Source organism: Streptomyces sp. NBC_01381, from assembly GCF_026340305.1.
GTDB lineage: Bacteria > Actinomycetota > Actinomycetes > Streptomycetales > Streptomycetaceae > Streptomyces.
In genome coordinates this window covers 3482131-3712816 of record NZ_JAPEPI010000002.1, presented here as the reverse complement: position 1 = coordinate 3712816, position 230686 = coordinate 3482131, and the positions used below count along the sequence as shown (strand labels likewise).

The 230686-nt window shown below is 70.1% G+C and carries 179 protein-coding genes and 15 pseudogenes (2 of these 194 running past the window's edge); 67 read left to right on the top strand and 127 right to left on the bottom strand.

Features of this window, described 5'->3' with window-relative positions; all coding sequences use genetic code 11:
* Positions 1-23: the 3' end of a DUF2272 domain-containing protein gene (locus OG453_RS37855; RefSeq protein ID WP_266873060.1), read on the top strand. 2251 nt of this gene lie to the left of the window's left edge; only the last 23 of its 2274 coding nucleotides appear in the window; its start codon lies beyond the left edge, outside the window; the stop codon is at positions 21-23.
* An 83-nt stretch (positions 24-106) separates the two neighbouring features.
* Positions 107-1109: pseudogene (locus OG453_RS37850) on the top strand (IS5 family transposase).
* 131 nt (positions 1110-1240) lie between these two features.
* On the opposite strand, the gene OG453_RS37845 reads toward OG453_RS37850, so the two are convergent.
* On the bottom strand, positions 1241-1378 hold the full coding sequence (locus tag OG453_RS37845) for a winged helix-turn-helix domain-containing protein (RefSeq protein ID WP_266873059.1): 138 nt from the start codon (positions 1376-1378) through the stop codon (positions 1241-1243).
* Positions 1379-1886: 508 nt separating this feature from the next.
* Between OG453_RS37845 and OG453_RS37840 the strand changes: the two genes are divergently transcribed.
* Positions 1887-2981: an integrase core domain-containing protein gene (locus OG453_RS37840; protein ID WP_266873058.1), complete on the top strand. Its 1095-nt coding sequence runs from the start codon at positions 1887-1889 to the stop codon at positions 2979-2981.
* Positions 2982-3048: 67 nt separating this feature from the next.
* On the opposite strand, the gene OG453_RS37835 is transcribed toward OG453_RS37840, so the two are convergent.
* The 6 genes from OG453_RS37835 to OG453_RS37810 form a co-directional block, all read right to left on the bottom strand.
* Positions 3049-6273, bottom strand: coding sequence for a hypothetical protein (locus tag OG453_RS37835; RefSeq protein ID WP_266873057.1), 3225 nt, complete (start codon positions 6271-6273; stop codon positions 3049-3051).
* Positions 6270-12851 carry a neuraminidase-like domain-containing protein gene (locus OG453_RS37830; RefSeq protein WP_266873056.1) on the bottom strand — a complete coding sequence of 2194 codons (6582 nt, stop codon included), beginning with the start codon at positions 12849-12851 and terminating at the stop codon, positions 6270-6272. Before OG453_RS37830 ends, OG453_RS37835 begins: the two co-directional genes overlap by 4 nt.
* Before the next feature lie 18 nt (positions 12852-12869).
* The gene (locus tag OG453_RS37825) at positions 12870-20207 is read right to left on the bottom strand and encodes a SpvB/TcaC N-terminal domain-containing protein (protein WP_266873055.1); all 7338 of its coding nucleotides are present in this window, start codon (positions 20205-20207) and stop codon (positions 12870-12872) included.
* On the bottom strand, positions 20204-20407 hold the full coding sequence (locus OG453_RS37820; protein WP_266873054.1) for a hypothetical protein: 204 nt from the start codon (positions 20405-20407) through the stop codon (positions 20204-20206). The genes OG453_RS37825 and OG453_RS37820 overlap by 4 nt, the downstream gene beginning before the upstream one ends.
* Before the next feature lie 84 nt (positions 20408-20491).
* Complete coding sequence (locus OG453_RS37815) at positions 20492-21037, bottom strand: hypothetical protein (protein WP_266873053.1); 546 nt, start codon at positions 21035-21037, stop codon at positions 20492-20494.
* Between the two features lie 161 nt (positions 21038-21198).
* A complete protein-coding gene (locus OG453_RS37810; RefSeq protein ID WP_266873052.1) occupies positions 21199-24024 on the bottom strand; it encodes an AAA family ATPase in 2826 nt (941 codons plus the stop codon).
* A gap of 233 nt (positions 24025-24257) precedes the next feature.
* Here OG453_RS37810 and OG453_RS37805 point away from each other — a divergent pair, with 233 nt between their 5' ends.
* Together OG453_RS37805 and OG453_RS37800 are read left to right on the top strand one after the other, a co-directional pair.
* Positions 24258-24740 carry a hypothetical protein gene (locus OG453_RS37805; protein ID WP_266873051.1) on the top strand — a complete coding sequence of 161 codons (483 nt, stop codon included), beginning with the start codon at positions 24258-24260 and terminating at the stop codon, positions 24738-24740.
* Positions 24741-24744: 4 nt separating this feature from the next.
* Positions 24745-26454 carry a M4 family metallopeptidase gene (locus tag OG453_RS37800; RefSeq protein WP_266873050.1) on the top strand — a complete coding sequence of 570 codons (1710 nt, stop codon included), beginning with the start codon at positions 24745-24747 and terminating at the stop codon, positions 26452-26454.
* A 165-nt stretch (positions 26455-26619) separates the two neighbouring features.
* On the opposite strand, the gene OG453_RS37795 is transcribed toward OG453_RS37800, so the two are convergent.
* The 3 genes and pseudogenes from OG453_RS37795 to OG453_RS37785 form a co-directional block, all read right to left on the bottom strand.
* The gene (locus tag OG453_RS37795; protein WP_266873049.1) at positions 26620-26910 is read right to left on the bottom strand and encodes a hypothetical protein; all 291 of its coding nucleotides are present in this window, start codon (positions 26908-26910) and stop codon (positions 26620-26622) included.
* A gap of 23 nt (positions 26911-26933) precedes the next feature.
* Positions 26934-28018: pseudogene (locus OG453_RS37790) on the bottom strand (integrase core domain-containing protein).
* A gap of 166 nt (positions 28019-28184) precedes the next feature.
* Positions 28185-28640 (bottom strand): hypothetical protein, encoded by a 456-nt coding sequence (locus OG453_RS37785; RefSeq protein WP_266873048.1) that lies wholly within the window; start codon positions 28638-28640, stop codon positions 28185-28187.
* 95 nt (positions 28641-28735) lie between these two features.
* Here OG453_RS37785 and OG453_RS37780 point away from each other — a divergent pair.
* The 6 genes and pseudogenes from OG453_RS37780 to OG453_RS37755 all read left to right on the top strand — a co-directional run.
* Positions 28736-28947, top strand: a pseudogene (locus OG453_RS37780) (hypothetical protein); the annotation flags it as partial.
* 147 nt (positions 28948-29094) lie between these two features.
* Positions 29095-29634 (top strand): winged helix-turn-helix domain-containing protein, encoded by a 540-nt coding sequence (locus OG453_RS37775; RefSeq protein WP_266873047.1) that lies wholly within the window; start codon positions 29095-29097, stop codon positions 29632-29634.
* The gene (locus tag OG453_RS37770; RefSeq protein WP_266873276.1) at positions 29631-30182 is read left to right on the top strand and encodes a transposase; all 552 of its coding nucleotides are present in this window, start codon (positions 29631-29633) and stop codon (positions 30180-30182) included. Before OG453_RS37775 ends, OG453_RS37770 begins: the two co-directional genes overlap by 4 nt.
* Positions 30183-30505: 323 nt before the next feature.
* The gene (locus OG453_RS37765; protein ID WP_266873046.1) at positions 30506-34651 is read left to right on the top strand and encodes a tetratricopeptide repeat protein; all 4146 of its coding nucleotides are present in this window, start codon (positions 30506-30508) and stop codon (positions 34649-34651) included.
* Complete coding sequence (locus tag OG453_RS37760) at positions 34648-36090, top strand: alpha/beta fold hydrolase (RefSeq protein ID WP_266873045.1); 1443 nt, start codon at positions 34648-34650, stop codon at positions 36088-36090. The genes OG453_RS37765 and OG453_RS37760 overlap by 4 nt, the downstream gene beginning before the upstream one ends.
* Before the next feature lie 515 nt (positions 36091-36605).
* Positions 36606-36974, top strand: a pseudogene (locus OG453_RS37755) (integrase); the annotation flags it as partial.
* Positions 36975-37075: 101 nt separating this feature from the next.
* On the opposite strand, the gene OG453_RS37750 reads toward OG453_RS37755, so the two are convergent.
* The 3 genes and pseudogenes from OG453_RS37750 to OG453_RS37745 form a co-directional block, all read right to left on the bottom strand.
* On the bottom strand, positions 37076-37732 hold the full coding sequence (locus OG453_RS37750; RefSeq protein WP_266873288.1) for a hypothetical protein: 657 nt from the start codon (positions 37730-37732) through the stop codon (positions 37076-37078).
* A 1575-nt stretch (positions 37733-39307) separates the two neighbouring features.
* Complete coding sequence (locus OG453_RS45245) at positions 39308-39703, bottom strand: transposase (RefSeq protein ID WP_323178727.1); 396 nt, start codon at positions 39701-39703, stop codon at positions 39308-39310.
* A pseudogene (locus OG453_RS37745) lies at positions 39683-39787 on the bottom strand (DUF3626 domain-containing protein); the annotation flags it as partial. The pseudogene OG453_RS37745 and the gene OG453_RS45245, both read right to left, overlap by 21 nt.
* 768 nt (positions 39788-40555) lie before the next feature.
* Here OG453_RS37745 and OG453_RS37740 point away from each other — a divergent pair.
* Positions 40556-43441, top strand: coding sequence for an alpha/beta fold hydrolase (locus tag OG453_RS37740; RefSeq protein ID WP_266873044.1), 2886 nt, complete (start codon positions 40556-40558; stop codon positions 43439-43441).
* Positions 43442-43450: 9 nt separating this feature from the next.
* On the opposite strand, the pseudogene OG453_RS37735 reads toward OG453_RS37740, so the two are convergent.
* A pseudogene (locus OG453_RS37735) lies at positions 43451-44267 on the bottom strand (IS5 family transposase).
* 516 nt (positions 44268-44783) lie between these two features.
* Here OG453_RS37735 and OG453_RS37730 point away from each other — a divergent pair.
* Both OG453_RS37730 and OG453_RS37725 read left to right on the top strand, forming a co-directional pair.
* Positions 44784-45455: a proline hydroxylase gene (locus tag OG453_RS37730; RefSeq protein ID WP_266873043.1), complete on the top strand. Its 672-nt coding sequence runs from the start codon at positions 44784-44786 to the stop codon at positions 45453-45455.
* 67 nt (positions 45456-45522) lie between these two features.
* On the top strand, positions 45523-46359 hold the full coding sequence (locus OG453_RS37725) for a PhzF family phenazine biosynthesis protein (RefSeq protein ID WP_266873042.1): 837 nt from the start codon (positions 45523-45525) through the stop codon (positions 46357-46359).
* An 11-nt stretch (positions 46360-46370) separates the two neighbouring features.
* Here the strand turns inward: OG453_RS37725 and OG453_RS37720 are convergent, their stop codons facing one another.
* From OG453_RS37720 to OG453_RS37710, 3 genes and pseudogenes are all read right to left on the bottom strand, one after another.
* The gene (locus tag OG453_RS37720) at positions 46371-46835 is read right to left on the bottom strand and encodes a RidA family protein (protein ID WP_266873041.1); all 465 of its coding nucleotides are present in this window, start codon (positions 46833-46835) and stop codon (positions 46371-46373) included.
* A gap of 204 nt (positions 46836-47039) precedes the next feature.
* A pseudogene (locus OG453_RS37715) lies at positions 47040-47123 on the bottom strand (IS5/IS1182 family transposase); the annotation flags it as partial.
* Positions 47124-47658: 535 nt separating this feature from the next.
* Entirely contained in the window at positions 47659-48156 is a 498-nt protein-coding gene (locus OG453_RS37710; RefSeq protein WP_266873040.1) for a hypothetical protein, read from the bottom strand.
* 129 nt (positions 48157-48285) lie between these two features.
* Between OG453_RS37710 and OG453_RS37705 the strand changes: the two genes are divergently transcribed.
* Together OG453_RS37705 and thpR are read left to right on the top strand one after the other, a co-directional pair.
* Positions 48286-48477 (top strand): hypothetical protein, encoded by a 192-nt coding sequence (locus OG453_RS37705; protein WP_266873039.1) that lies wholly within the window; start codon positions 48286-48288, stop codon positions 48475-48477.
* A gap of 127 nt (positions 48478-48604) precedes the next feature.
* On the top strand, positions 48605-49282 hold the full coding sequence (gene thpR, locus OG453_RS37700) for an RNA 2',3'-cyclic phosphodiesterase (protein WP_266873038.1): 678 nt from the start codon (positions 48605-48607) through the stop codon (positions 49280-49282).
* A gap of 605 nt (positions 49283-49887) precedes the next feature.
* Here the strand turns inward: thpR and OG453_RS37695 are convergent.
* From OG453_RS37695 to OG453_RS37680, 4 genes are read right to left on the bottom strand one after another with little or no spacing between them, the layout of a single operon-like run.
* Complete coding sequence (locus OG453_RS37695) at positions 49888-51372, bottom strand: amidase (RefSeq protein WP_266873037.1); 1485 nt, start codon at positions 51370-51372, stop codon at positions 49888-49890.
* Positions 51373-51409: 37 nt separating this feature from the next.
* Positions 51410-52366, bottom strand: coding sequence for an alpha/beta hydrolase (locus OG453_RS37690; protein WP_266873036.1), 957 nt, complete (start codon positions 52364-52366; stop codon positions 51410-51412).
* A gap of 1 nt (position 52367) precedes the next feature.
* A complete protein-coding gene (locus OG453_RS37685; RefSeq protein WP_266873035.1) occupies positions 52368-53675 on the bottom strand; it encodes an amidohydrolase in 1308 nt (435 codons plus the stop codon).
* Positions 53672-54922: an MFS transporter gene (locus OG453_RS37680; protein WP_266873034.1), complete on the bottom strand. Its 1251-nt coding sequence runs from the start codon at positions 54920-54922 to the stop codon at positions 53672-53674. The genes OG453_RS37685 and OG453_RS37680 overlap by 4 nt, the downstream gene beginning before the upstream one ends.
* Positions 54923-55017: 95 nt before the next feature.
* Here OG453_RS37680 and OG453_RS37675 point away from each other — a divergent pair, with 95 nt between their 5' ends.
* Positions 55018-56088 carry an Lrp/AsnC family transcriptional regulator gene (locus OG453_RS37675; RefSeq protein WP_266873033.1) on the top strand — a complete coding sequence of 357 codons (1071 nt, stop codon included), beginning with the start codon at positions 55018-55020 and terminating at the stop codon, positions 56086-56088.
* A gap of 243 nt (positions 56089-56331) precedes the next feature.
* A complete protein-coding gene (locus OG453_RS37670; RefSeq protein WP_323178709.1) occupies positions 56332-56736 on the top strand; it encodes an FKBP-type peptidyl-prolyl cis-trans isomerase in 405 nt (134 codons plus the stop codon).
* A 205-nt stretch (positions 56737-56941) separates the two neighbouring features.
* Here the strand turns inward: OG453_RS37670 and OG453_RS37665 are convergent, their stop codons facing one another.
* From OG453_RS37665 to OG453_RS37655, 3 genes are all read right to left on the bottom strand, one after another.
* On the bottom strand, positions 56942-57067 hold the full coding sequence (locus OG453_RS37665) for a hypothetical protein (protein WP_266873032.1): 126 nt from the start codon (positions 57065-57067) through the stop codon (positions 56942-56944).
* 456 nt (positions 57068-57523) lie between these two features.
* The gene (locus OG453_RS37660; protein ID WP_266873031.1) at positions 57524-58129 is read right to left on the bottom strand and encodes a LysE family translocator; all 606 of its coding nucleotides are present in this window, start codon (positions 58127-58129) and stop codon (positions 57524-57526) included.
* Between the two features lie 125 nt (positions 58130-58254).
* A complete protein-coding gene (locus OG453_RS37655; protein WP_266873030.1) occupies positions 58255-59826 on the bottom strand; it encodes a hypothetical protein in 1572 nt (523 codons plus the stop codon).
* A 189-nt stretch (positions 59827-60015) separates the two neighbouring features.
* Between OG453_RS37655 and OG453_RS37650 the strand changes: the two genes are divergently transcribed.
* The gene (locus tag OG453_RS37650) at positions 60016-60162 is read left to right on the top strand and encodes a hypothetical protein (protein WP_266873029.1); all 147 of its coding nucleotides are present in this window, start codon (positions 60016-60018) and stop codon (positions 60160-60162) included.
* Between the two features lie 21 nt (positions 60163-60183).
* On the top strand, positions 60184-60516 hold the full coding sequence (locus OG453_RS37645) for a hypothetical protein (protein ID WP_266873028.1): 333 nt from the start codon (positions 60184-60186) through the stop codon (positions 60514-60516).
* 156 nt (positions 60517-60672) lie between these two features.
* On the opposite strand, the gene OG453_RS37640 is transcribed toward OG453_RS37645, so the two are convergent.
* The 9 genes from OG453_RS37640 to OG453_RS37600 all read right to left on the bottom strand — a co-directional run bounded on the left by OG453_RS37640 (position 60673) and on the right by OG453_RS37600 (position 71471).
* On the bottom strand, positions 60673-62643 hold the full coding sequence (locus OG453_RS37640; protein WP_266873027.1) for a collagenase: 1971 nt from the start codon (positions 62641-62643) through the stop codon (positions 60673-60675).
* A gap of 264 nt (positions 62644-62907) precedes the next feature.
* Complete coding sequence (locus OG453_RS37635) at positions 62908-64173, bottom strand: alpha/beta fold hydrolase (RefSeq protein WP_266873026.1); 1266 nt, start codon at positions 64171-64173, stop codon at positions 62908-62910.
* Between the two features lie 161 nt (positions 64174-64334).
* Positions 64335-65057, bottom strand: coding sequence for a GntR family transcriptional regulator (locus OG453_RS37630; protein ID WP_266873025.1), 723 nt, complete (start codon positions 65055-65057; stop codon positions 64335-64337).
* Positions 65058-65103: 46 nt separating this feature from the next.
* On the bottom strand, positions 65104-66486 hold the full coding sequence (locus OG453_RS37625; protein ID WP_266873024.1) for an aldehyde dehydrogenase: 1383 nt from the start codon (positions 66484-66486) through the stop codon (positions 65104-65106).
* Complete coding sequence (locus OG453_RS37620; RefSeq protein WP_266873023.1) at positions 66483-67490, bottom strand: proline racemase family protein; 1008 nt, start codon at positions 67488-67490, stop codon at positions 66483-66485. The genes OG453_RS37625 and OG453_RS37620 overlap by 4 nt, the downstream gene beginning before the upstream one ends.
* 12 nt (positions 67491-67502) lie before the next feature.
* On the bottom strand, positions 67503-68411 hold the full coding sequence (locus OG453_RS37615) for a dihydrodipicolinate synthase family protein (protein WP_266873022.1): 909 nt from the start codon (positions 68409-68411) through the stop codon (positions 67503-67505).
* A gap of 88 nt (positions 68412-68499) precedes the next feature.
* Complete coding sequence (locus OG453_RS37610; protein ID WP_266873021.1) at positions 68500-69975, bottom strand: NAD(P)/FAD-dependent oxidoreductase; 1476 nt, start codon at positions 69973-69975, stop codon at positions 68500-68502.
* Positions 69956-70270 (bottom strand): (2Fe-2S)-binding protein, encoded by a 315-nt coding sequence (locus OG453_RS37605; protein ID WP_266873020.1) that lies wholly within the window; start codon positions 70268-70270, stop codon positions 69956-69958. Before OG453_RS37605 ends, OG453_RS37610 begins: the two co-directional genes overlap by 20 nt.
* Before the next feature lie 46 nt (positions 70271-70316).
* Positions 70317-71471, bottom strand: coding sequence for an FAD-binding oxidoreductase (locus OG453_RS37600; protein ID WP_266873019.1), 1155 nt, complete (start codon positions 71469-71471; stop codon positions 70317-70319).
* 219 nt (positions 71472-71690) lie between these two features.
* On the opposite strand from OG453_RS37600, the gene OG453_RS37595 reads away from it, so the two are divergent.
* Genes OG453_RS37595 through OG453_RS37575 form a run of 5 tightly spaced genes read left to right on the top strand, consistent with a single transcriptional unit; the run spans position 71691 to position 77404 of the window.
* Entirely contained in the window at positions 71691-73433 is a 1743-nt protein-coding gene (locus OG453_RS37595; RefSeq protein ID WP_266873018.1) for an ABC transporter substrate-binding protein, read from the top strand.
* A gap of 14 nt (positions 73434-73447) precedes the next feature.
* Positions 73448-74401: an ABC transporter permease gene (locus OG453_RS37590; protein WP_266873017.1), complete on the top strand. Its 954-nt coding sequence runs from the start codon at positions 73448-73450 to the stop codon at positions 74399-74401.
* Entirely contained in the window at positions 74398-75384 is a 987-nt protein-coding gene (locus OG453_RS37585; protein ID WP_266873016.1) for an ABC transporter permease, read from the top strand. The genes OG453_RS37590 and OG453_RS37585 overlap by 4 nt, the downstream gene beginning before the upstream one ends.
* Positions 75384-76424: an ABC transporter ATP-binding protein gene (locus OG453_RS37580; RefSeq protein WP_266873015.1), complete on the top strand. Its 1041-nt coding sequence runs from the start codon at positions 75384-75386 to the stop codon at positions 76422-76424. The genes OG453_RS37585 and OG453_RS37580 overlap by 1 nt, the downstream gene beginning before the upstream one ends.
* The gene (locus tag OG453_RS37575; protein WP_266873014.1) at positions 76421-77404 is read left to right on the top strand and encodes an ABC transporter ATP-binding protein; all 984 of its coding nucleotides are present in this window, start codon (positions 76421-76423) and stop codon (positions 77402-77404) included. Before OG453_RS37580 ends, OG453_RS37575 begins: the two co-directional genes overlap by 4 nt.
* Before the next feature lie 126 nt (positions 77405-77530).
* On the opposite strand, the gene OG453_RS37570 is transcribed toward OG453_RS37575, so the two are convergent.
* Positions 77531-78751, bottom strand: a complete 1221-nt coding sequence (locus OG453_RS37570; protein ID WP_266873013.1) for a M6 family metalloprotease domain-containing protein — start codon at positions 78749-78751, stop codon at positions 77531-77533.
* Positions 78752-78852: 101 nt separating this feature from the next.
* On the opposite strand from OG453_RS37570, the gene OG453_RS37565 reads away from it, so the two are divergent.
* Positions 78853-79815, top strand: a complete 963-nt coding sequence (locus OG453_RS37565) for a LysR family transcriptional regulator (RefSeq protein WP_266873012.1) — start codon at positions 78853-78855, stop codon at positions 79813-79815.
* Between the two features lie 6 nt (positions 79816-79821).
* Here the strand turns inward: OG453_RS37565 and OG453_RS37560 are convergent, their stop codons facing one another.
* From OG453_RS37560 to OG453_RS37545, 4 genes are all read right to left on the bottom strand, one after another.
* On the bottom strand, positions 79822-81135 hold the full coding sequence (locus tag OG453_RS37560) for a cytochrome P450 (protein WP_266873011.1): 1314 nt from the start codon (positions 81133-81135) through the stop codon (positions 79822-79824).
* A 183-nt stretch (positions 81136-81318) separates the two neighbouring features.
* Entirely contained in the window at positions 81319-82248 is a 930-nt protein-coding gene (locus OG453_RS37555) for an endo-beta-N-acetylglucosaminidase H (RefSeq protein WP_266873010.1), read from the bottom strand.
* A 234-nt stretch (positions 82249-82482) separates the two neighbouring features.
* Positions 82483-82818 carry a hypothetical protein gene (locus OG453_RS37550; RefSeq protein ID WP_266873009.1) on the bottom strand — a complete coding sequence of 112 codons (336 nt, stop codon included), beginning with the start codon at positions 82816-82818 and terminating at the stop codon, positions 82483-82485.
* Between the two features lie 152 nt (positions 82819-82970).
* Positions 82971-84056, bottom strand: coding sequence for a DUF2235 domain-containing protein (locus OG453_RS37545; protein ID WP_266873008.1), 1086 nt, complete (start codon positions 84054-84056; stop codon positions 82971-82973).
* An 88-nt stretch (positions 84057-84144) separates the two neighbouring features.
* On the opposite strand from OG453_RS37545, the gene OG453_RS37540 reads away from it, so the two are divergent.
* The 4 genes from OG453_RS37540 (at position 84145) to OG453_RS37525 (ending at position 88581) form a co-directional block, all read left to right on the top strand.
* Entirely contained in the window at positions 84145-85323 is a 1179-nt protein-coding gene (locus OG453_RS37540; protein WP_266873007.1) for a caspase family protein, read from the top strand.
* Complete coding sequence (locus OG453_RS37535; protein WP_266873006.1) at positions 85320-86615, top strand: hypothetical protein; 1296 nt, start codon at positions 85320-85322, stop codon at positions 86613-86615. The genes OG453_RS37540 and OG453_RS37535 overlap by 4 nt, the downstream gene beginning before the upstream one ends.
* Positions 86615-87655, top strand: a complete 1041-nt coding sequence (locus tag OG453_RS37530) for a ComEC/Rec2 family competence protein (RefSeq protein WP_266873005.1) — start codon at positions 86615-86617, stop codon at positions 87653-87655. Before OG453_RS37535 ends, OG453_RS37530 begins: the two co-directional genes overlap by 1 nt.
* A 287-nt stretch (positions 87656-87942) precedes the next feature.
* Positions 87943-88581: a phosphatase PAP2 family protein gene (locus tag OG453_RS37525; RefSeq protein ID WP_266873274.1), complete on the top strand. Its 639-nt coding sequence runs from the start codon at positions 87943-87945 to the stop codon at positions 88579-88581.
* A gap of 19 nt (positions 88582-88600) precedes the next feature.
* Here OG453_RS37525 and OG453_RS37520 read toward each other — a convergent pair whose 3' ends face one another.
* The 24 genes from OG453_RS37520 to OG453_RS37405 all read right to left on the bottom strand — a co-directional run bounded on the left by OG453_RS37520 (position 88601) and on the right by OG453_RS37405 (position 119743).
* Entirely contained in the window at positions 88601-89929 is a 1329-nt protein-coding gene (locus OG453_RS37520) for a glutamate-1-semialdehyde 2,1-aminomutase (RefSeq protein ID WP_266873004.1), read from the bottom strand.
* 7 nt (positions 89930-89936) lie between these two features.
* On the bottom strand, positions 89937-90500 hold the full coding sequence (gene rfbC / locus OG453_RS37515; protein ID WP_266873003.1) for a dTDP-4-dehydrorhamnose 3,5-epimerase: 564 nt from the start codon (positions 90498-90500) through the stop codon (positions 89937-89939).
* The gene (locus OG453_RS37510) at positions 90497-91720 is read right to left on the bottom strand and encodes a polysaccharide pyruvyl transferase family protein (protein ID WP_266873002.1); all 1224 of its coding nucleotides are present in this window, start codon (positions 91718-91720) and stop codon (positions 90497-90499) included. Before OG453_RS37510 ends, rfbC begins: the two co-directional genes overlap by 4 nt.
* Complete coding sequence (locus tag OG453_RS37505) at positions 91717-92664, bottom strand: glycosyltransferase family 2 protein (RefSeq protein ID WP_266873001.1); 948 nt, start codon at positions 92662-92664, stop codon at positions 91717-91719. Before OG453_RS37505 ends, OG453_RS37510 begins: the two co-directional genes overlap by 4 nt.
* Positions 92661-93953 (bottom strand): hypothetical protein, encoded by a 1293-nt coding sequence (locus tag OG453_RS37500; RefSeq protein ID WP_266873000.1) that lies wholly within the window; start codon positions 93951-93953, stop codon positions 92661-92663. The genes OG453_RS37505 and OG453_RS37500 overlap by 4 nt, the downstream gene beginning before the upstream one ends.
* A 5-nt stretch (positions 93954-93958) precedes the next feature.
* Positions 93959-95242 (bottom strand): DUF4910 domain-containing protein, encoded by a 1284-nt coding sequence (locus tag OG453_RS37495; RefSeq protein ID WP_266872999.1) that lies wholly within the window; start codon positions 95240-95242, stop codon positions 93959-93961.
* Positions 95230-96264 (bottom strand): NAD(P)-dependent oxidoreductase, encoded by a 1035-nt coding sequence (locus OG453_RS37490; protein ID WP_266872998.1) that lies wholly within the window; start codon positions 96262-96264, stop codon positions 95230-95232. The genes OG453_RS37495 and OG453_RS37490 overlap by 13 nt, the downstream gene beginning before the upstream one ends.
* 3 nt (positions 96265-96267) lie before the next feature.
* Positions 96268-96960, bottom strand: coding sequence for a PIG-L deacetylase family protein (locus tag OG453_RS37485; protein WP_266872997.1), 693 nt, complete (start codon positions 96958-96960; stop codon positions 96268-96270).
* Positions 96957-97751 (bottom strand): glucose-1-phosphate cytidylyltransferase, encoded by a 795-nt coding sequence (locus OG453_RS37480; protein WP_266872996.1) that lies wholly within the window; start codon positions 97749-97751, stop codon positions 96957-96959. The genes OG453_RS37485 and OG453_RS37480 overlap by 4 nt, the downstream gene beginning before the upstream one ends.
* Entirely contained in the window at positions 97748-98992 is a 1245-nt protein-coding gene (locus tag OG453_RS37475) for a class I SAM-dependent methyltransferase (RefSeq protein WP_266872995.1), read from the bottom strand. Before OG453_RS37475 ends, OG453_RS37480 begins: the two co-directional genes overlap by 4 nt.
* Positions 98993-100252, bottom strand: coding sequence for a glycosyltransferase (locus OG453_RS37470; protein ID WP_266873273.1), 1260 nt, complete (start codon positions 100250-100252; stop codon positions 98993-98995). It abuts the gene before it with no gap.
* Between the two features lie 8 nt (positions 100253-100260).
* Positions 100261-101571, bottom strand: coding sequence for an O-antigen ligase domain-containing protein (locus tag OG453_RS37465; protein WP_266872994.1), 1311 nt, complete (start codon positions 101569-101571; stop codon positions 100261-100263).
* A gap of 1 nt (position 101572) precedes the next feature.
* Positions 101573-103114: a right-handed parallel beta-helix repeat-containing protein gene (locus tag OG453_RS37460; protein WP_266872993.1), complete on the bottom strand. Its 1542-nt coding sequence runs from the start codon at positions 103112-103114 to the stop codon at positions 101573-101575.
* 9 nt (positions 103115-103123) lie between these two features.
* Positions 103124-105076 (bottom strand): alginate lyase family protein, encoded by a 1953-nt coding sequence (locus OG453_RS37455; protein WP_266872992.1) that lies wholly within the window; start codon positions 105074-105076, stop codon positions 103124-103126.
* Positions 105073-107244: a bi-domain-containing oxidoreductase gene (locus OG453_RS37450; RefSeq protein ID WP_266872991.1), complete on the bottom strand. Its 2172-nt coding sequence runs from the start codon at positions 107242-107244 to the stop codon at positions 105073-105075. Before OG453_RS37450 ends, OG453_RS37455 begins: the two co-directional genes overlap by 4 nt.
* An 18-nt stretch (positions 107245-107262) precedes the next feature.
* A complete protein-coding gene (asnB, locus tag OG453_RS37445) occupies positions 107263-109197 on the bottom strand; it encodes an asparagine synthase (glutamine-hydrolyzing) (protein ID WP_266872990.1) in 1935 nt (644 codons plus the stop codon).
* A gap of 3 nt (positions 109198-109200) precedes the next feature.
* Positions 109201-110730, bottom strand: coding sequence for a Wzz/FepE/Etk N-terminal domain-containing protein (locus OG453_RS37440; RefSeq protein WP_266872989.1), 1530 nt, complete (start codon positions 110728-110730; stop codon positions 109201-109203).
* Complete coding sequence (locus tag OG453_RS37435; RefSeq protein ID WP_266872988.1) at positions 110727-112130, bottom strand: Wzz/FepE/Etk N-terminal domain-containing protein; 1404 nt, start codon at positions 112128-112130, stop codon at positions 110727-110729. The genes OG453_RS37440 and OG453_RS37435 overlap by 4 nt, the downstream gene beginning before the upstream one ends.
* The gene (locus OG453_RS37430) at positions 112127-113407 is read right to left on the bottom strand and encodes a glycosyltransferase family 4 protein (protein ID WP_266872987.1); all 1281 of its coding nucleotides are present in this window, start codon (positions 113405-113407) and stop codon (positions 112127-112129) included. Before OG453_RS37430 ends, OG453_RS37435 begins: the two co-directional genes overlap by 4 nt.
* Entirely contained in the window at positions 113397-114722 is a 1326-nt protein-coding gene (locus tag OG453_RS37425; protein ID WP_266872986.1) for a nucleotide sugar dehydrogenase, read from the bottom strand. Before OG453_RS37425 ends, OG453_RS37430 begins: the two co-directional genes overlap by 11 nt.
* An 82-nt stretch (positions 114723-114804) precedes the next feature.
* Entirely contained in the window at positions 114805-116286 is a 1482-nt protein-coding gene (locus OG453_RS37420; protein ID WP_266872985.1) for a sugar transferase, read from the bottom strand.
* A gap of 588 nt (positions 116287-116874) precedes the next feature.
* Positions 116875-117909: an iron chelate uptake ABC transporter family permease subunit gene (locus tag OG453_RS37415; protein ID WP_266872984.1), complete on the bottom strand. Its 1035-nt coding sequence runs from the start codon at positions 117907-117909 to the stop codon at positions 116875-116877.
* Positions 117906-118964, bottom strand: a complete 1059-nt coding sequence (locus OG453_RS37410; RefSeq protein ID WP_266872983.1) for an iron ABC transporter permease — start codon at positions 118962-118964, stop codon at positions 117906-117908. Before OG453_RS37410 ends, OG453_RS37415 begins: the two co-directional genes overlap by 4 nt.
* A gap of 38 nt (positions 118965-119002) precedes the next feature.
* Positions 119003-119743, bottom strand: coding sequence for an AraC family transcriptional regulator (locus OG453_RS37405; RefSeq protein WP_266873272.1), 741 nt, complete (start codon positions 119741-119743; stop codon positions 119003-119005).
* Positions 119744-119887: 144 nt separating this feature from the next.
* On the opposite strand from OG453_RS37405, the gene OG453_RS37400 reads away from it, so the two are divergent.
* Together OG453_RS37400 and OG453_RS37395 are read left to right on the top strand one after the other, a co-directional pair.
* Positions 119888-120874, top strand: coding sequence for an ABC transporter substrate-binding protein (locus OG453_RS37400; protein WP_266872982.1), 987 nt, complete (start codon positions 119888-119890; stop codon positions 120872-120874).
* A complete protein-coding gene (locus OG453_RS37395; protein ID WP_266872981.1) occupies positions 120874-122640 on the top strand; it encodes a siderophore-interacting protein in 1767 nt (588 codons plus the stop codon). Before OG453_RS37400 ends, OG453_RS37395 begins: the two co-directional genes overlap by 1 nt.
* A gap of 64 nt (positions 122641-122704) precedes the next feature.
* Here the strand turns inward: OG453_RS37395 and OG453_RS37390 are convergent, their stop codons facing one another.
* Complete coding sequence (locus OG453_RS37390; protein WP_266873271.1) at positions 122705-124111, bottom strand: MFS transporter; 1407 nt, start codon at positions 124109-124111, stop codon at positions 122705-122707.
* Between the two features lie 192 nt (positions 124112-124303).
* On the opposite strand from OG453_RS37390, the gene OG453_RS37385 reads away from it, so the two are divergent.
* Both OG453_RS37385 and OG453_RS37380 read left to right on the top strand, forming a co-directional pair.
* Positions 124304-126043 carry a SulP family inorganic anion transporter gene (locus tag OG453_RS37385; RefSeq protein ID WP_266873270.1) on the top strand — a complete coding sequence of 580 codons (1740 nt, stop codon included), beginning with the start codon at positions 124304-124306 and terminating at the stop codon, positions 126041-126043.
* Between the two features lie 53 nt (positions 126044-126096).
* Positions 126097-126561, top strand: a complete 465-nt coding sequence (locus tag OG453_RS37380) for a hypothetical protein (protein ID WP_266872980.1) — start codon at positions 126097-126099, stop codon at positions 126559-126561.
* Here the strand turns inward: OG453_RS37380 and OG453_RS37375 are convergent.
* The 5 genes and pseudogenes from OG453_RS37375 to OG453_RS37355 form a co-directional block, all read right to left on the bottom strand.
* On the bottom strand, positions 126543-127880 hold the full coding sequence (locus OG453_RS37375) for a diacylglycerol kinase family protein (protein ID WP_266872979.1): 1338 nt from the start codon (positions 127878-127880) through the stop codon (positions 126543-126545). The two genes, OG453_RS37380 and OG453_RS37375, sit on opposite strands and share 19 nt — an antisense overlap.
* Complete coding sequence (locus tag OG453_RS37370) at positions 127873-129357, bottom strand: alpha-amylase family glycosyl hydrolase (protein WP_266872978.1); 1485 nt, start codon at positions 129355-129357, stop codon at positions 127873-127875. Before OG453_RS37370 ends, OG453_RS37375 begins: the two co-directional genes overlap by 8 nt.
* Positions 129354-132053 carry a glucosidase gene (locus OG453_RS37365; protein WP_266872977.1) on the bottom strand — a complete coding sequence of 900 codons (2700 nt, stop codon included), beginning with the start codon at positions 132051-132053 and terminating at the stop codon, positions 129354-129356. Before OG453_RS37365 ends, OG453_RS37370 begins: the two co-directional genes overlap by 4 nt.
* 121 nt (positions 132054-132174) lie before the next feature.
* Positions 132175-132678 (bottom strand): hypothetical protein, encoded by a 504-nt coding sequence (locus OG453_RS37360; RefSeq protein ID WP_266872976.1) that lies wholly within the window; start codon positions 132676-132678, stop codon positions 132175-132177.
* Positions 132678-134114: pseudogene (locus tag OG453_RS37355) on the bottom strand (hypothetical protein); the annotation flags it as partial. The gene OG453_RS37360 and the pseudogene OG453_RS37355, both read right to left, overlap by 1 nt.
* Positions 134115-134271: 157 nt before the next feature.
* Between OG453_RS37355 and OG453_RS37350 the strand changes: the two are divergent.
* From OG453_RS37350 to OG453_RS37340, 3 genes are all read left to right on the top strand, one after another.
* Positions 134272-134823: a DUF1269 domain-containing protein gene (locus OG453_RS37350; protein ID WP_266872975.1), complete on the top strand. Its 552-nt coding sequence runs from the start codon at positions 134272-134274 to the stop codon at positions 134821-134823.
* Positions 134823-135308: a DUF1269 domain-containing protein gene (locus tag OG453_RS37345; RefSeq protein WP_266872974.1), complete on the top strand. Its 486-nt coding sequence runs from the start codon at positions 134823-134825 to the stop codon at positions 135306-135308. Before OG453_RS37350 ends, OG453_RS37345 begins: the two co-directional genes overlap by 1 nt.
* A gap of 159 nt (positions 135309-135467) precedes the next feature.
* Positions 135468-137780 carry a LuxR C-terminal-related transcriptional regulator gene (locus OG453_RS37340; protein ID WP_266872973.1) on the top strand — a complete coding sequence of 771 codons (2313 nt, stop codon included), beginning with the start codon at positions 135468-135470 and terminating at the stop codon, positions 137778-137780.
* 43 nt (positions 137781-137823) lie between these two features.
* On the opposite strand, the gene OG453_RS37335 is transcribed toward OG453_RS37340, so the two are convergent.
* Together OG453_RS37335 and OG453_RS37330 are read right to left on the bottom strand one after the other, a co-directional pair.
* Positions 137824-138348, bottom strand: coding sequence for a LuxR C-terminal-related transcriptional regulator (locus tag OG453_RS37335; RefSeq protein WP_266872972.1), 525 nt, complete (start codon positions 138346-138348; stop codon positions 137824-137826).
* A gap of 73 nt (positions 138349-138421) precedes the next feature.
* Positions 138422-138673: a hypothetical protein gene (locus tag OG453_RS37330; protein ID WP_266872971.1), complete on the bottom strand. Its 252-nt coding sequence runs from the start codon at positions 138671-138673 to the stop codon at positions 138422-138424.
* Positions 138674-138812: 139 nt separating this feature from the next.
* On the opposite strand from OG453_RS37330, the gene OG453_RS37325 reads away from it, so the two are divergent.
* Positions 138813-139223 carry a hypothetical protein gene (locus OG453_RS37325; protein ID WP_266872970.1) on the top strand — a complete coding sequence of 137 codons (411 nt, stop codon included), beginning with the start codon at positions 138813-138815 and terminating at the stop codon, positions 139221-139223.
* A gap of 20 nt (positions 139224-139243) precedes the next feature.
* On the opposite strand, the gene OG453_RS37320 is transcribed toward OG453_RS37325, so the two are convergent.
* Complete coding sequence (locus OG453_RS37320; protein ID WP_266872969.1) at positions 139244-139636, bottom strand: SHOCT domain-containing protein; 393 nt, start codon at positions 139634-139636, stop codon at positions 139244-139246.
* A gap of 152 nt (positions 139637-139788) precedes the next feature.
* On the opposite strand from OG453_RS37320, the gene OG453_RS37315 reads away from it, so the two are divergent.
* Complete coding sequence (locus tag OG453_RS37315; protein ID WP_266872968.1) at positions 139789-141192, top strand: DUF2252 domain-containing protein; 1404 nt, start codon at positions 139789-139791, stop codon at positions 141190-141192.
* 44 nt (positions 141193-141236) lie between these two features.
* On the opposite strand, the pseudogene OG453_RS37310 reads toward OG453_RS37315, so the two are convergent.
* The 3 genes and pseudogenes from OG453_RS37310 to OG453_RS37300 form a co-directional block, all read right to left on the bottom strand.
* A pseudogene (locus OG453_RS37310) lies at positions 141237-141938 on the bottom strand (YhjD/YihY/BrkB family envelope integrity protein); the annotation flags it as partial.
* An 83-nt stretch (positions 141939-142021) separates the two neighbouring features.
* A complete protein-coding gene (locus OG453_RS37305) occupies positions 142022-142468 on the bottom strand; it encodes an RDD family protein (protein WP_266872967.1) in 447 nt (148 codons plus the stop codon).
* The gene (locus tag OG453_RS37300) at positions 142465-143277 is read right to left on the bottom strand and encodes a hypothetical protein (protein ID WP_266872966.1); all 813 of its coding nucleotides are present in this window, start codon (positions 143275-143277) and stop codon (positions 142465-142467) included. Before OG453_RS37300 ends, OG453_RS37305 begins: the two co-directional genes overlap by 4 nt.
* A gap of 163 nt (positions 143278-143440) precedes the next feature.
* On the opposite strand from OG453_RS37300, the gene OG453_RS37295 reads away from it, so the two are divergent.
* Positions 143441-143587, top strand: a complete 147-nt coding sequence (locus tag OG453_RS37295; RefSeq protein ID WP_266872965.1) for a hypothetical protein — start codon at positions 143441-143443, stop codon at positions 143585-143587.
* 160 nt (positions 143588-143747) lie between these two features.
* Here OG453_RS37295 and OG453_RS37290 read toward each other — a convergent pair whose 3' ends face one another.
* Together OG453_RS37290 and OG453_RS37285 are read right to left on the bottom strand one after the other, a co-directional pair.
* Positions 143748-144035: a hypothetical protein gene (locus OG453_RS37290; protein ID WP_266872964.1), complete on the bottom strand. Its 288-nt coding sequence runs from the start codon at positions 144033-144035 to the stop codon at positions 143748-143750.
* A gap of 185 nt (positions 144036-144220) precedes the next feature.
* Positions 144221-145624, bottom strand: coding sequence for a PLP-dependent aminotransferase family protein (locus tag OG453_RS37285; protein ID WP_266872963.1), 1404 nt, complete (start codon positions 145622-145624; stop codon positions 144221-144223).
* Positions 145625-145709: 85 nt separating this feature from the next.
* On the opposite strand from OG453_RS37285, the gene OG453_RS37280 reads away from it, so the two are divergent.
* Complete coding sequence (locus OG453_RS37280) at positions 145710-146465, top strand: metallophosphoesterase (protein WP_266872962.1); 756 nt, start codon at positions 145710-145712, stop codon at positions 146463-146465.
* Positions 146466-146524: 59 nt separating this feature from the next.
* On the opposite strand, the gene xdhC is transcribed toward OG453_RS37280, so the two are convergent.
* The 8 genes from xdhC to OG453_RS37240 form a co-directional block, all read right to left on the bottom strand.
* A complete protein-coding gene (gene xdhC, locus OG453_RS37275; RefSeq protein WP_266872961.1) occupies positions 146525-147334 on the bottom strand; it encodes a xanthine dehydrogenase accessory protein XdhC in 810 nt (269 codons plus the stop codon).
* Between the two features lies 1 nt (position 147335).
* Positions 147336-149777, bottom strand: a complete 2442-nt coding sequence (gene xdhB / locus OG453_RS37270) for a xanthine dehydrogenase molybdopterin binding subunit (RefSeq protein ID WP_266872960.1) — start codon at positions 149775-149777, stop codon at positions 147336-147338.
* Positions 149774-151243, bottom strand: a complete 1470-nt coding sequence (locus tag OG453_RS37265) for a xanthine dehydrogenase small subunit (protein WP_266872959.1) — start codon at positions 151241-151243, stop codon at positions 149774-149776. The genes xdhB and OG453_RS37265 overlap by 4 nt, the downstream gene beginning before the upstream one ends.
* Before the next feature lie 367 nt (positions 151244-151610).
* Positions 151611-152585 (bottom strand): helix-turn-helix transcriptional regulator, encoded by a 975-nt coding sequence (locus OG453_RS37260; RefSeq protein WP_266872958.1) that lies wholly within the window; start codon positions 152583-152585, stop codon positions 151611-151613.
* A gap of 22 nt (positions 152586-152607) precedes the next feature.
* On the bottom strand, positions 152608-153252 hold the full coding sequence (locus tag OG453_RS37255; RefSeq protein ID WP_266872957.1) for a M15 family metallopeptidase: 645 nt from the start codon (positions 153250-153252) through the stop codon (positions 152608-152610).
* Positions 153253-153406: 154 nt separating this feature from the next.
* The gene (locus OG453_RS37250; protein WP_266872956.1) at positions 153407-154147 is read right to left on the bottom strand and encodes a CHAP domain-containing protein; all 741 of its coding nucleotides are present in this window, start codon (positions 154145-154147) and stop codon (positions 153407-153409) included.
* 124 nt (positions 154148-154271) lie between these two features.
* A complete protein-coding gene (locus OG453_RS37245; protein ID WP_266872955.1) occupies positions 154272-157379 on the bottom strand; it encodes an AfsR/SARP family transcriptional regulator in 3108 nt (1035 codons plus the stop codon).
* A gap of 91 nt (positions 157380-157470) precedes the next feature.
* Positions 157471-157662, bottom strand: coding sequence for a hypothetical protein (locus OG453_RS37240; RefSeq protein WP_266872954.1), 192 nt, complete (start codon positions 157660-157662; stop codon positions 157471-157473).
* Between the two features lie 72 nt (positions 157663-157734).
* Between OG453_RS37240 and OG453_RS37235 the strand changes: the two genes are divergently transcribed.
* Positions 157735-157938, top strand: coding sequence for a hypothetical protein (locus OG453_RS37235; protein ID WP_266872953.1), 204 nt, complete (start codon positions 157735-157737; stop codon positions 157936-157938).
* Here OG453_RS37235 and OG453_RS37230 read toward each other — a convergent pair.
* Positions 157933-158460 (bottom strand): MarR family transcriptional regulator, encoded by a 528-nt coding sequence (locus tag OG453_RS37230; protein WP_323178708.1) that lies wholly within the window; start codon positions 158458-158460, stop codon positions 157933-157935. The two genes, OG453_RS37235 and OG453_RS37230, sit on opposite strands and share 6 nt — an antisense overlap.
* An 87-nt stretch (positions 158461-158547) precedes the next feature.
* On the opposite strand from OG453_RS37230, the gene OG453_RS37225 reads away from it, so the two are divergent.
* Positions 158548-159663: an amidohydrolase family protein gene (locus tag OG453_RS37225; protein ID WP_266872952.1), complete on the top strand. Its 1116-nt coding sequence runs from the start codon at positions 158548-158550 to the stop codon at positions 159661-159663.
* Between the two features lie 61 nt (positions 159664-159724).
* Here OG453_RS37225 and OG453_RS37220 read toward each other — a convergent pair whose 3' ends face one another.
* Positions 159725-160861 (bottom strand): sorbosone dehydrogenase family protein, encoded by a 1137-nt coding sequence (locus tag OG453_RS37220; RefSeq protein WP_266872951.1) that lies wholly within the window; start codon positions 160859-160861, stop codon positions 159725-159727.
* 349 nt (positions 160862-161210) lie between these two features.
* On the opposite strand from OG453_RS37220, the gene OG453_RS37215 reads away from it, so the two are divergent.
* Positions 161211-162266, top strand: a complete 1056-nt coding sequence (locus OG453_RS37215) for a glycoside hydrolase family 5 protein (RefSeq protein WP_266872950.1) — start codon at positions 161211-161213, stop codon at positions 162264-162266.
* Here the strand turns inward: OG453_RS37215 and glgB are convergent.
* The 5 genes and pseudogenes from glgB to OG453_RS45420 form a co-directional block, all read right to left on the bottom strand.
* Positions 162256-164499: a 1,4-alpha-glucan branching enzyme gene (gene glgB / locus OG453_RS37210; protein WP_266872949.1), complete on the bottom strand. Its 2244-nt coding sequence runs from the start codon at positions 164497-164499 to the stop codon at positions 162256-162258. The genes OG453_RS37215 and glgB overlap by 11 nt on opposite strands.
* Before the next feature lie 4 nt (positions 164500-164503).
* Entirely contained in the window at positions 164504-165844 is a 1341-nt protein-coding gene (locus OG453_RS37205; protein ID WP_266872948.1) for a maltokinase, read from the bottom strand.
* A 15-nt stretch (positions 165845-165859) separates the two neighbouring features.
* Positions 165860-167587, bottom strand: a complete 1728-nt coding sequence (gene treS, locus OG453_RS37200; protein ID WP_266872947.1) for a maltose alpha-D-glucosyltransferase — start codon at positions 167585-167587, stop codon at positions 165860-165862.
* Positions 167584-169587 (bottom strand): alpha-1,4-glucan--maltose-1-phosphate maltosyltransferase, encoded by a 2004-nt coding sequence (locus OG453_RS37195; RefSeq protein WP_266873269.1) that lies wholly within the window; start codon positions 169585-169587, stop codon positions 167584-167586. The genes treS and OG453_RS37195 overlap by 4 nt, the downstream gene beginning before the upstream one ends.
* A gap of 384 nt (positions 169588-169971) precedes the next feature.
* Positions 169972-170151 (bottom strand): annotated as a pseudogene (locus OG453_RS45420) (DUF5133 domain-containing protein); the annotation flags it as partial.
* A 295-nt stretch (positions 170152-170446) separates the two neighbouring features.
* On the opposite strand from OG453_RS45420, the gene OG453_RS37190 reads away from it, so the two are divergent.
* From OG453_RS37190 to OG453_RS37180, 3 genes are all read left to right on the top strand, one after another.
* Positions 170447-170980 (top strand): pep a2, encoded by a 534-nt coding sequence (locus tag OG453_RS37190; RefSeq protein WP_266872946.1) that lies wholly within the window; start codon positions 170447-170449, stop codon positions 170978-170980.
* Positions 170981-171124: 144 nt separating this feature from the next.
* Positions 171125-173275 carry a glycogen debranching protein GlgX gene (gene glgX, locus OG453_RS37185; protein WP_266872945.1) on the top strand — a complete coding sequence of 717 codons (2151 nt, stop codon included), beginning with the start codon at positions 171125-171127 and terminating at the stop codon, positions 173273-173275.
* A 106-nt stretch (positions 173276-173381) separates the two neighbouring features.
* Positions 173382-175793, top strand: coding sequence for a SpoIIE family protein phosphatase (locus OG453_RS37180; protein WP_266872944.1), 2412 nt, complete (start codon positions 173382-173384; stop codon positions 175791-175793).
* Positions 175794-175826: 33 nt separating this feature from the next.
* Here the strand turns inward: OG453_RS37180 and OG453_RS37175 are convergent, their stop codons facing one another.
* On the bottom strand, positions 175827-176735 hold the full coding sequence (locus tag OG453_RS37175) for a MerR family transcriptional regulator (protein ID WP_266872943.1): 909 nt from the start codon (positions 176733-176735) through the stop codon (positions 175827-175829).
* Between the two features lie 147 nt (positions 176736-176882).
* On the opposite strand from OG453_RS37175, the gene OG453_RS37170 reads away from it, so the two are divergent.
* A complete protein-coding gene (locus OG453_RS37170) occupies positions 176883-177491 on the top strand; it encodes a DJ-1/PfpI family protein (protein ID WP_266872942.1) in 609 nt (202 codons plus the stop codon).
* Positions 177492-177590: 99 nt separating this feature from the next.
* Here OG453_RS37170 and OG453_RS37165 read toward each other — a convergent pair whose 3' ends face one another.
* Entirely contained in the window at positions 177591-178964 is a 1374-nt protein-coding gene (locus OG453_RS37165) for an NAD(P)/FAD-dependent oxidoreductase (protein WP_266872941.1), read from the bottom strand.
* 465 nt (positions 178965-179429) lie between these two features.
* Here OG453_RS37165 and OG453_RS37160 point away from each other — a divergent pair, with 465 nt between their 5' ends.
* The 3 genes from OG453_RS37160 to OG453_RS37150 are packed head-to-tail and all read left to right on the top strand — an operon-like array spanning position 179430 to position 183018.
* The gene (locus tag OG453_RS37160; protein ID WP_266872940.1) at positions 179430-180842 is read left to right on the top strand and encodes a family 2B encapsulin nanocompartment shell protein; all 1413 of its coding nucleotides are present in this window, start codon (positions 179430-179432) and stop codon (positions 180840-180842) included.
* Between the two features lie 44 nt (positions 180843-180886).
* The gene (locus OG453_RS37155) at positions 180887-182098 is read left to right on the top strand and encodes a family 2 encapsulin nanocompartment cargo protein terpene cyclase (protein WP_266872939.1); all 1212 of its coding nucleotides are present in this window, start codon (positions 180887-180889) and stop codon (positions 182096-182098) included.
* Positions 182099-182118: 20 nt separating this feature from the next.
* Positions 182119-183018, top strand: coding sequence for a geranyl diphosphate 2-C-methyltransferase (locus tag OG453_RS37150; protein WP_266872938.1), 900 nt, complete (start codon positions 182119-182121; stop codon positions 183016-183018).
* A gap of 77 nt (positions 183019-183095) precedes the next feature.
* On the opposite strand, the gene OG453_RS37145 is transcribed toward OG453_RS37150, so the two are convergent.
* From OG453_RS37145 to OG453_RS37110, 8 genes and pseudogenes are all read right to left on the bottom strand, one after another.
* On the bottom strand, positions 183096-184013 hold the full coding sequence (locus tag OG453_RS37145) for a glycoside hydrolase family 16 protein (protein WP_266872937.1): 918 nt from the start codon (positions 184011-184013) through the stop codon (positions 183096-183098).
* An 83-nt stretch (positions 184014-184096) separates the two neighbouring features.
* Positions 184097-185458, bottom strand: a complete 1362-nt coding sequence (locus OG453_RS37140) for a S28 family serine protease (RefSeq protein WP_266872936.1) — start codon at positions 185456-185458, stop codon at positions 184097-184099.
* A 161-nt stretch (positions 185459-185619) separates the two neighbouring features.
* Positions 185620-187065 carry an argininosuccinate synthase gene (argG, locus tag OG453_RS37135; protein WP_266872935.1) on the bottom strand — a complete coding sequence of 482 codons (1446 nt, stop codon included), beginning with the start codon at positions 187063-187065 and terminating at the stop codon, positions 185620-185622.
* 56 nt (positions 187066-187121) lie between these two features.
* Positions 187122-187538 carry a GNAT family N-acetyltransferase gene (locus OG453_RS37130; protein WP_266872934.1) on the bottom strand — a complete coding sequence of 139 codons (417 nt, stop codon included), beginning with the start codon at positions 187536-187538 and terminating at the stop codon, positions 187122-187124.
* 157 nt (positions 187539-187695) lie between these two features.
* A complete protein-coding gene (locus OG453_RS37125; protein WP_266872933.1) occupies positions 187696-188406 on the bottom strand; it encodes a C39 family peptidase in 711 nt (236 codons plus the stop codon).
* Between the two features lie 46 nt (positions 188407-188452).
* Positions 188453-189057 (bottom strand): annotated as a pseudogene (locus OG453_RS37120) (peptidoglycan-binding protein).
* A gap of 326 nt (positions 189058-189383) precedes the next feature.
* Positions 189384-190372 (bottom strand): annotated as a pseudogene (locus OG453_RS37115) (ArsR/SmtB family transcription factor).
* A gap of 41 nt (positions 190373-190413) precedes the next feature.
* Positions 190414-191346: a DUF5829 family protein gene (locus tag OG453_RS37110; protein ID WP_266873268.1), complete on the bottom strand. Its 933-nt coding sequence runs from the start codon at positions 191344-191346 to the stop codon at positions 190414-190416.
* A 240-nt stretch (positions 191347-191586) separates the two neighbouring features.
* Between OG453_RS37110 and OG453_RS37105 the strand changes: the two genes are divergently transcribed.
* Positions 191587-192780 carry an NAD(P)/FAD-dependent oxidoreductase gene (locus tag OG453_RS37105; RefSeq protein WP_266872932.1) on the top strand — a complete coding sequence of 398 codons (1194 nt, stop codon included), beginning with the start codon at positions 191587-191589 and terminating at the stop codon, positions 192778-192780.
* A 24-nt stretch (positions 192781-192804) separates the two neighbouring features.
* Here the strand turns inward: OG453_RS37105 and OG453_RS37100 are convergent, their stop codons facing one another.
* Positions 192805-194808, bottom strand: coding sequence for a BTAD domain-containing putative transcriptional regulator (locus OG453_RS37100; protein WP_266873267.1), 2004 nt, complete (start codon positions 194806-194808; stop codon positions 192805-192807).
* 15 nt (positions 194809-194823) lie between these two features.
* A pseudogene (locus OG453_RS37095) lies at positions 194824-195043 on the bottom strand (AAA family ATPase); the annotation flags it as partial.
* A 152-nt stretch (positions 195044-195195) separates the two neighbouring features.
* Here OG453_RS37095 and OG453_RS37090 point away from each other — a divergent pair.
* Complete coding sequence (locus OG453_RS37090) at positions 195196-196074, top strand: alpha/beta fold hydrolase (RefSeq protein ID WP_266872931.1); 879 nt, start codon at positions 195196-195198, stop codon at positions 196072-196074.
* Between the two features lie 26 nt (positions 196075-196100).
* Here OG453_RS37090 and OG453_RS37085 read toward each other — a convergent pair whose 3' ends face one another.
* A complete protein-coding gene (locus OG453_RS37085; protein ID WP_266872930.1) occupies positions 196101-196463 on the bottom strand; it encodes a DUF952 domain-containing protein in 363 nt (120 codons plus the stop codon).
* Positions 196464-196530: 67 nt separating this feature from the next.
* A complete protein-coding gene (locus tag OG453_RS37080) occupies positions 196531-197364 on the bottom strand; it encodes a LysR family transcriptional regulator (RefSeq protein WP_266872929.1) in 834 nt (277 codons plus the stop codon).
* Positions 197365-197536: 172 nt separating this feature from the next.
* Between OG453_RS37080 and OG453_RS37075 the strand changes: the two genes are divergently transcribed.
* Together OG453_RS37075 and OG453_RS37070 are read left to right on the top strand one after the other, a co-directional pair.
* Complete coding sequence (locus OG453_RS37075; protein ID WP_266872928.1) at positions 197537-198427, top strand: NAD(P)H-binding protein; 891 nt, start codon at positions 197537-197539, stop codon at positions 198425-198427.
* A gap of 32 nt (positions 198428-198459) precedes the next feature.
* Positions 198460-199242, top strand: a complete 783-nt coding sequence (locus OG453_RS37070; protein WP_266872927.1) for a phosphodiesterase — start codon at positions 198460-198462, stop codon at positions 199240-199242.
* A 94-nt stretch (positions 199243-199336) separates the two neighbouring features.
* On the opposite strand, the pseudogene OG453_RS37065 reads toward OG453_RS37070, so the two are convergent.
* The 4 genes and pseudogenes from OG453_RS37065 to OG453_RS37050 all read right to left on the bottom strand — a co-directional run.
* Positions 199337-199720 (bottom strand): annotated as a pseudogene (locus OG453_RS37065) (ABC transporter substrate-binding protein); the annotation flags it as partial.
* A 57-nt stretch (positions 199721-199777) separates the two neighbouring features.
* Complete coding sequence (locus OG453_RS37060) at positions 199778-200524, bottom strand: cupin (protein WP_266872926.1); 747 nt, start codon at positions 200522-200524, stop codon at positions 199778-199780.
* Positions 200518-201441: pseudogene (locus OG453_RS37055) on the bottom strand (PmoA family protein). Before OG453_RS37055 ends, OG453_RS37060 begins: the two are co-directional and overlap by 7 nt.
* Positions 201438-202556, bottom strand: coding sequence for a Gfo/Idh/MocA family protein (locus OG453_RS37050; protein WP_266872925.1), 1119 nt, complete (start codon positions 202554-202556; stop codon positions 201438-201440). Before OG453_RS37050 ends, OG453_RS37055 begins: the two are co-directional and overlap by 4 nt.
* 254 nt (positions 202557-202810) lie before the next feature.
* Here OG453_RS37050 and OG453_RS37045 point away from each other — a divergent pair, with 254 nt between their 5' ends.
* Positions 202811-204154, top strand: a complete 1344-nt coding sequence (locus tag OG453_RS37045; RefSeq protein ID WP_266872924.1) for a Gfo/Idh/MocA family protein — start codon at positions 202811-202813, stop codon at positions 204152-204154.
* Positions 204155-204227: 73 nt separating this feature from the next.
* Here the strand turns inward: OG453_RS37045 and OG453_RS37040 are convergent, their stop codons facing one another.
* Positions 204228-205673, bottom strand: coding sequence for a glyceraldehyde-3-phosphate dehydrogenase (locus tag OG453_RS37040; protein WP_266872923.1), 1446 nt, complete (start codon positions 205671-205673; stop codon positions 204228-204230).
* Positions 205674-205767: 94 nt separating this feature from the next.
* The gene (locus tag OG453_RS37035; RefSeq protein ID WP_266872922.1) at positions 205768-206310 is read right to left on the bottom strand and encodes an FABP family protein; all 543 of its coding nucleotides are present in this window, start codon (positions 206308-206310) and stop codon (positions 205768-205770) included.
* Positions 206311-206460: 150 nt separating this feature from the next.
* Between OG453_RS37035 and OG453_RS37030 the strand changes: the two genes are divergently transcribed.
* A complete protein-coding gene (locus OG453_RS37030; protein ID WP_266872921.1) occupies positions 206461-207942 on the top strand; it encodes an amidase in 1482 nt (493 codons plus the stop codon).
* Positions 207943-207983: 41 nt separating this feature from the next.
* Positions 207984-208379, top strand: a complete 396-nt coding sequence (locus tag OG453_RS37025) for a molybdopterin-binding protein (protein WP_266872920.1) — start codon at positions 207984-207986, stop codon at positions 208377-208379.
* On the opposite strand, the gene OG453_RS37020 is transcribed toward OG453_RS37025, so the two are convergent.
* Positions 208345-208869 carry a molybdopterin-dependent oxidoreductase gene (locus OG453_RS37020; RefSeq protein ID WP_266872919.1) on the bottom strand — a complete coding sequence of 175 codons (525 nt, stop codon included), beginning with the start codon at positions 208867-208869 and terminating at the stop codon, positions 208345-208347. The genes OG453_RS37025 and OG453_RS37020 overlap by 35 nt on opposite strands.
* Positions 208870-209168: 299 nt before the next feature.
* On the opposite strand from OG453_RS37020, the gene OG453_RS37015 reads away from it, so the two are divergent.
* Positions 209169-210473 carry a phytase gene (locus OG453_RS37015; RefSeq protein WP_266872918.1) on the top strand — a complete coding sequence of 435 codons (1305 nt, stop codon included), beginning with the start codon at positions 209169-209171 and terminating at the stop codon, positions 210471-210473.
* Positions 210474-210480: 7 nt separating this feature from the next.
* Here the strand turns inward: OG453_RS37015 and OG453_RS37010 are convergent, their stop codons facing one another.
* A complete protein-coding gene (locus OG453_RS37010) occupies positions 210481-212142 on the bottom strand; it encodes a penicillin-binding transpeptidase domain-containing protein (RefSeq protein ID WP_266872917.1) in 1662 nt (553 codons plus the stop codon).
* 86 nt (positions 212143-212228) lie between these two features.
* Here OG453_RS37010 and OG453_RS37005 point away from each other — a divergent pair, with 86 nt between their 5' ends.
* Both OG453_RS37005 and OG453_RS37000 read left to right on the top strand, forming a co-directional pair.
* Complete coding sequence (locus OG453_RS37005) at positions 212229-213191, top strand: LysR family transcriptional regulator (protein WP_266872916.1); 963 nt, start codon at positions 212229-212231, stop codon at positions 213189-213191.
* Entirely contained in the window at positions 213188-214078 is an 891-nt protein-coding gene (locus tag OG453_RS37000) for a serine hydrolase (protein ID WP_266872915.1), read from the top strand. The genes OG453_RS37005 and OG453_RS37000 overlap by 4 nt, the downstream gene beginning before the upstream one ends.
* On the opposite strand, the gene OG453_RS36995 is transcribed toward OG453_RS37000, so the two are convergent.
* The gene (locus tag OG453_RS36995) at positions 214062-215072 is read right to left on the bottom strand and encodes an aldo/keto reductase (protein ID WP_266872914.1); all 1011 of its coding nucleotides are present in this window, start codon (positions 215070-215072) and stop codon (positions 214062-214064) included. The genes OG453_RS37000 and OG453_RS36995 overlap by 17 nt on opposite strands.
* 116 nt (positions 215073-215188) lie before the next feature.
* Between OG453_RS36995 and OG453_RS36990 the strand changes: the two genes are divergently transcribed.
* A complete protein-coding gene (locus tag OG453_RS36990) occupies positions 215189-216055 on the top strand; it encodes an AraC family transcriptional regulator (protein ID WP_266872913.1) in 867 nt (288 codons plus the stop codon).
* A 13-nt stretch (positions 216056-216068) separates the two neighbouring features.
* Here the strand turns inward: OG453_RS36990 and OG453_RS36985 are convergent, their stop codons facing one another.
* The 8 genes from OG453_RS36985 to OG453_RS36950 form a co-directional block, all read right to left on the bottom strand.
* Entirely contained in the window at positions 216069-217169 is a 1101-nt protein-coding gene (locus OG453_RS36985; RefSeq protein ID WP_266872912.1) for a sulfite oxidase, read from the bottom strand.
* Positions 217170-217232: 63 nt separating this feature from the next.
* Entirely contained in the window at positions 217233-217511 is a 279-nt protein-coding gene (locus OG453_RS36980; protein WP_266872911.1) for a hypothetical protein, read from the bottom strand.
* A 164-nt stretch (positions 217512-217675) separates the two neighbouring features.
* Positions 217676-218491 (bottom strand): alpha/beta fold hydrolase, encoded by an 816-nt coding sequence (locus OG453_RS36975; protein ID WP_266872910.1) that lies wholly within the window; start codon positions 218489-218491, stop codon positions 217676-217678.
* A gap of 74 nt (positions 218492-218565) precedes the next feature.
* Positions 218566-219351, bottom strand: a complete 786-nt coding sequence (locus OG453_RS36970) for an SAM-dependent methyltransferase (RefSeq protein ID WP_266872909.1) — start codon at positions 219349-219351, stop codon at positions 218566-218568.
* A gap of 16 nt (positions 219352-219367) precedes the next feature.
* Positions 219368-220300, bottom strand: a complete 933-nt coding sequence (locus OG453_RS36965; protein WP_266872908.1) for a hypothetical protein — start codon at positions 220298-220300, stop codon at positions 219368-219370.
* Positions 220297-221028 carry a 2OG-Fe(II) oxygenase gene (locus OG453_RS36960; RefSeq protein WP_266872907.1) on the bottom strand — a complete coding sequence of 244 codons (732 nt, stop codon included), beginning with the start codon at positions 221026-221028 and terminating at the stop codon, positions 220297-220299. The genes OG453_RS36965 and OG453_RS36960 overlap by 4 nt, the downstream gene beginning before the upstream one ends.
* Positions 221029-221057: 29 nt before the next feature.
* The gene (locus tag OG453_RS36955; protein ID WP_266872906.1) at positions 221058-221561 is read right to left on the bottom strand and encodes a methylated-DNA--[protein]-cysteine S-methyltransferase; all 504 of its coding nucleotides are present in this window, start codon (positions 221559-221561) and stop codon (positions 221058-221060) included.
* 111 nt (positions 221562-221672) lie between these two features.
* Positions 221673-221924: a hypothetical protein gene (locus OG453_RS36950; RefSeq protein ID WP_266873287.1), complete on the bottom strand. Its 252-nt coding sequence runs from the start codon at positions 221922-221924 to the stop codon at positions 221673-221675.
* 476 nt (positions 221925-222400) lie between these two features.
* Between OG453_RS36950 and OG453_RS45240 the strand changes: the two genes are divergently transcribed.
* Entirely contained in the window at positions 222401-222709 is a 309-nt protein-coding gene (locus OG453_RS45240; RefSeq protein WP_323178706.1) for a hypothetical protein, read from the top strand.
* Positions 222710-222724: 15 nt separating this feature from the next.
* Here OG453_RS45240 and OG453_RS36940 read toward each other — a convergent pair whose 3' ends face one another.
* Genes OG453_RS36940 through OG453_RS36925 form a run of 4 tightly spaced genes read right to left on the bottom strand, consistent with a single transcriptional unit; the run spans position 222725 to position 226323 of the window.
* A complete protein-coding gene (locus OG453_RS36940) occupies positions 222725-223642 on the bottom strand; it encodes a PhzF family phenazine biosynthesis isomerase (protein ID WP_266872905.1) in 918 nt (305 codons plus the stop codon).
* Positions 223639-223914 (bottom strand): RidA family protein, encoded by a 276-nt coding sequence (locus tag OG453_RS36935; RefSeq protein WP_266872904.1) that lies wholly within the window; start codon positions 223912-223914, stop codon positions 223639-223641. The genes OG453_RS36940 and OG453_RS36935 overlap by 4 nt, the downstream gene beginning before the upstream one ends.
* The gene (locus OG453_RS36930) at positions 223901-225382 is read right to left on the bottom strand and encodes a leucyl aminopeptidase (protein ID WP_266872903.1); all 1482 of its coding nucleotides are present in this window, start codon (positions 225380-225382) and stop codon (positions 223901-223903) included. Before OG453_RS36930 ends, OG453_RS36935 begins: the two co-directional genes overlap by 14 nt.
* Positions 225379-226323 (bottom strand): DMT family transporter, encoded by a 945-nt coding sequence (locus OG453_RS36925; protein ID WP_266872902.1) that lies wholly within the window; start codon positions 226321-226323, stop codon positions 225379-225381. The genes OG453_RS36930 and OG453_RS36925 overlap by 4 nt, the downstream gene beginning before the upstream one ends.
* A 183-nt stretch (positions 226324-226506) precedes the next feature.
* Between OG453_RS36925 and OG453_RS36920 the strand changes: the two genes are divergently transcribed.
* The gene (locus OG453_RS36920; RefSeq protein WP_266872901.1) at positions 226507-227127 is read left to right on the top strand and encodes an L-threonylcarbamoyladenylate synthase; all 621 of its coding nucleotides are present in this window, start codon (positions 226507-226509) and stop codon (positions 227125-227127) included.
* A gap of 6 nt (positions 227128-227133) precedes the next feature.
* Here OG453_RS36920 and OG453_RS36915 read toward each other — a convergent pair whose 3' ends face one another.
* Complete coding sequence (locus OG453_RS36915; RefSeq protein ID WP_323178726.1) at positions 227134-228021, bottom strand: EamA family transporter; 888 nt, start codon at positions 228019-228021, stop codon at positions 227134-227136.
* A 150-nt stretch (positions 228022-228171) separates the two neighbouring features.
* On the opposite strand from OG453_RS36915, the gene OG453_RS36910 reads away from it, so the two are divergent.
* The 3 genes from OG453_RS36910 to OG453_RS36900 form a co-directional block, all read left to right on the top strand.
* Positions 228172-229047 carry a LysR family transcriptional regulator gene (locus tag OG453_RS36910; protein ID WP_266872899.1) on the top strand — a complete coding sequence of 292 codons (876 nt, stop codon included), beginning with the start codon at positions 228172-228174 and terminating at the stop codon, positions 229045-229047.
* Between the two features lie 149 nt (positions 229048-229196).
* Positions 229197-230270, top strand: coding sequence for a YncE family protein (locus OG453_RS36905; RefSeq protein ID WP_266872898.1), 1074 nt, complete (start codon positions 229197-229199; stop codon positions 230268-230270).
* Between the two features lie 168 nt (positions 230271-230438).
* Positions 230439-230686, top strand: the start of a protein-coding gene (locus OG453_RS36900; protein WP_266872897.1) for an SAM-dependent methyltransferase. 538 nt of this gene lie beyond the right edge of the window; only the first 248 of its 786 coding nucleotides appear in the window; its start codon is at positions 230439-230441; its stop codon lies beyond the right edge, outside the window.

The following is a 230686-nucleotide window of genomic DNA, read 5'->3' as shown; positions in this document are numbered from 1 at the left end:
CGCGGAAGGGGCTGCACGACTGACTGACTCCTAGGGCCTGTGTGACGTCGTGATCAATTTCGGGTTCTGGTCCCGTGCGGGGGTAGGACCTGGTAGGACGCTGGGTGTGACACGTAGGCAACTCACCGACGAGCAATGGGAGTTCATCGAGCCGTACCTGCCGATAGGCGAGTACGGTCCGTAGCCCGAGCGGCTGCGGGAGCAGTTCGAGGGGGTGATCTGGCGGTTCCGGTCCAGCGCCCAGTGGCGCGAGGTGCCCTCCGAGTTCGGACCGTGGCCGACGGTCTACGGGCGCTTTCGCGTCTGGCGGGACGCCGGGGTCTTCTCTGCTCTCCTGAAAGGCACGATCGCGGAGGCCGCCCGCCGCGGACAGACGGACTTATCCCTGGTCAGCGTGGACTCCACCACCGCCCGCGCCCACCACGACGCCGCCGGGATGTACATCGGCAAGGAGGTCATGGACGCCCTGGAGGAAGCCGCCGCCGACCAGGAACGGGCCCGGTAAAAGGGGGCGCCGCGCCGGAACAGAACGGACAGGACGGAAGCGACGCCCTCGACCGGGAAAAACGGCGGCACCTCAGACGACGGCACAAGCTCCGTCTGAAGGAAGCCCTGCTCGGGAGATCCCGTGGCGGGCTGACGAGCAAGGTTCATCTCGCCACGGACCGCAAGTGCCGTCCGTTGTCGTTCGTCCTGACCGCGGGACAGGCCGCCGACAGCCCGCAGTTCGTCCACGTGTTGCAGAAGTGCGGATCCGTCTGCCTGTCGGTTGTCCCCGGACCCGGCCTGGGGCTGTCGCCGCCGACAAGGCCTACTCATCCCGCGCCAACCGTTCTTACCTGCGCAAACGCAACATCAAGGCCGTCATCCCGGAGAAGAAGGACCAGGCAGCCAACCGGAAGAGGAAAGGCAGCCGGGGCGGCCGGCCCACAGGTCACGACGCCGGTCTCTACAAGGAGCGGAACACCGTCGAGCGTCTGATCAACAAGCTGAAGGCCTGGCGGGGCATCGCGACTCGATACGACAAGACGCCCCAGAGCTACCTCGTCGGCCTCCACCTCCGCGCCTCCATGATCTGGATCAACGACCTGCTGAAGGCAACTGATTGATCACGACGTCACACAGGCCCTAGCGGGGCCGCGGTCAAGATGGATACGGTAGATCAGCCGTGGCTTGCGGCCGGTCCTGGTGCAGATCAGCGCGGCCATCGAGACACGTCTGGCGCCTTGGGCCGTGACCTTCACGAGGGGTGTGTGACGATCTTCGATTCGTCCCGCTCGGTGGCTCTGCGGCTGGAGATCTGCGCGCTCCAGCCAATGCAGTGCAGCAGCAGGTCCAGCCCGGCCAGGGTGTACTCGGCGCCGAACCGGCGGCGCACGACCTCAGCGATCCGCGCCAGCGTCCAGCACTGGTCACTCCAGCCGCACAGGCCGGGCCGGATTCCAACGCCGCATCCAAGTACCGTAGTTGACCGGCATCGAGCTTGATGCAGGCACCACCGGCCCGCTTGGGGGCCAGGGCCTGCCGGCCGCCCCAGGCCAACGCCCGACGCCATCGGTTCGCCGACATCCGCGTAACCCTGAACTGCCGGTCCACCTCCACGTCACCGGCCCCTGCCTCAATCAAGTCGGCTGCTGCGAGCCGGACCTGCTCGCGTCGAGCCCGCGTCTCGGCCGTCAGCGCACCGCCATCGGGATACCTCATCCCTCCGGCATAGCGCGACCCACACCAACGGTCACGACCCGACGTAACCCGCACCGTTAAAGATCTCTAGACGCAACTGCCCCATGTCTCACTGCAACGCCCGCTCCGTAACACTGCGCCTGCCGAATATGCCATCCATGCAGCTCAGGAGCGTCTGCGACGGTGCGGCAGGATGAGCAATTGTGCTGCTGCGTCTTGTCTACTTGACCGTCACCAACCTGTTCGGCGCGCTGCGATTGCTGCCGGTGAGCGACCGCGACAAGGTCACGGAGATCCTCGCCCTGCGCCACCAGCTCACCGTCCTTGAGCGACAACTCGGCGCGGACCGGGTGAAGCTTGCTCCGGAAGACCGGGTGCTTCTTGCCGCTCTGCTGGTGCCATTGCCCCGCGAGGTCCTGCGCCGATTGCGCCTACTTATCCGGCCTGACACCGTGCTGCGCTGGCACCGCGACTTGATGAAGCGGCGCCACGCCCACACCTGCCGGCCGAAGAAGCCCGGACGACCGCCCACGGTCCACTCGATCCGCAGACTGGTCCTGCGCCTGGTCCGTGAGAATCCATCGTGGGGCTATCGCAGGGTGCACGGTGAACTCACCACGCTCGGCGTCAAGGTCGCCGCCTCCACCGTCTGGGAGATCCTCACCTCCGAGGGCATAGACCCCGCGCCCGACCGGGCCGCCACCACCTGGGCCGATTTCCTACGCTCGCAGGCCGACGCTCTCCTGGCCTGCGACTTCATCGAGACGGTGACTATGACAGGGCAGCGCCAGTACATCCTCGCGGTCATCGAGCACGTCACCCGCCGCATCCGGATCCTCGGCACCACAGCCCACCCCACCGCGGCCTGGGTCAGTCAAGCCGCCCGCAACCTGGCCATGGACCTGACGCACGCCAACGCCACCCACGCGTACTTGGTCCGGGACCGGGACGCGAAGTACCCCGCCCTCTTCGACGAAATCCTGAGCAACGCCGGCATCCAAGTCGTGCGCACCGGCGTCCGGATACCGCGCATGAACTCGATCATGGAACGCTGGGTCCAAACCTGCCGCCACGAACTCCTGGACCGCACCCTCATCTGGAACGAGCGCCACCTGCGCCACGCACTTCACCAGTTCGAACTGCACTACCACACCCACCGGCCCCACCAAGCGAAAGACCAGTCAGCACCCCTACGCGCCGTTTCCGCACCACTCCCCCACGCACAGATCACCCAGCTCGACGTACTCCGAAGAGACCGCCTCGGCGGAGTGCTGCACGAGTACCAACATGCCGCTTGAGCGGCGCGGATGGGGTTTTCGGCAGGCGCACTGTCCACGCCGGTGCCGACCGCGCCGCGTGAGCAGGTCACGCCTTTGCCCAAGTGAAGGCAAGCCATAGGTCCTTCATGGTGTTGCCGTCGAAGTAGAGGGTGAAGTCCCGGTCCTCGGGGGTGATCGGGGGCGGCAGCGGAACGTGGTTCAGTTCGCCGGTCCTGACTTCGGGGCCGAGGCGGACGGAGACCGGGTCTGGCTCGGCGCCGGCCGCCCTGCTCGCGAAGACCCGGAGAGGGCCGTCGGTGCGGGCCAGCAGGTGGACGCCCGTGATCCTGTCCAGGCGGCCCTTACTCCAGTACGGGTAGTGCTCGGCCCGCAACGGGAGCGCGAGGCGGGGGCGAGGGGCGTCGTCGTTGGTGAACCGGGCCCAGGCGCCGGGGAATTCTGCGGGGACTGAGAAAAGGCGGACCGACCCGGGGCCCGTTCCTTCGTTCAGGCGCTCTGCCAGGTGGTCGACCGCGCCCTGGCGCAGTGGGCGGCCACCCTCGCGCGCCGTGTACACCACGTGCAGCAGTACGTCGTCGAGGGTGAAGGGATCGAACTGCGGGATTTCGTGGGGCAGTTCCAGTTCCCAGTCGCCGATCACGCCGGAGCGCTCGAACTTCTTGAGGCGTTCGTCGTCCCGGGGGTCCTGCCCCGTGTCGCGTACGCCTTCGCACACGACGACGGCGTCCACCGCGCCGAAGTGCTCGGAGAAGCGTGTGTCGTCGTCGCGGCGGGCGTAGCCGCCGTCCAGGGAGGTGCTGGTGCGAATGGCGCTCCTGACCAGGGTCAGTTTGAGGTTGATGCCGGTGCCGTACGGCGTGGCTCCCGGGACGCTCACCGCGAAGGAGCTGGTGCGGCGGAAGAGCTGACCGGGCGCGTCCGCGTCGAAGTCCACCTCCCGCAGCGAAACGGAGCAACGGCCCGTCGCCCGCAGCCGCATCAGCGCCAGGGGATCGGTCTGGGCCAGGCTCAGGTGCTTGACCATCTGGTACTCGCGCTCGTTCAGGTCGTCGTAGGCCGTCTCCATGCGTTGGATGTCCAGGGCGAGACGGTCGGCGGCGAGCAGCTTCTCAGAGCCCGCAAGGTAGTCGGAGGTGAGGAACGAGACGGCCGGGTCGCCCAGTTCGTGCTGCAGCGCCCGCTCCGCCTTGCGTGCCACTTCGAGGGCGAGGTCGATGGCGCGCGTCAACAGGCCGCGGGTTTCGCGACGGTGGTAGGCGTGAACCGCCGTCGTGACCGCCTTGGCTCCGGTCTCCCCGGACAGGAACTGCTGGATCTCCCGGGCCTGGGACTTCTGCTTGATGTGGTGGGTCCACTCGCGGGCGGCAATGTACTCGCGCAGCTGCGCGGCCCGCAACTGCTTGAAGATCTGGGTGAGTTCACCGGCGGCGAGATTGCGGTTGAGGGCCCAGTCCTGCTGCCGCCTGTCGTAGCCGGCGAACTTCTCCTTGAGGCCCGCCCGGTACGAGAGGTGGGCGCCCTCCGCGCGGGACGCCGCCGCCGTGGTCGACAGCATGCGCGCGATGTACTCCCCGCCGAAGGCGAGGCCCGCGCCCACCCCGAAGGGTTTGACGTCGGTGGCGAACATGGGGATCAGGTTGATCAGCGAGGCGATGAGTTCCGCGTTCGCCGCCTCGGTCTGCTTCTCCTGGGCGGACTTCAGCACGGCCAGTTCGCCGTACTCGTACGTGGAGAGCTTGCGTTTGCCGGCGTCGGTGAACTCGGCCCCCTTCGCGATGTCGTAGGCGAGGTCGCCCTGTTCGACGTCCGGTTCGGTGGCGGAGAACTGCAGGGCGTCGAGGGAGTCGGTGACCAGCGCATCGGGGGTGGGCGGGAGCAGCTTATCGGGGGTGAGGCCCAGCAGGCTGCCGTAGTGGGCGAAGCGCTGAGCGACCAGTTCGAGGGATTTCTGCACGCTCTCGGTCGACTTCTTCGCCTCCTGGAGCTGTGCGTAGCGCACGCTCTCACCGAGTTCGAGCAAGGCGGTCTCGTGCTGTGCGTGCAGCGCCGCGAGCTTCTCGCCGTCGCCCTTCTCCATGGCCGCGAACAGCGCGCCGCTCAGCGCCCCGGCCTGCCGGCAGATTTCCGTGGCTTTCTGCGCGAGGAAGCGGAAGCGTACGAGGGGCAGCGGCTGGTCGGTTCCGGCGGCCACCGCGCCCACATCCACGCCGACCGCCGCCGCCCTCACCAGGACCGCGGGGTCGAGCGCCGGGGCGTTGGCGGGCAGCTGCCGGAAGGTGCCCTGTAGGTTCAGGCTGTTGCGGATGTTGAAGAGCCGGGCCGCCACGGTGTCCCAGTAGTCGAGCAGCTTCTCGTCGCGCGGTACCCCGAAGTAGAGGGCCGTGCCCAGGCTGGACAGCGCCCGGCTCTGGTCGGAGGCCGCCCCCGCGCCGGGTGGTGCGATCGCGGCGAACGGGATGTCGGTCTCCACCGAACGTAGTGCGTTCCCGAACTCGTCTAAACCGGAGCGGAGTTGGGCGTAGGTCTGCGGCTTCGCGGGGGCCTTGCGGGGCAGGGACTGCGGGCGGGGGCCGAGGAGGTTCGCGGCGAGGATGTAGTACTGGGTGGCTTCGTTGACCGACTCGCGGGTGTCCTGGCCGTAGAAGTAGTCGCCTGCCGCGATGTAGTTGTCGAGGACGGCGAAGACGGTGGCCATCATGTAGGCGGAGGGCCGCATGCGGGCGATGGCGTGCGGCTGGAGCGGGTTCTCCCGCCAGTTCGCGATCGCGCGCACGGTCTGCGCCCGCAGCTCCTTGTCCTCGCCGCTCGCCAGGTTGGTGAGGATCTTCTCGATGGACTGGACGTCGGTCTGCCTGAACTCGGCGTACTGCCAATAGCGTTGCGGCACCAGGGTGCCGTCGTCGCCGTCCGGGGCCGGGTCGAAAATGTACGAGAACCACTGCCGTGCCTCGTCGAACCGCTGGTTGCGGCTGAGGTGCAGGCCGAGGGCAAGCGGGAGGTGGAAGCCGAATTCCCTGTGGTAGCCGGCGTACGGTCCCGTGAAGTCCAGCTCGTGGACAGGATAGGGCTTGGTGACCACGGGCGTCGGCGCGTAGGCGGCGGCGAAGAACTCCTGGCGCAGGGGCGGTGTGGCGGTGTCCGCGGCCAGCGCGGCGTCCACACCGCCCTCGATGAGGCGGCGCAGCAGTTCACCCGCGTAGGGGTGGGTGTGCGAGGTGAACCGGTAGTGCAGGTCCGTGCGGTAGTGCACCTCTTCGTAGGCGAGGGCCTTGTTCCCGGTGACCTTCTTCCCGACGGGCTGCTCGCTCATGGCCGCCGGCCTCCTTCCGACTTGTTCAGGTGGGCGAGGGCCGGCGCGTTGAGGCCCGCGCCGCCGATGACCAGGAGGCCCCGGTCGGGGGCTGCGAACTGCTGGTCCGCGATGAGCCGCGGATCGCCGATCTCGATCGAGCTGCCGGGGGCGACCTGGCTGCCGACGCTGATCTCTATGCCGCTGCGTCCCGTGAGGGTGCCGGTCCGGCCGCTGAGAATCTTCAGGTCGAGGCCGCCGTCGTGCCCGACGAGGCGGTCGCCGAGCTGAAGGACCGTACCGGGGTTGATCAGCCAGTCGCGGCGGTCGGCGAGCTGGTGGCGGGCGTAGGGGCTGATCGGCGGGCGCGGGCCGATGTCCGGGAACTCCCTTGGGGCGGGGACGTACACCTTGACCGGCAGTTCGGTCAGGATTTTGGGCCACACCCGGTCCGGAAGCTGCACGGGTGGCAGCACCCACATCCGGTAGACGACGTACTCCGGTTCCGCCTCGACGAGGAAGGAGTGCGCGGCGTCGCTGTAGAAGAACGGGGCGACGGCGTGCCCCTGGAACAGGTCGTAGGGCTCGTACTGCGGCGGAATGTCGCTGTGTACGAGGCTGAACGCGCCGCCGGTGCCCAGGACTTGGGCGCTGAACGGTTCAGTGGCGTACTCCCGCTGTCCGCGGGTGAGGATGAGGTTGTTGGTCCTCGTCAGGGCTCCGCTGCCGGTCAGGGCGGTCGGTATGCCGTCCGGTGAGACGGTGTACACGGATGTCAGGGGCGCGTCCGCGTCCTCCCACAGACCCGGGGCGTACTTGTTGGTCAGCCGGAACGCCTTGCGGAGGGGAGCGCCGAGGTTGACCTTGATGGCATCGCGCCCTTCGGCCGTGTCGTGCGTGACGTATACCCGGACACGGGAGGTGGTCGCCGCGTCGAACGGGACCGTCACCTTCTCCGCTCCGCCGAATGCGCCGGTGCGGCGGGGCGCCCAGCGACCCTTGACCCTTTCGGTCCAGCTGAGTTGGGCCTGCACCCGGTTCTGCGCGACGCCGCCGGCCGTGTTCTTGGCGAGCGTCTCGAAGGAGTCGCCGCGTCCCTGAGCGGAGGGCTCCGCCGAGGGCAGGAAGGTGACCCAGAACAGGTGGAGCCGGCCCCGCCACATCGCCGCCACCACGTGGTCGCCGTCGATCTGGGTGTCGATCGGCCGCCAGGGTCCCCAGTCGCGGCTGGCCGGGCTGTACGTCCGGTGGAAGTACTCGTGCGGCGCGCTGGTGGTGCGGCCGACGATGTGCAGGACCTCGGCCGGCGGAACACCGGGCAGCACCTCGCGGCACAGGGACACGATGTCCAGCTTGGCGATCTTCTCGAGTCCCTGGAGATAGCCGGTGAAGACCTGCTCGACGAGGTCGTTGTCCACGTCGGCCTGCGTCAGCAGGCTCTCTGCCTGTTCGAAGAGGTGGGTCTTGTCGTCCCGCAGCTCGGGGGCGAGATAGCGCGGCGAGTGCAGGAAGATCTTCCGGGCGACCTCCCAGACCCGGTAGCGGCTCATCCACTTCCACCAGCGGCCGTTGACGGCCGTCGGCTCGACGGTGTCCTCCAGGTCCATGAGGCAGCGCTGGACGAAGAGTTGGACGGCCGCGGTGGCCGCGTGGATGCGGGAGCTGCGCACGACGGGCTGGACTCCGGGGTCCATCAGGAAGTGCTCGTAGATCTCCTCGTCGCTGGCGAACCCTTCGGTGTGCGTCAGATGCGCCACCAGGGCGTCCCGTTTGAGTGTGCGCAGCTCGTCGCTGATGGGCCGGGCCACGGCGCGCCAGCCTGCCGCGTTGAACCGGCCCCTGACGGTGTCGCGCAGGGCGCGTGCCGTCTCCTGGGCGCGTATCGGGTCGCCTTCGAGGACGCGCGCCCAGTCCGCGACGGCGGCGGGCGCGGCGCCGAGTTGTTCGGCCATCCGCAGCGAGGTCCACAGGCGTCGCAGGCCTTCGGGCCCGGCCAGTCCCGTGAGGGTGACCGCCGTCGCGTCCTGCGAGGTGTCGGTGAGGAGTCCGAGGTGGTCCGCTGCGGCGCGCGGTGCGTCGGGCGGGCGCCGCAGCAGTGCCCCGAGGCGTCCGCATACGTCATCCACGACCGATGCCCGGAACGCCGCGCGGTCGGCGCCCTGCGGCACCGAGCGCCGGGTCCGCTCCAGGGCAGTGACGAGGTCGTCGGGATCCGCTCCCCACTCCGTGCGCAGGGCTGCGTACCGGGTCAGGGCCAGGAAGGCGGGGAACAGGTCGCCGGGCGGGGCGGCGGCCGGGTCACCGAGCCGGGTGGGCAGCCGCCCGAGGTCGAGGCCCGCGAAGTCCTCGCGATGGGTCAGGGCGTGCCGCGTCTCGCGTACGGTGAGCGCGAGCCCGGTGGCGATCCGAACGGCCTTGGTGAGCAGGGTCCTGGCACGGTCCACCCGGTCGACACTGGCCGCCGGATACAGGCGCAGCCCGGTCAGCGGGCGGGCGGGCAGCCCGGCGCCCTCGATGAGCAGCCGGGTGTGCCCCGCCTCCAGATGATGTGCCTCGAAGGTAAAGGCGTATGGGACGCCCGCGCGCAGTTCGACGGTCCCCGCTCCGGGCAGCAGGTCGTCCGACAGCTGCGGCATGCGCAGGACGGCCGCCGCACCGGGACGCTGCGGGGAGACGCTGAAGACGTAGGCGCCGTCGGCCGGGACCTCGAGGCGGCCGGTGAACCGGGCGCTCTTGTAGGCCGCTTCGTCGATCCCGAAGGTGCCGGGCTCCGCAACGGTCCGCTCCCCCACAGCCGGACCCGTGGCGTCGGCGGACACGAAGGACACCTGGGTCACTCCCTGGTCGGCCGCCGCGGTGAAGGACTCGAGGAGCGGCTTGCCGTCGAGAGTGAGGAGCCGGGCGTCGCTCGCGAGGGCATCGGTGACGTCTCCGGGGAGGGCCGCGGCCAGTGAGTCCAGGACGAACCCCTCGACCAGCGCCCGCGTCTCGGCGGCGGGTGCCGGCGGGGCGGGGTGTTCGGACCGGATCCGGGCGATCCCCGTCGAGAGGGTCAGCAGGAGGGTGAGCAGCGCGCCGGGGTCGGGTCGGTACGGGCCCACCGGGTCGGCCCGGTGCCGGAGCAGATGGTCGAGTTCATCGGGGGTGAATCCGCTCGCGGCGGCTTCCCGTGCCCACCGTACGAACCGCAGCGTCGACGCCTCGATCGGGTCCACGGCGTCATCGGCGAGCGGGGCCGCCGACAGCCCGGCGAACGGCGAGAGCCCCGTCACCCGTCCCAGAGTGATCAGGTCCGGTACGGACAGGCCGAGGAGTTCGGCCAGCACCCGGTGGTGGTGCAGCTCCGTGACGACGGCCAGGGAGAGCGGCGCGGTGGCGGAGCTCCGGCCGCTCGCGGCGAGGATCTGCTCGATGTCCGAAGTGGACAGGCCGAGCGCCGCCCGCAGTCCGGGCAGATGCTCGCCGACGGTGGCACCCGGTGCCTGCAGCCAGCGGCCCGCAGGGTGATCGAACGTCACGTCCACCGCGCGGACACTGGAGTTGACGAACGCCTCCTCGTACGGAGACCGTTCCCCACCAGTGCCGAGGGGTGACCAGCAGGCGAGCAGGCGCACCCGGTCGCGCGGCCGGCCTCCGAGCAGTTCGTGGAGCTCGGTGAGGTGTCCGAGGCAGACCAGGGCGGTGCGCAGGCCCTGGGCGGTGTCCGCCGCACCTGACGGGGTGAAGTCACTGAGCACGAGGTCGAGGTCGCGCAGCGGGATGCCGAGCCGCCGGTGCAGCCGGAGCAGCAGGTTGAGCCGGTGCAGCTCGGCCGCGGCAGCCTGGGTGCGGTCCGCGTGCCTCACCTCGGTCCGCTCGAAGGAACAGCCGGGGTGGGGGTCAGCCAGGACGAGGACCCCGTGGAAGTCTCCTGCGGCCCACGCCGCCGCCAGCCAGGCGGCGGCGTCGAACGCCGGACGGGCCGCGGCGTGGCGGGCGGTCGCGTCGGCCAGCCGCTGCTCGAACTCCGCCTTCTCCCTCTGATCGAAGGCGACGTACCCGGCGTGACCGTGGTAGCGGAAGACATCGGTCAGCGAGATCCCTATGCGGTGCAGTGCCACCGCGATGCGGCCGCGCGCGCCGTCGGGGCCGTTCGCCCGGTACAGCGCCGGGTTGACGAACCGGGTGCGCAGCAGCTCGATCAACTCGCGGTAGGTGCAGCCGAGCCGGCGGGCGAGCGTCTTCGCCGAGACCAGCACGTCGGCGTCGGCCGCGCTCCCGTATCCGTACAGCGTGAACCAGTCGGCGTCCGGCGTGCGCAGCGCCGCATACGCGGCCGGTGAGAGACCGATCCGCTCGGCGAGCACGGCGGCCCTGCCATAGCTCTCTCCGGCGGCCGCGAACAGCGCCGGGTTGGTGCGCTGCGCGTCCGCCACATCGGCCAGGGACAGGTCGAAGTGGCCGAGGAAGCGGCGGACGGTCTCCGTCCACAGGTCGAAGGGGAGCGTGAGCGGGTACGTGGTGGCGGCGAGCTCGTCGTACACGGCGGGCATCACGTTCTGCGGCTCGGCCAGCAGATCCTCGGTGACGGCCTCCCCGCTGTCCGGGGGCGGCTCGTCCCTCCTCCTGCGGCTCTGCCGGGCGATGAAGGCCTCGGCGACCTCGTTGAACAGATCGGTCTGGGCATGGACCGTATTCGTGTTCTCACAGGTGAGCGGGGTGTGCTGGATGTCGGGGCGGCGGGCGGTGAGCGCGTCGAACGGTTTCGTGTAGGGATAGGCGCGGCCCTGGTGGGCTTGTGACCAGGCCGCGGTGTGACGCTGCCAGTCGGCGTCGCCGGGGTTGATCAGCTGGAGCAGGTCCACGAGGTAGGCGGCGGGGCCGAGCACGGACCGGCAGTGGTCGCACGCGCAGAAGTCGAAGGAGCCGAAGAGCTGCTCGAGCGCCGGATAGCGCCTGCTGATACGGGACTTGGCGGCTTCCTTGTCCTCGGCGGTGCCGGACAGCGCGGTCAGGGACGGCGCACTGTCCATGGTGCGCAATGCAGTCACCACTTCGGCGGTGACCGCGGTGATCTGCTCGGCCCGACGGTGCACCTGCTCGGCGACGACCGGGCCGCCGAGGCGCTCCGCGTGGCGGGTGACGAAGACGGCGCGGTCGGTCGCGGCCACGTCCTGGGCGGAGCCGTAGCCCGCCTCCGCGAGGGCGGGCAGGCCGTCGTGGGACACCTGGTCGAGCCGGTGCAGGGTCTTCACGCCCTCCAGCGCCGCGCTGGTGGGGCGGCCCAGATCCTGGCGGTGGTCGGCCACGAAGGTGTCGAACGGGGTCTCCCCGAAGCGGTAGCCGAGCGGCAGCGCCCGGTCGAGGAAGTCCAGGACGGGGAGCTTGAGTTCACCGTGCGGCCGCCCCAGCCGTATCTCGTCTGCGCGCACCATCGCCCGTACGACGTGGGAGGGAAACTCGGACCGGATCCGGGCCGCGAGGTCACCGGTGTACGCGGTGAGGCGGTCGACGAGGCTGTCCGCCGCGAAGGCGTCGGGAACGAGCGCGGCGAGCCGGTTCTTGTCACCGCCGGCCAGCTCGTTCAGCCGGTCGAACCACACACCTGGCTTGTAGTACCCGGCGTCGACGAGGCGCGGCATGTCGGCGGTCTGGTCGATCACACCCATCACCGACTCGACGAGCGGCGCGTTGTTCCGGGTCAGGTGCGCAAGCCGGCCCTGCAGCTGGAGCCGCTGCACACCGCGGTCGGTGACCCCCGCGCGCCGGGCCGCGTCCCACAGCTCGTCCGCGCCGCCGGTGTGCTGCGTCCACGCGCGGAAGAAGGCGTCCTGGTCGGCCTCTGACACTCCGGCCGTGCGCAGGAGTTCGCCGTACGTCGACGGGGTCCCCGGCGTCCTCAGGTCCCGGCGGGCCCGCTCGGCGAACTCCTGGAACGCGCCCACCGTCCGGGCTGTCTCCCGGGACACGACGCCCTCGGCGACGGCCTTCGCGACGGCGTCGCGCACGGTGCCGGGGCTCACGAGCGCGAGCTGCTCCCGGTCGCTCGGCAGACCAATGCGCAGCAGCGCGTAGAGGAGCTCGCGGGGCAGTGCGGTGCGTTCGTCGGCGTGCAGTTGCTCGGTGCGGGCGGCGAGGGCGAGCACACGGGCGTCCCACCCGGTGGCCCGGTGCAGATACCGCAGATCCTGCTGGTCCTCCTCCTCGCGAACCCCGGCGAGCCGTGCGGGGTCGCCGAGGTGTTCGGTGAGGTCGGTGAGGAGGCGGGTGTACTCGGGGGCGGTTGCCTGAAGGGCGGCGGGGGCGACGAGGTCGAGGACTTCTCGCTGGGCGGCGTCGAACTTGGTCTGGGACAGCGAGACTTCGCGGTCACGCGCGTCGTCGAGGGCACGCACCTCAATGTTGACGGCGGCGCCGACGGCGGCCTCGTACGTGAAGGTGTAGAACCCCTGGGAGTCGGTGCGGACTTCGGCGAGCAGCGTGGTGGCGTCGGCGAAGCCGTGGCTATAGAGCCGGAGGGCCAGACCGGCTGCGGGCGGGCCCGAGTCGACGCGGATGCGGCCTTCGACGGTGCGGGTCGCGGCGCGGGCCGTGGCGCGAGAGGAGTCACTGACAGTCATGGATGTTCACACCGCCGTTCACTTCCCTGAAGGATCTGAAGAAGAGTTGCGACCTGCCCAATTCTGGTAAACCTCGGGCCAGTTCACTCCATCGAACCGAGTGCCCCTGAAGTACTCGACCGGGTCACCTCCCATGTGCGGGGGCTTGTGTGCTCCCTTACCGATCCCTAGAAGGTGGAGCGCTGAACCAAGCGCGTATACAAGTTCAGCATCACCGGTGTCGTAGTAGCTCTCCCAGTGATGAGGGGTACTGGCGGTGGCACCCAGAACGAGTCCCCCGACACCGAGCCCAAATTTCCCCGCCGCCAACAAATCCCTGCCCAGACCGCGTACCACCGGGCCCACGCCCGGAGAGACACGACCACCCGTTGGGGCATTCTCAGCTGGAGGACCACCGCCGACCGGTGGTGCAACCTCGACGACAGGGGCCACCACAGGACCAGCGGGCGGTGTGCCAGCAGGGGCGGCCACCCCCTCAGCGACGGGAGTCGCCTTCAGCGGTCCCAGCGTCGTCTTCTTGCCATCCGGACCGACTCTGCGCACGGTGGGCGGCACCGCCTTCACCGGTGTGTCGAACTTTTCCGGGAATTTCTTACGTACGACATTCGCGAACTCGTCATTGACATTCGCGTGGGTCAGATCGAACAGGTCGTTCTGCACTACCGTGCCGGCTTTCACGCTGATTTCCGGCGCGCTTCTCGTGACCGTCTGCTCGCCGCCCAACCGAATGAGTGGATGGTTCACCTTTTGAGCTTCCGTGTAGGGCGATGAAGAATAGATCTTCGCCTCGATCTGAAGGGTCCCTCCCTTTCCGATCACCAGATCGTGACGTCCGGGCTTGCCGCCCTTCACTATGTAGTCAACCTCGCGGGCGTACGGAATGTTGTGTTTGTCCAGGAAGTCGGTGGCGAGGTTTACCACGTCAACTTCCGCGATCTTGGACGCGGATCCGTCCGGGTCGAAACGCGTGACGGGCGACTGACGGCAGAAGCCGTACAGCTGAGGACCATCCCCCGCGATCCCTGATGGGTCGGTGCTCGTCCACCGCGCCAGCCAGGGAGCGTAATAGCGCGCCCCGTACCAGCTGAGCCGACTCTCCTCGTCCCGCTCCTTACCCGTAAATCCGTACCGCTTCGGCGGATCCGTCCGGCTGCGGCTCGCCCGATGAGCCGTCGTCCCGTACGGGTGGTACTCCTCGTACGAGATCACCTGACCCGCCGCACCCAACTCCAGGGCCGCGGAGTCGAGATGGTCACCGAACTGGTACCGGACTAACAGCTCCGGCGACCCGTCGTCCCCCTCCGTCCGGCTGTCCACCAGCGCGATGCGCCGCGTGTCGTCCATGACGTGGAGGGTTTCGCGGCGCAGGTTCACGGTGGTGCCGTCGGTGTCGTACGCGCGATAGAGCTCGACCCCGCCCAAGTAGACCCGATCCCGCATCCGCTTGCCCGACGGCCCGTCCGTCACCTTGCGGACGCGCGCGCCAGCGCCGTCGTACACGTAGTACGTGACCGCCGCGGACTGCGCCGGTACCGTCGTCGCCATGGAGCGCAGTTGGTCGCGGTGGTCCCAGGTCATCAGGGACAGGTGCGGCATCGCCGTCATGTTGCCGTGGGCGTCGTGCGCGTACGGCTCCGTGGTGGGTGTGCCCGCGAAGCCCGTCCAGGAGAGGCGGTTGCTGTGCTGGGCGGCGTCCAGAGCGCTGCGTTCCTCGTAGCCGAAGCGGCGGGTCCAGCCGGGGTGGGCGGGGTCCGTGCCGGTGTGGGTCAGGAGGTCGAGGTTCCCCGCGAGGTCGTAGGCGTACGACTCGTGGTAGCGGCCCAGTGCGTCGCGGTCGCCGGGGTGGTCGACGACGGGTGCGTGGACCCCCGCGGCGAGCAGGCCGAGGTGTTCGCGGCCGGTGGCTTCGGTGAGGCGGTACAGCGCGTCGTAGGTGAAGTCCGCCGCGGGCTCGACGCGCACGTTGCGGAAGAACACCGTCTGCTGGGCGTCGTCCTGGATGGCGGTGATGTTGCCCGCCGGGTCGTAGGTGTAGCCGAGGTCCTGGTAGGCCGTACCTCCGCGCACCGTGTGCAGGCGGCGGAGGCGGAAGGTGCGGGGGTCGTAGGTGTAGTCCGTGGACGCCCCGTTGCCGTAGGCGATCAGTGTGCGCTGGCCCTTGGCGTTGTAGTCGATGTCCGAGATGAAAAGCGACGCCGGTGCGCCGCGGACCGACACGGACACGCTTTCCAGGAGACCCGCCTCGTTGTAGGCGGGGACGGTCGTGCTTCCGTCGGGCGTGGTGAGGGAGGCAGGGCGATTCAGGGCGTCGTACACCGTGGTGGCCGGCGCGAACTCCGGTTCCAGGGGCGGGCTCGCGGACCAGTCCACGGTGGCGCGATATTCGGCGGCGAGCGCGCGGCGGCTCTCCAGGAGGTTGCCCTTGAAGTCGTAGCGGGTGTGGGTGACGCGGCCTGCCTGGTCGTACGTCCGCCAGGGCTTGCCGCGCAGGTTCAGGGCCGCGCCCTGGCTCTCCCCGTACAGCGTGCGGTCGGTGAGTGTCTCCGGGGCGGACGCGTTCCGCAGCCAGGTCTCGGCGGGCCGCCGCGCCGCGTCGTGCACCGTGCGCACCTGGTGGCCCCGACTGTCCCAGCCGTACAGCGGTCCGCCCGCGGTGTCGGGCAACAGCCAACGGCCGCCCGCCTCCATACTCACCGTGCGAATGCAGCGGCCGAGGAGGTCGTAGGCGCCGACCATGACCAACCGGCCGCGGGCGTCCTGCACTTCGCGCACATTGCCCTCAATGTCGAGGCGGCGGCGTTCGATGTGCGCGGTGTTCTTCGCGGACCGGGTGACGGTGCGGAAGGCACGGCCCAGCGCGTCGAGGTCCACGCGCGTGGGAGTGCTGTCGTGGGCCGCCGCCTTCGTAGCGGCGGACTGTTCACGGGCGCCGAGGGCTCCGCCCGACCGCTGGACGTACCAGGTCGGCAGGATGTCCTCGCGCGGGATCCGGGCGATGAGTGCGCCCACGTCGGGGTCGAAGCGCGGGTCCACGCGCAGCACCGTGTCGTTGACGTCCCAGGTCGTCTGCTGCCAGGCGTCGAAGACGGCCTTTTCGTAGGTGTGGTCGGGGTGGACGGTCGCGGCGACCCGCTGGAGCGGGTCGTACAGGAGGGTCGTGGCGACGCCGACCCGCTGGTCGAACTCGAAGGCGGGCGTGGGGGTGAAGTCGGGTTCGTGGCGGCGGACGGTGCTGCCCTTGTTGTTGAACACGGCCCAGCCGGAGCGCACCCACCGCGGGGCGCCCGCCGCGTCCGATTCCGCCGTGGCCTTGGTCTGGATCTCGCGTCCGAAACCGTCGCTGTAGACGAGCCGGTGCTGGACCCGGGTGGTCTCACCGGGGCCCAGGTCGGCGGCGTGCGTCTCCCGGGTGAGGGTCGCCACCACGGGCGGGTCGGGGTGTGCCGCTTCGCGCGTGCGCGCGTAGGCGAACAGGTCGTAGACGAGGCGGGTGGTGGCGCGTCCGAGCAGGGTGTGCGGGGCGGTGAGCGGGTCGCTCAGGTAGTCGGCCGTCTGCTGCTCGCTCAGGTCGGCCGTGAGGCCGGACGTCGAGTCGCCGAGGGTCTCCGTCGCCTTGCCCATGACCGCGGTGGCGGTGACAAGGCCGAGGGTGTCGAACAGGACCTGGGTGCGGTTCCCGTTCGCGTCGGTCACCAGGCGCGGCTGCAGCACCCGGTGGTCGTGCTCGGCCGTGACGACGTTGCCCACCGGGTCCTGGGTGCGGCGCACGAGCAGGATGTCGTCGTCGTACGTGATGAGGCTGTCGTGGCCGAAGGGGTCGCGGTGGCGGACCGGGAGGAAGAAGTGCCGCTGCGCCGAGGCGAGTTCGGCGGCCGGGGCGTCCGCGGGGTCGTGGGAGTAGTGCATCCTCCCGGACGGCAGCCACCACTCGTCCGCGTCGTGTGTGTAGCCGCCCTCGGTGCCGAGCATCGTGGCCCGCGCGGCGGCCGGCAGCAGGTCCTCGCCGTCGCGCCGGTACTCCTGGGCGATCAGTCCCGGCGTGAGAGCCAGCTTCGCCGTTTCGTAGGGCAGCGCGCGCCTTCCCAACTGACCGAGGGGCAGCGACCCTTGGACATCGTCGAGATCCTCGCGCCTGAAGAGCGTGCGGACGTGCTCGATGCGGCGCCGCCTGGCCGCTCCGACGGGCACACCGGTGCCCCGCTCGTTCTCGTACGGGACGTCGGGTGCGGCGGCGGCTTCGGCCGCCCTGGCCTCGACCGTCTCGAAGCTCAGTAGTCCGCTGCCCTGCACCGCTCCGAGGAGTTCGAAGGTGTGGGCGTCGCACGGCAGCGGCGCGCGGTAGGCGTCCGGTTCCTCGACGGGGAGGGTGTGCCGGGTCTCCGTGTACGTGACGTGGCTGCGGCGCTGTCGGGCGCGATCCTCCTCGGGCAGCGAGACGTCGACGCCGCGGCGTCCGTAGGCGATGGCGGCCGCTGCCAGCACGTTGCCGTACGCGTCGGTCTCCAGGGTCAGCGAGTGGCTCACCCGTGGGTCGGGCCTGCGCTCGTAGTGGAAGTCGACTGTCTCGCGCGCGTGGACGGCCATGACCGCGTGGCGGTATCCGGCGGTGCGCGGCTGCAGGGGCTCGATGGTGTAGTTGCGTTCGGAGACGGTGTAGGGGACGTCCGGTGTGGCGTCCAGGCCGTAGACCTCCTGGCGCAGGATCGAGCCCTTGAGTGCGCGGCACGCCTCCCGCTCGTCCGCGGTCCCTCGCACCGATGCAGGCAGCACCGTGTCGGGCAGCAGCAAGTCGCCGGCCGTGGGTCCCGGTTCGCGGTAGTACTCGTCCTCGTACGCCCGCGAGATCCGGCCGCCCTCCGTGTAGGCGCCGGTGTGGTACCAGGTCCGGGTCAGGGCGGGCGGGACATGCGAAGCCTTGTCGACATTCGCGGGTGGTACGGGGCCGGTGCCGCGCAGCACCTCGTACTCCTCGGTGTCCAGCTGGTCCACGCGGCCGAACCCGCGGAACTCGCGGTCCTCGTAGTGGCCGTGGCGGTAGGAGTAGCGGGTCGTGAACAGGTTGCCGCTGATGCGGTCCCTGGTCCGCACGGCGGCGACGACGTGGACGGGGAACGGCAGCCGGGTGGCCCAAGGCTGCCCCTTCATCCGGTCGGCGAGGGCGTAGGCGGTCGACGGGGCGTAGGTGATGACGGTCTCCGCGCCGAGGTTGTTGCGGATCTCCGTCAGCAGGCGGGGCTTGATGCCGCCCATGAGGTCGACGTAGCGGACCGGGGTGCGGGCATCCCCGGGCAGGGGGGAGGTCAGCACCAGGCATGCGGTTCCGTTGCCGAGCAGATCGGTGACGGTGACGTCGGCGGCGCCGGTGCCGCGCGGCAGGGCATGCAACACCCGGGGCGGGTCCCAGCGGTTGCCCGACCGGTTGAGCCAGAGGCGGACGGTGTCGCGGCCGAGGTAGCACACGTCCGCACAGCCGTTGCCGTCGCTGTCCAGGAACCGGATCCGGCGGGGGTCGAACAGCTCCGCGCGGTCGAACCAGGGGGCGGCGTCCATCGTGACCTTCGCGCCGAAACGGCCGCCGACGTTCGGCCAGTAGCAGATCTCCCCGTTGCGGACGCGGACCAGCGCAGCCAGACCGTCCCCGCACATGTCGGCCGTGAAGACCGACTGGGTGCCGTCGTCGAACAGCAACCGCGGTCCGGTGTCCTCGTCCCGGGCCTGCGGCATCCGGCGCGCGGGCCCGAACCCCGCTGCACCGAGGGAGGGGTAGTACGTGAGCGCGTGTTCCGCCGTCAGCACGGCGTCCGCACGGCCGTCGCCCGTGACGTCGAGCAGCCGCAGTTGGGGGTCGTCCCAGTTGAGGTCCGGCAGGTTGGTGAAGGGGGTGAAGCGCGACCAGCCGTCCACGCGCGTACGCGCGTGGGAGCCGGCGACGGGGCGGGTGAAGTCGACGAGATGGAGGCGCCCTTCGCCCGTCAGATCGGCGAGCCGGCCGACCCGGCCGGTGGTGGGGCGAGTGGGTACGGGCACGGCGGGACCGAGGCGCGCGGTGCCGTCGCCGGTCAGCGGTCCGAGGTTCGGCTTGTACAGCCAGCCGTCCGGTACGTCGATCCAGGCACCGGCGAGGCCGTCGCCGTACAGGTCTGCCCACTGGGTGGCACCGATGGGCAGATGCGTGGCGCTGTCCGGGTCCAGGGTGCGTAGCTCCTCGCTCAACTCGGCTTCGCTGTACGCGAGTTCCAGCGGCGGCAGCGACTTCTTGCGGTAGCCGACGGCCTGCCGGGTATATCCGCTGACGACGACCGAGGAGAGCAGCGAGCCACGCGGCTCGCCCCGGGCCGGGTCGCCCCGGTAGCCGAAGTCGGTGGAGCGGACCAGGCAGTTCCGCCCGACGGCCGGGTCGTCGGGGAAGTGGTGGAACATCAGGACACGCCGGCACAGACGGTAGCTGCGGACCTCGAATCCCGCGCGGTACGTCGAGAAGGGGTCGTGGCGGCAGGTCCAGGTGCGGCCCGGCGCCGCGCTCGGCGCGGGGACATCGGCGTCGTGTTCGCCGTAGTCGAAGACGGCCTCGAACATCCAGTCCGTGCGGTCCCGCAGCCGCTCCCCCGCGGCGTAGGGGGTGCGATTGCCGTACAGGACCCGCTTGATGTGCCGCTGCGTGCCGCGCGCCCGGTGGCCGCGCTCATGGGTCTGGCCCAGGTCCACGTCCGCGTCGTCGTCCGCCACGTACCGGTACAGGACGGCGTTGCCCTTGTCGTCCCGGCTCTCGCAGACGAGCCAGGAGAAGATCCGGCGGGCGTCGGCGGGGTCGACGACGCGGCTCTCCGGGCTCGCGCCGTACAGGGTGGTGACGTTGTCGCGGTCCAGGGTGCGCCAGTGGGCGATGCCGCTCACGCGGTCCGTCCACCGTTCGATGCGGGTGTAGGCCGCCTCGATCCGCGGCCGGTAGCGTTCGACGCGCCACGCGCCGCGGTCCTGCGCCGGATGCGCCCATGCGTCGCCCGCCTGCCGGAGTTCGGGCACGAGTTCCTCGCCGAGGAAGAGGAAGTCGTCGGATTCTGGGTGGACATCCTGGTAGCGGGGCAGCCCGCGGTCGGTCCTGCGAGTGACGGCGGCGAGGGGCAGCGCCCACCCCTGACCCCAATCCCCTTGCCCAGAGCCGGAGTTGTAGGTGAGCGCGAGCCGGGGACTCGCCCCGGACCTGCCGGGGCTGAGGGCGAGGGGAACGGTCAGGGAGCCGGTGCCGGTGGCCGGTGCGGCGGTGAACTTCTCGTCGATGCCGCGGATCGCGCCGCCCCCGTGAGGGAGCGAGATCGCGGGCGGCGCGACGGATCCGGTGCGCTCGGCCGCGCTCATGGCAGCACCCGTAGCAGGGCCTGCACGTCGGAATACGAGAAGCCGGCCAGCGGGCCGATTGCCCCGGTTCCACTCACCGGATGGGCAGCGAACTTCTCGCCCGCCCCGCGCAATTCACCGCCGCCCCGGGGAAGGCTGATCGTCGGCGTGACGACGCCTCGACCGCCCTCCCGGCCGTCTGCCGTGCGGTCCTCGGCCATACGTCCCTCGCGTCTCGTGCCCGGTGCCGGTGGTGCCCTGGTCGTCGTCACAACGGTGCGGCGACGGCGGTCTCGACGGTCGGCTCAGGTGACTTCGAAGACGAAGAGGCTGCGATCGAGGTAGGTACCCGGATCGTGCCAGGTCGACTGGAACAGGAAGGAGTTCCCGAGGTAGTTCGACTTCTCCACAGTGGGGACCGGAATCGTGAATTCGACGTGCTCGAACGCCCCCGCCTTGACCACGAGACCCGCGAACCCTGGTTTGGTCAGGCGCGGGAAGCGGGGGTCGACCGCCGACACGGATTCGCTCACATCCGGGGCGATATTGGCCGGCCCGATGAAGAGATGGACGAACAGGGAGCCCCGGTCGACCGGGTCCGGGTTGCTGATGCCGACGGTGTAGCTGAGCGTTCCACCGACCGGCGCGGAGCCGCTCCACCCCTGGGAGACGATCATGGGGCTGTTGGTCCGCTCCAGTTTGTGCTGAAGCTGTTCGGGCGTGACCGAGGTGAACACCATGCCCTTGCGCTGGTGCTCCTGCCGACTCTGCTCAATGTGTTCCGCGACTCGCTTGACCAACTCCGCTCGCTGGTCTGCGTAGTCGGCGACCGAGTGCCGGTAGTCCGTCATGGTCAGCTCCCCCTGCGATCCGTCGTGGCGATGCCGAGGAACCAGCCTCCGCCGCCCCCGCCCCGAGGGCTGCCGGGAACTCCCTACGAGCGGGTACGCGGCCCTCGCCGCGGCTCGTGCCCGGCACCACGGAGGCCCGTCCGCCGCATCGGGGAACTCCCTCAAGCCACCAGGCCGATCCGGGCCAGCGTGCGGGCCAGATCCGAGCGGGAGCGGATACCGAGCTTGCGGTACACCCGCGTCAGATGGGCTTCCACCGTCTTGCGGGAAAGGAACAGCGCGGTGGACGCCTCGCTGTTGCTCATGCCCTCGGCGATGGCCCGCGCCACCTGCAGCTCCTGGGACGTGAGCAGGTCCACCACCGGTGTACTCAGGTCACGCGGCCTGGTCCGGACCCCGGCCGCGGCCAGCTCGGCCGTGGCACGGGATGCCCAGCTGACGGCGCCGAGACCGGCGAACGCCCGCTGCGCGGCGATGAGGGGTTCCCTGGCCGCCACCGGACGCCGGAAACGCCGCAGCAGCTCGCCGTGGACCAGCCGAGTACGGGCGCGCTCGTACGTCATCTCCCGGCGAGCATGGGCCTGTTCGGCCCTGCTCACCCATGTCTCGGCCTCCTCCGCCGAGTCCGCGAGCAGGGCCCGGCACCGGGCGTGCGCGGCTTCGGGCCAGGCAAGTCCGGTGGCACTGCTCCGTTCGCCGAGCCATGCGGTCAGCTCGCCTGCCCGGTCCCGGGCGCCGGCCCTGACCTGGGCCTCGATCAGGTCCGCGACGAAGAGCAGCAGGTTCGGATTGTTCAGGCCGAGTTCACCGGCGAGCTTGAAGGCCCACTCCAGGTGCGTACGGCAGGCGTCGAGGTCTCCGGTGGCCAGCGCCGCGGAACCCGAGGCAGCCTCGGCGAAGAGGGTGAGGCCCTGAATGCCGCGGCCGCCGTACTGGTCGAACGCCGCGAGACGTTCCTCGCACGCGGTCCGGTCTCCGCGCAGGCCGTCGAGCCGCGCCAGCAGCGTCAACGTGTACGACGTCATGGCGGCATGCCCGAATTCCCGCCCCCACCTCAGTGCCTCGGCGCCGTCCGCGCGGGCCGCGGCCCACCGGCTCCAGGACTCCACCTCGCACCGTCCGGCCAACGCGTACGGAAGCAGGGCCGGTGCTCCATCGCGACGTGCCTGGTCGACCACGACGCCCAGCAGTTCGCGCGCAGGGGTGTCCTCGTCCACCCAGGACAGCCCCTCGCCTATCTGGACGGCCATCTGCTGCTTCTCCACCGGCCAGTCCCCGTGCAGCGCGGCACGGCCCCGCAGGAGCAGTTCCCGGCCCTCGGTGACGCGGCCGTCCAGCGCTCGCGTGACCCCCAGGAGCACGGTCGCCAACTGGGCCTGGCCCGGGGCGTCGTGCGCGGCCAGCGCGGCGCATCGCTCAGCGGTGTCCACGGCCAGCGGGATACGGCCGTCCATCACGGCCGGCAGGGTTGCGCCGCCGTACAACAGGCAGGCCCTGGAGGGATCCACTGGTTCCACCGCGCGCGCCGCGGAGACCATCGACTCGTGGGCGCCGATCGGGTCACCGAGCCAGGTGCGCGCCTGGCCGTGCAGCAAGGCTATGTCCGCGGCCCTGCGCGGGTCGTCATTGCAGTCCTGCGCCTGCTTGCTCCATTTCAGCGCTTCGCGGGTGGCACCACTGCGGAAGGCATCCCAGGCCGCGTTGAGCAGTCGCGCCGTCGTGCCGGACGCCGAGGCCGACAACTCCGCAGCCCTGTGCCAGGTATGCGCGGCCGCGCCGAGCGCTCCCCGCTGGCGTGCCCGTAGGGCCTCGTTCGCCAGCGCCGTGGCCAACTCCTCGTCGGCGCCTGTCGCCGCAGCGGCCAGATACCAGGTGCGCAGCTCGTCCGATGACGCATCCGCCAGCACCCGATAGGTCTGCAGCCGCCGCGCCACCGTGCAACGCCCCAGGACCAGCGGACGCAGTACGGGATGGCGCAGCCCGTACCCGGCGTGTTCAGGTTGGATGAGTCCCGCCTGTTCGGCCGGCTCCAGGTCGGCCAGGCAGAGCCCCCCTGCCGTCAACGCCCGTTCCAGCACCGCAAGTTCGGGGGAACGGCAGGCCGCCACGTACACGAGGGCATCACGCGTGCGGGCCGGGAGCGGACGCATGCGGCTCCACCACGCACGCTGCACCAGCGGCCCCGGCGCCGCCCATCCCTCGCCCCACACGCCGCCCGGCTGCTCCGGGACCTGCTCCAAGGCGGCCGCGTACTCCACCAGAACCAGCGGGTTGCCCATGCTCATCCTGGCCAGCCGCTCGGCAGCCGGCTGGAACGGGTCCAGGCCCTGCCGCCGGAGCACGGTCCGGCGCTCGTCGGCGTCCAGCGGACGGAGGGTGATCTGCGGTATCCCGTCCCAGGATCCCTCGTCGTCCGGCTCGGGCCGCACGGCCATGATCAGCGCCACCCGCTCGGTTGCCAGGCGCCGGGCGGTGAACTGCAGCGCCATGCGAGAGGACGGGTCCACCCAGTGCAGGTCGTCGATGAGTACCACGACCGGGGCTTCCTCCCCGGCTGCCGCCAGCACGCCCAGGGTCGCCGCACAGACGGCGTACGGATGGGGCTCGGTCGCCTCGGAGAGGGCGAAGCATGCTTCCAGCGCGCGTCGCTGGGTGACCGGAAGGTCCACGAAATGCGCGCGCAGCGGGAGCAGCAGATCCGCCAGCGCGATATAGGGCAGGACCGCTTCCGATTCCCTCCCCCACGTTCGGATCAACCGCGTGCCGCAGCGCCGGGCCGCCCGGTCGAGCAGAAGGCTCTTGCCCATGCCGGGCTCCCCGCACAACAGCAGCGCCGATCCCCGTTCGGCCACCGCCGCCAACACGTCGTCCAGCAGCTCGCATTCGCGCTGTCGCCCGACGGGATCCTGCGGGCCGTCTCCCGTGCGGCACCCGGAAGCCCCCGCGTCGGTCGTCACCGTGTCCGCTCGTAGGTCGCCCTTGTCCATGGCGCTCCCACCCCCCGTGGCGTCGACACGGTCGATGTCGCCACCCCCCGATGCGGGAGACCGAGGGTTGACGGTGTGCTGGGAACTCACGATGCTACGCGGTAAAGAGCAGCAAAAGGTACAACAAGACCACTTGACCTGAATGAGGAGATTCTTCCGGATAGGGCGCGGTCCCGACCGTGTCTTGTCAGCGGATACACAAGCTTGAGGTGTGAGGGAAACGGGGGGGGCAGATGGCCAGGGACTTGGCGGTCTTCTTTGACATCGGCGACACGTTGGCGAGCGCGGTGATGGAGAACGGGCACCTCGCCCGTCTCGACGTGTATCGCTTCGTTCCCGGCGTCCTGGCCCGGCTGCGGGCAGGAGGTGAGGGTGTTTCGGTGTCACTGGGGCTGATGTCGAATACCGGTGACGAAAGCGCGGCAAGGATGAACCAGGTGCTTGCCGATGCCGGATTGTCGGGTCTGGTCGAACCCCGCCTCTGCCTGTTCAGTTCGGTCGAGAGGCTGGACAAATCCCAGCCTGCCTTCTTCAAGCTCGGACAGGAGCGCGCCGCTGTCCCCGCCGCCCGCTGCCTGTTCGTGGGTGAGAGCGCGGCGGAGCGGACGGTGGCGGCCTCAGCCGGCTTCCGGGTATCGCCCCACCCACTGCACGCGCTGCACCTTGTCGAAAGCGAGCTTTTCGCCAAACCCCACACCCTGCTCGAGAAGGAATAGCGTCATGCCCAACCAACAAGCCGCAGACAACGGCCTGAGCACCTTCTCGCTGCACACGTTCGACGAGTCGTCGTCCCGCACCATCGCGCAACTGCAGGAGGAGCACGCCGCATCTCCGGGCGTCAGGCCGGAGGGGCTCGAAAGTGAGCGCGACCTGGACCCCGAGATGGCGGCGCGCCGCTACCTGGGCCAGGCCCTGGCAAGCGACGTGGTGCCGTCGTTCAATGCTCCGGTGGCGAACGGAGTCACCAGCCGGTTCAAGACGATCGGAACGGAGACGATCCCGCTCACCGACACCTGCACGGTGAAGTTCCGTCAGACACTGAACGACATCCCGGTCTACGGGTCTCTGGTCACCGTCGAACTCGACAAGGCCAACGGTCTCGTCGGCATCGACTCCGCTCTTGGCGAGCCCCAGGGGGTTGACCCGGTCGCCACCGTCTCGCCGGGCGCCGCCCTGGCAGCGGCAGACGCCGCACCGGACGGTTATGCACTCGACCTGGCCGGTGTGGTGCCTCGCCTGAACCACTACTTCGACGCCGCCGCGTCCCACTGGCGGCTCGTGTACATCCTCCAAGACGTGCCGGTCACCCTGGACCGCACGGCTGAGCCTAGGTCGGACCAGCAAAGCGAGCTCGAGCCGCCCCGGTTCGTCGACTACGTGGTGGACGCCCACGACCGGCACGTCGTGGCCATCTTGCCGCGCACCCCCAGCATGACCGCTGGTGAAGAGCAGACGGCGACCGACAGCTTCGACGTCAAACGCACCTTCCTCACCTCGCGGCGTGGCGCAAACCTGGAGATGAACGACCCCCTCCACAACGTCCAAACCTTCGACTTCGACTTCGGCGATCCCTCCGTTGACCATGACCAGCTGCCGGGCCGCATCATCACCAACCCGCCGCCCTGGTCACCAGGCGCCGTCAGCGCCCACGCCAACGCGATCGCGGTGTCCGAGTTTCTGCGCACGGTGCTGCGACGGGACAACATCGACGGCCGAGGCGGTCCCATGCGGTCGACCATCAACTGCGTCGTCGCCGACAGCAGCCCCGGCCCCAACCAATGGATCAACGCCTTCTGGGACGGTCAGCAGATGGTCTACGGCCAGGTGCTGCGGCCCGGAGACGAACTACGCTCCCTGTCCGCCAACATCGACGTGGTGGCGCACGAGATGTTCCACGGCGTCACGGACCACACCTCGCGCCTGGAGTATGCATTCCAGTCGGGGGCCCTCAACGAGTCCTACTCCGACATCTTCGGAACGATCGTCGCCAACGCGGGCAACGAGGACTCCCGCACCTGGAACTGGCTGCTGGGCGAGAACCTCCTGCCCGGGGACAGGCCGTTCCGCGACCTGTCGGACCCGCCTCGCTTCGGGCAGTCGGCACACACGAATCAGTTCCGCGTGCTCCCCAACACCCGGGCCGGTGACTGGGGCGGGGTGCACGTCAACAGCGGGATCCACAACAAAGCGGCCTTCCACATGTTCACCGCGCAGGCCGACGACGGCACACTGAAACTGAGCCCTGCCGAGGTGGCGGCCATCTTCTATCTGGCCCTCACGCAGCGGCTGTCGCGGACCTCGCAGTTCACGGACAGCCGACGCGCGGTCGTGGCCAGCGCTCGGACACTGTTCCGCGCCCTGCCCGCGGAGCAGCGGGCAGACAAGGTCGCCGCGGTCGAAGCGGCCTTCGACGCGGTCGGGATCCTCTGAACCGCGAACCGCATTTCCCAAGGTTGCGAGTGCCGAATACCCCGTCCATGGCCCGTGATCTGCTGCTTCTGGTGAGTGCCCGACGGCTCCCGCGCCGGCGTGTCAGGTTCCTGGATCATGCTGCTGCGACTGCCCTACCTCGCCGTGCCCAGTGCGCGTTCACCTTCATGCGGCCGCCCCGACGAGCAAGGCTGACCAGGAGATCGGGGGACCATCCCCGCGGGCGCGGGAATGGTCCCCCGCACCTGGGGCGCGGTGCCCGCTTCGAGAGTCGGGATTCGGGATAAGGACGTCGCGGGTGGCGCCGGGGTGAGTCGTCGACTCCAGAACGACGGTCGCTCCCGGCTCCATGCGGGTCGCGAGCAGCTGGGCGGCATCCCGTACGCAGGTCAGGTCGGGGACCCGGTCGGTATGCGGGGTGGGCACGGTGATGACCGCGACCTCGAACCTGTGCACGTTCGAAAACCCATCGCCCCTGGTCAGGCTACATCTCTGTACTCGTTGATCACGCCGCCGAGTATTCGAGTGCGTAGAAACCGGTGCATGGACAGGCTGGGCGCTGGGTGCTCCTGGGCAAGGGAAGGGAGTTGTCGGCGAGCCTGGTGGGGGCGATGACCGTTGTCATGCCGGGGCGTACGCATCGAGGGTGTACCGAGCGTGGAACTCGTTCCAGAGCAAGAGGTGGTCGAGGACCTTGCGCCGCAGGGTGCCGATGATCCGTTGGCAGTGGGCGTTCATCCTGGGGGCCTGCGGCGCGCTCTGCAAAGCCTGGATGCCGTCCGCAGCGAAGACCGCATCGAAGCATTCGGTGTACTTCGCGTCCCGGTCTCGGAGCAGGAAACGTAGCGAGTGCGCCCGCATACCCAACTCGACGGCAGAATTTCTCGCCTGTTGCACCGTCCAAGATCCGGTGAGATGGGCAGTCACTCCCGCGATGTGCAGCCGGCGTGTGCCGTGCTCGAGGAACACGAGCGCGTACACCCGGCGCAGATCCACCAGATCGATGTGGACGAAGTCGCAGGAGATGATGGCCTCGGCTTGGGCCGTCAGGAACTCGCGCCACGTGGGACCGCTGCGACGAGGGGCTGGATCAAGGCCTGCCGCGGTGAGGATGGCCCAGATCGTCGTCGCGCCGACCGAGTGTCCGAGCCGGACGAGCTCGCCCTGTATCCGGCGACAGCCCCAGCGCGGATTCCCCTCGGCGGGCTGCAGCACCAGAGCCTTCGCCGCACGCACCGTCGACGGCCGGCCGGGCCTGCTCCGGCGCTCGCTGCAGTCCCACCTCCGGGCGATCAGCCGACGGTGCCACGCCCAGCAGAGTCGCGGGCGCCACCGGGAACACGTGCGCCCAACGGCGCCGGGGAATCAACGAGGACAGCCCTGCGAACCACAGACGATCCGCCCACTCGTAGCGAACGAACCGGCTTCGTGAGCTGCCTGCGCAGCACCGCGTTCTCGTGCCGCAGCACCAACGATTCCGCATCCTTGGCCGCGTCCCGGCGTAGCAACACCGCCCGAACCACGAGCAGCTTCCCGTCACCTGGTACACCAGCGAAACGATCACCCGGCCAGGGGCCCAGCAGACGATGATGCAGCGCCAGACCGCCTCCGAGCAGTAGCGATGAGTTTTAGAACGGCACACGATCTGCTCGTTCAGATAGCTCCAGCTGACGTCCAGTTTGCGGGGTGGATTGTTGATCCGTAACCGGCCCTGCGTGTGCACGGGCTCGTTAGCTGCCGAGTTCTTCGCGCATAACGGTGATGAGTGCACCTCTGGCTACGAGGTAGGCACTGCGGCTTGGTTCGGGGTCGGTGTCATCCCGTGTTGCTGCGACAATTGCGTCTCGGTAGTCGACGAGGCGTCTTCCAGCTTCGAGAGCGAGGTCGGCTGTGTGAGGGCTGGCGCAGAGGACCAGTTCGTTGAGCTTGGTGAAGACGTCGTGGTCTTGGAGGGCGTCGCGTGCCGTTCGGGCACGCTGGTTAGCGTCGTCGTCGCTGATACTGGCGGTCCAGATTTGGGTGCGGGCGTGCGACATGGCGGTGAGGAAGCCGATGAACAGGGCTCGGGTGGCGTCTTGTCCCCGCTCGGTGGTGTCTCGTTTCCAGTGTGCGCGGTCGGCGAGGAGTGTGGCGGAGACTCCGATGAGTGCTCCGAGCGCGGTACTGACGGCAGGTGCCCAGTCCATGGCCGGAGGGTAGAGCTAGGCGTTGAGGCTGGGGAGACCGTTCGCACGAGGCCTTTACCTGCAGGCAGATGGGCCGAATCGTCTACCTGTGCCAGCCCTCCCGCAGAGGAAACAAGCAGATCAAACGAGCCTTTTCCTCTCCGCGTTCGCCGCACTGGCCGACCCGGCCTCGCGGACCTACTACGACAAGAAGATCAACCAGGGCAAGCACCACACCCAAGCGCTCCTCTGCCTCGCCCGACGCCTCTACCGTCACCTCAACGCTGCCGCAGCGAAGTTGGGGGGACGAGACATAGAAGCTTCATAAGGGCCCCCAGAGCACACCCCGCCCCCGAGCGCCACGAGCGAGCGCATCACCGTGCCGCCCCATGACGGGTAGACGTATACCTACTGAGCCTGAACTCGTGGTGTCGTAGCTGCTGACTGGTCTTGATCCTGGCGGTATGCCGTTGTCATGAGGTACGCGCAGGGCGGCGGTCTGGCGGACGAGCGGCGTGAGTTCCGCGAGGGCATTCGGCAGGTGGCGGCCGAGCGGTTCGCCCTTGGTGAGCCGAGCTCGGTGATCGCGAAGGATCTGCGGGTCAGCGTCCGGTCGGTGCAACGGTGGCGGAAGTCGTGGACGAAGGGCGGCCCACGGGCCTTGCGCTCGTCTGGGTCGGCCTCGCCACCACGTCTGAGTGAGGCCCAATTTGCGCAGCTGGAAGCAGAGTTGGTCAAGGGCCCGGTCGCGCATGGCTGGCCGGATCAGCGGTGGACGCTGACCCGCGTGAAGACGGTCATCGGTCGTCGCTTCCACAAGAGCTACACCATCCAGGGCGTGCGCAAGCTGCTGATCCGCCACGGCTTCTCCTGTCAGATCCCGGCCAGGCGGGCCCTCGAGCGCGACGATGAGGCGATCACCGGCTGGGTGAAGGAGACTTGGCCGCTGGTGGAAGCACCGCGGCGGCGCTCGACGCCTGGATCGTCTTCGAGGACGAGTCCGGCTTCTCGATGACGCCGCCGATCGCCCGCACTTGGGCGAGGCGCGGGCAGACACCCGTCATCCGGGTCCGCGGCCGCTCCCGCCGACGGGTCTCGATCGCCGCCCTGACCTGCTACAAACAGGGCGAAAGCTCCCGGCTGATCTACCGGCCCCGCCGCGATGACGGCCGGCGCGACGGACGTAAGTCCTTCGCCGGGACCAATTACCGGGATCTGTTGCAGGTTGCCCACCAGCAACTCGGCGGCCCGATCGTGCTCATCTGGGACAACTTGAACGTGCATCTGGACTCCCGCATGCGCGCCTGGATCGCCGAGCGGGACTGGTTGACCGTCCACCAACTGCCCTCCTATGCACCAGATCTCAACCCGGTCGAGGGCATCTGGTCCCTGCTACGGCGCGGCTGGCTCAGCAACATCGCTTTCACCAGCCCCGACCACCTGGTCCAGACCGTCCGGCGCGGTCTGCGCACGATCCAGTACCGCAACGATCTGATCGACGGATGTCTCGCCGGAACCGGCCTATCCCTCAACCCGACGACACCACGAGTTCAGGCTCAGTAACTCCTGCGCCTACTGCGTAGGTTGACGGCCGACACTCGACCTCCCCACACCTTGCACGCTCGGCAGGGCGGTTGATGTCAACCGCGACAGGGGGTGGCCCGTCCAACCCACAAACAACGTAGGACCGCCTGATCGGCAGCGTTCCCTCAGCGCGAGCTAGACCCAATTCAATCTCGTGTTCGCCTCGACTGTTAGAGCCGGGTAGCCGCTCCGTGATCCTTCTCCGATAAATGCGGCAACTTGCCCCATCGGGGGCATACTTGACTCCACTCGGTGCGGGGGAATGACCTCACGGTGGTGAGGAGCACTGATGGGGGGATGACATGACCAAGGAAATCCGTCCTGCTGCCCTGAATGCCCTGGACGACGTTCTAGGCGCGGCGCAACAGCTCCACGGCCAGGGACCAGCGGTGATCGTGCTGCACGGCCCTCCAGGCATAGGCAAGTCCACGCTCGCCGAAGCGGCGGCCGACCGTCTGGTACAGCAGTATCCGGAGACCAAGCGACTCACCTTGCGACTCGGCAGCATGCTTCCAGGCGATCGCAGTCGCTTCCTCCAGCTCCGCAGGGAGCTGGAGAACTCCGTACAGGAACCTACGTGGGACCTCACCCAGGACGCGCTCGAGGACAGCTACCGAATGCGTACCAGGGGGCGTCGAACCGTCTTGGTGCTGCACGACATCGGCTACTGGGAGGAGGTCGAGGCCCTGCTGCCGAGCGGTGACGCGAGCCTGGTGATCGCTACGAGCCTCACGCCCTGCCCCGTCGACCTCGGGCACTCCATAACCCACAACCACGAGGTCGTCGAGCGCCCGGACCGGAAGGAGGGCTATGAAATCTTCCGCCGGGCGGCGGCACGCCCAGTGCCCGGCGGCGGGGACCTCGACGACGTCATCAGCGCATGCCTGCACCAGCCGCTGGCCATCGAACTCGCCGGTGCTGCCTACGGTGTGGGGATGGGTCTGCCGGAGCTGGCTGCCACACTGCGGAAGATGGGCGGCACAGCGGCTGACATCACGCGAGCCGCGTTCACCCTCGGGTATCGGGATCTGAGCCCGGAGCAGCAGCGCCTACTGCGGTTGTTGTCCGTGCCCACGGCGCCGACCGTCGACGTGCTGATCGCTGCCACCCTGCTCGATCAGAACGCTACGGTGCCCGACGAAATGCGGCGCCACCGGGTGCAGGGGCTTCTGGACGCCCTGGTGCGCCGACGGCTGCTGCGACAGGCATCCAAGGGGCGCTACCGTCTGGACCTCTCGGTCCGGTACTTCGCCGCGGAAGAACTCTCGCTGATGGCCCAGGGCAGCAGCGAGGCGGAGGACAGCCGGTTCGCCGCCGGCCAACGGCTGCTGGAAGGCTACGGAAGGCTAACCGCTCAGCTGCAACCGCTCATCGATGGAAGCCTGAAGACGTATGCGCCCTTCCCGTCGGCCGACAGGGCGCTGAACTGGTTCCGTGACGAGCTGGATGCCATCCTTTCCGCCCTCCAATACGCCGCAGCCACGGACCCGTTGCTCACCGGTGACCTGATCAGGCTGCTCTGCGACTACTTCACACTCCAAGGGGACCTGAACGCACTGGGAATCATCGAGTACATGCTCGGCGGACTCAAGAACGTCGACCATTCCGTGCGTCGGGAGGTCGATCTGGGCCTGGGGATCGCCGCGCGTCGAGCCGGTCGACTGAAGGACTCCGTCGAACGGCTGGAGCGCGTTCGGGAGAGCTTCATCGCCAGCCACGATCCGGAAGGTGAAGCCTGGGCGCTGCGGCAGATCGGCGTGACGCTGCACCATCAGGGCCGGCTCACGGAGGCGACCACCCGACTGGAGGAGGCCCGCAAGCTCCTGGGCCGGCACGACCTCAGGCATCGAAAGGCCTGGGTATTGCAGGTGCTGGGCGCCGTCTACTGCGACCGCGGTATGTTCAATGAGTCCGCCGAGCTGCTGCATAAGAGCATCGAGCTGCACGAACTGCACGGCAACCCGCGAGGGAAGGCCTGGGCACAGCTGCTGCTCGCATCCAGTTGGCTGCGGCAGGGAAACCTGCGCCACTCCAGGGACCTGTTGGAGGAGGCATGCAAGGGGTTCGAGGTCACGCAGGACGGGCCGGGGCAAGGCTGGTGCCTGATGCAGCAGGCCCGCTCGCAGCTGCTCGGCCATGACGCCCTTGAAGCACTCTCCCTGCTCGACCGGGCGCAGGACCGGCATCTGCGCTACGGCGACCGGCAGGGCGTGGCTTGGACTGCGTTCATCCGCGCACGCTGCCACCAGGCGCTCGGCGACGTGCCGGCCTGGCGCCGCGAGCTGATGGAGGCCGCCGATGTCTTCGAGGAGATCGGCAACGGGCTCGGCGAGGCGTGGGCTTGGCTCGTGTCGGCGTCGCTTCCGGACTGCGATACCAAGGCGCGTAGAGTCGGGGAGGCACGGGAGCTGTTCGCCCGATACGGCGACGAGGTCGGGGTGAAGCGCTCCGAGGCCGAACTGTCCCGGTCAGGCTCGGAATCGCAGCCCGGGCTACGGACACCAACCGCGGGCGGCTTGGCAGAGTCCAACCGCCGTCCCCCCGAGCCCGGTGACCATGCAGCTGACCCGCTCGTGCCCTCGCCCACCGAGTTGGATGACATCGACAGCAAGTCGATCAACTTCTGGATCGCGGAAGGCGACACCCCGCTGCGCGTCGGCTCCATGTACGCGGGGTGCTTCCAAGTAGGCCCTGTCATGCCGAGCAACCTGGCAGGCGGCTCACAACCCATCCCCGCCGGTGACATACCACCAGCAGGCCTCGTCACCCGCTGGATCGTCTGGTCCACGACCGTCCGCCTCTCGGCCGACGACACGGATCCAACGGATGCGCCTGTCACTGTCGATACCGTCGCCGCGGGTGACCACGAACAATGGACGTGCACTTTCGACCTCGCCATACCTGCGCACGGCGCCTCGGACACGGTCCGGATGCAACTCGTCCCGCTGACGGAAAACGGGCCGAAGCTGCAGGTCATGGTGTTCGCCGGCGACGACATATACCGCGAGGTCACCATCCATCTCAGCGTGGACGACGGGGGGCGAAATCGCGCGCCGGAGACCGACGACGCGGCGCTGCCCGTTCCCCCCGCCGCCGAGCCGGCTTCCCTGATTCACCGCGCGGAGGTAAACCAGGCGAGCGCGGCCCGGGCGCTCAACCCAGCGCCGGAGCAGACCTGGCAGGCCGCCGACACCACCCTCACCTTGAACATCCTCGGCAACACGGTCATGTACAACTGGACGACGACTGGCGAATGGAAGCCGGAGTTCTCCGACCACGACGGAGAGGCGTGGGAACCGGACCTGCCAAAGGTTCGCGGGCACATCAAGTATGTGCACAGCGCGCTCGAGCGCTTCCGGTCCAGGTATTCGGACGAATTGAACGCGGTGTCTGTGGACGACCTTCGAGAACGGCTCGTACGGTTCTCACCCGGACACTCCTGGCGGGAGCCCGTCAATTCGGCGCCGGAGCAGGTACTGGAGGCCTGGCGCGGCATCGAGACGAGCAGGGAGCTGGCCAGCCTCGCGTACCACGGGCGCCAGCTCTTCGGAGCACTGTTCCCCCGGGGCACGAAAGTGCGCGAGCAGATCGACCGCCTCGAACCGGGCGACGCGCTGCGCGTCTACTGGTACCGCAACGGTCAGGATCTGCCACACCTGCCCTGGGCCCTGCTCTACAAGGATCAAAGGGCTCCCTCGTCGCTCGAGAACGACCGCTGGACGGACCCACGCGGCTTCCTGGGCCTGCGACAGCGCATCGCCCACCTCGCCTACCGGACCAGCAGGAACCGTGTGCTCGGCGGCAGCACGGAGGGACGGGCCGGGACCCACGCCCACCTCTTGTACTGGGGCGGCCGCAGTGACGACGTGACCGCCGAGACCGCGCGAGAGCACCGGCAGGCGGTACGGCACTGGGGTCCGCGGGTGCTGCCGACCGGTGACCAGCGCCGCAAGGAGCAAGTGTGCGACTTCCTTGCAAATCCCGATCCGGACGTCACTCTGCTGTACCTCTACTGCAAGGCGAACCAGGTCTCGGGGCATCCACCGGGCCTCCGCTTCGGCAGCACGAACCCGGCTGAGGACGTCATCGACCTGGAGGAAATCGGCACCAGGGAGTTCACCGGCAATCCATTGGTATTCCTCAACGCTTGCGACACCTCGATCGCCGACCCCGTATACCGAAACGAGTTCGAGGACCTGTTCTTCGACCGCAAGTGCCAGGCGTACATCGGCACCGAGTGCAAGGTCCCGGTGCAGTTCGCCGCGCGCTTCGCGACCGCGTTCTTCCACTTCCTCTGCGCCATGGAGGGGAGCAACGCAATGACGGCGGGCGAAGCAGCCGCCCAGGCCCGGAAATTCTTCTGGGACGAGTACCGCAATCTAGGCGGCCTCTTCTACAGCTACCTCAACGACGACCGCATCAACCTGGCGACGCGGAGGCCGCAGTGACAGGCACTGAGTACGACAGAATCGCCGCGTTCCTGCGTACAGATGCATCGCAGCAGTGGCGGCAGGCGCTGGACCCGAGCCTTGAGCCGGAGCTGCGCGAATTCCTCGGTGCAGGCGCACTGGGCGAGCTGCAAGCACTCGCCCGAAGCGTCACGTCGCATTTGGCCGGCCCGGCAGCACCGAATCTGATCTTCGTGCCCGGTGTCATGGGCAGCGTGCTCGCAAGTCAGGGCCTTGGCGGCGTCTGGTGGTTGGACATCCGCAGCCGCGACCGTATCGATCGGTTGCAGCTGGCAGCCAACGGCCAGAACGACGCGGAGCCCGGCGCCAGGATCAGCCCTGTGGCAGTCGACCTGAGCTACAGCGGTTTCCTGGCCGCGGTGGAGCGGGCGGAAGGCTTCAGTCACCTGGCCTTCGCGTACGACTGGCGCAAGCCGCTGGCGGTCAGCGCGCGGCGGCTGCGGGAGACCGTGCTGGCTGCCCAAGCGCAGAACTCCGGCCGCCCCGTGCACCTCGTGGCGCACAGCATGGGCGGGTTGGTCGTCCAGACGGCCCTCATGCTCCATCCGGAACTGTGGCGGCACGTGGGCAAGATGGTGTTCATGGGCACGCCGCACTACGGCGCGCCGGCGGTCGCTGGATATCTGAAGAACCATCTCTGGGGCTTCCACCTGATGGCCCTGCTCGGCCGCTACCTCAGCCGGGAGACGTTCCGCTCGCTATGGGGCGTTCTTGAGCTGCTCCCCGCTCCCGAGGGGGTCTACCCGGGAACGAGCGACAGGGCGGGCACCGCCCACCCCTGCGCCAATTTCGATCTGTACGACGCCAGAAGCTGGCACCTGGGGCTCACGCCGGAGCAGGAGGGGCGGTTGCAGACCGTGCTGGACTACGCTGCTGCACAGCATCGCAGCCGATCCGAGTGGCACGAAAATCTCGACCAGAACCTGTGCGATCGGATGGCCGTGATCGCCGGCGTGGGCTTCAAGACACTCTTCAGGACTGCGTACAAGCGGCAGTTCGGATACCTCTGGACCCACATGGACCGGGTGACTTCACGGGTTCCCGGCGACGTCAACCGCGAGGGGGACGGTCGCGTCCCGCTGGCGTCCGCGATTCTCGAGCGGACCGGCGAGACCCGATACGCACCGGTGAAGCACGCCGACCTCCCCAATGTGAAGGAGGTCTACGAGGACGTGTTCCGCTTCCTGTCTGGCACCGCCATGCAGCTTCCACAAACGCCGCGGGACGAACATCTGGCCGGCGGATCGTGGTCGAACGAGACGCCCCTCCTGACGGGCAGCGGTCCCACCCCCGATGAGTGCTTGGACGACCCTGGCTATCTCGACCTCGCCGAGCTCCCCGACGACGTCGCCGAGGAGCTGGAGACGCGGCTGGCCGCGGGCGGCCTGCCCGAATTTAGCCGACTGCACATCCTGTGAGACCGCTCAACCGCCCTTGTACGGCACTGTGCGGACCGATTATTCATCTGCGCAGGTCAGCGTCCAGCTCACCGACCGCCGGCGCCCTCCGGCGTGACCCCTCTTCCCGCTCGTCCGCCCAAGTCATGCGGCATGTTCGTACTCAGTCGAAGCCCAGCGTCTCCAGGAGCTTCTCGAATGCCGTACGACCGCCCTGGACCTTGTCGCGGGCCAGCAGCCACGACAGGATTTTCTGGTCGACGGCCGTGATGGTCGGCTCGCCGGCGGCGGGAAGTTGGACGAGTCGATCGGATCACCGCCCAGGATCGGGAAGATCGGGCGGCCGTCACGCCGGAAACCGAGCGGCGTCTTCGGGTCAGACAGCGGGCGGGGCATTTCGGTGGTGTCCTCCAACACAGCACTGCAGGTGCCGGTAGTTCATCCGGCCAGGTCACGGCCTCATCACTGATCTCGGCCGTGCCCGTCGCTCCCCCACTGTCCCTTCACCTTGCCCGGTAACGGCATCATGACCTGCCGTGCTGCTGCGCCTGACTTACCTCGCCATGTCCAACGCCCTCGCCCTGCTACGCCTGTTGCCGATGAGCGACCGAGAGAAGGACGTGGAGATACTGACGCTGCGGCACCAGCTACTGGTCCTGCAACGCCAGGTCGGCAAGCCCACATTCACCGACATCGACCGCACCATCCTCGCCGGCCTTCTCCCCCACCTGCCCGTGGAGAAGCTGCGGCACCGCCTGTTATTGGTACAACCAGAGACGATCCTGCGCTGGCACCGTTCCCTGCTCAAGCAACGCCATGCCGCAACCTGCGCGCCGAAACGACGCGGCCGCCCGCCCACCGTCCGCTCGATCCGCGCCCTGATCCTGCGCCTGGCTCGGGAGAGCCAGCACCCGCTGCCCACCCGCGACGACGTCGACCGGATCGCGGCCGTACATGAGCTGGAAGCTTCCCAACAGGTTCAGCTGAGCGGAACCATCGGCGGTGCTCACGGTGCGGTCCCTGGCTCGGGACGGGCCACATGGCGCCGGGCAGCCTCTGCCTCGCGTTCCCTCGTGTCCCGCAGGTGCATACGCACACACAGCGAGGAGCCCGACACGAAGAGGCCGCCGAAGAGGCCGACCACGATGATGGCGGCCCCGCGTTCGCTCCAGTCGGCCAGCACCAGATACATCCAGCCGGCGAGGACCGCCGGGTACACGAGGGCAGCAGCGAACGGTTCGTTGACCAGACCGGCGAGAGCATGCGGGCGGCCGTCGAACTGCCCAACGCAATTCCAGTTCTGTTCGATCCGTCGGCCTGCGGCGATGAGGCCGCCGCACTTCTGAACGCCGTACAACTCATAGGCGAACAGCCCCAGCGTCACCACCGTGCCGAAGAGTCCGATCGGCAGCCAGAGCGGTTCTGGCTCGCCGGGATCCTTGCCGAGCAGGACGCCGACGCCCACTCCAGAGACCGCGGGAAGGAGACTCAGGAGCTTGGCGCGGAAGTCGTCGATCGCGCGATAACTCAAGCAGATCTCCTGGTACACGGCCTTCACTTGGTCAGGGGTGGGGTCGGCGCCCTGCGGCGCCTGCCCGTTCCCGACCGCGGCGGCGCATCGGCGGCGCGGAACAAGCCGGCCCAAGCCGGCGACGATCCTCATGTCCCGTGCCCTCGCCCGGACAGTGAAGCACTCATCAGTGATCCCCCTTCACGCGATGCCGCTTGCCGCTCCCAGCTCAGCACTCGGGCCCGGCGAGCGGCATCAGGGAACTCCCCACATCCCGCGACCGCCGCCGGGCCGAACGACGCAGCCGGGCTGCTCACTTGATCGGGGGACTCCGGCACCACACGACCGCCCAGCATGGTCTGCCGCACCGTTAGGCACGGGGTCGTTGAGCAGACCGGGAGTGTCGCGCCACTGCCGCACGATACGGAGCATGGCCTCCCCATCGCGGCTGCTTCCTGGCAGGGTGCGGGTAACTACGCCACTCGGCCGGCGCCCATTCCGTGTGCGCTCCTGGCCTCGACCCGGGTCCGCGGCGATGCGTCCTGGCTGCACGCCAAAACCTCCGTTGAACTGCTGGGCCGTCGGCAAGGACTTCGTCGGCGGCGTCCTGAACGGGCCCGCCATGCCTATTCGGCTCCTGCGTCACCGCGGAACGTTGGCCCGGTGTCCCGCTCCGGGCTGCGTCGCTACAGCCTCGCGCGCCTCGCAGTCCGGAACCGCCAACCGGAGCAGAATAAACCTCTCGACCACCGCTCAACCGGCCCCATCCCCGAACGCAGAGCCTCCCGCCGGAACGAGCCGGCAGGGGGCCAATTCAGTGACGGCGGTCACATGCGTGTCACCAGCAGTGTCGACGCGCCTGCACCATAAGGACCTGACCAAGCCAAACACTCCTGACCTGGACCACGTGGACACCAGAGACGGTTCCGACTATTTCTGCCACGTCGTACCGCAGGACTCGCACGCCTACACCATAGGCCACGTACCAAGATCCGGACCAGGCGCGGACCAACTCGGCTTCACAGCAGGCGATTCCACCCTTTATCGCAGGTCAGAAGCGAGGTCAGGCATGTACCACTAGCAGACGAAGAACGTTCTTTGTTCATACAGCCCTAAGAAGCTTGGGTTCTTCTAGAGCCTGAAGTCGGTCTGTCTGTAGGCTCTTTGCTCCCCAGACATCCGAACGGGCGCCTACCGTCTGTAGTCGCTTGAACTTTCCGTGCTACCGGCCGGCACCTCAGGGAGCGTCTCCCGGACCAGTCGCGGACCAAACGTCGTGCGAAGAGATCGGACTCCGCCTTTGCAGGTTAGGACGTCTTCGCAGTGAACGCCTGCGCCACATCACGCTCCGCACGACCCGAAGGGCTTGAGGTTTCCCCGCGATCTTGGACACGGGGAAACCTCACAGGCCGGGGTCGACAGTGACGAGACCGGCCTGGAGCCGGTCAATGGCTTGGGTGCGGGCTTGACAGCCGACGCCTGCGCGAGTTTGTACACCCGGCGATCTACACCAGGTCGTCGCCTGATGGAGGTTCACGATCGCTTGAGTCCCCCTGCAGTGGCGTCAGGGCGCCAGCACCCTGCAGAGCCGCGCACCCGCCGCGGTCCCGAGCAGGCTTCGGCCGTTGTCCGTGGATGAACTCAGCCTGAGAACCTGTCGGGTGGCCGTTTGACTACGCCACGATGAGGTCGTGGGTGGTCTTGGTTCGCGCGGTCGAGCGGGGGGATTCATAGCTCCACCACGATGACTGCTCGGCAAGCCGGACGAGCATCAGACGGATCATCGCGACCTTGATCATGACCTCGGAGGTCGCAGTCAGTCGTTCGTAGTCGCGGGGCCAGCTGACGGTTTCCGACCAGCCAGCCGAAACTTCGCTCCACCACCCAGCGACAGGACAGGACCTTGAAGCCCCCGACATCATCGGTCCGCTTCACGATCTCCACGACGATACCCAACGCGTCGCAGGCCCATGAAAGCAGCGTGAAATCAACGGAGTTGGCGTATACTCCATCGGCCCACACCCGGCTGCCCGTGCGGAAGGCAGACATAAGCCAGGCCAAGACGGTGCAGCCTCCCGCGCGGTCCTGCACGGACGCGGAAGTGACCGCGATCTGCGCACCCAAGTCGACGTACTCCTGGCCTCGGTAGCCAGGATGACGGCAGAGATCATCCGCTCCGAGACGGAAGCCGGGATGACACTCCACTGGCTTGTCCCCCGGCTTTTCCGGAGGCTTGCTTGGACGCGCCTCGGGCTGCTCCGGCCCCATAGCCAACAAGAGGATGGTCTTCGCAGGTATCTTCCCTATCAACATGTGCCTGAGGCGACTTTCAAGCGCCTCCGTCACTTTCCCAGGCTCGGCGCGCGCCACGATCCGGCGAGCCTCACACAGCAGGTTTCGCATGGCGGCCCGCCGGTTCGCGCCTCGACCGAACCGGATTTGCGCGAAGCCGACGCTGGAGAGACCCGACTCGACCTTGGGGGGGCGCGCTACCGAGGGTAGGGAACTCAGCCTCTCGGGGTCGAGAGACCACCTCGGGAGACTCAATGACGCGGGGCTTACACACGACCTCGCGCTGCTCGGGTTGCCCCTCTGGCTTGGCCGAGCACTCGCACATGCCCCGCATGGCGCCTCCCGCTCAGCCGGTGGGCCCTCCTTCCAGAGTGCCGGGTACGGGGAGACGGCGCCAGGGAACGCAGGCGCCATCTCGGTCTACGGCAATTGCCTCATCATTCACTACAACGCCCGCTCCACTTGCCCGCCCCTCGTGCACCCACCGCAGGCCGCCGTACGAGGGATGACGAAGCCGGGGTGCCTCTCTCCCAGATCAGGCAGCGCCAACCTCCTGGCTCCTTTGGTTGCCCCTCATGCATGATTGGTCTGACTGCTGCCTTGCCTTGCGACCGGTCCGTCGGGGATCAACTCGCAATCTGGCTGCGGAGGTTCGAGATGGTGGCATCGTTACACGTTCACCTGGTGTTGGTGCACGGCCTCTTCTCCTCGGCCGAGGTATGGACGTCCTTTCGGGAGCTCATCACCACCGATCCGGAACTGTCCGGCCGCGTCACCGTCCACTGCTTCCAGTACGACTCGCCTCTCGCGCGGCTGCGCCCGGATCGGCGAGTCGCCGAAACGGATGACATCGCCGACCAACTGGACACCTACCTGAAGACGGAGGTTGGTGACGCCGAGTCAATTGTCCTGGTCACCCACAGCCAGGGTGGTTTGGTCGTCCAGCGGTTCCTCGCCCGCAAGCTGTGGCACGGCGAGGGGGGCGATCTCACCCGCATCAAGCACTTCACGATGTTCGCCTGCCCCAACACCGGATCGGGGTTCTTCCTGACGGTGCGAAAGTTCCTCAGGGTCATCTGGAGGAACCCACAGGAACGCCAACTGCGGCCCTTCGACCGCTCAGTGACGGAGGCTCAGCGAACGGTGCTCAGCGGCGTGGCACACGCACGCCGCTGTAGCGGCAAGGAATGCCCCATCCCCATAGAGGCCTACGGCGGGTCCGCTGACAACATCGTGCCGCCCGTCGTCGCCCGGGGCGTCTTTCCATCCGGCGGTGTGGTCGCAGCAGATCACTTCTCCATCGTGCAGCCGACCGGTCGCAGCGCCGAGTCGTACCGTATTGTGCGGACCGCCTTGCTGTCTGCCGCTGCCCCGCGGACTCAACCTATCCCGCCTTCCCCGCCGGAACCTGCCCCCGAACAACAAGGAGGCCAATCCGTACTTCCGCCCTACAGCAAACTGCAGCAGGGCAAGCTGAAGGGTAAGGAACGGCTCAGCCTCGTCGCCTCGGTCATGTCATCGCCCCCACAGCAGAGGGTGCACATTTTGGCGGGCCTAGGAGGTTCGGGCAAGAGCCGGGTAGCTCTCGAGATCGCGGACCGTGCACGCTTAGCTCGGCGCCGGGTCTGGTGGGTTTCGGCGTCCGAACTCAGTGCTTGCATGCGGACAGTCGCCAACGAGTTGGGAGCGCCGGCAGCCCAGGTGGAGCAAGCCTGGCGGCGCATGAGCACCTCCACGGACCTTGTGTGGAGCCTGCTCGACGCCTCCCCTGAGCCCTGGCTGCTCGTCCTCGACAACGCTGACGATCCGCAACAGCTAGGCCCGCGCGACGGGCCGGTGTCGTACGGAACGGGATGGCTGCGGGAGCCAGCCACTGATGGCGGCATGGTCATCGTCACCAGCCGCGTCCGCAGCAAGGACACATGGGGGTCCTGGAGCCATGTACATCAGGTGCCCTTGCTCGACGAGGACGACGGCGCGTCAATGCTGTTGGAGCGCACGAACGGCGTCGGTGGCACGAATGAGCAGGCCCGACAGCTGTCAGTCGAGCTCGGTGGCCTGCCCCTGGCATTGCGTGCCGCAGCTGACTTCGTGAAGGTAGTCAGCGAGGGCACGGTATCTCTCGACGACGAGGGCATCAGGGACTTCGAGAGCTACAGGAAGGCCGTCAAGCGGCACTTCGAATCCGCGCCAGGCACCCGTGACCATGACCTCAGTGAGCTGCTCGGACGGGAGATCGTCGAGAAGACGTACGGCATCGCTCTGGATCTGCTGACCCGGCAGGGCGTGCCCCAGGCGGCGCCGATGCTCAAGGTGTTCGCATGTCTGAACATCGCACCCATCCCCTACCGTTGCCTGCTGAACGGCGAAGCACCGGCCGAGTCACCACTCTTCTCAGAGTTCTCGACCGCACAGCGCCGTTCTGTTCTACAGAAGCTCGAAGACTTCGGCCTGGTCGACGTAGACGAACGCGCAGACGTCAATGATCCAGAACTGCCCTATGTCCTGACCCTGCACCCAGTTGTCCACGGCGTACTGCGGGACGACGAGGACGTGCAGCGGCGCCGCACCGACTACTACGGTCTGGCGGCGCGAATGCTGCTGGACGCCATTAAAGGCAAGGACCCCGACAGCCCATCGAACTGGCCGCTGTGGGCAGCGATCGCGCCACACTCCGTCGACGTAACACAGAGCAGTCTGCTCGACATCTTGCGACTGGAGGATCGGAGCGTGCTCGTCGACGCCCTGGAGCTCATACGGCTGACCGCCCGCTACTGGATCGCAACCGGCCTGCTAGGACCAGCCCGAGAGGTGATGCAGCCAATCGTCGCCAACTGCACCTCCTTCGGCTTCCACAAGGACGACCGGGAGATCCTGGGCCTCCGGCACGAGAAGGGTCGCATCACCCTCGAAAGCGAGGAACACACCGCCGCGGAGAAGGAGCTCCAGCAGGTCGTCGCCGCCCGCACGCGCCTCCTGGGCGAAGACCACACCGACACTCTGGCCAGCCGTCACAAGCTGGCCCGCGCCATCCTTGAACAGAACCGGGTGGAAGAGGCAGAGCAGCTGCTGCGCTCAATCATCAAGGCGGAAAACAGGGTAAGCGGCCCAGAGCACCACCACACCTTGGTCGTAAGGCACAGCCTGGCCCGCGCGCTCCTGGGGCTGAACCGCCCAGCCGACGCAGAGGCCGAGGTGCGCGAGGTACTTGAGATCTGCCGGCGCAACAAGTGGCCGCCCTCGCATCCGGAAGTCCTGTGGGCGCGGCTCACTTTGGCGCGCTGCCTGCTTCACCAGAACCCGAGGGATGCCGAGATCGAGTTGCGCGGCGCCCTCAGTGACACCGCGCAACCCGCAGACTCGTACCGGATGATGCTTCTCCGACACACCCTCTGCCTCGCCCTACTGAGGTTGGGGCGTACCCGAGAGGCAGTCTGGGAGCTCAGGGACCTGGTGGTGGACCAGCACAGAGTGCTGCCCCCTGACAATCCCCTGAGGAGGCGGACCCAACAGCTCCTGGACAAGACCCTCAAGGAAATCCAAGGCTCTGACGGGGATGACGAACACTAAGACCGTGTCCTACATGGTCAGTTTGAGGAACCGTTTGTAGCAGCAGAGGGCGGATGCCAGGCCTAGAAAGGCCAGGTAGTTGCCGGGTTTCCGTTCGTAGCGGTGGTTGAGGCGGCGGTAGCCGGTCAGCCAGGACATGGTGCGCTCAATGATCCACCTACGGCGGCCGAGCCGCTCGCTGGAGTCGAGGCCCTTGCGGGCGATCCGGACGCCGATGCGCTTTCCCCATAACCATCGCCGCAGGTGAGGGACGTCGTACGCCTTGTCGGCGTGTAGGCGCTGGGGCTTGGAATCGGTCGCGTGGGATGCGTGTCCCATGTGGAAATGGGACAGCATCGGCTTCAGAGCGAGACTGTCGTGCGTGTTGGCCGCGGAGAGCCCGACCCGTAGGGGCAGTCCGTTCGCGTCGGACAGGACATGCATCTTGGAACCGGGCTTACCCCGGTCCACGGGGCTCGGACCTGCAAGTTCGCCCCCTTTTTAGCGCGGACGTGAGCTGAGTCGAGCACTGCACGGGACAGGTCGACCAGGTCCTGTTCGTCCAGGAGTTGGAGAACCTTCTGATGCAGCCGGCCCCAGACCCCGGCTCGAGACCAGATGGCGAAGCGCCGGTGCACGGTCGACTTCGACGCTCCGAAACACGGCGGCAACGCCCGCCATGCACAGCCGCTGACCAGCACGTAGACGATCGCGGCAAACAGCGTCTCATCAGGCGTATCCCGCGTCCCGCCGCCCTGCGGTCGCACTCTCGACGGCGGGGAGCAACGGCTTCGCGATATCCCTACAGCCCGTCCGGAACGATCCAACTCCACGTCCCCTGGCCCATGGTGAGGTACTACGCCGCCTCACCACATAAGACAACGTCTAAGCACCCTCCACCCAAGGCGAGTTGATGAGAATGAGTCATCCTGCCAGGGGCTTGCGCGTAGCCTAGGTAAACCGCCACCCTTGGTAACGCAACGTGTATTGAACAACACGGAGGGTTGCGTTGATGACTACGGTTCACACCGATTCGGAGAACGATCAGTTACCGCAGTGGGGCGCCCCTGGAAGCGCTCTTGAGGAGAAGCAATCGGAGATCGGGCGACGAATCGCACTGGAAGCGATGGAAACCGATCACCAAGCCCTAGAGCTTGCCGCCAAGACAGCGTTCCGGGCCATAAGTGGCCCAAGTCCCGCATAGCAACAGGCGGGGAAGCGGGGCAGACCAATGACCTCTAGCGACTTACATGATCCGTTCTTCCGTGCTGTCACTTCGCCCGCGTTCAAACACGAACAGATCACTGATCTCGCAGCCGGAAGGTGTGCCGCGATTCGCGTACCTGACTGCATGCCACAGCCCATGTGCGAGCAGACACTGCGGGCCCTGGAAAGCAGAGAGTTCGACTCGTACGGCAGCAAGCGCGTGGACCCACCCGTGCTGCGATACGGCATCGGCGTCAGTGACCACCGAAGAAACGGCAAGGTAGCCGGCAGCTACTGGGATGCACTGGAAGCTCATCGCCAAGCCTGGCCTGCACTCGGACTTCCGTTCGACCCGTACAAGGAGTGCCGCGACGCGCTGGGGACTGACTGGCCCAGGGGCGTGGTGGTGGGCCACCACGATGGCCGGGAGATGGGTCCCGGCGTGGCCCGCGAGCCCAACCAAGGATTCCAGGTCCATTTCGACGACGCACTGCGCGAGTTCTCCGGTGATCTTCTAGATGCGCCGCTAGTCGCCCAGTTTGCGTTCAACCTGTACCTCAGCGTTCCGAAATCCGGCGGCGAGATGGTCCTGTGGCGGCATCTATGGTGCCCCACCGACGAGGCGTTCCGTCTACCCCATTCATACGGCTACGACAAGGCAGTAGTCGGCGACGCCGAGTCGATCGAACTCAAGCCCGAAGTCGGCGAAGCGATATTGATCAATCCTCGCTATTACCATGCAGTCCGTCCCAGCCGGGGTTCCCGGCGTATCGCACTGGGTTTCGCCGTAGCTATGAGCGACATCGGCGAATTGTTGACTTGGGGCTGACAGAGCTTGGTATGGAGTTGCGACCAGGTACTTTGACGCGCCTGGGCCACACCGCTAGGTTCAGGCAATGGAGCTCTTGCGCTATGTAGCTTTCAGCACCGATCCGTCAGGCGGAAATCCGGCCGGGGTAGTGCTGGACGCCACCGACATCGACGAACCGACGATGGCAGCAACGGCGGCGAAGGTCGGTTTCTCGGAGACGGCGTTCGTGGTGCCGCTCAACGACGGCAGCCTCGCCGTCCGTTACTTCAGTCCGCTCACCGAGGTTCCGTTCTGCGGCCATGCCACTATCGCCACGGCCGTCGCGTACGCACAGCTCCACGGGGTGGGAGACCTGCGGCTCCGAACGAAAGCTGGACCAGTCTCCGTCTCTACGCGCAGCACGCAGGACGGCTCGGTTGTGGCCACGCTGGTGAGCGTGGAGACTCGGACGGCACCGATCAAGCCCCCTACCCTGGCCGAGCTGCTCACTGCACTGTGCTGGCCGGCCGCCGATCTTGACCCTGAACTGCCGCCACGCGCGGCCTATGCCGGCGCCTGGCATCCTGTGATCGCAGCAGCCAGCCGAGGACGGCTCTCGGATCTGGATTACAACATGCCTGCGCTCACCGATCTGATGCGCCGCAACGACTGGGCCACTGTTGACCTGGTGTGGCGAGAGTCGCCGACTGTCTTCCACGCGCGGAACCCATTCCCACCCGGCGGAGTCGTCGAAGACCCGGCCACCGGCGCAGCGGCCGCAGCCCTCGGCGGCTACCTCAGAGAGCTCCAGCTGGTCTCCCCTCCTGCAACCCTGACGGTCTACCAGGGGTACGACATGGGTCGCCCGAGCACCATCACGGTAGGTGTGCCGGCGCAGTCGTCCAGCGGCATCACGGTCACCGGAACCGCAGTGCCCCTGTAGCGACGTCCATGTCAACCCGTGACCTCCACCAGAACCTCAATCTCCACTGGCGCACCCAGCGGCAGCACGCCAACACCAACAGCGCTGCGTGCATGCCGCCCGGCGTCGCCAAACACCGCCACGAAGAGATCGCTCGCCCCGTCGACCACCCTTGACTGATCGGTGAAGCCCTCAGCGGATGACACATAGCCAACCACCTTCACCACCCTCACCACCGCGTCCAGCCCGATCACAGCATCCACGGCAGCCAGCGCGGCCAGGCCACACTGACCGCTAAGTTCCCGCGCCCTCTCGACCGACACTTCGGCACCGACTTTGCCGACAGCGGCCAACTCGCCATCCACCATGGGGACCTGCCCGGAGACATACACATACCGACCACTGCACACCGCCGGGGCATACACCCCCTTGGGCGGACTCACGCAAGGGAGCTGGAAACCGAGCTCAGCGAGTCTGCGGTGGACGTCAACGCTCATGGCACCCCCAGTGGCCTGGAACACAGCGCGATTCTCCCACCAGGGATGGAGCATGGAACACGGATTGCGGTGGTTGGGAACTCACCACCTGTGCTTGTGCGTACCGGCACAGTTCTTCTCTGGCACGAACTCCTGCCAGGTCGTTCGGACCATCCAGAACACACCGCGCCTTCGAGGGCCGGCCAAAAGCGGCGTGCCCGCGACTACGGCGGCCTTGGCGCCGGATTCCTCCCATGCCCGGTAGTCGTTGCGGTTACCCGTCAAGGGCCGGCCGACCACGACGGCCAAGGCGTTCGCAGATCCGGATGATCCGGTGGGTGCGGGCCGCGCCGGGGTCGACGCCGCGACGTGGTGCGGCAGTCGAGGTCCGCCGCTACATCGGGCTGCTTGGCCAACACGCCGCAGTGGACGAGGAACTGAGCGGACAACACAACGGCGAAGGACTCCGCGAGCCCACCCATTGCTGCATACACGTCATCCGGCATCTACGACGGGCATGGTCCGTCGGCACCCTCGGACAGCGAGACCGGCGCAGCTGAGCGGCTCACCATATCCCCATAGGCTGACTCCGCAGCCACAGGCCACAGGGCCCTCCCATGAGCTCCCGAGCACTGCCCTCAGTGACCGTTGTTGCTGCTGTGACTCCGACCACGCTGACGAGCTGTGTCGGGAGAAGCGGTCCAACAGGCCTGCACCAATGCGGCTTTTGGGGCGTGCGCACGTGTGCGCACGCCCCAAAAGCCGAGAAGGATCAAGGAGTGCTCAACCGGATTGAAATCAGCATCAATGCCCGATTCACCAGCAAAACCCCAGGTGAAATGGCTCACAGAATTGGGATCAGCTCCCAAATCCTTGCTACTTCTCTCGGATGATCTTGGATCTGACCTGAGATGCTGGCAACCGCACTCATCTGGAGCGCGTGGCCTCGTATCACTATCGCCAGGGTGGTGGCGGCGAGCTGCAAGTCGCGTGCTGCGGCGGAGACTTCCTCCGGACCCTCCAGTCGCACCACCCAGCCCTTGTGGGACATCTCTGCTTCCAGCGGCTTCAGCCCGGCCGTGCGCGACCGCAGCTCCTCGTCCTCGGTTGAGGGCTCCAAGTTGGAGGCGTAGTCGTGGTATCTGAGCACGGATTGCAAGAAGGCCGCGTAGGAGTCCCGTTGAATTCCGCGCCGCCACTTCACGTGTTCTATGTGGCCCTGTGCCCGCACCGCGTCAAGCGCCGCCCTGTAAATCGCATTGGCTTGAGCCAGGCCGGCAGCGGCCGTCTCTTCCGCCGCTCGCATGGCGGCCCGTAGCTGCCAACGGCCGACCACGAGCATCGCCGGTATTCCGACGAGGGTGGCGGCAGCTGCGGCCGTCGCCCCAATTCCCCTGGAGATCCATCCCCAGATGATCCCGTCCCGACGGCCCGAAGGCCGGAAGTTCTAACGCTCTTGGCATGCAGAGCTGTGGTCGCAGCACTTGCCCCAGCAACCCGAGCCGTCGTGGCGCGCGCCCTCGGCGAACTGCCCGCATCGCCCACTGCCACGCTCTCGCGGCTCGGCGACAACATCGCGCTCTACTACTACTGCGACGAGACCATCGCCGTGTGCGGCGTCGACCTACCCGATCTACCAGAGGCCGCCACGCACGTGGCGTGAACCGGCGGGCAACGACTTCAAGGAGATCTTTTCGCCTGGCAGAGGCGCGCGCTCCCTGCTCGGACATCCGCTACGGGCAGCACCATCAGGCTTCGGCCCCGCGGACGCATGAGGTATGAAGACGTCCGTGACCGAGCCACCCCAGACCGCCACCCAGCACGCGTTTATCGCTCTCGCGCCGCCCGACGATGCGAAGAACGAGCTGGCGCACGCGCTGAGCCCGGTCTACACCGCCCATCCCGACCTGCGTTGGAACCGCATCGAGGACTGGCACATCACCCTGGCCTTCCTGGGCGAACTGCCGGTACAGGCCGTCCAGCGGCTTCGTTCACCCCTCGCCGACCTGGCGGCTGTCCGCCCCTCTCTCGAGCTGGCGCTGCTGGGTGGCGGACACTTCGACGAGCGCGTGTTGTGGACCGGCATCGAGGGTGATCTCGACGGACTGCACGAGCTGGCCGAAGCAGTGCGGGCCCGGGTCAGGGACTGCGACGTCTCCTTCCCCGAACGTCCGCTGCAGCCCCACCTCACGCTGGCCCGCGCTCGCCGCTACGACAACGCGTCCGTAACAGCGGCGGCCGCCTGCCTCGACCGCTTCACCGGACGCCCTTGGCAAACCGAACACCTCCACCTGGTCGGCAGCACGGTAAGCGGCCACCCAGGCCCGCGGCGCTACCAGGACATCGACGCATGGGCCCTGGTCACTGGGCAAAGGCATCCCGATTCGAAAACGCCACAGGCTGCTGTGCCTGAGCACCAGGACGATTCGGGCCCCGCGATGATGCCGGCTCGGCCCCACGTGTCCTGAACCCGGACAGACGGTCACTGCGCCGCTCAAGGAGTCGGGTCACCGCATGCGCCTCTGGTTGAACCTCTGACCTCGCACGCCGACGCCACAGGCCACGGACCAAGATCCGGACCAGGCACGGACCAACTCAGCTCAGCCGCAGCCAATTCCCCACATAGCCACATGTCAGAGGCTATGGCGATCCGGTAGCACAAACAGACGAAGAACGTTCTTTGTTCCTACAGCCCTAAGAAACTTGGGTTCTTCTAGAACCTCAAGTTCGGTGACTGGAGGGGCCTTACTCTTCCAGGCACCCACAGGGCGCAGCCACTATCCGTAACCGCTCAGCAACCTTCCGGACCCGTTCACCATGAATCTGCGCCCATCCCGGACCAGCCACGGACCAGCTGGGGCGCTACGTCGCGTCGCCCTCGGCGGGACGAAGCATGCGAAGAAGTGCGGACGACGTCGGGTGACGGGCGCGGTCACACGGCAGTGGGCTCTCGGGTGGTCCCGAGGTTGTCGAGCGCCGCGCGAGGACTGGCTTCTCCACGTTGTCAGCCCAACGAGCAAGTTCGGAAGGCAGGTTGGAACAGGCTCAGTGCCTGGTGAGGACGGACCGACGATCAATCGGTGGCTGACTGTACGAGAGGCGTCGGCTGGACGGTCGGCCGGTGGTTCGCGGTGTAGGCCCAGGGGCGGAGCTGTTCCAGGGCCTTGCCGATACGGAAGACGGTCGGGTCGTCGTAGGTATGGCCGACGATCTGGACGCCTGTCGGGATGCCCCAACTGGAGTGACCGCTGGGCACGTTGAGGACAGGGCAGCGGTTGCTGATGTTGAAGGGCAGGGTCATCGCCGCCCACAGCGGCTCGCCGTGGTCCTCGCCGCTCACGACCAGGCGGCCCAGGAGATCGTCTCCGGCGGGCAGCCCCGGAACGGCTGTGGTCGGGCAGATGAGAGCGTTGAAGGGGGCCATCGCTTCGCCCAGTTCGCGCTGCAGCCGGGTCTCGACGCGCAGGCCGTCGAGGTAGGTGACCTGCTCCCGGGCGACGGCCATGGTGTCGGCGAAGGCTGCCGCGTACGGCGACATCCGGTCGCGGTGCTCGGCTTCGATCTCGCGGACGAGGGCGCCGAAGATGGTGGAGAAGTGTGCGGCGGCACTGATGAGGAGGTCGTCCTTGGTCCACGGGAGTTCGATCTCCTCGACGATCGCGCCCGCGTCGGTGAGGGCGCCGGCGACAGCGCGGGTGTTGGCCTCGATCTCCGGGTGGACGTCGTAGGCGCCCAGGCGCAGGCACAGGGCGATGCGCATCCCGGCGACCGCGTCGTACTCGGCCGGCAGGACGAGTCTCGGGCGCAGCGACACGTGGTCGCGCGGGTCGGGTCCTGACAGGACGTTGGCGAAGGTGACGCAGTCGTCGACGGTGCGCGCCATGGGGCCGTCGCCGCGGTAGTGGTCGGCTGACAGCGGTGCCACGCCGGGGATCCGGCCGTACGGGGCTTTGTAGCCGACGGTGCCGGTGAAGGCGGCGGGGATACGGGTCGAGCCGCCGATGTCGGACGCGGAGGCGAGCAGCGCCGTACCGGCGGCCAGGGAGGCGCCGGCGCCGCCGGACGAGCCGCCAGGGGTGAAGTCTGGGTTCCAGGGATTGCGGGTAACGCCCCACAGGCGGCTGTGGGTGAAGGTGGCGATGGAGAACTCAGGGGTGGCGGTGCGGGCGTGGATGATGCCGCCGGCGTCCAGGATCCGGTCGATGACCGGGGCGTTCTCGGTCGCGGTGTTGCCGACGTTGACGAGAGAGCCCTCGGTGAGGGAGCGCCCGGCGATGGCGTGCTTCTCCTTCGTGGCGACCGGGATGCCTTCGAGCGGGCGCGGCGTCAGGCCGCCCTTGCCGAGGAAGCGGTCCTCGGCGTGCCGGGCCTGTTGGAGTGCCTCGTCGTAGAGCTGTTCGGTGAAGGCGTTGACGACCGGTTCGGTCTGCTCCGCGCGGTCGATGACGACGCGCATCAGCTCCACCGGGGAGAGTTCGCGGGCGTCGAAGAGCCGTCGCGCCTCGGTGGCGCTGAGGTAGGCGAGATCGAGATCGGTGCCGGCGTCGTTCGGGTTCATGCGGACGTCCTTTGCAGGTGAGGGAGGTGAGGGGGTATCAGGCGAGCAGTCGTTTGAGCGCGGTGTTGATCCAGGCCGTCGCCGCCCCTGCGGCAGGGCTGATGTGGTCCATGCCGTAGAAGCCGTGGACGAGACCGTCGAACCGCCGGTGTTCGACGCGTACGCCGGCGCCCCGCAGCGCTTCGGCGTACGCGTCTCCCTCGTCACGCAGCGGGTCGTACTCCGCGGTGGCCACGACGGCCGGAGCGAGCCCGGACAGGTCCTTCGCCCGCAGGGGCGCGACCCGCGGGTCGGCGCCGAACGCGGCGGAGGCGTCGGAGGCGGGATCGGCGGGGCTGACGCCGAGGTACTGCTCGAAGAACCAGCGCAGTTCCGTGGTGGTGAGGAAGTAGCCTTCGCCGTTCTCGGCCCGCGACGGGTACGCGCCGGCCATGTCCGTGCTGGGGTAGACCAGCAGTTGGGCGGCCAGGGACAGGCCGTCGGCGTGGGCCTGTTGTGCGCACACGGCGGCCAGCGTCGCCCCCGCGCTGTCGCCGCCGACGGCCAGCCGGGCGGGGTCGCCGCCGAACGCTTCCACGTGCTGTGCGACCCAGGTGAGGGCGGTGTACGCGTCCTCGACCGCGGCGGGGAAGCGATGTTCGGGCGCGAGCCGGTAGTCGACGCTCACCACGACGGCGGCGAGGTCGTGGCACAGGGTCCGGGCGTGCACGTCGTGTGTGTCGAGGTCGCCGGCCACCCAGCCGCCACCGTGCAGGTACACCACCGTCGGCGCGGGCGTCGTGGCATGCGGCCGGTAGACGCGGGCGGGGACGGACCCGGCCAGCACAGTGGAGGCCGCCTCCGCGGCCTCGGGCTTTGTGGCCTGGTCGAGGTGGTCGTCGGTCAGCACCCGCAGCCGTGCTCTGGCTTGTGCCGCAGCGTTCCCTCCCGGTTCGGGGGCGTCGAGTTGCTCGAGGCTTCGCAGGAAGGTCTCGATGTCCGGGTCAAGGGGCACGTCACTTCTCCTGTCGGGCGCGGGCGCGCTCGTCCTCAGCACACAGCCAGTGCGCGGCTGCCGCGAGCAGCGCCGTCACACCGGTGTGGATCGTGGGTTCGGGTACGGGAGCGAAGTACGGGGAGTGGTTGGCCGGGACCGTGTCGGGCAGGCCGTCCGTCAGCAAGGTGTCGGGGTCGATGTGCTCGAAGAGGGCCGGGTCGCCGCCGCCGAAGTGCCAGAAGACCGAGGTGACACCGAGCGCCGTGCCGAAGGTGCCGAAGTCCTCGCTGCCGGTGAGGGGTTCGGGCAGGGTGAACACCCGCTCCCCGCCCAGGACTTCGGCGATCGCGGTCAGTACCGTGCCGGTGGCGTCGGGGTCGTTGACCGTGACGGGGAAGGCGTTGAGAGCGGTGATCTCGGGCTCCTTGGGCGCGCCGGACGCGGCGGCCTCGGCGCGGACGATCCGTTCGACGGCCGCCAGGACCTTCTCCCGTACGGCGGGAGTCGTGGAGCGGATGTTGATTCGCAGGTCGGCGGTGTCCGGGATGATGTTCTCCTTGGTGCCCGCGTGCAGCGAACCGACGGTCACCACGGCGGTCTGCGCCGCCCCCACCTCTCGGGAGACGACCGTCTGCAGCCGCATGACGACCGCGGCGGCCATGACGATCGGGTCGACGGTCGTCTCGGGCGTGGAACCGTGTCCGCCGCGGCCGTGAAGGCGGACCCGCAGGCTGTCGGAGGCGGCCATCACCGTGCCCGGGCGGGTGCCGACGAGACCGACGGGGGCCGGGGACACGTGCTGGCCGAGGCAGACGTCGGCGCGCGGAAAGCGCTCCAGGAAGCCGTCCTCGATCATGGCCGGTGCTCCGCCGACCTCCTCCGCCGGCTGGAACACGGCAACGACCGTGCCGCGCCATTCCCCACGGGCGGCGGCGAGTTGGGCGCTCGCGCCGAGCAGGCAGGTGACGTGCATGTCATGGCCGCAAGCGTGCATGACGGGAACCTTGTTGCCCTCACTGTCGACGCCCATCTCCTGGGAGGCGTACGGCAGTTGCGTCCGCTCCCGCACCGGGAGCCCGTCCATGTCGGCACGGAGAAGGACCACCGGGCCCTCGCCGTTGGCCAGGACTCCGACGACGCCGGGGCCGCCGACGCCCTCGGTGACCTCCCAGCCCTGCTTGCGCAGCCGTTCGGCGACGACGGCGGCCGTGCGGAACTCCTGGAAGGACAGCTCGGGGTGGGCGTGCAGGTCCTCGTACAGGGTGCGCAGGCCGGGCAGCCGGTCCGGGAAGCCGGACAGCAGGCGCGCGGCGGAGGCGGCGGTCATGAGTGCTCCTTTGCGGGCGTGGGGAGTTCGGACGCGCCGGTGGCGGCCCGGAAGGAGGCGGCGTCCTGCGGGGTGAGAAGCGCCATCACAAGAGCGATGGCCGCGCCGAGCACCAAGGACGCGAAGGCCACCTTGAACGAGAAGGCGTCGGCGAGCGCGCCGATGACGGGCGGGGCGACCATGCCCGCCACCTGGCCGCCGAAGACGATCGCCCCGCTGCCCACGCCGACGTCCTCGGCCGCGAGGCCGCCCAGCGGCACCGCGAGGATCGGCATGTAGCAGAGGGAGACGGCGGTCGTCGCGAGCGTGCCGAAGACGATGAAGCCGATGAGCGACGGCGAGAAGACCATGAACAGCAGCGTGACGGCGGCCACCGTCATGCTGGGCACGATCACCCTGCGGTGGTGGCCGCCCAGGCGGTCCGCGAGTCGCCCGCCGACGACGATCGCGCCGGTCGCGGCGAGGCCGGGAATCGCCACGAGGGCCCCGGCCGAGGCGAGCGAGACGCCGTACTCCTCGCTCACATAGGACGGGATCCACGTGCTGAGACCCCACACGATCAGGCTGTAGCCGAACATCATGGCGCTGAACCGCCAGATCACGCCCTTGCGCAGGACGCCCCCGGCGCGCCGCCGGTCGACGCGGGCCTCCGGGGCCACCACCGGCAGCGGCGCGGGGAGCCACACCCGTATCGCCACCACGACGAAGACGCCGAGCGCCGCCGCCGAGAAGAACGCCGAACGCCAGCCGAAAGCGGCGATCAGAGGTGCGACGAGGAGCGGGGTGAGGACCCCGGCGAGGGCGTTCGAGCTCATGATCACGCCATTGGCGCCCATCCGCTCGGCCGGTGTCGTCCGCTCCACGAGGACCTTCATCGAAGCGGGCGGAAAGACGCCTTCCGCGGCACCGAACGCGAACCGCATCAGCAGCAGGACGCCGAACGACCAGGCGAAGCCGGTCAGCGCGGTGAACACCGACCAGGACAGCAGGGCCCAGAGCATGACCCGCTGGGCGCCGTGCCGGTCGGCGAGCAGGCCACCGGGGATCTGACACAGCGCGTAGGCGAGGAAGAACGCCGAGACGATCAGGCCCTGTTCCCCGCGGCCCACGTCGAACTCGTCGCCGATGGAGGGCAGGGCCAGGTTGATGACGAGTCGGTCGGCGTAGTCGACCAGCCAGGCGGTGAACAGCAGCACGATCGTGATCCGGACGGTTCTGCGGACGGGCTGCGGGGGCGGAGCAGACACGCGGCACTCCTTCGACTCCGGGCGGCCGAAGCCGGGGCTGGGAATCGGCCGGAAGTGCCCCTACGATCCGATCCGTGACAGGAATCCCTAGAAGATTGCAGGAAAACATCTCGGGACGAGCTCCGCTCCCCGATTCCCGCACCGCGGACGAGAGTGCCCCCTTCTCCGAGTTGGACCTGGCCCTCGTCGACGCGCTCCAGGCCGCTCCCCGGGCACCGTGGTCCCGGATCGGCAGGGCCCTCGGCGTGGACGCGACCACAGCGGCCCGCCGCTGGGAACGTCTGCGGGCGGGCGGTCTGGCCTGGGTCAGCGCGTACGACTCCGCGAAGGCGACGACCGTCGCCTACGTCGAGGTCAGGTGCCGGCCCCGGGCCGTGGAATCCGCCGGCGCCACGCTGGCCGACATGCCCTGGGTCTTCAGCGTCGACGAGACGGCCGGCGACTTCGATCTCCTGGCGTCGGTCGTCGCTGCCGACCTGCCCTCCCTCGGCCGCTCGGTGCACGGCCTGATCGGCGGCCTGAAAGGCGTACGGTCCACCCGCACACGCCTCGGCATCACCCTGTACAGCGAAGGCGGCGACTGGCGCATGCGGGCCATGGAACCGTCCGGCGACGCGGAACTCTCCGCCCCGCGCACCTCACGCCCGACTCCGTACAGCGCCCACATGCACCACCGGCCGCCGCCCGCGGAGCAGGCCCTCCTGGAAGCCCTCGGCCGTGACGGACGCCTCGGCTACACCGAACTGGGCACCGCGACCGGCATGAGCGAACACACCGCACGGCGCCGGCTCCAGCGGATGATCCGGGACAGGGACATCACCTTCCGCTGCGACCTGGCCCATCCCCTCGCCGGGCTCTCGACCATCGTGCTGTACCGCACCGCTGTCCCCCACACCCACCTCGAGGCCACGGGCAACGCACTGGCTCGTAGGGAAGAGGTGCGCCTGGCCGTGTCCGTCAGCGGCTCCGACAACCTCCTGGTCATGGTCTGGCTGCGCGGCCTGCATGCCATCGACCCCTTCGAGGCGCACCTCGCGGAACGCTTCCCGCATCTGAAGGTCAGCGACCGCACTGTCTTCCTCCACTCCCGCAAGCGCATGGGCCGGCTCCTCGACACCACCGGCCGCGCCGTCGGGCACGTCCCCTTCGCTCTGCCGGAGGTCTGACCCCGGCACCTGCCACGCCTCGTGCTCTCCCCGGCCTGCCTGGCGAGAGCCGTTCGCGTCGACTACTGAACGGTCCGACACGCCTGTCCCTGACCGGGGGCACCGAGCGGCGTTGCCAGCAACACGGGAAGTGACCTCCAGGCGGATTCGGCACTCCCGGTAGCGTGTCCATCTGCCGCATTCAGTGTCATGTGTCCGGCCGGCCCGTGCGGAGGGTACTCGGCGGAGAGCGATGAGGGTGCAATGAGTGAACTGACGAAACCCGAGGTCGACGTTCCGGAGGGTGACGCTCCTACCGAGTTGACCATCCGGGACCTGGTCGTCGGGGACGGGGCCGAGGTGAAGCCGGGCATGGTGGTCAGGGTCCACTATGTCGGGGTGGCCTTCGAGTCCGGGAAGGAGTTCGATGCCTCCTGGGACCGGGGCGAGCCGTTCAAGTTTGCCCTGGGCGGTGGCAGGGTTATCAAGGGCTGGGACCGAGGGGTGAAAGGGATGAAGGTCGGCGGTCGACGCGAGATCATCATTCCCCCACGTCTCGGCTACGGCAATCAGTCGCCATCACCGTTGATCCCGGCGGGCTCGACCCTCCTCTTCGTGGTGGACCTGCTGGCCTCGTATTCCAGCACAGCCGGGTGGAGCAACGCCTAGCGCCCCTGCGCACGACTGTGGCATCGACGGCGTCTGGCACTTCGTGGACGGCTTCTTGTCTCTCCTCTCGGCAGTCCGTCTCGGCCTCACGAGCACGGAAGAGACGTCGGATCCTTCTCGGACGCTCCTCACAGAGCCCGCTGAGAGTGGCCGCGCCTGGCGGCACGATGCCGTCGATGTCCACCACACGGATTCCCTGCGGGTGTTACCGCATCAGGGGCAGGCCGACGCTGCGGGCGCAGAACTCCTCCAGGTTGGCGCAGACCAGCACCAACTTCGACGAGGACTTCCCTCGCTGGGGGAGGAGGATCAGCCGACGGTCACGTTTCACTCCGGTCTCGATGAGCAGCTTGGCCGACGGAATCAGGTCTCGCCCGGGCAGCAGTCCCCCACTCGGCGGACGCTCCGGGCCTGCCCGACCGGTCCCGCTCCCCCTCTGCACCCCAAACCTGCCCTCCCCAGCACCACGCGCGCCAAGATCCGGACCATCTCCGGACCAGCAACCTCCCGAGAGCCACAGCTACCGCCGTTTTCACCGGTCAGGCTGGGTGCAGCCGCTGTACCGCCAGCAGACGAAGAACATTCTTTGTAGCTACTCGCCCAAGAAACTTGGATTCTTCTAGGGCGCATGAAGTGGGCTTCTGGCTGGGAATTCCCCAGCCAGAAGCCCCGTCGCCCTCACCACCTCACGCGAGGCCGAACTGGCGCGTGGCGCAAGGGCGTTGCGGATCAGGTGAACCGCGCGGACTCTGCACAATGCTCCTTCCAGCAGGCTGGAACCGCATTCTCACGCCACCGCCAGCCGCGCGCTCAGGGCTACGAAGGAGGCGGCGAACACCCGGCGGATGCCGAGCATCACCCTCGGCCGGGCCAGCACTCGGTTGCGCATGGCAGCGGCACACATCCCGTAGGCGGCGAAGACACCGAAGGTCAGCGCCATGAAAACGGCGCTGAGCTGAAGCATGACGCCCAGGGAGCCGGACTCGTCGGCGGGGACGAACTGCGGGAGGAACGCGACGAAGAACATCGTGAGCTTCGGGTTGAGCAGGTTGGTCAGCACCGCCGAGGCGATCACGTGAGCCGCCGACCACGGCTCGGCCTCCTTCTCGACGGTCAGCGCCTCCTTGTCGCGCAGCGTCGCCCAGGCCATGTACAGCAGGTAACCGACACCGAGGTACTTCACCACCTCGTAGGCGACGGCGTTGGTGTGCAGCAGCGCGGCAAGGCCGGTGATCGTCGCCACCAGATGCGGAACGACGCCGAGAGTGCAGCCGAGCGCAGCGACGACGCTCGCCCGTCGGCCATGGGACAGTCCGACAGCGAGGGTGTACACCGCGCCGGTGCCGGGGGTGACCACCACAACCAGGGCGGTCAGCAGGAACGCAACACTCAAGGGGGACCTCCAGAAAGTTCAAGGTCCTCTCACTCTGTCGCGGCAACGGACCGGATTGCAGAGCCAAAGCATGCCGGTCTCACAGGTCCATAAAGGGTCGCCCCCTTGAGTGCGGGCAGAGCACCCTAGTCCGCCCGCGTCCTGATCAGCCGCCCCTCCACCGTGCCGATCACCAGGCCCCCGTCCGGACCGGTGCTCAGGCTGGTCGGGGTGTAGACGTGCCCGCCGAGGGTCAGCGTCCCCCGCCGCACCACCGTGCCTTCCGCCGCTCGCAGCGTGAGCAGCTCGCAGGACCCGGCTCCGGTCACGACGTGGACGAGACCGTCGTGGACGTCGACCCCGGTAACCGGCGCGTCGAAGCGGTGCGCCCAGGCCACAGCACCGCCCGGGTATGCGCGACGTACGAGGTGGGTGCCGTCGCGCGCCGTGCAGGTGTGGACGAGCCCTGGCCCAGCATCGTCGTCGACGTACACGGCGGGACCGCCCCGCAAGCGAGGGCCGAGGGAGTCGTCCCAGGCCAGCGGGAACAACCGCTCGATCCCGTTGGGGTCCGCCTGTACGACCCACTTCTCCAACACTTCCGTGCGTACGTCCCCGGAACCGACGCCGCAGAGGAAAAGCAGATGGGGCGAGCGTCGCACCGGGAAAACGTAGGAACTGTCGCTCTCCCCCAATGCCAGGGTGCCCAGCTGTCGCCCGGAAGGCGTGAGCACGACGCTCTCGTTCGGCGGCCAGCGCGGCCCGGGGAACAGCTCCCGGGAGTCCCTGGCCACCCAGGCGCCATCCGTGCGCGCAGCGATGGCAACCGGAAAGTCGAGGCGGAGTTCGGCGAGTTGGGCGCCGTCGGCGAGGGCGAACCGGCACAGCAGGGTGCGCCGGTCACTGCTGTCGCCCTCCAGGACGGTGATCCAGACGCTCTCCTCGTCCGGGGTGACATACAGCCGACAGCCGTTGCGTTGCCACGGCCCGTCAGGCGCCGGCACGCACCACTGCAGGGTGCCGTCGGGCGACCAGCACTCCAGCAGGACCCCGCTCCGCGCCGCAGCCAGCATCCGGCCGTCCCGCAATACCTCCACAACGGCCGTCCCGGGCCGCCGGGTCCAGGCGCGGCCTCTATCGGCGGCGACGCCCGCAAGGTACCGCTGAGGTTGGTCGATGTCCGGTCCTTTGACGCGGCTCCAGTCGACCTCCACCGGCACCTGCGGCCAGGAGACCAGCGCCGCGAGCACGTCAGCCGCAACGTCGAGCCAGTCGTCGCGCTCGGCGACGGATCGCGTGTACGTCACTCGCCCCGGGTCTTCGAAGTCGACGACCGGCCGAGCGAACGTCACCTCCAGGCGGCGCACGTCCCGCCAGCGCAAGGCGCTGACACCGGCCCCGGCGACGGCCACGTCGGTACGGCGCCGGGTCTCCGGCTCGTACAGGAGCAGCCCGCCCCGGAGTTCGAACTCGTCCCCCTCCTCCGTGCCCACGGCGAGCACGGGCAAGGCGGGATGGAAGGCGAGCCCCTCGATGCCCTGCTCCACCACGATCTGGTCCCACAGGGCGAGATCGCTCGTCCGGTAGACGACGATCCGACCATGTCCGTCGCGGCCGCTCGCGTGGCAACTGACGGCGATCCAGCGGCCGTCCGCACTCACGTCGGTCGTGAAGGGGTGGCCGATCTCGGGGAACGGGTCGTCGGGTATCAGACGCATCGCAGGAGCGTATCTTTCGATGATCCCTGGTGAACGATTCCGTCGCTGCACAACGCCGCCCCGTGCCGGCTCATCACGTCAGCCATCGGCAAGGACTCCCTCCTCGCGAAGGCGGCGCACCAGGCCGGCAGGAACCAGACGGTCCAGCGCGACCTGGACGGCCTTTTCGAGCAGCTGTCCCGTGGAAGCATGAACCCGGGACTCGGCAGCAAGGCGCCGGCGGGAACCGACATCACGTACGCCCGCGGCCGGAACGGCAGACGCCTCTTCTTCCGGAACGTGGACGGCGGCATCGAGATCGTCGGCAAGGCCGACAAGGCAACGAGCCCAAGGTGATTGCGAGGCTGAAGCAGCTCTATGGAAAGTGACCCGCAGTACGTCGTCGTGGACGACCGATTCTCGGCTCTCTTCATGCTGGGGACCGACGACCGCGCCGAGGACGTCGAGAACGTCGACGTCGAGCTCTGCCTGCCCGACGGAACGAGGTGGAGCGCCACCTTCATGACGCTCCGCGAGATCGCCGAGGTCATGGAGCGCTGGAAGCAAACGGGCGAATGCGCGGGCGGCGCCTTCTTCCAGTGCCCCGACCTCGTCATCGTCCCGACCGGCGGGGTCGACGCGATGATGGCGTCCCTTCGCGGAATCATGGATTCCGGCGGACCCGAGGGAATCCTGCCCGAACTGGACTGAGCGACAGAGCACCGCAGGCCCCGCCGGTGAGGCGACGGAGCCGTCAGCAGCTGTTTGATGAACCGGGCCAGTTGAGAAGCTGGTGTCACGCGCACGAGCGGGGCGCGTGACACCAGGCTCTCCTGACTCAGTTCCTGCCGGTGACCGAGGCCCCGGTCACCGGCCGCTACGGGCCGGCAGTTGGCCGCAGTCGCCGTCGGCGCACTTGCTCAGCCAGTCGGCGAAGTCGGCGTCGTACTTGGTGCCGATGGTGTCGCGGAGCAGGGTGTGGGCCGCGTCGTACTCGCCTGCTCGGTAGTGGCCGAGCAGGGTGGCAACGTCCTCGGGGTGCGACTGGAGCATGTAACGGACGCCCAGATAGCCCCACTGGTAGGTACGAGTGGTGTCGGTGTTGTCGTAGGTGGTCTCGAAGAGCTGGCTGAGCTTGTAGGTGTTCTTGCCCGCCTCCTCGATCGCCCTGTCGTAGGTGATACCGCGGTACGAGTAGGAGACGTACTCGGCGAAACCCTCGATCCACATCACCGTCGGGGTGGTCTGCCCGGCTGCGAAGTCGCCGTACATGTCGAAGCGGCCGTCGAGGTAGTGGGTGTACTCGTGGTTGAGGTTCCAGATCTGGAAGGCGCCGTCCTGGGCCGGCTGCTCGTAAGCGATGAAACGCGGCTGGTTGCCCTCGGCGGCCGGGTCGCCCTCCAGGTACATGCCGCCGTTGTTGGTGTCGATGCCGAAGACGACACCGGCGTAGGTCTTGTAGTCGGTGCTGGAGTTGAAGGCGACGATCTCGATGTTGGTGTTGTTGTCGTCCTTGACCGGGCCGTTGTCCTTGACGATGCCGTGGAACACCGGGTCCTGCTTGAGGATGCTGTCGCATGTGGCCGTGAGTTCGGCCGCGGTCAGCTCCTGCGCGAGGATCTTCGCACTCGGACCGCATTCGTGTTTGATCGTCAGCACTGCATCGCGTACGCGGTCCTGCAGGTCACAGGTGTCGTACTCGGCGCAGTTCTCCTTGTCGAACTCATCCGTCATCTCGGCGAGGCCGACCCAGAGCGGGGCGGTGCGTCCAGTGATCTCGCTGCGGCCGAGCAGCTCCTTCACCAACGGCTTGACGGTGTCCTTGAGGTCGGCTTGCTGCAGGAAGCGGCCGAGTTCGCGTCCGGCGTTGCTGGCCAGGTAGGACTTGTCGGTGCCGAGCAGGTCGTCGTGGGCGACGGCGAAGTCACGCAGTCCGGTGAGGACGCTCGGGTCGGCCTTCACGGCCTCCGCGAACTCCGGCAGCTGGTGGCCGCGGAAGAGCACGGTGTAGGTGTTGTTGACCGCCGCGAGCATCCCGTAGAACTCGTCGTACGACGCGTTGTAGTCCTTCTGCAGGCGCTTGACCACGTCGAGGTGGCGGGCGTTCTCTCCGGAGCTGTCGATCAGGATGACCGCCTCGGAGAGGGTCTCGCCGTTGGCCTCGGTGACGTCGAAGGCGTGGGACGAGCCGAAGAAGGCATCCAGGGCGCCCTGAATGGCGCTCTTCAGCGTCGGGCCGTATTCGCCGACGTTCTCCGGCTGGTTGTACTGGACGTAGTAGCCGGCACGCAGGTACAGCACCACTTGGGATGCGAAAGTGCTGTTGTTCCCCGGGTAGTTGGTCGCGACGTCCTCGAGTGCGTTCGCCACCGTGACCATCTGTTCCTCGCGGAAGAGGGCCTTGGAGTCCTCACCGGTCACGCTGAACAGTGTGTTGATGCAGGTGGTTTCCGACTGCTTGATCTGCTCGACCAGGGCAGGGCCGGTCTTCGAGGTGAAGTCGCTGACGTTGCAGTCCGCGGCGGCCTTCGCCGCAGAGCGGGCCTTCTTGCGTTCTGCGGCGTTCTGGGCCGCGGGGAGCGGAGGGCGTTGCGCGGAGTTCGAGGCCTTCGTGGCCGATCGCGCGGGGTCGGCCGCGTGCCCGGGTGCGAGGTCGGCGGCGAGCACGGTGGCGGAGGCGGGCTGTGGAGCGGGGGCCGACCTCGGTGCGGGCTTGGGTGCCCCGGCGTCGGCCGGGGCCGCCGCGCCGTTGGGGGCGAGCAGGGCGAGCCCCAGGCCGGCGACGGCCACTGTAGGTATCAGCAGTTGTGCGAGTTTTCTGGTGGGGGGTCTGCGCATAGCGATGGCCTCCAGGCCAGTCGGCAGCCGTGCGCGGGGCACGGCAGTGGGGGGTACGGACCTTGACGGCAACGGAAGTTGAGCACCGCCGGAGCTGTCAGGCCCACCGAAAATGTGCCCGTACAATTTCACAGTTCACATGGCAGTGAGAAGGGGTTGCAAGCAACGGAAGAAACCGATGGGTCGTCAGAGGGGGTTCCCGTAGGGGAACTTGAGATTCCGAGACGGAACTGAAGGAGCCGGCCGCACGGCAGAACGGTCGGCTTACGCGCGGCCCGCGGCCAGGTCCATCAGGCGCGCGAGGACGCGGCCGCCCGAGGCGGTGACGCCGTCGTGCTCCCACTCATTGGTGACCCAGACTCGAGTGGCGCCGACTTCGCGTGCCGTGCGCAGGGAGAGGCCGGCGTCGACGTACATGTCGTCGTGGTAGACCGCAGCGGCCAGGGGGACCTGGTTGGCGGCCAGGCGGTGCGGGTCGTAGAGCGAGGGCCAGTCGCCGCGGCGGGCCAGGAGGTCCGCCGCGTCCGCGAAGGGGCGCAGCCCCCTGATCTCCCGGAACATCCAGGGGTAGATCATTTCGCCGGTGAGGAGGAGCGGGTCCGCGTCCTCGGCGAACTCGGGGAAGCCGGCGAGCGCGCGGGACGCCGCCCAGTTGCCCGGGGCGGAACCTTGCCCGTACAGCGACTCCTGCATGACGGCGAACAGCGGGTTGTCGGTGAAGCCGGTCAGGGCCTCGACCTGGTGGAGGAAGGTGTCCGTCAACTCGCCGTCCGCGTCCAGGGATTCGTCGAGCAGCCAGTGGATCCGCTCGAACCCGTCGCCCATGCCGAGCGCGAGGCCGAGGGCGCGCAGACGGCCGATCGTCAGGCGGTCCCCGCCGGGCAGCCGGATGTCGTCGGCCGCGAGGCGATCGGCGATCTTGCGGAGGCGTGGGGCGTCGTGCGGGTAGCGGGCGTAGAAGTCGAGGACCCGCTCCCGCACCCGCGGGTAGGTACGGGCGTACACGTCGTCGGCGGTCGCGGCGAGACCGGGCAGGCCGCCGGTGACGTAGCAGGCCCGCAGGCCCTCCGGGGAGTGCGAGAGGTAGGTCAGCGTGATGAAGCCGCCATAGCTCTGGCCGAGCGTCTCCCAGGTTTCCCCGCCGCACAGTTGACGGCGTATCAGTTCCGCGTCGGCCACGATCGCGTCGGCGCGGAAGTGGGCCAGATGCGCGGCCAGTTGGGCGGCGGAGACGAACCGGGCGGCCGTGCGCGCGGTGACCGGCGTGGAGCGGCCGGTGCCGCGCTGGTCGAGGAGCAGCACCCGGTGTGTCTTGAGGGCCTGGGGCAGCCAGCCCGGTGAACCGGCCGAAGGGCGTGGGGCCTTGCCGCCGGGACCGCCCTGCAGATAGAGCAGCCAGGGCAGTTGTTCACCGCCGCGGGCCGGGTCGACGACCTCGCGCGCAAACACTTCGATGGTCGGGCCGTGCGGGGCCGAGTGGTCCAGTGGGACGGTGAAGCGGTGGTCGGTGGTGGCGTACGCCGGGTTCATCGGTCCCTTTCACAGCGGGGCAGGCACGTAATGGTGTGTGACATTGCATGCGCCAGCGTGGCTGAGCCACCCCCTTCCGGGGAGCCCCCACCTGGGCATAGCACCAAGTGATGGGCGGGCCGTCCCGCTTCAGGGCCTCAGGACGTCAGGGCCTCAGAGCCTCAGGCGGAACGCTTCCGGGTGCGCCCCGCCGCCGAGTTGGCCTCAGGCGAGGAGGAACTGCCGCTGCTGGCCCACAGGGAGCGGACATGGCCCAGGTGCTTGGACATGCACTTCTCCGCCGCCTTCGCCTGGCCCGCGAGCATCAGGTCGAGCAGCTCCAAGTGCTCCTCGGCCGAGGGGATCAGCTCGCCGCGCTCGTCCAGGGTGGAGAGCCCGTACAGGCGGGAGCGCTTGCGCAGGTCGCCGACCGTCTCGACCAGGCGGTCGTTGCCCGAGAGGGCGAGGAGCGAGAGGTGGAACTGCCGGTCGGCGTCCAGGTAACCGATGAGGTCGTGGTCCCGCGCCGCCCGGACGATTTCCTCGGCGACCGGGCGCAGCGCTTCCAGGTCCTCGCGCGCGGCACTGCGGGTGATCCGGCCGATCATGGGGACCTCGATCAAGGCGCGGATCTCCGTGTACTGGTCGAGGTCACGCTCATTGACCTCGGTGACCCGGAATCCCTTGTTGCGGACGGGCTCGACCAGGCCCTCGCGGGCCAGGTCGAGCATCGCCTCGCGTACGGGCGTCGCCGAGATGCCGAAGTCCTCGGCGAGCGTGGGCGCCGAGTACACCTGGCCCGGACGCAGCTCACCGGAGATCAGAGCGGCCCGCAGGGCGTGGGCCACCTGGTCGCGCAGCCGCTCCCGGGTGGCGTTGAGGTCGTGGTGCTTCAGGTGCCCCATGCGGTGGTGGTCCCTTCGATCTGGTACAGACCACTACCATACAATGTCACGTTGCCCCTGCTGGCGACAGGGTGTAGGTCCGGCTCGAGGTGTAGAACTCCAGCGCGGCCCGGCCCTGTTCGCGCGGCCCGTGGCTGGACGCCTTGGCTCCACCGAACGGCAAGTGGAAGTCGACGCCGGTGGATGGGGCGTTGACCCGGATCATTCCGGTGTCGAGCCGATCGAGGCCGCTCAGTGCCGTGTTCAGGTCGGCGGTGTGGACAGAGGTGACCAGGCCGTACGGCACGAAGTTGGTGATCCGCACCGCGTGGGCCAGGTCGTCGGCGGGCAGCAGGGCCGCGATGGGGCCGAAGACCTCTTCGCGCAGCAGCCGGTGGCCCGCCGGGACCTTCTCGACCAGGGTCGGGGCCGCGTACCAGCCGGGCTCGTCGGGCACGGTACCGCCGGCCAGCACGCACAGGCCGTGCCCGGCGTCGCCCACCTGGCCTCGGGCGTGCTCGTTGATGAGCGGCCCGCACACGGTCGCCACGTCGGTCGGGTCGCCCACCGGCACGGCCCGCAGCGCTTCGGCGAGTGCTTCGCGCAGGGGCTCAAGGGCCGCGCCGACCGCGATGACGCGGCTGGTGGCGGTGCACTTCTGGCCCGCGTACCCGGCGATGGAGGCGGCGATGTGGGCCGCGGCCTGCTCGATGTCGGCGTCCGCGAGGACGATCGCCGCGTTCAGGCCGCCCATCTCCGCCTGAACCGGCACGCCGCGGGCCGTTGCGGCGCGGGCGACGGCCTGGCCGACGGCGGTCGAGCCCGTGAAGGAGACCACGTCGGCGGCGGAGACGAGCGCGTTGCCCTCCGTCGCCCCGCCCGGCAGGACGGTGAACACCCCTGCGGGCATGGCCTGTTGGATGATCTCGGCCAGGCGCAGCGCACACCCCGTGGCCTCGGGTGCGGGCTTGAGGACGACCGTGTTGCCCGCCGCGAGCGCCGGGGCGGCCTTCCAGCTCGGAATGGCGAAGGGGAAGTTCCAGGGCGTGATCAGACCGGCCGCGCCGTGCGGGCGGCGGCGGGACAACAGCAGTCCGGGCCCAGCGGCCGTCTCGTGGACCGCACCGACGGGTTCGTACGGAGCCTGGGCGTAGTACCGCCAGATCGCGGCGGTGCGCGCGACTTCCGCGCGGGCTTCGGTGAGCGGCTTGCCCACCTCGCGGACGGCGAGTGCGGCCAGCTCGACGCGTGCCGCGTCGATGGCGTCGGCGACCGCGCCGAGGGCGGCCGAGCGGGCGGCCGCCCCGCCGAGCAGCCAGCCCGGCTGAGCGGCGCGGGCCCGCTCCACGGTGTCGACCGTCTCGAAGGCGCCGGGCGCCGGGATCCGCAGAAGTACGTCGGACGGATCGGCCGGGTTGTATGAGGTGATGACGGGTCCGACGGCGGTCACAGCAGAAATCCTCCGGGGAAGGGGTCGTCCGGGTCGAGGAAGTACTGGGCGGTGCCGGTGATCCAGGCCCGCCCGGTGACGGTCGGCACGACGGCGGGCACGCCGCAGTCCACGGTGGTCTCTTCGGTCAGACGGCCGATGAAGCGGGTGCCGATGAAGGACTCGTTGACGAAGTCCTGGTTCAGGGGCAGTTGGCCGCGCGCGTGCAGCTGCGCCATCCGGGCCGAGGTGCCCGTGCCGCACGGGGAGCGGTCGAACCAGCCGGGGTGGACCACCATCGCGTGGCGTGAGCGGTGCGCGTCGGAGCCGGGGGCGGCCAGGTAGACGTGCTTGACTCCGGCGATCTCGGGACGCTCGGGGTGTACGGGCCGCTGCGGCGAGGCGTTGATCGCGTCCATGACGGCGAGCCCGGCGTCCCTCAGGTCGTCCTTGCGCTCGCGGTCGAACGGCAGCCCCAGAGCGTCGAGTTCGACGAAGGCGATGAAGTTCCCGCCGAACGCGAGGTCGTAGGTGACCGTGCCGTACCCGGGCACCGCGATCTTGCCGTCCAGGGCGGCGCAGAACGCCGGTACGTTGGTGAACGTGACCGCCGTGGCCGCGCCGTCCGACACCTGGACCTCGACGGTCACGAGTCCGGCCGGGGTGTCGAGCCGGACCGTGGTGACCGGTTCCGTGACAGGCACCATGCCCGTCTCGACCAGGACGGTGGCGACCCCGATGGTGCCGTGCCCGCACATCGGGAGCAGTCCGGAGACCTCGATGTAGAGGACTCCGTAGTCGGCGTCGGGGCGGGTGGGTGGCTGGAGGATCGCGCCGCTCATGGCGGCGTGGCCGCGCGGCTCGTACATCAGGAGCGTACGGAGGTCGTCCATGTGCTCGATGAAGTGCAGCCGCCGCTCGGCCATGGTGGCGCCTGGGATGACCCCGACGCCACCGGTGATCACGCGCGTGGGCATGCCCTCGGTGTGCGAGTCGACTGCGTGGAAGACGTGGCGGGTACGCATGTCCGCCCTCCCCTACTTGTGCCCGGCCGCGACGGCCTTCTCGGTGGCGGCGCGCACGCCCTCTTCGATCTCCCCGGTGAGCGGGAAGCGCGGCGGGCGTGTAGGGCCGCCCCGCCGCCCGACGATGTCCATGGACAGCTTGATGGACTGCACGAACTCCGTCTTGGAGTCCCAGCGCAGCAAGGAGTGCAGGGACTTGTAGAGCGGGACGGCGGTGGCCAGGTCTCCGGAGACGGCGCAGTGGTACAGCTCCGCGCAGCTGGCGGGGAACGCGTTGGGGTAGCCGGCGATCCAGCCGACGGCACCGGCGACGGCGAGTTCGAGCAGGACGTCGTCGGCGCCGATCAACAGGTCGAGCTCCGGGGCGAGTTCGGCGAGCTCGTACGCCCTGCGGACGTCACCGGTGAACTCCTTCACGGCCACGACGCTGCCGTCCTGGTGCAGCCGGGCAAGGAGGTCCGGCGTGAGGTCGACCTTGGTGTCGATGGGGTTGTTGTACGCGACGACCGGCACCCCGGCGCGGGCGACCTCGGCGTAGTGGGCACGTACGGCCGACTCGTCGGCGCGGTAGGCGTTCGGCGGCAGCAGGAGCACCGAGCCGCAGCCCTCCTCGGCGGCCTGTTCCGCCCAGCGCCGGGCCTCGCCGCTGCCGTAGGCGGCGACTCCGGGCATGACCCGCGCCGCGTCGCCCGCGGCCTCGACGGCGGTCCGCACCACACGGGCCCGTTCCTCGTCGGTGAGGGTCTGGTACTCGCCGAGCGAGCCGTTCGGCACGACACCGTCGCAGCCGTTGTCGAGCAGCCAGCGGACGTGCTCGGCATAGGCGTCGTGGTCGACGGACAGGTCGTCGCGCAGGGGCAGCGTGGTGGCGACCATGATGCCGCGCCAAGGACGGGTGCTGTTCCAGGTGTTGGTGGTCATGTCAGAGAGACCTCTCGTGAGAATGTGACATTTCACTTACGTTGTGCGGGGGACCTAGGCGAGCCAGGCGACCCAGGAACCCAGAAACCTAGGAGGGGTCCCGTGGCTCGTCCACGACAGGGGCGTCGAGCGCGGCGAGTGCCGCCAGCGGGACAGGCGTGGCGAACGGGCGGCGCTCCAGCGGGGGTTCGGCGGTCCCGCCGCGGGATGCCAGGCACGCCACCGCCGCACCGCACATCCTCCCCTGGCACCAGCCCATACCGGCGCGGGTGAGCAGTTTGACGGTGCGGGCGTCCCGCGCCCCGAGATCCTCGACCGCTTCGTGGATCCGGCCGGCGGTGACCTCCTCGCAGCGGCACACGTCGGTGTCGTCCCTGAGCCACCGTGGCCAGCCGGGACCGGGCGCGTGAACGGTGGCCATCGCGTCGGCGAAGGCACGCATCCGCCCTCTGCGGCGCTTCAGTTCCCGCACCCGGCCGCCGTGGACGGGACTGCCCAGGACCTGGGCGGCGATCGCGACACCCGCCAACTCTCCTTCCGTGTACGCCAGTTGCACCCCTCCCACTCCCCCGGCCTCGCCCGCCGCCCACAGGCCGCGCACCGACGTCCCCTGAAGGTCGTCCAGAGCCAGGGCCCTGGTGCCGTCGGGCAGGGAGCGGGTGGTGCAGCCGAGCGCTGTCGCCAGTTCGATCTGGGGGACGAGGCCGTGCCCGACGGCCAGCGCGTCGCACTCGATCCGGCGCCCCGTCCCCCGTACGGGGCGCCAGTCGCGGTCGAGACGGGTGACGGTGACGGCCTCCACACGGTCGGTGCCGTGCACCTCGGTGACCGCGCTGCGCACGCGCACCCGCACCCGGTGCCGCAGCAGCGCGGCGCCGTGGGTGAGGGCTTCAACTGCCTTGTGCGGGTTGGTGACGAGCGCCCGGGGATGCCTGGCGTACCGCAGATATCCGGACGCCTCGACGACGGCCGGCACCCTCGCGCCCGCCGCGGCCAGCGAGGAGGCGACCGCGAGCAGCAGGGGGCCACTGCCCGCCACGACGACCTTCCGCCCGGGAAGCACCAGGCCGGACTTGAGCATGGCCTGCGCCCCTCCGGCACCCACGACGCCCGGCAATGTCCAGCCAGGGAAGGGCAGTTGACGCTCGTACGCGCCGGTCGCCAGGAGGACCGCTCGGGCCCGTACGCGTACGGGACGCTCGCCGTCGCCGTCGGCACCGGTGACGGCGTGCACCGCCCAGAAGTCGCCGTCTTCCTCACCCCTCGTCACGCTCCACACGTGATGTCCGGGAAGGTGCCTCACCTCGCTCTCCGCAAGCCGTCGGCGCAGATCGCTGTAGGCGGACCAGTCGTGGTGCAGGGCCTCGGGACGGACGGCACCCACTGCGGGCGCCGGATGCCGGTAGAACTGCCCGCCGGTGTGCGTGGAGGTATCCAACAGGGCTACGGACAGGCCGAGTTCAGCGGCAGCGACGGCCCCGGCGAGACCGGCGGAGCCCGCGCCGATCACCGCGAGGTCGTACAGCCCATGCGACTCCTGGAATTCAGACACCGAGTCCGGCACGGCCGTGTCCTTCCTGAGTGGTGATGGCGTCCCCCGGCCGGGCCGGAACGAGGCAGGCCCGGCGGTTGGGCTCTCCATTGATGGTGGCGAGGCAGTCGTAGCACTGCCCGATCCCGCAGAACGCGCCCCGCGGTCGCCCGCCGTTCCGTGTGGTGCGCCAGGCCAGGATTCCGGCCCCCCACAGCGCGGCGGCGACGGACTGCCCGTGCAGGGCGGTCACGGTCCGGCCGTCGAAGGTGACGGGGAACGGCGGATCGGGCTGAGCGCCGACCAGGTCGGCAGGGGTACGGGCCATGGGCCCCTCTCCTCTCGTGGCGGGTGGACTCTCGTCGCGGGTGGACTCAGGCGGTCGACGGGAAGCGTTCCGGCCTGAACGGGGTGATGTCGAGCGGCAGCTCGCCGCCGGTCAGGGACCGTGCCACGGCAAGGCCGGTGGCCGGAGCGAGCCCGATCCCCGCGCCCTCGTGGCCGCAGGCGTGCAGCAGGCCGGGGACACGCGGGTCGGGGCCGATGGCGGGCAGGTGGTCCGGCAGATACGGACGGAAACCGGCGTACGTGCGCATCGCCCGCACCCCGGAAAGGACCGGGAACAGCGCGGTGGCCTGGGCCGCCAGGCGCCGCAGCACCTCGACCGAGAGCGTGCGGTCGAAGCCGACCCGCTCCCGGCTGGCGCCGATCAGGACAGGGCCGGCCGGGGTGCCCTCCACCACCGCCGAACTCTGCAGCGCGGCGGAGCCGCTGGCCACATCGGCGACGTAGTCGGCCGCGTACACCTTGCGGCGCACTACGCGCGGCAGGGGCTCGGTGACGAGGACGAAGCCCCGCCGTGGCCGTACGGGAAGCTCCACCCCCGCGAGGCGGGCGACCTCGCCGCTCCAGGTCCCGGCCGCGTTGACCACGTACGGAGCGTGGTGCTCACCGGCCGCCGTCCGCACCCCGCGGATCTCGCCGGATGCCCCGGTGAGCAGGCCGGTGACCTCCTCGCCCAGGCTCAGGCGGACCCGGTCGCCGCCCGCGCGCAGTAGATGCGCGGCGGCGAGCGCGGGCATGACCTGCGCGTCCTGGGGGTAGTGGAAGCCGCCCGCCAGGCCGTCGGCGAGGTGAGGCTCCAGGTCGTGCAGGTGGTCGACCCCGACCTCGTCCGCCGTCACGCCCGCCTTCCGCTGCCGGGCCGCGAAGTCCCGCAGCGCGCCCATCGCCGCCTCGTCGGAGGCGACGACAAGGCCGCCCTTGGACTCGTACTCGATCTCCGGCGGGAGGTCGTCGGCGATCTCCCGCCACAACTGGGTGGAGAGCAGGGCCAGTTCGAGCTCGGCGCCCGGCTCCTTGTCGGAGAGCAGGAGGTTGCCTTCGCCGGCCCCCGTCGTACCGCCCGCCACGGGGCCGCGGTCGAGCACGGTGACGCGGAGGCCGGACCGGGCGGCGTAATAGGCGCAGGCCGCGCCCATCACGCCCGCCCCGACGACGATGACGTCTGCGGTGTTCCTTGTCAGCACGTCAGTAATATTTCACATTGCACTGCTTCTGCCAAGGGTGGCGATCAACGAGCCCAATCCACCCCCCAGTTGAAGGGTCAACCGCAGCAGCCACTTGGGAACGGGTGGGTAACGAAGTCGCTCACACCTTGTCAGTGCAATTTCACATTACTATGTTACGGGTCACATTCCAGCCAGCTCTCCAGCTCTGGCTGCTCGACTCCTCCGGAGTGACCACTCATGGACAAGCGCACCTGTACCGCCCTCGCCGCCACACTGGCGGCGGCCCTCATCCTCGGAACGGCCGGCTGCTCCGGCGGACAGAAGTCGGGCGGCGCCCGGGGCAAGAACCTCGCAACGGCCAACAACGGCAAGGTGATCGGGGGGACTCCACAGAAGGGCGGAACCCTCACCGTCCTGTCGAACACGGACTTCACGCACCTCGACCCGGCCCGCAACTGGGTCATGAGCGACATGAACTTCGGGACCCGGCTGCTCTACCGCACCCTGGTCTCCTACAAGGCAGCCCCCGGAACCGCCGGCGGCGAGCTCGTCCCCGACCTCGCGACCGACCTCGGCACCTCCTCCAACGGCGCCAAGACCTGGACCTTCCACCTCAAGGCAGGGGTCAAGTACGAGGACGGAACGCCGGTCACCGCGCAGGACGTCAAGTACAACGTCGAGCGATCCTTCTCCCCCGACCTGCCCGGCGGCGCCGACTACGCCGCCCGCTACCTCAAGGGCGCCAAGGGCTACCAGGGCCCCGCCAAGGGCAAGCACCTGGACTCCATCAGGACACCGGACGACAGGACGATCGTCTTCGAACTGCGCAGGCCCTTCGCCGAGTTCCCCAACGTGACGGTGATGCCCACCTTCGCCCCGGTGCCGAAGGCGAAGGACAAGGGGCCTCGGTACGACAACCGTCCGTTCTCCTCGGGCCCGTACAAGATCGAGACGTATCAGCGCAACAAGAAGATCGTGCTGGTCCGCAACCCCCACTGGGACCCCAAGACGGACTCGGTACGCAAGGCGTACCCGGACAAGCTGGTCATGGTGATGGGGCTGCGGCCCAATCAGATCGACGACCGGATGATCGCCAGCCAGGGCGCGGACGCCTCCACCGTCCCGTGGTACGCGCTGCGGCCGGAGAGCGGGGTGAAGGTGCTGCCCAAGGCCGATGTCCGCAAGCGGCTGCTCGCCGAGTCGACCAACTGCACCGACATGGTGCAGATGCACACCGGGCGGGCACCGTTCAGCGACGTGAAGGTCCGTCAGGCCGTTCAGTACGCCCTCGACAAGGAAGTCGTGACCACCTCCTCCGGTGGCCCCGCCTTCAATGACGCTTCCACCGCCTACATGCCCGCCTCCCTCTTCGACGGCAAGCAGCCCGACACACTGAAGATCCCCGTCACCGGCAATGTGGACAAGGCGAAGCAGCTGCTCAAGCAGGCCGGGAAGCCGGGCGGCTTCAGTACCAAGATGACGGTCTCCAACGGCGACAAGGGGCGGGCGGAGGCGATCCAGCAGTCGCTCGCCAAGGCCGGCATCAAGGTCACCATCGAGACGGTCGACCCGTCCGCGTTCTACGCCACCATCGGCGACACCAAGAACCGCACCGACCTCGTCTACACCGGCTGGTGCCCCGACTACCCGTCCGGCTCCACCTTCCTGCCCTTCGTCTTCGACGGCCGCTTCATCAAGGAGAAGGGGAACTCCGGCAACCACTCCCTCTTCCGCGACAAGGCGACCATGCAGCGGATGGACGAGATCGCCGCGATGACCGATGCCGGGAAGGCCGGCGCGGCCTGGCGGAAGCTGGACGGCGAGATCCTCGCCAAGGCGCCGGCCGTGCCCGTCCTGGTCCGGCGCTGGCCGCTGGTGGTGGGGACCAACATCGCGGGCGCGTACGGGCAGACCTCCTTCGGCGGCCAGCTCGACTACGCCTCGGTCGGTCTCAAGAACCCGGCCAAGAGCAAGGGTTGAGGAGCGCCGCCACCATGACCACTACCTCCACATCCGCCGCATCCGCACCGGCCGCCGAGGCCGCTGCGGCGGGCAGCGGCCCCTGGCGGCTCGCCCGCCGGGAGCTCGGCCGCCGTGTCTCCGTGCGCATCTCCCTCGTCGTGATCGCGCTCTTCGCGATCATGGCGGTGGCCGCACCCCTGCTCAGCAAGCTGGGCGGCTGGTCCCCCGAGGAGTTCGACAAGGACGCCGTCGACCCCTATCTCGGCGGGCAGCCGATCGGCTCGCTCGGCGGCATCTCCGCCGAGCACTGGCTCGGCGTCGAACCCGTCACAGGGCGCGACCTGTTCGCCCGGGTCGTGCACGGCGGCCAGGTGTCCCTGCTCATCGCCGTGACGGCCACCGCCATCGTCGTGGTCGCCGGCACGGCGGCCGGGATCGCCGCCGGCTACTTCGGCGGGCGCACCGACACGGTGCTCTCCCGCCTGATGGACCTGACGATGTCCTTCCCCTCCCTCATCTTCATGATCGCGATGATGTCCGTGGCCCGGGACGTGAACCGGATCGTGCTGATGATCACCGTCATCGGGGTCTTCGGCTGGCCCGGCATCGCCCGCGTGGTGCGCGGTCAGACGCTCTCGCTCAAGCACCGCGAGTACGTCGACGCCGCCCGCGTCGGCGGTTCAGGATCCTGGCGCATCCTCACCCGTGACATCCTCCCCGGCGTCGCCGGGCCGGTCATCGCGTACACCACCCTCATCATCCCCGGCATGATCGCCACCGAGGCGGCCCTGAGCTACCTCGGCGTCGGCGTCCGCCCACCCACGCCCTCCTGGGGCCAGATGATCGCCGAGAGCGTCGCCTTCTACGACACCGACCCCATGTACTTCGTCATCCCCAGCGTCTGTCTCTTCCTCACCGTGCTCGCCTTCACCCTGCTCGGCGACGCGCTGCGGGACGTGCTCGACCCGAGGGGGAGCCGCACATGATCGTCTACATCGGGCGCCGGCTGCTCGCGGTGATCGGAGTCCTGATCGCCGTCGCCGCCGTCACCTTCACCATCTTCTACGTTCTGCCGTCCGACCCGGCGGCCGCCGCCTGCGGCAAGTCGTGCAGCACCGAACGCCTGGCGGCGATCCGCGAGCACATGGGCCTTGACCAGCCGCTGTGGCGGCAATTCGCGGACTTCGTCACCGGCATCTTCACGGGCCGCACCATGGGCACAGGACAGTACGCGCTGCACTGCGACTTCCCGTGCCTGGGCTACTCGTACGAGAACAGCGAAGGCGTGTGGGACCTGTTGATGGACCGGCTTCCGGTCTCCGCATCGCTCGCCCTCGGCGCAGCGGTGCTGTGGCTGGTCCTCGGCCTGACCGCGGGCGTCACCGCCGCTCTGCACAAGGACAGCCTCACCGACCGAACCCTGATGGTCGGCGCGGTCGCCGCCGCATCCCTGCCCGTCTACTTCACCTCGATGATGCTCATCTACGGGCTGATCCGCACGGCCGGGCTCCTGCCCTACCCGAAGTACGTGGAGCTGACCTCCGACCCGCTCAGCTGGGCCTCGAACCTGCTCCTGCCCTGGCTGGCCCTGGCCATCCTGTATGCGGCCATGTACGCGCGCCAGAGCCGCAGTTCGATGATCGAGACGATGGCGGAGCCGTACATCCGCACCGCCCGCGCCAAGGGTCTTCCGCGCCGCAAGGTCGTGGTCAAGCACGGCCTGAGGGCCGGGATGACGCCCATCCTCACCCTCTTCGGGATGGACCTGGGCGGGCTGCTCGCGGGCGCGGTGATCACCGAGTCCATCTTCGGGCTTCCCGGCATCGGGCGGCTCTTCTACGGTGCGCTGTCCAGCGGCGACCAGCCGGTCATCCTCGGCGTCACACTGCTCGCCGCCACCTTCATCGTCGTCGCCAACCTGGCGGTCGATCTGCTGTACGCCGTCGTCGATCCGCGGGTGAGGTACTGATGAGCGCTGCCCAAGCCGTGCCCTCCACGTCGTCGTCCGGATCCGATCAACCCGTGCTCTCCGTACGGGACTTGACGGTCACCTTCCGCACCCCGCGCGGTGTGGTACGGGCCGTGGACAGCCTCGGTTTCGAAGTGCGGCGAGGCGAGACCCTCGGCATCGTCGGCGAGTCGGGATCGGGCAAGTCCGTCACGTCCCTGGCGGTGATGGGCCTGCACACCGGCGCCGAAGTCACCGGCTCGGTCGCACTCGACGGCCAGGAGCTGGTCGGCCGGTCCGAGCGCGAGCTGAACCGGCTGCGCGGCCGGCGGATGGCCATGGTCTTCCAGGACCCGCTCGCCAGCCTGCACCCCTTCTACACGGTGGGCGAGCAGATCGCCGAACACCACCGGGTGCACTTCGGCAGTCGGCGAAAGACCGCACGGGAGCGGGCCGTTGACGCCCTGGCCGAGGTCGGCATCCCCGAGCCGCGCCGCCGCGCGGGCGAGTACCCGCACCAGTTCTCCGGCGGCATGCGGCAGCGCGTGATGATCGCCATGGCGCTTGTCTGCGAGCCGGAGCTGCTCATCGCCGACGAGCCGACCACCGCCCTCGATGTCACGGTCCAGGCGCAGATCCTGGAGTTGATCGCGCGACTGCAACAGGAACGGGGGCTCGCGGTCGTCCTGATCACGCACGATCTCGGCGTGGTGGCCCGGGTCGCCCACGATGTCCTGGTGATGTACGGCGGCCGGGCCGTCGAACAGGCCGATGCGGACACCCTGTTCGCGACACCGGCCCACCCCTACACCCGAGGACTGCTCGACTCCCTGCCCCGCCTCGACGACAGCGACGAAGCGCCGCTGCGGGCGATTCCCGGCAGCCCGCCGTCCCTGCTCACCCCGGCCGTCGGATGCGCGTTCGCACCCCGCTGCCCCCAGCTCGTCGGCGTCCCCGCCGGGGCGCGCTCCCGCTGCGAGACGCAACTCCCACTCCTCGAAGGACCGGCCCGGCATCCAGCCGCCTGTCACTTCCCCGCGCACGAAGGCGTCGCCTCATGAGTCTCTTGGCATCCACCGAACCTCTTTTGTCCGTACGGGACTTGACGATGACATTCCCCGGGAGGCGGCGCTCCGCCCCGGTCCGGGCCGTCGACGGCATCACCTTCGATGTGGCGGCGGGCGAGACGCTGGGCCTGGTCGGGGAGTCCGGCTGCGGCAAGTCCACCACCGGCCGCATGATCGTCCGGCTCCTGGAACCCACCGCAGGATCCCTCACGTACGACGGGCGCGACATCAGCCACCTGTCACAGCGCGAACTGAAGCCGCTCCGCACAGACCTCCAGATGGTCTTCCAGGACCCGCACTCCTCCCTCAACCCCCGCCAGACGGTGGCCCGGATCATCTCCGATCCGCTGCTCGTTCAGGGCAGTTCGGCGGCGGACGCCCGCAGGCGTGCAGTGGAGTTGATGGAGTTGGTGGGGCTCATCCCCGAGCACATCGACCGCTATCCGCACGAGTTCTCCGGTGGCCAGGCCCAGCGCATCGGCATCGCCCGCTCGCTCGCCACGAGCCCGCGCCTCGTCGTCGCCGACGAACCGGTCTCCGCCCTCGACGTCTCCGTCCAGGCCCAGATCGTCAACCTGATGGAACGGCTCCAGCGCGAACTCGGCCTCGCCTATCTCTTCATCGCCCACGACCTGTCCGTGGTCAAACGCGTCTGCGACCGGGTCGCCGTGATGTACCTGGGCCGCATCGTCGAGATCGGCGAGAAGGAACGGGTCTACGCGGCTCCCGCCCACCCCTACACCCGGGCGCTGTTGTCCGCCGTGCCACTGCCGGACCCGGCGGCCGAGCGGGCCCGCGAGCGGATCACCCTGCTCGGCGACCCGCCGAGCCCGGCCGCCCCGCCTCCCGGCTGCACCTTCCACCCACGGTGTGCCAAGGCGCAGGAGATCTGCCGCACCGAGGCACCGTCACTGCGGACCACGGCGCCGGACACGGCGCGGCAGGTGTCGTGCCACTTCCCCGAAGCTGCCTGAACACGGCAGCGACTGAACGCGGCAGCGACTGAACACGGCTGTGCCCCGGCTCCTCGGCGGCGGATTCCAGGAGCCGGGGCACAACTGCGTCCGGGACGCTATGACTTGGCGCTCATGACTTGGCGATCACGACTTGGTGATCCGCACGGTCTCGCCGTACCCGTCGGCCCTCAGCACCTCGATCCGGACGCCCGCGGCGGAGTCGGTGAACGACTCACCGGCCCAGTACGGGGCGTCGTCCAACGGTCGGCAGCCCGACGCGGGCGTGGCGCTCGGCTTGGCGTCCATGACCCTGATCGGCCCCTCACCGGTCGCCACGGACGAGTCGACCTTGTAGACCAGCGCACCGGTCGAGCAGACGCCGCTGTCCGTCTGGACACCCCGCCGCGATTCGACGACGTACGCGGTGGTGGGGCCGGTGCGGATGACCGCCATCTTGGTGCCGGACCCGTACTCGACCGCGGTGAGACGTACGGTGTCGCTGCCCTCCGATGCCCGGCACACGACCTGACGGTCGTCCGTCCACCCCAACTTCCAGGACTGCCAGGCGAAGTACTGCGGCCCGGCCCCGCCGATCAGCCCCATCACGTCCCATCCGCCCACGAAGCGATGGCCGTCGCTGCCCGTGTCGAAGGCGTACAGGTCGGGCAGCCCGAAGGTGTGGCCGGTCTCGTGTGCCACCAGCTTCTTCCCCCAGTGCCACATGTCCTGGCCGAAGGTGACCGCCCACTTGATGCGGTTGCCGTCGGCGACGACGCCCGCCGTCCCCGGTTCGTACACATAGGTGGGGGTGAAGGAGATCGCCGACGCGTTCTTCGTCGCCACGACGTAGACCATGTCGTACCGCGAGAAGTCCACATCCGGGTCGGCCGCCGTGACCGCGTCCTTGACGTACGCCTCGTGCTCCTCGTGCGAGAGGCCACGCTCGTATCCGTACTCAGTGGACTTGTGGGGCATCCTCACCCAGCGCCGATGCTGGGTGATGTCGAGCCGCGCCTTGCCGTACGAGGCGTTCCGCAACCAGTCCGCGCCCGGCGTGAGTTGTGCCGCGTCGTCGGCCGGGGACTCGGTCGCGGGCGTGTCCGGGAAGTCCACGAAGACCATGGCGACCTTGATGGTGCCCGCCGGGCGCTTGAACACGGAGTAGTCCGTGTCATGCCCTTCGTCCGTCCAGCCGGTGGTGCCGCGCAGTGCACAGGCGGACGGCCTTTCGGCGGCCGTCGCGGCGACGGCCGAAGGGGGAACGGCGAGCAGGAGCGGGGCCAACACCGCGAACAGCAACGGCAGAAGCACCGTCCGGACGGTCGGCGAGGCGTAGGGGCGTCTCACGTGATCGCTGCCTCTCATGAAGTCTCCTGTCTCCGAATAAATGGCGTGTGACATTTCACATAAGACTGCGGACGCACGCCCCTGTCCGAAAGATGTCGTCGGTCCATAACATCCGCGCCATGGATCTGGAGATACGGCACCTGCGGGTGGTGTGCGCGATCGCCGAGGCGGGGAGCCTCACCCGCGCCGCCGCCTCGCTCCGCATGACGCAGCCGGGACTCAGCGCCCAACTGCGCCGCATCGAGGCCATGTTGGGCGGAGCCTTGTTCGACAGGCGGCAGTCCGGCGCCGCCCCCACGCCCTTCGGCGAGCTGGTGATCGCGCGCGCCCGCGCCATCCTGCCGGGCGTCGAAGGGCTGCTCGCCGACACGGCCCGCGCCGCCCGCCGCAGATCGGGGTCGGAACGGATCCGGGTGGGTTCGGTCGGCGCCCCGCTGCTCGGCCACCTCCTCCTGGCCGTCGGGGTGTTGCTGCCCGAAGCCGACCTGACCTCACGCTGCCAGTACTCCCCCGTCGCCCTGCTCGACGACCTCGCCGCGGGCCGCCTCGAGGCAGCGGTGCTCGGCGACCACCCCGACCAGAAGCTGCCACGACGCGAGGGCGTGGCACTCCACACGATCGTCACCGAGCCGGTCTTCGCCCTGCTGCCGGCGGCCCACCCGCTCGCCGCGCAGGACGAGGTCTCCCTGGCCGACCTCCTGGCGGAGGACTGGGCGGTCCCGCGGCCCGACGGCGACCGGACCCGCGAGTACTGGGCCTCCCTCTGCGCCGTGACCGGCCGCGCCCCGTCCGCACCCTACGAGGCGGAGGGGCGGCAACTGATCGAGATCGTACGGGCGGGCCTGGCCGTCAGCCTCTGCCAGGCCACGTTCATCGAGGTACCTGGCGTCGTGGTCCGCCCCCTGGCCGCAAATCCCTTGTGGTACCGCCACATTCTGGCCTGGCGCCACGACGGCCCGCTGGCGCCCCGCGGCACCGAGATCCTGCGCCGAGTCGTCGACGGCTATCTGGCGGCCTGCCCGGACAGCCCCGCGTACGCCCGCTGGCGCGACCTGAATCCGGAGGACCGCAGTGTCATCTGAAGCGCCCTAGAGGTCCCGCAGCCGCACCGTCATCCGGATCCCGTCCCGTGCCCACAGCACGAACCGCTCCACCGGCGTCACTTCGTGCCCCGGCGCGGGCCGGAAGCGCAGGCGCTTGAGGAGGACGGCCAGGACGAGCTGGGCCTCGACCGTGGCCAAGGCGGCGCCCTCGCAGCTGCGTGGCCCGATCCCGAAGGGGACGTACGCGAGCCGCGGCCGCTTGGCCACCTCCTGCGGCGTGAAACGCTCGGGGTCGAACCGCTCCGGGTCGGGCCAGTGCTCGGGGTTCAGGTGCACCGCCCAGAACGGATAGAACACCGTCGTCCCGGCCGGGATCTCGTACGGGCCAAGAACCAGGTCCTCGGTGGTCTCACGTGCGCCGTACGGACCGGGCGGGAACAGGCGCATCGACTCCTTGAGCACCATGTCGAGATAAGTGAGCCGCCGCAGATCACCGTAATCGGGCGTGGCGCGCTCGCCCAGCACCTGGTCCAGTTCGGCGGTGACGCGATCGGCCGCCTCGGGATGGCGACCCAGCAGGTGCAGCGTCCATGAGACGGCGACGCCCGTGGTGTGGTGGGCGGCGAGCAGCGTCACCATCACGGTGTCCCGGATCCGCGCCGGGCTCTCACCGGCCTCGACGAGCGCCCCGATCAGGTCGCTGCGGTCGGTGCGGCCGCCCGGACGATGCGCCGCCACCACGCGGTCGACCGTCGCGCGCAGATGTACGAGGGCCTCCTCGGCCCGCTGCGCCGAGCGCGGGTCGGGCCGCGGTACCTGGTAGAGCCGCCCGAGGTGTTCGGTGAGCACCTCCTCGAACGCGGCGACCACGCGGTCCGTGTCGGTTTCCGCGCCACCGAGCGCGAACCCGCAGATCATGCGGAGCGACAGCGCGGTCAACTCCTTCTGCAGTTCTACGGGTTCGCCGTCGGCCTGCCCGGCCCAGCGGTCCGCGAGTTCCCCCGCCAGCTCGTTGAAGCGCGCGAAGTGCCACTCGTGAGCCGGCCGTCCGGCGAGCACCGAGAGCAGCAGTCGGCGCCAGGGTGTGTGCTCGTCGGCGGGCAGCACTTGCAGGTTGCCCGCCTCGCACAGCGGGTCCAGGAACGCGAACAGCTCCTCGGGCCGCTTGTCGATGTGCGCCGTGGCCTCCAGAAGCACGGGGTCGGCGACCGACACCGCCGTGCCCGCGCCCGGCAGTTGGAAGCGCACGACGGGCCCGTACGCCTCGTGCAGGCGTAATTGATGCCGGTGCAGCCCGCCCGCAGCCGCGATGGCGCTCAGCCCGCCGTCCTCCTGGTGCTCGGGTCCAGGGATACGCAAAACGGTGCCTCCTGTCGCAGGTCTTTCCCCCTCGGGTCAGCCCGAGGGGCCTCAACTGCCCCCCACCCCCACACACCGCGCCCCCGACATCGTTGTCGAAGGCGCGGCCTGCACGGATCGCGGTCCTACGGAATGCGGCGAGTTCCGAGGGAGCGCCGCCCCGCACTGGGGCGTGCGATCGCCCTACGGAGCGTAGACGGCGTCACTGCCGTACAACTCCCTGGTGAACGCGGAGACATCGGCGCTGCGGTCGGAGCCGTCGAGGTTGTACGTCAGATAGACGCCGTACCCCTCGCTGACGGTGCGGCGGGCGAGGTCGGCGGTCGTGCTCTGCGAGGTCCGGCCGATCTCGACGGCCGCCGGCGACAGCTTCGACTTGGGCAGTGAGATCTCGGGGACCTGCCAGGTGCCGTAGTACGGGTTCCAGGCGTAGTCGAACTTGGACGAGACGTCGACGCCGCCGTAGGAGAGGCGCGACGCGGCCGGGCCGATGTTGTAGAGGCTGATGATCTTGTCCGGCATGTTCGCGCGCAGCGCCGTCACCAGGTGCACGAAGGAGCTGTCGTTGGGCTGGCCGGTGCCGTTGTTGCCGTACTCGGCGTACTCGTCGTCGAAGTCGATGCCGTCGAGACCGTACTTGGTCACGGTGTCCGACATCTGCTTCGCGAACGCCGAAGCCGCTTGCTGGGACGGGAAGTTGGCGAAGCCCGCGCCCTGGTGGTTGCCGAGCACCGAGAGGACGACCTTGATGCCCTTCTGCTGCAACGGCCTTATCTCCGTGTCCGCGTTGTCGAGGACGCGCTGCACGTTCTCGTTGAAGTGCAGATATGCCTCCTTCTTGCCGGCGTCGTAGTTGATGTTCGCCGCGAAGATCACGGCGACGTCGAAGACGTTGTCGCCGCCGTTGGCGAGGGTGTACTTGCCGACGTTCAGCATGCTGTTGTTGTTCACCTCGACGTACGCCACCGAGGTCGGCCCCTGTTTCGTGGGGGCGGGAGCGGGAGCAGGGGCCGCTGCTGCGCCGGTCGTCGCGGTCGTGCCGAAGGCGAGGGCGGCGACCGCCGCTAGCGCGAGCGCGGCCGTCCGCACTCTGCTCCGTACCAGAGTGAACATCGTTGATCGGTCTCCCATCGCATGGGTCGGCGCCCGACCTGTTCGAAAGCGCCGAGTGAGCCCTCCGAGTTTTCCTCCCCCGTGACCGAATCCCAAGAATCATGCGCAAACTCTTTACGACTCCTGCGCACGCCGCCGTGTGACGCAGTACCGGTGACAAAGTGACGTGCACGGACCAGCCGGACATCTACCTCAACGACAGGAAGCTGATGGCAAGTCGGTGTCAACTCGCCCTTACAGACCGGCCAACAGGCGCCCGGTGTAGCCCGCCATGACGGTCCAGAACAGGCCTGTGTATCCACGCTCGCCGATTCTGGTGTTGAAGCGCCTGCCGAGAAACGTCGCGAAGAACATCAGCGGCAGACACGCCAAGGCGACGAGATAGTCCCCGCCCGTAAGGAGCGCGGCATCCGTCCAGACGGCGGTCTTCGTGACATCCCCGACGAGCGAGGCCATGGAAAGCGCGCCGACGAGGTGGAGGCGATCCAGGGCAAGGCCGCGGACCGCAAGCCCCTTGAGGGGTCCGGACGTGCCGCTGAATCCGGAGGTCGCACCAGCGGCGAACGCCATCACTGGGGAACCGAACCGCCGCCAGCGGGTGAGACTCTTTGGAACCGCGCAGGACCGGGACCCCGCCGTGGGCCGCAACTCCTTTCCGTCGTCCGTCCGCGCCGGGATGGCTGCAACTCGAACTGCCTTGCGCTCTACGCGGTTTGATCCCGTCAGCCGGCGCCCGGGTGCGGGGACAGCCAATCCTTGTCCGCCCAGCCGACACTGGCCGGGATCCGCTTCCCGTATGCGCCATTGGATTCGATGCGCAGCCGTACGCTCTCGTGTACCTGGGCACCGTCGGGGACGCGGCGGCGCCGGTAGGTGAGCAGGGCCCAGACGGCGCCCATGCGGTGCACCGTGCCGAGCGCGTGAGCGGGGCCGAGCGTGACGTGCTTCGCGTACGCCCTGTCCTTGAGCAGCAGGCCGGAGTCGAGGGCACCGTCCACGATCCATTTGAGGGCGACCGTGGACAGCTTCGGGTCGTCTTCCGGCTGCTTCGGGGCGTCGCCCTCGAAGGTGCCGCCCACGTCGGAGTGGACTCCGGCGAACCAGACCTCCTCGATCAGCGGGCCCGGCCCCGGTTCCTCCGGGGGGAAGACGAGGTACTCCTCGTACGGTCGGCGCTTCTCGTCGATGGAGACGGCGTGGCGGACCCGGCCGACGTTGGGGATCCGCCGGGTGAAGAGCCAGCGCAGGTTCCAGCGCAGCAGTCCGGCGGCCTTCACCGAGTCCCACAGCCCCATGAAATGGACAGGGATGCCCGTCCGTTCGTCCACTTTCCTGCTGAACGCGTCGGCGAATGCGTGCAGTTGCTTCCAGTCGTCGTTGCTGAAGGTCCGGTTCTTGGCGTAGACGGCGACGGCGTACGGGACGAGGTTCTCCGAGCCGGGGCGGAGCAGGCCGACGGACTTGAGCAGCCCCGCGAGGGCGCGGGCGGTGTATGCGCCCCGGCTGAAGCCGAAGAGGTAGATCCGGTCTCCGGGTTCGTAATGGTGCATCAGATACGTATAGGCCTCGGCGAGATTGGCCTTGAGTCCGGAGCCGAAGGCGAGCCCGAAGAGCTTGGAGAGCTTGCGGGCCGGGAGCGACCAGGCACCGGCGGCGGAGAAGGTGCCGACGCCGGGGTCGTAGTAGGCGATCTGTGCGGTGGGGTCGCGGAGGTCGAGCATCTCGTAGAGCTTGACGACATTGGTATTGCCGCGAGCCTTGAGCTGATTGCCCGTACCGTCCAGGCACATCACGATGTTCTTGACCATAACGGTCTCCGAGGGACAGTTGCCCGTATTCATTTCTATAATAGGAGCAAACCTCCCACCGGTCTGCCGGTGCGTCTCAGGAGGTCCCATGGCCGCTTTCACGGTGCACCTGGACGAGAACGCGGGGCCCGCGTCCACTCACGCGCTCGTCATCGGGGTCGGGGCGTACACGCATCTGGACGGCGGCCCGTCGCCGACGGACCATCCGGGTGCCGTGGGGATGCGGCAGCTGTCCTCGCCGCCCCTCTCGGCGCGCAAGTTCGCCACGTGGATGATCGACGAGTACCACGACACGGGTAGGCCGCTGGGAAGCCTGGCACTCCTGCTGAGCGAGGCGGATCCCGGCCCATTCATCAACTCGCGGGACGGGGAGCCGCACGTTGTGGAAGCGGCAACCATCGACAACATCGTGGCCGCCGTCAAGGAGTGGAAGATCCGGGGCGACCACGACCAGGCCCGGCTGGTCTTCTACTTCTGTGGCCACGGTGTCTCGCTCGGGGTCGACACGTCTCTGCTGGCGGCGGACATATTCGCAGACCTGAACAGCCCGCTGAACGGCGCACTGCACTTCGAGGCGCTGCGGCGGGGACTCGGCAGCTGCAAGGCCGCCCAGCAGGTCTTCTTCGTCGACGCCTGCCGGGCCGGCTCCGACAGACTCGTCAGGGTGGTGGGCACGGACAACCTCGGACAGGTCCCGATCTCCGGGAACACACGGCCCGACGGCTTCCTCCCACGCGAACACGCCGCCATCTACGGGACCCTGCACGGTGAGGAGTCCTTCGCGCGCGCCGACGAAGTCAGTCTGTTCACCAGTGCGCTGCTGCGGAGCTTCGACGGCGCCGGGAGCGAGAACACCGAAGACCGCGTGTGGCGGGTGACCATCGACACTCTGAAGCACGCGATCACCCGCTTCATGAAAGAGCCTTCCTTCGCGGGCACCCTCACGAGCGCCGCGACACCGGTCAGCGCCGAGTCGTTCGACTTCGACTTCCACGAGTTGCGGCGCGACCCGGTCGTCCCCGTGTACATCGGGTGCCGGCCCAAGGAGGACAACGCGCTCGCCGAATTCATCTGCCGACGCGATGGACAAGAGGAGCGGCGACGCCCGCCGCCCGACCCCGGCGAAGAGCCCGACATCCGCGAGTGGGCCCTGTCCCTGCCGTTCGGCCGTTACGAGGTCGAGGCCGTCCTCGGCCTCGAAGACGTACGCGAGGACCGACTCGATGCCCGCCCACCGTTGTTCCGCATCGGATTGGCCAGGCCATGAGCGCCACACTCGCGGTCAGGCTCTTCCTCTCCTCCGCGGGAGAGTCCAACGACTCGGTGATCGTCGGTGACATCTACTCGGCCGACCTCGAAGTCAAGAACCGGCGCAACATCCTGATCCCCTGCGGGAGCCCGCCCCAGCCCAGGCGGTACTCGGTGGCGCCCGGCCGCTATGTCGTGTCGGCAACCCTGCCGTCCGGTCTTGTGCTGACGGAGAATGCCGTGGCGGTGGAGGGCGAGGAGACTTCGGTGGAGTTCCACATGACGGACTCGCCGTACGAGACGCACTCCTGGCAGTACCTCATGGGCAACATCGAGCCGGGCCGGGTCTACCACAGTTCCTCCGAGGCCCCGCTCGCCGAGTCGGTCGCCTCACGGTCCATGGTCGCCCCCGCCGCAACCGCCACCGTGGCGGACGATGCCACTCCCGAGGCGGCCGTAGCCCTGACCGGGCTGGCCACCTGGGTCGGTGACGCCGCGCCCACGAGCTGTACCTTCGCGTCGATGCTTGCGCTGGCGGAGAACCCGCCGGATCGCCCGGTTGCCCAACTGGTCGCCCAGGGCGAGCCCCACGTCCTGCGGGCGCCCGACGTGCGCGGCGATGCGGTCACACCGCTCTACCGCTTCGGTCCGAACGGACCTGTCGGAGCCCATGGCGAGTCCCCCGGCACGCGGCAGTTCCTGGTCGTGGAGGCCGCCGGATCCGTACGTCTTGTCACCCTCCCGCTGCCCTGGGGCACGAGCGAGGTCGAGGTCCTGGTCAATCTGCGGCAGAGCCCGACCGGCAGCGCGGCCTCCGTGGCCGTCCGCGATCCGGCGGTCGGCGCGGGGCTCGCGTACATGGCCCAGGGAGCCCTGGACATGGCGGCCCAGCTCTTCACCGATGTCGGGGCGATGCTCAACTCCAAGTTCCAGAACCCGCTCGCGGCGGCGGCCGGCGCCTACGTCCTCATCGGTACCGACCACTCGACGGGCGAGGCGTACTGGGACCCGTGGCTGGAGCGGCTCGCCGGCTCCTTCCGCTGGCTCAGCGACGGGGCGATCCTGCGGGCGGTGCGGCAGCTGCGTCGCGCCTCGCCGGACAGGGAGGGGGCCCGGAAGGGGCTGATCGAGGCCTTCGACCGCGGCATCCCGTTCTACACGCTCGGTCTTGTCTGGCTCGTCGAGGGGCTCTCCGCCTTCCCCGACGACCCCGAGTGCGGAGAACGCCTCGACCAGGCTCGCCGGCTGTCCTGGCTGGCCGATATGCGCGAGCCGTTCCTGATTCTCGACCTGCGGCAAGGGAGTGCGTGATGATACGGCTCAGGATGCTGCCCGCGGAGGACGGCGACTGCCTGCTCCTCGAATACGGTGACGACGACTTCACCCGGAGGATCCTCTTCGACGGCGGACGGCACGGCACCTATGAGCGGATCAAGCCGCTGCTCGCCGAACTGGACGGCCCGATCGACGTGCTCGTGGTGACCCATGTCGACCAGGACCACATTCTCGGCGTACTGGCGATGCTCGAAGACCCCGACCGGCCGGTCGAGTTCGGGGACGTGTGGTTCAACGGCTTCGACCATCTTCACGACCGCGAGATCTTCGGCGCGGTGGACGGGGAGAAGCTCACCACCGCGCTCATCACCCAACAGCTCCCCTGGAACAAGGCCTTCGAGGGCCGCAGCATCGAAGTGGGCCATCCGCTGACCTGGTTCGACGACGGATCCACGATGGAGGTGCTCGCGCCGGACCGCACTCTGTTGGAGTCGCTGATTCCCACGTGGACGGCGAAGTGCCGGCAGGCCGGGCTGATCCCGGGCGTGGACCCCATGGAGCGGGAGGAGGTGCCCGGCATCGAACACTTCGGCGTGATCGACGTCGACGAGCTGGCCGCCGCGCCGTTCAAGCGGGACGGTTCCCCGACGAACCCGACCAGCATCGGCCTGCTGTTCGAGTTCGAGGGCACCCGGATCGTCTTCACCGGCGACGCCGACGACCCGCGTCTGGTGGCCTCGATCCGGCCACGCGCCGAGGACGAGGGCGGGCGCCTGCGCATCGACGCCCTGAAGGTCGCCCACCACGGCAGCTCCAAGAACATCTCGAACGAGCTCCTCGGTCTCCTCGACTGCGGGCGCTACCTGATCTCCACCAATGGAAAGATCCACGGTCATCCGGACGACATCGCCATCGCCCGGATCCTGAAGAACGGCGGGGCGACCAAGGATCTCGTCTTCAACTACCGGGGGCGGGCGGCGAACTGGGACCTCGGCAGCCTGAAGCAGGAGTTCGGCTACCGCGTGCTGGCACCCGCACCGGCTGACGAGGACGGCTTTGTCACCGTGGAGTTCTGACCGCCGGCCGGGGCGCCGCACGCGGTGCGGGTGAACGGTGGTCGCCACGGCTGTGCGGTCCACGGCATGGACAACTCGGCCGACGCTTCCCCTTCGAGGGCCCCGGCCGCCCTGCCGATATGCGGTGAACCGGGCAGCCGGTGCGCTGTCTGTTCTTCCAGAGCCTCAAGTCGGTGGCCCGGAGGGAGTTCTGCCCCCTCCGGGCCGCGGCCGCCTTAGGCTCGTAGAAGAGGGTGGGTCGGACACGACGAGGGGGGCTCGCGTTGGATCGCCTGGCCGGAGTGGAGCTGGAAGTCGGCCGACCTCCGTCGTCGCCGCGCGCGTGGCTCTGGCCGATCGCGGCCCTCGCCGCCCTCGTGGTCGTCGCCCTCGGGGTCTTGTACGCCGGCCACAGCGAGCCCGGCAGGGTCGACAGGTGGCTCGTCTCGCCGACGGCGGACAGTGTGCGGCCGCCCTGGCGGCGCGTCGCTCTGGCCATTGACTTCCTGGGAGAGCCCGCCGGAGCGGCGACGCTGGTCGTCGTCGCCGTGGCGGGCTGCCTGCTGCTTCGGCGTCCTCGGGCGGCGGTGTTCATCGTTGCCGGTGCCGGGCTGGCCGTGGGGGCGGCGACGCTGCTCAAGCACCTGGTGGGACGCACCATCCACGGCGAAGGCAACCTCTCCTACCCGAGCGGGCACACCGCCTTCTTCACCGCGCTCGCCCTCATGGTGGCGTTGCTCGCAACCCGCCGGTTAGGCCTCGGCAGGGCGGCCGGCACGTTGCTCGTGCTCGCCGCGGCGCTGGTCGCCGGCGCCGCCATGGGCTGGGCGCAGGTCGCCCTGAGCGCGCACTACCCGACCGACGTCCTCGGCGGCTGGTGCACCGCACTTTCGGTGGTCCCTGCGACCGCGTGGCTGGTCGACCGGATCGCCGACCATCGGCGATAGCAGCGCCGCTGACGTCACGTCACGCCAGGCGGCGGAATACCGGCTTCACCGGTCGCCCCGCCAGCCAGGGCGTGGGGTCGGCCGCGTCCACTGCCTTCCGGTACACCGCACACGCCTGGGCCACCACATCGACGGTGCGGTCGATGTCGGCGTCGTCGAGCGCGCTGCTCACCACGAACGACGGGGCCAGGACCCCGCCCGCGAGGAGTTGGCGCAGGAACAGGGTGCGGTACTGCTGCGACGGCTGCCCGTTCTCGTCGAGGGTGGCGAAGACCAGGTTGCTGGCCCGGCCCCGGACGACGATGTGGTCGCCGACACCATGGCCGGACGCGGCCTCGTGGACACCGGCCGCCAACCGCTCGCCGAGGGCGTGCAGTTGCGCGGTGATGCCCTCCTCGATGTAGGTGGTCTGCACGGCCATCGCGGCTGCCAGGGAGTGCGTTTCCGCGCCGTGCGTGGTGGAGAGAAGGAACACCCGGTCGCGTGAGTGGCGCAGCCCGCCCCGCTCCATCAGGTCGCGGCGTCCGGCAAGGGCGGACACGGCGAACCCGTTGCCCAGCGCCTTGCCGAACGTGGAGAGGTCGGGGACGACTCCGTACAGACCCTGGGCGCCCGCCTCGGACCAGCGGAAGCCGGTGATCATCTCGTCGAAGATCAGTACGCAGCCGTGGCGGTCCGCCAGTTTGCGGAGGCCTTCGAGATACCCGGGCGGGGGCTCCGAGTGGGTGGTGGCGGGTTCGAGGATCAGGCAGGCGACCTCGTCCCGGTAGCGGGTCAGGAGCTCCTCCGTGGCGGGCAGGTCCCCGTATGGGAAGGACACCGTGAGTTCGGTGGTCGCCGCCGGAATGCCGGCCGACATCGGCGTCGTACCGATGAACCAGTCATCGGTGGAGAAGAAGGGGTGGTCGGCGCAGATGGCCACCCGTGGGCGCCCGGTGACGGCTCGGGCGAGGCGTACCGCGGCGGTGGTGGCGTCGGAGCCGTTCTTCGTGAACTTCACCATCTCGGCGGTCGGCACCGTGGCCAGGAAGCGTTCCGCGGCCTCGACCTCCACGATGGACGGCCGGACGAAGTTGCTGCCGCGGTCGATTTCCCGCCGCACCGCCTCGAGCACCCGTGGGTGGGCGTGGCCCAGGCTGACCGACCGCAGCCCTGACCCGTACTCGATGTAGCGGTTGCCGTCGACGTCCCAAACGTGGGCACCGTGGCCGTGGCTGATCACCGGGGCCAGGTCTTCCGGGTACTGGTCGTCTCCCTTGGCGTAGGTGTGCGCGCCTCCGGGGATCATGGCGTGCAGCCGCTCGTTCGCCTCCCGCGACCGGGGCAGGCGGAACTCCTCAGTGTCCACGCTGACTTCAGCTCTCTTTCTGCTGCAGAAGGTGCTTCAAGGCCTCGGCGAGACTCTGCGCCTGCCGGTCCCGCTCGGACATCGACGTGACCGGCAGCGGCCAGCCGATGGCGAGCTCCGGGTCGTCGAAGGCGATCGTCACGTCCTCGGCCGGGTCGTGCGGGCGGTCGATCCGGTACGAGGTGTCGGCGGTCTCGGTCAGCGCCTGGAAGCCGTGCGCGCAGCCCGCCGGGATGTAGAGGGTCGCCTGCGTCTCGTCGGAGAGGTCGAAGGAGGCCGCGTTGCGATACGTCGGCGAGTCCGGGCGCAGGTCCACGACGACGTCGAAGATCCTCCCGTACGAGCACCGCACCAGCTTGGCCTCGCCGGCGCCGGAGCGCAGGTGCAGGCCGCGCAGCACGCCCCGTACGGAGCGGGACACGCTGTCCTGGATGAAGGCGTCCGGGTCGAGGCCCACCGAGCGGACCACATCGGCGTCGAAGGTGCGGCAGAAGAAGCCGCGTTCGTCGGCGTACGGGGTCGGCTGGAACAGGTACGCGCCGGCGATCGCCGGGACTTCGGTCGCCTTCATGGGGCCTCCCGTAGGGCGTGGGCGTGGTCGGTCGCCGGGAACAGGGCCGCGGTCAACTCGGCGAACTGATCCTTGAGTTGCCGGGCGGCGACCGCGTTGCGTTCGGCAAGGGTCCGCCGTACCTCCGCCGATCGCTTCTCCAGCGCCCGGAACTGCTCAAGGAGCCGGTCGGTGTCGACCTCGCGGGCCGGGTGGCAGTACGCACCGAGGCCCATCCGGTCCATGAGCGCGTCGCTCTTCGCCGCATAGCTGAGTGCGAGCGTCGGTGTGCCGGCCTTCAGCGCGCAGATCAGGTTGTGGTAGCGGGTCGCCACCACGGTGTCGGCAGCCGCGGTCTCCTTCATCAGGTCGGCAAGGGAGGTCACTTCGGCAGCCGTGACCAGCGGCGAGTCCACCGCGTCGAGGATCGCGGCTACCACCGGCGCGTCGCACGCGTCGCCGGTGAGCAGCCGGACCGGCCTGCCCTCCTCAACCAGTGTGCGGACGAAGCGAGTTGTCCCGTCGAGGTAGCTCCGGTGGATCTCCGCGGCCCTGGCGCGGTCGTCGTTGCCGCCGTGGAAGTCCATGACGCCTACGCAGACCGGGCCGCCCGGCGGGCCTGCGGGCACGCTCGCCGAGGGTGTCGGCAGGGCGAAGGCGAGGTCCGGGTAGACCTCGTCGCGCGTGGTGTCCACGCCCATCTCCCGCATCGCGTCGCGGGATTGGGCGTCCCGGTACGAGCGGTACGCAGCAAGGCGCGCCGACCGGCGCACCAGGGCCCGGGTCGGCCGGTCGCCGATCGGGGCGGCGCCGACGCCGACCAGCGCGACCCGGGTACGAAGGAGCCGGCCACTCGCGCAGAGCAGGAACAGCGCGTACGGGAAGCCCCACGGCCGCAGCGGCAGCGTGGCCTCCAGGACGCCCATCCCCGGCACGATCACCACGTCATGCCGGCGCACCCAGGCGGCGGTGCGGACGGCGTCGACGAACTTGCCCAGACCCTTGCCCGCGATCGCGCCCGCACGTGACGCGGTCCGGTACTCCCCGCGGTACCAGTGCAGCCGCGTCGCGGGGATCCCGTACCGGGACGTGACGGCCTCGGGTCCGCCGCACAGCGCGTCCACGGCCGCGTCCGGGTGCTCGGCGCGGAGGTACCCGAGCACGGCTTCGAGTGACCCGTCGTTGCCGAGGTTGCCGGAGCCGAGGAGGCCGAACACCCCCACCCGTGTATGGGACTTCATGCTCCCCGCCCCTCACGTCCTGCCACGAGGGCGTCGACCGAGACGGTCAGCTTGGCCGGGTTGACCGGGGCGCGGTCCTCGACCCGCTCGCCGGCGCCCGGCCGGGCCCGGCTTGTCATCCAGGCGGCCAGGTGGCGGTAGCACGCGCGCCGGTCGGCAGAAGACAGCGGTGCCCGCCGGATCGCCGACGCGAATCCCGCGACGTACTCGGCGAGCAGCCGGGGCGTCGGGTGCAGCGGGCCCGCCCTGCGCGGGTCGAGGTTGACGCACCGGGATCGCTTCGACGGGTTCGCCCGCTCGGCGCGGGTGGGGTGGTCGCGGCGGAAGTACAGCAGCTCCGGCACCTGGTGGAAGGGCCCGTGCAGGCCGATCTCGGCGACGAACGTGCGGTCCGCGTGGTGGTAGCTGTCGTGCGGCTTCACCCGGCGCAGCACGTCGGCCCGCAGCACGCCGTAGAAGTCGTCGCCGCCGGGCTCGAAGAGCATGCTGCGGAAGCGTTCGGGCGCGCGCGGCGAGTCGGTGGCGAGCGTGTACTCGTACGGGACCTTCACCTGGCCGTCCTCGTCGATGACCGCCTGGTCGGCGTGGGCGAGGATCACGTCGGGCCGCTCGTCCAGGGCCTCGACGCAGCGGCGCAGCAGGTCACGGGCGTACAGGTCGTCGTGCGAGGCCCACTTGAAGAGTTCGCCGTGGCACTCGGTGAACACGTAGTTGTGGTTCGGCGCGGCGCCGATGTTCCGGGTCAGCCGGATGTAGCGGATACGCGAGTCCCGCTCGGCGTACTTGCGGCAGATGTCCTGGGTTCCGTCGGTCGAGGCGTTGTCGGAGATGACCAGCTCGAAGTCCTCGTAGGTCTGGCCGAGCAGGGCGTCGAGCGACTCGGCGAGGTACTCCTCGCCGTTGTACACGGGCAGGCCGATGCTCAGCCGGGGTTGGGCGGTCATGACGTCCTCACTTCGGGGATGGGGTTCTGGTGGCTGCACCCGTGCTCGCGCAGGGCGGTCCGCAGCTGCAGCCACCACACGGCCGAGCCGCAGACGGTCGCGGCGGCGACGCCCCAGGCCGAGCCGAGCGTGCCGGCCGCGGCAGCGCCGCCGAGCCCGCCGGTGACGTAGCAGGCGGAGGCGATCAGCTGGCTGCGCAGGCTGCGCCGGGCCGCGCCGAGCGCGCGAAGGCCGGCCGCGGCGCCGGTGCCGAGTCCCGCGCCCGCGACGCCGAGCGTGACCGGCACGATGAGCTCCGACGCGGAGTTCCAGACGCCGCCGAGCACGAACTCGCCGCCCGCGTCCGGCACGAGGAGCAGCGCCCCGCCCCAGAGCAGCGCGGCGACGGCCTGCCCGCCGCCGAGGAGGAGGCAGAACGCGCCGAGGCGGTGCGGGGCCCGCCTCAGCACCCGTGCCGCCTCCGCGACGGTGACCAGGGAAAGACCCATCAGCACAGCCATGAACGGGCCGAGCAGGAGCTCCGCTCCCCGGATCACGCCCACCGCGCCGACCCCGACGATCGCGCCGAGCCCGTACGCCCGCAGCTGGCTCGCGCCGCTGTTGCTGACGTTCTCGACGAGGTACCGGTAGCCGAGGTCCCGGTGCTCGCGAAGCCACTCGCGCGCGCCGGTCAACCGGGGCCGGATGCCGGACTGGAAGCAGCCGTACACCGCGGCCACCGCGGCGGAGGCGCCCCAGGCGAGCACGAAGGCCTCCACGCTGCCCACGCGGGCCGCCACCACCATGGCCGGGACGAGCGCGACGCACCACACGAGGTCGTTGACGAACGCCTTCCGCCCCTTGCCGGCGGCGAAGAACGCGAACCGCCAGGAGTCCTGCAGCAGCAGCCCCGGCAGTACGACGCCGAGGCAGGCGAACGCGGAGCCCACGCGGCCACCGAGCGCGAGGCCGACCACCAGAGACGCCGCGCCGAGGGCGGCACCGACGCCGAGCGCGGTTCCCGACGACCGGGCCACCGCCGCGCGCCAGGACCAGTCCGGCACGCCGCTGAAGCGCACCACGAGCGGGTCGGTGGCAAGGCCGCGGGAGACGTTGAGCACCACGCCGTAGGTCACCCAGGCGAGGCTGAACACGCCGAACGCGGTCACCCCCAGCGAGCGGGCCACGTAGATGCCCACCACGAAGTTGCTCATGCTGGAGGCCGCCTGGTCGGCGAGGCCCCAGGACAGCCGGCCGACGAGCGCCCGCTTGGCGGATCCGCCCGCTGCCGTCGTCTTCTCGGTGGTCATCTGCCTCAGGCCTTGATCAGCCCGGCGGCGCCCAGGGCTCCGGCCGCGTCGGCGACGGTGTCGAACGGCAGCCCGGACCGCTCGGCGACGTCAAGGAGACTGTGCTCGCCGTCGGAGAGGTTGAGCACCCAGAGCATGGCCATTTGGGCCTGCTTGGTGTCGCTGCGGCCGCCGAGCGCGTCGTACAGCCCACGGCGGCCCAACTGCGGTTCGCCGTAAGGGCTGAGGTTGAGGTAGCGCCGGTTGCGGTCGAGGACGGTGAACGCCTCGCGGCAGACGGAGAGGGTGTCGGCCATGGCCTCCGGGGAGACGAAGTCCAGGTTGTCCGCCGAGGTGTGGTACTCGGGATAGCTCGCGTACGGGGTCCGGGTGAGCGAGCCCACGCCGAGATTGAATCCGGGCGAGCAGTACTGCCTCTCGTCGTAGCCGTACGGAGTGAACTCGGCGACACGGTGCGGGCGTTCGGAGGCCGCCAGCACATGCCGCATCACCCGGTCGATCTCCGCGTCGCCGCGTCTGCTCTTCTTGTACGTCAGTTGGCCCCGGTCACCCGCGCAGGCCAGCACAAGGCCGTGCTTGACCCGCTCCACCCGCTCCGCGTTGCGGGCCAGCCACGTGATCGCCCCGATGGTGCCGGGCGCGAAGATGAACCGGTAGGTGTAGTACGGCGTCTGCTCCGCCAGCGCCCGCGCCAGGAACGTCGCCACCCCGACGCCGGCCAGGTTGTCGTTGGCCAGCGACGGGTGGCAGACGTGACAGGAGACGATCACCTCGTCGGGGACCTGTCCGGGGACCACGTGCTCGGCGTACGTGAGGTGGCCGTCCGCGAGCGTGGAGTCGATCCGCACCTCGTAGTCGCCGTCCGGGAGCGCGTCCAAGGTCTCCTGGGCCAGGCAGAATCCCCATTCCGGCTTGTAGTAACTGGTGCGGTACGGCACCCAGTTGGGGTGCTCCGGCAGGGTGTGCAGGTGTCCGCGGAGCTCGGACAGGGGCATGGTCGCCGACACCGGAACGCTGTAGCCGAGCACGTGCAGGCTGGACTTGGCGAAGTCGACGACCCGGTTGCCGGCGGTGTCGGCGACGTACGCGTCCCGGATGTTCCACTCCTGCGGCACCGTCCAGTCGAGCACCTGCGTCCCGGTCGGCACCTCGTGCGTCTGGAGGGGGATGTACTCACCGACGATGTCCAGGGTGGCGCGGACACCGTCGCCGGTGATGCTCCGGCAGAGCGGGTACAGCCGCTCCACCAGGGCGTGCATCTCCTCCCCCGCCGTGGTCATCGGCGCCACCGCAGGGTGTCGTCGACGGTGCCCGCCTCGGACGCCGCGCGCAGCACGGCGAGGCGGGTGAAGCGTCGCTCGAAGTCCTCCCGGGTCAGTCCGAAGTTCCGGTAGGCGTCGGCGAGTTCGAGCGCTCCCCGCTTCACCGTCCACTCGCAGTCGAAGCCGGGTATCGCGGCGCGGAACCGGGAGAAGTCCACCCGGTACGAGCGGGGATCGGCACCGGTCTCCCCGGTGATCACCACCTTCGATCCCGGCACCGCATCGGCGACCTGCTCGGCGATCTCGGCGACCGTGACGTTGTTGGTCTCGCTGCCGATGTTGAACGCCCGGTCGTGCACCGCTTCGCGCGGCGCGGTCAGCGCGGCCGCGAAGGCGCGTGCGATGTCGGCGGCGTGCACCAGCGGGCGCCAGGGGGTGCCGTCGGAGAGCACCAACACCTCGCCGGACAGGAGCGCGTGGCCCACCAGGTTGTTCAGGACGATGTCGGCGCGCAGCCGGGGCGAGTAGCCGAAGGCCGTGGCGTTGCGCATGAACACCGGGCTGAAGTCGCCGTCGGCCAGCGGGTGCAGGTCGTCCTCCACCCGCACCTTGGACTCCGCGTACGGCGTCACCGGGCGCAGCGGGGCGTCCTCGGCGACCAAGTTCGACAAGTCGGCGTCGCCCGCGGCGCCGTAGACGGAGCACGTCGACGCGTACAGGAAGCGCCGCGCTCCTGCGTCGCGGGCCAGGCGGGCGAGGCGTACGGACGCGTGGTGGTTGATGTCGTAGGTGAGCTCGGGTGCCAGCGATCCCAGCGGGTCGTTGGAGAGCGCCGCCAGGTGGATCACGGCGTCCACCCCGGCCACGTGGTCGGCCGTGACGTCGCGCAAGTCCACCCGGTGCCCCTTCAGTTCTACGGGCGGCGGGCCGAGGATGCAGTCGGCGAAGAGGCCGGCGTCGAGGCCGATGACCTCGTGCCCGGCGGCGATGAGGACCGGGGCCATGACGGTGCCCAGGTAGCCCTGGTGTCCGGTGAGCAGTACGCGCAAGGTTCATTCCCCCAGTTGGAAAGTGCCCAGATGGGAAGGGCCCAGATGGGACGTGCCCAGGTCGAGCGTGAGTTTGGTGACGGCGAACGCCTCGGCGTAGCGGGCGTGGCATTCGATGCCGCGGATCCGTGCGAGACCGAGGAAGGCCTCGCGGTCGTACCAGGGGCGGTGCCGCTGCGAGGGGTAGTGCTCCTGCAGCAGCCGCACCTTCTCTTCGGCGATCTCCTGCGACAGCGGCTGGTACGCCGCCGGACGGCCGAGATCGCCGTCCCACTTGACGATCTCGTAGCCGAGAACGAGGTGGTCGCGGAACGCGGTGGGTATCAGCTGCGCCAGGCCGCGGTGGTCCTGGTGCGCGTCGTCGGTGCGCGGGGCCAGGATCAGATCAGGCTCGGTCTGCCCGCGCAGTTCCTCGACCGCGGCCTTGGCCTCGTCCCAGTGCACGGGCATCCGGCCGTCCGGCAGCTTGAGCACGGTGAGGCGCAGATCGGCGCCCGGGCAGAAGGCGGTGAGCGCGGCCCGCTCCTCCTGCTCGCGCTCGCTGCCGCCGCCGGAGAGCACCAGGGCGTCGACGCGGATTCCCGGCCGCGCGAGGCACAGCCCGAGGAGCGTGCCGCCGGCGCCGATGGCGATGTCGTCGCAGTGCGCGCCCACGGCGACGATCCGGTCCAGGCGCCCGGCATCGAGCCGGATCACGTGCTCACCCCCGCGCCGTCCCGTTCCCACACGACCCACGGGCGGTCGCCCCGGGCGTAGGCGGCATCCAGCGCGGCCCGCTCCTTCACGGTGTCGGTCGGCTTCCAGAAGCCACGGTGCTGGTGCGCCACCAACCGTCCCTGCTTGGCGAGTTGGGCGCAGCCGTCGGCGACCAGATCGCCGTTCTCCGGTATGTGGTCGAAGACCTCCTGGCGGAGTACGAAGTAGCCGCCGTTCTCCCACAGCGGCAGTTCACTCACGGCGGTGATGCCTCCCACCAGGCCGTCCTCACCCAGGTCCACACAGTGGAACGAGGACTGCGGCGGCACCACCATCATCGACGCACCGGCGTCGCGCAACGCGAACTTCTCGATCATCTCGTCGAGAGGGGCGTCGGTGAGCACGTCGGCGTAGTTGGCGAGGAACATCTCCTCGCCGTCCAGGTGGTGTCGCACCCGGCGAAGGCGTTCGCCGATCGGTGACTCGATGCCGGTCTGCGCGAACGTGATCGTCCAGTCCGAGATGTCCGTGGACAGCAACTCGGTCCGCCCGCCGCGCAGTACGAAGTCGTTGGACGTCGTCTCCTCGTAGGTGAGGAAGAAGTTCTTGATGTGGTGGGCGCCGTATCCGAGGCACAGGATGAACTCCGTGTGCCCGAAGTGCGCGTAGTAGCGCATGACATGCCAGATCAGGGGTCGCGGGCCGACCATCGCCATCGGCTTGGGCACGTCGTCGGCGGCGCCGTCGCGCATCCGCATCCCGTAACCGCCGCAGAACAGGACGACCTTCATGGCTTGACCTCGACAATGCTCAGTTCCGGGATGGGAAAGACGAGGCGGCCGCCCCAGTCGTGCACGAAGGACAACTGCTCGGTCAGTTCGGCGCGCAGGTTCCACGGGAGGACGAGGACGTAGTCCGGCTTGTCGGCGGCTATCTGCTCGGGCGGCAGGATCGGGATGCGGGTGCCCGGGGTGAACCTGCCGTGCTTGTAGGGGTTGCGGTCGACCGTGTACTTGAGCAGGTCGGGCCGGATGCCGCAGTGGTTGAGCAGGGTGTTGCCCTTGCCCGGGGCGCCGTAGCCGACGACCGTCTCGCCGCGCTCGGCCGCCTCGATGAGGAAGCGCAGGAGGTCCCTGCGCACCTTGGCGACGCGGGCGGAGAACTCGGCGTACCCGGTCAACTCCCCCAGTCCGGCGGCCTTTTCGCGGGCCAGTACGTCGGCCACCTGCCGGCTCGGCTCTCCGGCCACCTCGGTCGGCCGGGCCCACAGCCGGATGGAGCCGCCGTGCGTGGGCAGCAACTCGACGTCCACGAGGGCGAGTCCGCCGCTCGCGAGGGCCCGGATCGCGGACGCGACCGTGTAGTACTGGAAGTGCTCGTGGTAGATCGTGTCGTACTGGTTCTCCTCGATCAAGGTCAGCAGATGCTGCACCTCGATGGAGACCCAGCCGTCGTCGGCGACCAGGGCGCGCAGCCCCTGGGTGAAGCCGACGACGTCGGGGATGTGCGCGTACACGTTGTTGGCCACGACCAGGTCCGCCGGGCCGTGCTCGGCGCGGACGGCCGACCCGATGTCCGGACTCAGGAACTCCGTGAGCGTGGGCACACCCGCGTCGCGCGCCGCGGCGCCGACGTTCACCGACGGTTCGATGCCCAGGCAGCGGATCCCCTTGTCCACCACGTGCCTGAGCAGGTAGCCGTCGTTGCTCGCCACCTCGACCACGAAGGCGTCGGAGCCTTCGGTGTCGAGGCCCACCCGCTGTACGGCGTCGGCGACGAACGTACGCGCGTGCTCCACCCAAGAGGTCGAGTACGAGGAGAAGTACGCGTACTCCTTGAACGTCTCCTCCGGCGTGATCAGCGGCGGGATCTGCGCGAGCCAGCAGTCGGTGCAGACCCGCAGGTGCAGCGGGAACGCGGGCTCCGGCAGGTCCAGTTGGTCCGCGGCGAGAAAGCTCTCGCACGGTGGCGTCGCCCCGAGATCGACCACGCTCGCCAGCGTCGCCGAGCCGCAGAGTCGGCATCGTGTCATTTACTGCCCCCCATTGATTCCGTCCCCCATTGGTTCCATCCGCCCCGTTGATTCCGTCCGACCCGTTGATTCCGTCCGACCCGCGATCGCGGTGCGGTAACCCTCCACCAGGCGCTCGAGCCCGACGGCCGGGCTGAAGCCCTGCTCGTAACGGCGCCGGGCCGCCCGCCCCATCTCCTGGTTGCGGTCCTGCTCGGTCGTGACCCTGCGCAGGCAGGAAGCGAGCGAGGCGGGCTCCCCCGGCCGGTGCAGGAGACCGGTCACCCCGTCCTCGACGAGTTCGACGAAGGCGCCGTGACCGGCGGCGACGGCCGGGACTCCCGCCGCCATTGCCTCCGCGACCACCAGGCCGAACGTCTCCAGGGCCGTGGAGGGAGCCACCACTGCGACCGACCGCGCGAGGGCCTGCCGGCACTGATCCGGGTCGAGCAGACCGACGTAACGCACGTCGTCCCGGTCCGCCGCCCAGGCGGTCACCTCCCGCTCCAGTGGCCCCGCGCCGGCGAGCACCAGCGGCACGCCCACACCGCCGGCCGCGGCCAGCTCGTCCCACGCGGCCATGAGCAGCCGTACGCCTTTGGCCTCCGCGAGCCGGCCGAGGAAGAGCACATGCTCGCCGGCGCCCGTTCGGCGGGCGCCGGGATCGTGTACGAAGTTGTGCTTCACCGCGAGCAGTTCGGCCGGCATGCCGGACCGCACCAGGACGTCGCGCTGCGCCGCGGAGATACAGAAGAACCGCTCCACGCCGGACCACCACCGCCGCCGGTTGACCGTCAGGCTGACCGCGAGCGGCACCGTCGCGAGGCGGGAGTTGCGGTAGCAGCCGTGCCGGACCGCGGGCAGCGAGGCCTTCGACCCGACGCACTCGGTACACGCCCTCCCATCCCTGTGCAGGGTGCCGGGCAAGCAGACCTGGGTGTAGTTGTGCAGCGTGGCGACGGCGGGTACGCCGGCGTCGGCGCAGGCGGCGAGGACCGCGGGCGACAGGAGCGGGAAGACGTTGTGGATGTGCACCACGTCAGGGCGTGCGGCGCGCAGTCGGGCGGCGAGCTCCTTGCGCACCGCGGGGTTCCACGGCACGAGGAGCGGCACCGCGGCCTTGCCGGCGAGTGACCGTCCCGCGATGTCGTCGCTGCGGCGCTCGAACAGCTCGACCCGGTGGCCGGCCGCGCGCAGCAGCCCCACTTCCTGGTCGACGACGACGTTCTCCCCGCTCGGCTGTGCCGAGGAGTAGCGGTTGTGCACCACGAGAACATGCATGTTCAAGGTCACCTCCTGGCCCATCGCGGGATACGTCGTTGCGGGACCGTGCGCGTGGTGAGGGGCGTCGCCGTCGAGAGGGACGTGGCCGCGGCAGGTGTCGCGAGGAGCGAGGCGGCCAACGCCAGATGGAGCAGATACGGCGAGGCGTCGCCAAGGCCGGCCTCGGTGTACGACGAGATCGCGACGTAGGTGATCAGGAAGATCGCGCAGGCCCTCTGCAGTGACGGCGGTCGCAGCAACGCGACGCCGGCGAGGACGAGGATGATCGTCCCGACAAGGATGACGCCGCTCAGACCCTGCTCGCTGTAGACGGCCAGCCAGCTGTTGTCGATCGGCAGGCCGCCGAACGACTTGTCGCCAAGGCCCATGCCGAACACCTGCTCCGCGGTGGACCGGGGCTCGGTCAGCAGGGCGTCCCAGACCTTGGCCCGACCGGTGAGGCTGGTGAAGTACTCCTTGCTCTGACCGCGCAGGAACCACGCCTCCACCGCGGAGGCGAACCCCACCACGGCCACCGCGGACACCACCACCGCCCAGACGAACAACCGGCGGGCGGCGGCGCTGGTCAGGACGAGCGAGCCGATCGCCAGGACAAGCCCGATGAGCAGGCCGACCGTGGCTGTCCGGGTGTGGGTCAACGCGAGCAGGGCGAGTGACGGCACGATGATCAGGGCCGCGCTGCCCCTGGTGGTCCGGCGGCCCAGTACGAGCAGCACCGTGAGCCCGATGATCACTGCGGCGTACTGTCCGATCTGCGGCGGGGTGAGCGGCCACAACGCACCCACAAGGCGACCGCCGTACGTCTCGGGCATGGCCGCGCCAGGTGAGATGACCAGGCCGGCGGCCGCCGTCCCCAGTGCGACGAAGTACATCCGGATGTGGTGGCGGACGAACGTCAGGCTGCCGTCCCACCATCGGCTCAGCAGCCACAGCGTGCCGATGAAGAGAGCGAGCCGGGCGCAGCGGAACAGCGCGCCGAACCCGACCTCCAGGTTCGCGCTGGAGATCACGCTCGGTACGAGGAGCAGGGTGAGCAGGAACAAGAAGGCGCTCGCCCGGATGCGCAGCCGGAGATTGAGCGCGAGCGCCAGCGCGAACGCGGCGGCCAGCGCGCCCATGGTGACCATCTGGATGAGGGAGCGGGGCAGCGGCACGATGGTCTTCGCCCCGGCGGAGCCGAGCGTGTTGAGCGCGAGCAGCGCCCAGACGATCCCGACTGCCTTCGGCGTGCCGGCGGGGCGCGGTTCGGCGCCGGGCCGCGTGTCCGCCGTATCCGGTCCGGCCGGCAGGACGCCGTGCTTCAGGTTCCCGTCCATCTCAACCACCGGACCGTGGCGCGTAGGTGCTGCCCGTGTCCTGCCGGTACGGCGTGTCCTGCCACTGACCGGAGTCGAGCTGCTGGTCCGTGTTCTCCGCGACGAAGCTCCACGGTCCGCGGTAGGTGTTGTCGTGCCAGCGGTTGCGCTGCTTGTGGGTGATCGCGTCGGACACCCGCTTGCCCTTGTACGGCGACCACTTCGGATAGGTGCCGTAGTTGGAGAGGACCGCCATGCGGCCGCACTCCGTCTTGCACTTGACGACCGACGCGTCGAGGAGGAAGCGGTTGTCGTGGATGTCCACCCGCTGGGTCTTCCACCGGCAGTCGGCGTAGAGCGGCGCCTTGGTGATCTTCGGTTTCGCGCAGCTCTTGGTGTCCTTCACCAGCAACGTGCAGTATCCGGTCGAGGTGTTGGCCGGGCTGTTGCAGAACCGGTCGGCGTTCTCCCACAGGGTGATGCCGTTCCAGTTGTCCTCCAGCACGTTCCGGTAGATCTCGATCTTGTCGGTGCGGGCCTTGATCCGTGGTTCGCCGCCGGACTCCGACACATAGACGGTCGCGTACGGGAAGGGGTCGTCGCGTTCGGCGGACCTGCGGCCCTCGATCCAGTTGTTCCGCCGGATCGTGTTGTTGCGGATGACCGCGTTGTAGCTGGTCTCGTACATCAGCGCGGCACCGTCGTTGGCCTCAAGGAGATTGCCCTCGATGCGGAAGTCGTTGTTGTTGTTGTCCGCCCACAGCCCGACGCCGCGGTTGTCGTGCACCCAATTGCCGCGGATCTCGGCGCCGTTGACGGCCCAGAACTTGATGCCTCCGGTGCAGCCGCAGCCCGGCCGCTTCCGCTCCCAGTCGCCGGTGTTGTTGCCCACGATCTCGTTGCCCTCGACCACCAGGCCGCGGATCGAGTCGCCGGTCTTGTACGCGTTCATTCCGTACTGCCCGTTGTCGCGCAGACAGCTGGCGCGGACCTTCTGGCGGGCACCGGCCATCAGCCCGGCGCCGGAGTTGTACTGGATCTTCGCGTGCTCGATCACCCATCCGTCGGCCATGTCGTGGTTGACCACGCCCTCGTCGGGCGGCGCGACGAAACGCTGCACGGTCAGGTGGCGGATGGTGACGTCGCGGGCGCTGCCGCTGAACGCGTAGTTGTTCTTCTTCCCGCCGTCGAGCACCGCGCCCGGCGCGCCGATGTAGCGGTTGCCCTTCTTGGTCATGACCTGGGCGTAGCGGTCCGGGTCGAGCCGGTGCTTGCCCGGTCGCAGCCAGAACGTGGTGCCCGCTGGGCTGCTCTTCGTCTTCTCGGCCAGGTCGCCGACCACCCCCGGGTCGACCGTCACCGCGCCCTTCGGCGCCTTCGCGGGACCGGCCGCGGCCTTGGCGCACACCCGCGCCACGGACGTGGTGGGCGCCTTGGACGCGGATGACGCGTCGGTCGGCTCCGCCCGGGTCTCGTCCGGCGTGCTCGTACAGCCGGTCGCCGCCAGCACGACCAGCGCCAGCGGTGCCGCGGGCAACGCCAAGTTCCGCCACTTCATCCCCACACGTCCTCCCTAGCCGCCGAACCTGAGCACGGTGGTGAACTCCCCCGACGACGCAGCGTCGTCGGCACATCCGGTACCGACCAGCGTGGTGGCGGGTTCCTTGCGCCCGAAGCCTGCGGAGTACCAGCCCAGCGGCGGGTCGGTCTCGCCGCGATGCGCACGCCAGCTCAGCTGTCCGGGCAGGTCGAGCACCGCGGAACGGCCCTCGCCGTCCCGGATCCAGGTGAGCGCCGCCCGGTTCCCCACCAGGTCCGCGGCGATCGCCGGGCCGAGGTGGAACGCCAGGCGCACGTCCCGGCGTGGGCCGCGCACCTCGTCGACGACCCGTAACTCCTGTTTCGCGGCGGTCAGCTCCACCCGGCGGTGGTGCACGGAACCTTGATAACCGTCGTGCTCGGCAGCCCAGTTGGCCACGCCATCGCCGCATGCGTCCGCGACCAGGACACGGCTGCGGGCCTGCCGGGTCCACAGGAACGGGCCGCCCGATACGGACTGGTCAGCGCCGTCCAGCTGCAGGGTGTTGTGGCCGAGGGTCGACCGGAAGTACTGCCGCCACAGGGGCTGCCCGTGGTAGCAGTACGTTCCCGGGTCGGCGAGCACGTCGACGCCGTCGTGCCGCACCTCCACGGACAGCGCGTCCGCGTGGGCGTGCGCGGCGATGGACAGGAAGCCGTGCGGACCACCGTCGCAGCGGCACCAGATCTCCTCCGGACCGCGCAGGATGGTGAGCCCCGCGTCGGCGAAATGGGCCGGACGGCTCGCGGGGCGGGGCACGGCCGGTTCGGTGGGTTCGATGAGCGCGGCGAGGAGCGTCGTACGAACGTCGGTGCCGGTCACTCCCGGCCACCAGTCGAGGCGGCCGAACACGGCGTCCCCGGTGGCGAGGAGCGAGGCCCAGCGGTCGGTGCCCGTGCCGTCCACGACCAGGCCGTGCCCGTCGTCCGCGTCGCCCTGGCGCGGCGGCCGCAACCGGTTGTCCACGACGGCCGCGAGCGCGTCGGTCATCCGCAGCAGCACAGGGCGGATCGACGCGGGGACCGGCACACCGGCGGCATCCGCCTCGGCCACCGCGGCCAGGCCGAGTTCGAGGACAAGGCCGTGATACTCGGTGGCCAGCTCGCGGTTGAGGCCGGAGTCGAAGGTATTGCCTTCCAGATGGCGCTCAAGAGACCGGAGCGCGCCGGCCCGCCAGCGTGCCGATGAGGGGAACCACGCGAACGCGCAGGCCGCCGCGAACTGCCCGGCGGCCTCCGCGATGACGTGGTTGTTCGCCGAAGAGCCCCGGCTGGGGAAGGCGGCAAGCCAGCGCTGGTGGTGCCAGATCTGGTTCAGCGCCACCGGGTTGCCCTCGAAGAGGCCGGCCGCGCCCTGCCAGCCGTCGAGCAGCCGGCGGATCCACACCCAGGAGAGGAGCCGGATCCCCAGCTCGATGCCGCTGATCCAGTGCACTCCGCGCAGCGGCGCGTTGGCCGCCCACCACGACCGCAGATGCTCGGCCACGCGCTCGGCGTACCGCTCGTTCCCGGTGATCGCGTAGGCGGCGGCGAGCACGGTGAGGTACTGGTGCCGGGACAGCTCCCAGATCTGTTTGATGTCCCCGACCGCGTCCTCGTTCCGGTACGGCACGTCGAAGGCGTAGCCCCACGGAGCCCGGCGCCCGGTCTTCGGGTCGCACCACCAGTCCGGGTGGACCAGGTCGTCGCGGACGACCCCGAAATACTCGGCGTGCCCGTACATCAGGCGGTCCGCATCGGCGATGAGACGTTTCGCGGCGTCCGGGGCTATGGCGGCGATCGTCCCCGCGGGCAGGACCGCGGTGAACAGGGCGTCGGTCACGCTCGGGCAGTCCGGCCGCGCCGATCGCCACCGCCGTCTGCGCACCGCGTCGACCACCCGGCCGCCGACCTCCCGCGGTCCCATCCGGGAGAGGCGTCGCAGGTACCAGTCCACGCTCATGGTCATCGCGCCCTCGCCAGCGTCACCGGCGCACCGCCCGCCAGTCCGGCCCGCACGGCGAGGGTGGCCGCCGTGGTGGCGACGAGGGACTCCAGCGGCACCGGCATCGGCCCGCCGGTCCGTACGGCCTTGACGAACGCGGCCAGCTCCGCGTTCTGGCCCTTGTCCCGGGCCTTGGGCAGCCGCGAACTGACCCACTTCTTACGCCCATACACGGATGCGCGTACGAAGTCGTCGAGCCGCAGCACCTTGCCGTCCGCGACAAGATCGAGCGTCTCCTTGGGGAAGCCCGGCGCGCCGGTGGTGACGTAGCTGATGGTGGCGGTGGACCCGTCCGGGTAGCCAAGGACGACCTGCAGGTCCTCGCCGCCGGACGTGGCGACCGCGTACACGGAGACGGGGTCGGCGTCGAGCAGCCAGCTCGCCGTGTCGATGAAGTGCCCGCCCTCACCGGCGAACCGTGAGCCCTCGGTGCCCTGTTGGAGGTACCAGCTGCCCTGCTGCAGCCGGCCCGCGTTGACCAGGTAGCGCAGGCTCGCCGGTCCTGTACGGGCGCCGAACCGCTGCCTGGCCTCGCCCAGGAGCGGCGAGAACCGGCGATTGAAGCCCACCTGCAGCCGGTCGTTGCCGGACTCCTCCACCGCCGCGAGCACGCCCGCCAGCTCGTCCTCGGTGAGGGCCAGGGGCTTCTCCACGAACACCGTCTTGCCGGCGAGCAGCGCTCTACGGGTCAGTTCGGCGTGCGAGCTGTGCCGGGTGACCACGAACACCGCGTCGATGGACTTGTCGCCGAGCACGGCGTCGAGGTCGGTGGTCGCTTCTGTGAAGCCGAACTTCCGCTTCGCGTTGGCCGCGGACAGCGCGGTCGTGGTGACGACGGTCGAGAGATCGACGCCGTCTCGCCCGGCCAGGTGCGGCAGCAGCATCGACGTCGCGTAGTTCCCCGCGCCGACGAACGCGAGGCGCACCGGCGTCTTCGCGGCCCGCACCGGATTCGGCTTCACCTTCACCGCGGGCACGTCCACCGCCGGAGCCTCGGCCTCCACGGCCTGTTCGGGGTACCGGAACAGCACGGCCACGGCCTTCAACTCGCCGTCCTTCAGGCTCTGGTACGTCTCGACGGCGTCGTCGAAGTCGGCGACGTGGGAGACCAGTGGCTCGACGTCGACGCTGCCGCGGGCGAGGAGGTCGAGGAAGCACGCCAGGTTGCGGCGCTCGGTCCAGCGCACGTAGCCGATCGGGTAGTCCCGCCCATCGAGTTCGTACTCCGGGTCGTAGCGCCCAGGGCCGTAACTTCGCGAGAACCGGACGTCGAGCTCCTTCTCGTAGTACGCGTTCCATGGCAGGTCGAGGCGGCACTTGCCGATGTCGACGACCCGGCCGCGGTCCCGGCTCAGCCGGGCGGCCAGCTCGACGGGCTGGTTGGTGCCGCCGCCGGCGGCCAGGTACACCTGGTCCACGCCGTGACCGTCGGTGAGTTCGGCGACGGCGGCTTCCACGGACGCGGACGCGGGGTCGCCGCAGGCCGCGGCGCCCAGGCTCTCGGCCAGCTCGCAGCGCACCGGGTCGGGGTCGGCCCCGACGACGCGGACTCCCGAGGCGGCGAGGAGCTGCACCACCAGCTGGCCGATCAGACCGAGGCCGATGACGAGCGCCACCTCGCCGAGCTGTGACTCGCCCTGGCGGACGCCCTGCAGCGCGATCGACCCGACGGTGCCGAAGGCGGCGTGCCGCGGCGCGAGCCCGTCCGGCACCGGGGTGTAGAGGTTCTTCGGCACCCAGTTCAGCTCGGCGTGCAGCGCGTGCTCATTGCCGGCGCAGGCCACGCGGTCGCCGACCTTCACGTCGTCGATCCCGGCGCCGACCTGCTCGACCACCCCGCACAGCGAGTAGCCGAGCGGCGTGTAGGAGTCCAGTTTGCCCATCACCTTGCGATAGGTGGCGGGAACCCCGTTGGTGGCCACGCTCTGCACGACCTTGGCGACCTGGTCGGGACGGGAACGGGCCTTGCCGAGCATCGACATGCCGGCCTCGGACACCTTCATGAGCTCGGTCCCGGTCGAGATCAGCGAGTAGGCGCTGCGGACGATCACCCCGCCCGGCTTGCACCCCGGCACCGGCACGTCAAGCACCGCCAGCTCGCCGCTCTTGTAGTTCTGAACAACCTGCTTCACCCGAACTCCTCTGATTCCTTAAGCCGTTAACCGAGTGCTCTGCCCGGACCCAGAGGTCGCGTCGCGATACCAGTACTCGAGGGTCAGCACATGCCACAGATGCTTGGAGAAGTCCCGCTGTCCCGCGGCGTCCTCGGCGACCATCCGCGCCAGCGCGTCGCGGCGCAGGATCCCGGAGTTGACGAGCACGCCGTCGTTGACCACCTCGCGCACCAGCGGCGCCAGATCCCGGCTCATCCAGGCGCGCAGCGGGGCGCTGAACAGGCCCTTGGGCCGGTACACGATCTCCTTGGGCAGGATCGAGGAGGCCGCCTCCTTGAGGACGGCCTTGCCCTGCCGTCCGACGATCTTGCGGTCGCCGGGCACGGCGAACGCCGCCTTGACCACCTCGACGTCCACGTACGGCACCCGCACCTCGGTGGAGGCGGCCATGCTGGAGCGGTCGGTGTAGGCGAGGTTCAGGCCCGGCAGGAACATCCGGGCGTCGCCCAGGCACATGCGGTTGACGAAGTCGTCGAGGTCGTTGTCCTGGTAGATGTCCGCGTGCTCGGTCAGTACGTCGTCGACCGTCCCGGCCAGGTCCGGGTTGACCAGGGCGAGCAGCTCCGCCTGGTCGTACATGGTGTAGCTGCGCCGGAACGCGGTCTCCTCCGGCAGATCGGCGAAGGAGAGGAACCGCTTCGCGAACCGGACCGACCGGTAGCCGCGGCGAGCCGAGGCGACCGGCAGCCGGTCCACGGCCGCGTGCACGCCACGCCGCAGGGGCCGCGGGACGCGCTGGTAGCGCAGGGCAAGGAGGTTGGCCAGGTGCTTGCGGTATCCGGCGAACAGTTCGTCGGCGCCCATCCCCGAGAGCATCACCTTGACCCCGGCCTCCCGTGCGGCCTCGCAGATCAGGAACGTGTTGATCGCGGCGGGGTCGCCGATCGGCTCGTCCAGGTGGTACGTCATCCGCGGCAGCAGGTCGAGCACGTCCGGAGCGATCTCGATCTCGTGCAGGTCGACGCCGAACCGCTCGGCCACCTGCCGGGCATAGCGCAGGTCGTCGGGCATCGCCTCGAACTTGGCGTCCTCGGCGCGGAATCCGATCGTGTACGCGGAGATCCCGGGCCGGTCGCGGGCGGCGAGGGCGGTCAGGTAGCTGGAGTCGAGGCCGCCGGAGAGGAAGGTCGCCACGGGTACGTCGGAGAGCAGGTGCTGCCGGGTCGACTCCTCGACGATGGCGGCCAGATCCGGCAGCTCGCCGCTGCGAGCCCGCTCCTGGCCCTCGGCGGCGACGTCCTTCAGGTTCCAGTACCGGCCGCGCTCCACCCGGCCGTCGGGCCGGAACTTCATCCAGCTCCCCGGCGGCAGCTTCTCCGCCTCGCGGAACGCGCACCGTGAGTCCGGCACCCAGTAGTAGAGGAGCGAGGCCACGAGCGCCGCATGGTCCACCTCCAGCGTGCCGCCGGTCGCGGTGGCGAGCGCCTTGAGTTCGGAGGCGAACACCAGGCCTCCGCCGCGCCGGAGCAGGAACAGCGGCTTGATGCCCAACTGGTCACGGACGAGGACCAGTTCACCGGTGCGCTCGTCGAAGATCCCGAACGCGAACATGCCGCGCAGCCGGGGCAGGCAGTCCGTGCCCCAGCGCCGCCAGGCCTCAAGCAGCACCTCGGTGTCGGAGGTGCCGCGGAAGCGCACCCCGGCGGCGGCCAACTCGGCCCGCAGTTCGGGCGCGTTGTAGAGCTCGCCGTTGTATGTCAGGGCGAGGCCGTCCGAGACCATCGGCTGGGCGCCGGTCTCGGACAGGTCGATGATCGCCAACCGGCGGTGCCCGAGCTGCACTTCGCCGTCACCGACGGGGTGGCCGTACCGGCCCGCCCCGTCCGGGCCGCGGTGGGCGAGGGTGTCGGTGAGCCGGTCGGTCACGGCCTTCCCGTCCGGCCATCGGTAAGTACCTGCGATGCCACACATGTGCTACCGCGCCTCCTGGTCGTTGTCCGGGCCGCGCGCGGCCCGTACCGGCAGCCGCTCCGTCCGCCGTTGGCCCGTCCCGTTCTGCCGGGCCGGTATCTCGCTCCGGCCGCGCAGCGCGGTGTACTGCCCGTCCCACAGCGTGCCGTCGGTCCTGTCCCGCGGATCGGGGTCGACGAGCACCACACCGATCACCTCGATGCGCTGGTCCGCGAGCTGCCGCGCCACGGTGTGCAGCCATGCGGCGCTGCCGTGCCCGGCGCGCACGACGAGCACGGTCCGGGTGCCGAGGTACTGGAGGTCGGTCCACGCCGTACCGGGCGCCACCGAGCCGACGCCGATCCTGCGCTCCTGCCGCGGCACGGTCCCGGCACGCTCGCCGCCGACCACGGTCGGGCCTCCCGACCTCTGGCGTTTGGCGAGTTGGGGGCCCGGCAGACCGTCGACGACGGTCACAGGACCGTCCGCCCCCAGTGCCGCCGCGACGTCCAGAGCGAGCACGCTCGTACTGCGCGCGCAGCCCAGTTCAAGCAGCGAGAGTGGTTCCGCTTCCGCGGAGCCGCGCACGGTGCGGACGAGGGTCCCGGTGAGCCGTTCGCGTGCCACCCGGGTCCGTCGGCGCCGCCACAACTTGCCCGACCGGTGGGGCAGTTCCGCGATGACAGAGGCGCCCAGGTTCGCCGCGATGTCCCGGCGCAGCACCGGGCGGTCCGCCACCACGGTGCGGACCGCGGCGATCGCGAGCCCGAGGACGAGCCCGAGGACGAGCCCGATCGCGGCGTTGGTGGCAGCGGCCTTGGGCAGCGAGTTCCGCACCGGGCGCGCGGCGTCCACGATCTGCGTGCCGGCGATGACCTTGGGTGTGCCGGTGCGCGCCTCCGCGGCGCGCTGGTCGAAGTCGGCGATCCGCGAGGTGAGTTCCGCGCGGCGGGCGAAGAGCGACTCGACGCTCGCCGACTCCTTGGGGTCGCTCTCCGTCTCCGGCGCCCGGTCTCCGATCTCCACGTTGACCTCGGCGAGTTCGCCCCGCATGCGGTCACGCTGGTCGAGGAGGGCCTTGGCCTCGGCCTTCGCGGTTTCCCGCATCCGGCGCACATGGTCGGCGACGAACGCGTCGGCCAGCGCCTCGGCCCGGGCCACCGCATCCGCGTCGCTGTCGCCCGTCACATCGATCTGCAGCAGGTTGTTGGTCAAGCCGGTGCCCCGGTACTCCCCCATGAAGTCCTCCGGGGCGTCCGAGGACTTGAGCGACCGCAGGGCCTTGTCGGCGATCCGCGTGGTCTCCAATACGGCGACGTCGGTGCGGATCAGCGTTCCCATGTCGTTGGGCTGGTCCTCGGCATGCGCGACAAGGACCTTCGTCTGCGCGCTCGGTGGCGGCGGCATCAGGACCGCCACCGCCACGCCTGCCAGCATTCCCAGGAGCGCCAGGGAGCACCAGAGGCGGCGGCGCCGGCGCACCGACACCACCAGCGCCTGCAGGTCGAAGAGCGGAGTGGCCGCCGACGACTCATTGGTCGTGCTCGTCGTCACGTCGAACCTCCCGTCGCGTTGCCACGCGCCGCGAGCGCCGGAGCGGCGTGGTCCGCCGGATGGTCGGCAGACCGCGTCGGACGGGCCCGCACCGGTCCTGCGACGACGAATCCGACGACGTCATGCCCGCCGTCCGCGCACGCCTCGGCGATGCCTCCGGCCTCCTGCGCGGTCCAGCGTCCCGCGCTGAGGACGACCAGGGCACCGGATTCCGTGCCGCGGTCCGGCACCGTCGGCCGGTCGACCGAGACCTCCACCACGCGCAGCGTGGGGTATCCCCTGCCCGCAGAGCTTGCGGAAGGATCGCCCCCGGCCTCGGCGGCGAGTTGCCCGGCGGCCCGGAGTGCGATCTCGTCGCCGTCCGGCACGACGACCAACATCCGCCGGGAACCCGGCAGTTGGTTCCGGAGGCGGGCGCAGACCCGCCGGTAGCGGATCCGTCTGCCGGCCTCGTCGCCGGACCGCTGCGGGGTCGGCAGGTCCCACCGGGTGTCGACGCCGAGGAGCCGGCGGATCCGGGGCCACCGGCCACGGTCCTGCGGCCGGTGTGCGGACGGTTCATCAGGTACGTCGACGGCGCCGAGGAGCGCCGAGCCGAGCGCCGCGGCGATCTCCGGTTCGGTGCGCAGCCGGCGGTTCATCCGTGCGGCGGTGAGATGGCCGATGACCGCGGTCAGGAAGAACAGCAGCGCCCCGGCGACGATGAGCTGCGTCCGAGTCGGCGGTGCCTCGCCGGACGGCCGGGCCGCCGGTCCCATGACGACCATGCCGGCCCTGTCGCTCGCCGGGTCGGCCTGTTCCAGCTTCGTCATGGCCTCCTCCAGCGAGGTGCGCAGCTTCTCAAGGCCGGTGCGCGCCTGCACGCTCTCCACGGTCCGTCCCGGGTCGGCCGCTTCGGCCAGGTCGGTGATGCGGCGGTTGGTCTCCTGGACCTTCTTCCGCAGCGCCTCGGGCCCTGTGGCGGCGGCTTCGGAGTCGGTGCCGCCGCCCGAGATCCGCGCGGCGAACGTGACGAATTCCTTGGCCACTTGGTCGGAGAGCCGCTGCGCGCGCTCCGGGGTCTCGGCCGTACCGGAGATCTTGATGATGTTCCCGTCGGCGGCCTTGGCGGTCACGCTGTCCCGCAGCTCGTCGCCGCTGACGCCGCTCCAGCGGAGTTCGGCGGCCACGCGATCGGCGACCGACGAACTGGTCGCGATGTCCACCTGGGTGAGCAGCTCGCGCTCTTCCCACTGTCCGGGCAGCAGTACGGATGCCGACGCCGTGTAGCGCGGCGGAAACAGCAGCACCGATGCGCCGTGGCCGACGAGCGCGCCGACCACGGTGAGGACGGCGAGAAGCCGCCAGCGCCGGCGGAGAATCCGCCCGATGGTGACCAGGCGGATCGTGTCTTCGTTCAACGCCGCCGCCTCTTCCCTGTTCGGACCGTCCTGCCCGTCGGCCCCGGGTCATGGTCACCGCAGGCAACGGCGTACGCGGCGAGCAGCGACGCCTGCGAGTTCCGCCAGGAGAGCGGCCCGCCGATCCGCTCCTGGCCGATCTTGCCCATCCGGGCGCGCTGCTCCGGATCGTCGAGGAGCAGCGCGATGAGCCCGGCGAATGCGGCCTCGTCGTTGGCGGGCGCGTAGAGGGCGGCGTCACCGGCGGAGACGCGCGCCTCGCGGAGGTCGAACGAGACGACCGGCCGGCCCATCGCCATGTACTCCAGGACCTTGTTCATGGTCGACACGTCGTTGAGCGGATTGCGCGGGTCGGGGGACAAGCACGCGTCCGCGGTGGAGAGGTAGCGCACCAGGTCGGCGTCCGGGATGCGCCCGGTGAACTGCACCTGGTCACCGAGCCCGAGCCGCCGGGACAGCTCCACCATCGCGTCGAAGGCGTCGCCGGAGCCGATGAACACCGCGTGCCAGTCGGTCCGCCCCATCTCGTCGCGCAGCTTCGCGAGGGCCCGCAGGGCGTAGTCGACGCCGTCCTGAGGTCCCATGACGCCGAGGTAGCACAGCAGATGAGGCTTGCCGCGCTTCAACTCCGGCTCGGGCGGCACCGGTTGGAACCGGTCGGTCTGGGGCGCGCTGCGCACCACGAACACGTCCTGCGGCCGCTGACCGCCGCGGCGTATTGCGACGTCGCGGTAGCTCTCGTTGGTGGCGAGGACAACGTCGGCGGCCCGGTAGGTCCGCCGTTCCAGCGCGCATACGGCGCGGTAGAGCAGATCTTCGCCGCGGTCGAACCGGGAGAGGTACAGCTCGGGCACCAGGTCGTGCTGGTCGAAGACGAACCGCGCGCCGCGCCGCTTCAGCCACCGTGCCGCCAGGAACAGCAGGTCGGGCGGGTTGCAGGCGTGCACCACGTGCACCGGTCCGACCTTGCGGGCAAGCCGGGCCGTGTGCCACAACGCCGATCCGTACTCCCGCAGATAGCCGGCCGGTCCCCCGGTGGCCGCGCGCAACGGGTAGCGGTGGATCCGCACCCCGTCGATCACCGCCTCCGGCTCCGTGTCCCTCTTCTCCCCCCGGGGGCATATGACGTGCACTTCCCACCCGGCGTCGCGCAGCGTCGTGCACTCCTGCCACACCCGTCGGTCGAACGGCACCGACAGGTTCTCCACCAGGATCAGCGCGCGCCGGCCTCGCCGGTCGCCGCCGGTTGTTTCATCGAACGATGTGTCACCAAGCAAGGCCCACGTACCCCGGTTCGGTCCGACGCGCATCGGCGTCGGGAAGGTGGATGAGGTCGACGATCACCGGGCCGTCCCCATGGGGCAGCGCCGCAAGCACGGCAGGGTCGCTGGTCCCGACCAGGCACACCTCGGCGTGTTCGAGCACCTCGCCGACGGAGTCCGCGAGCAGGTGCGCGAGGTGCGGAAGGCGGGTCTCGATGTACTCGCGGTTCGCGCCGATCAGCCGGGAGAGGCTCACGTTGGCGTCGTGGATCCGCAGGTCGTACCCCTTGCCGAAGAGTCTCTCCGCCAGCTCGACGAGCGGGCTCTCGCGGAGGTCGTCGGTGCCGGGTTTGAAGGAGAGACCGAACATTCCAACGCGGCGCTTGCCGGTGCGCTCGACCAGCTCCACCGCGCGTTGCAGATGCGCGGAGTTGGAGGGCAGCACATGGGCGAGGATGGGCACCGAGACGTCGGCCCGCTGCGCCGCGTGGACCAGGCTGCGCAGGTCCTTGGGCAGGCAGGAGCCGCCGAAGGCGAAGCCGGGCCGCAGGTAGGCGGGGCTCACGTTCAGCTTGCGGTCGGCCAGGAACACGTCCATCACCTGGTGCGAGTCGACGCCAAGCGCCTGGCACACCGCGCCCAGTTCGTTCGCGAAGCCGATCTTGAGGCCGTGGAACGCGTTGTCCGCGTACTTGATCGCCTCGGCCGTCGGCAGCGGCACCCGGAACACCTCGCCCGGCAAGCCGTCGTACAGCGCCGCCACCACGTCGCCGCTTGCCGGGTCGAGCTCGCCGATGACGGTCTTGGGCGGGTCGAAGAAGTCCCGCACGCTCGTGCCCTCGCGCAGGAACTCCGGGTTGACCGCAACCCCTACGTCGGCCAAGACCGCCCCGGCCGTGCCACCGACGTACTTCTCCAAGATCGGTACAAGGAGGTTCAGGCAGGTGCCCGGGAGCATGGTGCTGCGGAACACGACGGTGTGCCGCCCGCCCCGCTCGGCAAGCGCGGAGCCGATCTGCTCGGTGACCCGCTCCAGATACGTGGTACACAGGCTGCCGTTGGGCTCCGACGGCGTGCCCACGCAGACCAGGGACACCTCACTGCCCGTGATCGCCTCGCGGACGTCATCGGTGGCGCGTAACGCTCCGGTCCGCACCGCATCGGCGACGAGTTCACCGATCCGCTCCTCGACCACCGGGGCCTTGCCATCGTTGACCAGGTCGACCTTCACCTGGTTCACGTCCACCCCGATGACCTCGTGCCCCATGCCGGCCAGGCACGCGGCCGACACGCAGCCCACGTAGCCGAGCCCGAAAACGCTGACTCTCATGACGCGTTCCTCCCCCAAGGCAGGCCCTTTCGGCCTGCGGTCCGCACGCTGGCGGAACCGTTGAATTGCAGCCCCCCGCGCATCAGTACGCCCCCTGGCCATGGATCACCGCACGCAGCGTCTTCCACAAGATCACCGTGTCCAGGGCGAGCGACCAGTCCTCCACGTACCGCAGGTCGAGGCGGACGGCCTCCTCCCACGGCAGGTCGCTGCGTCCGCTGATCTGCCACAGGCCGGTGAGTCCGGGCTTGACCAGCAACCGCCGCCGGATGTCCGGGCCGTACGCGGCGGACTCCTCCGGCAGCGGTGGCCGCGGACCGACGAGCGACATCGATCCGGTGAGTACGTTGAACAGCTGCGGGAGTTCATCGATCGAGTACCGGCGAAGCACCGCTCCAAGCCGGGTCACCCGCGGATCCCGGCGGAGCTTGAACAGCAGCCCCGCGCCCTCGTTGCGGTCGGTCAGCTCGGCGCGTGCCCGGTGGGCCCCGGCGACCATGGTGCGGAACTTGAGGATGGTGAACTCGCGGCCGTCCTTGCCGACCCTGCGCTGGCGGTAGAACACCCCGCCCCGGCTGTCCACAAGGACGAGCAGTCCGACGAGCACCATCAGCGGCGCGAACAGCATCAGCAGGACCGTCGCGCCCATCCGGTCGACGACCCCTTTGATCGCCCGGCGCCCCCCGGTGAAGGTCGGCATGCTGACCCGCAGCAGCGGGATCCCGAGGACGGCGTCGACGTGCAGCCGCGGTCCCGCCACCTCCATCAGGACGGGGGCCACGACCATCTCGGCGTCGCTGCCTTCGAGGTTCCAGGCAAGCCGCTGCAGCCGGTCCGGTGACCAGTGCGGGTCCGGTGTGACCGCGACGACACGGTAGTAGCCGTCGCGGCGGACATGGTTGGCCACGTCCGCAAGGCTGCCGACGACCGGCACTCCGTCCAGATGGTCGCCCTCAAGGCCGAGACCGTCCGTCGTGCACACCCCGTCCACCCGCCAGCCGAGGTGCGGCAACTTACGGGTGCGGGAGATCAGGTCGCGCACTGTGGCCGGGCTCCCGGCGGCGAGCACCGGCCTCAGGCACCGCCCTTCCTTGCGCTGCTTGTGCAGCCAGAGGCGGAGCAGATACCGCGCGGTCATGGTGACGAGTGCGATCGCGGGGATCGCGACGAAGATCCAGAGTTTGATGTTGCGTGAGGTGAGGGCGATTCCGCCGAGCGCCAGGACGACGGTCGCCGTGAACAGTGAACGTCCGAGCCTGCGGAATTCCTCGGCTCCCTGGCCGAGTACGACCGGAGTCCATGACCGGCTCACCGCAAGCGCGCCCAGCACGAGCAGTTCGGTGCCGAAAGCGAGAATTCCCCACTTCTCGTGCCAGTTGGCCGCGTCCCGGACCCCGAAGAAATTGCCGATCGTGGCCACCACCAAGGCGGTGGCCACGGTGTCGCTGGCGATCACGATACGGCGGTACCGCTGCTCCCAGTCGGTCGCGGGCCTGCTGATCGCCCCATTCGCCAGGCTCCCGTGCGCCGACGAAAAGGGGCCGACTAATCCCCCCTGCCGCACAGAAGCCCCCCGGTCCCCAGTGATTCGACGTGGTCATCGACCAACACCGTTCCTCCCCCTGGGAGGCCCCCCGGCCCCCATACATGCATCCCGTACATCGGTGCTACTTGAGCCACGTCGGTGCTACGTGAGCAACCCGCCCTGGCGGCAGTGGACTCGCATGTCCTTCCAGAACCCCGGGTGCTCCCCGCACCCCAAGCCCCTCTCGGGCTCCAAGAAATGATCAACCCCACGTCCGGCGCCGGAGTCGCAATTGCCGGCTGTCCGCAGCGCCTGACCCATAGATCATTATTTGTCGCCTCGTGTCCCAGCATGTGAAGCACGGTCAATCTAGACCATCGGAGCCCACCTGAAGAGAGCCATGTGTGGAATTTGTGCCCATGATTTGAAGATGGATCACAGATCGATTACCGCTTGCCCGCGACTTGGCGGCAAGGGCACGCCTTGCGACCTGTGATGACGTGAGTTCCCCGGCCTGCCGCACCGGCAATCCGGAGGCGGACACGTCAACGCCAACTGGGCTGTGCTCAGGGCTTCTTCGGCGGAAACTCGCCGGTGACGCGGGCCGGGTCCAGTCCCTCGCGGGGTCTAGAACCCCCGCCGGCTCTCCCGTATCAGGAGTACGAGCAGATATGCCCCGCCGACGCATACGGTGACCGCGCCGGTCGGCAGGGGCACGCCGGGGATCGCATGCTGCGCCGCGATGTCGGCACCGAGCAGCAGGACCGCGCCGACGAGCGCCGAACCGGCGAGGTCGACGGAGGTTCCGTGCCCGGTGAGACGACGGGCGATCTGCGGTGCCGCCAGCGCGACGAAGGCGATGGGGCCCGCCGCGGCGGTGACCGCGGCCGTCGCGGCCACGCCGAGGACGACCAGCATCAGCTTCGTACGCTCGACGGGTACGCCCAGCATCGCCGCCGCGTCGTCGCCCAACTCGAGGCGTCGCATCCGGCGTTGTGCCACCGGGGCCGCCGACGCGACCCCCGCGAGTGCGACGGCGGCCAACGTGATGGCGGGCCAGCCGACGGCGCTCAGCGAGCCCGCACCCCACGCCGCGGCCCGCAGCGCGGTGTCGACATCGGCCTTCACCGAGAACCACGTGTTGACCGAGGACAGCAACGCACCGACCGCGATACCCACGATGATGAGCCGGAAGTCCCGCACACCCCGCCGGAACGCCAGCAGATATACGGCGAGGGCGGTGCCAAGCCCCCCGGCGAGCGCGCCCGCCGCGAGCGCCGCGTAACTGGTCGCCCCCGCAAGGAGCGTGAGGACGACACCGGTGTACGAGCCCGTGGTGAAGCCGATGACATCGGGGCTGCCGAGCGGGTTGCGGGTCAGGGACTGGAAGATCGCGCCGCCCACGGCGAGGGCGGCGCCGAACAGTACGGCGGCGACGATGCGCGGCGCCCGCCACTCCAGGACGACGGTGCGGACGCTGTTCCCGGCCGTGCCCGACAGGACCGCGGTCAGGTCGCCGAGGCTCAGCGGGTAGCTGCCGAGGGTGAAGGCCCACAGGGCCAGCGCGATCAGCGTGACCCACAGCAGCCCGCACACGACGACCGCGCGGCGCGTCACTTTCAGGCTCAGGGGCCCCGCCCTGAGGACGAACACCCCGTTCACAGAGCCCTCGCCCGGCTCGTGCGCACCAGCAGGATCAGTACGGGCGCGCCGATGAGCGGCATCATCACGCCGACCGGCAGCTCGGCGGGGATCACGATCAGCCGGCCCAGGACATCGGCGAGCAGCACGATCGCCGGGGCGAGTACGGCGGAGTAGGCGAGGATCCAGCGCCAGTCGGGCCCGGTGAGCCGGCGCACGGCGTGCGGCACCATGAGGCCGACGAACATCAGCGGGCCCGCCGCGGCCGTCGCCGCACCGCACAGCAGGGCCACCGCGATCACCACACCGCACCGGGTCGCACCGACCCGCAGCCCGAAGGACCGCGCAGCGTCGTCACCGAGGGCGATCGCGTTGAGCGGGCGCGCACAGCAGACGGCGACAAGGAGGCCCGCCAGGACGAAGGGCACGATGGCACCGGCGGTGCCCGTCGGGCGGTCGGTGAGGGTGCCCGCTCCCCAGAACCTCATGCGGTCGAAGGTCTCCGTGTCGATCAGGGCGAGGGTCTGGGAGATGCCGGAGAGCACCGCCGTGAAGGCCACCCCGACCAGGGTGAGCCGCAGCGGCGACGGCCCGCCCCGTCCGCCGCTCGCGGCGAAGTAGACCACCGCGGAACCGGCGACGGCGCCGACGAAGGCGAACGGCAGATACTGCTCGATGCGCGTGACGCCGAAGAGCGCCACGCCCAGGGTGACGGCGAAACCCGCGCCGGCGTTGACGCCGAGTACGCCCGGGTCGGCGAGCGGATTGCGGGTGAGCGCCTGGATGAGCGCTCCCGCCACGCCCAGGGACACACCGACGAGGATGCCGAGCAGTGTGCGGTCCACGCGGGCTTCACTGACCGTGGCGTGGGACACGGAGCCGTCGGGTGCGGTCAGCGCCTGCCACACCACGTCCAGGGGGAGCATCGCCGAGCCGATCGCGACACTGAGCAGCACCGCCACGAGGAGCACGCCGACGGCGCCACCCAGGCCGATGAGCCGGCGCGTCCTGCGACGCGCCGGCCCCGGCGACGCGGACGGGGGTGGCGCGGTCGCCGTCGTGAACGCCTGTGCCATCGAATCTCCCAACCTCCCTGCGCGACCAGTGACCGCGTTCAGTGCCCGCCGAGCGCCCCCACCGCGTCCGCCGAGAGCGCGCTCACCGGCACCCCGGACTCACGGCTCAGCGCGCGCAGCAGGCCGGCCCGGGTCGCGTACCCGGCCGCCCTGGCAGCGGCCTTCAGCTCGCCTCCGCCGCGGAGGTGTTCGACGGCGGCGTTCATCCTGGCCCGGTTGCGCCAGCGCGTGAAGGGCAGTCCGGTCTCGTCGAGGAAGACGCGCTGCACCTGACGGGGGCTCATCCGGTGCTGTGCGGCGAGCTGCTCCAGCGTCGCGGCGGGAGCGCGCAGGGCCTCGCGGGCGAGGGCACGCACCGCCGGATGGGCGGGCAGCACGACCGGGAAGTACTGCCGGGAGATGCCCCTCAGCACCCGTCCCAGCGCCTGGCGGAACGGCTGAACCTGCGCCGTCGTGCTCGGCGCCGCGCCGAGTGTGGTGGTCATGACCTCGATGACCGCGGGCACCGCCCCGAGCGGCTGCACTCGACGTCGGGGCAGGTCACCGGGGTTGAGGAAGGGGCCGAGCGCCATGCCGCCCGGTTCGATCCGCAGCGCGTGCGGCACGCGGGGAGCGAGCCAGACGGCCTCGTGCCGCCGGAGCCGCCACTCCGCACCGTCGGCGGACAGGCGGGCGGTGCCGGTCACCACGTAGACGAGATGCGGCTCTTCGTGCTGATGCGTGTCGTGTCCGAGAAAGCGGATGGCGTTCTCGGCGACCACGGTGCCGAGGGATGTCATCGGCAAGCGTGCCTCCCGTTCATGCGCTGCGTCGTGTCCGTCACCGGCGATGTCGCACTCGGATCGACGCCACGGAACCAGCGAGGTTAGCCTCACCTTACCAACAGCTCGAACTCCTCGGCCTGCCCAGTCACATGAGGTCCCATGTCTGCTCCTGCTCGTCTGCTCGCCTTCGCGCTCGTCGCCGCGCTGGCCCTCACCGGCTGCTCGGCCTCCGGCTCGTCGGGCGACGGGGACAAGTCGTCCGCCGCCAAGACCCGTACGGTCAAGACCGATTACGGCGAGGTGAAGGTGCCGGCCGAGCCCAAGCGTGTGGTCGTGCTGAACCACGCTCTCGCCGGTTACCTGTACGACCTCGACGTGCCGGTGCGCGCCACGATTCCCGAAGACGCCGACGGCAAGGGCAAGTTCTCCCCGTACTGGAAGAAGGAGGCGAAGGAGGACGGCACGACGTTCCTGCCGTGGAGCGTCGACGGCTTCGATCTGGAGGCGATCCTCGCCCTCGAGCCGGACCTCATCGTCGGCGGTGGCGTCGGCTTCCCGCTGTTCCAGGCGGAGAAGGTGTACGACGACCTCTCCGACATCGCGCCCACCGTGCTCGTGGGCAAGAAGCTCGGCGACTGGCGGAGCCAGTTCTCCTTCCTCGCCGACGACGTGTTCGGCAAGGCCGACGTCTACGACAAGCACCTGGCCGCCTACGACAAGCGGATCGCCGAGGTGAAGGAGGCGATCGAGCCGCCGCCCGGCCCCGTGTCCTTCCTCGCCCTCACCGGTGACGGCACCGCCTACGGGCTTGTGGAGAGCGTGGGTCTGCCCACCGAGTTCAAGAAGCTCGGCATCGAGCCGGCGCCGGTCTTCGCCAAGGGCGGTTTCAAGGTGTACGGGCAGGGCGGTGACATGTTCGAGCTGTCGACCGAGAAGGTGGGCCAGACGACCACTCAGCCGTCCGTGTTCGTCATGGGCTTCAACGCCGACACGACCGACGTCGCCACGCTCAAGAAGAACCCCGTCTACGGCGCGCTGCCCGCCTTCAAGAAGAACCACGCCTACGACCTGCCGTACTGGGTACTGCGCGGCGACTACGACGAGTCGATGGCCCTGCTCGACATCATCGAGAAGAAGTTCTCCTGATGGCCGCGCAGCGTGCTTACACGACGCACCCCCTCGTCCTGCGCCGGGTCACGGTGCGCCGCGTCCACGACGTGACGCCCCGGATGCGGCGGGTCGTCCTCGGCGGCGACCGGCTCGCCGCGTTCACCCACGACGGAATCGACCATCCCCCTTTCGCCGCGCCCGGGTTCGACGACCACATCAAGCTGATCCTGGCCGCGGACGGGGACATCCGGGCGGCGCTCCCCGCCCAGTTGCCGCACGGCATCGAGTGGACACCGGCCGAGCACCGGCTGACCCGCGACTACACGCCCCGGCGGGTGGACCTCGACGCGGGCGAACTCCACCTCGACTTCGTCCTGCACGGCGAAGGGCCCGCGGAGTCCTGGGCCGCGTCGGCGCGGGAGGGTGACGAGCTGTGGTTCGTCGGGCCCAAGTCGTCGCTGCGGCTGCCGGACCGTCTTGACTGGATCTTCCTCATCGGGGACGAGACCGCCCTGCCCGCGATCGGCCGCTTCCTCGACGAACGACCGCTGGACGCCACGGCGCACGTCCTGGTGACCGTCTCGGACGAATCGGCACGCCAGGAACTGGCTCTGCGCGACGGCGACACGATCACCTGGGTGGTCGCGGAGCCGGGTGACGCGGCGGCTCTGGACGCGGCCGTCCGCGCGCTGCCGGAGCCGGCGGGCGAGGGATACGCCTGGGCGGCGGCGGAGAGCCGGGCGCTCCTTCCGGTACGCCGGTATCTGCAGCGCGAACGGAAACTCCCGAAGGACCGTCTGAACATCACGGGTTACTGGCACCGCGAGGAGGCCGCCGCGCCGGAGTCGCAGGACACGGCCGCCGCCGTCACCGCCGGTGGCGGGACCCCCTCGCCGCTCCCCTGGCTGGTCGTACGGGCCGCACTGCAGCTCGGCGTCGTCGACGCGGTGGCCGACGCGCCGGGACTGTCACCCGCCGCGCTCGCGACCAGAGTTGGCGTGCCCGGACCGGGGATCGGCGTACTGCTTCCGCTGCTCGCCGCGCACGGCGTGGTCGTGGGCGTCGACGATGGGGCGGGCCTGCGCCTGGGCCCGGCGGGTGAGGAACTCCTGGACGATCACGAGCGCGAGGAGTACACCGGCCACGAGGCCGAGCTGCTGCTCGCCCTCACTCACCTCGCTCCCGCACTCCGGGACGGTACGTCCGCCTGGCGGCTCGCCACGGGCACCTCCCTGCACGACACGGTGACCCACGACGCGGACCGCTACGGCGAACTGGTCGAGGAATGCGAGCAGTTGGTCTTCCTCCTGAACGGACTGACGGCCGACCCTCTTTGGGAGGACGTAGAGACCTGTCTCCTGACCGGGCCGGGCAGCGCCTCGGTGGTCGCCGCTCTCGACGACGCCGGACGGCGGCCTCGGCTGCGGATCGCGGAGGACGACACACCGGCCACGGTCCTGCGCGGACATGTTCCGGCGCCGGAACGCATCGACTGGACGGCAGGTCCCGCCGATGTCGCCGTCGCCGCGAAGGCCCTCGCACACCGCACCGATCACGAGGCGACGCGGCTCCTCACCCAACTCGCCGCCTGGACCGGGACAGCGGTCCTCGTCGAGGCCTCCCGCCCCGACGGCCTGAGCCCGCACGCGACCGAGGCGGCCGTGCGCGCGTACGCCGCGACCGGCAGCCCGCTGCGGGACTCCGCCGCCATCGCCGCCATCGCGGAGCGGGCGGGCTGGCACGTCGACCGGACCATCGCGCTCGGCTGGGGCGCGGAGGCCACGGTCCTGCGCCGGACCTGACATCCCTTGGCCAGGCGTCGGACCAACTCGACTTCTCAGCAGGCGACTGCGCCCAGGAACGCTCTCAGAGGGGAGGGGTGGCTCCCCGTGGAAGGAACCCCGCCGCCACAAGCCCCCCGAGGCCGATGACGGCCAGGACGATCAGGGCGGCCGCGTAAGCGCCGACGGCCGGGTCGGCGACGATGACGGTGCCGGCGATCGCCGTGCCGAGCGCGGAGCCGAGGTTGGACACGCTGCGGGAAAGACCCGAGATCTCGCTCTGCCTGTCCTCGGGGAAGCTCGACTGGACCACGCTGACCGACGGGGTCAGCATGACGCCGAGTCCCAGACCGATCAGGAGCAGACCGGGCACCAGGGCCCAGGGACTCGGCGAACCATGCGCCATGCCCAGCAGGACACCGATTCCGCCGAGGGTGACCGCGAAGCCCACCATGATGAGGGTCCGCTGCGCGTACCGCTTCGCGAGGCGACCGGCTGCGAGCGATGTCACGAGGACACCGGCCGTGGCCGCCGTGAAGATCACCCCGGTACGGATGGCGTCGTATCCGCGCACCACCTGCAGATAGGCGGACACCACGAAGGACACGCCCATGAGCAACAGCCACTGGGTGTGCTGGGTGACGAGGCCGAGATTGGACGTCAGGTCACGGAACAGGCTGGTGGAAAGGAGCGGTTCCACGCCGGAACGCTCCTTGACCTGCGTCCACCGGAAGAACCAGAGCAGCATCAGCGCGCCGGTCAGCAGCAGAGCGGCCATGAGCCAGGCGCTGTTGTCGGCGGTGAGGATTCCCATGACGACGCAGACGAGGCCGACGGCCGAGAGGACCGCGCCGCCGGTGTCGAAGTGGCGGGTCGGGTCCGCGGGCAGCGGGTCCTCGATCCGGCGGGCGAGCAGGATGATCACCACGATCACGAGTGCCTGGAAGACGAAGGCCGCACGCCAGCTCAGCGCCGAACTGATGAGTCCCCCGATCAGCGGGCCCGCGGCGGCGCCGATGCCGCCCAGCGCCATGATGGCTCCGAACGCACGGGCTCGGGAGACGGTGTCCGTGAACAGCAGCGTGGCGAGGATGTACACGGGCGGGATCAGCAGGGCCGTCCCGATGCCCTCCAGAATCGAGTTGCCGAGGATGAGGACGCCGAGGCCGGGTGCGGCAGCGCTGAGCAGGGCGCCGACACCGTACACGGCGAGTCCTGCCATGAGACACCGCTTGCGGCCGTAACGGTCGGTCAGCTTGCCTCCGGGGATCATCAGCGCCGCCATCACGAGCAGGAAGATGGTGATCGCGAGCTGCACGCCTTCCACGGTGGTGTCGAGGTCCTTGCTGATGTCGTTGATCATCACGTTCATGTTGGAACCGGCGAAGCTGCAGATGAATTGAGCAAGGGCGAGCGGCGCGAGCACCTGCCGGGCCGTGCTCGACGCACGCCCTGATCCGCTCGTTCCGGTGGACGTGGGCGGCACGGCCATCACCTCGTCTCCGCTCGTGGTCGTCAAGGCATCGTCGTGAGCCGCCGGGTCCCCGTCGTCACCCTCTGCGGGTGACGACGGATGCCGCCGCCCGGGGGCAGGGTCCTCGGACGACGGTGCGGGTGGCCGCGCCCGGCTCGGATACGGAGGCCCTGCCATGGCCAGCATGACCGCGTCGTACGCGTGGTGACCGTGCGCGGCACACCGCCCGGCGTGCGGACGCTCTCGGGCTACCGCCGGAAGTGGCTCGTCAAGGACGTCGTCGCGGGGGTCGTCCTCACGACTCTGCTGGTGCCGCAGGGAATGGCGTACGCGGAACTGGCCGGCCTGCCTCCGATCACCGGCCTGTACACCTCCGTGCTGTGCCTGCTCGCCTACGCCGTCTTCGGCCCGTCCCGGATCCTGGTGCTCGGTCCCGACTCCTCGCTCGGCCCGATGATCGCGGCGACGATCCTGCCGCTGATTGCCGCCGACGGGGATCCCGAACGGGCCGTCGCTCTCGCCTCGGTGCTCGCGTTGATGGTCGGGGCGATCACACTCCTGGCCGGAGTGGCGAAGCTCGGCTTCATCGCCGACCTGATCTCCAAACCCACCATGATCGGCTACATGAACGGCCTGGCCCTGACCATCCTGATCGGCCAGTTGCCGAAGCTGTTCGGCTTCAGTACGGACGCCGACGGGCTGCTCGGTGAGGTGGCCGACTTCGCGAGCGGTCTGGCCGACGGGGAGACCGTGCCCGCCGCCCTTGCGGTCGGCGCGGGCGGGATCGTGCTGGTCCTGGTCATGCAGCGCTGGCTGGCCAAAGTACCGGCGGTCCTCGTGATGGTGGTCCTCGCGATGGCCGTGTCGGTGCTCTTCGACCTGGGCGAGCATGAGGTGCGGCTCGTGGGTGAACTGCCCGAGGGGCTGCCGCCGTTGACGATCCCCGATGTCCGCCTGGACGACCTGGCCCCGTTGTTCGTCGGAGCGCTCGGCATCGCCCTGGTGTCCCTCGCCGACACCATCTCCAACGCCTCGGCGTTCGCGGCCCGCACGGGTCAGGAGGTGCGGGGCAGCGACGAGATGGTCGCGATCGGCTCCGCGAACCTGGCGGCCGGCCTGTTCCAGGGCTTCCCCGTCAGCACCAGCGGGTCGCGGACGGCGGTGGCCGAGCGTGCGGGAGCCAAGTCCCAGCTCACCGGGGTCGTCGGGGCGGTGCTGATCGTCCTCATGCTGGTCCTGGTCCCGGGTCTCTTCCGCAGCCTGCCGCAGCCCGCGCTCGCCGCCGTGGTCATCACGGCGTCGCTCTCGCTGGCCGACATCGCGGGGACGAGGCGGCTGTGGCACCAGCGCAAGGCCGAGTTCCTGCTGTCCGTCGTGGCCTTCCTCGGCGTGGCCCTGCTCGGCGTGCTGCCCGGCATCGCGGTCGCGGTCGGCCTCTCCATCCTGAACGTCTTCCGGCGCGCCTGGTGGCCGTACATCGCGGTGCTCGGACGGGTGCCCGGCCTGGGGGGCTACCACGACATCCGTTCCTACCCGGAAGCCGAACGCCTGCCGGGCCTGGTGATCCTCCGCTTCGACGCCCCGCTGTTCTTCGCCAACGCCAAGTCCTTCCGGGGCGAGGTGCTGCGCCTCGCCCGCGGTGAGCCGCGGCCGCGCTGGATCCTGATCGCGGCCGAGCCCGTCACCGACGTGGACACCACTGCCGCCGACGTACTGGAGGAGCTGGACCGGACGCTCAACGAGCTGGGCATCAACCTCGTGTTCGCCGAGCTCAAGGATCCCGTACGGCGCAAGGTCGAACGCTACGAGCTGACCCGAACCATCGACCCGCACCACTTCTTCCCCACGGTCGAGGCGGCCGTCGCCGCGTACCGCGAGGAAACCGGTGCGGGCGCGGAACGGACCGCCGGCGGTTCATCCCCTGGGGGTGAACCGGGCGGTCCGACGTGACGGGATGCTCTGAGCGTCCAACTCTCTGAGCCCATCCAAGAGGAGGCCCGGACATGACCGATCAGCGAACCACCTCAGGACAGACCGGCTCCGGCCCGCCGGAGCCCGCGCCCCACATCAGTGTGGCCGCCGTCGGCGGAGTCGTGTTCGCCGTGTGCATCATGGCCATCATCGGCACGTACCACATGATCTCGGGCCTCGCCACGGTCCTCGACCACAACTTCACCCGCCAACAGAGCGACTACGCCTTCGACTTCGACGTGGCCTGGCGGGGCTGGATCGAGATGGTCTCCGGCGTCGTCGTCCTGACGGCGGCGTTCCTGATCTTCAGCGGCCGCACCTGGGCACGCGCCGTCGGCATCGCCGTCGCGGCTGCCAGCGCGCTGGAGAACTTCGTCTTCACCCCGTACCACCCGGCGTGGTCCGCGATCCTCATCTTCCTCGACGTCCTGGTCATCTGGTCGCTGGCGGTGTACGGGCACCGGCAGGCCCACAAGGTCTACGGGGCTCCCCTGTAGGCGAGTCGGCCGAGCAGCCGCCAGTCCAGCGGCGGACGGGCCCGGCGCACGCCCGGCCGCTGCCGGGGCACGAGCACCCGCAGGGCCAGCGGCCGTACCTCGATGCGCACGGGCACGCGCAGGCGCAGGGCCTCACCGTCGACGCCGACGGGAATCCACTCCCGGTCGGCCTCGACCACGACGTCCGTCGCGGTCGTCCGCGTCGTACCGGTGGACCGTCGGCCCCGCAGCAGTCCCGCGGCCTGCGCGGCGCCGGCGATCTTCACCCCGACGCAGCCCAGCTCGCCGCTGTCCAGTCGCGCACGGCGACCGAGGCCCGCGACGTCGCCGGTGCCGTACGGGTTGTTGCTCACCAGGAGGGCTTGCGGCGCGGAGAAGGTGTGCGACCCGGCGTGGGCGGTGAGACATGCGCCTTCGTGCGCAAGAAGCAGGTCGGGAAGCAGCTCCAGGGTGGTGCGGGTCTTCCCGTCACGGTAGGCGGGACTCTGCACGACCTCGGCGTAGGCCCCGAACGACACGTTGTTGACGAACGGCCTGCCGGCCGCGCGGCCGAGGTCGACGTGGAGCTCCACTCCGTCGCGCAGCGCGTCCAGCGCCTTGGCCGGGTCCTCGCGGTCGAGGCCCAGGTCGAGCGCGAAGTGATTGCGGGTTCCTGCCGGGATCACCAGGAAGGGGAGCCCGAGCGAGGCGGCTACGTCGGCGACCAGCGCCTGGGTGCCGTCACCACCGGCCACCCCGAGCAGGTCCGCTCCCTCCGACGCGGCCTTGCGGGCGGCCTCGGCCACGTCGGTCTCCTCCGGACCTTCGAGGAGCAGCACCTCGGCGCCCAGGGCCTCGGCCTTCTCGCGCAGGGCGAACTGGGTGACCTTGCCGCCGCCCGAGCGGGGGTTCATGATCAGGAAGGGGTGACGGGCCTGCGACGCCGGATGCTCCGCCATCGGAGCCATCGCAGCCTTCGCAGCCGTCGAGGAGGAATCCTCCCGCCGGGTGAGGGCGGCGCGGCCGGTGCCGGCCGCGAGCAGCCACAGCGCGCCCGACACCGCGACGACCCACGCCAGGTGGGCCCGGGTGTACGCCAGGACGACCCAGGCCGGGGCCGCGAGCGCGAGGGCCACGGACAGGACCCTCAGCACTCCCCTCCGCGTGAGGATCCACCAGACCGCGGCGACAGTGGCCCACATGCCGATGAGTCCGACGGCCAACAGGCCGAAGGTCCGCAGTCCCGCGAAAACGGCGGGGACGAGCACGGCTCCCCCGGCGGCGGCCAGTGACGCGCGCGCCAGCCATGCTCCTCCCCCCGGACCGCTCAGCTCAGCCACGGCCCGCCTCGAAGGACAAGATGTGGCTGCCCCATGCTTCGAGGTCGGTGTAGAGGCCGGGGGCGAGCAGTTCGTCGCCGTCCCGCTCGTACCGCACCCCGCCCATGAGGTCACTCAACTGCCATACGCTGCCCGCCAGTTCCGGCCACGGCAGCCTGATCATGGCCTGGGCCCGCCGGTCGGACAGATTGACCACGATGACATGCCGGCCCGCTTCGCCCGACCAGCACCACGCGAGCAACGACCGGTGGGTGGGATTGTCGGGCCAGCCGTCGCAGCTCAGGAGTCGCCATTCACCGGTACGCATACGGGTCTTGTGGACGCGCGCGAGGAGCTGCTCGTGGAAGGCCCGCTGGGGGACGTCCGGTGTCTCGTCGGGGCGCCGCGTCAGGAAGACGGGCAGGTGTGTGCGGCGTCCGGTGAACTGGCCCTCGTGCCAGAGCGTGGCGCCTGGCAGGGTGGCGATGAGCGTGGCCGCGGCCCGTTCCTTGGCGGGGCCGAGGGTCTCGGCGGCGCGTGGTTCGTCGTGGTTCTCCAGGAAGCGGACGAGGTGGCGCTGGTAGTCGAGGTCCGCCTGGAGGTGGCCGCGCACCGATTCCGGGCTCTCGTGGACGAGCCGGTCGTAGAGGCGCTTGTCGTAGCAGAAGTCGAAGCCCTGTTCCTTGAGCTCCCATTCGAGGTCCCAGTAGGCCTCGGCGACGAAGGTCATGCCGGGCCGTCGCTCGCGCACGGCGGTGATGACCGTCGGCCAGAAGTCCTGCGGCGGCATCGGTCCGGCCCGCTCACCCCAGGTCCTGCCGAAGACGTCGTTCATCATCAGCATCGCCATGTCGCAGCGGACCCCGTCGCAGATCCCGCCGATGCGCCGCAGCACGTCGGTGGTCCCTTCGCGCAACGAGGTGCTGTACGCGTTGAGTTGGACGACGTCGGGCCAGGGCGCGAAGTAGGGGTCCCGGCCGCGCGCGTACACGGCGCCGCCGGTTTCGTAGTACGCGGCCGGGTCGCGCTCCAGGTCGTCCCGCGTGCCCCGCACGAAGTAGTCGGGGTGCTCGGTGAGCCAGGGGCTGTCCGGTGCCACGTGGTTGGGCACGTAGTCGAGGAGGAGTCCGATGCCGCGCCGGTCGAGTTCCGCCCTCGCCACGGCGAGCCCGTCGGGCCCGCCGATGCGCTCGTCGACTGTGTAGCGGCGGATGCAGTACGGGGATCCGACGATGTCGTCCTCGCCCGCGTCCGGCAGCGCACCGGTGAACGCGGCGCGCAGGGCGGGGTCGGCCAGCGCGATGCCGAGGCCTTCGGGGCTGCGTTCCCACACGCCCATCAGCCAGACGGCGTCGACGCCGTGCGGTGTGATCTCGTCCCAGGCGTCCTTGGACACGTCACCGAGGCCCACAGGCCGGCCGGTGCGGCGCTCCAGCTCCCTCAGCCACACCCAGGTGTTGATCTCGTGGATCACGGGTTGCGGTGGCAGCGCGCTCATGATGCCCGCCCTCCGGGTCGGAAGAGATAGTCATCGGCCGACAGGCGCCCGAAGACGACCATCAGGGTGGCGACCAGGCCGGTCCAGCCGGTCTGGTGGGCGGCGCCGATGCCCGCTCCGTTGTCGCCGTGGAAGTACTCGTGGAAGGAGATCAGGTCCCGCCAGTGCGGATCGCTCTGGAACTTCTCCTGGCCCCCGTAGACCGGGCGGCGCCCGTCGTCGTCGCGCAGGAAGATGCGGCCGAGCCGGTCGGAAATCTCCTTGGCGACTTCGAAGAGGTTCAGCCGGGTGCCGGATCCGGTCGGGCACTCGACGGTGAAGTCTTCGCCGTAGAAGGCGTAGAGGTTGAGCAGGGCTCGGATGACGAGGGCGTTCATCGGGAACCACACCGGGCCCCGCCAGTTGGAGTTGCCGCCGAACATGCCGGAGTCGGACTCCGCGGGGACGTAGCCCACGCGCAGTTCCTCACCGTGCACGTAGAAGGTGTAGGGGTGCTCCGCATGGTGGCGGGACAGGGCCCTGATGCCGTACGGGCTGAGGAACTCCCCCTCGTCGAGGAGGTGGCCGAGGACACGGATCAGCTTCTTCTCGTCGAGGACCGACAGAAGCCGTGCGCCACCCGCCTTGCCCGCCTGCGCCGCCGCGAGGGTCGCGTTCAGGGACGGGTGCCGACGCCCGAACTCCCGCAGGCGTTCGGTGATATGAGGGACGCCCGCGAGCTGGTCGGGCCGGAACACGGTCGACGCGCACAGCGGCAGCAGTCCCACCATGGAACGGACCTTGAGGCGTGTCGCCTGTCCGTCGGGCAGGCGCAGCACGTCGTAGAAGAATCCGTCCTCCTCGTCCCAGAGTTCGTCACCGCGCTCGCCGATACGGTCCATGGACGCGGAGATCCACAGGAAGTGTTCGGCGAACTTGACGATGAGTTCCTCGTACGCGGGTTTCTCCTGGGCGAGTTGGACGGCGATCTGCAGCATGGTCTGGCAGTAGAGCGCCATCCAGGCCGTGCCGTCGGCCTGTTCGAGCCGGCCGCCGGTGGGCAGGGGTGCGCTGCGGTCGAAGACGCCGATGTTGTCGAGGCCGAGGAAGCCGCCCTGGAAGACGTTGTGGCCGTCCGGGTCCTTGCGGTTGACCCACCAGGTGAAGTTGGTGAGCAGCTTCTGGAAGGTGCGTTCCAGGAAGGCGTCGTCGGAGTGGCCCGTCAGGCGCTCCTCGATCATGTGGATGAAGTAGGCGGCCCAGGCGTGGACGGGCGGGTTGACGTCGCCGAAGTTCCACTCGTAGGCGGGGATCTGTCCGTTGGGGTGCAAGTAGGCGTCGTTGAGGAGCAGTTCGAGCTGCTGCTTGGCGAAGCCCGTGTCGACCACGGCGAGCGCCACCGTGTGGAACGCGAGGTCCCAGGCCGCGAACCACGGGTACTCCCACTTGTCCGGCATGGACAGGATGGAGTCGCTGACCATGTGGAACCACTCGCGGTTGCGGACGCCGTGCGCCTCGGGGCTCCACGGATCGAGGCCGTGCTCGGCCAGCCACTGCTCCAGGTCGAAGTAGTAGTACTGCTTGCTCCAGAGCATCCCGGCGAGGGCCTGGCGCAGGACGCGCGCCTCGTCCTCACCCAGCGAGGGCGGGGTCAGGGCGGCGTAGAAGGCGTCGGCCTCCTTGCGGCGGTCCCGCAGCGCGGTGTCGAAGCCGCGGCTCAGGGAGACGTCCGTCCCCGCGGGCGCGAGCCGGAGGCGGACGGACGCCGAGCCGCCCGCGGGCACGGTCAGCGTGTAGTGGGCGGCGGCCTTGGTGCCCGTGCGCTCCGGGTTCACCGCTCCGCTCTCGCCGTCGACGACGCAGCGGCCGATGCCGTCCTTCACGTACGGCGATGCGTTCGCCGAACCGAAGAGCCGCTCGTGGTTCGTCTCGTTCTCGGTGAACAGGAGGGGCACGTCACCTTCGAAGTGCAGTTCGTGGCTGCCGAGTTCACCGTGCGTCGCGCGGATGACCGATGTGCCTTTGCCGCCCGTGACGGCGGTCAGTTCGGGTTTGGGCGCGCCGTCCGTCCAGGACCAGGTGTTGCGGAACCAGAGCGTCGGCAGCAGATGGAGCGGGGCCTCTTGGGGGCCGCGGTTCTCCGCGGTGATCTGGATCAGGATGTCGTCGGGGGTCGCCTTGGCGTATTCGACGGTCACGTCGAAGTAGCGGTCGTCGTCGAAGATCCCGGTGTCGAGCAGTTCGTACTCGAACTCCTCGCGGCCGCGGTCACGGTTGGTGGCGAGGAGATCGTTGTACGGGAACTCGCCCTGCGGGTACTTGTACTGGTAGCGCATGTACGAGTGGGTGGGCGTGCTGTCGACGTAGAAGTAGTACTCCTTGACGTCCTCGCCGTGGTTGCCCTCGCTGTTGGTGAGCCCGAACGCCCGCTCCTTGAGGATCGGATCGTGTCCGTTCCACAGGGCGAGGGCAAGGCAGAGCCGCTGTTTGTCGTCGCTGATGCCGCCGAGGCCGTCCTCGCCCCAGCGGTAGGCGCGGGAGCGCGCGTGGTCGTGCGGGAAGTAGGTCCACGCTTCGCCGTCGTCGCTGTAGTCCTCACGGACCGTGCCCCACTGGCGCTCACTGAGGTACGGGCCCCAGCGCCGCCATGCCGCGCCTTCCTGGCCGGTCAGTGCGGTGCGCTGCTGTTCCGTCCGGGCCTTCCTCTGCGCGTTCATTCGGCGTCCTCCCTGCCGGTCGTCTGCGCCGCCTTCGCGTGTACATGGCCTGCCGGGGGCGCAGCCTTCCGTTTCGGCTGCCGCCCTGCCTCACCTCCCGAGGGTGATTTGGGCGTACTGCCTAACCGTGGGTCAGGGACTTGAAGTTGGCGAGTACGACGCCGAGCGCCGCCGCGACGAAACCGGTCAGCAGCGCATTCGTACGTGTACGGCCGGACAGGCCGCGTGCCGCGCAGCAGAACACGAACAGGAGGATCAGCGTGACCCAGCGGGACAGCGTGAAGGCGAGGCGCTCGGCGAAGAGTCCGAAGCCGGCCAGGACGAAGAACAGGATCGGCGCGACCGCGGCCGAGAACGCGGTGGAACGTTCGGCGGCCGTCCGCCGCCGCTCGCCCCACGTGGGCGGGCGGCCGCGCTCCACTTCCTGCCCGATCAGCGAGGCGAAGGCCTCGGCGGCCACGATGCCGGTGAGCGTGGTCGCGAGCACCAGGGCGGTCTCGAACGCGGGCGGCGGGTGGTCCTCCAAAGCCAGCAGGAGCGACAGGACGACGATGCACCCGTACACGCCTCGCGCGGCGAGCAGTCCGGCCGTCGCCGCGGCGAGCCCGTGCCCCTTCCGAAGCATCACCCGGGGGCTGCCGTGGGGACGGACGGCTTCTCGGGGGTCTGCTCCGCTGCCTCAGGTTCCTCGGGCTCGGCCGAGCGCGCGAGGAGCGTGACGAGCACGACGTATCCGGCGAGCAGTACCGCCACGACCAGCAGAGCGGTCCACGAGGAGAACAGCAGGGCCACGACGGCGGCCACCACGACGCCCGTGACACGGAGCACGTCGAGGTGCCGGTGGACCCAGGTCCGCAATCCGCCGCTGGTGGCCACCTGTTGGGCGGTGCGCGCGGTGAACCGGCCGGTGGCCTTGGCCCCTTGGACCGTGTACCGGCGCAGCGCCTTCGGAAGCCGCCCCGGACCCACGAGATAGGCGAGTACGGCGAGGACGATGCCGAGCCAGAGCAACTGGTCGCCCCGTTCGCGCAGAGTGGTGAAGACCGTGTACAGGGCGGCCTGGACGCCGTCGCGGTAGACGCCCTCCGGGAGCGCCGACAGGAGCTGGTCCCGCACGGCACGGAGCACGGCGGCCAGCACCGTCACGGAGATGACGAGCCACAGGCCGAGCTGAAGTGCCGTGCGGCGGCGGTTCGGTGAGACCCACAACGCGACGCCGAGCAGTACGAAGGTGCCGATGACCAGACCGGCCACGCCTCGCTTGAAGAGGAGCACGGCATCCTGGAGCGGGCCGAGCTTGTCCCTGTCGTACAGGGTGATCTGTCCGAAGTCGGCGGGCAGTGAGACGCCGAGCGCGTCCTCGATCCTGTCGTGCAGGCCAGGGGGGATCTGTCCGGTGCCGATGGCCGGCAGGTCGAGTTCCTTGCCGAAGAGGGTGGGCAGTTGGTCCTCGACGGCCTTCAGGACGTCGTTCATGAGCGGCAACAGGTTCAGCGTCACCGTGGTGCCTTCCACCGACACGTTCTCGGCCCGGTCCTCAAGGACTGCGATGATCCGTGCGTGCGCGGTGCGGTTCGTCCGCTCCCACAGCGACTGGAACGTGTCCGTCCGCAGGAGTTCGGAGACCTTGTCGCGTACGAAGTCCCGTACGGCTCCGTTGACCGGTGCCGCAAGGAACGAGGCCTTGGGGGGCAGCGCTTCGGCCAGCCGCGTCTCGACGTTCAGCTTGCCGTAGAGCTCGTCGGTGAGGAACTTCGTCACCGCCGCGTTGATCTCCCGCTCCTGTGGCAGGGGCCCGACCGTGGCGACCCAGCGGTCCGTGTTCAGGGTCGTCCGCGCGCCCCAGACGCCGATCACCGAGGCGACCGTGCAGAAGCCGACCAGGGCGATGAGCACGGCGGCGATGGTCCTGCGCACCGTGAGGCCGAAGCTCCGCCGCCGGGTGCGTGCCGCCGCCTCGGCGCGCAGCCCCGCGACTTCCTCGCGCAGCTGCTCCACTTCGCTCCGGTCACTGTCCGGTTTCGCCGGAGACTTCGGCCCCTCGGGTCCGGCTTCTGACATGACTCCCCCTCGGCCGCAGCGCCGGGCGACTTCGCGCCGTCGCCGGTGCGGTCACCCTGGGGCCTCCGGGGCGCCCCTCCATCACCCCTTGCGGGTGACGCGCGGGCACGCGCGGTGCGACTGGATGGAGGCGACGTCGACCGGAGGGAGACACACCATGGTCACGATCGGACCGGTTCAGATGCTGGCCGTCGAGTTCGGGCCGGACGCCAAGTTCGCGGGAAAGATCATCGAAGAGCTGGAGAGCCTGGAGCGCTTCGGCTTCATCCGCGTCATCGATCTGCTGTTCATCCACAAGGAGCCGGACGGCACGATCTCCGGCCGCAACTACCAGGCCGAGGGCATGGGCACCACGATCGCCGCCCTGCTCGGTCTGGAGACCAGGACCCTGCGGGAAGTGGAAGCGCTGGAGGAGATGGCGGACGAGGGCTATCCGTTCGGCCTTTCAGTGGACGACATCAGGGAGATGGCGTCCGAACTCGACCCCGGGACGTCCGCGGGGTTCGTCCTGCTCGAGCACGTATGGGCGAGGACGCTGCGGCGCGTGATCCGCGAGGCCGGAGGCAAACCCGTCGCCGAAGGGTTCCTCACTCCGGAGACCCTCGGCCCCGTGGCCGCCGAGATCGCCGAGGCGGTGCGCGCGCTCGACGCGGCCGCCGCCGAAGAGACGTCGCAACGCCATGCCCGCAGGCGTCTGGGGCGGCTGTGATGACCGAGCTCGTCGTTCTCGGCTTCTCCGACAGGGAGAAAGCCGAAGAGGTGATGCGCCTCGGTGCGGACCTGTCACGTCAGGAGCTGCTCGACCTCGAGGACGCCGCGCTCGCCTGGCGGACGCCGGACGGAAAGGTCCACGTCCAGCAGGCGCACAGCACCACCGGGGCGGGAGCGGTGACCGGCGCCGTGTGGGGGACGCTGTTCGGCATGCTGTTCCTGATGCCGGTGTTCGGCGCGGCCGTGGGCGCCGCGGCGGGCGCGGCGGCCGGACGTCTGAGGGATGTGGGCATCGACGACGCCTTCATCAAGGAGGTGGCCGCGACGCTGGAGCCCGACCGGGCCGCGGTGTTCGCGCTCGTGCGCAAGTCGACGCCCGACCGGGTGCGCGAGGCACTGCGTCCGTTCGCCCCGACAGTGATCCGTACGTCGCTGACGAAGGAGCGCGAGGAGGAGCTCGTCGCGGCGCTGCACGGGGTCTGAGGGGCCGCTCTTCCCGGATCGGCTCCCGCTCTCCTCACCCGGGTGAGATGGCGGACGCGGACGATGCCGTCTCACCCCGCCCCGTCCGATACTGGCCTTTCGCACAACAGCCTGAGCAGTGGAGGCGGTGTCGCGATGTCCCGGTCGGAAGAGACGTCCTTGTCATCCTTGCCGGAGCAGTTCCTGACGCTCCACTCCAAGGTCGGCATACCTCCTCTGCCGGCCTGGGCGATTGCCAGGCCACGGCAGACGGAGTGCCTCTCCCGAGGGGCGCTCGGCCCGCTGACGGTCGTGGCCGGGCCCGCCGGCTCCGGCAAGTCGACCCTCGTGCTGCTCTGGGCGCATACGGGGAAGGTGCCGGGACCACTGGCCTGGGTCTCCTGCGACAGCGGCGACGAGCTGCCGGGCGTCTTCTGGCCCTGTGTGCTCGAAGCGCTGCGCCATGTCGGTGTCGACGTCACCGCGACCGGTGAAGCCCCGGCGCGCGGCGACGTCCTCGACTACGTGTTCATCGTGCGTCTGGCCGCCGGGCTCACCGCGAGGAGCACACCGGTCGTCCTGGTGCTCGACGACTTTCATCCCACGGCCGGCTCCGCCCTCGCCGAAGGGGTGGCCTACCTGCTCAAGCGGGCCGGTGCCGCGCTGCGCCTGGTCGTCGTGGGCCGCCGGGACCCGCCTCTCCCCCTGCACCGCTCCAGGCTGGCCGGTGAACTGTCCGAGATACGCATGGACGACCTGGCCTTCAGCGACCGGGAGACCGCCGCACTCCTCGACCAGCACGGCGTCTCGCTGTCGAGGCCGTCGGTCCGTGCCCTGCGGGAGCGCACCGAGGGGTGGGCGGCCGGTCTGCGCCTCGCGGCCATGTCGATGACCGGGCACAGCGACCCGGAGGGCTTCGTGCGGGAGTTCACGGGTGACGACCAGACCGTGGCGAGCTATCTGCTCGAAGAGGTTCTCGACGCCCAGTCCACCGACATGCGGGGCCTCATGCTGGCGACCAGCGTCCCGGAACGCGTCAACGCCGAACTGGCCACGGCGCTGGTCGGCCGCACGGCGGGCCGGCTCTTCTCCGCGATGGTCGAACAGAACGCCTTCTTCCGCCCGTTGGGGCACGGGTGGTATCGCGGCCACCAGATGCTCGTCACTTTCCTGCGCCTGCGCCTGCGCCACGAGACACCCGGCCTGACGGGGGAACTGCAGCGGAAGGCCGCCGTGTGGTTCAGCGGTCAGGGCCTCCTTGCGGAGGCCGTGCGCAGTGCGGCCGAAGCCGGGGACTGGCCCTACGCGAGCCGCCTGATCGTCCATCAGTTGGCCATCGGTCAGGCCCTGGGACTGACCGACGACCGCTTCACCGCCGAACTGTTCCGGAGGATGCCGCATCACGCGGTGACCCGTTCCGCGGCCCGCCACGAACCGGAACCCGCGTTGCTCTGCGCGGCGGCGGCCCTGTCCCGAGGCGACACCCCTGCCTGCGACGAAGCGCTCGGCCTCACCGAGCGGGCCCTCACACGCCTGTCGGACACCGACGCCGAGCACAGCGCGAGGATCCGCCTGACGCACTCCGTGATCATCATCCAGCGCACGCGTACCAGCGACCTGCCCGCCGCCGTGCGCGCGGCGTCCACGGTGCAGGCACTCTTCGGCGAGGTTTCCCCCGAAGCGCTCTCCGAACGGCACGAGTTGAGAGCACTCGTCCTTTCGACCCTCGGCGGCGACGAACTGCGCGGCGGCCGGCTGAAGGCCGCCGAGACCATGCTCCTGACCGGCCTCTCCGCGGCGACGGCGGTCGGCAACAGCGCCCTGCGCCGCAGCTGTCTGGAGGACCTTGCGCTGCTCCAGGCGCTCCGGGGGCGGTTCCGTGCGGCCGCCGAGTTCGCGGCGAGGGCCGAACACCCGACCCTTACGGCCCGGTCCCACCCCGAGCGCTCCGGAGCGGCGGTGCTCGTCGCCAAGGGCTGGGTGGATCTGGCCGGCGACCGGCTCGCGGCCGCGGAGTGCGAGCTGAGCAGGGCGGGGGCCGCGCTCCAGTCCTCACCCGACCCGTTCGTCCGGGCCGTTCACGCACTGGTCCTTGGCCTGACGAGCATCGCGGAGGGCCGCGGCGACCGCGCGCTGCGCACCTTGGCGAGCTCGCGCGAGCACGTGACCGCTCCTTGGCTCGTCCAGCGACTCGATGCCGCGGAACGGGAGGCGCACGTCACGCGGCCGCGCCCCGCGGGCGGCTTCCGCCCGGACGGCGACCGGACACGGGCACCGGATGCCGCGCCCCCGCAGATCTTCGGATCACTCAGCGGGCGCGAACTCGACGTACTCGTCCACCTCGCGCAGATGATGACCACCGAGGAAATAGCCGCCGAGCTGTATCTGTCGGTCAACACGGTCAAGACCCATCTCAAGAGCGTCTACCGCAAATTGGCCGTGACCCGGCGGACGGCCGCCGTACGGCGGGCACGCGAGTTGCGTCTGCTGTGAGAGGCGTGACCGCACCAGACGGTGCGGTCGGTGCGGAGCCGGGTCACAGGAGCCGGAGTCCGCGGGCCCGGCTGACCGCTTCCTCGCGGGAGGTGACGTCGAACTTCCGGTAGATGGAACGCACATGACTCTTGACGGTGTTCACCGATACGTACAGATCGGCACCGATCTCCCGAAGCGACTGTTCGCCCTGCAGCCGTCGCAGCACGACCGCCTCGCGCTCGGTGAGCCGGACGGCGGGCTCCGGCGTCCCGAACACTTCTGCGGTCGGTCCCGGCGGTCGCGCCGCCCGCTTCTTCGCAGACGGCCGGACCGGGCGCGAGGAGGCCAGGAGGGCGGATGCCTCCTCCGTCAACGCCTCGGCGAGCGGAGGGTCGTGCAGCGAGTACGCGATGTCCGCGAGCACATCGGCGACCCAGGACGCGGACAGGGAGACCGCCGACTCCACGGTGAAGCGGTCGCAGCCGAGCGCCCGCAGCTCCCTGCGCAGCGCGGCCACCCGCACGGAGCTGATCTGATCGCGGGTCAACATCGAATGGCGCGCCGTCCGTTGGGACATCGTGGGCATGTCCTCACCCCTCAAGAGGAATACCTGCTTCTGCCCACACATCCTGGGGCTGCTCCACCCGGCCCGCCAATATCTAGGTGTCCTCCGCTCCACCCTCGGTGCCCGGGCCGCCACCACCCGGAATCCTCCGCACCTCCACGAGTTCGAGCCCGAGTGACTGGATCCGGTCCAGGATCCCGTACAGCGCGGCCTGGTCCAGCGACGAGCCGCGCAGCACGGTCTCCGCGGGATGCACCGAGATCGTCAGCTCGCTGAACGCCTCCCACAACGACTCGCCCACCCTGCCGGTGATCCGGATCTCGAAGCCGTCGGCCGCCGCGGCCATGACGCCACCTCCGTCCGGAGCGGGCGGTATGCACCGCATCCTCGTCCGGCCCCGGGAACCGGACATCACCCCGCGTGGGTGAGTGCGGCTCCGGGCCCGCGCGGGATGCTCGCCCCTCACCTCAGGGGAGGAGCCACTGATGACTCAGCGAACTCTGGCGGAGAGGAATCCGGCGGCCGTCGGATTCTCGGTGCTCGCCGGCTGCCTGATGCTGCTGGTCGGCGCTTACCACGCGATCGCGGGGCTCGTCGCGATCATTGACGACGACTTCTACGTGGTGACGCGCAACTACACGTACGAGTTCGACACTTCGGCGTGGGGATGGATCCACCTGCTCTCCGGCGTCGTCGTCCTGGCCGCCGCCTTCGGCGTGTTCGCGGCCCGCGCCTGGGCGCGCGTCATCGGCATGATTCTCGCCGGAGCCAGCGCCGTCGAGAGCTTCTTCTTCATCCCGTACTACCCGGTCTGGTCCGTCACCATCATCGCCTTGGACGTCATCGTGATCTGGGCCCTGGCGGTGTATGGCAGGCAGCCGTCCGGGCACGCCTGACGGCTGCGCAGCACCACCCTTCAGGGGGCGAGGACCTTGCTCTTCGCCCTCTGGTACTCCTGATCCGTCAGCGCCCCCGCCTGCCGGAGCTCGGCGAGCTGCGTCAGCTGGCTCGTCCCGGCGCTCCCCGGTCCAGCGGATGCTTCGCGTACGTACGAGCGGAACGCGGAGTCGCGCGCCTGGGCCTCATGCAGGTCCCGTTCACCCATCGACCGGCCCCGGGCGATGAGGTACACGAACACTCCGATGAACGGCAGCACGAGGACGCAGAGGAGCCAGCCGGTCTTCGCCCAGCCACCGAGGTCGTGGCTGCGGAAGATGTCGGTGATCATCCTGAACACCAGGATCAGCCACGCCGTCCACAGAAAGAACCACAGCATGGTGAGGAACAGGTTCATCAACGGATAGTCCATCGTGTGCCTCCTCGGCAGTCGGTGAGACGCACCGTGGTGCGCCTGGCTCCGCGTCGCCTCACCCCCGCCGGGTGATGTCCTCGCGGGGCTGCGGGGCGAGAGTCGGCGGCACGAGCCCGAAGAGCGGGTGTGCCGAGAGAAGAGGCCTCGCCATGACCGGGAGCCGGACCGCGCATCTCACTCCGCAGGAGCGGGCCGCCCGCGGCAGGGCGGCCCGCGGCTTCGTGCCGCGCTCCGCCCACGCGGAGTTCACACCGCAGCCGGACCGCGCGGATCCGGTGGACGTGCTCGAAGCGCAGTCGGCGGCCCGGGTGCCGGAGTTGGTGCCCGTGCGGTACGCACGGATGCTGGAGTCCCCGTTCCGGTTCTACCGGGGTGCCGCCTCGATCATGGCTGGTGACCTGGCGGGCACGCCGAGCACCGGCATCGAGGCGCAGCTGTGCGGCGACGCCCATCTGCTCAACTTCCGGCTGCTCGCCTCCCCGGAGCGCCATCTGATGTTCGACATCAACGACTTCGACGAGACGCTGCCCGGGCCGTGGGAGTGGGACGTCAAGCGGCTCGCGGCGAGCCTGGTCATCGCCGGCCGGAACAACGGCTTCGCCGAGGCGGAGCGGGCGACCGTGGTGCACGGGGCGGTGCGGGCGTACCGCGAGTGGACGGCCCGCTTCGCCGGCATGCGCCACCTCGACGTCTGGTACACGAAGATCGAGGCGGACGATCTCTACCGCGCGCTGCGCGACGGCGGCAATCGTGTGCTGCGTACGAGGACGGCCCGGGCCCTGGCCAAGGCACGCACCCGCGATCATCTGCACGCATTCGAGAAGCTCACCCACCTGGTCAAGGGCGAGCGCAGGATCACGCCCGATCCCCCACTGATCGTCCCCGTCGGCGATCTCCTCCCGGACGTGGAGCGCGATCAGCTGGAGGAACAGATGAGGGATCTCATCGAGCGGTACGGCGAGAGCCTGCCGTCCGACCGGCGGGCCCTGCTCGACCAGTTCCGCCTGGTGGACATGGCCCGCAAGGTCGTCGGGGTCGGCAGCGTGGGCACCCGCTGCTGGATCATCCTCATGCTCGGCCGCGACGAACAGGACCCCCTGCTCCTCCAGGCCAAGGAGGCAGAGACCTCGGCACTGTCCGCGTACACCGGTCCGAGCGCGTACGAGAACCAGGGCGAGCGGGTCGTCTCGGGCCAGCGGCTGATGCAGGCCACGAGCGACGCCCTGCTCGGCTGGGAGCGGGCCGAGGGCATCGACGGACGCCAACGGGACTTCTACGTACGTCAGTTGCACGACTGGAAGGGCATCGCTGCCGCCGACACCATGAGCCCGCGGGGCATGAGGATCTTCAGCCAGGTCTGCGGTGCGACCTTGGCCAGGGCCCACGCCCGCTCCGGCGACCGCATCGCCATCGCCGCCTATCTCGGTCGGGGCGACATCTTCGACCGCGCCGTCGCGAAGTTCGCCGAGGCGTACGCGGACCAGAACGAGGACGACTTCCGGGCCCTGGGCCGGGCGGCCCGCGCCGGGCGGGTCCGCACGGATGCGCTCTGACGCGGGCTCAACCACCGGTCGAAGGGGGTCTGCTGGGCCAGCAGATACCCCAGGGCGATGCCCACGGTGATGACGACGAACAGGACGATGAGCCAGGAGAGCAGGGTGAACACCGAACCGACGGGGCCGTACCGGTCAATGCTCTCGTTCAGGGCCCGCGGCAGGTAGAGCCGGGACACCGCACCACACACGACGATGCCGCATCCGGTGAGCAGGGCTCCGGGCAGCAGCGGCCCCCACGGCACACGTTTTCCCAGCAGGAGGTGCTGGGTCCACCACCACATCAGGACGGTGGCGCCCAGCGCGAGCGGGAATCCGACCAGGGGGCCCGCCCCGAAGCCGTCCTGGCAGGCACCGTGGAACACCAGCGAAGCAAACCACCCGAACAGCCAGGCGAGCCACCGCCATACGGCAGGCCTGCCTCCCGCGGGCGGCAGGTGCCAGGCACGCTCGCACAGCCGCTGCAGCGTGCGGCTGACGGCGGTGGCCGACAGCAGCACCATGAGGACGCTGAACGCCCCCCACGACTCACGGGGCGGTGGCGGGCCGGTCGTGAACTGCCGTGCCTGGTCCGCCGAGACGCCCTTCAGGCCGAGGAACGCACGCAGCGAGGCGAGCAGTTCCTCGCGCACGACCGGCGGACCGAAGGACACCACGACGAAGGCCACGGGCAGGGCGGCCAGAAAGACCTGAGCCGCGAGGCGGGTCGCGGTGTCCAGGACATTGACGTGCGCCAGCTGCGCCACCACGCGACGCGCCTCCCCGGTCGGCTTCGCCAGCGCACCCCTCAACTCCCCCACCACGGCCCGCACGCGCGCGTGCGGCCCCGTCACCTGGTACCCCAGTCGTAGAGCACCGCGGTGCGCACCAGCAGGTCTTGGATCGAAGCGTTCCGGCGGCTGACGAGAACCCAGAAGAGCCCCAGCGGAAGGAGCACGCACAGCACGGCACGCAGTGCTGCCCGCCCGGCGGGCACGGGACGGCCGGAGGCACAGACGACGCGCAGGCCGGCGAACTGCTTCCCGGGCGTCCGGCCCGCCACCGTCCAGCCCGCGGCGAGGTATCCCACGGCGATCAGGGAGCTGCCCGCGGCGCCGCCCGGCCTCGGTGGCTGCGGCAGCGCGAACGGCGCGCCGGTCAGCACGTAGTCGCCCACGCCGTACAGGAGCAGAGCGGCTGCGCACAGGGCGCCGACGAGCCCGACGTCGATCACATCCGCCACCGTCCGGGAGACGATCCCCGCTCGCTGCCCCTGGACCGCGGGCGGCCGGCTCACGGTTCCTCCGGCCACCGCGACGGTCCTGCCGTGTTGCGCTCGGCGGACCGGAGCATGACCCGGTCGGCGATGCGGCTCAAGAACCGGTCCGCGCTGACGCTGCGGTCCCGGAAGGCGTCCACCGTCTCGACCGCCATCGTGCCGCTGGACTCACGGACGATGCCTGCGAAGTCGATCTCGTCGAGCACGCGCCGCACCAGATCGGCGAGATCGAGACGGGCGATCACCGCTTCGAGATCCGCCCGCGCCACCACCGCATCGACATCAATCCTGGCGGCGACACGGTCGACGTCGATACGGTCCGCAGCCCGATCCAGGTCGAGTCGGCGCGCCGCGCGATCCAGGTCTATGCGGTCCACCGCTCCGTTCAGATCCGCCTGGGCCAGTACGACGGACGCCACCTCCTTGACGACCGCCCGGACGAACCCCGCGGCCAGTTCCCGATTACGCTCCTGGTCCGCCGCCCCGCGTTCTCCCCACTGCACCAGCAGCCGCCACGACGAGACGAACGGCTCACGTGTCACCACCGGGCGCGCGGCGAACGCGACGACCGCGCCCACCCGGGAACCGGCTCCCCGGACCACCCGGGCAGAGCGTCGCTGGGCGGCGACCCCCCAGGCCACGGCCGCGCAGGGCAGCAGGCGGAACAGTTCGGGTTGCCGCCCCGGCGCCGTGCCGTCGGGGTCCTCGGGGGCCTCGGGGTCGAGCAGGCGCCGCAGACCGGACCCGGTCAGGCCCAGGAGACCGAACACCGTGCGCAACGCCTGTTCCGACAGGCTGTGCGCCTCTTCCGCTCCGCTTGCACTCATCCGCGAACTCACCGCCTCCGACCACGACACCGTGGAACAGATCCGGCCAAGTGTCCTCACCCGTGGCAGGTGACACGCCAAAGGCGCGCTACGGGATCACGGAAGCGACGGCCGACACGCCACGCAGGTGCTTGGGGCCGACAGCCGCTCGCAGGGAAGCCGGATGACCCATCCGCCGGCCTGGATCGCCGAGACGCATATGGCGCATAGCCTGACCCTGGTCGAGGGACTGACCGACCGCGATGTGCTCGTACGCATCGGTGGTGAGCCGGAGAGCGCCTCGCGGCCGCGTCGCGCGGCACCCGGCTGATCGGCTGCTACAACGGCGACTCGCTGGGCTTCGTCGAGCACTGGGTGGACGGAACGCTGATCACCAAGTTCGACACGCGGCAGCCCGGACTCCGGCACGAGCAGCGAGGCGATGACCCCGACCGGCGACTACACCGGGGTCCCCCTGAGCCCGCATCAGGTCACCTTCGGCCTGATGGCCAGGCTTTGCGTACGACGAGTGAGGCGGTGCGGGGCGCTGATCGGCACGACCCCGACCACGCACTGTCGGCCGCGCACGCGCCGCCCGAGCAAGCGGTCTTCCACGACGCCCGCAGCCCCTTGGCGGAGCCCGATGCGTCGTCCAGCCGCAGCGTGTTCTCGGTGTGCCACAGCCCCTCCTTGATGGAGGTATTGCCGTTGTGCTCCTTGGGGTCGAGCTGGATCTCCTGCGTCGCCGTGAACACGGCCCTGCCGGTCGTCCGCTTCATCTTGAGATCGATCACGGTGTACGTGAGCGACACCCGGCCGCAGGCATCGGTGCGCGTAGAGAACCAGCCTTGACCTGCTTGCAGCCCTGCTCGAAAACGTCCGCGAGGACTTCCTTGCAGCCGATCGCACGGCTCCCCCTCATCATGAGCACGCCAAAGAAGTGATCACGATGCCACGCCCTCTGTCACACCTGGGCTCGACCCAGGGCAGCGAACAAGGCGTCGAGGGCGGCCGGGTAGGCACGTTCGGAAGGGGCGGCGAAGCCGATCAGCAGGCCCTGCGGACGGTCGGCGGGGTCGTGGTGGAGTTCGGTGAGGCCACGCAGGGCGAGGCCGTGATGGGCACACCTGGCCAGGAGTTGGTCCTCGGTGGGGCCGTCGGAGGGGAGAGTGACAAGGGTGTGCAGGCCGGCGGGTACCCCGTGGGCGGTAAGGCCGGGGCGGGCGGCTACCCGGTCGAGGAGGAGTTCGCGGCGTCTGCGGTAGCGCAGGCGGGCGGCGCGGACGTGGCGGTCGTAGGCGTGCGTGGTGATCAGGTCGGCGAGGACGAGTTGCCCCAGGGTCTCGGTGTACAGGTCGGCTTGCTGTTTGGCCCGCATCACCGGTTGCACCAGGTGGTGCGGTAGGACCATCCAGGCCAGACGGAGGGCGGGGCCGAGCGTCTTGGACGCGGTACCGCAGTAGACGACTTGATCGGGTGCGATGCCCTGGAGGGCGCCGACGGGCTGGCGGTCGTAGCGGTACTCGCCGTCGTAGTCGTCCTCGACGATCAGGCCGCCTGTGGAGCATGCCCAGGCGCACAGTGTCCGGCGGCGGCTCGGATGCAGCGGAACGCCGGTCGGGTACTGGTGCGAGGGGGTGAGGAACACCGCTCCTGTGCCCGGTGTCAACACATCGGCGCAGGCGCCGTGGGCATCGACGGGCAGAGGGAGGGTGGTGAGCCCGGCGCGCTGGACGACTTCGCGGAAGAGGTTGTGGCCCGGGTCCTCCACGGCCGCGGTGTGGGTACCGCTTGCGGACAGTACGCCGCTGAGCAGGCCCAGGCCCTGGTAGTAGCCGGAAGTGACCACGATGCGGTCCGGGGTTGTGATCACGCCGCGGGTGCGGCCCAGGTAGTCGGCGAGGGCGTTGCGCAGTTCGATACGGCCCTGTGGGTCTCCGGCGCCGAAGACCTCGGGGCGCGCGTGGTTGAGCACGCGGCGGGTGGCGGCGAGCCAGGCTCGGGTGGGGAAGGCGCTGACGTCGGGGAGCCCGGGGCGAAGGTCGTGGCGGGGAGTGGTCGGCGCGGGTGCGGGGCACGACGCGGGGGCCTGGGCGCGTTGCGGCGCCTCGGCCACTTTGGTGCCCGCTCCTGGACGCGTGGCGAGGTGGCCCTCCTCGACCAGCTGGGCGTAGGCGGCGCTGACGGTGCCCCGCGAGAGTCCGAGTTCCTGGGCAAGCCCGCGGGTGGACGGCAGGAGCGTCCCGGCGGGCAGGCGTCCCTGGCGAATCGCCGCCCGGAGCGCGGACTCCAGGCCGGAGCGCCGCCCGCCTGCGGCGTCGAGGGAGATGAGCAGGTCGAGCCGGGAACTGGACCAAGAATTTGGCATGAAACTGGATCTTAATCCTGGTCCGGTGACCCTCTACGTTCGAGGTCGAAAGCATCCAGCACACCGCGACGAAAGGACCCCAGCGGTGATCGTGATCGCTCACCTCAGCGACACCCACATCGACGACGGGCACCGCAGCTCCGAGCGCACCCGGGCCGTCATGGACTACCTCGAAAGCCTCCCCTACGACCTGGACGCGGTCCTGGTCACCGGAGACATCGCGGACCACGCCCTGCCCGCCGAGTACGAGCAGGCCCGCTCGCTGCTGACCTCCAGGCACCCGGTCGTGATCTGCCCCGGCAACCACGACGAACGTGCGGCGTTCCGGCAGTTCCTGCTGGGCCAGCCGCCCTCGGCGGCACCGGTCAACCAGGTGCACCGCACCGCCGACTTCGTCATCGCGCTGTGCGACTCCTCGGTGCCGGGCAAGGACGAGGGCTTCCTCGAGGACGAGACCCTGGCGTGGCTGGAGGACGTCCTGGCGCAGGCCCCGGCCGAAGTGCCCGTGCTCGTCGGCTTCCACCACCCGCCGACCTTGCTGCACGTCCCCTTCATCGACGGCGTCCGCCAGTTCGGAGCAGAGCGCCTCGCCGCGCTGACGGGCCGCCACCCCAACCTCGCGGCCTTCCTGTGCGGGCACGCCCACACGCCGGCGGCAACCACCTTCGCCGGACGCCCACTGCTGGTGGCACCGGGAGTGGTCTCCACGCTCCGGCTCCCCTGGGAACAGCACACCCACCCCGAGGACTACGTCCACCTCGACCAACCGCCCGCGCTCGCCTTCCACGTATGGGACGACGAGGGACGGCTGACCACCCATTATCGGTGCGTCATCAACTGATCATGTGGCTAGGGACGTTGAGACTCCGCTGACCGCGATCCACGCATCCGGTGCGAGCGTCAGTTCCCCTCCATCTCGAAGGTGCGCAGCAGATCAGCGGCAACGCTCACGGCGATCGTCGCGGGTTCCTTGCCGGTGATGTCCGCGAGGCCGATCGGGGTCTTGATCCGGTCGATGGTGGTCTCGTCGTGACCGCCCTCGGTGGCAAGGCGTTTGCGGAACCGCACCCACTTGGCCGCCGAGCCGATCAGCCCGATGGAGCCGAGATGGGTCGTGCGCAGGGCGGCGTCGCACAGCGCGGCGTCCTCGGCGTGATCATGGGTCATGATCAGGACGTGGGTGCCGCGCGGCAGCTCCTCCAGCACCTCCTCGGGCAGCAACGGCGTGTGATGTACGTGCACTTGACCCACCGCGTCTGCCAGCACGGCGAGCCGCCCCTCGGTGAGGATGTCGGCGCGGGAGTCGATCAGATGGAGGTCGAGGTCCTGACGCGCCAGGATGCGCGCCAGCTCAAGCCCGACGTGTCCGACGCCGAAGATCGCCACCGCCCGTACCACGGCGAGGGGTTCGAGCAGCACCGTGACCGTGCCGCCGCAGCACTGCACGCCATGCTGGTTGGTCACCTTGTCGTTCAGGGCGAAGTCGATCAGCTCCGGCTCCGGCTTGGAGGCGGCGATCATCTCCCGGGCCCGGTCGATCGCGACGGCCTCGACATTGCCGCCGCCGATCGAGCCCCATGTCTCGCTCTCCCCCACGACGAGTTTCGCTCCGGCGTCGCGCGGGGCGTGGCCGCGCACGGTCGCGACGGTCACCAGGACGCCGGACTGCCGGCGTGCCCGCAACCGTGCGACCGCGGCGACCCACGCCATGTCAGGCACCGCTCAGCGTTGTGGCTGCGGTGCGGTTCTTGCCGTTGGCGCCAAACCCGTTGGCGGCGAATCCGTTGGCGGCAAGTCCGTTGTCGGCGTGGCCGTTGCGGTAGGCATCGCCCTGGCGGGCTCCCTGGATCGCCCAGTACACCGCCTCCGGCGTCGCGGGCGAGGCCAGCTCGACGCCGACCCCGCTCGGTCCGAACGCGGCGGCGGCCTGCCGCAGGGCCTCTCGTACGCAGAAGGCCAGCATCAGCGGAGGCTCGCCGACCGCCTTGGACCCGTATACGGCGCCCTCTTCGGTGGCGTTCTCCATGAGCGTGACGTTGAACTCCTCGGGCATCTCCGAGAAGCTCGGCAGCTTGTAGGTGCTCGCGGCCTGGGTCAGCAGGCGGCCGCGGTTGGGCCCGTCCGTGGCGTCCCAGCGCATGTCCTCAAGGGTGAGCCAGCCCGCGCCCTGCACGAAACCGCCCTCGACCTGACCGATGTCGATCATCGGGGACAGGCTGTCGCCGACGTCGTGCACGATGTCCACCCGTCGGATGCGGTACGCACCGGTGAAGCCGTCCACCTCCACCTCGGCCGCGGCGGCGCCGATGGCGAAGTACTTGAACGGCGCCCCCTGGAACGTCTTCGCGTCCCAGTGCAGGCCCTCGGTCCGGTAGAAGCCCGCCGCCGACAGCTGCACCCGCTGGAAGTACGCGGTGCGCACCAGGTCGTCCCAGGCCAGCTCCTTGTCGCTGCCGATGGTGCGCGCGACGCCCTCGACGATGCGCACATCCGAGGCGCTCGATCCCAGCTGGGTGGCGGCCACCTGCAGCAGCCGCTCGCGCAACTGCTCGCAGGCGTTCTTGACCGCCGCGCCGTTGAGATCCGTACCGGAACTCGCCGCGGTGGCAGAGGTGTTGGGGACCTTGTCGGTGCGCGTCGGGGCAAGCCGCACCTTGCGCAGCGGGATGCCCAGCGTGGTCGCGGCCACCTGCAGCATCTTGGTGTGCAGGCCCTGGCCCATCTCGGTGCCGCCGTGGTTGATCAGGACCGAGCCGTCCTTGTAGATCAGGACCAGCGCGCCGCCCTGGTTGAAGGCGGTGAGGTTGAACGAGATGCCGAACTTCACGCCGGTGATCGCCAGTGCCCGCTTGGTGTTGGGGTGCACGGCGTTGAAGGCGGCGATCTCGCGCCTGCGGTCGGCGATGCCGCCGCTGTCCTTGACCTGCTGCCAGACGGCCGAGATGCGTTCGGGCTGAGTGACCTGCTGTCCGTACGGCGTCGACTGGCCTTGCCGGTAGAAGTTGCGCTCCCGCAGCTCCATCGGGTCCAGGCCGAGCAGCGGCGCGCACCGGCCCATGATGTCCTCGATCACCAGCATGCCCTGCGGCCCGCCGAAGCCGCGGAATGCGGTGTTGGAGGCCTTGTTGGTCTTGGCGATGCGACCGGCGATGCGTGCGTTGGGGATCCAGTACGTGTTGTCGATGTGGCAGAGCGCACGGGCCACCACCGGCTCGGAGAGGTCCAGGCTCCAGCCGCCGTCCGCGGTCAGGGTGGCGTCCAGGGCCTGGATGCGTCCTTCGGCGTCGAAGCCGATCTTCCACGTGGCGTTGAACCCGTGCCGCTTGCCGGACATGGTCAGGTCCTGCGTCCGGTTGAGCCGCAGCCGGACCGGGCGGCCGGTCAGCTTGGCGCCGAGCGCGGCGATGGCCGCGAACCCGTGCGGCTGCATCTCCTTGCCGCCGAAGCCGCCGCCCATCCGCAGACACTGCACGGTCACCTCGTGACTGTGCAGACCAAGGACGTGCGCGACGATCTCCTGGGTCTCGGAAGGGTGCTGGGTGCTGCTCTGGACGAACACCTGCTCGGACTCGTCGACCAGGGCGAGCGCCGCGTGCGTCTCGAGGTAGAAGTGCTCCTGGTCGGAGAACTGGAACTCGCCGGTGAACACGTGCGCGGAGTCGGCGAAGCCGGCCTCGACGTCGCCGGTCAGCATCACGGGCCGCGCGCCGTGAAAACTGTCGGCGGCGATCGCGTCCAGCAGCGTGATCAGGGACGGCTGTTCGTCGAGTTCCACCTCGACGGCCGCCGCACCGAGCCGGGCCGCCTCCAGGGTCTCGGCGAGCACCCAGGCGACCGCGTGGCCGTAGAACATGACTTCGTCGGGGAAGAGCGGTTCGTCGTGCTTCATTCCGGCGTCGTTGACGCCGGGCACGTCGGCGACGGTCAGCACGCGGACCACGCCGGGCACGGCGAGCGCGGGCTCGGTGCGCAGCGCGGTGATCCTGCCGTGGGCCTTCATGGCCTGCACCGGATGGGCGTGCAGCACGTCCTTGGTGCGATGGACCAGGTCGTCGGTGTAGAGCGCGGTGCCGGTCACGTGCTGGGCCGCACTCTCGTGCGGCATGGAGACGCCGACGACAGGCTTTTCGGGGCGCTCGGACAGATGGCTCATGACGACACACCCTCGGTGTTCTGTGCGTACAGCTTCAGCAGGCTCTGGCCGAGCATCGCGGAGCGGTAGGCGGCGCTTGCGCGGTGATCGTCCATGGGCGTGCCCTGGGACCGCAGCACCTGGGCCGCGGCCTCGACCGTCTCCGCCGCCCACGGCTCGCCCTCCAGGGCCGCCTCGACGGCACGGGCGCGGATCGGGGTGGCGGCCACACCGCCGAGGCCGATGCGTGCCTTGCGTACGATCCCGTCCTCGATGTCGAGCGCGAAAGCGACCGCCACGCTGGAGATGTCGTCGAAGCGCCGCTTGGCGATCTTGTGGAAGGCCACGACCGGCGACAGCGGCAGCGGGACGCGCACCGCGCGGATCAGCTCGCCGGGACGGCGCACGCTCTGCCGGTAGCCGGTGAAGTAGTCGGACAGCGGGACCTCGCGTTCACCGTCGGCGTCGGCGAGCACCACCGACGCATCCAGCGCGAGCAGCACCGGCGGGCTGTCGCCGATCGGGGAGCCGGTACCCAGGTTCCCGCCGAGGGTCGCGCTGTTGCGGATGAGCCGGGATGCGAACTGCGGGAACAGCTCCGCCAACAGGGGGACCCGGCCGTCGAGTCGGCGTTCGATCTCGGTGAGCGTCTGCGCCGCCCCGATCTCGATGTGGCCGGATTCGACGCGCAGCTCCCGCAGTTCGGGCAGCCGGTCGACGGCGACCACGCAATCCGCCCGGCGGGAGCGGATGTTGACCTCCACGCCCCAGTCGGTGGAGCCGGCGACCACCACCGCGTCGGGCCTCTCGCGCAGCAGCCGCAGCACTTCGGCCAGGGTGCCCGGCCGCAGGAACGCCCTGTCGTCCTGGGTGTATTCGGTGGCGACCGGTGCGGGCGGTGACTGCTCGCGACGCCGGGCCAACTGGTCCTCGTCGGTGGGCGTACCGACGGCGAAAGCGGCATCGCGAATCGGGCGATAGCCGGTGCAGCGGCACAGGTTTCCGCTCAGCGCGTGCAGATCGAAGCCGTTGGGACCGTGCTCGGCGTCGACGTCGGTGCCGCCGGCCGGGTCCGCGTGCGCGCAGCGGTCGGGGCGGTAGTACTCGGCGGCCATGCTGCAGATGAACCCCGGTGTGCAGTAGCCGCATTGGGAACCGCCGCGGGCCGCCATCTCCTCCTGCACGGGGTGCAGTGCGGGCGGTGCGCCGGGTTCGCCGGCGGTGGCGAGGCCTTCGGAGGTGATGATCTCCTGGCCGTCGAGGGCCGCGGCCGGGACCAGGCAGGCGTTGACCGCCACCCAGTCGGTGGGCTTGTTCACGCCGGGACGGGCCACCAGGATCGAGCAGGCGCCGCATTCACCCTCGGCGCAGCCTTCCTTGGTGCCGGTGAGCCCACGCTCGCGCAGAAAATCCAGCGCCGTGGTGTGGGGCGCGACCGGTGAAATCGGGGCTTCTGTCCCATTGACGGTGATACGCGCCGCTACCATGACGGGCCTTCGATTCGGTGCGCGATCGGTCGATTCATCATGTTCGCCAATTTTCAGGCAGCTTTCTGTGTTCAGATTTCTGCGTTCTGAGGCGCCACGCGCGAGAAGCGGGCGCAGAACGGCACACAACAGATGCGTGCCGAGAAGTGGTGACGGGAAACCCGGAATGCGCCGCGGACGGGCACATCAGAACGGCGTATTCAGCAGCCGTGCGCGATCCGGCCCGGAACCCAGACCGTGCACTGGGCGAGGCGACCGAGATCAGAGCTGGTGTTCATCCGCTGGTCGCCCCCTTTCGGCAGTTCAGGTCGATGGCCACCGCAACCTAATGGCTGGGCCCCCAGGGGTCAAGAGGCCCCCCGTGTCGTCACACATGCCGGTGGAGCAGGCTGGCACCGAGCGGGGTGACCTCGTGGAGCACGCTGTTGCCGTCGCGGGAGCTGACGATCAGCCCGGCGCGACGCAGCACGGTGAGGTGCTCGCTGGCCGATGAAAGGCGCAGGCCCGCGCGGCGGGCGAGCTGGCTCGTGTTGCTCTGCCGGCAGGCGTCGGCCGCCTCAAGGACCGCGGCACGGCTGCACCCCACCAGGTCGGCGAGGGTGTCGCTCCCGTCGTCCGCCGCCCGGGAGTCCCACGGTTCATGGCCGAGGGGGTACAGCAGGACCGGGACCCCCTCCCCCTGTCGCACCAGGGTCACCGGGTGGCAACGGCAGAAGTAGGAGGGCACGAGGAGCAGGCCGCGTCCGTCCAGGTGCAGGTCGCGGTCCACCGGATAGTCGATGTCGAGGGCAGGCGCGCACCACCGTGCGGACGGGGACAGGCCGCGGAGCAGCGCCTCCACCCCGCCGGTGGCGAGGAGCTGGCCGGCCCGCGCTCGCTCCCGTGCGGTGTGCGTCAGGATGCTGCTGAGGAACGGTGTGATCGCGATCCGCTGGTAGTCCTGGAAGGACAGGCCGAGGCGGTCGAGCGCCGGGGCGAGGCCTCGATGCAGGTCGCGCGCCCACGGCGACAACGGCCGTCCGGTGGCGAGGAGTTCGAGGTCGTCGCGCACCTCGTTCCTGGGGGTGAGCAGGACGGGCTCCACCGCCTCGGCGAGGCACAGGGTGACGGTGTGCGGTGTCAGGAAATCCGGGAAGTAGCCCTGCTTCGGGATCAGTTCGGCCAGCGCCCGGGCACGCGGCGTCAGGTCGGGCCGCACCCGCCCTCGCCACCACATGCCGAGGAGTCCGGCGCAGCCGTCCCGGAGCCAGTGAGTGCTCAGTACGGTTTCCCACATCAGAGCCGGCCCGCTCGCCACCCGTGTCCTGGCGAGGTCCGGGCCGGTGAAATGAATGCGCAGCATGTGTCCCCCGATCACAGCTGTGTCACATGGGCCCGTACCGTGCGGCAGGGGCTCCCGTCAGTAGCGCCCAGTAGCGGTCGCCGTAGGACCAATGCCACCATTCCGTCGGGTAGTTGATCAGTCCCGCGGTGGTGAGCGCCGCGCACAGGGCGAGCCGGTTGCGGCGTACTTGGCCGGAGATGTTCGGGGCGTCGGTGTAGCAGGCTCCGTCACTCGCCTCCGGGCTGGCGTCGACCGGTGTGCCGAGGTCGAGTTCTTCGCCGTCCGTGGTGCACAGGGTGAGGTCGACGGCGGCACCGGCGACGTGCGGCCCTATCTCGGGCGGCGCCAGCGAACGGCTGGTCTGGGTGCGCAGGTGGTCGTCCGGCCAGTCCGGGTTGGCGCGGCGCAACTCGGCCGCGCACTCGTAGAAGTAGCGGGTCTGCAGGGCGAGGGGCCGGTACCCCTCGGTGACCAGCAGCCGCAGCCCGTCGGGCAGCAGGCGTGCCGCCCTTTCGAGGCGCAGGGCGACCCCCTCGCGGACCATGGCATACGCACCGTCCGGATCCGCCTGTCGTGGGTCCACTTCGAGGAGGGACAACTCCCGCAGGTCGACGAGGAGTTCACCACACTCGACGACGGAGATGTGGGCCACTTCGGGTGCGTTCATGAGGATGATCGGGGCCATGGCATTCCTTCGTCGTCATGCGTTGTCATACGTCGTCCTGCGTGCGGGAAGTGCCGGTGGCGGCACACGCGCCCGGCCCCGGAGAGAGGCTGGTGCGGCACTCTCTCCGGGGCGCCCCCGTCGGGCGGTGGTCCTGGTCGGCAGGTGGTGGGCGTTATCGCCTTTCGGGCGAGACGTAGCCGACGACGTCGCCGCGCTCGGTGTTGTACCGGGTGCGCTTGAAGACGCCTTCCTTGCCGCTGCCGCTCGACGTCTTCGTGGTGTTGCCCTCGATGGTCGTCAGCTTCTTCCCGCTCTTGCGGTACTGGATGACGACACCGACGTGGTCGACGTCCCAGCCGTTGGTGCCGAGGCTCGGCGTGCCGCCGTCCCAGTCGTAGAGCACCGCGTCACCGGCCTTGGGGACGTAGGAGCCGCGCTTGTGCCACTTGCCGGTGCCGGCCTTGGCGGCCCGGTAGAAGGAGCCCGCCCACGGGTCGGTGTGCTTGGTCTTGGCGCCGGAGTTCTTCCAGACGTAGCGGACGAAGTCGGCGCACCAGTTGTTGGAGCGCCACTTCACGCCGCCGGTCGACGTGCTGCAGATGTTGTCGCCGCTGGGCTTCCAGTACCCGCTGTAGAAGTTGCAGTTGTTCCCCTTCTCGCGGTTGTGCTTCGGGTTGTCCTTCTCGATGGTGGCCGTCTTGACGATGTTCATGCGCAGAGGGCTCGGTGCGGCCGACGCGGTCGCGGTCAGCGACCCCGCGGCGACGACGCCGGCGACCGCGGTGGCCAGAAGCACGACCGCCGGGCGGCGATAAGCAGGCGCCTTCCTGGACCGGAAGGTCGAGTCGAGTGCCGAGCCGGCCATGACGCCGTCCGTGGAGCTGTCCGTGGTCCTGTTCGTCGAGCTGGACATCAGTGGTCCTTCCCCGTTGATTCCCCGTTGTGCCGGCGGCTGTTGTTTCCCTCCGACATCACCAAGGTTCGCCGGGGCTTCTGCAGCTTGCCTGTAAGCCCTCGGCAACACGACTCACAGCGGCTTACAGTTCGTCGCGCTCCCGCGTGCCGTACTCCGTGAACACGGACTTCGCCTCCGTACGCAGTGCCGCCGCACCCCGCCCGTCGCCCAACGCCTCGCGGGCCGCGGCGAGATCGCGCAGCGTGCGGGCCCGCGGCAGCCGCAACTCCAATGCGTCCCACAGGCGCACGGCGGCGGCGAGCCGCTTCTCCGCCTCGTGGTGCCGCCCGTCGGCCAAGGCGCACTCGCCGAGCGTGCGCAGGGTCAGCGCCTCGCCGAAACGGTCCCGGTACGCACGGCAGACGTCGAGCGCACCGAGCAACTCCGCCTCCGCCTCGCGCGTACGTCCCAGCCTCAACCGGGCCTTGGCGCGGGCCCGTTCGGCGTACGCCGCCATCAGCGGATCACCGAGACCCGCGAGGATCTCAAGGGCTCTCCCGGCGTACTCCTCAGCCTCCTCGTACGCCCCGAGCGACCGGTGCACAAGGCTCAGCGTGCGCAGCGTCAGTGCCTCGCCCCGCCGGCTGCCCAGGCTCCGGTAGGCACTCAGTGATACGTCCAGGAGCGCCGACGCCTCGCCTTGGTCGCCGAGTTCCATGCGTACGGAGCCACGCAGCCGGCAGGAGAGACCGATGCCCGCGTCATCGCCCAGACGCTGGAAGACGTCGACGGCGCGGCCCAACGCGTCGTCGGCGGCGGCCAGTTGGCCCAGTTCCCGCAAGTTGCCGCCGAGACCCGCGAGGGCGGCGGCCTGGCCGTGCAGATCTCCTATGGCGGCGCACAGGGGCTCGGCCTGCCGGAAGTAGTCCTGAGCCTCGGCGTACCGGTCCTGTTCGAAGCGCAGTTGCCCCAGCCCGATGAGCAGCAGCGCCTCGCCGGCCCGGTCCTCGGCGCGCCGGGCGGCGGCGAGAGCGGCGTCATGGCTGCGCCACCAGGCATCGAAGCGGTTGCCGACGGCGAACGACGACGAGCACAGCACCGTCGCGGCGGCACAGGCGAGGGTGTGCAGGCCGAAAGCCGCCGCGCGCTCGACGGCCGTGGCGAGCGCGTCGGCCTCGGCCTCGAACCAGGCGAACGGATCGGCGAGCGCCCGCCGCGTGGTCGCCGCCCCGACCTCGGCCGCCGGTCCGCTGCCTTGCGTGCCGGTGCCGTCCCACTCCGCCTTGGCCCCGCCGGCGGACCGGTTGACGCTCGCCGAGCCTCCGAGATAGGGCCGCAGTACGACCACCCCCGAAGGCGCCTCCTCCGCGACCCGCTCCACCAGGCGCAGCCCGGCGGCCAGCGCACGCCCCACCGCCACCGTGCGCACCTCGACGGAATCCTCGGCCTCGGCGCGCTCCGCGGCGTACACCCGCACCAGATCGTGGGCCCGATAGCGCGACTGCCCCGCGGAGTCGGTCCCCGTCCAGTCCAGCAACTGCGCGTCGACGAGCCGCTCAAGGACCTCCTCCACTTCGTCCTCGGCCCCGTCGACGAGCAGCGCCACCATCCAGGGGGCCGTGTCGCAGGGGCCGAGGACGGCCAGGCGGCGCAGCGCCGTGCGGGCGTCGTGATCGAGCGACTCGTAGCTGAGACCCAGGCTGGCCCGCACCTCCAGATCGCCGACGGCCAGCTCGTCGAGGCGCCGCCGCTCGTCCTCCAGGCGGTCGGCGAGGACGCGGGGAGTCCAGTGCCTGCGGGTGGTCAGCCGGGCCCCGGCGATCCGCAGGGCCAACGGCAGGCCGCCGCACAGGGTGACGATGCGGCGGGCCGCGGCGTCCTCCGCGGGATCGTCTGTCGCGCCCTGCGGGCCGGTGACCCGGGCCAGCAGCTCAAGGCTGCGTACCTCGTCCAGGACGGCGAGATCGGTACGCCGGGCCCCGTCGAGGCCGCCGAGCCGGGCCCGCGAGGTGACGAGCACGCCGCAGCCCGCGCTGCCCGGCAGCAGGGGCCGCACCTGAGCCTCCCTGCCCGCGTCGTCGAGGACCAGCAGGAGGCGGCGCCCCGCGACGAGGCTGCGGAAGAGGTCGGCGCGCTCATCGGCATGCTCGGGCGGCGCCGCGCCCAGCGCGCGCAGCAGCCGCCCGAGGACGTCGCCGGGCGGCAAGGGGCCGCCGGTGCCCTGCAGTTCGGCGTACAACTGGCCGTCGGGGAAGGCCTCCATGGCCAGGTGGGCGGCCTTCACCGCGAGGGCGGACTTGCCGACGCCGGCCGGCCCGGACACCACCACGACGGAGGTCGCGTCCCGGGGTGCGGTGAGCCCGTCGACGACCTCGGCGATTTCCGCCTTCCGCCCGGTGAAGTCCCTGATGGCGGGAGGCAGCAGGCACACGGACCGGGGCGTGGCGGGCACCTTCGGCGCCGAGACGTCGCCGGTCTCCGCACCGCCGTCCTCGGCGGGCAGCAGCACAGGGTCGGCCCGCAGGATCGATCCATGCCGCCGGCTGAGCTCGGGACCGGGATCGATGCCGAGTTCCTCGGCGAGTACGGCGCGTCCGTCCTCGTACACCGCGAGGGCGTCTGCCTGCCGCCCGACCCGGTAGAGGGCGAGCATGAGCTGCCCGCGCAGCCGCTCGTTGGTGGGGTGGGCGCCGACGAGTCCCTTGAGCTCGGTGATCAGCTCGCTCTCCCGCCCCCCGCATTCGAGTTCGGCGGCGATGCGCTCTTCGAGCACGGCCCGCCGGGCCTCGTCGAGCCGTACCGCCTCGCTCCGCAGCACCTCGCCGACCCCGCCGAGCGCGGAACCGCGCCACAGAGTGAGGGCGTCACGCAACAGCCGGGCGGCGGCGGAGTGGTCCCCCTGCGCGGCGGCCCGCCGACCGGCGACGGCCAGCTCCTCGAACCTCCCGAGGTCCACGGCACCGGCATCGGGCCGGATCACATACCCCGGCGCCCGCGTCTCGATCGCCCCACGCCGCGCCTCCGGCAGGGCCCGCCGCAGCGCCGAGACATACGTCTGGATCAGCGCCCTCGCCGTCTCCGGCGGCTCCTCGCCCCATACGACGTCCACCAACGCATCGGCAGGCACGACATGCCCTGCACGCAGCAGCAGCGCGGCCAGCAGGGCACGGGGCTTGGGCCCGCCCACCCGCAGGGATCGGCCGTCCCACAGCGCTTCGACCGGCCCGAGCAGGCGGAATTCCAATGCCATGTTCTGTCCCCCGAGGCGTCACCGACACTGACTCACGCCTCATGGTCCCCTAACTTCCCTGACAGGGCGAAGAGTTGAGGGGCGCGGCACGTCATGGCGTCCGGTTTTGGGCCATCAGCTCCGCGAGCTCGGCGGCGTCCAGGCGCGGCCCGGCCGCAGCGATGTTCTCGGCGAGGCGTGCGGGCGAGCCGGTGCCGGGGATGGCCGGCATGTTCGACGTCGCGGCCGCCGGCGGGCAGGCGCGCGTCCGTGCCGCGACACTGCCGCACGAGACGATCATCATCGACCGCCGGGGGATGATCCTGGCCGGCCGACGTGACGCGCGCGGCCGCGAGTTCACGATCACCGCGAGGGCTTGGACGCCCAATCGCTCGCCGCGCTGCGTGCACTCGCGGCCGGCGTGACCGACGCCGTGGGCGCGCGCCGCGTCGGCATGCCCCTGCGGACGTACCGCAGGCGGATCGCCGAGTTGATGACGGCGTCGGAGGCCGACTCACGCTTCCAAACAGCGGTGCACGCAAGCCGCCTCGGCCTCACCGGCAGCTGGCCACGGTCATGACGCGCCGCGCTCGCCCGACGGGTCCCTGCCGACGCGCAACAGGGCCTGAAGTGCACGGTCGAGGCCGTCGCGTTCCGTGTCGGTGAGCTCGGAGACCAGGACCGAGAGGTCGGCCGCGAGGTCGGTGAGGGCGGCGTCGGCGACGCGGCGGCCCTCTGCGGTGAGAGTGATCCGGAAGCTGCGGCGGTCGTCGGCGTCGAGGGTGCGCTCCACCAACCCGGCCTCCTCCAGGCGGTCCACACGCTTCGTCATTCCCGCCCGCGACATCATCAACTCCGCGGAGAGCACGGAGGGGCTCAGGGCGTATGGGGCGCCGGTGCGCCGCAGCGTCGCTAGTACGTCGAAGTCGCCCTTGGCGATGCCGTGCCGCGCCACTGCCCGTTCCCCGACCGGGGCGACGATGTTCTCGGCGACGAACGCCAGCCGGCCGACGGTTGCCAGCGCGGACACCTCGAGGTCCGGCCTCTCCCGCCGCCAGTCCTCGACGATTTCGTCCACCACGTTCGGTTCACCTTGGCTCATGGCGGAAGTCTATTCGCCAGACGATAGTTAGCTGGCGTACTATCGCCTGGCGAACTGTCTTTGAGTGAATCACTTGAGGAGACCACCATGCGAACTCTCATCCGTGATGTGCGCGCCTTCGACGGCACGCGGGTCGTCGCGAACACCGACGTCCTCATCGACGACGACCGCATCGCCGAACGGGACGGCCCCACACCGGACATCGAGGTCGACGGCGCGGGCATGACCCTGCTCCCCGGCCTGATCGACGCGCACACCCACACCTTCGACGGGAGCCTCGCGCGGGCGCTGACCTACGGCGTGACCACCGAACTGGACATGTTCTGCCTGCCGTCGAACCTGCGGCGCCAGCGGAAGCTGGCCGCGGAGCGGGACGACGTCGCCGATCTCCGCAGCGCGGGAGTCCTCGCCACCGCCCCCTGCGGCCATCCGACGGCAGTCGTGGCGGCGATGGCCGAGACGCTGCCCAACCCCGAGGACGCGCTCGAACCCTTCGAGACGATCACCGACCCCGCGCAGGCCGCGCCGTTCGTCGCGGCTCGGGCGGCCGCGGGCAGCGACTACCTGAAGATCGTGCTCGATGACGGCACGTCGGCCGGGAAGCCGGTCCCCGCGCTGGGGCCGGACATCGCCATCGCCCTTGTCGACGCGGCGCACACCGCCGGGCTGAAGGCCATCGCGCACGCGGGCACCGCCAGGGAGACCGCGATCGCGCTGGACGCGGGCGTCGACGACCTGGCCCACGTCTGGTCCGACACCCCACCGGGTGATCCGTCCGCCGAAGCCCTTGCCTCCAGGGTCGCGGCCCAGGGGGTGTTCGTGGTGAGCACGCTCGCCTACTTCGAGGTCATCGGCGCCGACAGCCCGAACCGCCTCGCCGCCGCCGCACACGCGGCCGGCGCGCTGCGCAGGGCAGGCGTGGCGCTGCTGGCCGGCACCGACGCCAATCCCTTCGCTCCCCGCAACGGCGACGGCCTGCACCGCGAACTGGAGCTCCTCGTCCAGGCCGGACTCTCCCCGCTGGAAGCGCTGACGGCCGCCACCAGCGCCACCGCCCGGCACTTCGGACTGACCGACCGCGGCCGCATAGCCCCGGGCCTACGCGCCGACCTCGTACTCGTCGACGGCGACCCGACCCGGGACATCACCGCCGGCCGCGCCATCACCGACGTCTGGCGACGCGGCGTCCGGCAACCCCGCTGACGGACAGGCGGCCGGATCCGGCCCGGCTCACGGAGCCGGGCCGGATCGCATGCGGTTCCCGTTACGCCGGGTCGATGCGGGAGACGCTGCCGCCGATGTCGAGCACGTACAGCTCGCCCTTGCCGCCCTGCACGAACGAGACGACCTCGCCGCCGTTGACTCCGAGGTCGTGTACGCCGGTCACCTTGCCGTTCTCGATCTGCAGAGAGCGGACGGTGCCGTCGCAGTAGTCGCTGAACACGTACTGACCCTTGAGGTCCGGGATCGCTGTGCCGCGGTAGACGTAGCCGCCGGTCACCGAGCAGCCGAGGCCGGTGCGGTCGTACTCGTGGACCGGCGGCACGTGGTTCGCGGGCTCGGTGCCGTCCCGGAAGGGATGGTTGCCCTCCATCTGGGACCAGCCGTAGTTCTCGCCGCCCTTGCTGTCCGCCGGGGCCCAGTCGATCTCCTCCCAGGCGCTCTGGCCGACGTCGCCGATCAGCAGGTCGCCCGTGCCCGCGTCGAAGGAGAACCGCCACGGGTTGCGCAGCCCGTAGGCCCAGATCTCGTCCTTCGCCTTCGGGTCGTCCACGAAGGGGTTGTCGGACGGAATCGCGTACGGCTTGGCGCCCCTCGGGTCGATCCGCAGCAGTTTGCCGAGCAGCGTGTCGAGGTTCTGTCCGTTGCCGTGCGGGTCGCCGCCCGAGCCGCCGTCGCCGAACGCGATGTAGAGGTAGCCGTCGGGGCCGAACTTGATGTCGCCGCCGTTGTGGTTCGCGTAGGGCTGCGTCTGGGTGAGGACCGTGCGCCGGGTGTCGGGCCGGATCTTGCCGTGCCGTACCGCGAACTCGTCCACGGTGCTTGTGCCTTCGAGGTTCGTGTACGAGATGTAGAAGTGCGCGAACTTCTTGTCGAACGCGATGCCCAGCAGGCCGCGTTCGCCGTCGGTGGTGGTCTCGCCGGAGATGTCGAGGACGGGCTCACCGAGCCCCTGACCGTTCAAGACCCTTACGGTGCCTGCGCGTTCGGCTATCCAGACCGTGCCACCGGGACCGGCGGCACCGGCGGACGGATTCTTGGCCGTGGCCACCATCTTGAGCGCGACCTTCGCTGCCTGCCGCGGGGCGCCGGGCTCATCGGCGGCCGCCGTGGTCAGGGCGAGGGAGGCGACGAGGCAGATGGTGCCGATGATCGCCGAGCTTCTGGTGCGAACTTTCACCGTGATCCTCCTGGAGGCGGCGAATGGGGGCACCCGGCTGCCGGGGCAGAGTCGGGTGGACGTCGCCCGTGCCGGCACGCAACCTGGGTGGGGGGATGGTGTGCCACTGGCCACGGATGAGGATACTGGGACCGGCGCGGCTGGTATAGACCAAGAGCCCATCCTTCAGGGCGCAGCCAACGCCCCCTTCCCCCGCATAGAATAGGAAACTTTCCTGTCAGTCTTGACGGCAACAGGAAAGGACCCTAACTTTCCCGCCAGCCCCACCTTTTGACCGCTCCACCAGCACCCCCTGAACACGCGCTGAAGCACCTCCCCCACACATCACGCGAACACAGGAGGCACCCCCATGCCCCATCAGACCCCCCACCGACGCCACCCCTGGATCGTCCTCACCGCGGCCATCGCTGCCGGCTCGCTCCTTGCTCTCGCCCCGCAGTTCAGCGCCAGCGCGGGAGAGGAGAACGACGCCGTCCGGGCCCCGGCCGGATCACCCGTCGCCGAGAACGGGCAGCTCAGGCTCTGCGACACCACGCTGTGCACTGCACAGGGCAAGGCAGTTCAGCTCAAGGGCATGAGCTCGCACGGCACGCAGTGGTACGAGCAGTGCCTCACGGACGGTTCCCTCGACGCCCTCGCGCAGGACTGGCAGGCCGATGTGCTGCGCGTCTCCACGTACGTCCAGGAAGGCGGCTACGAGTCCGATCCGGCGAAGTTCACACGGATCGCCCAGCGCGTGGTCGACCAGGCCATCGAGCGCGGCATGTACGCGATCATCGACTGGCACATGCTCACCCCGGGCGACCCCAACGCGAACACCGAGCTCGCCAAGAAGTTCTTCACCGACATGGCGAAGAAGTACGCGGACCAGCCCAACGTCTTCTACGAGATCGCCAACGAGCCCAGCGGCGTCGAATGGTCCGAGATCAAGTCGTACGCGGAAGAGATCATCCCCGTGATCCGGCAGCACGACCCCGACGGCATCGCGCTCGTCGGCACCCGCGCCTGGTCCTCGCTCGGCGTCTCCGAGGGCGCGGACGAGAGCGAGGTCGTCGACAACCCGGTCGACGCCGAGAACATCATGTACACGTTCCACTTCTACGCCGCCGACCACGACGACGAGTACCTTCAGACACTGTCCCGGGCGGCCGACGAAATCCCCATGTTCGTCACCGAGTTCGGCACCCAGAAGGCGTCGGGCGACGGCGGCGACGACTTCGCGATGTCGCAGAAGTACGTCGACCTGATGGAGCAGAAGAACATCTCCTGGACGAACTGGAACTACTCCGACGACTCGCGTTCGGGAGCGGTCTTCAAGGCCGGCACCTGCGCCGGCGACGAATGGGCGGGCACCGGTGTCCTCAAGCCGGCCGGCGTCTGGATACGGGACCGCATCAAGGGCTGACCGACCACGCGGTGAGCCACACGGTCGCCAGCGGCGGAAGGGTCACGCGCAGACTGGCCGGGCGGCCGTGGGCCGGCTCGGGGGTGGACTTCAGCGGGTCCGGATTGCGGATGTCGCCTCCCCCGTAGCGAGCCAGATCGGTGTTGAGGGTCTCGCGCCAGACAGTGTCCGCGTCCGGGACACCGAGCGGGTAGTCGTGGCGGATCACCGGGGAGAAGTTGCACACGGCCAGGAGCGGAGTGCCGTCCGCGGCGAAGCGCAGGAACGCCAGCACGTTGTCCTCCGCCGAGTCCGCCGCGACCCAGGAGAATCCGGCGGGCTCGGTGTCCTGCTCCCACAGCGCGGGGGCGGACCGGTACTCGTGGTTGAGGTCCCGCACCAGTCGCAGTACGCCCCTGTGGTCCGGCTCCGCCGGGTAGTCCGGGTCCAGGAGCGCCCAGTCAAGGCCGTTCTCCTCCGACCACTCGGCGCCCTGGGCGAACTCCTGGCCCATGAAGAGGAGTTGCTTGCCGGGGTGGGCCCACATGAAGCCCAGGTAGGCCCGGTGGTTGGCGCGCTGCTGCCACCAGTCGCCCGGCATCTTGGAGACCAACGCCTGCTTGCCGTGGACCACTTCGTCGTGCGAGAGGGGCAGGAGGTAGTTCTCGCTGTACGCGTACACCATCGAGAACGTCATCTCGTTGTGGTGGTACACACGGTGCACGGGGTCATGCTTGATGTACTCCAGGGAATCGTGCATCCACCCCATGTTCCACTTCAGGCCGAAGCCGAGCCCGCCGAAGCCGCCAGGGCCCAGGTCGTGCGTCGCGCGGGTCACGCCGTCCCAGGCCGTCGACTCCTCGGCGATCGTGACCACTCCGGGGCAGCGCCGGTAGACCGTCGCGTTCATCTCCTGGAGGAACGCCACCGCGTCCAGATTTTCCCGGCCGCCCGACTCGTTGGGTGCCCACTGCCCGTACTCGCGTGAATAGTCGAGGTAGAGCATCGAGGCGACCGCGTCGACGCGCAGGCCGTCGATGTGGAACTCCTCGCACCAGTAAGTGGCGTTGGCGACAAGGAAGTTGCGGACCTCCTTGCGGCCGTAGTCGAACGTCAGGGTGCCCCAGTCGGGGTGTTCGGCACGTCGGGGGTCCCCCGGCTCGTACAGGTGCTCTCCGTCGAAGGCCGCCAACGCCCAGTCGTCCTTGGGGAAGTGGGCGGGGACCCAGTCGAGGATCACTCCGACGCCCGCCCGGTGCAGCGTGTCGACGAGGTACTTGAAGTCGTCGGGCGTGCCGAGGCGGGCCGTCGGCGCGTAGAAGCCGGTGACCTGATAGCCCCAGGATCCGCTGAAGGGATACTCGGCGACGGGCATCAGCTCCACGTGGGTGAAGCCCGCATCCGTGACGTATTCCGTGAGCTGTTCGGCGAGTTGGCGGTAGGAGAGGCCGGGCCGCCAGGACGCCAGATGGACCTCGTAGACCGAGAAGGGGGCCCGGTGGACGGGGCGGTCCGCGCGGTGCGCCATCCATTCGGCGTCCGCCCACACGTGGGACGACTCCGTCACGACGGAGGCGGTCGCCGGCGGCACCTCCGTGCGGCGGGCCATCGGATCGGCGCGCACGGTGTGGGTGCCATCGGGGCGGGTGATGTCGAACTTGTAGAGGGCCCCCTCGCCGATGCCGGGGACGAACAGCTCCCATACGCCGGTCGAGCCCAGCGAGCGCATGGGGTACGCGGCCCCGCCCCAGCTGCAGAAGTCACCGCAGACCCTGACCCCCCTCGCGTGGGGCGCCCACACCGTGAACCGGGTGCCCGGCACGCCCTGGTGGGTCATCGGGTGCGCTCCCAGCGCCTTCCACAGATCTTCGTGCCGGCCCTCGCCGATCAGGTGCAGATCGAGTTCACCCAGTGCGGGAAGGAAACGGTAGGGGTCCTCGTATGTGCTGTCCCGGCCGTCGTACGTCACGCGCAGCCGGTACTCGGGCAGCGCGTCGTACGGCAGAACAGCGGAGAAGAATCCGTCGCCCGTGTCCTTCAGCTTCACGCACCGACCGTGGGTGAGGAGCGTCACCGCCTGGGCGTAGGGGCGCAGGACCACGAAGGCCGTGCCTCCGGGCACCGGATGCGCGCCGAGCACGGCGTGCGGGTCGTGATGAGTGCCCGCCAGAAGGCGCCCTCTGTCCTGTGCGTCGAGAGGGGCTTCGGGAAGGCGGTCGCGGACATCGGCGACGGTCCGGGGAAGGGTTCCCACGGTCTCAACTCCCTTCCGCGAGGCGGGCGATCGCCGCCATGGGGACTGGCAGCCAGTCAGGACGGTGCCGGGCCTCGTACAGCACTTCGTAGACCGCTCGGTCCGTCTCGTACGCGCGCAGCAGCTCGGCCTCCGCACGCGGATCCCACGGCGACTCCGCCGCGTACCCCGCGCAGTAGGCCTCCCTGCACCGCTTCACCCACTGGGCCCCCAAGGGGCGCCGGGTGTAGGCCGCATAGTCGAAGGAGCGGAGCATGCCCGCCACATCGCGTACGGGTGCCTGCGCGTGCCGGCGCTCGGCGAGCGGTCGGGCCGGTTCGCCCTCGAAGTCGATGACGAACCAGCGCTTTCCGGCCTGGAGCACCTGGCCGAGGTGCAGGTCGCCATGGATCCGCTGGGCCGGGCGGCTCAGCCCGCGTGCCGCGAGCGCGCCGTATGCGGCCTTCAGGCGGGACACGTACGGAACGAGGTCCGCCACCTGACGGGCGGCGGTCTCCAGACGGTCCGTCATCGCCGCGGCCAACCGCCGGCCGCCGTGCGGGTCCAGGGGCTCCGTCTCGAACGACCGGGTCAGCGCCAGGTGCACTTCGGCGGTGGCACGGCCCAGTTCGTACGACTCGTCGCTGAAGTCCTCGCCCGCGGCGAGGGATTGGAGCGCCAGCGTCCAGCCGTCCGTCGCCTCGCGCAGGAAGGGCTGGAGCACTCCGAGCGTCATCTTGCACGGCTCGGTGGTCCAGAACCAGGCCACGGCCGCGGGCACCCGTGCGCAGCCGCCACGGGCCAGCGCCCGCGGCACTTCGAGGTCGGGGTTGATGCCGTACTGGACGCGGCGGAACAGCTTCAGGATGAAGGAATCCCCGTACACCAAAGAGGTGTTGGACTGCTCGCCGTCGAGCAGCCGGGGCTTGAGTCCGTCAGGAACCACGACCTGCGTGTCTCGTTCGAAGCGCAGGGGACCCATGGCGCCGGGAACCCGCAGGCGTTCCAGGAGCAGCGTCGCCGACCACGGGTCCAGGAGGGCGTCGTACACGGTGAGTCCGGCGAGCGGGCCCGCGTCCGGTCGGCCGATGAACGCGTGCTGGAGGTGGAGCGGCAGGTGCTCGCGGACGCCGAGGATCAATTGGTAGCAGTCATCGGGCTGCCCGGCATGGCGCGTACGGATCAGCAGGTGCAGGCACCCCGGGTGCAATTCCGTCATCGACAGCACGGCCAGATCCGTCACGGGCCTGCCCTTGCCCGCGAACCACCTCTGCTTCGGCAGCCACTCGCGAAGCAGCCCGGCCAGCGAGGTCAGCAGCTGGGGAGGGCCGAGGCTGCCGGGCGACTGCGTTGCCGTCTTCAGCATGAGACACACGTCCCTTCAAAGGTGCACCGCGGGTGCGGCCGGAGGTCGTGGATGGTCGGTCAGTCGGAACCAGTAGAAGCCGTGTCCCGCCAGTGTCAGCAGGTAGGGCAGCTCGCCGATGGCCGGGAAGCGCACCCCGCCGATCAGTTCGACCGGGTGGCGGCCGTTGAAGGACTGCAGATCGAGCTCGGTGGGCTGGGCGAAGCGGGAGAAGTTGTGCACGCACAGCACGAGGTCGTCCTTGTACTCGCGCAGGAACGCGATCACGGCCGGGTTGGAGGACGGCAGTTCGGTGTACGAGCCGAGTCCGAAGGCGGGGTTCTGTTTGCGGATCTCGATCATCCGGCGGGTCCAGTGCAGGAGCGAGGCCGGGGAGGACATGGACGCCTCGACGTTGGTGACCTGGTAGCCGTAGACCGGATCCATGATGGTGGGCAGGTAGAGCCGTCCGGGGTCGCAGGAGGAGAAGCCGGCGTTGCGGTCGGGCGTCCACTGCATCGGCGTGCGCACCGCGTCGCGGTCGCCGAGCCAGATGTTGTCGCCCATGCCGATCTCGTCGCCGTAGTAGAGGATCGGTGATCCGGGCAGCGAGAGGAGCAGGGCGGTGAAGAGTTCGATCTGGTTGCGGTCGTTGTCCAGGAGTGGGGCCAGGCGGCGGCGGATGCCGATGTTGGCGCGCATGCGCGGGTCTTTGGCGTATTCCGCGTACATGTAGTCGCGTTCTTCGTCGGTGACCATTTCGAGGGTGAGCTCGTCGTGGTTGCGCAGGAAGATGCCCCACTGGCAGCCGGAGGGGATGGCGGGGGTCTTGGCGAGGATTTCGGAGACCGGGTAGCGCGATTCGCGGCGGACGGCCATGAAGATGCGGGGCATGACGGGGAAGTGGAAGGCCATGTGGCATTCGTCGCCACCGGCGGTGTAGTCGCCGAAGTAGTCGACGACGTCTTCGGGCCATTGGTTGGCCTCGGCGAGCAGCACGGTGTCGGGGTAGTGGGCGTCGATTTCGGCGCGTACGCGTTTGAGGAGTTGGTGTGAGCGGGGGAGGTTTTCGCAGTTGGTGCCCTCTTCGGCGAAGAGGTAGGGCACGGCGTCCAGGCGAAATCCGTCGATGCCCAGGTCGAGCCAGAACCGCAGGGCGGAGATGATCTCTTCCTGGACGGCCGGGTTCTCGTAGTTGAGGTCGGGCTGGTGGGAGAAGAAGCGGTGCCAGTAGTACTGCTTGCGCACCGGGTCGAAGGTCCAGTTGGAGGCTTCGGTGTCGACGAAGATGATGCGGGCGTCGCGGTACTGCTTGTCGTCGTCCGCCCAGACGTAGTAGTCGCCATACGGCCCGTCGGGGTCGGTGCGCGATGCCTGGAACCAGGGGTGCTGGTCGCTGGTGTGGTTCATGACGAAGTCGATGATCACGCGCATGCCGCGCTGGTGCGCGCAGTCCACGAACTCGACGAAGTCGGCCAGGTCGCCGAACTCGGGCAGGACGGCGGTGTAGTCGGAGACGTCGTAACCGCCGTCGCGCAGGGGGGACTTGAAGAACGGCGGGAGCCACAGGCAGTCCACGCCGAGCCACTGCAGATAGTCCAGTTTGGCGGTGATGCCCTTGAGGTCGCCGATGCCGTCGCCGTTGCTGTCCTGGAAGGAACGGACCAGGACCTCGTAGAACACGGCACGTTTGAACCACTCGGGGTCGCGGTCCTTCGCCGGTGTGTCCTCGAAGGTGTCCTGGACGGGCTCATTGACCATCATGAGGCGGCCCCCACTGCGACCAACACGTGCGCGCCGCCCGGCTCGAGGCGCACAAAGTTGGTCCTGTCCCAGTGGTAGGTCTCGCCGGTGAGCTCGTCGCGCACCGGCACGGTCTCGTGCCAGTCGAGGCCGAGTTCCGGCATGTCCAACGAGACCGTCGCCTCCTGGGTCTGATGAGGGTCGAGGTTGGCGACCACCAGAACCGTGTCCTGGCCATCGCGCTTGCTGTAGGCGATGAGGGCGTCGTTGTCGGTTCGGTGGAAACGCAGGTTCCTGAGCGAGTGCAGGGCGCTGTGGCGTCGCCGGATCCCGTTGAGCGTGGTGATGAGCGGCGCGATGGAGCGGCCCGCACGCTCCTCCGACTCCCAGTCGCGCGGGCGCAGTTGGTACTTCTCCGAGTGCAGATATTCCTCGCTGCCCGCGCCGACCGCGGTGTTCTCGCACAGCTCGTACCCGGCGTAGATGCCCCAGCTCGGCGAGAGGGTGGCCGCGAGCACCGCCCGCACCTCGAAGGCCGGGCGACCGCCCTCCTGGAGATATCCGGGGAGGATGTCCGGGGTGTTCGCGAACAGGTTGGGGCGCAGGTAGGCGGCGCTCTCCACGCTGAGATCGGTCAGGCAATCGGTCAGTTCCTGCTTGGTGTTCCGCCAGGTGAAGTACGTGTACGACTGCTGGAAGCCTGCCTGGGCCAGGGCCCGCATGACCGCGGGGCGGGTGAAGGCCTCGGCGAGGAAGACGACATCCGGGTCGGTGCCATTGATCCGGGCGATCACCTCCTCCCAGAACACGACGGGCTTGGTGTGCGGATTGTCGACGCGGAAGATACGCACGCCGTGGTCCATCCAGAACCGCAGCAGACGTACGGTCTCGGCGACCAGGCCCGGCATGTCACGGTCGAAGGCCAGCGGATAGATGTCCTGGTACTTCTTCGGCGGATTCTCCGCGTACGCGATCGTCCCGTCGGCGCGGTGCACGAACCACTCCGGGTGCTTCTCCACCCAAGGGTGGTCGGGGGAACACTGCAGCGCGAAATCCAGGGCGACTTCGAGCCCAAGCCCGGCGGCCCGGCGCACGAAGGCATCGAAGTCGTCGAGCGTGCCCAGGTCGGGATGGACCGCATCGTGCCCGCCCTCGGGCGAGCCGATCGCCCAGGGCACGCCCACGTCCTGCGGGCCGGAGGAGAGGGAATTGTCCGGCCCCTTGCGGAAGGTGGTCCCGATGGGATGGATCGGCGGCAGATAGACGACGTCGAAGCCCATCTCCGCGATCGCGGGCAGCCGCTCCGCCGCCGTGCGGAAGGTCCCCGAGACCGGCGGCGCACCCTCGCGCACGACGGCACCTTCCGACCGAGGGAAGAACTCGTACCAAGAACCGAACAGCGCCCGCTCCCGCTCCACCAGCAGCGGCAAGGCGCGCGATCGAGTGATGCGCTCACGCAGCGGGTGCCGCGAGAGCACCTCGTCCACCCACGGAGCGAGCGCGGCCTCCAGACGTGCCTCGGGCGAGCTCTGCTCGTCCCGCAGAGCCTCCGCGGCGTCAAGGAGTGCCTGGCGCTCCCCTCCGTCCGGCACTCCGCCCGCGGCCCGCTCGTACAGCAGCGCGCCCTCTTCGAGCGTCACTTCGGCGTCGATGCCGGCCGGGACCTTGATCCGCGCGGAGCGACGCCATCCGGTCACCGGATCGGCCCAGGCTTCCACGGCGTACGTCCAGCGCCCCTCGGCGTCCGGTGTCACATCAGCGCCCCAGCGGTCGGTACCCGGGGCCAGTTCGCGCATGGGGGCACACGGCCGGGCCCGGCCGTCCGGGCCGATCAGGACGACCCCGGCACCGACCGGGTCATCGCCCTCGCCGAATACCGTGGCCGTCACCTGAAAGGTCTCCCCCGGGACCGCCTTCGCGGGACGGCGGCCGCAATCGACGACCGGGGCGACGTCCAGGATGGGCACGGTGAAGGAGACCGGAGTCGCTTCCGGGGCTGGGCCCGCCGACTCCCGAGCCAGCCCCGTCGAGTCCGGGGCTCGGCCCTTCGACTCCCGACTTGGGCCCGTCGAATCCAGGGCTGGCCCCATCGACTCCCGAGCCGGCCCCGTCGAATCCAGGGCTCGGCCCTTCGACTCCCGACCTGGGCCCGTCAAATCCGGAGCCGGCCCCGTCGAATCCAGGGCTGAGCCCGTCGAATCCCGAGCCGGCCCCGTCGACGGAGCGGAGGCCATCGACCGGGCGAGGGCCATCGATGGGGCGGGGCTCGTCCGCGGAGCTCGGTTCATCGCTCTCTCCTTTGCCACGCCCCGGTGCCCGGGGCACAGGCCGTGGCCACGTGTGGCCGGCGGCCACGGGCTGATGGCCGCCGGTTGCCGACGCGACGGCCGCAGGCCCAGATAGCGCTCGGCGGCCTCCGCGGCGAGCCGCGCCGTGCGCTCTCCCATCAGGACGCACAGCGTGTACGCGGTGTTCTCGAAGTGCTTTCGCGCTCCGAAGTCGGCGGGACCGGCCAGCAACAGCCGCTCCCAGGACCGGTATTGGTTCAGGTGCCGCGCGACCTCGGCTTTGTCAGGCAGCAGCATCACGCTGGTCACCCTCTCGTGCTCCGGAGTGCCTCGCGGTGCACCTGACTGGTGCCGGAGGGGGTCGACAAACCGGTGTAAGTGCCGGACGCACTTCCTGACCCATAGTGCACGCCCATGTGCGCAGCGTCCTGTTGGATCTTGAACGACCGGCACGACCTGCTCCTGTTGCACGAATGGAGCAGCACTCCCACTCTGAAATGACTCAGAAGCGATCAACTCTCACGCTTCGTGTTCGGGGCGGCGGCTCGAAGAGCCGACCGGTCGGAAGCTTCGCGGAGAGGAGTCAAGAGCGATGAAGACCGCAGTCCCCTGCTACTACCACCTCGAGGTGGACCTCACCCCCCAGCGGGTCAGGCAGGTCAGGCGCATTCTTGCCGCACACCTCCGGCACTGGGGCCTGGGGGTTCTCGTCGAACCCGTGAGCCACTGCGCAAGCGTGCTGCTGCAGGCGATCGAGACGCATGCGACGGACAAGCACACCGTCGTCGAGATGTGGTGGACCGGCCAGCACCTCATCACCGCCGTGTCCGACACCGAACGCGACCTTCGTCATCCGCACTGCGGGCCGGAGGGCTATCTGGCGCAGATCGCCGCGCTGAGCGACGGCTGGGGCAACTACCCGGCGACCAACGGCAAAATCATCTGGTTCTCGCACCGTGCCCGGTCCGCCGACGGCGCCCTGCTGACCCCCGCCCCGCCCGCGCCCACTCTGCGCGCGGCCGCCTCCCCGATCGGGCACGCCGAGCAGCGGGGCGAGTTGTGCCCCACGCTGGGGAAGCGGCCCGCGGCGTCGGATCCGCTGCCGCAAGCGGTGCCCGTCGGCTGAACGCGGCGCTCGACGGTGGCGGCGCGCCACGGCCGCGGCATCCCCTCGGAGAAGCCGCGGCCCGTCCGCGTCCATGGGCGCCGTACGCGCGACACACACCGACGACCACGCTCATCCACGCGTCATCCATACGGAGGCAGCAGCGTGCGCACCTGGATCGGACACCCCTTCCCGCTCGGCGCGACCTACGACGGCGAAGGGACGAACTTCGCCCTGTTCAGCGAGGTCGCCGACCGTGTCGACCTCGTCCTCGTCCACGAGGACGGCACCCACGAAAGCGTCTCCGTCACCGAGGTCGACGGCTTCGTCTGGCACTGCTACCTGCCGGGTGTCGGCCCGGGGCAGCGCTACGGATACCGGGTGCACGGCCCCTGGGAACCCGCCACGGGCCATCGGTGCAACCCCGCCAAGCTGCTCCTCGACCCCTACGCCAGGGCGTTCGAGGGGGAGGTGGACAACGACGCGGCACTCTACGAGCACGCGGCGCGGGGTCCCGAACCGGCCGACAGCGCAGCGCACACGATGCTCTCGGTGGTGACCGACCCCTCCTTCCCCTGGGAGGGCGACGTACTGCCGAGGCGTCCCTACGCCCAGACCGTGATCTACGAGACCCATGTGCGAGGTCTGACCCACAGACATCCCGGGGTCCCCGCCGAACTCCGGGGCACCTACGGGGGGTTGGCGACCGAGCCCGTGATCGATCACCTCCTCTCGCTGGGGGTGACCGCCGTCGAGCTGATGCCGGTGCACCAGTACGTGCAGGACGGCTTCTTGCGCGACCGCGGCCTGTCCAACTACTGGGGGTACACCTCCATCGGCTTCTTCGCGCCCCACAACACCTACGCGGCGCACAGCTCGCGCGGTCAGCAGGTCACCGAGTTCAAGTCGATGGTCAAGAAGCTGCACACGGCCGGGCTCGAGGTGATTCTGGACGTGGTCTACAACCACACCGCGGAGGGCAACGAGAACGGCCCGACGCTCGCCTTCCGCGGCATCGACAACGCCTCGTACTACCGCCTGGCTGAGAGCGATCCGGCGCACTACTTCGACACCACCGGCACGGGCAACAGCCTGCTGATGCGGCACCCCAGCGTCCTGCAACTGATCATGGACTCGCTGCGCTACTGGGTCACCGAGATGCACGTGGACGGGTTCCGTTTCGATCTGGCCGCCACGCTCGCCCGGCAGTTCCACGACGTGGACCGGCTTTCCGCGTTCTTCGACCTGGTCCAGCAGGACCCGGTGGTCGGACGCGTCAAACTCATCGCCGAGCCCTGGGACGTCGGCGAGGGCGGCTATCAGGTCGGCAACTTCCCGCCGCTCTGGTCGGAGTGGAACGGCAAGTACCGCGACGCGGTACGGGACTTCTGGCGCGGCGCGGACAACTCCCTCGCCGAGTTCGCCTCCCGGCTGACCGGGTCGTCCGACCTCTACCAGCACGACCGTCGCCGTCCGCGGGCAAGCGTCAACTTCGTCACCGCGCACGACGGCTTCACGCTGCGTGATCTGGTCTCGTACGACGACAAGCACAACGAGGGCAACGGCGAGGGCAACCGGGACGGCGAGAACGCGAACCGCTCCTGGAACTGCGGCGTCGAGGGGCCGACGGCCGATGAGGGCGTCCTGGAGCTCCGTGCGCGCCAGCAGCGCAACTTCCTCGCCACGCTCATGCTGTCGCAGGGGATTCCGATGATCGCCCACGGCGACGAGATGGGCCGCAGCCAACTGGGCAACAACAACGCCTACTGCCAGGACAGCGAGATCTCCTGGGTCGACTGGGATCTCGACGAGGACCGGCGTGATCTGCTCGCCTTCACCCAGCGGGCGATCGCGCTGCGGGCCGAGCACCCGGTGCTGCGAAGACGCCACTTCTTCCTTGGTGACCTTGGTGACCTTGGTGACCTTGGTGACCTTGGTGACACGACGACCCACGAGGCCCGGCCGCTGCCGGACCTGGTGTGGTTCAGGCCCGACGCACACGAGATGACGCGGCAGGACTGGCAGCGGCCCGACGCCCACGCCATCGGCGTCTTCCTCAACGGTGACGCGATCACGGAACCCGACGCGTGCGGCAGACCTGTGGTGGACACGTCCTTCCTGTTGCTCCTGAACAGCTACCGGGAGCCGATCGTCTTCCAGCTGCCGGGCACCGCGTACGGCGAACGCTGGACCACACGGATCGACACCTCGGACCCGCGAGGCCTTTCGGACGAGAGCGAACACAAGGCGGACAGCGAGATCGCCGTAGGGGCGCACAGTCTGCTCCTGCTGTCCCGGGCGCACGTCGCGCCCTGACGCGGGTGACGGCGGCCGCAGGATTCCGTTGGGTGGGCGTACAGCGGTTGTGCCCGCCCCGGGGACGGCGGATTCTGTAGGGGATGAACGGGGCTGGTGTGGCGCGATGACTGCATGGAACGCGGAGCAGAGCTCCGACTTTCGTGGCCCCCTCGACGTCAACAGGGCAGCCACGGCGGTCGTCGACGCCCAGGACACGGTCATCGGATGGAGCCCCGCGGCGGAGCGGCTCCTCGGTTACAAGGCGCAGGAGATCCTCGGTAGGCCCGTGGCCACTCTCCTGCCACCCGGCCAGGCGGTCGCCGTTCTCCCGCCCCCTCCCCTGTTCCGGGGGAACGAGATCCGCGTCGCCCGGCACCGGGACGGGCGTGAACTGACCGTCGCCACCGCGGTGTGTCCGCTGGCGGGCGCCGACACGGCGTTGCGCGTCGTCGTGGCGACGGAGCTGGAGGATCTGCGGATCTGGGAAGCCCGGCAGTCCCTCTTGCACGGCCTTGCCACCCAGTCCCCCGTAGGCCTGGCCATCTACGACACCAACCTGCGCCTGACCTGGTGCAACTCGGCGTACGAACAGGAGATGGGGCGACCGCTCGCAGATTTCCGCGGCTCTCGGGCCGATGAGCTGTACTCCGAGGGAAAATTCGTGAGCAAGGGGCATCCGCCCACCCTCGACACGGTCATGCGTCACGTCCTGGACACCGGAGAGCCCTTTCTGGACCTGCACTTCCAGGGCAAGCCGCCCACTGACCCGGAGACGGACCACCTCTGGTCCTGCGCCTACTATCGGCTCCAGGACGCCGCCGGACATGTCTTTGGAGTGTGCGAGGACGCGTTCGACATCACCGATCGCTACCGGGCCCAGCGTCGCCTCGCCCTGCTCGTCGAGGCGGGCCGCGGAGTCGGTACCGCCCTCGATGTGATGGTCACCGCCGAGAAGATCACCGAGGTGGCGGTGCCGGAGTTCGCGAGCACGGTCACGGTCGACCTCGCGAGGGCCGTGCTGGAGGGCGAGGTGCCGGCCACCAGCGGCTCGGCGGCGATGTCTCTGGTGCGGGTCGCCCGCTGCTCGGCCGATGAAGCCGGCCAGGAGAAGCCGGGAAAGGGGCCTGCGCCCGCTCCCCCCGTGAGCGACTCCCCCGTGGAGTACCCGTCCGGTTCACCGCAGGACCGCAGCCTCTCCTCGGGCGGGCTCGTGCTCGACGACGCGGTCCTGGTCGTGCCGCTGCGGGCCGGGAACAGCACGCTGGGACTCGTCACCTTCATACGCGGCACCGGAGCCATCTTCGACAGCGGCGAAGTGTCACTGGCCGACGAGCTGGTCGCCCGTACGGCCGTGTCCATCGACAACGCCCGCCGCTTCACCCGTGAGCGCACCGCATCGCTGGCCCTCCAGCGCCAGTTGCTGCCCCAACACGTGCCGGAGCAGTCGGCGGTCGACCTGGCCTACCGCTATCTGCCCACGGACGACGTGACAGGCGTCGGCGGTGACTGGTTCGACGTCATCCCGCTGTCCGGAACCCGCGTCGGACTCGTGGTCGGAGACGTGGTCGGCCACGGTCTGCAGGCGGCCGCCACCATGGGACGGCTGCGTACGACCGTGCGCGCGTTCGCCCAGATGGACCTGGATCCCGTCGAGCTGCTCTCGCGGCTCGACGATCTGGTGGCGCAGTCGGCGGAGGAACAGCGGGCCGAGCTGGGAACGCCCGACGGCATGTACGCCGATGTGACCACCGGGGCGACCTGTCTCTACGCGGTCTACGACCCGGTGTCGCGGCGCTGTGTCATGGCCAGGGCCGGGCACCTGCCGCCGGCGGTCGTCGACCCGGACGGCCTGCTGTCCTTCCCGGACCTGCCGGCAGGACCGCCGCTTGGCCTCGGCGGCCTGCCGTTCGAGTCGATGGAGATCGAGCTGCCGGTGGGCAGCCTGCTCGCGCTCTTCACCGACGGCCTGGTCGAGGCCCGCGACCGCGACATCGACCACGGGCTCGACATCCTGGGACGCGTACTCAGCGACCGGCACGCGTCGCTCGAAGAGCTCTGCGACCGGGCCGTGGCGCAACTCCTGCCCGGCGGCTCGACGGCCGACGACACCGCCCTGCTCCTCGTCCGTACCCGCGAACTCGACCCTTCGCAGGTCACCGAGTGGGAACTGCCCGCGGAACCGGTCGCCGCGGGCCAGGCCCGGGAGCTTGCCACCCAACAGCTGCACCGCTGGGGCCTGGAGGAGCTGTCCTTCGCGACCGAGCTCGTCGTCAGCGAGCTGGTGACCAACGCGGTCAGGTACGCCGAAGGGCCGATCCAGGTACGCCTCATCCGTGACCGCACTCTCCTGTGCGAGGTCGCGGACCGGGGCCACACCTCACCGCACCTGCGCCACAGCGGCGACGACGACGAGGGCGGGCGCGGCCTGTTCATCGTCGCGCAGCTGGTCCAGCGGTGGGGAACGCGCTACACCCGCTCCGGCAAGACCATCTGGACGGAACAGGCCTTTCCCGCGACGGGACCGTCGCCGTCCTGACTCACCGTCGACGGTGAGCAGTACCGATGCCCCCTAATCCTCCGCTCGCAGGGCGGCGATCAGCCATTCGAACGCAGGCACCTGCGAGGGGACCTGCGGCCGCCCGTTGAGCACGGCGAGCAGCTGCCAGTACCGCTCCACCCTGCGGTCGGTGAAAGTCGCCAACTGATCAGCCAGCCGGGCGCGTTCCGCTGCCGGCAGGCCGGGGTCGACGATGCGGTGAAGGAACTCCTTGCCTGCGGCCGTCGCGGGGGCGACGTGTTCGCGTACCGCCTGGCCGGCGTGCTCCGCGACCTTCGCCGGGTCCGGCCCCGCCGGCTGTTGCTCTCCCCGCGCCCCGGCCAGGGCCATCTCGCGTACCCGTTCCCGGAACGGCTCGTCGCCGACCAGCTCGGCCAGCTCCACCCAGGCGTCCACCTGCTCGGCGGTCGGGTCGGCGGGCAGGTGTTTCGGTACGGTGCGCATGGCCTGGGCGATGTGGGCGCCCGGCGCGTCGGGGTCGACACCGTCGAAGGTCTCGTGGACAAAATCGTCGATGATCCGCTGTCGCTCGTCGGCGGACATCCGGGCCAGTTCATGCATGAGTCTCATCTCCTTGGTCGTACTGCCCTGCCGAGCGACCCGATCAAGCACCGCGCGCCGTGCCTGCAGTGTGCGGATCTCCGCGTCGACCGCCCGCGCGTGCGCCCTGGCCACGTCGCGCACCGTCACCTGCCTGTCCAGCACCCGGCGTACCGTCTCCAGGTCAAGGCCCAGCTCGCGCAGGGTCCGGACGAGGTCGACACGGGCGGTGGCATCGGCGTCGTAGAGCCGGAAGCCGCCCGCCGTGCGGCCGGTCGGCACCACGACTCCGCTGTCGGACCAGAAACGGATGGTCCGCACGGAAAGCCCGGTGCGCCGGGCGAGTTCGCCGATGGTCAGCAGCTCGGTATGGTCGCTCACAAGGTCAACTCTCATCCCTCCAGCGGCTGGAGAGTCAAGCGTTTACTGACACAACTGAGCCACCGGCCGCCGATTGGCCCGGTTCCCGGGCGCAGCACGCCTGAGAATCTGCACCTCCAGGCCGGTTCCGGACTTCGAGGAGATGCCATGCAGGTAGCCGTGGTCACCTTTGACGGATTCAATGAACTCGACAGCTTCATCGCCTCCGCGCTGATCAATCGGTGCCGAAAGGACGGCTTGGAGGCCTTCATCACGACACCGACGCCGGTGGTCACTTCGATGAACGGCGTCGAGACAACCGGGCAGCGCCCCATGGAGTTCGTGACCGAGGCCGACGTCGTACTGATCGGCAGCGGCGTGAAGACGCGCGACGTGGTGGCCGACGACCGGCTGATCTCCAGGCTGCCCCTTGACCCTTCGCGCCAGCTGATCGGTGCGCAGTGCTCCGGCGCGCTGGTGCTCGCCCGGCTCGGGCTGCTGAAGTCCATGCCCGCGTGCACGGACATGACGAGCCGGCCCTTTGTCGAGGCCTGCGGTGTCACCGTCCTGGACGCGCCGTTCCACGCCGAGGGGAACATCGCGACGGCGGGCGGCTGCCTGGCCTCGCAGTATCTCGCCACGTGGGTGATCGCCCGGACGCTCGGCGCTGACGCCGCGCGCGACGTCATCAACTACGTGGCTCCGGTCGGCGAGAACGAGGAGACCGTCGAGCGCGCGATGCGTGCCGTCCGCACGGGCGAGGCGGTCCTGCGCTGACGCCACCGCGCGTGGCGGCACGGGGACTGGGCCACGGAGAGGGAACCGTCGCCCACTCCGAAATGCTCGCCCGGTTCGGGGAGTTCGCGGTACGCCGCCTCAGATCCGGCGGCGCGTGAGCGCGCGGCGTACCACCTTGGCGAGCACGGCCGGGCGGAACAGCAGCGAGGGCGGGGCCGTCATGTTCAGGACCCGTACGAACCGGGCCCACACGCCCGGGTCGTGCACGGCGAGGGCGAGGACGTGCTTGTTGTACCACTGGGCGAAGCGTGCGGACCGCGGCTGTCCGGCGGGTGCCCACATCAGGTCCGAGCTGGTCGCCATGGTCCAGGGGACCTTGATGACACGGGCCGCGGCGCGCTGGTAGGCGCGGCTGAGGCCGTCGAGTCCGGCCGCGTCGGCCCGCCGACGGCGCAGCAGTCGGCCGAGCAGCTCCGCTTCGAGCGCGGCGACCGTGAGCCCTTGTCCGTACACCGGGTTGAACACACAGAGGGAGTCGCCCACCGCGATCAGGCGTTCGGGCCAGCGGGCGTTCTTGTGGTGCAGGCGCCACTCGTTGCCGGGGTTGGTGTAGCGGTGGATCTCCCCTTGCCGGGTGCCGCGTTTGATCTGTTCGGCGAGGCGGGGGTTGGCGAGGCTGTGGGCGAAGTCGAGGTAGCCCTCGTCGTCGGTGGGCGGCACGTGCTCGTCCACGCCGAGCAGCGAGCACATCCAGCGGTCGCGCTCCACGGCAAGGATGACTCCGCCGCGCCGGACGTCGGGCGCGAAGGCCATCTGGTACGCGATGTCGAAGTCCTGCCGGTCCTGCGGCGGGCGTTCGTAGCACGCGGAGGTGTAGGTGATCTTCGCCTTGATGACGGTCTTGGCGGACACCGGCAGCCGTGCGTCGGTGAGCCACCGGTCGACGGAGGTGGAGCGACCCGAGGTGTCAACGACCAGGTCCGCGGTGACTTCTTCGGACCCGTCGGCGTCGTCGGTGCGGTAGCGGACCCGGTCCAGGCGACCGGGAGCGCTCGCCGTCACCGTCTCGCAGCGCGTCGCCGGGAGCACGCGCACCGCCGGAAGGCCCAACACCCTTTGCCGCAGGCACCGTTCGAGCTCGTCGCGCGTGAGGCTCTGGATGGCCACGCCCACGGGGTTGGTCGGCGCATAGCCGGTCGGCAGCAGAAAGCTCATCCGCTCGCCGTAGTCGAGGACCGGCGCACCCAGTTCCGCGAGCTCCTCCCGCAGCCCCGGGAAGAGCGCCTCCAACGCTTCGCCGCCCCGGGCGAGCAGCGCGTGCGCGTGGTAGCCCTGCGGGACGTGGGGATGCACGCCCGTGTCCGACCGCACCGGGTCGTGCTCCAGGACGAGCACCTCTCTGAAGTGATCGGCCAGGACGCGGGCGGTGACGAGACCGGCGTACCCGCCACCGACGACGACGGCCCGCTCCCAGCGGCTGCCGGGCGACGAACTCTGCTGGATCTTGGTCATGACGGATCCCGTTCCTCTCAGCCGCACTAATCGCAGTTTCGCCCCAGCGGTACCCCTCCCCGGAGGAGCCGTGTCGCGTTTCCGCCGCCGTGACGCAGAGGTGACCCTGCGCATACGGACGGTTGCTGCGGCGTGCGGGCGGCTCGATGACCCACGACGGCCTGGTTCTACGGCACTTCGGCGACCTCTCGACCGGTCGGCCCCGCTCCCGCCGGCCACCGGCAGCCCGCCGGAACGCGCCGCCAATCGGGGCTTAATCCCGCCGGTACCTGCGCAAACATCGCGCGCGCTCGATCATCGTATCGAGTTAATGTCGGCGACTTTCCTTGCTCCGGGCGGCCGAGCGGCCGTTAGTGTTCCCTCTGGATCTGGCCGGATTCCCGTTCGTATACCCCCTTTTCACTCCTCTTGCCCGGTGACGTCCGCATACGGGCGCCACCGCCCTGACCAAGGAGAGCTCGCCCGATGACTGTTGACTCGAGCCCGGAAGCGCAAGTGGAGCTGCCGCGGCAGTCCAGCCTGGGTACTGCGGCTGCCCGCAACCTCGCCACCACGACCAAGTCCGCCCCGCAGATGCAGGAGATCACCTCCCGCTGGCTGCTGCGGATGCTCCCCTGGGTGGAGACCAAGGGCGGCGCCTACCGGGTGAACCGTCGGCTGACCTACACGGTCGGCGACGGGACCGTGGAGTTCGTGCAGGACGGCTCGGACGTCCGGGTGATCCCCCGTGAACTGGGTGAACTGGCCCTGCTGCGCGGCTTCGACGACGATGAGGTGCTGACCGCCATCGCCGATCGGTGCGTCCAGCGCGACTTCCGGGTCGGTGAGACCCTCGTCGAGCGCGGGACGCCCGCGGACCAGCTGCACCTGATCGCCCACGGCCGCATCAACCAGACCACCGTGGGCAGTTACGACGACGAGGTCGCCCTGGACGTACTCGCCGACGGCGACCGGTTCGGGGAGAACGCCCTGCTCGACGAGGACGCCCGGTGGGAGCAGACCGCCACCGCCGAGACCTCGGGCACCCTGCTGACCCTGTCACGCGCCGACTTCGCGGCCGTCCTGGCCCAGGCGCCGACCCTCCGGGAGCACCTCGCGGAGTTCGCGGCGCTCTCCCGCCAACGGCAGAACCATCGCGGCGAGGCGGAGATCGCGATGTCGGCCGGCCACACCGGCGAGCATGAACTGCCCGGCGCGTTCGCCGACTACGAACTGAAACCGCGCGAGTACGAACTCTCGGTCGCCCAGACCATTCTGCGGATCCACACGAGGGTCGCCGACCTCTACAACGGGCCGATGAACCAGACCGAGGAGCAACTCAGGCTCACCGTCGAGGCGTTGCGCGAGCGCCAGGAGCACGAGCTCATCAACAACCGGGAGTTCGGGCTTCTCCACAACGCCGCCTTCAAGCAGCGCATCCAGACGCACTCGGGTCCGCCGACGCCGGACGACATGGACGAGCTGCTCTGCCGCCGTCGCGGGTCGAAGTTCTTCCTCGCACACCCCAAGACGATCGCCGCGATCGGACGTGAGTTCAACGCGCGCGGCCTCTATCCGGACCACGTCGACCTCGGCGGCCAGCAGGTCCCGGCCTGGCGCGGGGTCCCGATCCTCCCCTGCAACAAGATCCCGATCACCAAGGAGAAGACCAGCTCGATCCTCTGCATGCGTACCGGCGAGGAGAACCAGGGCGTCATCGGACTGCATCAGACCGGTCTGCCGGACGAGTACGAACCGGGCCTGTCGGTCCGCTTCATGGGCGTCGACGAGAAAGCCATCACGTCCTACCTCGTCAGCACCTACTACTCCGCCGCCATCCTCGTGCCGGACGCGGTCGGCGTGATGGAGAACGTACAGATCGCCCGCTGGCCCAGGTAGCGGCCCCGGCCCGCGAGGCCGCCCACCCCCCGAAGGAGCCATGGATGCACGTACTCGCCGATGCCGCGGCCCGCGCCCGCGACATCAAGGCCGCCATCGGCGGCCCGCCTCCCCTCGATGCCCCTGCAGCCGCGGCGCCTGCCCCGAGCGCCGGCCTGGAGCGGATCCTGCGCGGCCCCAGCGGCCTGGGCACGGCGGGCCTGCGGCTGATGCTGCGGGAGGAGCCGCCGACACCTCCGGAACCGCCGACGGCTTCGGAACCGGTGGCTCCGGCGGAAGGCACGCCGATCCCGGGGCTCTACTTCCACGCGGTGCCCGAGCCCGACCCGGTGCGGGTCGATGAGGTCAGCCGCAGGATCAAGTCCTGGGCCCTTGACGAGGTTTCCCTCTATCCCGATGACTGGGAGGAACAGTTCGACGGGTTCTCCGTGGGGCGTTACATGGTCGCCTGCCATCCGGACGCGCCCACCGTCGACCACCTGATGATCGCCACCCGCCTGATGGTGGCCGAGAACGCGGTGGACGACTGCTACTGCGAGGACCACGGGGGCTCGCCCGTCGGCCTCGGCGAACGCCTTCTGCTCGCGCACACCGCCCTGGATCCCCTGTACACGACGCAGGAGTACCAGCCGCAGTGGGCGAAGTCCCTGCACGCGGACGCGCCCCGGCGCGCTTACAGCTCCGCCATGGAGTACTTCGTCCAGGCGGGCAGCGCCACGCAGGCCGACCGGTTCCGGCACGACATGGCACGGCTGCACCTGGGCTACCTCGCCGAAGCCGCCTGGGCCCAGCTGGAACACGTACCCGAAGTGTGGGAGTACCTGGCGATGCGCCAGTTCAACAACTTCCGCCCCTGCCCCACCATCACCGACACCGTCGGCGGCTACGAACTGCCGGCGGACCTGCACGCACAGCCCGCCATGCAGAAGGTCATCGCCCTCGCGGGGAACGCGACGACCATCGTCAACGACCTGTACTCGTACACCAAGGAACTCGACGCTCCTGGCGTGCACTTGAACCTGCCGGTCGTGATCGCCGAGCGGGAGGGCCTCTCCGACCAGGACGCCTATCTGAAGGCGGTCGAGGTCCACAACGACCTCATGCACGACTTCGAGGCCGAAGCCGCGGCTCTGGCCGCCGCCTGCCCCGTCCCGAGTGTGCAGCGCTTCCTGCGCGGCGTGGCCGCCTGGGTCGACGGCAACCACTACTGGCACCAGACCAACACCTACCGCTACAGCCTGCCCGACTTCTGGTAAGAGAAGTTCCGGTAAGAGAAATGGATTCATCTGTGACCAGCACCGAACTCACCGCCACCTCCACCGGCACCCCCCTGCGCATCCCCGGCCCGGCGACGCCCTACCAGGGGGACATCGCCCGCTACTGGGACGGGGAGGCCAGGCCCGTGAACCTGCGTCTCGGCGATGTCGACGGTCTGTACCACCACCACTACGGCATCGGCGGCGTCGACCACGCCGCGCTCGGTGACGCCGAGGACAGCGAGAGCGAGAAGAAGCTGATCGCCGAGCTGCACCGACTGGAGTCGGCGCAGGCCGAGTTCCTCCTGGGGCACCTCGGCGACATCGGGAGTGACGACACCCTGGTGGACGCCGGCTGCGGCCGCGGCGGCTCGATGGTGATGGCGCACCAGCGCTTCGGCTGCAAGGTCGAAGGGGTCACGCTGTCGGCCAAGCAGGCCGACTTCGCCAACAGGCGTGCGCGCGAGCTCCGCATCCAGGACCACGTCCGCGCCCGCGTCTGCAACATGCTCTCCACACCCTTCGAGACCGGGCAGGCCGCGGCCTCGTGGAACAACGAGTCGACCATGTACGTCGACCTGCAGGACCTCTTCGCCGAACACTCCCGCGTCCTCAAGGTGGGCGGCCGCTATGTGACCATCACCGGCTGCTGGAACCCGCGGTACGGCCAGCCCTCCAAATGGGTCTCCCAGATCAACGCGCACTTCGAGTGCAACATCCACTCGCGCCGCGAGTATCTGCGGGCCATGGCCGACAACCGCCTCGTCCCGCAGGCCGTCGTCGATCTCACCCCCGACACCCTGCCGTACTGGGAGCTGCGGGCCACGTCCTCTCTGGTCACGGGAATCGAGGAGGCGTTCATCAACTCGTACAAGGACGGGTCCTTCCAGTACCTGCTCATCGCGGCCGACCGTGTCTGACGTCGGCTTCTGACCTCGGCTTCTGACCTCGGCTGAGAGGGCCCGTTCCGTTCCCGACGGAACGGGCCCTCCCGCCATCACTTCCAGCCGTACGCGTACGCGGCGACCCAGGTGATCTCCAGCTGCGCGCTGCTGCCGGGCGCCGCTCCGGGTCCTTCAAGCGCGCTCTCGTTCTGCAGGACCCAGGACAGCGGGTCGTCCGGCACGCCCCTGGTGTCGTGTCCCGTCTCGCGTCCGTCGACGAAGAAGCGGACGTGTCCGGGGGTCCACTCGGTCGACACCGTGTGCCACTCGGTCCAGTCGTCGGCGCCGCGGAACGAGCCCTGTTCGCCGCCGCCGCAGGGATGGTGGAAGGCGGTGAGGGAGCCGGTCCAGTTGCCCTCGGGGTGGTCCATCTCGCAGCCGCCGCCGTAGTGCAGCCAGGCCGACTTGTATCCGGGGGCCGGGTCGGTGACCTTGATGCGGGCGCTGTACTTGCCGTACTTCATCTGCATGACGGCACGCGGTACGACCGCCGCGGCATGGACGGGGCCGCCGTCGGCGGGCCGCCACATCCGGATGCGCATGCGGCCGTCGCCGTTCTCCGCAGGGCCCACGCTCACGGTGTCCTCGGGGTGGTAGACACCGACGACGTCGCGGCCGCGGTCGTTCGCCGTGTCACGCCAACCGGTCGGGTACGCCCACCAGTTGTCGCGGTAGTCGCCCTTGAGGCCGCCGCAGTACGCCGCGGAGGTGTCGGCGTGGTGGTCGCAGTCGCGGAACGCGCCGAGCGGCACCCGGTCGGCGTTGAAGTCCTCGGCGAGGACCTGCCAGAACGGCCCGCAGTCACCACTGGGCAGCTCTGTGCCGGAGGTGCCGGAGGTGGCGGCGCAGGCGTCGTCCGACCGTGGCGCTCCCCCGGCGCTCGGGATGGACAGCAGGGCGGCGAGCAGGGCGGTGCCGATCGCCGCGAGCACGACCGGCCTTCCTCGTCTCGCCGCCTTGTGTGATCCCATCGCGATGCCCTTCCTGGGAAGGGGTCATCCTCGCGGAGCGCGCGACGTCCCGCCATACCCGTGCGTCGCCGTGGAAGAACTCCTCACTGGCCGGCCCAGCGCCGCAGTGTGGCCTTGGCGGCGGCGGAGTCCTTGTCGGGAAGCGACTCGATGCGTGCCCGGTGGTTGGTGTCCGGGGCGACGTAGAGGTGTGCGTCGCGGCTGCCCCGCCCGAGCCGGAAGCGCTCGGCGGTCGCCACGTCGTTCTCGCCGTAGACGAAGAGGAGTTGGCTCCCGTCGTGCCGTACCCAGCGGTCGATGTCGGCCATGGCGTGCGGCTGGAAGCGGAGCGGGATGTCGCGGGGCACGTAGGTGCGTACGTCCTGAACGCCGGGGTGGCGGAGCAGACCGGTCAGGTGGGGGGTGCTGTACTGCGGATAGCCGAGCTGGGTGCCCAGTTGGTAGAAGTACGGCGTCAGCGGCTTGAGCGTGGTGTCCGTGAAGTTCGCGAGGCCAGTGGTCCGGTCGAGCCAGGTGTACAACTCCTCCGTCGAGGCCGTGGGCTTCGGGACGTCGGTGCACTGGGCGTCGCCGTACTGCCAGTACATCGGTACGGCCCGCAGCACGGCGAGTTCATACGCCTTGTCGGCGCTGCCGATGATCCCGAACGTGTGCCCCTTCTCGGCCGCCCACGTCGTGTACCGGGCCACCATCTCGGCACGCCGCACCAACGCCTCGCGCTGTACGGCCTTCAGCCTGGCGCGGCAGGCCGGTGTCCCCACGCGTTCGATGAACGTGTCGTACGCGCTGTCGTCGCGGTCGTTCACGTTGTTGGGGGCCGCGTAGACGACCGTGCCGTCCACGTCCCGGGGGTGGAAGCGCCGGTGGTAGACCGAGGTCATGCCGCCCTTGCTGCCGCCCGTCGATATCCACCGGCCGTCGTAGAGCGGCTTGAGCGCCTGGATCAGGCGGTGGTGGTCGTCGGCGGCCTGCCGGATGTCCAGCTTCGACCAGTCGACGGGCTTCGGCACGGACTTGTCGAAGTACCGCTGCTCGGTGACGATTTCATTGCCGTCGACGAGCTGGGTGGGCTCGGAGCGGAAGTCGGGGTTCGAGACGAGGCCGTAGCCGGACGTGTAGAGGACCGTCGGCCGGTCGGTCGACTTGTGCAGCAGTCTCAGCCGCTGCTCGAACGTGCCGCGCTCGGGGTGCCGGTGATCCACGGGCTGCCGGTAGGCAAGGTCGAACCAGCGCTTCCCTTGCGGGGCGGCCCGCTCGGCCGTGACCCGCATGCCGGGGATGGCCTCGATGCGCGCGCGGATGTCTCGCTCCGGCGGCCGCTCGGCGCCGGTGGCCGCCGCTGCCGGGGCCACGGCTCCCGGTAACGGGCCTGCGGTCAGCGGGAGGGTCAGCAGGCCGAGGACGACGAGGGCCATGCGGAGGCGGGTGCGGTGAACTTTTCCCATGCGGCAAGTCAAGCCGTCGGGGTGGGCCCGCGGGCCCCCTGGCCGGGTGAGCGGCCTCCCCCGTGCGGGGGGGGTGACTGCGGGCGGCGCGGCCCGGGGATCAGAAAGGGCCGACCCGGCGCCGGGTCGGCCCTTCCACTGCTTCCGCTCGACGCAGCCGGTCAGTCCGTGCCGGACTCCATCGCGGCGCGGTCCAGCATCGCGTCGTCCTCGGAGACCTCGCCGCGGGAGGCGATGGCCTCGGCGCCGCCCTCCGGCATGGTGCCGATCAGGCCGGTCGCGGCCGCCTGCGCGGCACCGATGGCGGGGCTGCCGGTGCCGATCAGGCCGAGGCCCGCGTACTGCTCCAGCTTGGCGCGCGAGTCGGCGATGTCGAGGTTGCGCATGGTGAGCTGGCCGATCCGGTCCACCGGGCCGAACGCCGAGTCCTCGGTGCGCTCCATGGACAGCTTGTCCGGGTGGTAGCTGAACGCCGGGCCCGTGGTGTCGAGGATCGAGTAGTCCTCGCCGCGCCGCAGCCGCAGCGTGACCTCGCCGGTGACGGCCGTGCCGACCCAGCGCTGGATCGACTCGCGGACCATCAGCGCCTGCGGGTCGAGCCAGCGGCCCTCGTACATGAGACGGCCCAGGCGCCGGCCCTCGTTGTGGTACTGGGCGAGGGTGTCCTCGTTGTGGATCGCGTTGACCAGACGCTCGTACGCGGCGTGCAGCAGGGCCATGCCGGGTGCCTCGTAGATGCCGCGGCTCTTGGCCTCGATGATCCGGTTCTCGATCTGGTCCGACATGCCCATGCCGTGGCGGCCGCCGATGGCGTTGGCCTCCATCACCAGGTCGACGGCGGAGGCGAACTCCTTGCCGTTGATCGTCACCGGGCGGCCCTGGTCGAAGCCGATGGTCACGTCCTCGGTGGCGATCTCGACCGACGGGTCCCAGAACTTCACGCCCATGATCGGCTCGACGGTCTCGACACCCGTGTTGAGGTGCTCGAGGATCTTCGCCTCGTGGGTGGCGCCCCAGATGTTGGCGTCGGTGGAGTACGCCTTCTCCGTGCTGTCGCGGTAGGGCAGGTCGTGCGCGACGAGCCACTCCGACATTTCCTTGCGGCCGCCGAGCTCGGTCACGAAGTCCGCGTCGAGCCAGGGCTTGTAGATCCGCAGGTGCGGGTTGGCGAGCAGGCCATAGCGGTAGAACCGCTCGATGTCGTTGCCCTTGAAGGTCGAACCGTCGCCCCAGATCTGGACGTTGTCCTCGAGCATCGCCCGGACCAGCAGGGTGCCGGTGACGGCACGGCCGAGCGGCGTGGTGTTGAAGTAGGCACGCCCGCCCGAGCGGATGTGGAACGCCCCGCAGGTGAGCGCGGCAAGGCCCTCCTCGACCAGCGCCGCACGGCAGTCGACCAGGCGCGCGATCTCGGCACCGTAGGCCTTCGCGCGGCCGGGCACCGAGGCGATGTCGGGCTCGTCGTACTGGCCGATGTCGGCGGTGTAGGTGCACGGGACGGCGCCCTTGTCGCGCATCCACGCGACCGCGACCGAGGTGTCGAGGCCGCCCGAGAAGGCGATGCCGACGCGCTCGCCGGCGGGAAGGGAGGTGAGGACCTTAGACATAGGAAGAGTATGCATCATCGCGTATGGTCATGCAAAGCGGCCGTCTTGGAGCTGCTTCAGGGCGCCATGTGCGGGCACCGCACCCCACTGGGCGGGAAGGCGGTCTCCGTCTCGTCCTCTATGGCGGCGAAGAAGCGCCGCCCCTCGGACGACTGCCGTGAGGTGGACCAGGAGTAGTCCGCGCAGCCGGCCAGGGCCGTGTGCAAGGCCTGGCGGCCCAGGCCCTGGCCCTGCCAGTGGGTGGCGACGGCGATGTTGCCGATGTAGCCGAGCCTGCACGGATGGCAGATCTGGTAGTCGAGGCGGCCCACCGACCGGTCGGCGATGTCCACCATGGTGACGGCCCTGCGGCCCGCGGGCAGCGTCTCCGCGACGCGCTCGAAGCGGGCGGCGACCTCCCTGGCCGGGCGGCTCACGCGGTTCTCGCGGTTCTCGCGGTGCTCGCGGTTCTCGCGTGACGTCTCGTAGAGCACGGCATGTCACTCAAGATGCCTCCCGCAGACAACGCTGTCGCAGAACATTGCCCGCACCCTAGCCACCCTTCTACAGCCGCGTAAAACCTGCTGGCCGCCGCCCCGCGCATGTCGGACCGCCCAGTGCCGAGGGGGGGAGCACCGGGCGGCCCGACGGTCAGGCGGCGTAACCCTTCGGCGGGATCAAGGTGGCGAGCTGATCGAAGGAGAGCCAGTAGATCTGGTTGCCGCCGAAGGAGGCGGGGTCGGCGATGAGGACGGTGCGGTTCGCGTCGTCGTAGCCGATGACCGTGAAGTAGTGGTAGATCGTCTGGTCCGGGGGATAGCCGGGCGGCTGGTTGCCGGGCGGGGCGACGATGTTGGCCACCAGCGGGTAGTTGTTGTCGATGTCCAGCACGATGTCGTTCCACAGCAGGTCCTTCTGAGCCTGCGTGGGTGGGTCGTTCGGCATCTCCTTGGTCTCGTACCAGCCGGTGCCGAGGTTGGCGTTGAGCACGCCCGTCACCTGGCTGATGTGATCGGTGCCGGCCTCGGTGGTGCCGAGCTGCGCGGCAAGGTCGCCCTGGCTCGGCGGGGCGACGCGCGCGGAGAGCGCGATGCGGGTGGCGGCGGGGCCGCACCAGTAGCCGGTCTCCTGGACCTGGTAGTCGACCGGGAGGGTGTGCGCGCTCGCGGTGTCGACGCCGCCGACGCTCAGGCGGGTGCCCGGCTCGTTGCGTCCGCTGACGACCGCGGTCCCGGCCTTCGAGCCGTGCTGGAGCACCGACACGGCGTTGGGGTGTGCGGGTTCCGCGTACGCCGCGGCGGGGCTGACGAGGGCTCCGATCGCGGCAACGGCGATCGCCGAGGCGACAAGTCTCTTGCGCATACGGGCTCCTGGGGTGAGGGGTGGTGGAGGGACCGACGTCCGCCGGTCACGGGATCGGCGGGACCGATGGGCCTTCTTGGGCAAGCAGGTCGCGGGCGAACTGCTCCCACTGCGCATAGCGGTCGGGGAAGGCCGAGACCTGGACGGCCTGGCAGACGTCGCCGGGCGGCATCGTCTGCCAGCCGTCGATCTGGATCAGTCCCGGATTGCTGCCGAAGAGCGCCACTCCGTAGAAGGACTTGGACGAGGTGGGTACGTCGGTGATCTGCTCGGGAGTGCCCCAGCCGGTGCTGGGACGCTGCTGGAAGATCCCCAGGGAGTCGTGGTCCACCGGCGTGAGGTAGTTGACGAACTTCGACTCCTGCATCGCGGTCATCAGCGCGATGACCTGGCCCTGTTCGGGGATTCCGGCGCCCTTGCCGACACCGATGACGGTGCGTGCGTTGGCGAGTTCCTCCGGGCCGAGGTCGGCCGCGGTCCGGAAGGTCCGCAGCAGTTCGGCATCGGATGCGCGGTGCAGGGCTCTGGCGGTCGCGCCGTCGACCACACGGTGCGGGGCAGCCCGTGCCGCTCCTGGAACGACTTCAGGCCGTGCCCGGAGGATTCCGCCGCTGCCGCGTGGGGCACGGCGGCCTGGGCCCGGCCGGGCAGGGCGGACAGGGTGCCGGCGAGGGCGAGACCGAGTGAGGCGGCCGCGACCGCGGTTCGGGTGAGGGTGAGCGGGCGGGTGCGGGTGCGGGTACAGGTGCGGGTGCGGGTGCGGGTGCGGGGAGTACGCATCGCCACTCCTTCATCGGATCGTCGATGCGTCCCCCGCCCGTGCGCGGGCACCCGCGCGGCCCGCGCCGCCTCGGCGGTGCGGCAACACGCCGCGCAGGGCGCTCTGTCGGGACATCACGCGGTGGGGGACGCGTGTGCAACAACCCGGCAAGCGTCCTGGCATGCTCACGCCATCCACAAGGAATGAAAGCTGAGGCTTACGACCCGCCGCGCTCACAACTGCGCAGCAGCGCACGTCCTTCCGCGGTCGCGACGTGGAACGACCGTCCGGCCCTGCGCACCGTGGTCACGAGGCCCGCCCCGCGCAGCACCTTCATGTGCTGGCTGATGGCGGGGTGGGTGACTGCCAGGAGGCGGGCGAGCTCGACCGTGGAAGAGCCGGTGCGGACCGCTTTGAGTACGGCGGCTCGGGTGTGCCCGATGAGCGCGCCCAGAGCGTCGTCGTCCCTGCGGTCGGGTCGCGCGGGGCGGGTCCAGTCCATCGCGTGGTCGATGGGGTACACCAGGACGGCGGCAGTTCGCCGTCGGCGAGCGTGACGGGCGTGGGCCAGCAGAAGAACGAGGGCTGGAGGGTGAGACCACGGCCGTCCAGGCGCAGCTCATGGTCCACGGGGTAGTCCACCTCCAACACCGGTGGATTCCAGCGGAGTTGGGGGCCGAGACCGGCGAGCAGGCCGTCGGTGCCGCCGTCGAGGAGACTGTGCAGACGCACGATGCGGTCGGCGTCGATATGGGCGTGGATGCGCGGCCAGAAGGGCGCGAGCGCCTCCAGGTGGTACGTGTGGAGGGCCTCCCCCAGCCTCCGCAGGGCCTCGCCGTCTCCCCCGGCCAACGACTCCGTCCAGCCCGGGAGTCGACGCGACGCGGCCACCCGCGTCAGGTCGGTGCGCAGTCGCGGCCGGGGTGTGCGCACCAGGGTGTCGACGGCCGCCTGGAGGGTGGCGCAGTCGCCGTGGGTGGGGGTGAGGAAGTCCGGCGAGTTGCCGTACGGCGGCAGCAGGGGCGGGAGAAGCCGGCAGCTGTCCGAGAGACGCGGCCCCGCCCAGCGCCGCCATGCACCGAACACCCGTGATCCATCACGTCGTTGGAGGGTTTGTACGCTGTTGCTGATCTCCCAGAGGTAGTCGGGCCCCGAGGCTACCCGCACCCGCGCAAGGTCCTCGGTGGTGAAGTACACCCGCAGCATGCCCGCCCCTCCCCCCTGCACCCGTACCCGCTCCCGCGCGGCTACTTCGGCGCGTCGAAATTCCACACGGCGCCGATCCCCGGGCCCACGACGAGGGTCGACCGGCCGATCCGCTCCTCGTGTCGGTACCCCACGGGCCCGTTGAGCGCGAACGTGACCTGCCGCAGGCCCGCTTGGTCGCGCGGCGCGGCGTCGAGCCGGACCGTGACGCCGCCCCGCGTCGCGACGGCGCCGTCGCCCACCTCTCGGACGGCGAACCCGCCGGCGCGCAGCAGCGGCACCGTGTTGTCCACGTCGCGTGCGGATGCGGCGAGGCGGACCGAGGTGACGTCGCGCATCGCGTGGTCGCGGTAGTCGTCGGGCAGATAGCGCTCGCGGCCCACGTCACCGGGGTAGTTGGGCGGTTCGGTCTTGCTGCGCGGGTCAGCGAAGTACTCCGGCCGGTACTCCATCGCCCAGGCGCCGAAGGAGTCGTACCGGTCCGTGGTGAGCACGGCGTCGTACCACGGCACCGGGGCGCCGTCGCCGAAGTCGCGCGTCTGCTGGAACTCGACCGGCTCGGTCACCCCAAGGTCCCGCAGCCGCTCGATGACCTTCGCCCCGTCACCCGCCCGCTCGGTCGATACGCCCATCCCCGCGGAACCGAAGGCGCCGTCCTGGCCCGGCAGATCACCGACGCCGAACAGTTCGAAGTAGGTCTCGCGGCCCATCAGATAGCGCCCGGTCCAGGTCTGTCCGTCGGAGCCGGTGGTGGTGCGGACCTGGAAGTCGGCGAACTCCCGCAGATAGGCGGAGTGCTCGATGGCATCCGCGGTCTCCCGGTCGAGCACTCCGTAGGCGTGATTGAAGAAGAGCAACTGCCGCCCCTGGGACGGCTTTCCTTCCTCGGCCCGCGCCGTGGTCGTGCCGACCCCGACCGTCCCGACGAGGGCGGCGGCGACGGCCACGGCGAGGACCATGACGGTCCGCAGCATGCGGTGAAGGAGCATGCGCTGGAGGGGCGTGCGCTGAACGGGCGTGCGCTGAAGGGGCATGCGGGCGATCGTAGGGCGGACGCGGTCCCGGTCGCCGTCGATTCGAAAGAGGCGTCGCAAAAACTGACGTCTGCCGGTCACCTTGCCCCAGTGGCGGGCCTCGGGAGCGGCCCGCGCGGGCGGTTACCGTTGCCCATCATGCGATCAAGCACAGATCGACTTCGACCCCTTGGAGAGCCCGTGGCCACCACCGCCCCTGCCCCGCTGACCGGCCCTGTCGTCATCGTCGGCGCGGGCATCACGGGAGCCACCGCCGCGCTCACGCTGCGCGCCGAAGGGTACGCGGGCGAGCTCACCCTGGTCGGCGACGAACCCGAACTCCCCTACCGCAGACCGCCGTTGTCCAAGGAGGTCCTCTCCGGGGCGCTGCCGCCCGCCCGTACGCTGCTGCGTCCCGCGGACAGCTGGGCGGAGCAGCGCGTCGACGTGCGCACCGGCACGGCGGTCACCGAGGTGGGCGTGGCCGGGCGGACCGTGCTCCTCGCCGACGGAACGGTCCTCCCCTACGAGCGGCTGCTGCTCGCCACAGGCGGCCGCCCCCGCGGCCTTCCGGGAACCGACGGCCTGCCCGGCGTCCACCAACTGCGCAGCCTCGCCGAGGCCGACGCGCTGCGCGGCACGCTGTCCGCGGGCGGCAGGGTGCTGGTGGTCGGGGCCGGTCTCATCGGTCTCGAGGTCGCGGCCACCGCCCGCGGGCTCGGCTGTGACGTGACGGTCGTCGAGTCCGAGCCGCGGCCGCTCGGCCGCGTGCTGCCCGGTGCGGTCGCCGATGCGGTCGCCCGCCTGCACCGGTCCGAGGGCGTGGAGATCCGCACCGGCGTGCGGCTCGAGCGCTTCGAGCGGCGGGACGGGCGGGTCGTCGCCACCGACGACGCGGGCGGCACGCTGACGGCGGACACGGTCGTCGTCGCCGTCGGCATGGTCCCCGAGACGGCGCTTGCCGAGCGTGCGGGACTGAAGGTCGACGACGGCATCGTCGTCGACGCCCACGGCCGGACCTCGGCGCCCGACGTCCACGCGGCCGGGGACGTGGCCCGCGGACCCTACGGGCCTGAGGGGCAACTGTGCCGGTTCGAGCACTGGTTCCACGCCCAGGAACAGGGCGCCGCGGTCGCCCGCAGCCTGCTCGGCTCGCCCGATCCGTACGCACCGAAGCCGTGTTTCTGGACCCAGCAGTACGGCAACAACCTCCAGGTCGCCGGTGCGCCGCAGGACGCCGACACCCTGGAGGTCGACGGGGACCCCACGGCACCCGGACGTCTCGACTTCGCGGTGCGGGCGTACCGGGACGGGGGCCGGCTCGTCGGCGTGGTGTGCGCGAACCGGCCCAAGGTGTTCCACGGGCTGCGCGCGGAGCTGGACGCGGCCCGGTGAACCGTCGGGTCCGTGACGTCGCCGCTATGCGCGTGCGAGGGCCGAGGCCAGCTCGTCCAGGTGCCGGGAGACCGGGCCGCAGCTGATCAATCCGCTGCCGGCGCCCGCCAGTTCGGCGGACGCCGGCTCCAGCTGCGTATGGGCGCGGCGCATCACCGCGTGGTCGCCCACGAGGACGGCGGCCCGTGCCACGACGCACCAGAGCGCCTCGAACAGCAGGTCGCGCGGCGGTGCGGGGATGTCCCGGAGCGCGGCACGGGCGCCCGCGTCGTCGCCGCGGGACACGAGCAGGAGGGGGCGCACCCAGGGTTCGTAGGGGCCCCAGTCGAGCTCCCGGTCCATCGCGGCGGCGTCGATCCTGGACGTCGCGTCGTGGCGGACGTAGAGACTCAGCCGGGCCAGCGGCGGCAGGCCGTGCCGCAGCCCCGGCATCCCCGCGCCTTCCAGGGTCGCGGCGGCCGCTTCGTACGCGGACTCCGCCGTCGGAAGGGGCGCTGTCAGGGACGTGCGCAGCGCCCGGTACCACGTCGTGAAGACGGCGACGAGGGGCAGTTCGTGCCGCTGGGACAGCCGGTCCGCCGCTTCCGCGTGCCGGTCGGCCCCGGCGAAGTCGGCGAGCGCGGAGCGCGCCTGCAGCCGGATGAGGTGGCCGAGCACCTCGTAGGTCACGAGGTTGTTCTGTTCGGACAGGGACACCAACTCGGCGCCGATCGCATCGCGCCGTGCGGCGAGGCCCGCCCGCTGGAACGTCTGCATGAATACGCCGTTCAACGCGAAGGCAAGCAGTGACGCGTCGCCCAGGTCCCGTGCGATCCGCTCCGACTGCCGTGCGGCCTGCAGGGCGCGCGAGTGGGTGCCCGACGCGCTCTGCTCGCCGGGGAGCGTGCCGCGGGACTCGACGGCGACCGTGGCTAGCAGCCGTCCGCGTACCGCGTCGTGCCGTCCGGCCGGAAGGAGCCGCAAGGTGCGTTCGGCGGCGCCCACCAGCCATGCGGCCTGTTCGGGGTCGTCCGACCGCGTCCAGATCGCGGGCACGTCGTAGATGCCGATGACGCGCGCCGTCAGTTCCGGGTCGCCCAGTTGCTCCGCGGCGGCCACGGCCGCGACCCGGTGGCGCCGCGCGGCCTCCAAGCCGCCGCCTCCGGTCACCGCCAGGTCGCGCATCAGACCGGCCGTGGACTCCAGGCGGGCGCGGGCCCGCGAGGGCACCGCGTTCTCGTACGCCGCTGCCGCCTGGGCCCAGACCTGGGCCGCCGTTCCGCCGGGGCCCGGGTCCAGATGGTCCTCCTGGCGCAGCATGTCCGCTTCGAGGCGGCGCAGCCGCGGGCCCGGGTCCACCCCGAGGTGTTCGCCGAGCATCCGCCGTGCGCGGCGGACCACGGACAGCGCGTCGGCCTGGCGTCCCGACCGGTACAGGGCGGTCGCGAGCAGATGCCAGGCGTCTTCGCGCCACGGGTGGTCGGCGACATGGGCGTCGAGGTCCGGCACCGCCTCGGCGGCCGCGCCAAGGGCGATCCTGCCCTCGGCGCGGCGCTCGACGGCGTGCAGGCGCAGTTCGGTGAGCCGGGAGCGCTCTGCGCGGGCCCACGGCTCATCCGCGAAGTCGGCGTAGGCGGGACCGCGCCAGGTCGCGAGCGCGTCGGTGAGCCGGACCACGAGCCGCCCCGGCGGGAGTTCGGCGGCGGACTCGACGTCTTTCTCAAACCGCCAGGCGTCGATGTCATCGGGGGCCGCCCGCAGCGCGTATCCCGGTCCCTCGGTGACGAGCAGGCGGGCCGGCGCCCGGGGCGGCCTGTCCGGCTCGATCGCGCGGCGCAGACCGGCGACGAACGTCCTGATCGTGCCGACGGCGTCCGCAGGGGGCTCCTCCCACAGGTCTTCCACCAGGCGCGCGACCGGGACGACGCGCCTGCGGGCCACGATGAGCCGGGCGAGGACCGCCCGGTGCCTCGGCCCCTTGAGCGGGACGGCCACGCCGTCCTCGTCCCAGGCAGCGACGGGGCCGAGCACCCCGAAGTCCACGTGCACGTCCCGCCCGCCCTTCCGTCCCACGCTGTGCTTCTCGCCGTACCCGCTCATGTCGATACGGACCCTGGCCCGCTCGACGCCGCAGAGGAAGCCGGCGAGCGCCGTGGCCGGCTCGGTCCTACCGACGCCGGTCGGCCCGAGGAAAGAGGAACGATCCGGTGGGCCGGTCAGGGTCGGCGATCCCGGCACGGGTGCGCCGCACGGCATCCGACACGACCCGCACGGCCTCGGCCCGCCGGCTTCAACGTACAGCGCGTTCATCGGCTGCTCATCGGGGGCCCGCAGGCTTGACGCATCGCGTGACCGAGACGCGGGCCCGGCGACGACCGCCGGCCGAATCCGGGACGCCGACCTGCGAAACCCCTCCGCACCGAAATGAGCGCAGCCATGGAACCCACCATCGACGGATTCGACCGCCACCGCGTGCCGGTGGCCGACGGCGTCACCCTGACCGCGGCCGTCGGCGGCTCGGGCCCGCCGGTCGTCCTGCTGCACGGTTTCCCCCAGACGCACCTGATGTGGCGCCATGTCGCCGCCGACCTCGCGGCCGACCACACCGTCGTCTGCCCCGACCTGCGCGGCTACGGCGACAGCGACAAACCCGTGGCGGAGAGCCCCGACACCTACTCCAAGCGGACCATGGCACGCGACATCGTCGCCCTGGCCAAGAGCCTCGGGCACGACCGTTTCGCGCTGGCCGGGCACGACCGGGGAGCGCTGGTGGCCTTCCGTGCGGGGCTCGACCATCCGGACGTGATCACCCATCTGGCCTGCCTCGACGTACTGCCCACCCTCGACATGTGGGAGGCCCTGCACGGCACGACCGCGGCCGTCGGCTTTCACCTGTACCTCATGGCCCAGCCGCCGGGACTGCCCGAGAAGATGATCGCCGCCTGCGCGGACGAGTTCTTCGGTCACTTCCTCGACGTGTGGGCCCATGACCCCGAGGCCGTCCCTGGCGAGATCCGCGCCGCCTATCTGCGGGCCTGCCGCGATGCCATGCCGTCCATCGTCGCGGACTACCGCGCTTCCGCGGGCATCGACGTCGACCACGACCGGGCGGACCGCGCGGCGGGCAACCGGCTGACCATGCCCGTGACGGTCCTCCAGCAGGACTGGGGCGCCGCACTCGGCTTCGAGGCGGCGGCGCTGTGGGGAGCGTGGGCGGCCGACCTGCGCCACTCCACCGTCTCGTGCGGTCACTTCATGGCGGAGGAGGCGCCCGCCGACATCGCCAAGGCCTTGCGGGACCTGCTTGCCCGCTGACCGTCGGCGGGGTCTCGCCGCGTGTGTCAGCTCGCCTGCTTCAATCCCCTGGCCAAGCCCTCCTCGTCCCACTCGACCTCCAGGATCCGCTCGACGGCGTCACGGTTGACGGGCCCGAACACATGGGGAAACAGGGTGCGTTCGGCGACACCGGGCGGCGGGGCGGGGGCCGCCGCCTCGTGTTCCACCCGGGCGGCGAGACGGTCCTCGTCGAGACACAGCACCAGCAGCGGCCGCGGCGCGCTCCGGTAGAAGGCGTTGACGACGGCCAGAGTTGTCTCCTCGTCAGGGGAGCAGTGGACGAACCCTTCCTCCGCGAGCGAGGCGGGTGCGTACGGGCGGTCGGTCTTGGCGCTCCACTCGCTGAGCGGCACGGCGTGGTAGATCATGCGCCGGTTATACCGCAGCGGTCATGACAAGGGAGGGTCCCGCGCAGGCCCGCCGGCGCTGCCGCACTCACCCTTGGCCCGCCTCCGCCAGGGACGTGGCGGCGCGGACGAGTGCCGCCACGTCCGTCGAGCGGGACTGCTGCGGCCAGGCGACGGCGAGGACCGCGGGCGGTGCGTCCGTGACCGGCCGGTAGACGACACCGGGGCGCGGGTAGCGGTCGGCCACCGAGACGGGGAACAAGGGGGTGACGTCGCCGAGGCCGACGAGCGCGAGGAGTTGGGCGAGGTCGTGGCCCCGGCCGCGGGTCTCGTCGATGAAGCGGTGCACATCGCCGGGGCGCAGGCCGAGATCGGCGAGCGCCACCTGGTCCTTGCCGGCGAGCGGGTGCGTGGCGGCGAGTGCCACGACACGCGGTTCGGCGACCAGCGCCTCGCTGTCCAGGCCGGTGCGGTCGAAGGGCTCGTGCACCAGGGCCACATCGGCTTCCCCCTGGCGCAGGAGCCGCGGCTGTTCGTGCCAGGCGCACAGCCGGACGGCGACGGGCACGGCCGCGGGATCGGCGGCGTGCCGCGCCAGGATCGGCTCCAGGAGTCCCGCGTCCCCGTCCGCCTTGACGGCCAGGACCAGCTTCGGCTCCGGGGAGGCCGCGCGCTGGGCCCGGCGGGCGGCGGCCCGCAGGGCGTCGAGGGCGGTCCTCGCCTCGGCGAGCAGCACCGTCCCGGCCGGGGTCAGCGTCACGCTGTGGGTGGTCCGCTCGAGGAGGGTGACGCCAAGGTCCGCCTCAAGCCGGCGGATCGCGCGGGACAGGGGCGGCGGGGAGATGCCGAGGCGCTCTGCGGCGCGGGCGAAGTTGAGCTCCTCGGCGACGGCGACGAAGTAGCTCAGCGGGCGGGACTCCACGCTCTCCCCCTCCGGTCGGTATTGCCCTGAGGGTAACAAGCGGGAGCTGATCGGTCCTTCAGTTCGGGCGCGCGACGCAGCAGGCTCGACGACATCCGGCGAAGCACCCGCCGAAGCCTCCTCAAACACCACCTGCCATCGCCAACTCGACTTACCCCTATGGGAGTTGTTCATGATCGTCATCACCACCCCGACCGGGCAGATCGGCCGCCAGGTCCTCGACCGTCTCCTCGACGCCCCCGACGGCACCCCGCCGATCCGGGTGATCGCCCGCGACCCCGCCCGTCTCTCTGAGCGGGCGCGCGAGCGCGTCGACGTCGTACGGGGATCGCATGCCGACCCGGCCGTCCTGAAGGAGGCGTGCGCGGGCGCCGACCGCCTGTTCTGGCTGGTGCCCCCGACGCCTGGGGCCGCCAGTGTCGAGGGCCACTTCCGCGACTTCACCGAGCCGCTGCGCGAGGTGACCGGGCAGCAGGGTGTCGCTCGGGTCGTCGGCGTCTCGACCCTGGGCCGCAGAGTGGCGAAGAACGCCGGGCAGATCTCGGCGTCGCTCGCCGCGGACGAGGCGATCTCCGCGATGGGGGCGCACTACCGGGCGCTGTGCCCGCCGTTCCTGATGGAGAACCTGCTGGGCCAGGCCGATTCGGTCCGCGCGACGGGAACGCTCCGCCTGGCGCTGGCTCCGGACCGCGTCCTGCGCACCTGCGCCACCCGCGACATAGCCGCCACGGCGGTCCGGCTGCTGCTCGACACCTCCTGGACCGGGCAGGCCGACGTCCCCCTGGTCGGACCCGACGACCTCTCCCCCGAGGCCATGGCGCAGGTCGTCGCCGAGGTCATCGGCTGTCCGGTGCGCGCGCAGCAGACCACCGGCGCGGACTACAAGGCGACGATGATGCGCTTCGGGGCGAGCGAGGCCTGGGCGCAGGGCCTTGCCGACATGACGGATTCCCTGAACGACCAGGGCTACTACGGTGCAACCGCGCCGAGCACTCCCGAGAACGCGCCCACGACCTTCCGTCAGTGGTGCGAGGACGTACTCGCGCCGGCATTCACGGATTGACCTTCCCCTCAAGGGTGTTGGAACGTTCGAGGATGACGACAGCCATCGCGCATCTCAGCGATCCGCATCTCACGACCGGCCCCCTGGCGGGTGATCCCGCCAGGGGCCTCGACCGGGCGCTCGGCCGGGTCCTCGCGCTCGACCCCCGCCCGGACTGCGTGGTGATCACCGGCGATCTGGTGGATCACGGCAGTCCGGAGGAGTACCGGACCCTCCACGAAGTGATCCGCCGGTTTCCCCTCCCCCTGCACCTGGTGGCAGGCAATCACGACGAACCCGATGCGCTGCTCGACGAGTTCGCCGGAACGCGCTTCGTCGGTGAGGGCAAACAGGCCCACTACAGCGTGGACTTCCCCGCGTTCACGCTCGTCGTCCTGAACTCGAAGGTGCCCCACTCAGGAGGCGGGCGTCTCGGAGCCGCGCAACTGGACTGGCTCGACGGGGCCCTGGCCCGCCGGCCGTCGACTCCGGCCGTCGTCTGCCTGCACCATCCGCCGATCGCGATCGGCATCCCGTTCCTCGACGGGATGCGTCTCGACGACGGCGAGGAGCTCGGTCGGGTGCTCGCCCGGCACGGGAATGTCGCCCGCGTTCTGGCGGGGCATGTGCACCGCCCCATCGTCGCCCCCTTCGCGGGCAGCACCCTGGCCATCGCCCCCAGCACCCACCTCCAGAGCGGCCTCGCGCTGCGCGACGGCGTCCCCAACTACCTCCCGGAACCCACCTCCTTCCTGCTCCACCTCCTCGTCGGCCCCTCCTGGATCACCCACACCGTGCCGGTCAGCCACGCCGCGGCGCCGATCGGCGGTTACTAGGCGCTCCGCGGGGAGTGCGGTATTCGTCCGCGAGTCCGTCGTGGCTGGTCGCGCAGTTCCTCGCGCCCCTTCGGGGCACTTCCCGTACGTCCGGGTCGACGTCGTCGGTGCGCAGGGCCTTGCGCTGCTCGCCGAGGTCGAGGAGGACGCCGCCGGACGCGTACTGGTCGATCTGCCGGTAGTCGAGCTGCATCACGTCGGGGGCGTCGCCGCCGGCCGCCTGCGTTGCGAGCTTCTGTTTGTACGCCTCGTATCCGGCGAAGGAGGTCTGCACCTCGACTCCGGGGTGCTCCTTCTCGAACAGTGCGACGGCTTCCTGGGTGCGGGCCGCCCGGTCAGGGGTGCCCCACCACGTGTAGCGCAGCACGGTCCGGCCGCCGCCGCTCGATTCGTCCGAGCCGCCGTAGCCGGTGAGCAGTGCACTGAGCGTGAGCACCGCGACCGTCGCGCAGGACCACTTCGTCCTGTTTCCGGGCATGCCGATGACGCCTCTCCTCTCTGGTTTCTTGACGCGCGCTTCTTGGGGAGGGGTCGGTTACTCGCCGTGGTACGGGAGCGTGATGCCCGGCAGTTCGTACTCGTCGCGGCGGCCGCACATGCCGTATCCGCCGCGCCGCGAAGGAGCGGTGTCGTACGAGCCCGATGCGGCGAGGTAGCCGGGGCTGCCCGCCTCCAGCGCGTCGAGCTGCGCGCCGGTGCGCTCGGCCGTGGCCAGCGCGCCCACCCGCCACAGCTCACGCCACGTGGGGACCTTGTCCCGGACCAGGCGGGCCGCCGCCTGCTGGAATTCCAGGTAGGGGCCGTTGTCGCCGGCCCTGAGCGCCTCGCGCAGCGGCAGATATCCCTCGACGGCCAGATCGCGGCGTTTGCGTGCGGCGGCCTCCGCCTCCGGGCCGGACTTCGCGGGGAGCCGCGCCGCCGCGGCGTACCGCTCGGGGTCGGCGAGCACGTCGGGCGGGAAGGTGAAGACCGCGTCCCCGGCCTCGGGCAGGCCGCTGTTCTGCATCAGCACGGTGATCCGCAGCTCCCCGCCCTGCACCATGCGGTGCACGGTGCCGGGCGTGAACCAGGCGACCGAGCCCGCCTCCAGGGGGACGTCGCGGTAGCCGTCGGGGCTGAGCGTCTGGACGGCGCCGCGGCCGCCGGTGACGACATACGCCTCCGTGCACACCAGGTGCAGATGGGGGCTGCCGCCGCAGACGCCGTCGGCGGCCTCCCAGTCGTAGGCGGTGAGGTGCGAGAGTCCGACGGCTCCGGGCAGCGGGTGCGGGAGGCTCACCATGTCAGTCCCTTCAGGTGCGTTGAGACGTGGTCGCGGTCCCAGGCGCCGTCCGCGACCACGACGCGGTAGCGGTAGTCGAAGGACGCGCCGGGGGCCAGCTCGAACTCCTCGAAGAATGCCCAGGAGAACGCGACGGTGGGGATGGGTTCGGAGCGTACGAACCAGTGCGAGTCGTGGATCGCGCTCGTCGCGTCAAGGTTCTCGGGGGCATGCGCGAAGACGAGCGTGGAGTGCGCGTCGACGTCGTCGTGCTCGGCGGTGAAGGCGAGCCAGGGTCCCTGGGTGCCCATCAGCTCGCCCGCGTCCTTCTCGTCGCCGGGGCCGAAGACCGCGCCGCCGGTGAAGTCGCGCGGTCCGCGCCACTGCAGGCCCGTGTATCCGGCCAGCTCACGACCTGCCGTGGTCGGCGAGCCGAAGTGCAGTGGTTCTCCTCGGGTGTTGGTCAGCCGGATCGACCAGTCCACCGCGTACTAACCGGCTTCCTCGTCGACGGAGTGGACGGTGATGCCGCGGCGCTCCCTGGCCCATTCCTTGCCGCCGTTCTCGATCCAGGTGAGGTCCTCGGCAAGGCGCAGCCGGTCCGCCTCGACGTCGAGGACGGCGAAGCCGTCGTGCCGCATGGATCCGACCCGGTCCGGCAGCGGAAGATAACCCTCGCCGTGGACATAGCAGTTGCCGCCCCAGAAGTTCTGTCCCGACAGATGGCTCGCGGTCATCTGCAGGCCCTTGTGCCAGCGGTGGTCGTTCGGGCGGTACCCGGAGACCTGGTGCCCGGCGAGGGTGCGCAGGGGGTGGATGTAGGGCTTGCGGGCCTCGAAGGCGTCCGGGTCGGGAGCGTAGACGTAACTGAGCAGTTCGACGCCGCGTGCCCTGACTGTGATCCGCTCGCCGTGGGTGTGGGTGACCTGAATCGTCATCGCTGGGGGCTCCAGTCGGGGTGGCCGCCGTGCATGGCCGTGTAGTAGGGGTCATCGGCGGCGATCTCGCCCGCGTGCACCGGCCGTCCGGTGAACGCCGACTTGTAGAGCGCGGCGGCGAATTCGAGGGTGCGCCGGGCGTCCGGTCCGCTGCCCGGTGGCCGTACGCCCTTCTCGTACGCGTCGAGAAGCACGCCCAGCTGGGCGGCGTGAGAGCTCGGCACATCGGCGGCGGGGGTGCGCCAGGCGGTGGCCCGCGCGGCGTCGACGTGCGGGGCCGGGGTGTACACCCAGTCGTCGTTGGAGTGCCCGTACAGATGGGTGAGTTCGACCGTCGCGTCGGCGCAGTCGACGCGGATGCGGCTGACCTCGTCCGGCGAGAGGACGCTGTTGACGACGGTGGCGAGCGCGCCGCTCTCGAACCGCACGAGGGCGGTCGAGACGTCCTCGCTCTCGGTGGCGTGGACCAGGCGGGCCGCCATGGCGCGTATCTCGGTCCAGTCGCCGAGGAGATGAAGGAGCAGGTCGTACTGGTGGATGCCGTGCCCCATGGTCGGGCCGCCGCCCTCGCTCTCCCAGCGGCCGCGCCACGGCACCGCGTAGTAGTCGCCGTCGCGGTGCCAGGTGGTCTGGCAGTGCGCGACCCGCGGTGCGCCGAGCGCGCCGCCCGCGATCAACTGGCGGGCGTGGACGGCGCCCGAGCCGTAGCGGTGCTGGAAGACCACGGATGCGTACGTTCCCGATGCCTCCTCGGCGGCGGCGATCTCGTCGTACTCGGCGAGCGAGAGGCACAGCGGCTTCTCGCACAGCACCCAGGCGCCCACCGTCAGCGCGGCCACGGTCTGCGCCCGGTGCAGCGACGGCGGGGTGCCGATGAGGACCAGGTCGGGGCGGACGGCGTCGAGCATCGCGGCGAGGTCGGCGTACCCCTCGACGTCCATGCCCGACTCACGGGCCCGGGTGCGGAACGCGTCGAGCCGGGCGGGGTCGACATCGACCGCGGCTCTCAGCTCGATCCGGTCGGAATGGGCCCGCAGGGCGGGCAGATGGCTGCCGGTGACGATGCCGCCGGTGCCGACGACGGCGGCCCGCAGGCGAGTGGGGGTGGAGGACATGGGGCTCCTCGTACGGCAGTGGACGGCCGGTGGACAGCCGGTGGACGGCGACAGAAAGCGCTTGCTCCGATGGCGACCCTAGACACGGCGCGATTGTCAGGACAAGACCCCCGGCAGCAAGAAATGAAACGAATCAATCTGTGGACAGCGGGCGATCCGGAGTGTCAGCCTCAGGGAGCGACAGGCGGCATCCACCCGCACCCGTCCCGCCGAATTCCACCCTGCCGAAATCCATCCCGCCGAACGGATTCCGCATGCCCGAAAACGCCGTACCCCGTCGCCGCTGCGCCGTGGTGGGCCTCGGCGCCCGCGCCCAACTCTTCACCGAGGCGCTCGCAGGTCCCTACGCGGACCGGAGCGAGTTGGCCGGCTTCTGCGACGTCAACGCGCACCGCATGGCCGTCCACAACGACTGGATCGCGGCCGACCACCCCGGCCGGCCACCCGTACCGGCGTACGCCGCCGAGGACTTCGAGGAGATGCTGCGCCGCGAGCGGATCGGCCTCGTCGTCGTCTGCACCGTCGACCACCTCCACGACCACTACATCGTCCGCGCCCTCGAAGCGGGCTGCGACGTGGTCACCGAGAAGCCGATGACCACGAGCGCCGACCGGGCCCGCCGCATCCTCGACACCGAGCGCCGCACCGGCCACGAGGTCCGCGTCGCCTTCAACTACCGCTACAACCCGGTGCATTCGGCCGTGCGCGAGCTGCTCGCGGGCGGCACGATCGGCGACATCGGCTCGGTCCACTTCGAGTGGCTGCTCGATCTGCGGCACGGCGCGGACTACTTCCGCCGCCGGCACCGGAACAAGGCCGACTCCGGCGGCCTGATGGTGCACAAGGCGACCCACCACTTCGACCTGGTCAACTGGTGGCTCGGCACCGAGCCCGAGACCGTGTACGCGCAGGGCGGGCTCTTCTTCTACGGCGCGGAGGCGGGCCACCGGCGCGGCCTGGCCCGCGACTACACCCGCGCGCACGGGTCGCCCGCCGCCGAGAGGGACCCCTTCGCCGTCCGCCTCGCCGACTCGTCCGCGCTGACCGCCCTCTACCTGGACGCGGAGGCGGCGGACGGCTACCACCGCGGCCAGAACGTGTTCGGCCCCGGGGTGAGCATCGAGGACGACATGGCGGTGCTCGTGCGCTACGCCTCCGGCGCGACCCTGACGTACCACCTCACCGCGTACGCGCCCTGGGAGGGCTACCGGATCGCCTTCAACGGCAGCGAGGGACGCGTCGAGCTGCTCGTCCAGGAGTCCACCTGGACCCGCCCCGACGTACGGATCGACGGCGCGAGCCCGGTGATGCACGGCGCGGCGGTCGGCGACGAGGCCGGCCGCACCCAGCTCCTGGTGCGCCGCTTCTGGGAGGAGCCGCGCGAGGTGAAGGTGCCCACGGGCGAGGGCGGGCACGGCGGCGGCGACGTACGCATGCTCGCCGACCTCTTCGGCGAGCGGTCGCCCGGCTCCACGGACCCGCTGGGGCGCGCGGCGGACGCCCGGGACGGGGCGCGCTCCCTGGTCACCGGTCTCGCCGCGAACGAGTCGTTCGCGACGGGGCTGCCGGTCGACGTCCGGACCCTGCGGGCCGCCTGAACGACGACGATCCGGTGCCCCGCAGCGCGGGACACCGGATCGGTCGTTCTTCAGGCCTTGTGAACCCTCAGGATCAGACCTGCGGCACCGGGTAGGTCGGGTACTCCACCCCGGAGACGGTCTGGACGACCCGGATGACCTGGCACGAGTAGCCGAACTCGTTGTCGTACCAGAGGTAGAGGATCGCGTTGTCGCCGTCGACCTTGGTGGCACCGGCGTCGACGATCGAGGCGTGACGCGAGCCGACGAAGTCCATGGAGACGGCGTCGGGGGCGGTGGTGAAGTCGATCTGACGCTTGAGCGGCGAGTGCAGCGAGACGTCGCGGAGGTACTCGAGGACCTCGTCGCGGCTGGTCTCGCGGCCCAGGCGCAGGCTCAGGATGGCGATCGAGACGTCCGGGACGGGGACGCGGATCGAGCTGCCGGTGATCGGCGCCTTGAGGTCGGGCAGCGCCTTGGCCACGGCGGAGGCCGCACCGGTCTCGGTGATGACCATGTTCAGCGGCGCGGAGCGGCCGCGACGGTCGGCCTTGTGGTAGTTGTCCAGCAGGTTCTGGTCGTTCGTGAACGAGTGGACGGTCTCCACGTGGCCGCGCAGCACGCCGTACTCGTCGTCCATGGCCTTCAGCGGCGGGACGATCGCGTTCGTGGTGCACGAGGCGCAGGACAGGATCTGCTCGTCGGGCTTGATCGTGTCGTGGTTGACGCCGTGGACGATGTTCGGGACGTCACCCTTGCCCGGAGCGGTCAGGACGACCTTGTCGATGCCGGGGCGCAGGTGCTTGGAGAGACCCTCGCGGTCGCGCCACTTGCCCGTGTTGTCGATGAGGATGGCGTCCTTGATGCCGTACGCCGTGTAGTCGACCTCGGACGGGTCGTTGGCGTAGATCACCTTGATCGCGTTGCCGTTGGCGAGGATCGTGCTGGTCTCCTCGTCGACGGTGATCGTGCCCTGGAACTGGCCGTGGATCGAGTCGCGGCGCAGCAGCGAGGCGCGCTTGACCAGATCCTGGTCGCCTCCACCGCGTACGACGATGGCGCGCAGCCGCAGTCCGTTGCCGGAACCGGCCTTCTCGATGAGCAGGCGGGCGACGAGGCGGCCGATACGGCCGAAGCCGTAGAGGACGACGTCGCGGCCCTCCTGGCACTCGATCTTGTTGGCACCCGTGGCACCGGCGACGGCCTCGGCGGTGAACGCCTCCACCGTCAGACCGCGGTCGTCAGACTTGTACGTCGCGGCGAGCATGCCGATGTCGATCTGGGACGGGCCGAGATCGAGCGTGGTGAGGGCCTGCAGGAACGGCAGCGTCTCGGTGACCGAGAGCTCCTCACCGGCTATCTGCCGGGCGAAGCGGTGCGTCTTCAGGATGCTGACCACCGACTTGTTCACCAAGGAGCGGCTGTGCAGCAGGATCGTCACGTCCCGCTCACGGTGCAGCTTCCCGATGATCGGGATCATCGATTCCGCGATCTCCTCGCGGTTTTTCCAGTTGGTGAACGAGTCGTCATTGACAGTCACAGGTTTATCTTTCGAGCTAGGCGGCGCTCATATGGTAACCCCTGGTCACATTGATCTTTCCATGGGGTAGGTCACAGCGCCGCCCGCGCCCGCCCTACGGCTTGCGGCTCAGGTGTGCGGAGAGGTGGTGCTGCAGCGGCCGGCCGACCGCCGCGAGGTCGTGGACGAAGGTGAGTGTGCCGTCGTCGGTCAGGGTGTAGCGGCGGCGGGTGGCCTCGACCTCCTTGGCGGTGGGGGTGCGGGCCACGTCGCAGGTGGCGAGGTCGACGGTGCCGTCTGCCGCGTGGCCGACCGCGATCTCCGCGATGCCGGTGGGCTGGGTGATCAGCGCCTCGACCCGGCCGTCGGGCTGCAGCCGCCACCAGCCGCTCTCCCGGGCCGAGGGACGCAGCGGCGCGCCGTCGGCGTCGAGCAGCCAGGCCCGCGCCTCGTAGTGCAGGAAGGGGCGGCCGTCGTGGCTGAAGGTGACGTCCTGCGCGTACACGAAGTCACCGTCGAGCGTCGGGTACTCGCCCTCGCCCCGGCCGTGCCAGGTCCCCAGGAACCCGAGCACGGGCGCGAGCAGGGCATGCGGCGCGGGCTTCTCGTCCGGTCCGTGGGCGTCGGGGTACGGGTACGCGGGTGCGGGGTCGAACACGGGGTGCGCTCCTGGGGTCGGGGTCGGTGCCTGGGGAAGCCTAGGGCGGCGGTCCACCCCGTGGCGGGAAGCAGCCGCCCCATTCCTCTGCGGACCGTCCACGATCTACGCTCCCCGGGACCATGGGTTCCAACTCTCAGGGGGTACGCGGTGGAGTACGGCGACTACAGGGCTCATGACGCGGTCGGTCTCGCCGAGTTGGTGGCCCGGGGCGAGGTCACGCCGGGCGAACTCCTGGAGGCGGCCGTCAGCCGTTCCGAGACCGTGAACGCGAAGATCAACGCGATCATCCGGCCCATGCATGACATCGCCCGCGAGCGCGCCGCCCAGGAACTCTCCGGGCCGCTCGCCGGAGTGCCTTTCCTGATCAAGGACTTGATGCAGGACTACGCGGGCCGGCCCACCGGACGCGGCTCGCGCGCCACCCAGGCGGACGTGGCCGCCGAGCACAGTGAGGTGGTGCGGCGCTGGCTCGAGGCGGGCCTGGTGATCTTCGGGCAGACCAATGTCCCCGAGTTCGGCATCAAGGGCATCACCGAGCCGGAGGTCACGGGCGCGACCCGCAACCCCTGGAACCTCGCCCACACGCCGGGCGGTTCGTCCGGCGGCTCCGCCGCGGCGGTGGCCGCGGGCATCGTCCCCGCGGCCGGGGCGAACGACGGCGGCGGCTCGATCCGCATCCCCGCCGCGTGCTGCGGCCTGTTCGGCCTCAAGCCGGGGCGCGGCCTCGTGCCCGCGGGTCCCGGCCACGCCGAGCTTCTCCTCGGCGCCGCGAGCAACGGCGTCGTCTCCCGTACGGTCCGCGACAGCGCCGCCCTCCTGGACACGCTCACCACCCGCCCCGATGCAGGCGGGCCCTTCCTTGCCGCGCGCCCCGACACCTCGTACGCGGAACTGGCCCGCCGCACGCCCGGCAGGCTCCGCATCGGCGTCAGCACCCGCTCCCCCATCGGCACCCCCGTGGCCCGGGAGGCGGTGGAGGCGGTCGACCTCGCCGTGAAGCTGCTCACCGGGCTCGGGCACGACGTCGAGGAGGCCGAGCCGCACATCGACGGGGTGCGTCTGGCCGACGATTTCATGTCGATGTACGCGGTGGCGGAGGCCGCGACCATGGCGGAGATCAAGCACCGCACCGGCGCCGAGGACGACCGGTTCGAACTCGACACCCGTCTGATCGCCGCTGCGGGCAACGCGGTGAGCGCGACGGAGTACACCATCAGGCACGCCCGCTGGAACACCTACAACCGCCGCCTCGCCGCCTTCCACGAGCGCTACGACCTGCTGCTCACCCCGACCCTGGGCCGTGCGCCGGTCCGCGTCGGCGAGCTGGACACGCCGTGGCTGACGCGGAAGGTCGGTGCGGGGCTGCTGAAGGCGGGCATGGCGGGCCGGCTCAGCAAGACCCGGCTGTGGAGGCGGGCGGTGGTGGAGAACCTGGCTCCGAACCCCTTCACGCAGCTCGCCAACATCACCGGCCGCCCGGCCATGTCGGTGCCGCTCTACCGCACGCCGCAAGGTCTGCCCCTGGGCGTGCAGTTCGTGGGCCCGCTGGGCGGCGAGGGGCCGCTCCTTGCCCTGGCCACCCAGCTCGAAGGGGCCGCGCCGTGGGCACACTTGGAGCCCCGGCTGTGACCTGCCGCGGCACCCGGCCGACGCCCGGCTAGAGTTCCGCCGTGCCGACGTACAGCATTGGTCAGGCCGCGCGCCTGCTGGGAGTGAGTTCGGAGACCGTCCGCCGGTGGGCCGACGGCGGGCGGCTCCCGATGGAGCGGGACGGCTCGGGGAACCGGGCGATCGACGGCGTGGGCCTCGCGCGGTTCGCCGTGGAGCGGGCGCAGGGCCAGGGGCCCGATGACGACGCGCCGCAGACGTCGGTGCGCAACGCGCTCACGGGGATCGTCACGGCCGTGCGGTCCGACGGTGTCGTCGCCCAGGTGGAGATCCAGTCGGGTCCGCACCGGCTCGTGTCGATGGTGACCCAGGAGGCGGTCGAGGAGCTGGACCTCGCGGTCGGGGTCACCGTCACCGCACGCGTCAAGTCGACGAACGTACACGTCGATCGGCCCTAGGCGGCGACGGCTTCGCGCTCGTCGTCGGGGGCGCGTAACGGCCGTCCACATGAATGGCCTGGATGCCGCTGATGTGCCGGCCCCCGCAGCGGTCCTGGGGCAGGACCAGCTGCGGGCCGGCGTGGTCGAGCGGGGTGTCGTCGATGCCGACGGCGAGCAGGACGGGGGCCCTGCCGAAGTCGGGGTCGATCTCGGCCCAGGACAGCAGGCCGTGATGGCCGTCCGCACCCCTCACCGCGATCAGGAACCGCAGCCGGTCCTTGCGCCGCGCCGGGTCGAAGCCCGGCCCGGCGTCGGACAGCACGTCGTGCAGCAGCGGCCCCTCGAAGAGGTGGTGCTGCATGCCGCTCGTGGCGCACTCGAAGCTGACCCGCACCCGATGCTGCGGCCAGGCGAGCAGATCGGTCACCGTCAGCCGGGCCGGACGCGCGACGTCACCGGTGAGGGCGAGCTCTGCCACTGGCCCTGCGGCTGTAAGGGACTGACTCACTGGCTATCACCTCCCGCAGGACCGTACCCGGACAGCGGCACGTCGGAAACGCAGATGCCCACACGTTCCTGGATTCATCCCAGTGGATGGGATGTTGCAAGCATCAGATGCCTCTCATTTGCGCAGGGTCACGCATCCCCCTGCTGTCGACGCGGACCCCTGCCCTGGATTCCCCAAGTGCCGCTCCAGCGCCGCACGTTCATGTCCCGCACACGACCAGGACGCATTACCTCCGGGCAAGACTTCACACACGGGCCGCACACTCTCCCCTGCCTCTCCGACATGAAGGAGTCCCCCACGTGGTCACGTCCCACAGCGCCCGGCCGGCACGGCTCGCGCTCGTCACGGCGGTCGCGGCGCTTGCCGCCACCGCCGTGCCCTTCCAGGCCCTGGCCGCCTCGCCGCTGCCCGCCGTCACGCCGCGTTCCGAGACGCCCGCGCTGCACGACGACGAGGCGGGCGGTGACGCCGACGCGGACGACCCGGCGATCTGGCGCAACGCCGCCGACCCGGGGCGCAGCCTGGTGATCGCCACCGCCAAGCAGGGCGGTCTGCGCGTGTACGACCTGGACGCGCGTGAGGTGCAGTCGGTGCCCGCGCCCGCCGCTCCGGGCCCGGATCACGCGCCCGGCCGGTTCAACAACGTCGACCTAGTGCACGGTCTGCGGCTGTCATCGGGCCGGGCCGACCTGGCCGTCACCAGTGACCGCGGCAGCGACCGGCTGCGCTTCTACCGCATCGACCGCGACCGCGCGGGCGGCCCCCTCACCGACGTCACGGACCCGGCCGCCGCCCCGGTCTTCTCCTCCTCGCAGGCCGAGATCGACGAGCAGCGCACCGCGTACGGTGTCGCCACCTGGACCGACAAGGCCACGGGCCGCTCCTACGCCCTGGTCAGCCGCCGCGAGCGCACCGGCATCGCACTGCTCGAGCTCACGCCCGGTCCCGGCGGCACGGTCGGCTACCGCAAGATCCGCACCATCGACCTTCCCGCCGACTTCCGTCTGCCCAACGGGAGTTCGTGGTCCCCCTGCGGCGAGCCCGGTGAACTCCCGCAGGTGGAGGGCATGGTGGTCGACCCGGCCACGGGCACGCTGTACGCGGGTCAGGAGGACGTCGGCATCTGGCGGCTGCCCGCCGGCCTGACCGGCAAGCCGCAACTCGTCGACAAGGTCCGCGAGTTCGGCGTCCCGGGCACGTACGACGAAGAGACCGAGGAGTGCACCCCGGGCGCCGACCCGGGCTACGGCGGCACCCGCATCTCCGCCGACGTGGAGGGCCTGACCCTGGTGAACGAGCAGGACGGCGACGGCTACCTCCTGGCCTCCAGCCAGGGCGACAACACCTTCGCCGCCTACGACCGCGAGGTGTCCGACGCCAACGAGTACGAGGGCGGATTCCGCGTCACCGCCGCCCCGTCCGGCGCCGACGGCTCGGAGGAGTGCGACGGCGCCGCCGCGCTGAACGCCCCGCTGGGCGCGAGGTATCCGAACGGGCTGCTCGTCGTGCAGGACGGCCACGACGCCCCCGGGGACGGCGAACGCCCTTCCACCAACTTCAAGTTCGTGGATCTCGGTGACGTACTGGACGCCGTCGACGACTGACCGGGCGTTACGACGTCGGCGGCGTCCCGTCGTCGGGGACGGATTCCAGCAGGCTCCGCACGACGGGGCCCGCGGACCGGCCGCCCGTGACTCCCTTCTCGACGACGCAGGCGATCGCGACATTGCCCCGACGGGCCACCAGCCAGCCGTTGTTGGGGGTGTCATCGGCGACCTCGGCCGTGCCGGTCTTGGCCCCGATGTCGCCGGGCAGGCCGGAGAGGAGGTCGGCCGTGCCGTCGGTGACGGTGGCGCGCATCATCGTCCGCAGGTCGCCGACCACATCCTTGGGCAGGTCCGTGGTGGTCGTGGTGTCCTTCGAGCCGCGTACGAGCGTGGGCTGGCGGAACGTCCCGGATGCGGCAGTCGCCGTCACGGACGCCATGACCAGCGGGTTGGCGAGGACCCGGCCCTGCCCGATCATCGAGGCGGCCTTCTCCGTCTCGTCACGGGGCTCGGGCACCGAGCCGTCGAACGACGGGACGCCGGTGTGCCATTCCTGGCCGACGCCGAAGTACTTGCCCGCGACATCGCCCATCTCACGGTCGCCGAGCTTGTCGCGCAGGCTGATGAAGGCGGTGTTGCACGACTCGGTGAAGTCCTCCAGGAAGCTGGCGCCGCGGTGCTCGGAGGTCTCCACGTTGTGGAACTCCTTGCCGACGGTCAGGTACTTGGGACAGTCCACGGTGTCGTCCGGCGCGACGTCGCCCTTGAGCAGCAGCGCGCTGGTCGTCACGATCTTCCAGGTGGAGCCGGGCGCGTAGGTGCCGGAGACGGCGCGGTTGAAGCCGGCGGGTGAGTTGGCCACGGCCAGGATCTCGCCGTTGTCGACCCGCAGGGCGACCAGCGCGGCGTCCTTGCCGTCGGTCTCGTCGGCGAGCGCCTTCTCGGCCGCGGCCTGCCAGGTGGGGTCGATCGTGGTCCGCACCGCCTCGTCGGTGGGACGGGACGGCTTCTTGCCGAAGGTGACCTCTGTCTTCCTGACGTCCCCGGAGGTCCGGTCGACGAGGTGGATCGCGCCGTGCGGTCCGGCCCCGGACGCCACGGCGACCTCGGAGAGGACGGGGGCGAGGGAGGGATGCGTGTCGGCCGACAGGGCCTTGCCGTCGCGGTCGACGGCGCCCGGCCCTTCGGTGTCGTCGCGCTCCAGACGGAACTTCTCGCTGCCGCTCAGGTGCGGGTGCACGAGCGAAAGGCGCCAGTCCACCCTCCATCGGCCGTCCTGCTCGCGCAGGGGCAGCTGTGATGTGTACGTCCAGGTGCCGAGGCCCTTCACGGGCATCTTGGCGGTGAAGGGAACGGTGACGGTGCCGTTCTCGGCAAGCTTCGCCTTGGCCGCTGCCGCGTTCAGGGCGGGCTTGCTGATGTCGAGCCCGGCGGTGAAGTTGCGCAGGACCTGCTGTGCCTCGCCGGGTTTGGTGGTGCGCGCCCCCGCTTCCGGCAGGCGGCCGCCCGCCCAGTCGGCGAGGAAGGCGCGCGCCTGGGTCAGGGCCGCCGGATCGGGGGCGTCAGGACCGGAGTCGAAGGGACCGAGGTCGGCTGCATAGGCCCCGCCTGCGACGACGGCGAGCGCCACGGCCGCCGCGACGGCGGCCCGCAGCGCCTTGCGCGGCCTGCGGCGGTAGGTGGTGACGGATGGAGTGGCGGAGGGCCGGTGGCCTGTATCGGTCATGCCAGGCAGGAGAGCAACCGCTCGTCACTCATGTCCAAGTTCCCTATCAATCTTGAATTGATACAGATGAGATATCGTTGCTGCTCATGGACCTGGTGCGGCACCTGGAGTGCTTCGTGGCTGTTGCAGAAGAGTCACACTTCGGCCGCGCCGCCGCCCGTCTCGGGATGGCCCAGCCCCCGCTGTCGCAGCGCATCCAGCGTCTGGAGCGCGAGTTGGGGGTACGCCTCTTCGATCGCACCAGCAGGCAGGTGACGATCACCAAGGCCGGGGTGCTGCTCCTGGACGAGGCCCGTGCGCTGCTTGCGCGGTCCGATGCCCTGATGGCCACCGCCCGCCGTATCCGGGACGGGGAGAGCGGGCTGCTGCGGGCCGGTCTCTCGGCCGACATCGGCGGGGAGACGGTGGCCGCGATCATGGCGGACTTCCGGCAGCGGCATGTCGGCGTGGAGCTGGAGCTGCATGAGCTGTCCACCGCCCAGCAGTTGGCCCGGTTCGCCTCGCACGACCTGGACGTCGGGCTCATCCACCACCCCTGTGACATCACGGGGCTCGAACTGGGGCCTGTGCTCCGCCGCGAGCTGGGCGTGCTGTTGTCGCGCGCCGCGCCGCAGGCCGCGCTCGGCGAGATTCCGCTGGCCTCCCTCAGCGGATACGACCTGGTCCTCTTCCCCCGCGCCGGGGCGCCCGCGCTGCACGACGACATCCTGACCACCTGCGCTCGGGGCGGCTACTCCCCCGCCACCGTCCGGCACGGCCAGGGGTCCAGCTTCGTGCGGGGTCTGGTCCTCTCGGCGAACGCGGTCGCCTTCAGCCCCCGGGACGTGCACCCCTCCGGCGACCGGGACCCGGACGTCGTCTGGCGCCCCCTCACCGGCGCACCGCTGGCCTGGCGGCACTCCGTCGCCTGGCCGCAGGGTCATCGGGACTCCGCCGTCAGCACCTTCGCGGACGCGGCGACGCGTGCCCTGCGCGACACCGCGGGGGCGAGCGCCGACCCGCCGTCGCGACCTCTCCACCTGCGCCCCGCATCGGAGTTCTGGCTGTGAACGACACCCTCAACCGCATCCGCACGGCCTTCGCCGAAGCCGGCGTCACCGGCTGGCTGCACGCCTGCGACATCGACTCCGGCGCGGAGATCGACGCCGGCGGCGACCATCCGGTCGTCACGGCGAGCGTCCACAAGCTCTGTCTCCTTGTCGCCCTCCACCAACGGGCCGCGGCCGGCGGCCTCGACCTCACCGAGCAGGTCGAGTGCCCGCCGACGGACCGCACTCCAGGGCCGACCGGCCTCGCCGCCATGCTCGATCCCGTCCGTATGTCCCTGCGCGATCTGGCGTACTCGATGATGGCGGTCAGCGACAACGCGGCCGCCGACCTGCTGCTCGACCGGGTCGGCATCGACGCCGTCAACCGCTCGACCGCGGACCTCGGCCTCCGCCGTACGTGGGCGATGCACACCTTCGGCGGGCTCCTGGCCACCCTCAGAGAGGACACCGGTCCCGGTGGCTCACAGGTCCTGACGGACCCTCATGTCATCGGCAGGCTGCGGGCGTTGGACCCCGCCCGGTCCAATCGCAGCACCCCGCGCGAGATGACCCGGCTGCTCGGCGCGGTCTGGCGTGACGAGGCCTGCACGGCCGCGCACGGGGCGGCCATCCGGCGCGTCCTCGGCCTGCAGGTGTGGCCGCACCGGATGGCTTCGGGCTTCCCCTTCGACGACGTACACGTGGCGGGCAAGACCGGCAGCCTGCCGACGCTGCGCAATGAGGTCGGCGTCATCGAGTACCCCGACGGCGGCCGGTACGCGGTCGCCGTGTTCACCCGCGCCGCCGCCACGGCCGCCGTCCTGCCCGCGGCCGACGCGGTCATCGGCACGACGGCCCGGATCGCCGTCGACGCGATCCGGGCCGCGGGCGTCACCAGGACGGCATGATCGACTCCGGGTAGCGGGACCCCGCGCCGCCGTGCGGCAGGATCTCCTGGACGCTGGCCAGGTCCGCCGGTGTGAGCGTGAGGTCCGCCGCCGCGACGTTCTGCTCCAGCCGCCGTGGATCACGCGTCCCCGGGATCGGCACGATGTCGTCGCCCTGGGCCAGGAGCCAGGCGAGCGCCAGTTGGGTGACGGTCGCGCCCTTGGCTTCGGCGAGGGCGGTCAGCTCGCGGACCGCGGCCAGGTTCCGCTCGTAGTTGCCGGGCTGCCAGCGGTCGTCCCAGCTGCGCATGTCGTCCGCGGGGTACTCGGCGGCGGGCCGCACGGCGCCGGTGAGGAAGCCGCGGCCCAGCGGCGAGTACGGCACGAAGCCGATGCCGAGCTCGCGCACCACGGGCAGGACGTCCGCCTCCACGGCCCGCTCGAACATGGAGTACTCGGTCTGCAGCACCGACACCGGATGCACGGCGTGGGCGCGCCGGATGATGTCCGGCCCCGCCTCGCTGAGCCCGAGATGGCGCACCTTGCCTTCGGCGATCAGCTCGCCGATCGTGCCCGCCACGTCCTCGATCGGCACGTCCGGGTCGACGCGGTGCTGGTAGAGGACGTCGATGCGGTCGGTGCCGAGGTGGCGCAGGCTGTTCTCGGTGACCTCGCGGATGTGCTCGGGCCTGCTGTTGAGCGCGTAACCCTCCGCGTTCTGCGGGGCGTTCATGTCGAAGCCGAACTTGGTGGCGAGCACGATGTCGTCGCGGAAGTCCTCGACCGCGCGGCCGAGCAGCCGCTCGTTGCTGCCGGTGCCCATGCCGTACAGCTCCGCGGTGTCGAAGAGCGTGACGCCCAGTTCGTACGCGCGGCGGATGGTGGCGATGCCGCCTGGCTCGTCGCCCGCGCCGTACGCCATCGTCATGCCCATCGTGCCGAGACCGATCGCCCCGGCCTCCAGGCCATGTGTGCCGAGCTTGCGCTTGGGGAGGTTCTTGCCGTGCTGTGTCATGCCGTCGACGCTATGAGCAAACGCACCGCGCGGCATGGGGCGACGGCCGCATAGTCTTGCCTGATCCTCTCAGTCGGGGACCCGTCGGCGATCAGTCGGGGAACAAGGGAGCCTGCATGCTGGACCAGCTCGGTGCGGCCATCGCCCGGCACACCGACGGCACCTGGTCGGACGGTGCGGTGCCCCGCCTGACCGTGGTCGCGCTCGACGAGCCCGAAGCTGCCGCCGACCTCCTGTACGAGCCGATGATCTGCTTCACCGTCGAGGGCGCCAAGCGCGGTGTCGCGGGCGACCGGAGCTGGGTGACCGGGCGCGGCCAGATGTTCTTCAACTCCGTCGCGATGCCGGTCACCGCCACGTTCGAGGAGATGCCGTACCGCTCCGCCGTCATGCGGCTCGACGCCCAGGTCATCGCCGATCTGCTCCTCGAACTCGACGGCGCCGCACCGCGTACGCCCGCCGCTCCGGGCGGACAGCTGACCGCGCCGATGACCCCGGACATCGTCGACGCGGTCACCCGCTGGGTGCGGCTGCTCGACACCCCCGAGGACATCCGCCCGCTCGCGGCCCGCATCGAGGGCGAGATCCTCTACCGCCTGCTCGGCAGCCCGCTCGGCCCGCTGCTCCGTGACTTCGCCCTGACCGACTCCAGCGGGGCGCGGGTGCGCGCGGCGGCCCGGTGGATCTGCGCCCATTACGCCGAGCCGCTCGCCGTCGACACGATCGCGGCGGTGGCGCACATGAGCACCGCCACCCTGCACCGCCACTTCAAGGCCGCCACCGGGATGAGCCCGCTGCGGTTCCAGAAGCAGCTGCGGCTGCTGGAGGCGCGCCGGCTGCTGGTCGCCGGAGACGCCACGGCCGTACAGGCCGCGCAGGCCGTCGGGTACGTGAGCGCGACGCAGTTCAACCGCGAATACCGGCGTGCCTTCGGGCTGCCGCCCGCGCAGGACGCAACCCGGGTGCGCGCAATGGATCGATGAGTCGATAAGTCGGTCAGCGGCACAGGACAGGGACGCGTTGCACGAGGTTGTTGCCGAAGCCTCCCCGGTTCCAGGGCTGTTCGAGGGGCTGGGTGCGGCCGTCGGCGTCGGATGCCCGGACGGTCAGGGTGTGCCTGCCCGCCGTCGCGTGCCACGTGGTGTGCCAGGCCTGCCATCCCCAGCGGTGCGGGCCCCGTCCGGCGACCTCGGCGTCGGTCCAGGTGCGGCCGTCGTCGGCGCTGACCTCGACCCGGGTGACCGGCCCGTATCCCGACCAGGCGCGTCCCGCAAGATCGACGGGTCCGGGGCGCACGACTCGTACGCGTGACATGAAGTCCGGGAAGCCGGGCGGGACCAGGAGGGCGCGCGGGGCGATCCGGGTGACGGGCTCGCCGGGGTCGTCCGGGGACTGCCGGAACTGGTACGCCACGGCCTGCTGGAAGCCGGTGAACGGGGAATCGGTCAGTTCAATCTGGCGGAGCCACTTGACGTGCGCCATGCCGTACCAGCCGGGGACGACGAGCCTCAGCGGGTAGCCGTGCTGGGGCGGCAGCGGGCCGCCGTTCATCGCGTACGCGAGCAGCACGTCCGCGTCCACGGGGAGTTGCAGGCTGCGCCGGTAGTCCTGCTCGACGCCGCGCTCGACTCCGTGGTCCGCGCCGGTGAAGACGGCCTCGACCGCGCTGTCCTCGACCCCAGTGGCCGCGAGCACCGTCCGCAGCGGTACGCCCGTCCAGTCGGCGGTGCCCACCGCCTCCACCAGCCAGGGCTGGCTGACCGGGCGCGGGCTCAGCCGGGCGCGGCCGTTGCCCGCGCACTCCATCGTGACCCGGTGGGTGACGGCCGGCAGCGCCCGCAGTTCCGCGAGGCTCAGTTCCAGGGGCGTACGGACCTGTCCGCCGACGGAGAGCCGCCAGGTGTCCGCGTCGGCCGCGGGGATGTCGTAGTGGACCAGTACGTAGTGGAGGCCGGGCGGTGTGACGTCGTAGCGCAGCGCTTCCAGCGGCAGCCCGTGATTGCGTGCCGCGAGGCCCAGCTCTTCCTCGCTGATGCCCTCGTCGGGGGCGGCGACGCGTCCCGGTGTGCTGACATCACCGAGGGATGTCCGCTCCATGCCTCCATCGTCGCCCGTGCGGGCCGGGCCCGCACGGCAAACGGCCTGGCGCGACGGTCAGGCTCAGGGAATCCAGTAGTTGTGCACGGAGTCCACCTTGGGCTGTCCGCCGGGACCGGACATGCCGAGTCCCTCGGCGACGGGCATCAGCTTCCCGGTGAACGCCTGCATGTGCTGCTCGGACTCCCAGAGGTCGTAGATGTCCAGGCCGTCGCTGCTCGGAACACAGACGTGGGCGATACAGCCGTCGAAGATCTCTGGCGTTTCCTGGAGCTTCGCGTTGAGGGCGTCGTACTGATCGGTGGTGGTGCCCGGGAGGGAGGCGTGCATGAAGATCGCCATGGCAGCTGCTCCTTGTGTGACGAGGGGGTGCGATGAAAGGCATGTGAGGGGGGGCCGCCGCGTGGCGGCCGCCGCTCCATGGCCAGCACAGCACGCCCGTACGCCGATGGCATCCGCAAGCGATCCCTGCGAGCGCGGCGGGGCCGGGGTCCGGCCGCCGCTGATCAGGCGGCGCTCTTGGCGAAGTCCGCGAAGTCCGCGATGTCCCGCACCACCCGTTCCGGCCTTTCCCAGTACACGACGTGTCCCGCACCCTCGTAGACGATCAGCCGGGAGCCGATGACGGTGTCGAGGACCGTCTGTTGCTCCGCGCGCGTCACGATCGGGTCCTGGTCGCCCCAGACGGCCAGCGTGGGGACGAGGATCCCGGCCAGCGTCGCACGCAGATCGGTTTCGAGGAGGCCGCGCAGCGTCTCCCGCCACACACGGGCGGGTGCCTTCAGGTTCTCCTCGACGATGGTCTCCAGGAAACCGCGGGCGACGGGTTCGGCCGTCATGCCGAGCGCGAACCGCTCCACGAAGTCACGGTCCACCGGGTCCTCAAGGTCCCGTACGGCTTCCCAGAGCTCGGCGGCTGCGGGCTTGTCGGCGAGGGCGACCGGGACGCCCAGGAGTACGAGACCTGCCACCCGGTCGGGATAGCGGCCCGCGACGATGCGCGCCTGCACCCCTCCGCTCGAACCCCCGACGAGCACGGCGCGCTCGATCCCCACGCTGTCCATGAAGGCGACGAGGTCGGTGGCGAAGTCCTCGGGGAGATAGCCGTCCGGGGGCTTGTCGGCGTCTCCGTGGCCTCGCTGCGTGGGCGCGTACGCATGCAGCGAGGCGGGCATGCGCCGCAGCAGCGGCTCGAACGTCCACCAGGAGTCGGCATAGCCGTGGACCAGGACGACCGGCACACCCGAGGGGCCGCCCACCTCGGCATACGGAAGGACGAGCCCCTCACGCAGCGCTGCCTTGTGCACGGCGATGGCCGGCATGACGGCCCTCCTCACCTCTGCTTCCAGCGTAAGGAAAGGCGGGCCGCGGGGCAGGTCGGGGCTGTTCTCCTCCCTTACGGGACGCGGGCGACGCCCACGTAGAAGCCGCTCAACTCATCCTTCGGGGCGGGCGATTCCTGGTACCAGTGCGTCGCCGTCACCAGACCCGGGGCGACAAGCTCCAGGCCGTCGAAGAAGGGCTCGACCTCTTCGCGGCGCCGCATCCGCAGCGGCACCTGGCCCTCCCGGTAGGTGTTCTTGACGGACTCCACGAGCTCGGGATGCTCGTCGGTGGTGCCGTGCGAGAGGACCAGGTAGCTGCCGGACGGCAGGGCGTCGACGAGGGAGCGGGTGAGGGCGCACGGGTCCTCGTCGTCGGTGATGAAGTGCAGCAGCGCGATGAGGGACAGGGCGACGGGCTTGCCGAAGTCCAGGAACTCGCGCGCGTGGTCGAGGATGGCCTCGGGGCTTCGCACATCCGCCTGGATGTAGTCCGTGGCGCCTTCCGGGGTGCTGACAAGGAGGGCTTCGGCGTGGCGCAGCACGATGGGGTCGTTGTCGGCGTACACGACCCGGGAGGCGGGGGCGATCTCCTGGACGATCTGGTGCAGGTTCGGCGCGGTGGGGATGCCGGTGCCGATGTCGAGGAACTGGCGGACGCCGTGGTGCGCGAGCCAGGCGGCGGCACGGTGCATGAACGCCCGGTTCCGTGCCGCGTTGGCCCTCGCCTCGGGCGGCAGCTTCTCGCCCATCTCCTGATCGACCAGGTAGTTGTCCTTGCCGCCGAGCAGCCAGTCGTAGACGCGGGCCGGGTGGGGCTTGCTGGTGTCGATGAGGAAGTCGGCGTCTTCTGCGTTCATCGCCCGAGAGTACAGGTCAACCGTTCGAGCGGGGAGCGGAGTTGACCGGCGCGTATGAGGTGACCCATCCCCGGCATACGTCCCAGGTGGCGCCGTCCGCGCTCGCACCGCGCAGCCCGTCAAGGACGCCGGGACCGGCGAGCGCGGGCAGCCGCGAGTCCGCGAGGGAGCCGAAGGCATAGGTGCGGGCGGGGTCCCATGCGGTGGAGTGCCGCAGGCGCCGGGCGAGCTGGGCGAAGCCGAGGGGCGCGGCCGCCATCACCCAGGCGTGCGGCAGTTCGGCGGTCAGGCGGTTCGCGGCGCGCAGCCAGGAGGCAGCCGTCTCGGGCCAGTGCACCGTCGCGAGAACCGTGCCGCCACGTGCCGTCCAGGCGGCGGCGAACGCGGCGGCGGATCTCCGGGAGGCCGGATCTCGACTGTGCCCGATGACGACGGTCTCGATCCGCGCCTTGGGGAGGCTCAACAGGCCGATGAGGGCGGCGAGTTCGGCTTCCGTGTGCGCGAGGGGAACGGGCAGGTCCGGGTGGGCGGCCAGGTCCGCGGCGGCGATGAGGGGTGAGCGGGAGTGCTCCCGTTCTTCGAGGATGCTCATGGTGCGGTCGTGCCGCCTTCCGTGTGGGGCCTTCCGTCTGGGCTGCCGTCTGGGCTGCCGTGTCGGCCTGCCGTATGGGCTGCCGTGTCGGCCTGTCGTATGGGCTTTCCATCGGGCGTACGCGGCGGGCAGGCAGACCGCGCACGGCCGGTGTCCGGCGGCGATCGCGGTCGCCTCGTCGGCGAAGAACACCCGGTGGGCGACGTAGTCGCCGCGGGCGATGGCGCGCAGCGCGGAGGGGCAGTCCAGGCGTCCGTACAGGCGCCCGCGCCGGTGTCCGCCCAGCGTGCCGGGTGTGCCGCTGCGATACGGCTTTCCGTCCGGGCCGCAGAGTGTGTACGTGCCGGGGGACTTCACGCCGCGTCGTGGAAGACCAGGCCGAGCGTGCGCCGCCGCCCGGAACGGACGGTGCTCACGCCGTGCCGCATGGGGGCGTTCGACCACCCGCGCTTCGAGGCCACGGGCCGGTCGCGGGTGGTGAAGATCAGGCCGTGCCCCCGCGGCAGGGTCGTGGCCGATCCGCGTGACTGGGCGCGTGCGCGCTGCTCGGTCATGAGGAACTCGCCGCCGGTGAAGTCGGTTCCGGGGGTGTCGAGGCCGATGACGACCTGGAGCGGGAAGAGCATGTCGCCGAACACGTCGCGGTGCAGGGCGTTCCAGTCGCCGGGGCCGTAACGCAGCAGGATCTGGGCGGACTTGGACTGGCCTGCCGCGTGGCACATCGCGACCCATTCCTCCAGGCTGTCCGGCCAGGGTGCGGCCTTCCCGAGCTTCTCGGCCCAGTCGCGGGCGACGGGCAGCAGCCGGGGGTAGAAGGCCTCCCTCAACTCCCGTACACGATTGGGCAGTTCATGGGTGAAGTAGCGGTACTGGCCGGAGCCGAAGCGGTGCCGGGCCATGTCGACGGTGGTGCGGAATCGGTCGGCGTCGTCGTACAGGGCGGCGAGCCCACGGCACTCCCCCGCGCTCAGGAGCGGGCCGGTGAGTGCGTGGCCGTGCGCGTCGAGCTCGGCGGTCAGCTCGGACCAGTCCCCCGCGTCGACACGTGACGTGACGCGGCTCGCGGGGCGCGTGGTGGCGGTCATGGTTCGGGTCCTTCGGGTTGCGGGGCGCGTCAGACGAGGGTGGGCTGCAGGGCGCCCTCATGGGTGAGGAGCTGAACCTTGCGCTCCACACCGCCGGCGTAGCCGCGCAGCGAGCCGTCCGCGCCGATGACGCGGTGGCAGGGCCGCACGATCAGGAGCGGGTTCGCGCCGATCGCGGCGCCCAGGGCCTGCACGCGCCCGCGGGCCACCCCGAGCCGCTCGGCGAGTGCGCCGTACGTGGTCGACGTGCCGTACGGGATGTCCTCCACGGCGCGCCACACCCGCCGCTGGAATTCCGTGCCGCTGGGGGTGAACTCGATGTCGAACTCGGTGAGTTCACCGGCGAAGTACGCGACCAACTGCCGGGCGACGCCCGCGAACCGGTCGGGTGCGTGCCGCCAGTCGGCGCGCACCGCAGGGGCGTTCTTCTGGCCGGGCACGGACAGCGACGTCAGCGTGGTGCCGTCGCTCGTCTCCTCGCCCACCAGCAGGAGTTCGCCCAATGGGCTGGTGATGGTCGTGTAGGCGGTCATCGTCGCCTCCCTTCCGTTCGCTTTCGCTCGCTTTCGTTCCACCTCCACAGTGGGATGCCGCGATCACGGATGCTGGCGGGATTCGGACGTCGCCCTTGTCAACCGCCCTTGTCATACGTCGCCGACCAGCCGCCCCACCTGGTGATCGAGCAGCGCGAGCGCCTCATCGGCCGTGCACTGACCGCGCAGGACGTCTGAGGCGAGACCGCCGGTCAGGGCCGGCAGGATGCGTGCCTCCGGGGCGGGGTCGACGCCGTCCCGCAGCAGGCCGCCGTCTACCGCTTCGGCGATCTGCGCGGGGCAGCGCGGCCAGGCTCCGGCGCACCCGGGCGTCGACCTGCGCACGCAGCGCGCCGGCGGCATGGTGCACCATCTCGTCCTTGCTCACGAAGCAGTGCTGTACGCGCCCGGGCGACACCCCCGCCTCGGCGGCCACCTCATGCATGCCCACCGCTTCGAGGCCGCGCTGCGCGACGATCCGGCAGAGCGCCGCGGCGATCTCCTCGCGGCGCTGTTCGTGGTCGACCTGCTTCGGCATCGCGCCCGTATCTCCGTGTGTCTCAAAAAGGGGAGACCGATGCCTCGCAGTGCCGTGGGTCGCTACATCACGCCGCCAGGGCACGCCCTGTTCGAGCAGGCGTACAGCGCGGGGATGCGGGAGTTGCCCCAGCCGGCGCGCACCCACGACATGCCGACCGCCTACGGGCAGGTGCGGGCCTACCGGTTGCACCGCGGTCTCCTGGGCGCCGAACATCCCCGCGCTGGCCGCGCGCAGGCCCGCGTACGCCCTCGACCTGCTCGGTGTCTCTGCCGGTGGCTGGCTGGCCTGCAACCAGGCGGTGCGCGCGCCCGAACGGGTCGCATCGGTCAGCCTGCTCGACCCGATCAACACCTTCGCCCGCCTCTCGTACGCCGCGGTGCTCCGCACCATCCCCACCCTGGTGCCGGGCCCGAAGGAGTGGGCCCTGCCACGGTTCCTCGCCTGGGTCGACGGGCAGGGCGTGGCCGCCGCCGACGACCGCCCTGCCGGTGCCCGCTCTCTTCAGCGACGGCACGCCGTCTCCGGCCAGTACGCGGACCGGGTCAACGCCCGCGTACTCGACTTCCTGGATGGACTGGAAGGAATCGACGTACGCGACGGCGGGTGATTCCTCACGCCTTCGTTACGCGTTCAGTCGCGCGCGGAACGCCGTCGTCGCGTCGCCCGTGATCGAGACGAGGAGTTCCCCGCCTCGCCGGGAGCAGGACCGCACGTCGACCCATACGCCGACCTCACCGGGCCGTCCCATCGCCACCCCTTGGCGGCCGGTGAAGTCGAGCCGCCCGCCCGGTGCGGGCACGATCCCGTGGTGCACCAGGTAGGCGCCGAGCGGGCCGTGCCCGTTGCCGGTCACCGGGTCCTCGGCGATGCCGATCGCCGGGGCGAACATCCGGGCCCAGGTGAGGAGTTGGGCCTCGCCGGTGGCCCGGGTGAAGACGAACCAGCCGTTGCTGCCGACCTCGTGGCTGAGCGCCGTCAGCGCGGCCGGGTCGGGGCGCAGACCGTCCACGGCGGCGCGGTCGCACAGCTCCACGATGACCTTGGAGTGCCCGGTCGAGACGATCTGGACGGGCCCGTCGTCCGCGAGGTCGCCGGATGTCGCACCGAGTGCCCGCAGCAGACGGTCCACCTGGGTGCCGTCCAGCTCGGGCCCGAAGTCGGCCGCCCCCTGGTGCATCCCGATCCGCACCCGGTCACCGTCGCCGTCACGGATGATCTCCACCCGCTGGCGCAGCCCGCCGCCCGTCTTCTGCACCAGCGAGCCGGACGGCAGCCCGTACTCGACGGCCCTGGCGAAGTGCGCGCCCACGGTGGCGTGCCCGCAGGTCGGCACTTCCGTCGTCGGGGTGAAGAAGCGGACGCGTACGTCGTGATCGGCGCCGTCAGGGGGCAGCACGAACGCCGTCTCGGAGTTGTTGAGCTCGCGCGCCACCGCGAGCATGTCGGCGTCCGTCATGCCGTCCGCGTCGAGGACCACCCCGGCGGGATTGCCCGTGAACGGGGTCCGGGTGAACGAGTCGACCTGGTGAAGAATCCTCATCGCCGCCCCTCCGATCGCTCGGTCCGCCCGCGCCGGGCGACGGCGTCCGCGGCCACCCGGAACCCGTGGTGCAGCCCGGCCACCTGCAGGACGGCCCGTGCGGGGCGATGGTCGCCGAACACCTCCGCGAAGACGGCGTCGACCGCCTCCCAGGCCGCGATGTCCGTCAGATAGAACTGCACCTTCGCGACCGATTCCGCGTTCCCACCCACCGGAAGCTGCGCCGACACCCAGACCGTGCCGTCCGGCGTGACGGGCTCAAGAGCGGGCATCGGCGAGCTCCTCCGCGAGGCGTACCAGGGTCCTGACCGCGGTTCCCGTGCCGCCCTGGGGCGTATAGCCGTACGGAGCACCCTCGTGGAAGGCCGGTCCCGCGATGTCGAGATGGGCCCAGCGGGTGCCGGCCGGCACGAACTCCTTGAGGAACAGGCCCGCGACGAGCCCGCCTCCCATACGCTCGCCCTGGTTGGCGATGTCGGCCACCGGGGAGTCAAGGCCTTCCCGCAGCTGGGCGGGCAGCGGCATCGGCCAGGCCGGTTCGCCGGTGCGCCCCGCAGCGTCCACGATCCGCTCACGGAATGCGTCGTCGGGGGACATCACCCCGAAGAGGCGATTGCCGAGCCCCATCCGCATGGCGCCGGTCAGGGTCGCCACGTCCACGACGGCGTCAGGCCGTTCCTCGGCGGCGCGCACCAGCGCGTCAGCCAGGACGAGCCGCCCCTCGGCATCGGTGTTGCGCACCTCGACGGTTCTGCCGCCGTACATCCGCAGGACGTCGCCCGGGCGGACGGCGGACCCGGACGGCATGTTCTCCGCAAGGGCCAGCCAGCCCGTGACCTCGATCGGGAGGCCGAGCCGTGCCGCGGCCGTCACGGCGGCGAACACGGCGGCGGCGCCCGACATGTCGCGCTTCATGATCTCGTTGAAGCCGACGGGCTTGAGCGAGATGCCGCCCGAGTCGTAGGTGATGCCCTTGCCCACAAGAGCGATGCTCGTCCGCGCCCGGGGGTGGGTATGGGCGATCCGCACAAGGCGCGGCGGATTCACCGAGCCCTGCCCGACGCCGAGGATGCCGCCGAACCCGTGCTCGTCGAGCGCCGTCTCGTCGAGCACGTCTACCGCGAGCCCGAACTCCGCGCCGACCGCCCGCACGGTGGCGGCGAAGCTCTCCGGATGCAGGTCGTTCGCCGGTGTGTTGATGAGGTCACGGGCACGGTTCAGCTCCTGGCCGATCACCGTGGCGCGGCGCAGCGCGGCCGCGGCGTCCCCGTGCCGCGTGAGGATCGACAACTCGCCCACGGGCGGCTTGTCCTCGCCGGTGGTCCGGTACACGGTGAAGGCGTACGCACCGAGCAGACCGCCGAGCGCCACCGCCTCCACGGCATCGGCCGTGGCCGCCGGAAGGGCGAGGACGGCCTTCGTGGCACCGGCCAGGGTCCGGGCCGCGACGCCCGCGGCGCGGCGCAGCGCCTCGGCGTCGTGCCCGCCGTCGGCGTCGGCCTCGCCCAGGCCGACCGCGAGCACGAGGCGCGCCTCGATGCCGGTCGGTGCGGGGACTTTGACGGCCTCGCCCGCGGCACCAGTCATGCCGAGGGTGCCGAGCAGTTCGGCCGACGGTCCTTCGAACGCCGTGGCGTCGGGGGTCGGTATCGGTCCTTTGGGCCCTTGGGCGACACCGATCACGACGGCGTCCACGGGCAGCGACTCCGCGAGGGAGTCCGTCACCGTCACTTCGGTCATTTCACCGTGTCCTGTTCTGCGTGCCGAGCTTCGAGTTCTACGTGCTGCACTTTGATTACTGCGTTCTGACGCCGCGTCATACCGACTCCGACGAGTACGACGACCATGCCCGCCGCCACGCGGAGGCTGAAGGCCTCGTCGAGCACGACGGCGCCGAGCCCGACGGAGACCACCGGCAGCAGATAGCCGACCGTCGCGGCGTTGGTCGCGCCCTCGTCGGCGATGATCCGGTAGGTGAGGTGGAAGGTGATGCCGGTGGCGAAGATCCCCAGGACGACGACGGCGATCAGGGCCTTGGGATGGACATGGACCGTTTCGAGGCCGCCGACCGGCACCATCAGCGTCGTAAGCCCCGTCGCGGCGAGGAGTTGGGCCGTGGAGAGGGAGATGGTGGGGATGCCCTTCCCGACCAGATGCTGTCCCATGTACGCGAATCCGACGGCGTAGCTGGCCGCCGCGCCCACGATGGCGAGCGCGCCCCAGCTCGCGAGCCCCGACTGCTGCCACGGGGCGAAGATCAGCAGCACTCCCGCGAAGCCGAGCAGGAGCCCGGCCAGGCGGACGGGGCGCAGTCCGCGTTCCGTGCCGATGGCGAGGCCGATGAGCACCGACCACAGCGGAGTCGTCGCGTTCAGCACGCCGGCCACCCCGGAGTCGACGGTCTGCTCGCCCACGCTGAAGAGGCCGAACGGCAGGGCGTTGCAGAAGAACGCGGCCACGACGATGTGCCGCCAGGCCGCCCCGCCCCGAGGAAGCCGCCGGCGCCCGCCGAGCAGCAGGACCATGAGGGTCAGGGCTCCCAACGCGCAGCGTACGAGGGTGACTTGGACGGGCGAGAGACCGTCGAGGGCCAGTTTGATCCACAGGAAGGTCGATCCCCAGAGGAGCGCGAGGACCCCCACCCGTATCCCTGCGCAAGTTCTTCCGGGGACGCCGCTCACGCTTGTTCTCCTTGTCCGGACCGTGGTCCGTGCATCGTTCGGGCCGTTGCCCCTTGAACGATGCCGCCGGCGACCTGAAAGGACAAGCAAAGAGATTTGCACCTTCGTTAAGCTGAGCTACATCCGCACTCGACGCCCGTCCGCCGCGCCGGAGCCGGCCGTCTGATCACGTACGCTCGGCGGATGGCGAAGTACTTCGACGTGCACCCCGAGAATCCGCAGCAGCGCACCATCGGCAAGGTGGTGGAAGACATCCGGTCCGGCGCGCTCGTCGCGTACCCGACGGATTCCTGTTTCGCGCTCGGCTGTCAGCTGGGCAACCGTGACGGCCTCGACCGCATCCGGACGATCCGGAACCTCGACGATCGTCACCACTTCACGCTGGTCTGCCGGGACTTCTCGCAGCTGGGGCAGTTCGTGCACGTCGACAACGACGTGTTCCGGGCGATCAAGGCGGCCACGCCGGGCAGTTACACCTTCATCCTGCCCGCGACGAAGGAGGTGCCGCGTCAGCTCCTGCACCCGAAGAAGAAGACGGTCGGCGTCCGGATTCCCGACCATGTCGTGACGCAGGCCCTGCTCGCCGAGCTCGGCGAGCCGCTGCTCTCCAGCACGCTGCTGCTGCCCGACGAGGACGAGCCGTTGACGCAGGGCTGGGAGATCAAGGAGCGGCTCGACCACGTGGTGGACGACGTCGTCGACTCCGGCGACTGCGGCACGAAGCCGACCACGGTCATCGACTTCTCCAGCGGCGAGGCCGAGATCGTGCGGCGTGGCGCGGGCGACACCTCGCGGTTCGAATAGCCACCCCTAGCGGCGGCTCGGCTCCATCGACACCGTCCGGTCCACGGCCGTCGGCCGGGGCCGTGACCGGACGGTCGTACGCCTGGAACGGCGTCCTGGTACGAGAATGCTCACCGCGTTCGCCGCGACGATCGCCGCGATGGCCAGCCACTCCACCCAGTCCAGAGCCTGCCCCAGGACGATCAGGCCGACGAGGGCGGCGAGGACGGGATTGACGCTCATGAAGATCCCGAAGAAGCGGGCGTCGACCCGGCGCAGGGCCAGCAGATCGGCCAGGAACGGCACCGCGGAGGACAGCAGTCCGGCGGCGCTCGCGCAGGCAAGGGCGGTGAGGGTCGGCGGGTGGTGGGCGAGGACCACGATGCCGACCGGCAGGTAGAGCAGGGCAGAGATGCCCGCGGCGGTCGCCGATCCCTCGACGCCAGGAAGGCGGGCCCCGACGGTGCGGTTGAGCAGGATGTACGAGGCCCAGCAGACCGCCGCGAGCAGGCCGAGCGCGATGCCGGCGTAGTCGGTCGTGGGCTGCGGGCGGGCCAGCGTGACCACCGCCGCCCCCGCGACGAGGGCACAACCCAGGTCCACCGCCCGCCGCGACGCGGCAAGGGCGACCGTCAGCGGGCCCAGGAACTCCAGGGTCACCGCGAGGCCGAGACCCACGCGGTCGATCGCGGTGTAGAGCGACAGGTTCATGGTGGCGAAGACCGCCGCGAGACACAGCAGCGGCCACCACTGCCGCCAGGTGAAGGCGCGCAGCCGCGGTCTGCCCACCGCCATCAGGAGGGCGCCCGCGACCCATTGCCGCACGGCCACCACCCCGGCCGGGCCGATCACGTCGAAGGCGAGCGCGCCCGTGGCGGCACCGACCTGGTTGGAGAGACCGCTGCCGAGCATCATGGCCGTCCCCGAGAACCGGCCGGCCGAACCTTCCGCCCCCGCCACTTCCCCGAGCCCGTCGGCGCCTTGAGACTTTCGCATGCACCGCAGAATGCGCCTCCCGCACACATACGCAAAATGCATGTGAGTGCTCATCTATACGCTGGGGTCATGGATCTGGAGCTTCGGCATCTGCGCTGCCTGGTGGCCATCATCGACACCGGCAGCTTCACCGACGCGGCCGCCGAGCTCGGCGTGTCCCAGGCGGCCGTGTCGCGCACCCTCGCCGGCCTCGAGGAGACCCTCGGGGTGCGGCTGCTGCACCGCACCAGCAGGAGCGTCACGCCGACGACCGCCGGTGTGCAGGTCCTGGCCCGGGCCCGTCATGTCCTCGCCGAGGCCGATGACCTGGTGCGCGAGGCGACCACCGGGCACACCCGGCTCCGCATCGGCCACGCCTGGTCGGCGATGGGCCGTCACACCGCGGAGTTCCAGCGCCGCTGGGCCGCCGAACACCCGGACATCGAGCTGTACTTGATCCGCACGAACTCGGCGACCGGCGGCCTCGCGGAGGGCCTGTGCGATCTCGCCGTCGTACGGACCGCCTTCGACGAGGCCCGGTTCGCCGACGCCGTGGTCGGACAGGAGCGCCGTTACTGCGCCATGGCCGCCGACGACCCGTGGGCGAGGCGCCGCTCCGTCCCGCTGACCGACATACGGGAGCGGACCCTGCTCATCGACCGGCGCACCGGCACCACCACGGCCGAGCTGTGGCCGGAGGGGACGCGGCCGACCGTCGAGTACACGCGGGACATCGACGACTGGCTCGCCATCATCGCGTCGGGCCGCTGCGTGGGCCTCACCCCCGAGAGCACCGGCAACCAGTACCGCCGTGACGGCGTCGTCTTCCGGCCGCTGCGCGACGCCGCGCCCATCACCGTCCGGCTGATCTGGCGGCGCCACGATCCGCACCCGGCGACGCACGCCGCCGTCGCGCTCCTCGCGGACCTCTACCGGGCACGGGGCGGGCGGTCCGCTCGGGCGTGAGGCGGGCCTTTCACGCCAACGCCCGCACCACCCCGTCGAGTTGTGGCGCGCGCCACACCGCGAATCGCCATTTACTTAGGTGAGCCTAAGCTAAGTTGATGAGCGATCGCCTCTCACAGAGGTGCCTCTGTCAAGGAGATTGACGCAGCATGACCTCAATCACCCGCCGTATCCGCCGTACCGCCGCGGTCGCCGTGGCCCTCGCCGCGGGCAGCTCGCTCGCGCTGCCCGCCACGGCTACCGCGCACTCCGGTCACGCGTCCGCCCCGAGCGGCTCGGCCGGCTCGACCGTCGATTCCGCGCCGCTCGTCAAAGGCCTCTACCAGTCCGCGTACTCCGAGCGGAACAACGTGCTGTGGGCCACGGCGGCGGTGGGCCGCCCGCCGGTCACCAACTCCAGCCTCCTGAAGGTCGACCCGAGCACGCTGAAGGTCGAGGCGACGTACACGCCTCCCGTCACCAACGAGGAGACCGGCGCGGTGGAGGCCGTCTACGGCGTCGCCGTCGACGACGAGCACAACACCGTCTGGACGACGAACACCCGCGACAACTCCGTCGCCGTCTACAGCCAGCGCACCGGCAAGCACCTCGCCTCGCTGCCCGGCGTGAACCACGCCCGCGAGATCGTCGTGGACGAGAAGCACGACCTGGTGTGGGCGAGCGGCTTCGGGGACGGCACCGTCGTCGCCTTCGACACCCGTACGTACAAGGAGAAGAAGCGCGTCACGGTCGAAGGCGCGAGCCCGACGGGCCTCGCGGTGAACGAGAAGACCGGCGCCGCGTACGCCGCCGACCTCAAAAGCGACCGGATCATCGAGATCACCCCGAAGGGCGAGAGCCCCCGCTTCATCCCGGTCGGCGACGGCCCGATCTCCGTCGCGCTGTCCAAGGACGGCCGCACCGCCTACACCGCCGACCAGGCCGCCGGCTCCCTCTCGGTCGTCGACCTGCGCGCGGGCGCCGTCACGAAAACCGTTCCGACCGGCGCGGGCGCCCTGTCCGTCGCCACCGACCGGCGCTCGGGCCACGTCCTGGTCGCCAACCGGACGCCCGGAAACATCACCGTCGTCGACCCCCGCGAGGGCACGGTCGTCGAGACCTTGGCCACCGGCGCCAACCCCAACCACATCCAGGTGACCGACGGCGCCGCGTACGCGGTCGACAAGTCGGGCTCCGGCCCCGAGGGCCAGGACCAGGTGCACCGCATCGGCCTCGGCCGCTGACCGCACGTACCGACCCCGCGTCCCGCCCGCTACGACCACGTGCCGGGCGGGACGCCCCATGCACCCCTCCGACCTGCGGAGTTGGAAGTCCCAACGCCCCATCACCATGGTCGTGTTGCTGTGGCAGACTGCCGTCACCCGCGTCACTCAGCCGCAACGGAGTACGTCATGACCGCAGCTGCGCCCAGGCCGACGATCGACACCAGCAAGCCGCATCCCGCGCGCGTCTATGACTGGCTCCTCGGCGGCAAGGACAACTACCCCGTCGACGAGGCGGTGGGCGAGAAGCTGCCGCCCGAGGCGAAGGACGCCGCACGGCAGAACCGCGCGTTCATGCAGCGCGCGAGCGCCTGGCTCGCCACGCTGGGCGTGGACCAGTTCCTCGACATCGGCACCGGAATCCCCACCGAGCCGAA

Excerpts from the sequence above, each read along its gene's own strand:
- OG453_RS37410 (WP_266872983.1), bottom strand. The coding sequence starts at position 118,964 with ATGGCACAGGCGTTCACGACGGCGACCGCGCCACCCCCGTCCGCGTCG.
- OG453_RS37585 (WP_266873016.1), top strand. The coding sequence starts at position 74,398 with ATGATCGTCTACATCGGGCGCCGGCTGCTCGCGGTGATCGGAGTCCTG.
- OG453_RS37775 (WP_266873047.1), top strand. The coding sequence starts at position 29,095 with ATGAGGTACGCGCAGGGCGGCGGTCTGGCGGACGAGCGGCGTGAGTTC.
- OG453_RS37670 (WP_323178709.1), top strand. The coding sequence starts at position 56,332 with ATGAGTGAACTGACGAAACCCGAGGTCGACGTTCCGGAGGGTGACGCT.
- OG453_RS37400 (WP_266872982.1), top strand. The coding sequence starts at position 119,888 with ATGTCTGCTCCTGCTCGTCTGCTCGCCTTCGCGCTCGTCGCCGCGCTG.
- OG453_RS37710 (WP_266873040.1), bottom strand. The coding sequence starts at position 48,156 with ATGCTCGTGGTCGGCCGTTGGCAGCTACGGGCCGCCATGCGAGCGGCG.
- OG453_RS36915 (WP_323178726.1), bottom strand. The coding sequence starts at position 228,021 with ATGATGCTCGGCAGCGGTCTCTCCAACCAGGTCGGTGCCGCCACGGGC.
- OG453_RS36935 (WP_266872904.1), bottom strand. The coding sequence starts at position 223,914 with ATGCCCGCTCTTGAGCCCGTCACGCCGGACGGCACGGTCTGGGTGTCG.
- OG453_RS37075 (WP_266872928.1), top strand. The coding sequence starts at position 197,537 with ATGATCGTCATCACCACCCCGACCGGGCAGATCGGCCGCCAGGTCCTC.
- OG453_RS37240 (WP_266872954.1), bottom strand. The coding sequence starts at position 157,662 with ATGATGATCGTCTCGTGCGGCAGTGTCGCGGCACGGACGCGCGCCTGC.
- OG453_RS37725 (WP_266873042.1), top strand. The coding sequence starts at position 45,523 with ATGGAGCTCTTGCGCTATGTAGCTTTCAGCACCGATCCGTCAGGCGGA.
- OG453_RS37580 (WP_266873015.1), top strand. The coding sequence starts at position 75,384 with ATGAGCGCTGCCCAAGCCGTGCCCTCCACGTCGTCGTCCGGATCCGAT.
- OG453_RS37165 (WP_266872941.1), bottom strand. The coding sequence starts at position 178,964 with ATGACCAAGATCCAGCAGAGTTCGTCGCCCGGCAGCCGCTGGGAGCGG.
- OG453_RS37545 (WP_266873008.1), bottom strand. The coding sequence starts at position 84,056 with ATGGTCAAGAACATCGTGATGTGCCTGGACGGTACGGGCAATCAGCTC.
- OG453_RS37820 (WP_266873054.1), bottom strand. The coding sequence starts at position 20,407 with ATGGCCGAGGACCGCACGGCAGACGGCCGGGAGGGCGGTCGAGGCGTC.
- OG453_RS37360 (WP_266872976.1), bottom strand. The coding sequence starts at position 132,678 with ATGCTTCGGAAGGGGCACGGGCTCGCCGCGGCGACGGCCGGACTGCTC.
- OG453_RS37465 (WP_266872994.1), bottom strand. The coding sequence starts at position 101,571 with ATGGACGGGAACCTGAAGCACGGCGTCCTGCCGGCCGGACCGGATACG.
- OG453_RS36990 (WP_266872913.1), top strand. The coding sequence starts at position 215,189 with ATGCTGGACCAGCTCGGTGCGGCCATCGCCCGGCACACCGACGGCACC.
- OG453_RS36985 (WP_266872912.1), bottom strand. The coding sequence starts at position 217,169 with ATGGAGCGGACATCCCTCGGTGATGTCAGCACACCGGGACGCGTCGCC.
- OG453_RS37535 (WP_266873006.1), top strand. The coding sequence starts at position 85,320 with ATGAGCGCCACACTCGCGGTCAGGCTCTTCCTCTCCTCCGCGGGAGAG.
- OG453_RS37590 (WP_266873017.1), top strand. The coding sequence starts at position 73,448 with ATGACCACTACCTCCACATCCGCCGCATCCGCACCGGCCGCCGAGGCC.
- OG453_RS37810 (WP_266873052.1), bottom strand. The coding sequence starts at position 24,024 with ATGGACAAGGGCGACCTACGAGCGGACACGGTGACGACCGACGCGGGG.
- OG453_RS37325 (WP_266872970.1), top strand. The coding sequence starts at position 138,813 with ATGACTCAGCGAACTCTGGCGGAGAGGAATCCGGCGGCCGTCGGATTC.
- argG (WP_266872935.1), bottom strand. The coding sequence starts at position 187,065 with ATGTCTAAGGTCCTCACCTCCCTTCCCGCCGGCGAGCGCGTCGGCATC.
- OG453_RS37635 (WP_266873026.1), bottom strand. The coding sequence starts at position 64,173 with ATGAACCCGGCGTACGCCACCACCGACCACCGCTTCACCGTCCCACTG.
- OG453_RS37685 (WP_266873035.1), bottom strand. The coding sequence starts at position 53,675 with ATGACCGCCGCCTCCGCCGCGCGCCTGCTGTCCGGCTTCCCGGACCGG.
- OG453_RS37260 (WP_266872958.1), bottom strand. The coding sequence starts at position 152,585 with ATGCTGCGCATTCATTTCACCGGCCCGGACCTCGCCAGGACACGGGTG.
- OG453_RS36960 (WP_266872907.1), bottom strand. The coding sequence starts at position 221,028 with ATGACCGCCACCACGCGCCCCGCGAGCCGCGTCACGTCACGTGTCGAC.
- OG453_RS36920 (WP_266872901.1), top strand. The coding sequence starts at position 226,507 with ATGGCGAAGTACTTCGACGTGCACCCCGAGAATCCGCAGCAGCGCACC.
- OG453_RS36955 (WP_266872906.1), bottom strand. The coding sequence starts at position 221,561 with ATGACCGCCTACACGACCATCACCAGCCCATTGGGCGAACTCCTGCTG.
- OG453_RS37060 (WP_266872926.1), bottom strand. The coding sequence starts at position 200,524 with ATGGTGAGCCTCCCGCACCCGCTGCCCGGAGCCGTCGGACTCTCGCAC.
- OG453_RS37730 (WP_266873043.1), top strand. The coding sequence starts at position 44,784 with ATGTGCGAGCAGACACTGCGGGCCCTGGAAAGCAGAGAGTTCGACTCG.
- OG453_RS37480 (WP_266872996.1), bottom strand. The coding sequence starts at position 97,751 with ATGAAGGTCGTCCTGTTCTGCGGCGGTTACGGGATGCGGATGCGCGAC.
- OG453_RS37160 (WP_266872940.1), top strand. The coding sequence starts at position 179,430 with ATGACTGTTGACTCGAGCCCGGAAGCGCAAGTGGAGCTGCCGCGGCAG.
- OG453_RS37540 (WP_266873007.1), top strand. The coding sequence starts at position 84,145 with ATGGCCGCTTTCACGGTGCACCTGGACGAGAACGCGGGGCCCGCGTCC.
- OG453_RS37550 (WP_266873009.1), bottom strand. The coding sequence starts at position 82,818 with ATGGCGTTCGCCGCTGGTGCGACCTCCGGATTCAGCGGCACGTCCGGA.
- OG453_RS36910 (WP_266872899.1), top strand. The coding sequence starts at position 228,172 with ATGGATCTGGAGCTTCGGCATCTGCGCTGCCTGGTGGCCATCATCGAC.
- OG453_RS37500 (WP_266873000.1), bottom strand. The coding sequence starts at position 93,953 with ATGACCACCGAGAAGACGACGGCAGCGGGCGGATCCGCCAAGCGGGCG.
- OG453_RS37125 (WP_266872933.1), bottom strand. The coding sequence starts at position 188,406 with ATGCGCAAGAGACTTGTCGCCTCGGCGATCGCCGTTGCCGCGATCGGA.
- OG453_RS37815 (WP_266873053.1), bottom strand. The coding sequence starts at position 21,037 with ATGACGGACTACCGGCACTCGGTCGCCGACTACGCAGACCAGCGAGCG.
- OG453_RS37290 (WP_266872964.1), bottom strand. The coding sequence starts at position 144,035 with ATGAAGCGGACGACCGGCAGGGCCGTGTTCACGGCGACGCAGGAGATC.
- OG453_RS36950 (WP_266873287.1), bottom strand. The coding sequence starts at position 221,924 with ATGCCGCCGGCGCGCTGCGTGCGCAGGTCGACGCCCGGGTGCGCCGGA.
- OG453_RS37830 (WP_266873056.1), bottom strand. The coding sequence starts at position 12,851 with ATGACTGTCAGTGACTCCTCTCGCGCCACGGCCCGCGCCGCGACCCGC.
- OG453_RS37250 (WP_266872956.1), bottom strand. The coding sequence starts at position 154,147 with ATGTCCAGCTCGACGAACAGGACCACGGACAGCTCCACGGACGGCGTC.
- OG453_RS37620 (WP_266873023.1), bottom strand. The coding sequence starts at position 67,490 with ATGCGTACCCGCCACGTCTTCCACGCAGTCGACTCGCACACCGAGGGC.
- OG453_RS36940 (WP_266872905.1), bottom strand. The coding sequence starts at position 223,642 with ATGAGGATTCTTCACCAGGTCGACTCGTTCACCCGGACCCCGTTCACG.
- OG453_RS37630 (WP_266873025.1), bottom strand. The coding sequence starts at position 65,057 with ATGGGGCACCTGAAGCACCACGACCTCAACGCCACCCGGGAGCGGCTG.
- OG453_RS37330 (WP_266872971.1), bottom strand. The coding sequence starts at position 138,673 with ATGGCCGCGGCGGCCGACGGCTTCGAGATCCGGATCACCGGCAGGGTG.
- OG453_RS37395 (WP_266872981.1), top strand. The coding sequence starts at position 120,874 with ATGGCCGCGCAGCGTGCTTACACGACGCACCCCCTCGTCCTGCGCCGG.
- OG453_RS37695 (WP_266873037.1), bottom strand. The coding sequence starts at position 51,372 with ATGAACCCGAACGACGCCGGCACCGATCTCGATCTCGCCTACCTCAGC.
- OG453_RS37455 (WP_266872992.1), bottom strand. The coding sequence starts at position 105,076 with ATGACCATGAGCGTGGACTGGTACCTGCGACGCCTCTCCCGGATGGGA.
- OG453_RS37510 (WP_266873002.1), bottom strand. The coding sequence starts at position 91,720 with ATGAAGTCCCATACACGGGTGGGGGTGTTCGGCCTCCTCGGCTCCGGC.
- OG453_RS37335 (WP_266872972.1), bottom strand. The coding sequence starts at position 138,348 with ATGCCCACGATGTCCCAACGGACGGCGCGCCATTCGATGTTGACCCGC.
- OG453_RS37370 (WP_266872978.1), bottom strand. The coding sequence starts at position 129,357 with ATGAGCGCGCTGCCACCGCAACCCGTGATCCACGAGATCAACACCTGG.
- OG453_RS36975 (WP_266872910.1), bottom strand. The coding sequence starts at position 218,491 with ATGCCGGCCATCGCCGTGCACAAGGCAGCGCTGCGTGAGGGGCTCGTC.
- OG453_RS37750 (WP_266873288.1), bottom strand. The coding sequence starts at position 37,732 with ATGAGGATCGTCGCCGGCTTGGGCCGGCTTGTTCCGCGCCGCCGATGC.
- OG453_RS37110 (WP_266873268.1), bottom strand. The coding sequence starts at position 191,346 with ATGCTGCGGACCGTCATGGTCCTCGCCGTGGCCGTCGCCGCCGCCCTC.
- OG453_RS37145 (WP_266872937.1), bottom strand. The coding sequence starts at position 184,013 with ATGGGATCACACAAGGCGGCGAGACGAGGAAGGCCGGTCGTGCTCGCG.
- OG453_RS37205 (WP_266872948.1), bottom strand. The coding sequence starts at position 165,844 with ATGCTGAAGACGGCAACGCAGTCGCCCGGCAGCCTCGGCCCTCCCCAG.
- OG453_RS36905 (WP_266872898.1), top strand. The coding sequence starts at position 229,197 with ATGACCTCAATCACCCGCCGTATCCGCCGTACCGCCGCGGTCGCCGTG.
- OG453_RS37720 (WP_266873041.1), bottom strand. The coding sequence starts at position 46,835 with ATGAGCGTTGACGTCCACCGCAGACTCGCTGAGCTCGGTTTCCAGCTC.
- xdhB (WP_266872960.1), bottom strand. The coding sequence starts at position 149,777 with ATGAGCCATCTGTCCGAGCGCCCCGAAAAGCCTGTCGTCGGCGTCTCC.
- OG453_RS37805 (WP_266873051.1), top strand. The coding sequence starts at position 24,258 with ATGGCCAGGGACTTGGCGGTCTTCTTTGACATCGGCGACACGTTGGCG.
- OG453_RS37390 (WP_266873271.1), bottom strand. The coding sequence starts at position 124,111 with ATGGCCGTGCCGCCCACGTCCACCGGAACGAGCGGATCAGGGCGTGCG.
- OG453_RS37530 (WP_266873005.1), top strand. The coding sequence starts at position 86,615 with ATGATACGGCTCAGGATGCTGCCCGCGGAGGACGGCGACTGCCTGCTC.
- OG453_RS37315 (WP_266872968.1), top strand. The coding sequence starts at position 139,789 with ATGACCGGGAGCCGGACCGCGCATCTCACTCCGCAGGAGCGGGCCGCC.
- OG453_RS37570 (WP_266873013.1), bottom strand. The coding sequence starts at position 78,751 with ATGAGAGGCAGCGATCACGTGAGACGCCCCTACGCCTCGCCGACCGTC.
- OG453_RS37300 (WP_266872966.1), bottom strand. The coding sequence starts at position 143,277 with ATGAGTGCAAGCGGAGCGGAAGAGGCGCACAGCCTGTCGGAACAGGCG.
- OG453_RS37140 (WP_266872936.1), bottom strand. The coding sequence starts at position 185,458 with ATGGGAAAAGTTCACCGCACCCGCCTCCGCATGGCCCTCGTCGTCCTC.
- OG453_RS37285 (WP_266872963.1), bottom strand. The coding sequence starts at position 145,624 with ATGCCAAATTCTTGGTCCAGTTCCCGGCTCGACCTGCTCATCTCCCTC.
- OG453_RS37255 (WP_266872957.1), bottom strand. The coding sequence starts at position 153,252 with ATGGCCCCGATCATCCTCATGAACGCACCCGAAGTGGCCCACATCTCC.
- OG453_RS37265 (WP_266872959.1), bottom strand. The coding sequence starts at position 151,243 with ATGGTAGCGGCGCGTATCACCGTCAATGGGACAGAAGCCCCGATTTCA.
- OG453_RS37615 (WP_266873022.1), bottom strand. The coding sequence starts at position 68,411 with ATGACCACCAACACCTGGAACAGCACCCGTCCTTGGCGCGGCATCATG.
- asnB (WP_266872990.1), bottom strand. The coding sequence starts at position 109,197 with ATGTGTGGCATCGCAGGTACTTACCGATGGCCGGACGGGAAGGCCGTG.
- OG453_RS37425 (WP_266872986.1), bottom strand. The coding sequence starts at position 114,722 with ATGAGAGTCAGCGTTTTCGGGCTCGGCTACGTGGGCTGCGTGTCGGCC.
- OG453_RS36980 (WP_266872911.1), bottom strand. The coding sequence starts at position 217,511 with ATGGCGATCTTCATGCACGCCTCCCTCCCGGGCACCACCACCGATCAG.
- OG453_RS37170 (WP_266872942.1), top strand. The coding sequence starts at position 176,883 with ATGCAGGTAGCCGTGGTCACCTTTGACGGATTCAATGAACTCGACAGC.
- OG453_RS37005 (WP_266872916.1), top strand. The coding sequence starts at position 212,229 with ATGGACCTGGTGCGGCACCTGGAGTGCTTCGTGGCTGTTGCAGAAGAG.
- OG453_RS37010 (WP_266872917.1), bottom strand. The coding sequence starts at position 212,142 with ATGACCGATACAGGCCACCGGCCCTCCGCCACTCCATCCGTCACCACC.
- OG453_RS37090 (WP_266872931.1), top strand. The coding sequence starts at position 195,196 with ATGGAACCCACCATCGACGGATTCGACCGCCACCGCGTGCCGGTGGCC.
- rfbC (WP_266873003.1), bottom strand. The coding sequence starts at position 90,500 with ATGAAGGCGACCGAAGTCCCGGCGATCGCCGGCGCGTACCTGTTCCAG.
- OG453_RS37085 (WP_266872930.1), bottom strand. The coding sequence starts at position 196,463 with ATGATCTACCACGCCGTGCCGCTCAGCGAGTGGAGCGCCAAGACCGAC.
- OG453_RS37380 (WP_266872980.1), top strand. The coding sequence starts at position 126,097 with ATGACCGATCAGCGAACCACCTCAGGACAGACCGGCTCCGGCCCGCCG.
- OG453_RS36930 (WP_266872903.1), bottom strand. The coding sequence starts at position 225,382 with ATGACCGAAGTGACGGTGACGGACTCCCTCGCGGAGTCGCTGCCCGTG.
- OG453_RS37650 (WP_266873029.1), top strand. The coding sequence starts at position 60,016 with ATGAACCCGGGACTCGGCAGCAAGGCGCCGGCGGGAACCGACATCACG.
- OG453_RS37230 (WP_323178708.1), bottom strand. The coding sequence starts at position 158,460 with ATGAGCCAAGGTGAACCGAACGTGGTGGACGAAATCGTCGAGGACTGG.
- OG453_RS37655 (WP_266873030.1), bottom strand. The coding sequence starts at position 59,826 with ATGCGTCTGATACCCGACGACCCGTTCCCCGAGATCGGCCACCCCTTC.
- OG453_RS37045 (WP_266872924.1), top strand. The coding sequence starts at position 202,811 with ATGCCCGAAAACGCCGTACCCCGTCGCCGCTGCGCCGTGGTGGGCCTC.
- OG453_RS37070 (WP_266872927.1), top strand. The coding sequence starts at position 198,460 with ATGACGACAGCCATCGCGCATCTCAGCGATCCGCATCTCACGACCGGC.
- OG453_RS37770 (WP_266873276.1), top strand. The coding sequence starts at position 29,631 with ATGACGCCGCCGATCGCCCGCACTTGGGCGAGGCGCGGGCAGACACCC.
- OG453_RS37155 (WP_266872939.1), top strand. The coding sequence starts at position 180,887 with ATGCACGTACTCGCCGATGCCGCGGCCCGCGCCCGCGACATCAAGGCC.
- xdhC (WP_266872961.1), bottom strand. The coding sequence starts at position 147,334 with ATGGCGTGGGTCGCCGCGGTCGCACGGTTGCGGGCACGCCGGCAGTCC.
- OG453_RS37350 (WP_266872975.1), top strand. The coding sequence starts at position 134,272 with ATGGTCACGATCGGACCGGTTCAGATGCTGGCCGTCGAGTTCGGGCCG.
- OG453_RS37555 (WP_266873010.1), bottom strand. The coding sequence starts at position 82,248 with ATGTTCACTCTGGTACGGAGCAGAGTGCGGACGGCCGCGCTCGCGCTA.
- OG453_RS37180 (WP_266872944.1), top strand. The coding sequence starts at position 173,382 with ATGACTGCATGGAACGCGGAGCAGAGCTCCGACTTTCGTGGCCCCCTC.
- OG453_RS37825 (WP_266873055.1), bottom strand. The coding sequence starts at position 20,207 with ATGAGCGCGGCCGAGCGCACCGGATCCGTCGCGCCGCCCGCGATCTCG.
- OG453_RS37640 (WP_266873027.1), bottom strand. The coding sequence starts at position 62,643 with ATGCGCAGACCCCCCACCAGAAAACTCGCACAACTGCTGATACCTACA.
- OG453_RS37835 (WP_266873057.1), bottom strand. The coding sequence starts at position 6,273 with ATGAGCGAGCAGCCCGTCGGGAAGAAGGTCACCGGGAACAAGGCCCTC.
- OG453_RS36970 (WP_266872909.1), bottom strand. The coding sequence starts at position 219,351 with ATGAACGCAGAAGACGCCGACTTCCTCATCGACACCAGCAAGCCCCAC.
- OG453_RS37050 (WP_266872925.1), bottom strand. The coding sequence starts at position 202,556 with ATGTCCTCCACCCCCACTCGCCTGCGGGCCGCCGTCGTCGGCACCGGC.
- treS (WP_266872947.1), bottom strand. The coding sequence starts at position 167,587 with ATGATGGTCAATGAGCCCGTCCAGGACACCTTCGAGGACACACCGGCG.
- OG453_RS37245 (WP_266872955.1), bottom strand. The coding sequence starts at position 157,379 with ATGGCATTGGAATTCCGCCTGCTCGGGCCGGTCGAAGCGCTGTGGGAC.
- OG453_RS37505 (WP_266873001.1), bottom strand. The coding sequence starts at position 92,664 with ATGACCGCCCAACCCCGGCTGAGCATCGGCCTGCCCGTGTACAACGGC.
- OG453_RS37595 (WP_266873018.1), top strand. The coding sequence starts at position 71,691 with ATGGACAAGCGCACCTGTACCGCCCTCGCCGCCACACTGGCGGCGGCC.
- OG453_RS37785 (WP_266873048.1), bottom strand. The coding sequence starts at position 28,640 with ATGGACTGGGCACCTGCCGTCAGTACCGCGCTCGGAGCACTCATCGGA.
- OG453_RS37605 (WP_266873020.1), bottom strand. The coding sequence starts at position 70,270 with ATGGCCCGTACCCCTGCCGACCTGGTCGGCGCTCAGCCCGATCCGCCG.
- OG453_RS37345 (WP_266872974.1), top strand. The coding sequence starts at position 134,823 with ATGACCGAGCTCGTCGTTCTCGGCTTCTCCGACAGGGAGAAAGCCGAA.
- OG453_RS37765 (WP_266873046.1), top strand. The coding sequence starts at position 30,506 with ATGACCAAGGAAATCCGTCCTGCTGCCCTGAATGCCCTGGACGACGTT.
- OG453_RS36995 (WP_266872914.1), bottom strand. The coding sequence starts at position 215,072 with ATGACACAGCACGGCAAGAACCTCCCCAAGCGCAAGCTCGGCACACAT.
- OG453_RS37645 (WP_266873028.1), top strand. The coding sequence starts at position 60,184 with ATGGAAAGTGACCCGCAGTACGTCGTCGTGGACGACCGATTCTCGGCT.
- OG453_RS37190 (WP_266872946.1), top strand. The coding sequence starts at position 170,447 with ATGAAGACCGCAGTCCCCTGCTACTACCACCTCGAGGTGGACCTCACC.
- OG453_RS37320 (WP_266872969.1), bottom strand. The coding sequence starts at position 139,636 with ATGGACTATCCGTTGATGAACCTGTTCCTCACCATGCTGTGGTTCTTT.
- OG453_RS37405 (WP_266873272.1), bottom strand. The coding sequence starts at position 119,743 with ATGACATCCCTCGGCACCGTGGTCGCCGAGAACGCCATCCGCTTTCTC.
- OG453_RS37365 (WP_266872977.1), bottom strand. The coding sequence starts at position 132,053 with ATGAACGCGCAGAGGAAGGCCCGGACGGAACAGCAGCGCACCGCACTG.
- OG453_RS37225 (WP_266872952.1), top strand. The coding sequence starts at position 158,548 with ATGCGAACTCTCATCCGTGATGTGCGCGCCTTCGACGGCACGCGGGTC.
- OG453_RS37800 (WP_266873050.1), top strand. The coding sequence starts at position 24,745 with ATGCCCAACCAACAAGCCGCAGACAACGGCCTGAGCACCTTCTCGCTG.
- OG453_RS37565 (WP_266873012.1), top strand. The coding sequence starts at position 78,853 with ATGGATCTGGAGATACGGCACCTGCGGGTGGTGTGCGCGATCGCCGAG.
- OG453_RS37150 (WP_266872938.1), top strand. The coding sequence starts at position 182,119 with ATGGATTCATCTGTGACCAGCACCGAACTCACCGCCACCTCCACCGGC.
- OG453_RS37295 (WP_266872965.1), top strand. The coding sequence starts at position 143,441 with ATGACCCATCCGCCGGCCTGGATCGCCGAGACGCATATGGCGCATAGC.
- OG453_RS37215 (WP_266872950.1), top strand. The coding sequence starts at position 161,211 with ATGCCCCATCAGACCCCCCACCGACGCCACCCCTGGATCGTCCTCACC.
- OG453_RS37470 (WP_266873273.1), bottom strand. The coding sequence starts at position 100,252 with ATGCATGTTCTCGTGGTGCACAACCGCTACTCCTCGGCACAGCCGAGC.
- OG453_RS37575 (WP_266873014.1), top strand. The coding sequence starts at position 76,421 with ATGAGTCTCTTGGCATCCACCGAACCTCTTTTGTCCGTACGGGACTTG.
- OG453_RS37475 (WP_266872995.1), bottom strand. The coding sequence starts at position 98,992 with ATGACACGATGCCGACTCTGCGGCTCGGCGACGCTGGCGAGCGTGGTC.